The organism is Flammeovirga pacifica (assembly GCF_000807855.2).
GTDB classification, from domain to species: Bacteria; Bacteroidota; Bacteroidia; order Cytophagales; family Flammeovirgaceae; genus Flammeovirga; species Flammeovirga pacifica.
The window spans coordinates 895907-1126592 of the sequence record NZ_JRYR02000001.1; the positions used below are offsets into that span (position 1 = coordinate 895907).

The 230686-nt window shown below is 31.3% G+C and carries 194 protein-coding genes, 1 tRNA gene and 1 pseudogene (2 of these 196 cut by a window edge); 104 read left to right on the top strand and 92 right to left on the bottom strand.

Annotated elements, in window-relative coordinates; all coding sequences use genetic code 11:
- On the bottom strand, positions 1-444 hold the 5' end (the start) of the coding sequence (gene dnaB / locus NH26_RS03590; protein ID WP_242427345.1) for a replicative DNA helicase. It extends 1140 nt beyond the left edge of the window; 444 of the gene's 1584 nt are visible here — the first part of the coding sequence; it begins with the start codon at positions 442-444; the stop codon falls past the left edge of the window.
- A gap of 367 nt (positions 445-811) precedes the next feature.
- On the opposite strand from dnaB, the gene NH26_RS03595 reads away from it, so the two are divergent.
- From NH26_RS03595 to NH26_RS03615, 5 genes are all read left to right on the top strand, one after another.
- Positions 812-2170, top strand: a complete 1359-nt coding sequence (locus NH26_RS03595) for a UDP-N-acetylmuramate--L-alanine ligase (protein ID WP_044225307.1) — start codon at positions 812-814, stop codon at positions 2168-2170.
- A 65-nt stretch (positions 2171-2235) separates the two neighbouring features.
- A complete protein-coding gene (murB, locus tag NH26_RS03600) occupies positions 2236-3240 on the top strand; it encodes a UDP-N-acetylmuramate dehydrogenase (RefSeq protein WP_044225305.1) in 1005 nt (334 codons plus the stop codon).
- On the top strand, positions 3241-4254 hold the full coding sequence (locus tag NH26_RS03605) for a potassium channel family protein (protein WP_044225303.1): 1014 nt from the start codon (positions 3241-3243) through the stop codon (positions 4252-4254). It begins immediately after the preceding gene.
- A complete protein-coding gene (locus NH26_RS03610; protein WP_044225301.1) occupies positions 4254-4904 on the top strand; it encodes a hypothetical protein in 651 nt (216 codons plus the stop codon). Before NH26_RS03605 ends, NH26_RS03610 begins: the two co-directional genes overlap by 1 nt.
- 4 nt (positions 4905-4908) lie before the next feature.
- Positions 4909-5691, top strand: a complete 783-nt coding sequence (locus NH26_RS03615; protein WP_044225515.1) for a C40 family peptidase — start codon at positions 4909-4911, stop codon at positions 5689-5691.
- Here NH26_RS03615 and NH26_RS03620 read toward each other — a convergent pair.
- Positions 5688-7313, bottom strand: coding sequence for a GMC oxidoreductase (locus NH26_RS03620; protein WP_044225299.1), 1626 nt, complete (start codon positions 7311-7313; stop codon positions 5688-5690). The genes NH26_RS03615 and NH26_RS03620 overlap by 4 nt on opposite strands.
- Positions 7314-7611: 298 nt before the next feature.
- On the opposite strand from NH26_RS03620, the gene NH26_RS03625 reads away from it, so the two are divergent.
- The 10 genes from NH26_RS03625 (at position 7612) to NH26_RS03670 (ending at position 16955) form a co-directional block, all read left to right on the top strand.
- On the top strand, positions 7612-8217 hold the full coding sequence (locus tag NH26_RS03625; protein ID WP_044225297.1) for a porin family protein: 606 nt from the start codon (positions 7612-7614) through the stop codon (positions 8215-8217).
- Between the two features lie 84 nt (positions 8218-8301).
- A complete protein-coding gene (ade, locus tag NH26_RS03630) occupies positions 8302-9918 on the top strand; it encodes an adenine deaminase (RefSeq protein WP_044225295.1) in 1617 nt (538 codons plus the stop codon).
- A gap of 177 nt (positions 9919-10095) precedes the next feature.
- Positions 10096-10169: transfer RNA gene (locus NH26_RS03635), tRNA-Ile, on the top strand.
- Positions 10170-10350: 181 nt separating this feature from the next.
- The gene (locus NH26_RS03640) at positions 10351-11142 is read left to right on the top strand and encodes a zinc ribbon domain-containing protein (RefSeq protein WP_044225293.1); all 792 of its coding nucleotides are present in this window, start codon (positions 10351-10353) and stop codon (positions 11140-11142) included.
- 130 nt (positions 11143-11272) lie between these two features.
- Positions 11273-11884: a fumarylacetoacetate hydrolase family protein gene (locus tag NH26_RS03645; protein WP_044225290.1), complete on the top strand. Its 612-nt coding sequence runs from the start codon at positions 11273-11275 to the stop codon at positions 11882-11884.
- 17 nt (positions 11885-11901) lie between these two features.
- The gene (locus NH26_RS03650) at positions 11902-13050 is read left to right on the top strand and encodes a serine hydrolase domain-containing protein (protein WP_158021877.1); all 1149 of its coding nucleotides are present in this window, start codon (positions 11902-11904) and stop codon (positions 13048-13050) included.
- Positions 13050-13799, top strand: a complete 750-nt coding sequence (locus NH26_RS03655; RefSeq protein ID WP_242427294.1) for a TrmH family RNA methyltransferase — start codon at positions 13050-13052, stop codon at positions 13797-13799. The genes NH26_RS03650 and NH26_RS03655 overlap by 1 nt, the downstream gene beginning before the upstream one ends.
- Before the next feature lie 117 nt (positions 13800-13916).
- The gene (locus NH26_RS03660) at positions 13917-14729 is read left to right on the top strand and encodes a hypothetical protein (protein WP_139262838.1); all 813 of its coding nucleotides are present in this window, start codon (positions 13917-13919) and stop codon (positions 14727-14729) included.
- Between the two features lie 98 nt (positions 14730-14827).
- Positions 14828-15637, top strand: a complete 810-nt coding sequence (murQ, locus tag NH26_RS03665) for an N-acetylmuramic acid 6-phosphate etherase (RefSeq protein WP_044225282.1) — start codon at positions 14828-14830, stop codon at positions 15635-15637.
- Complete coding sequence (locus tag NH26_RS03670) at positions 15612-16955, top strand: DEAD/DEAH box helicase (RefSeq protein ID WP_084812050.1); 1344 nt, start codon at positions 15612-15614, stop codon at positions 16953-16955. The genes murQ and NH26_RS03670 overlap by 26 nt, the downstream gene beginning before the upstream one ends.
- Positions 16956-17025: 70 nt before the next feature.
- Here NH26_RS03670 and NH26_RS03675 read toward each other — a convergent pair whose 3' ends face one another.
- Positions 17026-17766, bottom strand: a complete 741-nt coding sequence (locus tag NH26_RS03675; protein ID WP_044225281.1) for a geranylgeranylglyceryl/heptaprenylglyceryl phosphate synthase — start codon at positions 17764-17766, stop codon at positions 17026-17028.
- 168 nt (positions 17767-17934) lie between these two features.
- Here NH26_RS03675 and pyk point away from each other — a divergent pair, with 168 nt between their 5' ends.
- The 9 genes from pyk (at position 17935) to NH26_RS03720 (ending at position 27876) form a co-directional block, all read left to right on the top strand.
- Positions 17935-19365, top strand: a complete 1431-nt coding sequence (gene pyk / locus NH26_RS03680) for a pyruvate kinase (RefSeq protein WP_044225279.1) — start codon at positions 17935-17937, stop codon at positions 19363-19365.
- A gap of 327 nt (positions 19366-19692) precedes the next feature.
- Positions 19693-20772, top strand: a complete 1080-nt coding sequence (locus tag NH26_RS03685) for an LptF/LptG family permease (RefSeq protein ID WP_044225276.1) — start codon at positions 19693-19695, stop codon at positions 20770-20772.
- A 92-nt stretch (positions 20773-20864) separates the two neighbouring features.
- On the top strand, positions 20865-21776 hold the full coding sequence (locus NH26_RS03690) for a DMT family transporter (RefSeq protein WP_044225274.1): 912 nt from the start codon (positions 20865-20867) through the stop codon (positions 21774-21776).
- Between the two features lie 101 nt (positions 21777-21877).
- On the top strand, positions 21878-23065 hold the full coding sequence (locus NH26_RS03695; RefSeq protein ID WP_044225272.1) for a lipase family protein: 1188 nt from the start codon (positions 21878-21880) through the stop codon (positions 23063-23065).
- A gap of 96 nt (positions 23066-23161) precedes the next feature.
- Entirely contained in the window at positions 23162-24034 is an 873-nt protein-coding gene (locus NH26_RS03700) for a universal stress protein (RefSeq protein ID WP_052432099.1), read from the top strand.
- 159 nt (positions 24035-24193) lie between these two features.
- Positions 24194-25291 (top strand): Nif3-like dinuclear metal center hexameric protein, encoded by a 1098-nt coding sequence (locus NH26_RS03705; protein WP_044225270.1) that lies wholly within the window; start codon positions 24194-24196, stop codon positions 25289-25291.
- A 57-nt stretch (positions 25292-25348) separates the two neighbouring features.
- Positions 25349-26026 (top strand): L-serine ammonia-lyase, iron-sulfur-dependent subunit beta, encoded by a 678-nt coding sequence (sdaAB, locus tag NH26_RS03710; protein ID WP_044225268.1) that lies wholly within the window; start codon positions 25349-25351, stop codon positions 26024-26026.
- Positions 26027-26096: 70 nt separating this feature from the next.
- Entirely contained in the window at positions 26097-27443 is a 1347-nt protein-coding gene (locus tag NH26_RS03715) for a TolC family protein (RefSeq protein WP_044225266.1), read from the top strand.
- Positions 27444-27453: 10 nt separating this feature from the next.
- Entirely contained in the window at positions 27454-27876 is a 423-nt protein-coding gene (locus NH26_RS03720) for a DUF2147 domain-containing protein (protein WP_044225265.1), read from the top strand.
- A gap of 231 nt (positions 27877-28107) precedes the next feature.
- Here NH26_RS03720 and accC read toward each other — a convergent pair whose 3' ends face one another.
- From accC to NH26_RS03750, 6 genes are all read right to left on the bottom strand, one after another.
- A complete protein-coding gene (accC, locus tag NH26_RS03725; RefSeq protein ID WP_044225263.1) occupies positions 28108-29451 on the bottom strand; it encodes an acetyl-CoA carboxylase biotin carboxylase subunit in 1344 nt (447 codons plus the stop codon).
- Positions 29452-29513: 62 nt separating this feature from the next.
- Positions 29514-30020 (bottom strand): acetyl-CoA carboxylase biotin carboxyl carrier protein, encoded by a 507-nt coding sequence (gene accB / locus NH26_RS03730; RefSeq protein ID WP_044225261.1) that lies wholly within the window; start codon positions 30018-30020, stop codon positions 29514-29516.
- Between the two features lie 82 nt (positions 30021-30102).
- Positions 30103-30672: an elongation factor P gene (gene efp / locus NH26_RS03735; RefSeq protein ID WP_044225258.1), complete on the bottom strand. Its 570-nt coding sequence runs from the start codon at positions 30670-30672 to the stop codon at positions 30103-30105.
- Between the two features lie 85 nt (positions 30673-30757).
- Positions 30758-31741, bottom strand: coding sequence for a beta-ketoacyl-ACP synthase III (locus NH26_RS03740; protein WP_044225256.1), 984 nt, complete (start codon positions 31739-31741; stop codon positions 30758-30760).
- Between the two features lie 154 nt (positions 31742-31895).
- Positions 31896-32102 carry a 50S ribosomal protein L32 gene (gene rpmF / locus NH26_RS03745; protein ID WP_044225254.1) on the bottom strand — a complete coding sequence of 69 codons (207 nt, stop codon included), beginning with the start codon at positions 32100-32102 and terminating at the stop codon, positions 31896-31898.
- Between the two features lie 17 nt (positions 32103-32119).
- Positions 32120-32650 carry a YceD family protein gene (locus tag NH26_RS03750; protein ID WP_044225252.1) on the bottom strand — a complete coding sequence of 177 codons (531 nt, stop codon included), beginning with the start codon at positions 32648-32650 and terminating at the stop codon, positions 32120-32122.
- Positions 32651-32796: 146 nt separating this feature from the next.
- Here NH26_RS03750 and NH26_RS03755 point away from each other — a divergent pair, with 146 nt between their 5' ends.
- The 7 genes from NH26_RS03755 to NH26_RS03785 all read left to right on the top strand — a co-directional run bounded on the left by NH26_RS03755 (position 32797) and on the right by NH26_RS03785 (position 38646).
- Positions 32797-33501 (top strand): 16S rRNA (uracil(1498)-N(3))-methyltransferase, encoded by a 705-nt coding sequence (locus NH26_RS03755; protein WP_044225250.1) that lies wholly within the window; start codon positions 32797-32799, stop codon positions 33499-33501.
- Positions 33502-33562: 61 nt separating this feature from the next.
- A complete protein-coding gene (locus NH26_RS03760; RefSeq protein ID WP_044225249.1) occupies positions 33563-34231 on the top strand; it encodes a DUF4159 domain-containing protein in 669 nt (222 codons plus the stop codon).
- Positions 34232-34299: 68 nt separating this feature from the next.
- Positions 34300-35325, top strand: coding sequence for an acyl-CoA reductase (locus NH26_RS03765; RefSeq protein WP_044225246.1), 1026 nt, complete (start codon positions 34300-34302; stop codon positions 35323-35325).
- A 1-nt stretch (position 35326) separates the two neighbouring features.
- On the top strand, positions 35327-36430 hold the full coding sequence (locus NH26_RS03770; RefSeq protein ID WP_044225244.1) for a glycosyltransferase family protein: 1104 nt from the start codon (positions 35327-35329) through the stop codon (positions 36428-36430).
- A gap of 33 nt (positions 36431-36463) precedes the next feature.
- A complete protein-coding gene (locus NH26_RS03775) occupies positions 36464-37120 on the top strand; it encodes a metal-dependent transcriptional regulator (protein ID WP_044225242.1) in 657 nt (218 codons plus the stop codon).
- Between the two features lie 12 nt (positions 37121-37132).
- Positions 37133-38197 (top strand): M42 family metallopeptidase, encoded by a 1065-nt coding sequence (locus NH26_RS03780; protein WP_044225240.1) that lies wholly within the window; start codon positions 37133-37135, stop codon positions 38195-38197.
- 101 nt (positions 38198-38298) lie between these two features.
- On the top strand, positions 38299-38646 hold the full coding sequence (locus NH26_RS03785) for a four helix bundle protein (RefSeq protein ID WP_044225236.1): 348 nt from the start codon (positions 38299-38301) through the stop codon (positions 38644-38646).
- Positions 38647-38659: 13 nt separating this feature from the next.
- Here NH26_RS03785 and hisS read toward each other — a convergent pair whose 3' ends face one another.
- A complete protein-coding gene (gene hisS, locus NH26_RS03790) occupies positions 38660-40030 on the bottom strand; it encodes a histidine--tRNA ligase (protein WP_044225233.1) in 1371 nt (456 codons plus the stop codon).
- Positions 40031-40374: 344 nt separating this feature from the next.
- Here hisS and NH26_RS03795 point away from each other — a divergent pair, with 344 nt between their 5' ends.
- Complete coding sequence (locus tag NH26_RS03795) at positions 40375-41862, top strand: acetyl-CoA hydrolase/transferase family protein (protein ID WP_044225231.1); 1488 nt, start codon at positions 40375-40377, stop codon at positions 41860-41862.
- A gap of 122 nt (positions 41863-41984) precedes the next feature.
- On the opposite strand, the gene NH26_RS03800 is transcribed toward NH26_RS03795, so the two are convergent.
- The 3 genes from NH26_RS03800 to NH26_RS03810 all read right to left on the bottom strand — a co-directional run bounded on the left by NH26_RS03800 (position 41985) and on the right by NH26_RS03810 (position 44533).
- Positions 41985-42893, bottom strand: coding sequence for a DUF58 domain-containing protein (locus NH26_RS03800; RefSeq protein WP_044225228.1), 909 nt, complete (start codon positions 42891-42893; stop codon positions 41985-41987).
- A gap of 106 nt (positions 42894-42999) precedes the next feature.
- Positions 43000-43785, bottom strand: a complete 786-nt coding sequence (locus NH26_RS03805; protein WP_052432098.1) for a septal ring lytic transglycosylase RlpA family protein — start codon at positions 43783-43785, stop codon at positions 43000-43002.
- A 4-nt stretch (positions 43786-43789) separates the two neighbouring features.
- On the bottom strand, positions 43790-44533 hold the full coding sequence (locus NH26_RS03810; RefSeq protein WP_052432097.1) for a septal ring lytic transglycosylase RlpA family protein: 744 nt from the start codon (positions 44531-44533) through the stop codon (positions 43790-43792).
- Positions 44534-44699: 166 nt separating this feature from the next.
- Between NH26_RS03810 and NH26_RS03815 the strand changes: the two genes are divergently transcribed.
- Positions 44700-45020, top strand: a complete 321-nt coding sequence (locus NH26_RS03815; RefSeq protein WP_044225225.1) for a DUF3276 family protein — start codon at positions 44700-44702, stop codon at positions 45018-45020.
- Between the two features lie 120 nt (positions 45021-45140).
- The gene (locus NH26_RS03820) at positions 45141-46319 is read left to right on the top strand and encodes an AI-2E family transporter (protein WP_052432096.1); all 1179 of its coding nucleotides are present in this window, start codon (positions 45141-45143) and stop codon (positions 46317-46319) included.
- Positions 46320-46409: 90 nt separating this feature from the next.
- Here NH26_RS03820 and NH26_RS03825 read toward each other — a convergent pair whose 3' ends face one another.
- The 8 genes from NH26_RS03825 to NH26_RS03860 all read right to left on the bottom strand — a co-directional run bounded on the left by NH26_RS03825 (position 46410) and on the right by NH26_RS03860 (position 56743).
- Positions 46410-47612 carry a leucine-rich repeat domain-containing protein gene (locus NH26_RS03825; RefSeq protein WP_071397075.1) on the bottom strand — a complete coding sequence of 401 codons (1203 nt, stop codon included), beginning with the start codon at positions 47610-47612 and terminating at the stop codon, positions 46410-46412.
- A 161-nt stretch (positions 47613-47773) separates the two neighbouring features.
- On the bottom strand, positions 47774-48982 hold the full coding sequence (locus NH26_RS03830; RefSeq protein WP_139262841.1) for a leucine-rich repeat domain-containing protein: 1209 nt from the start codon (positions 48980-48982) through the stop codon (positions 47774-47776).
- Between the two features lie 177 nt (positions 48983-49159).
- Positions 49160-50314: a leucine-rich repeat domain-containing protein gene (locus NH26_RS03835; protein WP_139262844.1), complete on the bottom strand. Its 1155-nt coding sequence runs from the start codon at positions 50312-50314 to the stop codon at positions 49160-49162.
- Between the two features lie 31 nt (positions 50315-50345).
- Complete coding sequence (locus NH26_RS03840; protein ID WP_044229809.1) at positions 50346-54416, bottom strand: LysM peptidoglycan-binding domain-containing protein; 4071 nt, start codon at positions 54414-54416, stop codon at positions 50346-50348.
- Between the two features lie 187 nt (positions 54417-54603).
- Positions 54604-55290, bottom strand: coding sequence for a CDP-diacylglycerol--serine O-phosphatidyltransferase (gene pssA, locus NH26_RS03845; protein WP_044229807.1), 687 nt, complete (start codon positions 55288-55290; stop codon positions 54604-54606).
- Between the two features lie 105 nt (positions 55291-55395).
- Positions 55396-56037, bottom strand: a complete 642-nt coding sequence (locus NH26_RS03850) for an MBL fold metallo-hydrolase (protein WP_044229805.1) — start codon at positions 56035-56037, stop codon at positions 55396-55398.
- 3 nt (positions 56038-56040) lie between these two features.
- Positions 56041-56352: a nucleotidyltransferase family protein gene (locus tag NH26_RS03855; protein ID WP_044229803.1), complete on the bottom strand. Its 312-nt coding sequence runs from the start codon at positions 56350-56352 to the stop codon at positions 56041-56043.
- On the bottom strand, positions 56342-56743 hold the full coding sequence (locus NH26_RS03860; protein WP_044229802.1) for an HI0074 family nucleotidyltransferase substrate-binding subunit: 402 nt from the start codon (positions 56741-56743) through the stop codon (positions 56342-56344). Before NH26_RS03860 ends, NH26_RS03855 begins: the two co-directional genes overlap by 11 nt.
- A 114-nt stretch (positions 56744-56857) precedes the next feature.
- On the opposite strand from NH26_RS03860, the gene NH26_RS03865 reads away from it, so the two are divergent.
- The 10 genes from NH26_RS03865 (at position 56858) to NH26_RS03910 (ending at position 68618) form a co-directional block, all read left to right on the top strand.
- Positions 56858-57940: an NAD(P)/FAD-dependent oxidoreductase gene (locus NH26_RS03865; RefSeq protein ID WP_044229800.1), complete on the top strand. Its 1083-nt coding sequence runs from the start codon at positions 56858-56860 to the stop codon at positions 57938-57940.
- Positions 57937-59136, top strand: a complete 1200-nt coding sequence (locus tag NH26_RS03870) for a PAS domain-containing protein (protein WP_071397078.1) — start codon at positions 57937-57939, stop codon at positions 59134-59136. The genes NH26_RS03865 and NH26_RS03870 overlap by 4 nt, the downstream gene beginning before the upstream one ends.
- 30 nt (positions 59137-59166) lie before the next feature.
- Positions 59167-60627 (top strand): MBOAT family O-acyltransferase, encoded by a 1461-nt coding sequence (locus NH26_RS03875; RefSeq protein ID WP_044229903.1) that lies wholly within the window; start codon positions 59167-59169, stop codon positions 60625-60627.
- Positions 60596-61525: a hypothetical protein gene (locus tag NH26_RS03880; RefSeq protein WP_044229906.1), complete on the top strand. Its 930-nt coding sequence runs from the start codon at positions 60596-60598 to the stop codon at positions 61523-61525. The genes NH26_RS03875 and NH26_RS03880 overlap by 32 nt, the downstream gene beginning before the upstream one ends.
- Before the next feature lie 355 nt (positions 61526-61880).
- Entirely contained in the window at positions 61881-62435 is a 555-nt protein-coding gene (locus NH26_RS03885; RefSeq protein WP_071397079.1) for a PAS domain-containing protein, read from the top strand.
- Positions 62436-62505: 70 nt separating this feature from the next.
- Complete coding sequence (locus NH26_RS03890; RefSeq protein ID WP_044229766.1) at positions 62506-63438, top strand: glycosyltransferase family 2 protein; 933 nt, start codon at positions 62506-62508, stop codon at positions 63436-63438.
- A 10-nt stretch (positions 63439-63448) separates the two neighbouring features.
- Positions 63449-64288 (top strand): formyltransferase family protein, encoded by an 840-nt coding sequence (locus NH26_RS03895; protein ID WP_158021878.1) that lies wholly within the window; start codon positions 63449-63451, stop codon positions 64286-64288.
- A gap of 1 nt (position 64289) precedes the next feature.
- Positions 64290-65414, top strand: coding sequence for a dTDP-4-amino-4,6-dideoxygalactose transaminase (gene rffA, locus NH26_RS03900; RefSeq protein ID WP_044229755.1), 1125 nt, complete (start codon positions 64290-64292; stop codon positions 65412-65414).
- A gap of 12 nt (positions 65415-65426) precedes the next feature.
- Positions 65427-67265 (top strand): hypothetical protein, encoded by a 1839-nt coding sequence (locus NH26_RS03905; protein WP_044229752.1) that lies wholly within the window; start codon positions 65427-65429, stop codon positions 67263-67265.
- Between the two features lie 3 nt (positions 67266-67268).
- Entirely contained in the window at positions 67269-68618 is a 1350-nt protein-coding gene (locus NH26_RS03910) for a hypothetical protein (RefSeq protein ID WP_044229749.1), read from the top strand.
- Here NH26_RS03910 and NH26_RS03915 read toward each other — a convergent pair.
- The 13 genes from NH26_RS03915 to NH26_RS03975 all read right to left on the bottom strand — a co-directional run bounded on the left by NH26_RS03915 (position 68589) and on the right by NH26_RS03975 (position 82122).
- Positions 68589-69725 carry a glycosyltransferase family 4 protein gene (locus tag NH26_RS03915; protein ID WP_044229746.1) on the bottom strand — a complete coding sequence of 379 codons (1137 nt, stop codon included), beginning with the start codon at positions 69723-69725 and terminating at the stop codon, positions 68589-68591. The genes NH26_RS03910 and NH26_RS03915 overlap by 30 nt on opposite strands.
- Positions 69725-70786 (bottom strand): glycosyltransferase family 4 protein, encoded by a 1062-nt coding sequence (locus tag NH26_RS03920; RefSeq protein ID WP_044229743.1) that lies wholly within the window; start codon positions 70784-70786, stop codon positions 69725-69727. Before NH26_RS03920 ends, NH26_RS03915 begins: the two co-directional genes overlap by 1 nt.
- The gene (locus tag NH26_RS03925) at positions 70783-71682 is read right to left on the bottom strand and encodes a glycosyltransferase family 2 protein (RefSeq protein ID WP_052432324.1); all 900 of its coding nucleotides are present in this window, start codon (positions 71680-71682) and stop codon (positions 70783-70785) included. The genes NH26_RS03920 and NH26_RS03925 overlap by 4 nt, the downstream gene beginning before the upstream one ends.
- A gap of 280 nt (positions 71683-71962) precedes the next feature.
- Positions 71963-72841 carry a sulfotransferase gene (locus NH26_RS03930; RefSeq protein ID WP_071397080.1) on the bottom strand — a complete coding sequence of 293 codons (879 nt, stop codon included), beginning with the start codon at positions 72839-72841 and terminating at the stop codon, positions 71963-71965.
- A complete protein-coding gene (locus NH26_RS03935) occupies positions 72801-73790 on the bottom strand; it encodes a glycosyltransferase family 2 protein (protein WP_052431936.1) in 990 nt (329 codons plus the stop codon). The genes NH26_RS03930 and NH26_RS03935 overlap by 41 nt, the downstream gene beginning before the upstream one ends.
- The gene (locus NH26_RS03940; RefSeq protein ID WP_052431937.1) at positions 73781-74659 is read right to left on the bottom strand and encodes a glycosyltransferase family 2 protein; all 879 of its coding nucleotides are present in this window, start codon (positions 74657-74659) and stop codon (positions 73781-73783) included. Before NH26_RS03940 ends, NH26_RS03935 begins: the two co-directional genes overlap by 10 nt.
- Positions 74656-76071: a lipopolysaccharide biosynthesis protein gene (locus tag NH26_RS03945; RefSeq protein ID WP_044221874.1), complete on the bottom strand. Its 1416-nt coding sequence runs from the start codon at positions 76069-76071 to the stop codon at positions 74656-74658. The genes NH26_RS03940 and NH26_RS03945 overlap by 4 nt, the downstream gene beginning before the upstream one ends.
- On the bottom strand, positions 76071-76886 hold the full coding sequence (locus tag NH26_RS03950; RefSeq protein ID WP_158021879.1) for a sulfotransferase domain-containing protein: 816 nt from the start codon (positions 76884-76886) through the stop codon (positions 76071-76073). Before NH26_RS03950 ends, NH26_RS03945 begins: the two co-directional genes overlap by 1 nt.
- Complete coding sequence (locus tag NH26_RS03955; RefSeq protein ID WP_044221881.1) at positions 76870-78099, bottom strand: glycosyltransferase; 1230 nt, start codon at positions 78097-78099, stop codon at positions 76870-76872. Before NH26_RS03955 ends, NH26_RS03950 begins: the two co-directional genes overlap by 17 nt.
- Positions 78096-79154 (bottom strand): nucleotidyltransferase family protein, encoded by a 1059-nt coding sequence (locus NH26_RS03960; protein ID WP_044221884.1) that lies wholly within the window; start codon positions 79152-79154, stop codon positions 78096-78098. Before NH26_RS03960 ends, NH26_RS03955 begins: the two co-directional genes overlap by 4 nt.
- Before the next feature lie 3 nt (positions 79155-79157).
- On the bottom strand, positions 79158-79793 hold the full coding sequence (locus tag NH26_RS03965; RefSeq protein ID WP_044221887.1) for an acetyltransferase: 636 nt from the start codon (positions 79791-79793) through the stop codon (positions 79158-79160).
- Positions 79790-80941 carry a LegC family aminotransferase gene (locus NH26_RS03970; protein ID WP_044221890.1) on the bottom strand — a complete coding sequence of 384 codons (1152 nt, stop codon included), beginning with the start codon at positions 80939-80941 and terminating at the stop codon, positions 79790-79792. The genes NH26_RS03965 and NH26_RS03970 overlap by 4 nt, the downstream gene beginning before the upstream one ends.
- Entirely contained in the window at positions 80941-82122 is a 1182-nt protein-coding gene (locus NH26_RS03975; protein ID WP_242427296.1) for a UDP-N-acetylglucosamine 4,6-dehydratase, read from the bottom strand. Before NH26_RS03975 ends, NH26_RS03970 begins: the two co-directional genes overlap by 1 nt.
- Before the next feature lie 40 nt (positions 82123-82162).
- On the opposite strand from NH26_RS03975, the gene NH26_RS03980 reads away from it, so the two are divergent.
- Positions 82163-85144: a T9SS type A sorting domain-containing protein gene (locus NH26_RS03980; protein ID WP_084812052.1), complete on the top strand. Its 2982-nt coding sequence runs from the start codon at positions 82163-82165 to the stop codon at positions 85142-85144.
- A gap of 19 nt (positions 85145-85163) precedes the next feature.
- Here NH26_RS03980 and NH26_RS03985 read toward each other — a convergent pair whose 3' ends face one another.
- Entirely contained in the window at positions 85164-86336 is a 1173-nt protein-coding gene (locus NH26_RS03985; protein ID WP_242427297.1) for an oligosaccharide flippase family protein, read from the bottom strand.
- A gap of 193 nt (positions 86337-86529) precedes the next feature.
- On the opposite strand from NH26_RS03985, the gene NH26_RS03990 reads away from it, so the two are divergent.
- The 3 genes from NH26_RS03990 to NH26_RS04000 all read left to right on the top strand — a co-directional run bounded on the left by NH26_RS03990 (position 86530) and on the right by NH26_RS04000 (position 89303).
- Positions 86530-86994, top strand: coding sequence for a GreA/GreB family elongation factor (locus NH26_RS03990; RefSeq protein WP_044221899.1), 465 nt, complete (start codon positions 86530-86532; stop codon positions 86992-86994).
- Between the two features lie 58 nt (positions 86995-87052).
- Positions 87053-87886: a hypothetical protein gene (locus NH26_RS03995; protein ID WP_044221902.1), complete on the top strand. Its 834-nt coding sequence runs from the start codon at positions 87053-87055 to the stop codon at positions 87884-87886.
- A gap of 130 nt (positions 87887-88016) precedes the next feature.
- Complete coding sequence (locus tag NH26_RS04000) at positions 88017-89303, top strand: hypothetical protein (RefSeq protein ID WP_071397081.1); 1287 nt, start codon at positions 88017-88019, stop codon at positions 89301-89303.
- Positions 89304-89641: 338 nt separating this feature from the next.
- Here the strand turns inward: NH26_RS04000 and NH26_RS04005 are convergent, their stop codons facing one another.
- The 4 genes from NH26_RS04005 to folD form a co-directional block, all read right to left on the bottom strand.
- Positions 89642-90031, bottom strand: a complete 390-nt coding sequence (locus NH26_RS04005; RefSeq protein ID WP_044221908.1) for a methylglyoxal synthase — start codon at positions 90029-90031, stop codon at positions 89642-89644.
- 180 nt (positions 90032-90211) lie between these two features.
- Entirely contained in the window at positions 90212-92044 is a 1833-nt protein-coding gene (locus NH26_RS04010) for a TrkH family potassium uptake protein (RefSeq protein WP_044221911.1), read from the bottom strand.
- A gap of 270 nt (positions 92045-92314) precedes the next feature.
- Positions 92315-92959, bottom strand: a complete 645-nt coding sequence (locus tag NH26_RS04015; RefSeq protein WP_044221915.1) for a 7-carboxy-7-deazaguanine synthase QueE — start codon at positions 92957-92959, stop codon at positions 92315-92317.
- A 111-nt stretch (positions 92960-93070) separates the two neighbouring features.
- Positions 93071-93961, bottom strand: coding sequence for a bifunctional methylenetetrahydrofolate dehydrogenase/methenyltetrahydrofolate cyclohydrolase FolD (gene folD / locus NH26_RS04020; protein WP_044221918.1), 891 nt, complete (start codon positions 93959-93961; stop codon positions 93071-93073).
- 283 nt (positions 93962-94244) lie between these two features.
- On the opposite strand from folD, the gene aat reads away from it, so the two are divergent.
- Both aat and NH26_RS04030 read left to right on the top strand, forming a co-directional pair.
- Positions 94245-94949: a leucyl/phenylalanyl-tRNA--protein transferase gene (aat, locus tag NH26_RS04025; RefSeq protein WP_044221920.1), complete on the top strand. Its 705-nt coding sequence runs from the start codon at positions 94245-94247 to the stop codon at positions 94947-94949.
- A gap of 48 nt (positions 94950-94997) precedes the next feature.
- The gene (locus NH26_RS04030) at positions 94998-96452 is read left to right on the top strand and encodes an aminoacyl-histidine dipeptidase (protein ID WP_044221923.1); all 1455 of its coding nucleotides are present in this window, start codon (positions 94998-95000) and stop codon (positions 96450-96452) included.
- Between the two features lie 95 nt (positions 96453-96547).
- Here NH26_RS04030 and NH26_RS04035 read toward each other — a convergent pair whose 3' ends face one another.
- Positions 96548-97060 carry a thioredoxin family protein gene (locus tag NH26_RS04035; protein ID WP_044221926.1) on the bottom strand — a complete coding sequence of 171 codons (513 nt, stop codon included), beginning with the start codon at positions 97058-97060 and terminating at the stop codon, positions 96548-96550.
- Between the two features lie 77 nt (positions 97061-97137).
- On the opposite strand from NH26_RS04035, the gene NH26_RS04040 reads away from it, so the two are divergent.
- From NH26_RS04040 to NH26_RS04060, 5 genes are all read left to right on the top strand, one after another.
- On the top strand, positions 97138-97437 hold the full coding sequence (locus NH26_RS04040) for a nucleotidyltransferase family protein (protein ID WP_044221928.1): 300 nt from the start codon (positions 97138-97140) through the stop codon (positions 97435-97437).
- A complete protein-coding gene (locus tag NH26_RS04045; protein WP_044221931.1) occupies positions 97430-97783 on the top strand; it encodes a HepT-like ribonuclease domain-containing protein in 354 nt (117 codons plus the stop codon). The genes NH26_RS04040 and NH26_RS04045 overlap by 8 nt, the downstream gene beginning before the upstream one ends.
- Positions 97784-97864: 81 nt before the next feature.
- Entirely contained in the window at positions 97865-100003 is a 2139-nt protein-coding gene (locus tag NH26_RS04050) for a S9 family peptidase (RefSeq protein WP_044221934.1), read from the top strand.
- 278 nt (positions 100004-100281) lie between these two features.
- On the top strand, positions 100282-101583 hold the full coding sequence (locus NH26_RS04055) for a dicarboxylate/amino acid:cation symporter (protein ID WP_044221939.1): 1302 nt from the start codon (positions 100282-100284) through the stop codon (positions 101581-101583).
- Between the two features lie 152 nt (positions 101584-101735).
- Positions 101736-103607: a peptidase U32 family protein gene (locus NH26_RS04060; protein WP_044221942.1), complete on the top strand. Its 1872-nt coding sequence runs from the start codon at positions 101736-101738 to the stop codon at positions 103605-103607.
- Positions 103608-103682: 75 nt separating this feature from the next.
- Here the strand turns inward: NH26_RS04060 and floA are convergent, their stop codons facing one another.
- The gene (floA, locus tag NH26_RS04065; protein WP_044221945.1) at positions 103683-104687 is read right to left on the bottom strand and encodes a flotillin-like protein FloA; all 1005 of its coding nucleotides are present in this window, start codon (positions 104685-104687) and stop codon (positions 103683-103685) included.
- A 253-nt stretch (positions 104688-104940) separates the two neighbouring features.
- Between floA and NH26_RS04070 the strand changes: the two genes are divergently transcribed.
- Entirely contained in the window at positions 104941-106464 is a 1524-nt protein-coding gene (locus NH26_RS04070; RefSeq protein WP_052431938.1) for a peptide MFS transporter, read from the top strand.
- A 58-nt stretch (positions 106465-106522) separates the two neighbouring features.
- Here NH26_RS04070 and NH26_RS04075 read toward each other — a convergent pair whose 3' ends face one another.
- The 4 genes from NH26_RS04075 to NH26_RS25630 form a co-directional block, all read right to left on the bottom strand.
- The gene (locus NH26_RS04075; RefSeq protein ID WP_044221951.1) at positions 106523-107260 is read right to left on the bottom strand and encodes a hypothetical protein; all 738 of its coding nucleotides are present in this window, start codon (positions 107258-107260) and stop codon (positions 106523-106525) included.
- Between the two features lie 73 nt (positions 107261-107333).
- On the bottom strand, positions 107334-108389 hold the full coding sequence (locus tag NH26_RS04080; RefSeq protein ID WP_044221954.1) for an o-succinylbenzoate synthase: 1056 nt from the start codon (positions 108387-108389) through the stop codon (positions 107334-107336).
- A gap of 1 nt (position 108390) precedes the next feature.
- The gene (locus NH26_RS04085) at positions 108391-109788 is read right to left on the bottom strand and encodes an SPOR domain-containing protein (protein WP_044221962.1); all 1398 of its coding nucleotides are present in this window, start codon (positions 109786-109788) and stop codon (positions 108391-108393) included.
- 40 nt (positions 109789-109828) lie between these two features.
- Positions 109829-111835, bottom strand: coding sequence for a peptidylprolyl isomerase (locus NH26_RS25630; RefSeq protein ID WP_199880226.1), 2007 nt, complete (start codon positions 111833-111835; stop codon positions 109829-109831).
- A 59-nt stretch (positions 111836-111894) separates the two neighbouring features.
- Here NH26_RS25630 and NH26_RS04095 point away from each other — a divergent pair, with 59 nt between their 5' ends.
- From NH26_RS04095 to NH26_RS04115, 5 genes are all read left to right on the top strand, one after another.
- Positions 111895-113199: a thymidine phosphorylase gene (locus tag NH26_RS04095; protein ID WP_044221963.1), complete on the top strand. Its 1305-nt coding sequence runs from the start codon at positions 111895-111897 to the stop codon at positions 113197-113199.
- Between the two features lie 128 nt (positions 113200-113327).
- Entirely contained in the window at positions 113328-113993 is a 666-nt protein-coding gene (gene deoC, locus NH26_RS04100) for a deoxyribose-phosphate aldolase (RefSeq protein WP_044221964.1), read from the top strand.
- A 5-nt stretch (positions 113994-113998) separates the two neighbouring features.
- Entirely contained in the window at positions 113999-115144 is a 1146-nt protein-coding gene (locus NH26_RS04105) for a phosphopentomutase (protein ID WP_044221967.1), read from the top strand.
- A 1-nt stretch (position 115145) separates the two neighbouring features.
- Entirely contained in the window at positions 115146-115853 is a 708-nt protein-coding gene (deoD, locus tag NH26_RS04110; RefSeq protein WP_044221974.1) for a purine-nucleoside phosphorylase, read from the top strand.
- A 184-nt stretch (positions 115854-116037) separates the two neighbouring features.
- The gene (locus tag NH26_RS04115) at positions 116038-116541 is read left to right on the top strand and encodes a hypothetical protein (protein WP_044221977.1); all 504 of its coding nucleotides are present in this window, start codon (positions 116038-116040) and stop codon (positions 116539-116541) included.
- 80 nt (positions 116542-116621) lie between these two features.
- Here the strand turns inward: NH26_RS04115 and NH26_RS04120 are convergent, their stop codons facing one another.
- Genes NH26_RS04120 through pdxA form a run of 3 tightly spaced genes read right to left on the bottom strand, consistent with a single transcriptional unit; the run spans position 116622 to position 118883 of the window.
- On the bottom strand, positions 116622-117074 hold the full coding sequence (locus NH26_RS04120; RefSeq protein WP_044221979.1) for a Fur family transcriptional regulator: 453 nt from the start codon (positions 117072-117074) through the stop codon (positions 116622-116624).
- 11 nt (positions 117075-117085) lie between these two features.
- The gene (locus NH26_RS04125; RefSeq protein ID WP_044221982.1) at positions 117086-117523 is read right to left on the bottom strand and encodes a hypothetical protein; all 438 of its coding nucleotides are present in this window, start codon (positions 117521-117523) and stop codon (positions 117086-117088) included.
- Positions 117524-117527: 4 nt separating this feature from the next.
- On the bottom strand, positions 117528-118883 hold the full coding sequence (pdxA, locus tag NH26_RS04130) for a 4-hydroxythreonine-4-phosphate dehydrogenase PdxA (protein ID WP_071397082.1): 1356 nt from the start codon (positions 118881-118883) through the stop codon (positions 117528-117530).
- Positions 118884-119283: 400 nt separating this feature from the next.
- On the opposite strand from pdxA, the gene NH26_RS04135 reads away from it, so the two are divergent.
- Positions 119284-122763, top strand: coding sequence for a T9SS type A sorting domain-containing protein (locus tag NH26_RS04135; RefSeq protein ID WP_139262850.1), 3480 nt, complete (start codon positions 119284-119286; stop codon positions 122761-122763).
- A gap of 91 nt (positions 122764-122854) precedes the next feature.
- Positions 122855-123640: a 16S rRNA (adenine(1518)-N(6)/adenine(1519)-N(6))-dimethyltransferase RsmA gene (gene rsmA, locus NH26_RS04140; protein WP_044221988.1), complete on the top strand. Its 786-nt coding sequence runs from the start codon at positions 122855-122857 to the stop codon at positions 123638-123640.
- Here the strand turns inward: rsmA and NH26_RS04145 are convergent.
- Complete coding sequence (locus NH26_RS04145) at positions 123635-127705, bottom strand: T9SS type A sorting domain-containing protein (protein ID WP_084812055.1); 4071 nt, start codon at positions 127703-127705, stop codon at positions 123635-123637. The genes rsmA and NH26_RS04145 overlap by 6 nt on opposite strands.
- 170 nt (positions 127706-127875) lie before the next feature.
- On the opposite strand from NH26_RS04145, the gene dprA reads away from it, so the two are divergent.
- From dprA to nadE, 11 genes are all read left to right on the top strand, one after another.
- Positions 127876-128994 (top strand): DNA-processing protein DprA, encoded by a 1119-nt coding sequence (gene dprA, locus NH26_RS04150; RefSeq protein WP_044221997.1) that lies wholly within the window; start codon positions 127876-127878, stop codon positions 128992-128994.
- Between the two features lie 5 nt (positions 128995-128999).
- On the top strand, positions 129000-130118 hold the full coding sequence (locus NH26_RS04155; protein WP_044221999.1) for a glycerate kinase: 1119 nt from the start codon (positions 129000-129002) through the stop codon (positions 130116-130118).
- Between the two features lie 150 nt (positions 130119-130268).
- Complete coding sequence (locus NH26_RS04160; RefSeq protein WP_317040955.1) at positions 130269-132611, top strand: M1 family metallopeptidase; 2343 nt, start codon at positions 130269-130271, stop codon at positions 132609-132611.
- A gap of 55 nt (positions 132612-132666) precedes the next feature.
- Positions 132667-134934 (top strand): M1 family metallopeptidase, encoded by a 2268-nt coding sequence (locus NH26_RS04165; protein ID WP_044222002.1) that lies wholly within the window; start codon positions 132667-132669, stop codon positions 134932-134934.
- Between the two features lie 40 nt (positions 134935-134974).
- Complete coding sequence (locus NH26_RS04170; protein ID WP_044222005.1) at positions 134975-135376, top strand: YkvA family protein; 402 nt, start codon at positions 134975-134977, stop codon at positions 135374-135376.
- Positions 135377-135618: 242 nt separating this feature from the next.
- The gene (locus NH26_RS04175) at positions 135619-136287 is read left to right on the top strand and encodes a DUF4136 domain-containing protein (RefSeq protein WP_044222007.1); all 669 of its coding nucleotides are present in this window, start codon (positions 135619-135621) and stop codon (positions 136285-136287) included.
- Between the two features lie 7 nt (positions 136288-136294).
- The gene (locus NH26_RS04180; protein WP_044222009.1) at positions 136295-136891 is read left to right on the top strand and encodes an OmpW family outer membrane protein; all 597 of its coding nucleotides are present in this window, start codon (positions 136295-136297) and stop codon (positions 136889-136891) included.
- Positions 136892-137023: 132 nt separating this feature from the next.
- Positions 137024-137986, top strand: a complete 963-nt coding sequence (locus NH26_RS04185) for a metal-dependent transcriptional regulator (protein WP_044222012.1) — start codon at positions 137024-137026, stop codon at positions 137984-137986.
- A complete protein-coding gene (locus NH26_RS25635) occupies positions 137976-138752 on the top strand; it encodes a FeoB small GTPase domain-containing protein (protein ID WP_044222014.1) in 777 nt (258 codons plus the stop codon). The genes NH26_RS04185 and NH26_RS25635 overlap by 11 nt, the downstream gene beginning before the upstream one ends.
- 8 nt (positions 138753-138760) lie before the next feature.
- Positions 138761-140179, top strand: coding sequence for a nucleoside recognition domain-containing protein (locus NH26_RS25640; RefSeq protein ID WP_044222017.1), 1419 nt, complete (start codon positions 138761-138763; stop codon positions 140177-140179).
- 118 nt (positions 140180-140297) lie between these two features.
- Complete coding sequence (gene nadE / locus NH26_RS04200; protein WP_044222020.1) at positions 140298-142289, top strand: NAD(+) synthase; 1992 nt, start codon at positions 140298-140300, stop codon at positions 142287-142289.
- An 88-nt stretch (positions 142290-142377) separates the two neighbouring features.
- Here nadE and NH26_RS04205 read toward each other — a convergent pair whose 3' ends face one another.
- The gene (locus tag NH26_RS04205) at positions 142378-142908 is read right to left on the bottom strand and encodes a hypothetical protein (RefSeq protein ID WP_044222024.1); all 531 of its coding nucleotides are present in this window, start codon (positions 142906-142908) and stop codon (positions 142378-142380) included.
- A 141-nt stretch (positions 142909-143049) separates the two neighbouring features.
- Here NH26_RS04205 and NH26_RS04210 point away from each other — a divergent pair, with 141 nt between their 5' ends.
- The 3 genes from NH26_RS04210 (at position 143050) to NH26_RS04220 (ending at position 144770) form a co-directional block, all read left to right on the top strand.
- Positions 143050-143559 (top strand): HIRAN domain-containing protein, encoded by a 510-nt coding sequence (locus NH26_RS04210; protein ID WP_044222027.1) that lies wholly within the window; start codon positions 143050-143052, stop codon positions 143557-143559.
- A gap of 40 nt (positions 143560-143599) precedes the next feature.
- On the top strand, positions 143600-144241 hold the full coding sequence (locus NH26_RS04215; protein WP_044222028.1) for a YceI family protein: 642 nt from the start codon (positions 143600-143602) through the stop codon (positions 144239-144241).
- Between the two features lie 253 nt (positions 144242-144494).
- Positions 144495-144770, top strand: coding sequence for a hypothetical protein (locus NH26_RS04220; protein ID WP_139262853.1), 276 nt, complete (start codon positions 144495-144497; stop codon positions 144768-144770).
- A gap of 28 nt (positions 144771-144798) precedes the next feature.
- Here NH26_RS04220 and NH26_RS04225 read toward each other — a convergent pair whose 3' ends face one another.
- From NH26_RS04225 to miaA, 4 genes are read right to left on the bottom strand one after another with little or no spacing between them, the layout of a single operon-like run.
- On the bottom strand, positions 144799-145572 hold the full coding sequence (locus NH26_RS04225) for a DUF4184 family protein (RefSeq protein WP_044222034.1): 774 nt from the start codon (positions 145570-145572) through the stop codon (positions 144799-144801).
- Between the two features lie 6 nt (positions 145573-145578).
- On the bottom strand, positions 145579-146145 hold the full coding sequence (locus NH26_RS04230; protein WP_242427298.1) for a DUF4184 family protein: 567 nt from the start codon (positions 146143-146145) through the stop codon (positions 145579-145581).
- 2 nt (positions 146146-146147) lie between these two features.
- Positions 146148-146348 carry a DUF4184 family protein gene (locus tag NH26_RS04235; protein ID WP_052431940.1) on the bottom strand — a complete coding sequence of 67 codons (201 nt, stop codon included), beginning with the start codon at positions 146346-146348 and terminating at the stop codon, positions 146148-146150.
- A gap of 15 nt (positions 146349-146363) precedes the next feature.
- Positions 146364-147320: a tRNA (adenosine(37)-N6)-dimethylallyltransferase MiaA gene (miaA, locus tag NH26_RS04240; RefSeq protein WP_044222037.1), complete on the bottom strand. Its 957-nt coding sequence runs from the start codon at positions 147318-147320 to the stop codon at positions 146364-146366.
- 145 nt (positions 147321-147465) lie between these two features.
- On the opposite strand from miaA, the gene NH26_RS04245 reads away from it, so the two are divergent.
- The 3 genes from NH26_RS04245 (at position 147466) to NH26_RS04255 (ending at position 153255) form a co-directional block, all read left to right on the top strand.
- Positions 147466-148995: a PP2C family protein-serine/threonine phosphatase gene (locus tag NH26_RS04245; RefSeq protein ID WP_158021881.1), complete on the top strand. Its 1530-nt coding sequence runs from the start codon at positions 147466-147468 to the stop codon at positions 148993-148995.
- 84 nt (positions 148996-149079) lie between these two features.
- The gene (locus tag NH26_RS04250; protein ID WP_052431941.1) at positions 149080-150561 is read left to right on the top strand and encodes an MltF family protein; all 1482 of its coding nucleotides are present in this window, start codon (positions 149080-149082) and stop codon (positions 150559-150561) included.
- A 285-nt stretch (positions 150562-150846) separates the two neighbouring features.
- Entirely contained in the window at positions 150847-153255 is a 2409-nt protein-coding gene (locus NH26_RS04255) for an alpha-ketoacid dehydrogenase subunit alpha/beta (protein ID WP_044222043.1), read from the top strand.
- 306 nt (positions 153256-153561) lie between these two features.
- Here NH26_RS04255 and NH26_RS04260 read toward each other — a convergent pair whose 3' ends face one another.
- From NH26_RS04260 to NH26_RS04280, 5 genes are read right to left on the bottom strand one after another with little or no spacing between them, the layout of a single operon-like run.
- Entirely contained in the window at positions 153562-154800 is a 1239-nt protein-coding gene (locus NH26_RS04260; RefSeq protein WP_044222046.1) for an ABC transporter permease, read from the bottom strand.
- 16 nt (positions 154801-154816) lie between these two features.
- Positions 154817-155020: an exodeoxyribonuclease VII small subunit gene (xseB, locus tag NH26_RS04265; protein WP_044222541.1), complete on the bottom strand. Its 204-nt coding sequence runs from the start codon at positions 155018-155020 to the stop codon at positions 154817-154819.
- Positions 155021-155052: 32 nt separating this feature from the next.
- Positions 155053-156540 carry an exodeoxyribonuclease VII large subunit gene (gene xseA / locus NH26_RS04270; protein ID WP_044222049.1) on the bottom strand — a complete coding sequence of 496 codons (1488 nt, stop codon included), beginning with the start codon at positions 156538-156540 and terminating at the stop codon, positions 155053-155055.
- Positions 156530-156865, bottom strand: coding sequence for a tetratricopeptide repeat protein (locus tag NH26_RS04275; protein WP_044222052.1), 336 nt, complete (start codon positions 156863-156865; stop codon positions 156530-156532). The genes xseA and NH26_RS04275 overlap by 11 nt, the downstream gene beginning before the upstream one ends.
- 1 nt (position 156866) lies before the next feature.
- Positions 156867-157784, bottom strand: coding sequence for a 1,4-dihydroxy-2-naphthoate polyprenyltransferase (locus tag NH26_RS04280; protein ID WP_044222054.1), 918 nt, complete (start codon positions 157782-157784; stop codon positions 156867-156869).
- Between the two features lie 90 nt (positions 157785-157874).
- On the opposite strand from NH26_RS04280, the gene NH26_RS04285 reads away from it, so the two are divergent.
- Positions 157875-158579: an SIR2 family NAD-dependent protein deacylase gene (locus tag NH26_RS04285; protein WP_044222057.1), complete on the top strand. Its 705-nt coding sequence runs from the start codon at positions 157875-157877 to the stop codon at positions 158577-158579.
- Between the two features lie 101 nt (positions 158580-158680).
- A complete protein-coding gene (locus tag NH26_RS04290) occupies positions 158681-159085 on the top strand; it encodes a SiaC family regulatory phosphoprotein (RefSeq protein ID WP_044222060.1) in 405 nt (134 codons plus the stop codon).
- Between the two features lie 88 nt (positions 159086-159173).
- On the opposite strand, the gene NH26_RS04295 is transcribed toward NH26_RS04290, so the two are convergent.
- Together NH26_RS04295 and NH26_RS25725 are read right to left on the bottom strand one after the other, a co-directional pair.
- The gene (locus tag NH26_RS04295; RefSeq protein ID WP_071397083.1) at positions 159174-159608 is read right to left on the bottom strand and encodes a hypothetical protein; all 435 of its coding nucleotides are present in this window, start codon (positions 159606-159608) and stop codon (positions 159174-159176) included.
- Between the two features lie 216 nt (positions 159609-159824).
- The gene (locus NH26_RS25725; RefSeq protein ID WP_242427299.1) at positions 159825-160502 is read right to left on the bottom strand and encodes an FKBP-type peptidyl-prolyl cis-trans isomerase; all 678 of its coding nucleotides are present in this window, start codon (positions 160500-160502) and stop codon (positions 159825-159827) included.
- A gap of 260 nt (positions 160503-160762) precedes the next feature.
- Here NH26_RS25725 and NH26_RS04305 point away from each other — a divergent pair, with 260 nt between their 5' ends.
- Positions 160763-163219 carry a PspC domain-containing protein gene (locus NH26_RS04305; RefSeq protein WP_206780197.1) on the top strand — a complete coding sequence of 819 codons (2457 nt, stop codon included), beginning with the start codon at positions 160763-160765 and terminating at the stop codon, positions 163217-163219.
- A 2-nt stretch (positions 163220-163221) separates the two neighbouring features.
- Here NH26_RS04305 and NH26_RS04310 read toward each other — a convergent pair whose 3' ends face one another.
- The gene (locus tag NH26_RS04310) at positions 163222-164886 is read right to left on the bottom strand and encodes a hypothetical protein (protein WP_044222068.1); all 1665 of its coding nucleotides are present in this window, start codon (positions 164884-164886) and stop codon (positions 163222-163224) included.
- A 372-nt stretch (positions 164887-165258) separates the two neighbouring features.
- On the opposite strand from NH26_RS04310, the gene NH26_RS04315 reads away from it, so the two are divergent.
- Entirely contained in the window at positions 165259-165729 is a 471-nt protein-coding gene (locus NH26_RS04315) for an NDR1/HIN1-like protein (RefSeq protein ID WP_084812058.1), read from the top strand.
- Positions 165730-165781: 52 nt separating this feature from the next.
- On the opposite strand, the gene NH26_RS04320 is transcribed toward NH26_RS04315, so the two are convergent.
- The 5 genes from NH26_RS04320 to NH26_RS04340 form a co-directional block, all read right to left on the bottom strand.
- Positions 165782-169030, bottom strand: coding sequence for a hypothetical protein (locus NH26_RS04320; RefSeq protein WP_044222073.1), 3249 nt, complete (start codon positions 169028-169030; stop codon positions 165782-165784).
- Between the two features lie 174 nt (positions 169031-169204).
- Positions 169205-172240: a GH92 family glycosyl hydrolase gene (locus NH26_RS04325; protein WP_071397220.1), complete on the bottom strand. Its 3036-nt coding sequence runs from the start codon at positions 172238-172240 to the stop codon at positions 169205-169207.
- A gap of 19 nt (positions 172241-172259) precedes the next feature.
- Positions 172260-174449: a beta-N-acetylhexosaminidase gene (locus tag NH26_RS04330; RefSeq protein ID WP_044222076.1), complete on the bottom strand. Its 2190-nt coding sequence runs from the start codon at positions 174447-174449 to the stop codon at positions 172260-172262.
- Between the two features lie 62 nt (positions 174450-174511).
- Complete coding sequence (locus NH26_RS04335; protein ID WP_044222550.1) at positions 174512-176722, bottom strand: GH92 family glycosyl hydrolase; 2211 nt, start codon at positions 176720-176722, stop codon at positions 174512-174514.
- A 29-nt stretch (positions 176723-176751) separates the two neighbouring features.
- Entirely contained in the window at positions 176752-177735 is a 984-nt protein-coding gene (locus tag NH26_RS04340) for an isoaspartyl peptidase/L-asparaginase family protein (protein ID WP_044222079.1), read from the bottom strand.
- A 258-nt stretch (positions 177736-177993) separates the two neighbouring features.
- Here NH26_RS04340 and NH26_RS04345 point away from each other — a divergent pair, with 258 nt between their 5' ends.
- A complete protein-coding gene (locus NH26_RS04345) occupies positions 177994-179610 on the top strand; it encodes an acyl-CoA carboxylase subunit beta (RefSeq protein WP_084812059.1) in 1617 nt (538 codons plus the stop codon).
- Between the two features lie 159 nt (positions 179611-179769).
- On the opposite strand, the gene rplI is transcribed toward NH26_RS04345, so the two are convergent.
- The 4 genes from rplI to NH26_RS04365 all read right to left on the bottom strand — a co-directional run bounded on the left by rplI (position 179770) and on the right by NH26_RS04365 (position 181971).
- Positions 179770-180213, bottom strand: coding sequence for a 50S ribosomal protein L9 (gene rplI / locus NH26_RS04350; RefSeq protein ID WP_044222082.1), 444 nt, complete (start codon positions 180211-180213; stop codon positions 179770-179772).
- A 33-nt stretch (positions 180214-180246) separates the two neighbouring features.
- Positions 180247-180501 (bottom strand): 30S ribosomal protein S18, encoded by a 255-nt coding sequence (rpsR, locus tag NH26_RS04355; RefSeq protein WP_044222085.1) that lies wholly within the window; start codon positions 180499-180501, stop codon positions 180247-180249.
- Entirely contained in the window at positions 180501-180869 is a 369-nt protein-coding gene (gene rpsF / locus NH26_RS04360; RefSeq protein ID WP_044222088.1) for a 30S ribosomal protein S6, read from the bottom strand. Before rpsF ends, rpsR begins: the two co-directional genes overlap by 1 nt.
- A 127-nt stretch (positions 180870-180996) precedes the next feature.
- Positions 180997-181971 (bottom strand): CobW family GTP-binding protein, encoded by a 975-nt coding sequence (locus NH26_RS04365; RefSeq protein WP_044222091.1) that lies wholly within the window; start codon positions 181969-181971, stop codon positions 180997-180999.
- Positions 181972-182064: 93 nt separating this feature from the next.
- On the opposite strand from NH26_RS04365, the gene NH26_RS04370 reads away from it, so the two are divergent.
- Positions 182065-183096 (top strand): guanosine monophosphate reductase, encoded by a 1032-nt coding sequence (locus NH26_RS04370; RefSeq protein WP_044222095.1) that lies wholly within the window; start codon positions 182065-182067, stop codon positions 183094-183096.
- A gap of 68 nt (positions 183097-183164) precedes the next feature.
- Here NH26_RS04370 and NH26_RS04375 read toward each other — a convergent pair whose 3' ends face one another.
- Positions 183165-184190 (bottom strand): rod shape-determining protein, encoded by a 1026-nt coding sequence (locus NH26_RS04375; RefSeq protein WP_044222098.1) that lies wholly within the window; start codon positions 184188-184190, stop codon positions 183165-183167.
- Between the two features lie 267 nt (positions 184191-184457).
- Between NH26_RS04375 and NH26_RS04380 the strand changes: the two genes are divergently transcribed.
- On the top strand, positions 184458-185801 hold the full coding sequence (locus NH26_RS04380) for a hypothetical protein (protein ID WP_044222101.1): 1344 nt from the start codon (positions 184458-184460) through the stop codon (positions 185799-185801).
- A gap of 93 nt (positions 185802-185894) precedes the next feature.
- On the opposite strand, the pseudogene NH26_RS04385 reads toward NH26_RS04380, so the two are convergent.
- The 4 genes and pseudogenes from NH26_RS04385 to NH26_RS04400 all read right to left on the bottom strand — a co-directional run.
- Positions 185895-186248, bottom strand: a pseudogene (locus NH26_RS04385) (DUF1987 domain-containing protein); the annotation flags it as partial.
- A 43-nt stretch (positions 186249-186291) separates the two neighbouring features.
- Positions 186292-186870, bottom strand: coding sequence for a SiaB family protein kinase (locus NH26_RS04390; RefSeq protein WP_052431945.1), 579 nt, complete (start codon positions 186868-186870; stop codon positions 186292-186294).
- 101 nt (positions 186871-186971) lie between these two features.
- On the bottom strand, positions 186972-187823 hold the full coding sequence (locus NH26_RS04395) for a CvfB family protein (RefSeq protein ID WP_044222106.1): 852 nt from the start codon (positions 187821-187823) through the stop codon (positions 186972-186974).
- Complete coding sequence (locus tag NH26_RS04400) at positions 187816-188508, bottom strand: pseudouridine synthase (protein WP_044222110.1); 693 nt, start codon at positions 188506-188508, stop codon at positions 187816-187818. Before NH26_RS04400 ends, NH26_RS04395 begins: the two co-directional genes overlap by 8 nt.
- 247 nt (positions 188509-188755) lie before the next feature.
- Here NH26_RS04400 and NH26_RS25360 point away from each other — a divergent pair, with 247 nt between their 5' ends.
- Positions 188756-188929, top strand: coding sequence for a hypothetical protein (locus NH26_RS25360; protein WP_199880227.1), 174 nt, complete (start codon positions 188756-188758; stop codon positions 188927-188929).
- Positions 188930-188977: 48 nt separating this feature from the next.
- Here the strand turns inward: NH26_RS25360 and NH26_RS04410 are convergent, their stop codons facing one another.
- From NH26_RS04410 to NH26_RS04425, 4 genes are all read right to left on the bottom strand, one after another.
- Positions 188978-189577 carry a DUF445 domain-containing protein gene (locus tag NH26_RS04410; protein WP_044222116.1) on the bottom strand — a complete coding sequence of 200 codons (600 nt, stop codon included), beginning with the start codon at positions 189575-189577 and terminating at the stop codon, positions 188978-188980.
- A 3-nt stretch (positions 189578-189580) separates the two neighbouring features.
- Positions 189581-190162 (bottom strand): Maf family protein, encoded by a 582-nt coding sequence (locus tag NH26_RS04415; RefSeq protein ID WP_044222119.1) that lies wholly within the window; start codon positions 190160-190162, stop codon positions 189581-189583.
- Positions 190163-193702: a caspase family protein gene (locus tag NH26_RS04420; protein ID WP_044222122.1), complete on the bottom strand. Its 3540-nt coding sequence runs from the start codon at positions 193700-193702 to the stop codon at positions 190163-190165.
- Positions 193703-193797: 95 nt separating this feature from the next.
- Complete coding sequence (locus NH26_RS04425; RefSeq protein WP_044222125.1) at positions 193798-194070, bottom strand: DUF2061 domain-containing protein; 273 nt, start codon at positions 194068-194070, stop codon at positions 193798-193800.
- Between the two features lie 223 nt (positions 194071-194293).
- Between NH26_RS04425 and NH26_RS04430 the strand changes: the two genes are divergently transcribed.
- On the top strand, positions 194294-194704 hold the full coding sequence (locus tag NH26_RS04430) for a hypothetical protein (protein ID WP_044222128.1): 411 nt from the start codon (positions 194294-194296) through the stop codon (positions 194702-194704).
- 42 nt (positions 194705-194746) lie between these two features.
- The gene (locus NH26_RS04435; protein ID WP_044222131.1) at positions 194747-195319 is read left to right on the top strand and encodes an AP2/ERF family transcription factor; all 573 of its coding nucleotides are present in this window, start codon (positions 194747-194749) and stop codon (positions 195317-195319) included.
- Positions 195320-195372: 53 nt separating this feature from the next.
- On the opposite strand, the gene NH26_RS04440 is transcribed toward NH26_RS04435, so the two are convergent.
- Positions 195373-197292 (bottom strand): tetratricopeptide repeat protein, encoded by a 1920-nt coding sequence (locus tag NH26_RS04440; RefSeq protein WP_158021883.1) that lies wholly within the window; start codon positions 197290-197292, stop codon positions 195373-195375.
- A gap of 199 nt (positions 197293-197491) precedes the next feature.
- Positions 197492-198445: a transketolase family protein gene (locus tag NH26_RS04445; RefSeq protein WP_044222559.1), complete on the bottom strand. Its 954-nt coding sequence runs from the start codon at positions 198443-198445 to the stop codon at positions 197492-197494.
- Between the two features lie 20 nt (positions 198446-198465).
- Between NH26_RS04445 and NH26_RS04450 the strand changes: the two genes are divergently transcribed.
- Positions 198466-199545, top strand: coding sequence for a GSCFA domain-containing protein (locus tag NH26_RS04450; RefSeq protein ID WP_052431947.1), 1080 nt, complete (start codon positions 198466-198468; stop codon positions 199543-199545).
- A gap of 100 nt (positions 199546-199645) precedes the next feature.
- Positions 199646-201325, top strand: a complete 1680-nt coding sequence (pafA, locus tag NH26_RS04455) for an alkaline phosphatase PafA (protein ID WP_044222138.1) — start codon at positions 199646-199648, stop codon at positions 201323-201325.
- A gap of 76 nt (positions 201326-201401) precedes the next feature.
- Here pafA and NH26_RS04460 read toward each other — a convergent pair whose 3' ends face one another.
- Positions 201402-202955, bottom strand: coding sequence for a glycerol-3-phosphate dehydrogenase/oxidase (locus tag NH26_RS04460; RefSeq protein ID WP_044222141.1), 1554 nt, complete (start codon positions 202953-202955; stop codon positions 201402-201404).
- A gap of 190 nt (positions 202956-203145) precedes the next feature.
- Here NH26_RS04460 and NH26_RS04465 point away from each other — a divergent pair, with 190 nt between their 5' ends.
- The 9 genes from NH26_RS04465 to NH26_RS04505 all read left to right on the top strand — a co-directional run bounded on the left by NH26_RS04465 (position 203146) and on the right by NH26_RS04505 (position 218320).
- Positions 203146-205527 (top strand): TonB-dependent receptor, encoded by a 2382-nt coding sequence (locus tag NH26_RS04465; RefSeq protein WP_044222144.1) that lies wholly within the window; start codon positions 203146-203148, stop codon positions 205525-205527.
- Positions 205527-206525, top strand: coding sequence for a DUF4249 family protein (locus NH26_RS04470; protein WP_158021884.1), 999 nt, complete (start codon positions 205527-205529; stop codon positions 206523-206525). Before NH26_RS04465 ends, NH26_RS04470 begins: the two co-directional genes overlap by 1 nt.
- A 37-nt stretch (positions 206526-206562) precedes the next feature.
- Entirely contained in the window at positions 206563-208449 is a 1887-nt protein-coding gene (locus tag NH26_RS04475) for a GAF domain-containing protein (RefSeq protein ID WP_044222151.1), read from the top strand.
- Entirely contained in the window at positions 208449-208949 is a 501-nt protein-coding gene (locus NH26_RS04480; protein ID WP_052431948.1) for a flavin reductase family protein, read from the top strand. The genes NH26_RS04475 and NH26_RS04480 overlap by 1 nt, the downstream gene beginning before the upstream one ends.
- A 513-nt stretch (positions 208950-209462) precedes the next feature.
- Entirely contained in the window at positions 209463-210383 is a 921-nt protein-coding gene (locus NH26_RS04485; RefSeq protein WP_044222568.1) for a helix-turn-helix domain-containing protein, read from the top strand.
- Positions 210384-210559: 176 nt separating this feature from the next.
- Positions 210560-212524, top strand: coding sequence for a (E)-4-hydroxy-3-methylbut-2-enyl-diphosphate synthase (gene ispG / locus NH26_RS04490; protein ID WP_044222153.1), 1965 nt, complete (start codon positions 210560-210562; stop codon positions 212522-212524).
- A 284-nt stretch (positions 212525-212808) separates the two neighbouring features.
- Positions 212809-214581 (top strand): 30S ribosomal protein S1, encoded by a 1773-nt coding sequence (gene rpsA / locus NH26_RS04495; RefSeq protein ID WP_044222155.1) that lies wholly within the window; start codon positions 212809-212811, stop codon positions 214579-214581.
- Positions 214582-215091: 510 nt separating this feature from the next.
- Entirely contained in the window at positions 215092-217659 is a 2568-nt protein-coding gene (locus NH26_RS04500) for a TonB-dependent receptor (RefSeq protein WP_044222158.1), read from the top strand.
- A 22-nt stretch (positions 217660-217681) separates the two neighbouring features.
- Positions 217682-218320: a hypothetical protein gene (locus NH26_RS04505; protein WP_044222161.1), complete on the top strand. Its 639-nt coding sequence runs from the start codon at positions 217682-217684 to the stop codon at positions 218318-218320.
- An 81-nt stretch (positions 218321-218401) separates the two neighbouring features.
- On the opposite strand, the gene NH26_RS04510 is transcribed toward NH26_RS04505, so the two are convergent.
- From NH26_RS04510 to mce, 8 genes are all read right to left on the bottom strand, one after another.
- Positions 218402-218929, bottom strand: coding sequence for a hypothetical protein (locus NH26_RS04510; RefSeq protein WP_139262856.1), 528 nt, complete (start codon positions 218927-218929; stop codon positions 218402-218404).
- A gap of 261 nt (positions 218930-219190) precedes the next feature.
- On the bottom strand, positions 219191-221338 hold the full coding sequence (gene scpA / locus NH26_RS04515) for a methylmalonyl-CoA mutase (RefSeq protein WP_044222167.1): 2148 nt from the start codon (positions 221336-221338) through the stop codon (positions 219191-219193).
- Positions 221339-221365: 27 nt separating this feature from the next.
- On the bottom strand, positions 221366-223204 hold the full coding sequence (locus tag NH26_RS04520) for a methylmalonyl-CoA mutase family protein (protein ID WP_044222169.1): 1839 nt from the start codon (positions 223202-223204) through the stop codon (positions 221366-221368).
- A 200-nt stretch (positions 223205-223404) separates the two neighbouring features.
- Positions 223405-224700, bottom strand: coding sequence for a sodium ion-translocating decarboxylase subunit beta (locus NH26_RS04525; RefSeq protein WP_044222172.1), 1296 nt, complete (start codon positions 224698-224700; stop codon positions 223405-223407).
- A 35-nt stretch (positions 224701-224735) separates the two neighbouring features.
- A complete protein-coding gene (locus NH26_RS04530) occupies positions 224736-225155 on the bottom strand; it encodes a biotin/lipoyl-containing protein (protein WP_044222174.1) in 420 nt (139 codons plus the stop codon).
- A gap of 12 nt (positions 225156-225167) precedes the next feature.
- Complete coding sequence (locus NH26_RS04535) at positions 225168-225530, bottom strand: OadG family protein (RefSeq protein ID WP_044222176.1); 363 nt, start codon at positions 225528-225530, stop codon at positions 225168-225170.
- Positions 225531-225537: 7 nt separating this feature from the next.
- On the bottom strand, positions 225538-227100 hold the full coding sequence (locus NH26_RS04540; protein WP_044222180.1) for an acyl-CoA carboxylase subunit beta: 1563 nt from the start codon (positions 227098-227100) through the stop codon (positions 225538-225540).
- Between the two features lie 344 nt (positions 227101-227444).
- Positions 227445-227849 (bottom strand): methylmalonyl-CoA epimerase, encoded by a 405-nt coding sequence (mce, locus tag NH26_RS04545; protein WP_044222183.1) that lies wholly within the window; start codon positions 227847-227849, stop codon positions 227445-227447.
- A 380-nt stretch (positions 227850-228229) separates the two neighbouring features.
- On the opposite strand from mce, the gene meaB reads away from it, so the two are divergent.
- The 3 genes from meaB (at position 228230) to arsC (ending at position 230261) form a co-directional block, all read left to right on the top strand.
- On the top strand, positions 228230-229225 hold the full coding sequence (meaB, locus tag NH26_RS04550) for a methylmalonyl Co-A mutase-associated GTPase MeaB (RefSeq protein WP_044222184.1): 996 nt from the start codon (positions 228230-228232) through the stop codon (positions 229223-229225).
- Positions 229226-229419: 194 nt separating this feature from the next.
- Positions 229420-229830 (top strand): acyl-CoA thioesterase, encoded by a 411-nt coding sequence (locus NH26_RS04555; RefSeq protein WP_044222571.1) that lies wholly within the window; start codon positions 229420-229422, stop codon positions 229828-229830.
- 89 nt (positions 229831-229919) lie between these two features.
- The gene (arsC, locus tag NH26_RS04560) at positions 229920-230261 is read left to right on the top strand and encodes an arsenate reductase (glutaredoxin) (protein WP_044222186.1); all 342 of its coding nucleotides are present in this window, start codon (positions 229920-229922) and stop codon (positions 230259-230261) included.
- 35 nt (positions 230262-230296) lie between these two features.
- Here arsC and NH26_RS04565 read toward each other — a convergent pair whose 3' ends face one another.
- On the bottom strand, positions 230297-230686 hold the end of the coding sequence (locus tag NH26_RS04565; protein WP_044222188.1) for a SpoIIE family protein phosphatase. The gene runs 1782 nt beyond the window's last position; the window shows 390 of its 2172 coding nt (coding positions 1783-2172); the start codon falls outside the window, past its right edge; it ends in the stop codon at positions 230297-230299.

A 230686-nucleotide genomic window follows, 5' to 3' on the forward strand; every position in this document is an offset into this window, starting at 1 on the left:
TTCAGAGACTTCAAATAGTGAGTTTTCCATCTTATCTAAAAGATCAAAAACATCAGTAGTATCATCATAGGCTCTTTGTTGAATTTCATTGGATACACTTATCAATTTTCTTTTGATTGAGTATTCCTGTAAAATTCTAGCATAATGAACAACATTGGCTGATGATGTGACATTATTAGAAAGTTGAGCCACATAAGAAACACCTCCTGCTTTCTCTAGCTCCCCTTTCTTTTTTAGTTCAGTCACTATTGTCATGGCATCAACAGGTTCAGATCTATTGAAGATACCTACAATCGCATTGTAAATCATTTGATGAGCTTCACGATCGAAAGTCTCTGCTTTGAGAACTTCAATCACCTCATTAAGAGCCTCTTTTTCTAAAATGAGAGCACCTAACGTTGCTTGTTCGAGCCTATGATCACATGGTCGTTTTTTTGCATTCATCAACTCATTACTAGCTGCTGTTTCTAGCGACTGATTGGGAAATGCGGATTGTATTAAATTACTTCTTGAACCTTTTGATTTATCCATAACACAAAATTAAGCAGATTTATCATAATTTGTTCTATTCTTGAGGCTTGCTATTGATAATTATTTGAAACAAAAATTATTTTCCACATTTTCAATTTGATAAAATACATGTTACTCCTCCAATAAAGACATGCATAAAGTAAGGAATACCATATTTTTATTAATTAAATCTTAATTGTAAGAACAAAACTTATAATAATTGAAAGTAAATTCACTTAAATACAACCTTTCTACTATTTTTGTAAAAATTGATTAAGAGTATACAACATAATTAACATACATGAGAGTTCATTTTATAGCAATTGGTGGTAGCATCATGCATAATCTTGCCATCACTTTGAAAGAAAAAGGCTATAATGTTAGTGGGTCTGACGACAATATTTACGAGCCAGCATTATCTAACTTGAAAGAAGCAGGTATTTTACCTCAAGAATATGGCTGGAATCCGGAAATAATCACAAAGGATATCAATGCTGTAATTCTTGGGATGCATGCTAAAAAAGATAATCCAGAGTTACTTAAAGCTAAAGAATTAGGACTTAAAATATATTCATTCCCTGAATATGTTTATTCTCAAACTGTCAATAAGCAAAGAATAGTTGTAGCAGGTAGTCATGGTAAAACAACCGTTTCATCTATGATTATTCATGTATTAAATTATTGGAATATTGATTGTGATTATTTAGTAGGTGCTTCTTTAAAAGGAATCAAAAGACCTGTTAAAATCACAAACACGGCTCCTGTTATTGTTTTGGAAGGTGATGAATATTTATCTTCTCCACTTGATGATTCTCCAAAATTCTTACATTATAAGCATCATATTGGTGTTATCACTGGTATTGCTTGGGATCATATCAATGTGTATCCTGATTATGACGAATATGAAGCTCAGTTTAGTAAATTTATTGAGTCATCGCCAAAAGCAGGTGTATTGGTTTATTCTTCAGATGATAAAGTCTTGAAAAAATTAATCAAGAAATCTACAATTTCTGGAGATGTGGATGTTATTCCTTATGATAAACTAAAATCTAAGGTAAGAGATGGTAAAACAATTATTACTGCTGGAAGTGATAATACCGAAGTAACCGTTTTTGGTGATCATAATCTTAGAAACATGTCTGCGGCGATGGAAGTTTGTAAAAGACTTAACGTTAGTAGAGATGAATTTATTGAAGCTATCGCATCTTTCGAAGGCGCAAGCATGAGAATGCAATTATTAGCTGATAATGGTTCAACAAAAGTATTTAGAGATTTTGCACATGCTCCTTCAAAGGTGGCAGCAACAGTTCACGCTGTAGCAAACCAATATAAAGAAAAGCTGGTAGCTTGTTTAGAATTACATACTTTTAGCAGTCTTACAGGATCTTTCTTAAACGAATATTCTAAAACGTTGAAAGATGCAGATCAAGCTTTGGTGTATTTTAATCCTAAAGTAGTTGAAGGTAAAGGTTTACAATCAATTTCAGTTGATGATGTGAAAAATGCCTTCAATCAAAAGAACTTAGAAGTATTTACTTCTGAGAAGGAATTGTACGAAAAGTTATCAGGAATAGATTATTCTAAAAAGAATCTTTTACTAATGTCTTCTGGTAGATTTAACGATATGCCTATTGACGAATTGGTGAAAAAGATTTCATAATATAATTGAAGCACCACACCAATTGTGGTGCTTCAATATTTTACTATTATCTAGCTTATTTACTAATGATCCAAACAAATATTTCCCTCCTACCTTTTCATACTTTTGGAGCAAAGGTGAACGCAGATTTTTTTACAAGCGTACAAACTGTTGAAGACTTAATTGATACTATTAATGATAATTCTAAGAACTTCTTAATTCTAGGAGGTGGTAGTAATGTATTATTTACTAAAAACTATGAAGGCTTAATTATCAAAAATGAAATTCCTGGATTTGAAATCATACAGGAAAATGATCAATTTATTGATATCAAGATTGGTGCTGGAGAGAATTGGCATGATATGGTAATGAAAACTGTAAGTCATGGATGGCAAGGTATTGAAAACTTAGCACTAATTCCAGGTACAGTTGGTGCAGCCCCTATTCAAAATATTGGAGCTTATGGAGTGGAAGCAAAAGATGTGATAATAGCTGTAGATTATCTCAATTACGAAGATCTTAAAGTAAAAACCTTTACTAATCAAGAATGTAATTTTGGGTATAGAAACTCAATCTTTAAAAATGAATTAAAGGGAAAAGCATGTGTTGTAAATGTTACTATCCGACTTAACAAACAGTGGGATTTTAATACATCTTACGGAGCTATTAACCAACAATTAGAAGAAAAAAATATTACAGAAGTTACACCGGAAATTCTAGCAAACACTGTAATTGATATAAGAAATTCCAAGTTGCCCAATCCTAAAGAAATAGGAAATTGTGGTAGCTTTTTTAAGAATCCAGTACTACCTAAAGATGTTGTTAACCCAATTCTTGAAAAATATGAGAATGCACCTCATTATAAAGTAGGTGATGATTTTATTAAACTACCTGCTGGATGGTTAATAGAAAAAAGTGGGTGGAAAGGTAAAACAAAAGGAAATGTAGGTACCTATGATAAACAGGCTTTAGTCCTTATAAATAAAGGTGGTGCAACAGGTGAAGAAGCTTGGGATCTAGCGATGACTATAAAAAGAGATGTTTTTACTAAATTTGGTATTGATATAGAACCAGAAGTTAACATCATCTAAATGCGAGCATTATTATCCAAGGTACTACCAGCATTTGGAATAATATTTTTTATTCTAATCATAGGAACTATTGGCTTTATGGCAACAGCCGATTTTTATGTCGCTCCTATGGACGCCTTTTTTATGACCGCAATTACTATCACTACAATTGGTTATGGCGAAGTCATACCTTTAGATAATAATCCTGTGGGTAGAGTATTTGCAATTTTTATTGCATTCTCAGGAATCGGTACATTTACTTATATAGCAACATCACTCTCTGCCTTTTTTCTTGAAGGGCATATTCAAGATGAATTTATAAAACGAAGGACTTTAAGAATGATAAACAATCTTACAGATCATTACATTATTTGTGGCTTAGGTCGCGTAGGTTTAAGAATAGCTGAAGAAATCGATAGAGTTGATCAACAATTTGTATTTATAGAAAAAGACGAGGAGATCTATAGACAATTTCGTAGAACCTATAAAAATGCATATGGTATTGTAGGAGACTGTACAAACGATGAAACTTTAATTTCTTCAGGAATAAAAAATGCTTCAGGTATTTTTATTTGTACAAATGATGATAATCTAAATTTAGTGACTACGCTTACAGCAAGACAGTTAAATCAAGAACTAAGAATTGTTTCGGCAAATAAAAGTCCATCATTTAAAAGTAAATTATTATCTGTTGGTGCTAATGAAGTAGTTTCACCACACTCTATTGGTGGGCGGAGAATGGCTATGGAAATGATTCGCCCTAACATTACGACCTTCTTAGATATCGTAAGAAGAGATAAAACTGATATGTTTAGTCTGGAGGAGATTAAAATTCCCCCCAATTATATTGGTAAAACACTTGAATCACTTAAAATTTCTGAACTTCCCTCTACTCTAGTATTAGCAGTAAGAGAAGGTCATGAATGGTATTTTAAACCCTCTCACAAACAAACTTTTACTTCTTTATCTGTATTATTAATTATGACAAATGAAGAAGAAAAAGCGTATATTCTAGAAAGATTATCTATTGTTTAATGAAAATATCCTACTCCTATATTATACTTATTGTTTCTATCTTTTTTCTTAATTCTGCATTTGGGCAAGATTTAGAAGAAGACTCATTACAATGGGTAAATGATGAGGTAGAAAACTATAATTTTCAAACTAAAAAGGGACAATGGGTTATTGGTATGGGATATGGACTAGGTGTCTCCTATCAAAATCAAAATCTAGCATTTACAAACAGTTCAGTCCTTTTAGATGTTTTCGGTAGTATTCATTCTGGATATTTTATTTATGATAAATTTTGGGTGGGTGGTTTTCTCCATGGAGGTTTAAGATCAGTCTCTTTTAATTATTCAAACAATAATTTAGAATCCTTTTTTGGGGGTGGTCCTAGAATAAGAAAATATGTATTTAATGGCTTTTTCTGTGAATTATCTTATGGAAAAAGTAAATCAAGACTTTCCTATTCAGTTGAAAATAATGTAGCAAAGTTTGATGGGTATGGTAATATCTATGGTCTAGGTATTGGTTTTGGGAATTTTTGGACTAAAAGGTTTTCATTAGATATTCTGCTAAACTATTATTATTTAACGACTAATTACGATATTTACGAAACACCTAATACATCAAGTAATTTTAGCATTACGGCAAATATCGTATTTGCTGGAAAAAAAGAATAAAAAAATGAAACCAATATTTGGTATATGTATCTATAGCACACTAGCAGTTAGAGGAAAAAATGCTCACTCTTCAGAAATGACTACTCAATTATTATATGGTGAAGTATATAAAGTATTATCATTTTCTGATGATAATGAATGGATAAAAATAAAAATGCTTTTTGATGGTTATGAAGGATATATCACTTCTGGACAACATAATGAAATAGCTCCAGAATATGCTGAACGATATAAAAAACATGAACACCCAGTAGTTACTAGACCTATTTTCCCAATATTCGATAATCAGAAGACCATTCATTTATCTATAGGATCTACTCTCCCATTTCATTACGAAAAATGTAATGATACTCAAATTAGATATGCTCAATTGCATAGTGTGTTACCTTCTGAAAACGAAACTCATCCTTTGGACACAGCTTCAAATTATCTTGGAGTTCCGTATTTATGGGGAGGACGCTCAATTTTTGGAATAGATTGTTCGGGTTTTGCTCAGACAGTTATGAATGCTCATGGTGTTCAATTACCTAGAGACGCTTATCAACAAGCTGAAATTGGTGAGAAAATAGAATTTTCAGATACTAAGCCAGGTGATTTAGCTTTCTTTCATAATAAAAACGGAAGAATCACTCATGTAGGAATTGTATCGTATGAGAATAAAATTATTCATGCCTCACATTATGTAAGAGAAGATTCTTTAACAGAAGAAGGTATTTACAGTCAGAAGGAAGGTAAATTAACTCATCAACTCAGCCATATCATGAGAGTTTCTAGTAAGTTTAATTAAATTTTTATCTTCAAATTTTCTAATTGCTGATCTAAGGGAGTATTTTTATTTCCTTCCTTTTCTGGAATTAGAGACATTGCATATTCACTTAAACTTGTAATAGTTAAAGAAGGATTGACGCCTAGATTACAAGGTATAATTGAACCATCTAGAACATACATATTGGGATAGTTATTCACTTCAAACCTTTCATTAACAACGCCTTCATCTGATGATTCTCCCATATTACAACCACCTAAAATATGGGCAGTCATTGGTGTATTAAATGCTATTTCTGATAAGGCATTCAAAGCTACACCATCCACTTTTTTTGCATATTGATGCATAACTTTTTGTCCAATATCAATATATGCCGGAACAGCAAAGCTATTTTTGGAATCAAAACTTAAATTATAACCAAAAATCCCTTTTTTCCATTGTAATTTCAAGCTTTCCTCTACGGATTGCATCACTAACAAAATCAATGAATTTTCACCCCATTTATGTATTTTGAAAGTACTTCTGATAAAATCTAAAGGATTAGTAAGAATATTTCCCAACAATTTTACAAAACGAACACCTGTTTTACCAGGGCCTGTAGCTAAGGATGCCATTCTACCCATGGCACCTGATGAGGTATTATATTTAACGACTTCTATGTGTGTATGATCGTCAGGATTAAAATAAGATGATATGGCAACGCTATTATTTAATTTGACATTTGCATTACTAATACCACATAACATCTCAGAATTAGTTCTAATATTACTGCCTAATTGATCAGATAATTGATCTAGATTTTTTGTTTGAAATTTTTCTTTAAGCAAAAGTTTCATTGTACCAATAACTCCAGCACTTACAATTACACCTTTAGCAGATATTGTTCTTTTATTTTTATTAAAGAACGAGGTACTTGATTCTACTTCAACATGATAAAGGCCATCATTATACTGTATATTCTGTACATAAGTTTCAGGAAGTATTTTAGCTCCGAATTTTTCTGCAAAATATAGATAGTTTTTTTCAAGTGTGTTTTTCGAATTGTGAGGACAACCTAACATGCACCCTGCACATTTTTTACATGGCGATCTTTTAGGACCTAATCCATTGAAATAAGGATCATTTTCTTCTTTTTCAGCATCATCATAATAAACTCCTACATTAACACCACCAAAAGAAGACTCTTTACCCATATCAGAGGCGATTTCTTTTAAAATATCATCTTCTAAGTGAAAGTCTGTAAAAGGCTTTGAACCTAACATAAACCTCGCTTTGTCGTAGAAAGGTTTTAATGTAGCCTTCCAATTTTTATTAAGGTGTGACCATGCTTTATTATCAAAAAAATGATCTCCAGGATACATATGAGTATTTCCATAAACATTACTACCTCCTCCTACACCAACACCTCCAAGAATAAAAACTTCTTTAAAAAAAGAAAGACTTTGTGGACCAAAACATTTTAGCAAAGGAGCCCAGAGAAATTTTTTAATGTTCCAATCACTTTTAGGTAAGTCCTTATTTGTAATCCTTTTTCCTTTTTCTATCACTAAAACTTTGTAGCCTTTTTCTGAAAGCCTCATACTTGAGACACTCCCTCCAAAGCCAGAGCCTATTACAATATAATCATAATCAAAGTGTTGCATAATAGATAATAGTAATAATTTAATTCATTTAAGTGATGAAGTATTCACTCATTTATAAATATATGATAATCTTTTTAATCAAGAAATAAACATACTCTATCTTTTACATTTTGTAGGAAGTAAATGTTTTAATAATGAAAACAGTGAATAAAGTGAATATTATACTATTAATCCCATCATTTTTTTTTAATTTTAATAATGTATTATTGATTTTTTAATACAGAAATTATCATTTAATACATTTAGTAGCACAATCAAATAGCTATTATTACACTATAATAAACCCTATTTCATTTATATGAAAAAGTATTTTTTAATTCTATTATTCCTTCAAATCATTTCCTTTTCAGTGTTTTCTCAAGGGGTAATGTTAGCTGGTAAAGTAGGTACTAATATCAGTAAAATTAGATCTAACCGAACATCTGATTTTTCTTACAAACCTAACTTAACTTTTGGTGTGGTATTAGAAGCAGCAACCAATGATTTATTCAGTCTACAAACTGAATGTAGTTATAGCATGATGAGTTCTAAATATGAAGGAACCACTGTATATTTAAATTATGTTGATGTACCCATATTAGCCAAGTTTTCTACAGGTAAAAACAATAGGTTTTTCTTTAATTTCGGCCCTATGGTGAGTGTGATGACTAGTGCGAAAGAAAAAGGTCCAATTAATATAATAGATGGTAGTTTTGAACCTTCTGAAAATACCAATGAAAGAAATGTCAGTCGCTATTTAAATGATAGTAATTTCTCAATGGTTTTTGGTGTAGGTGCAATTGTACAAAATATTATGATAGATTTTAGGTATACTACTGGTATTACTGATATCTCTAGAGTGAATGGTGAAGATTTATCTATATCACGGTTCGATATTACGTGCTCTTATGCATTGATATTCTAATAAAAAATGTATCTTGTATAGTAACTCTAAACTAGTCAAAACAACATAATATTTGTTTTGACTTTTTTTATACTAAAAAGACCAATGGAAAAAGAAATTAAAGGCAATATCGTTGATGTTCATAATAGAAGAATTTACCCAGGAAAAGTGGTGATTTCAGGTGAATATATCAAAGAGATAACATACGACGAAAGTAGCAAAGGATTAACAAATTATATTCTACCAGGTTTTGTTGATAGCCACATTCATATAGAAAGTACTTTACTATCCCCTGTTGAGTTTTCAAGAATTGCAGTGAAATTTGGCACTGTTGCAACAGTTTCTGATCCGCATGAGATTGCAAATGTACTTGGTGTACAAGGTGTGGAATATATGATAAAGGAAGGTGCAAAATCTCCTTTAAAATTTAATTTTGGAGCCCCTTCATGTGTTCCTGCAACAAAATTTGAGACTGCAGGTGCAGAATTGGATGCATCAGACGTAAAATCATTACTTGAAAGAGAGGAGATTAAATACCTAACAGAAGTAATGAATTGGCCAGGTGTACTTCAAAAAGATAAAGAAGTAATGGCTAAAATTGAAGCAGCAAAAAAACTAAATAAACCAATTGATGGCCATGCTCCCGGATTAAGAGGTGAAGATGCTAAAAACTATGCAAATACAGGTATTAGTACAGATCATGAATGTACTACCCTTGATGAAGCATTAGATAAAATAGAGGCTGGAATGAAAATTCAAATTAGAGAAGGTTCTGCTGCAAAAAACTTTGAAGCCCTCTCTCCTTTGTTAAATTCTCATGCTGGACGATTAATGTTTTGTACAGATGATACACACCCTCATGAATTAATTAATGGACATATTGATAAGTTTATAAGAGCCTCCTTTAAACTAGGAGCTGATATATTTGAAGTAATTAAAATAGCATCCATTTATCCTATTGAACATTATAACCTTGATGTTGGACAATTAAGAGTTGGTGATTTTGCTGACTTTGTTGTAGTAGATAACATGAGTGAATTTAATACTTTAGCCACTTATATTAATGGTGTGGCAGTCTATGAAAATGGAAAGGTTAACATTCCAACAACTACCCCAGATATAATCAATAATTTTCAGGCTGAGGAAAAAAAGATTAATGATTTTTCATTAGATACAAAAGGCAAAAGTGTTCAAGCAATTGTGGTAGAAGATGGACAATTGATCACAAAAAAAGAAATATTTGAGAGCACTACATTAAGAGATAATGATATTTTAAAATTAGTAGTGATTAATAGATATTCGAATGAGAGTGCTGCAATCGGATTTATCAAAGGAATTGGCCTTAAACAAGGCGCTATAGCCTCTACAGTTGCCCATGACTCTCATAACATAATAGCTGCCGGATATACTGATGAGGCTATCACCAAAGCCGTCAATAAGGTGATAGAATTAAAAGGTGGCTTGGTCATTACTGATGGAACAGAAACATCTGCCCTACCTTTACCAATTGCGGGATTAATGTCTGATAAGTCAGGTGAAGAGGTGGCTGATATCTACATTAATCTTTTAAAAAATGCTAAAAATTTAGGTTCCACCCTTCATGATCCATTTTTAACCCTATCATTTGTGTCACTTTTAGTTATTCCGGAATTAAAATTAAGTGATAAAGGATTATTTGATGCAATTAACTTCAAATTCACCAATCCTCTGATAGACAAGTAATAGAGTAAATATTGCTTGAAAAGTGGAAAAAATACAGGCTATGTTAACCAGTGTAAATAATGTAAAGTAAAATCTTGTAATACAATTGATTAAAAAAAATATCAAAAAAACTTTATTTTTATTTTTGGATTGTTCGAAAATAAACCTCTATATTTGCATCGCTTTCTAGGAAAAGCAGCTCCCATAGCTCAGTTGGTTAGAGCATCTGACTCATAATCAGAGGGTCACTGGTTCGAGCCCAGTTGGGAGCACTTAAGGCTAACAAGTGAAATTGTTAGCCTTTTTTGTTTGAATAGCAAAAATGAATCGTTATTAATTCTAATTAATGCTATTAATTACAATTTTATTTATTAAAATTGCAGTTCGTGTGATTTAGATATGTTCTAAGTCACCTTATAATTTTAATGTCAACCATTAGTTTTACCAATCCCTATGGAGAATACTGTCGCCCAAAAAATCGAAGCGCTTTCGAAAGTTCAACAAATCGATAGCGAACTAGATGCAATCCGCAAATTACGCGGCGACTTGCCAGAAGAAGTTCAAGACCTAGAGGATGAGATCGTAGGTTTCGAAACTCGCATAGAAAACTTAAAGAAAGATCTTGGTGAGGTCGAGGCAAATATTGATCAATACAGAGGTAAAATCCAAGACTTCAAAAAGCGTATCACTTACTTGGAAGAGCAACAAATGAATGTTAGAAATAACAGAGAATTTGATGCAATTACCAAAGAAATGGAAATGCTTGATCTAGACATCCAAGTTGCTCAAAAGAAAATTCGTGACAACGAGGCTGAAGAAACAATCAAGCGTGAGCGTGTTACCGACACAAATGAAAGACTTGAGGAGCGAAGAAAGGATCTTACTACTAAGAAAGCTGAGCTAGATGAAATTATGGCTGAGTCTGAAGTAGATGAACAAAAACTTCTTAAGCAACGTGAAAAAGCAACAAAACATCTTGATGAAAGGTTATTAAGATCTTACACTAAGATTAGAGATAATTCATCAAATGGTCTTGCAGTAGTATCTGTAAAAAGAGGTGCTTGTGGTGGCTGTTTCAATACTGTTCCTCCACAAAGACAAGCAGATATCCGCGAAAAGAAAAAATTAATCGTTTGTGAGCACTGTGGTAGAGTTTTAACTGATGTTGAAATCATCGAAGAAGCAGAACCAACTCCTAAGCGTAGATCAACAAGAGGTAGAAAAGCTACTACTAAGAAAAAATAGTACTTTCTCTTTTGATAAAAAATAGCCCGATATTTACTATCGGGCTTTTTTTCGTTTTGTTGCCTCTCCTTTTGAGGTCAATAAAAGAAAATCCTAATTTGATTATTGATTTTACAACTACATAAAAGTCATGAAAATTGTTTGTATCGGTAGAAATTATGCTGACCATATCAGTGAACTAAATAATGAACGACCTGACCAACCGGTTATTTTCTCTAAGCCAGATACGGCTGTGCTAAGAAATAACGCTCCTTTTTACCATCCTGAATTTTCTTCAGATATACATCATGAAGTAGAATTAGTGGTTAAAATTTGTAAGGAAGGTAAACATATACAAGAAAAGTTTGCTCATAGATATTATGATCAGCTGGCAATAGGTATTGATTTTACAGCTAGAGATGTTCAATCAAAATTAAAAGCAAAAGGGCTTCCTTGGGATTTGGCTAAAGGATTTAACGGTAGTGCCCCTATTTCAGAATTTCATGATTTATCAAAATTTGATAATGTTCAAGACGTGAATTTCTCTTTAGAGGTAAATGGAGAAGAAAAACAAAAAGGTAATTCTAAAATGATGATTTGGAATATCAATGAAATCATTGCCTTTGTTTCTCAATACATAACCCTTAGAAAAGGAGATTTAATATTTACTGGTACACCTGCAGGTGTTGGTAAAGTTGAAATTGGAGATAAATTAACTGCATATATCGAAAATGAAAAGCTTCTTGAATTTGAAGTGAAATAATTTGAATGATTAGAAATGTGACTATTGGATTAATTTCTACACTATCCATATTATTTTTTTCTTGTGCTGCACAACAGAAAGAAGAAAGTAATAAAGTAGTTATTGATCCTATTGAAGAGAAAAAGGATACACTTTCTCTTGCTGAAAAAGAAGATTTACACCATATTTTTGACTCAACATTTACCCGTCTAAATAAAATTAGAGGGTTTAATGGTACTGTCTTAGGTGCTAAAAAAGGAGAAATTGTATTCAACAAAGCATTTGGTTACCGTGATATGCGAAGAAGAACCAAGCTTTATAAAGATGACCTTTTTCAATTAGCATCTGTATCAAAACAATTTACAGCTGCTTCAATTTTACTACTTCAACAAGATTCATTGTTAAGTATAAATGATAGTATAAGTAAATTTTATCCTGATTTCCCCTACCCAGGAATTACCATTAAAATGTTATTAAGCCACAGATCTGGCTTACCTAATTACATCTATTTGATGGAAATCCATATTAAGGATAAACAATCTCCTATCAATAATCAATTGTGTATGGAGTATATGACCGAATATAAACCAGGGAAATATGGTAGCCCTGATGGTCGTTTTAGATATTCAAACAGTGGTTACATGGTATTAGCTTCTATCGTTGAAAAAGTCAGTGGTAAAACATTTGGCGATTTCTTGAAGGAAAGAATATTCGATCCTTTACATATGGAAAGTACTATTACATTTGATTCTGCTAAAGTGCATGAAGAGAACTTTACCATTGGTCATACCAACTCTCGAAGAAAATATGAGGATTTTTTCTTAAATGGTGTTTTAGGTGATAAAAGTGTTTATTCTAATACTTCTGATCTTTTTAAATGGCATATGGCTTTAATGAGTGATTCATTACTGACTGCAGAATCAAAAGAAGAAGCTTTTAAATTCCAATCACCAAATAAAAAAGGAAACTATAATTACGGCTATGGATGGCGTTTATTTAAAACATCTCAAGATGAAATAGTTGTTTACCATGGAGGTTGGTGGAGAGGATATTCTACATTATTTGTACATTATCCACCAACAAACTCATTTTTAATTGTGTTAAGTAATAGAGTTAACCATTCTTTTAGTAACTTAGATAAGGTCTACGACGCTTTAGAAATACCAGAATTCAAAAGACGTAAATAATGAACAAACGTTGGAGTAAAGAAGTAAGAGGATTATTACAAAAGAAAAAAAGAAAAGAAAGTAATCGTTTTATTGTTGAAGGAAGAAAAAACATTGAAGAACTACTAAGATCAGACTTAACTATTGAGTGTTTATTTTATACAGAAAAATTACACTCAATAATTGATAAATACGATAATAAATCAATTGCAGTACTTCAGGAAACAACAGCCGAATTGTTAAAACAAAATGGTCATTTACAAACAAATGATTCAGGTTTAGCTGTGGTTCATATTCCTACAACTTCTATCCCCCATTCTACAGATTTAGAAGATTTATCTTTGGCTTTAGATAATGTCAAAGACCCGGGTAATCTAGGTACAATTTTACGTATTGCAGATTGGTACGGAATCAAAAATATTTTTCTGTCAAAAGAATGTACTGATGCTTTTGCTCCAAAAGTTATTGCATCTACTATGGGGGCTTTTACAAGAATTAATGTACATCAAGTAGATTTAATAGAGCTTCTCACTCAATATAAACAAGACAACATTGCAATTTTAGGTGCTGATATGGTAGGCACTGATATTCATGCTTATAAGAGTAATCAAAAAAGTGTTGTTGTTATGGGAAGCGAATCTCATGGTATATCTGAAAATGTATCAGGAATATTAAATGAGAAAATTACGATACCAAGATACGGACAAGCAGAATCACTAAATGTAGCTATTGCAACAGCTATTATTTGTGATAATATTGTTAGAAAATAGAAATAAAAAACAAACAAACTCTCTCACTTGTAAACATTTATTCGGAGTTAAAATGAATTATTTTTGTTCATTTTAATGTTAAGAGGTTGTGTAACAAGTACATTGCTATTTATTTATATGAAAAATAAAAACTACATCACAATAACAAATTTTTTACCTCAGGTAAAAGGTAATACAGTTAATTTTGCTCCGACTGGAAACATTTCTCTAGCGAAATGGATAAAGATGGATACTAGCAATAATTGGATTGAAACAATACTAGGTTACAAAAATACGGATATATGTTTGTATACTAATGGTGAACGCTCTTTAGAAGAAGCTGCCCATTTAGTTCTATCTGAAGGTGAAATAATGGATAAATACACTTGGAAGGATACTGTAGCATATACTCAGAATGAAATGATTAATATGATTCATTTAAACGATAAATTGAGCTGGCATGATTTTGCTTTTGCAGATCGTTTAATCATAAATGACGAATTTCCTTCTAACTACTATTTTGCGAAGAAAGTAAATCCAAATGCGCTTTCAAATGATAAGAAGATAAGTAACCTTTTAAATAAGGTATGTGAAAATAATAGATATATAGAAAGTGTAAATGACGATCTAAATATTTTTGTAATTGCCATCAATAATAATACTGATGAACAAGAACTTTTAAATATGATGGATTCTCTTCTTGTTGGCGGAAATGAGAGAATTTTAAGACTTGAAAGTCTATTACACAAAGGTGAACATCAAGTTAAGATCAAAAAGACTGGTGATCATCTTGTTCAATCATTGCAGTTTTCAAATAAGAACCAATCGAAAAGTTTCATCTTTGGAGTAATAAATGATAATAAATCAAATACAATTCAGTTATTGAATAATTTGATGAAAAATATTACCCCTGCAATAGAACGTATTGAAGACATTATGTCTCAGATCTAAAATAGTTGATCTTTTTTCTATATCTTTATAAGTACATTGATAATACTATTTTTTATTCTTTATCAAATAGTATCAAAAGAATTAGATTTTAGAAAATAATGATCACAGAATCATCATCAAATTATAATGATCTAGAGAAAATGGAAGTAACAGATTTGTTACTTTCAATGAATAAAGAAGATCAATCCGTACCTCAAGCAATTAATAAATCGATCCCTCAGATTGAGCAATTGGTGAATGCCATTGTTGCTAAAATGAAACTGGGCGGTCGATTATTTTATATAGGTGCTGGAACAAGTGGACGTCTAGGTATTGTAGATGCATCAGAATGTCCTCCTACTTTTGGTGTTCCTTTTGATGTAGTCATTGGACTTATCGCTGGCGGTGATACTGCAATTAGAAAAGCTGTAGAGCATGCAGAAGATGATGCTCATCAGGCTTGGAAAGATTTACAAGAATATAATATAAATAGCAACGATTGCTTAATTGGTATCGCTGCTTCAGGAAGAACGCCTTATGTTATTGGGGGAATGGAAAAAGCAAACGAAAATGGTATTCTCACTGGATGTATCGTTTGTAATCCAAATTCTAAAATGGCAGACGTTGCTCAATTCCCTGTTGAAATAATAGTTGGCCCTGAATTCGTGACTGGAAGTACCAGAATGAAAGCAGGTACGGCTCAAAAGCTTTGTCTTAATATGATATCAACTTCAGTGATGATACAATTAGGGAAAGTAAAAGGAAATAAAATGGTTGATATGCAATTGACCAATTTTAAATTAGAAAAAAGAGCTCAAAAAATGGTAATGGAAGAAATTAATGTTGATGAAACTACCGCACAAACTCTTTTAAAAGAAAATGGCTCTGTAAGAAAGGCCGTTGATGCTTACAAACAAAAAAATAATTAAAATCAATAACGTGACTTTCGATAATTTTGATCTAAACGATGATCTTTTGGATGGGATTTATTCAATGAATTTCAATGAACCTACTCCTATTCAAGAACAAGCTATACCTGCTATACTTGACAACAAAGATTTAATTGCTTGTGCACAAACAGGTACAGGTAAAACAGCAGCTTTTCTATTACCTATAATGCATCAAATCCATACCTCAGATTATGATGGTACAGATACGCATACAGTAATTATTGTTCCCACAAGAGAACTAGCACTTCAAATTGATTATCAAATACAAGGGTTAAGTTACTTTACTCCTGTTACATCAATAGCAGTTTATGGTGGAGATTCTTCCTCATTTTCCAATCAGAGAAATGCATTAAAACAAGGAGTTGATATCATTGTAGCTACTCCAGGAAAGCTTCTTTCTCATTTAAATATTGGAGCAAATGTAAGTAAGGTTAAAAACCTCATCTTAGATGAAGCAGATAGAATGTTAGACATGGGCTTTCATGAAGATATTTTACAAATTGCTTCGCATTTACCTAAACAGAGACAGAATATCTTTTTCTCTGCGACAATGCCTCCAAAAATTAGAACTTTAGCCAAAGAATTATTAAAAAATCCTTTGGAAATAAATATTGCTATATCAAAGACTTCGAAAAATGTTACTCAAAAAGCCTTTTTACTTTATGATCAGCAAAAAGGCTCAATGGTAGATTATTTAATGACACTAAAAGAATATGAAAGTGTTATTATTTTTACTAGTACGAAACAGAAAGTAAATGAAGTAACTCAACTCCTTAAAAAGCGAAAATTAAACGCTGAAGGGATTAGTTCTGATTTAGATCAAAAGGAACGTGAAGATGTACTTTTAAGATTTAAGGGACAACAAACCAAAATATTAGTAGGTACAGATATTATTTCAAGGGGTATTGATATTGATACCGTAGAATTAGTAATCAATTTTGATGTTCCAAAAGATCCTGAAGATTACGTACACAGAATTGGTAGAACTGCTCGAGCATCTAGAGAAGGTGAAGCGATTACATTCATCAATGAGAATTATAAAGAGCAAAACTCATTTTCGCGTATTGAGCAATTGATTGGAATGGATATTGAAAAACCACAAAATCCTAACTTTATTGGGAATGGTCCAGAATATCGTCCAGTGACTAAGAAAAGTGGTCAAAAAAGAAGTTTTAATAAGAACAAGAATTATAAAGGAGGAGGCAATAAGAATTTCTCAAAAAATAAATCAAATAATTCTGGTTATAAAAAAAGGTACAATCCAGGTGGTGGGCCAAATAATAACAATCAGTCTTAGATAAAATAAAAAAGAGGTTATCTCATCCATATTGAGATAACCTCTTTTTTTATATACTAACTTGTTATTATTAATTAGTGCTTTTCAATTCATATAATTCGGCCAATAGGTCTTCATTTTTTTCAAATGCAGAACCTATCACAACAATATCGGCTCCTGCATCAAATTTCTCAAGAACTTCTTCTTTGGTTCGTATTCCACCTCCTACAAATAATAATGAATTTGTTTTGCTACTCACACCTTTTACCATACTATTAGAAACTGTTCTACTCGCACCACTCCCACCTTCTAAATAAAATGCTCTCATGCCTAGTAATTCTCCAGCCATTACAGTGCTAATTGCGATGTCATCTTTACTGTAAGGGATAGGTTGAGTGTTACTCATGTATTGTACTGAAGTGGGAACCCCAGTATCGATCAATACATAACCTAAAGGAATTGCCTCTAAATTAGATTCTTTAACATGATGTGCGGCGTGTACTTGTTGTCCAATTAAGAATTCTGGGTTCCTTCCTGATATCAATGACATAAATAAAATTGCATCGGCCTCTTTAGTGACTTGCATTGAGTTTCCAGGGAATAATACAACAGGCTTTCCAAGTGATTTAATATCTTTAACAGTTTGTTCTAGATGATTAGTTGATAATAAGCTGCCTCCGACTAAAAAAATATCAGGTAGATGATTTTTATTCCCATTTTTTAAGAAAAAAAATACTTCATTTGACCACTTATCGGGATCAATGAGTATTGCTATTGTCTTTTTTAGCATACTTTTTCGCTTCAAAAGCCAATTTTCTATCGATAATTGCATTTGTTAATATAAGATGATTTAATATTTCTTGTTCTATAATGTGGAATCTAATAAATTCGCATGTGTTTCAAAAATAGAGTGAGAAATTAAATCAGTTTTAAATAAAACAGAGTTATTAATTTTTAATCACTCGATCATTTCAAATTTATATATTCGTTAATTAAGATTATGAGTATCGCAATCAACAAGACTAAGATCGTCGCGACAATCGGACCAGCAACAAGAGATAAACAAAAAATTCTTGAGTTAATCCATGCTGGAGCAGACGTTTTCCGTTTAAACTTTTCTCACGACGTTCACGAAGCTCACCAGCAGGTAATTGACTGGGTAGGTGAATATAATTCAAAATTCGGTCATAACACAGCGATTCTTCAAGATTTACAAGGACCAAAAATCCGTATTGGTGAAGTAGAAGGCGGTGCAGTTGAGATTGTAGAAGGTGAGCAAATCATCATCACTAATACTCCTGTTGTTGGTACTAAAGATAAAGTATCTACAACTTACACTAACATTGTAAAAGACGTTAAAGCTGGTGACAACATCATGATTGATGATGGTAACTTGTGTGTACGTGTTATTGAAGTAAAAGGTAGTGAAATTATTGCTGAAGTTGTACATGGTGGTAAATTAAAATCACGTAAAGGTATGAACTTACCTGATACAAACATTTCAGAAGGTTCACTTACAGCTAAAGATAAAAGAGATTTAGATTTTGGTCTTGAAGCAGGTGTAAACTGGGTAGCTCTTTCTTTCGTAAGAACTCCTCAAGATATCATGACTGTAAAAGATATCATCAAATCTAAAGGTTCTGATGCTAAGATCGTTGCTAAAATCGAACGTCCTGAAGCAATCACTAACTTTGATGAAATCCTTAAAGTTACTGATGCTGTAATGGTAGCTCGTGGTGACCTTGGTGTTGAAATTAAATTCGAGGATGTACCAATGATCCAAAAAGAAATCATCCGTAAGTGTAACAAAGCTGGTAAGCCAGTTATCGTTGCTACTCAAATGATGGAGTCTATGATCACTAACCCTCGTCCTACTCGTGCAGAAGTAAATGACGTTGCTAACGCTGTAACTGATGGTGCTGACGCGGTAATGCTTTCAGCTGAATCAGCTGCTGGTGATTACCCTGTAGAAACTGTTCAAGCAATGGTACGTATTTTATCTGCTGTAGAGCGTCAAACTACTGACATCTACAACAAAACTTATGACTTCGATCCATCAAAAGATAGCTATGCGGGTAACCTATTAGCTCAATCTGCTGCTGCAATCTCAAAAGATTTAGATGCAAGTTGTATCATCGGACTTACTCAATCTGGATTTACTGCTTCACGTATCTCTAGACACCGTCCTGATACTAATATCTTCATCTTCTCTTCTGATAAGAAGTTAGCTGCTACATTAAACCTTGTTTGGGGTGTTAAAGCATTCCATTTATTACCAAAAGAATCTTCTACAGAGACTTTCAAAGCCGCTGAAGATATCTTGGTTCAAAAAGGTTTCTTAGCTAAAGGTGATCGCTACGTAAACATCGCAGCTTTACCATTATCTAAATCAGGTAAAACTAACAGCTTAAAAATCGACATCGTTGAATAATTAAGCGTTTAGATATACTAAAGCCCTTCAAGGTAATCTTGAAGGGCTTTTTTTCTCTTAAAATTATCATGATATTCTTATTTTATTAAAATAGGCTGTCTAAATTTTAGGAATAATGATTATCTTCATCCCGCTAAAAAAGGATTATTGTTTTTTACTTAACCCTAGAATAATACAAATATTAAGAAAGGGTGTGAAACAACGTTAAAAGTACTATTATATCCCTATCAAAACCCTTATAACGTTGGAAAATTAGAATAGTAATTCGTTTTTTGTATATCATAAGCATAAAGGCTTTTTTCATATAAAATAGATACAACAGGCAATATGAAACTTCTGGATAAGTATATTCTCAAAAAGTTTTTTAAGACATTTATTTTTGTAGTTCTGTTATTAAATATCATCGTATGTGTGGTAGATTATACCGAAAAACAAGATGATTTCTTAAAACATGGGTTACAGTTTGGTTACATTTTTAAAGAGTATTATATCAATCTCTTTATACATTGGGTGAATACACTTAGTCCCCTTTCTATATTTATCGCTGTTGTATTTATGACAGCAAGATTAGCTTCTCATACGGAGGTAATCTCTATATTATCTAATGGTGTCAGTTACCAAAGGTTCTTAGCTCCTTATGTTGCTGGTGCTGTAGTTGTTGGTTTAGTAATTTTTACCTTAATCGGTTATGCTGTACCAATTGCTTCAAAAACTAGGGTTGCTTTTGAAATTAAATATTTAAAAAGCCCTTATTATTTCAACGAAAGAGATATACACTATAAAGTAAGTGATTCATCTTATTTATATGTAGAAACTTATAATAATAGAATTAAGCGTGGTTACCGCCCTACTCTAGAAACTTTTGATGGAAACAAATTAGTTGATAAAGTAATGGCCAACCGAATTCAGTGGGATTCTACTAAGGAAGAATGGACTTTTGATAGATATGAGAAGTATCATTTCAATAATGATGGCACTCAGAGTTACAATAAAGGAAATAGTTTAACCATGAAATTAAACTTAGATCCTAAATACTTTGAGAGTAAATATGCTTTACACGAAACATTAACCAATACGGAATTATCTGAATTTATTGATGCAGAGAAAGACAGAGGTGTTGGTAATTTGGGAGTTTATGAAAATGCACTCCAAGAAAGATATGCTTACCCGTTTGCGATTCTTATCTTAACAATAATGGGTGTATGTGTATCATCTGTTAAATCAAGACATGGATCGGGCTTTAAGATTGCGATGGGATTTGTTTTAGCATTTGTATATTTATTAATGGTATTGATGAGTAGGGCAATTGCTGAAGCTGAAACATTAAGTCCTTTCCTAGCAGCTTGGCTTCCTAATATTCTATTCTTCTTTATTACTATTTACCTTTATTTTAAGGTACCTAAGTAATTAACAAGATAAAGAACAAAAGAAGAGTCTAGCTAGTTAATAGTTAGACTCTTTTTTTTATTTTTGCATCCACATACTTTTAAACTTCCAAGATGTTCAACGACCAATTCAAGTTACACATCATTGTGTTTATCTGGGGATTTACTGCAATCCTCGGTGTCCTCATTGAGCTTGACTCATTTCAGTTAGTGTTTTACAGAACATTAATTGCAGCACTTTCTATGGGTGTATTTATGAAGATAAAAAAATGGGATACCCATCTTCCTAAAAAAGATATATTAAAACTCTTAGGTACTGGTGGATTAGTAGCATTACACTGGATATTATTTTTCACATCCGCAAAAGTATCTAAAGTAAGTGTATGTCTTGCAGGTATTGCTACAACGGCTTTATTTACTTCATTTTTAGAGCCAATATTTAATAGAACGAGTATTAAACCTTATGAGGTAATCTTAGGGTTATTTGTAATTGTAGGATTATATATAATCTTTCAATTTGAGTTTGATCATGCATTAGGTTTATCATTATCTCTAGGAGCAGCCTTTGTAGCCTCTACATTTAGTGTTTTGAACGGGAAATTCGTAAAAAGAATTTCATCACTCAAAATTACTTATTACGAAATGATCGGTGGCGCCATAACCTCGTTTATCTTGCTACCTTTTCTATCCACAGGGGAAACATGGCTTACTATTCCTTCTAATCAAGATATAATTTACTTATTGATCTTATCTTTAGTTTGTACTACAGCTGCCTACGCTGTATGTGTAGAAATACAAAAAAACTTAAGTGCTTTCCAGGTAAATTTGACAGTGAATTTAGAACCCATCTATGGCATTATATTAGCACTCATCTTTTTTGGTGAGAAAGAGCAAATGTCATCAGGTTTTTATTTTGGAGCTGGGATAATTTTACTTTCCGTTTTATCCTACCCAGTTCTTAAAAAGAATTATAATAGAAGATCTTCAAATAGTAAAAAATTACACGAAGAAGCTTTAAAGAGTTAATTTTTTATAGAATCACACTTGATAATTGGGGTTGTTTTACTAATTTAAATAAAACTAAAAGTCTTTGTTAAATAGACTAAAGTTAAAACAACCCCTATTATATGAAATCTCATTACAATCATTACTTTCTAATTAAAACAATTGTACTTTGTTTAATCACTCTTCTTTATTCTTGCTCAGAAAATGATCCGTCTTCAAAACAATTAAATCAAAGTGGACAGTTAGTTAACAGTACAACAAAAAGTAACTATTCTACATCAGAACTTAAATTAATTTCTACTATCGGAGGTTTTGAAAACCTTTCAGATCTTATAGAATTTGACATTGAAAGCTATAGTATAGAATATACTACAAGGGATATTAATGGAAACATTATTAATGCATCTGGTGTAATATCAATTCCTAAAACAGATCAGTCTCTATCTTCCATCTTGCTAAGTAGAGGAACAATATTAGCCCACTCAAATGCTCCAAGTGTAAATATTCTACCCACTTATGAATTAGGTGCTGCATTAGGATATATCATAATGACACCCGACTTAATTGGTTTTAATACTACTTCACTTTCTCCTCAAAATTATTTTATTAAAGAAATTACTGCCACATCAAGTATTGATTTTATGTTGGCATGTATTCAGTTCTTAAATCAAAAACAAGTAGATTTTAATGATGATTTAATATTAGCTGGATATTCTCAAGGAGGACATTCTACTTTTAGTATTGCTGAATCATTTGAACAAAAAAATACTTCCGAGTTTACTATTTCAAAACTTTATGCTGGTGCTGGAGGGTATTTCTTAAATAATGTCATGAGTGAAATTATAGATCAAGATACTTATGATGCCCCCTCTTTCCTATCTCTAATTGTATATTCATATAATGAAAATTATAGTTTAGAACTCCCTTATTCTTATTATTTCAATTCACCTTATGATAATAGAATAACATCTATCTTAGATGGATCGAATACAATATCACAAGCCAACAGTCAATTAACGAATGAAGTAGATCAACTTTTTACGTCTACATTTTTAAACTCAATTAAAAAGAAAGAGAATACTATAAATAATTTCCTTGCTGACAATTCAATCCAACCTATCAAATTCGAGTATCCTATAGAATTATATCATTCAATTAATGATGAAATATTACCTATATCTACCTCAGATAGTTTATATACCGTTTTGAATGAATTGGGTAACACAGTCAATTATACTAAAGTTACTGGTAGTCACTCAGATGCAGCAATTGATATATTGATTCGCATTTTTGATGATTTAAAACAATAATAATTAACGTATAATTAACACTTTACTGACTTGCATCAACAAATATTATTGAATAATCAATTATATTAGTTTTGTAAAACAAAAACACATAGAATCATGGAAATCAAAAATATTTTAGTCCCTACTGATTTTTCGGTAGAAGCAAGTAATGCTTTAGAAATCGCTGTTCAAATAGCAGAAAAAAATAACGCTAGTTTATCATTGTTGCATGTAATTGATGTGCCAACAATTAATCATTATGATAGCCTTAGTGTCTTTGGTGCCGGTGATGTAGGTATGGAAGACCCTGAGATTTATAGTCATTACACAAATAAATTATCCAAAGTAGTAGATGATAAAATCAAAAAGATCATCGATACTTATCCTAACATCAAAATAGAAAAGCATATTGAATTTGATTCTCTACAAAGACACCTAGCTGACTTTGTTAGTAAAGAAGAAACTGATTTAATTGTGATAGGTTCTCAAGGAATTAATGGTTTAGATGAACTATTAGTTGGTTCTAATACAGAAAAAATAATACGTTTATCTAAGGTACCTGTATTAACTGTAAAGAAACAGGATAAAGATTTTGCTCCTAAAAGTATAGTATTTGCTTCTGATTTTCATAAAGTAAATGATGGAGCGATTGCCACATTAAAATTATTTCAACAATTATATGATTCAAAATTACATTTTGTAAAAGTGATCACGCCTAGTAATTTTGAAGCAACACCCTACTCTATTCAACAATTAGAAGAATTTGCAACGAAGTATGGTTTCTCAAATTATGAAGTACATAGTTTTAATGATTTTTCAGAAGAAGAAGGAATAAGAGGATTCGCTCAATTTATTGATGCTGATATGATTACTCTTACTACTCATGGTAGAACCGGTATACAACATTTACTCTTAGGTAGTATCGCAGAAGAAGTAGCTAATCATGCAATACGTCCTGTTTTAACTTTCAATAAAAAATTGAAAGCATAGCCATAAATTCGTATTATATTTGATACTATTAATGCTCATTGAGATTATTTTAATGAGCATTAATTTTGATTAAAATCTAAGTTTTTGATAGTGATATAGTTGATTACACAGATCAAATTAAAGGTATGAAGTTTTAGATCTCCTGTTTAAATTTGTAGAATGAAAGTTAAAGAAATAGTAAAAAGTTTAGAGGTTTTAGCTCCTCCTGTTTATCAAGAATCATATGATAACTCTGGTTTATTAACTGGAAGTGGTAATGAAGAGGTAAAAGGCATATTAGTAGCATTAGATTGTACTGAAGTGATCATACAAGAAGCCATTGAAAAAGAATGTAATCTTGTAGTTGTGCATCATCCGGTTATTTTTGGTGGCTTAAAGAAACTGAATGGTAAAAATTATGTTGAAAGGACAGTTATAAATGCGATCAAAAATGATATTGCTATTTATGCTATTCATACCAACTTAGACAATATGAATAATGGAGTTAGTGCTAAAATTTGTGAGTTATTAGAACTTGAAAACTTAAAAATACTATCACCTAAAAAAGAAACTTTATATAAATTAACCACCTTTGTTCCTTCATCAGATACTCAGAAAGTATTAGATAGTATTGGTACTGCTGGTGCGGGACAGATTGGTAACTATTCTAACTGCAGTTTTTCATCTGAGGGAAAAGGATCATTTTTACCTAATGACAAAGCTACTCCATCAATTGGAACAGTAAATAAAGTAGAAAGTGTCACTGAAACTAAAATTGAAGTACAATTTCCTGTTCATTTAAAATCAAATATCATCAATGCATTACATGCTGCTCATCCTTATGAAGAGGTTGCTTATCATGTGACTAAACTTGAAAATGTAAATAAAGAAGTTGGATCAGGAATGTATGGTACTTATAGTGAAGGAATTGATGCAAATGTATTTCTTCAAAAATTAAAAGACACCTTTAAAGTTGGTGCTATACGCCATACTAAAATTATTCAGCCTTTGATTAAAAAAGTAGCCGTTTGTGGAGGGGCAGGTAGTTTTTTACTTGGAAATGCTAAGGGCGTTGGCGCTGACATTTATATAACGGGAGATTTTAAATATCATGAATTTTTCGATGCTGAAGATAAAATTATGATTGCTGACATTGGTCATTATGAAAGCGAACAATTTACAATAGACCTACTAATTGATTATTTGAATAATAATTTTGATAGTTTGAGAATACAACCAACAGAAAATAATACAAATCCAGTTCACTATTTTTCTTAAAGCAGTACACTTCTATTATTAAGAATTACAACACATACTAATAACACATAAATACAAATGGCAGAAAAATCAAGCATCTTTGATATGATAGGTCCAATTATGATCGGACCATCTAGTTCACATACAGCTGGCGTAGTAAGAATTGGCCGTGTTGGTCATAAAATGATAGGTGGAACACCAGATCACGCAGAAATAGTTTTTTATAATTCTTTTGCGAGAACATATGAGGGTCACGGTTCTGATAAAGCTATTCTCTCAGGCTTAATGGGAATGTCTACTGAAGATGAAAATATAAAAAAAGCATTTGAAATTGCTGAAGAAAAAGCGTTAGAATATGAGTTCAAACCTGTTGGTAATGCCTCTGCACATCATCCAAATACGATTAAATTAATTTTACAAAAAGGTGATGTAAAGCTTGAAATTGTAGGAGTCTCAAAAGGTGGTGGAATAATTTCTATTCGTCAAGTAAATGGTTATTCTTCTAATTTTAGTGCAAACTCCCCTACGCTAATTGTTACCGCAGAAGATCGTAAAGGATCAATTTCATTTATATCGAATCTCTTGGCTCAAGAAGACGTTAATATTGCAGAAATGACGGTATCAAGAAAAGGAAAACATCAAACTGCGTGTCAGTTTATTGAAATGGATTCTGCACCTAGAAACATTACTTTACAGTATTTAGAAAGTTTAAAATGGGTGCAAGATGTTACATTTTTACCAAATGTAGATGACTAAATAGTTTAGGTTAAAAATCTTTATTAAATTAACCTTTATTACTTTTTAATGCTACCGCATTTATATAACCATGACAAGAAACAAACTCCTCTTTTTTTTAATAACATCGATAACTTCCACTTCATTATTTGCACAAGATAGTAAATGGGATTATCCAAAATGTGTCACATACGCCATTGAAAATAACCTCTCTGTAAAACTACAAACTTTTGATTTGTATGAGAGAAAAGAAGATCTAAAACAAGCTCGTGCTCAGCGTGCTCCCAACGTTTCAGGTTTTTATAATCATAGTTTTAATAGAGGTTTAAACCCCGATCCTAATACCAACGTATTAATAAATCAAATTTCAAATAATGGTCAATTTGGAGCACAAGTCGGTGTGCCACTATTTGATGGTTTCAGAATTAACAACACTATTAAACAATCTAAGGTTAATATCTCCAGTTCTCAATACAGTAAGAAAAAGATGGAGAATGATATTACGCTTCAAGTAACAGAAAATTATTTAGATGTAATATTTAAATATGAGAACGTTGGTATTTCTGAAAAAAGAGCCACCAATTTAAAAAATCAAGTAGATAGAACTAAAAGGTTAGTGGATGCAGGTTCTTCTCCATTATCTGAACTTTTAGATTTATTATCTCAGAATGCAGATGCAGAACGTCAACTTACTGAAGCTGAAAATGCTTATAATATAGCTATGTTGACTTTGAAGCAATCTATGCAATTGGATTTCAATACGCCTTTTGAAATAGATATTCCAGAATTTAGTGAGCCAGATACATTACTTCAGTTTATCCCATCAAATGAAGTTTTTGATGAGGCTAGAAACATTATGCCTGAAATAAAAGCAGCAGAACTAAACATCAATGCTTCAGAATATCAGAAGAAAATTGCTAAAGGAGACTACTACCCTACAATAAATTTAAATGGTAATATAAGTACGGGTTACTCTTCTAATTATATCAATCGAAATGATCCTACTGATAATTCATTGATGAGACAATTTGAAGATTATTTTAGTCAAGTTGCTTCTGTACAAATGAATATTCCAATCTATAGTAGAAGGACCACTAAGACCACGGTAAATAAGGCAAAGTTGGCAATTAAGAAAAATGAAGTTCAATTAGAACAGGAATTAAATACACTAAGGATTAATATTGAGCAAGCATACATTAATGCATTATCTGCTCAAAAAACTTATATTTCAAATAAAAAATCAGTTGAATCGTTAGAAGAACAGTTTAGATCTGTAAATAAAAGATTTGATTCTGGTGCTGCGAATACTACAGACTACGTTGTTGCAGAAAATAATTTAAATATTGCAAGAGCGGAATTAAATAGGTCAAAATATCAATTTATTTTCTCTGTGAAAATACTTGATTTTTATTCTGGGAAAGAAATTATAATTGAATAGAGTGAATATTATGAAAACTATCTTTTTATTTTTAATGGGGTTGATTCTATCAACATCTATTTATGCTCAAGAATCTTCTGTATTTGGTGTATGGAAAACGATTGATGATGAAACTGGCGAGGCCAAAGCTTATGTAGAAATATATAAAGACCAAAATGATACCATGTCAGGTAAAATCATTAAACTACTTCAAGATGATGAAGATACAATTTGTGAAAAGTGTCCTGGAGATAAAAAGAATCAAAAGGTTATTGGTATGCAAATTATATGGGATATGATTAAGAATGGTGATCAATGGATAGATGGTGAGGTTTTAAAACCGGAAAATGGTAAAACCTATTCATGTAAAGTTTGGGTAGAAGGAGATAAATTACAAGTTAGAGGCTATATCGGTTTTGTTTATAGAACGCAAACTTGGTTAAGAGTTGAGTAAATCCACCTCTAAAATATATAATATAGAAAGGTTGTCTGATTTAAGTATTGGACAACCTTTTTATTCAAATATGGTTATGTTTTGATCATAAACTACAGTCGCTAAACTATCCATATATTTTATTGATGAAATGATTTTGAAGATAGATCTACTCCTATTTCTCATCATAAATAAAAAAAAAGCCTGTTTCATACTAAAATGAAACAGGCTTTTATATATTTATTGAAAAACTTACAGTGTTTCGTAAGTGTGTTCTTCCATAAATTTAGTGGTGAAGTTTCCTGATTGGAAAACATCATTATCCATTAAACGCAAGTGGAAAGGAATAGTAGTTTTGATTCCTTCGATAACGAATTCATTCAAAGCTCTTTTCATTCTTTTGATTGCCTCTGCTCTAGTTTCAGCAGTAACAATCAATTTTGCGATCATAGAATCATAATTTGGAGGAATAGCGTAACCTGTATATACGTGAGTATCTACACGAACACCTGGACCGCCAGGAATATGTAAAGTAGTGATCTTACCAGGACTTGGTCTGAAATCAAATTCAGGATCCTCGGCATTGATACGACATTCGATTGAATGTGCTTGAGGTGCATAATTCTTTCCAGAAATCTTATCACCCGCAGCTACTTTAATTTGTTCTTTGATCAAGTCAAAACCAGTTACTTGTTCAGTTACTGGGTGCTCTACTTGAATACGAGTGTTCATTTCCATGAAATAGAAATCACCGTGCTTGTCCACTAGAAATTCTACTGTACCTGCACCTTCGTATTTAATTTTTTCAGCACCAGCAATGGCAGCTGTACCCATTCTCTCTCTTAACTCTTTAGATAAGGCAGGAGATGGAGCTTCCTCAGTTAACTTTTGGTGACGACGTTGGATTGAACAATCTCTTTCAGATAAGTGACAAGCATTTCCATAGCTATCACCTATAATCTGAATTTCAACGTGACGAGGTTCTTCAACGAATTTTTCAAGATACATACCGTCATTACCAAATGCTGCAGCAGACTCTTGGCGAGCTGAATCCCAAGCTTTTTGGAATTCGTCTGGTGAATTAACAATACGCATACCTCTACCTCCACCACCTGCAGTAGCTTTCAAGATAACAGGATACTTGATTTTTTCAGCGATTTTTAGACCTTGCTCAACAGAGTCTAACAAACCTTCAGAACCTGGGATTGTAGGAACGCCAGCTTCTTTCATAGTAGCTTTAGCAGTTGCCTTATCACCCATTGAATCAATCATATCTGAAGAAGCACCAATAAATTTGATGTTATTTTCTTCACAGATACGAGAAAAATTAGCATTCTCAGACAAGAAACCATAACCAGGATGTATAGCATCACAATTAGTAATTTCTGCTGCCGCAAGAATGTTAGGAATATTTAGATAAGAATCAGTACTTGCTGCTGGACCGATACAAACTGCCTCGTCAGCAAATTTCACGTGCAAGCTTTCCTTATCAGCTGTAGAGTACACTGCTACTGTCTTGATACCCATCTCTGAACAAGTACGGATAACACGCAAAGCAATTTCGCCTCTATTTGCGATTAGTATTTTTTTGAACACGATGCTCTTATTTTTAGTAAGAAGTGATTTAATTATATGCTTTTATCATTCTAGTAGAATGATTAAGCTGGATCTACTAAATATAAAGGCTGATCGTACTCAACTGGAGACATGTTGTCTACTAATACTTTAACGATTGTACCTGATACTTCAGATTCAATTTCGTTAAATAATTTCATCGCTTCGATGATACAAACTACATCACCTTTCTTTACTGTTTCTCCAACATTTACAAATGTATCAGAATCAGGGTTTGGTGCAGTATAGAATGTACCAATCATCGGTGATTTAATTTCGATGTAATTGGAAGTATCTGCTGCAGGAGCTTCAGGAGCTGAAGGTGCTTCAACTGCAGGCGCTGCTGGTTGAGATGCAGGTAGTTCAGCTGTTGCAGGAGCAGCAAGTGGTGCTACTGGTGCTGAAGCTAAAACTGGTGCAGCTACTGGAGCAGCAACTGCTTCAGGATTACGTTTAACGTGAAGTTTGATTTCTGCAGTTTCTACATTTACTTCTTGCAAACCTGAGTTTGCAATAAAGCTAATCAGATCTTTTACCTCTGGTGCTTTCATAATGTGATAGTGTGTGAACTCTAAACCTTATTCCGGAGAACTCAATTTAAAGTTATATTTTGTATAAGATTAAATACTAAAATTATTTTTTAACACGCTCTACGTAAGAACGTTCTTGTGTGTTCACTTTGATAACATCTCCAGTATCAACAAACAACGGAACCATAATTTGTGCATTAGTTTCAACTTTTGCAGGTTTTAGTGTATTCGTTGCAGTATCACCCTTGATGCCTGGCTCTGTGTAAATCACCTCCATTTCAACAAATTGAGTTAATTCACAGCCAATTACCTCATCATCCGCTTCAACGTGGAATAATATATCAGCATTCATTCCGTCTTTTAATAAGTCGTTATTCGGAACTTGATCACTAGGTAATGTTACTTCTTCCCAAGTACTAGTATCCATAAAATGGAAACCCATGTCATCTTGGTAAGAGTATTGGTGCTCTCTTCTTTCGATACGAGCTGTAGTCACTTTATGTCCTGATGAGAAAGTATTATCAATTACTTTCCCTGTACGAACAGATTTTAATTTTGTACGTACAAAAGCAGGTCCTTTACCAGGTTTTACATGTTGAAATTCAATAATTTGAAATACATCGTTATTGTATTCAATACATAAACCGTTTTTAAAATCAGCTGTAGTTGCCATTTATATTAACTCTATTGACTTTTAACAAAAATGCTATGGTCTAATTATCAATTTTTAGACCAAATGCAAAAATACAAATATTTAGTTAGTATGCCCACTTGATATAAGCCGCACCCCATGTAAATCCACCACCAAAGGCAGCAAATACAAGATTATCACCTTTATTTAACTTATTTTCATAATCCATTAAGCATAAAGGAATAGTAGCGGCAGTGGTATTACCATATCTATGAATATTCATCATTACTTTTTCATCACCCACTCCCATTCTTCTAGCAGTAGCATCAATGATACGTTTATTTGCTTGATGAGGAACTAAATAGGCAATATCATTAGAAGTAAGATTGTTTCTTTCCATGATTTCTGCAGAAACATCTGCCATAGAAACTACCGCATGTTTAAATACGTGCATTCCTTCTTGGAAGATATAGTGCATTTTATCATCAACTGTTTGATGTGAAGGAGGATATAATGATCCACCACCTTTCATATGTAAGTGTGGAGCACCTGAACCATCAGACTTTAATACAAAGTCCATTACACCTTCTTCTTCTTCTGTTGGTTCTAATAGAACAGCTCCAGCACCATCACCAAATAAAACACAAGTGGTTCTATCTGTATAATCTACGATACTAGACATTTTATCTGCTCCAACTATAATTACTTTTTTATATTTTCCGGTCTCAATAAATTGAGCACCTGTACCTAATGCATAAACAAACCCAGAACATGCAGCATTAACATCATAACCAAATGAATTCTTAGCTCCCACATCGTGAGCGATAAGATTGGCATTTGCTGGGAAGTGCATATCTGCTGTAACAGTGGCACAAATAATTAAATCAATATCTTCTGCTTTAGTATTCGTTTTTTCAAGAAGATTTTCTACTGCACGAGCACCAAGGTAAGAGCTACCCTTTTCTCCTTTTAATATACGCCTTTCAGAAATACCTGTTCTTTCTAATATCCATTCATTATTGGTATCAACCATCGTCTCCAATTCTGCATTGGTAAGTACATAATCTGGAACGTATCCTCCAACTCCTTTAATTGCTGCTTTTATTGCCATAATCTAATAGGTATTTCTATAATAATTTTTGAATAGAATGTTCTTTCTACCCGATTCCAACATGCAAAGATAAACATCTCTAGCAATTTCTATATAAAACATAAAAAAAAGCCAATCCCTTTTTAGGAATTGGCTTGATTCTGAACAGTTTAAACTATTCAGCTGCTTCTTCTACATCTGATGAATTATCGATCACCACTTGGCCACGATAATACATTTTACCTTCCGACCAGAAAGCACGGTGTCTTACATGTGCTTCACCAGTAGTTTGGCAAAAAGAGATTGTAGGTTTATCCATTTTAAGGTGCGTACGACGCTTACCTCTACTCGCTTTCGAGATTCTCGATTTAGGATGTGCCATTGTTAAATTTTATTATATCATTTGAGTTTTTTCAAAATATCCCAACGAGGGTCAGTCGATTTCTCTTCTGTAACCTCATTGTCATCTTCTTCCAACATTTCTCCTTCACTTTCTGTTGTATAAAACAGATCTTCTTCTTCAACTTCATCTGGATGAAGTCTCTTAGTTGGTAAAGATAATGCTATCTGATCATATATGATCTGTGAAAAGTCTAGAGATGCTTCATTAAATGGTATTTTAATTAAATCATCTTCTAACATTTCGTAGTGATCTGAATATTTAAAGAATATACTTTGAGAAGAACTCATTGTTTCCTCATATTCTCTAAGTGATCTATCACTGAATAACATTATTTTTGCTGCAAGCTCCACTTCTACTTCAATAGCTGTTTCACTTTTAGCAAGGTGCAATATCGCGCTTCCTGATATATTTTCCATCAATTCAGATTCAAATAAATCTAAAAGCTCGCGAGATAACTCCAATTCAAACTGGTGCTTACCATTCTTCAGCCCAGCAATTCCTATACTATATGGTTTTTTCTTCTTCACCTTAATCTGATTTGGCTTGCAAAAATACAAAATCGACATTACAAACAAAAGAAATATTCATCTTTTACCGAAATTAATGGAAAATAAATCATTATTAGGCTTATTTTTGCTCTAATAGTAGATTTAATCCATCAGATAAAATAAAAATGAGACTCTTTTACCATAGTGAAATACGTGAAAGTGATGTAGAGGTTGTGTTAAACAGCGAAGATTCTAAACATATTGTCCGTGTGCTTAGAATGAAAAATAGCGATCAGCTGTATTTAATGGATGGAAAAGGTTTTAGATACATGGCTTCTATTATTGATGCGAATCCAAAAAAATGCAAAGTTCGTATTGATAATCAGGAAGAAATGCCTAAAGCAGGGAAAGGATTACACATTGGTATTGCCCCTACTAAAAATATGGACCGAACAGAGTTTTTTATAGAAAAAGCTATTGAAATTGGTGTAGAAAGTATCAGTTTTTTCTTTTCAGAAAATTCTGAAAGGAAAAATATCAAATTGGAAAGAATAGAACGTATTGCAATTTCTGCAATGAAACAATCTAGAAAATTTCACTTACCGTCACTTCATCTTTTAAAGAATTTCAATGATGTTCTTAGTACAACTATGGACCAAAAGTTTATTGCTTACGTTCCCACACAAACTACAGAATACTTGTTCTCTAAAATTAAAAAGGAAGGTGATATTATGGTATTAGTGGGACCTGAAGGAGGGTTTTCTGAAAAAGAAGCAAATAGAGCTAAAGAGGCAGGTTTCGACTGGGTAAGTTTAGGGAAAGAAAGATTAAGAACAGAAACAGCTGGAATAGTTGCAGTTCAATTGATGAATATGAAAACATTTATTTAAAATCAATTGGTCTTCTTAATGATTTACCTTAATTTCAATTGTTATCATCAAATTAATATCAATGAGAAAATTACTGACTCTTTTATTCTTCATTTGTACATTGCCTAGTTGGGCACAATTAACCAAAAATACCTACTCGCTAAAAATTGCGAAAGTAAAATATAGCGGTGGTGGTGATTGGTACGCAAACAAAACAGCTCTACCAAATTTAGCTGACTTTTGTAATGATAATATTGGGAGTAATATAGATCCAGATGATGAAATTGTAGAAATCAGTAGTCCAGAATTATTTAATTATTCTTATGTGTACCTTACTGGACACGGGAATGTTGTATTTTCTGATAGTGATGCTGAAAACCTTCGTAACTATTTAATTAGTGGTGGTTTTTTACATATTGATGATAATTTTGGTTTGGATAAATTCATTCGCCTAGAAATGAAAAAGGTTTTTCCTGAATTAGATTTTGTAGAACTCCCCTTTTCACATCCTATCTATCATCAAGTTTTTGAATTCCAAAATGGACTTCCTAAAATACATGAACATGATGGTAAACCTGCACAAGGTTTTGGTATATTATATCAAGGTAGACTAGTTTGTTATTATAGTTACGAATCTGATCTTGGAAATGGTTGGGAGGATCAAAGTATCCATAAAGACCCTGAAGAATTAAGACTTCAGGCACTTCAAATGGGTGCAAACATAATTTCCTTTGCTTTAATGGATTTTTAAGACTGAATATTTGTTTACTTTTTCTAATTAACTTTGTTTTGCACTGTTTTTAGAATTAATAGGAAAAGATGAAGCTGCAAGAAAGAATTGATGCCTTCGTGGCACTTGGTGAAAAATTAAAAACACTAGACGAAGAAACTTCTAACATGCTTTCTAGAAGAGCAAATGATGATAACGGTTGGTTTGATGAATCTACTGTAAATAATGCTCTTAAAGGAATAGAAAAAATGCTAGACCGTGAAGTGTTAACATCATGGGTCGAAAGCTATGATAAGTCGAATGATTCTTCATCAAATAATATTTTAGTCGTAATGGCTGGAAATATTCCTGCTGTTGGATTTCATGATGCTCTTTGTGTATTAATTTCTGGTAATCATTTACAAGGGAAGTTAAGCTCTCAAGATACATTCTTAATGAAAATCTTATTAGATTGGCTTATTGAGATTGAACCTAGATTCAAAGAGAAGATATCGTTACTTGAAGCTCCTGCTCAAGGTATAGATAAAGTAATTGCAACAGGATCAGATAACAGTACTCGTTATTTTGAGAAATATTTCAATAAATTCCCTCATATTATTAGACACAATCGTTCTTCGGTAGCAGTCATTAGAGGAGATGAAACAAAAGAAGTATTAGCTAAATTAGCGGATGATGTATTCTTGTATTATGGTTTAGGATGTCGAAATATTTCAAAAATATACGCACCGAAAGACTATGATTTCACATTACTAATGGCGGCATTAGAAGAGAGAGCAAAGTCTACAATAATCAATCATAAATTTGCTAATAATTACGATTATAATAAATCTATTTATTTAGTAAATAAAGTACCTCACTTAGATAATGGAGGTTTAATTCTTACAGAAAGTAACGAATTGGTCTCTCCTATTTCTGTGTTGTATTATGAAACCTACGAGAATGGATCAGACCTCAAAGATAAATTAGGAGCACATCAAGATAAGATTCAAGTAGTTGTTGCAGATCAACAATGGTTAGCGGGGACAGAAGATTTTGGACAAGCACAATTCCCATCTGTAGATACGTATGCCGATAATGTTGATACTATGAAGTTTTTATCACCAATAATGAGTTAAAATGAAGATAGTTTTAGGATCTGTATTAAAACCTGTAAACGATTCTAGAGTTTACAAAAAAATTGGCAAATCCTTGGCGAAATTACCTTCATCTAAAATATATATTATAGGTACTGCTACTGATCATAATGTAGCTGAAGAAGGAAATATTACCTTCTGCCCTATATTTACTGAAAATCAAAAAGTGATAGATCGTTACAAAGCGAACTATCACTTTTTTTCTTTTTTGAAGGATATAAAAGCTGATATGATAATAGTTCATAGTATTGAATTACTTCCAAGTATCTTGCTGTATAAATTCAAAAATATCAATTGTAAAATCATTTATGATATTCTTGAAAACTATCCACTAAATTTCAGGAAACAAGGTTATCATAAAAAAATAAATTCAATATTTTTATCAATTTCAGCTTATCTGCTTGAAAAGATCTCTTACAGATATTTGGATCACATATTTAGTGCTGAACAAACATACATTAAAGAAAAATCACTCCCATCCTCAAAAACTACAATATTAGAAAATAAATATGCAGGTGAAATATCCTTTAGAAAAAACAATCCTGATATCACCCATTTTGTGATGTGCGGAAGTTTAACTAAAATATTTGGCATCAAGCAATTTATTACTTTTGTTCACCAAATAAATCATTTGCATATTGATCGTTTTCATTTTACTATTATTGGAAAAGCATATGAAGACGAGATCATAAATAATCTTGCTCAATTAAATCAAGAGTTAGAGAATGTCACGGTTATCGGAAATGAGAACTTTGTTCCCCATGATGTAGTTATCAATAAAATGCTTGAAGCTGATTTTGTTTGCCTTCCATACCCACAAAACCCAAGCACTGAAAATTGTATTCCAACTAAAATGTATGAATGTTTGGCCTTAAAAATCCCTATGATCATTCATCAAAATAAACTTTGGACAAAAATTACATCACCTGTAAACGCTGGGATTTATTGTGATTTTAATAAAGTTGATGTTGTAAACCTGATAAACCAAGTCAACTCCTATACGGGTTATAGAAATAGTTCGAAACAAATTGACCCATTATGGCAATCTGAAGAGGAAAAATTGTTAAAAGTGATACAAACCTTATAAATTGCACCTCACAAATAACCTCAGTTAAAGATCATGTTAAGTCATTCAGAAGAAAATTATTTAAAAACGATTTACCATCTTTCCACCAAAGAATCCCCTGTTAGTACAAATGCAATTGCAGATGCTTTAAACACAAAACCAGCATCAGTTACTGATATGATTAAAAAGTTAAATACAAAAGGCTTTATCAATTATCAGAAATATAAAGGAACAACACTTACTGCTGAAGGTAACAAAGAGGCTTTATTGATTATTAGAAAACATAGATTATGGGAAGTCTTTTTGTTGGAGAAATTAAATTTTAACTGGGATGAAGTACATGAAGTGGCTGAACAATTGGAGCACATCAAATCTAAATTAATGATTGAAAGATTGGATGAGTTTCTAGGTTTCCCACAACATGACCCACATGGCGACCCAATACCAAATAAAAATGGTGAGTTTGATGTTTTAGAGGCCAAGAAATTAGCCAATATCAATGAAAATAAAAATACCATTGTAGTAGCTGTAAAAGACTCTAATAGTTCTTTATTGCAATACCTTGACAAAATGGGTATCGGGATTGGTTCTAAATTAACGATCACCGAAAAAATTGAATTCGATCAGTCATTAGAAATAAAGATTGATGGTAGAGATAAAAAAATCATCTCTTCAATGGTATCAGAAAATATATTAGTAAAGGAAGATTAAAGAAACATTATCATGAGTATCGAAAAAATCGATTGGAACCTATTAAAATCAATTAGCGAGACTCCAGGTGCTCCAGGTTTCGAAAAGCAAGTTAGAGAATTAATCATTAATGAGTTAAAATCCTATGTAGATGAATATTACACTGATAATATGGGAAATTTGATCACAATCAAAAGATCAAAAAGCGAAAATGCCAAAAAATTCATGTTCGCAGCTCATATGGATGAAATCGGATTTATGGTAAAACATATTGATGATAATGGATACATCAGATTCCAAACTCTTGGAGGATTTGACCCTAAAACTCTAACTTCTATGCGTGTTCTAGTTCATGGTAAAAAAGATTTATTAGGTGTAATGGGTTGTAAACCTATTCATTCTATGACACCTGCTGAACGTCAGAAAGTCATTACAAATGAAGAGTACTTTATAGATTGTGGTCTTTCAAAAGAAGAGGTTTCTAAGTATGTAAAAGTTGGTGATTCAATTACAAGACATCAAAACTTAGAAATGGTCGGTAACCTTATCAATGGTAAATCTTTAGACGATAGAGTTTGTGTATATGCTCTTGTAGAAGTAATGAAATCACTTAATGCAGAAACAATAGACTGTGATGTTTATGGTGTTTTTACTGTACAAGAAGAGGTTGGTTTAAGAGGTGCTCAAGTAGCAGGACATGGCGTATCACCTGATTTTGGAATTGCTCTTGATGTTACTGTTGCTAACGATATTCCTGGTTTATCACCTGAAAATTATGTTACCCAAATGGGAAAAGGTGTAGGTATCAAACACTTCGACGGTGGTACAATTTGTGACCGTAGAATGGTTGAACTCCTAGAAAATGTAGCTAATGAGAATAATATCTCAAATCAAGCCGAAGTCCTTCCTTTTGGAGGCACTGATACAGCCAACATACAAAGGATGCCTGAAAACGGTGCAATCGCAGGTGCCCTTTCTATTCCGATGAGATATTTACATCAAACTGTTGAGATGGCTGAACCTGGAGATGTTTGGGCAATGGTAGAACTTTGCGGGAAGGTTGTGCAGGAAGCAAAAAAACTAATAACTAATAGGTAAAACCGTATTATTAAAAGTTAGCAGTTAGCAGTTAGTAGTTAGAAATTAGGAGTTTAATATGATTTTGTAGATATTGAAATTTTAACGATTCATTAATATATATGCTACAAAACAAATCTATTGACTTCGCTTCAAGAATAATCAAACTTTGTCAGTTTTTACAAAACGAAAAAAAAGAATTCGTTTTATCAAAACAAATATTACGGTCAGGAACATCTATAGGTGCAAATATTGCAGAATCAAAATATGCTGAAAGTCGTAGTGATTTTAAACATAAATTGATGATATCTTTAAAAGAAGCTAATGAAACTATTTATTGGCTAATTTTATTAAAAAAAGGCTTATATATTGATGAAAAACAATATATAAGCCTTTATAATGATGGAAATGAGATTAAGAAGATATTAATAAAAAGTACCAAGACATTAAAATCAACTCCTAACTCCTAATTCCTAACTCAAATTAGGACAGCTTCTCTACAATCTCTTCCCCACTCAACATCTCCTGTTCTCCAGTTTCCATATTCTTCAAAGAATATTTCCCTTGAGACATTTCATCTTCCCAAGCAAGAACAACATATTGGATATTTTTGCGGTTAGCAAAGTTCATTTGCTTTTTCATTTTCGCGTTATCAGGATATAGTTCGGCACTAATTCCTGCATTTCTAAGTTGCTGAAGAAGTGGTAATGAGTAATCTCTACCAGCATTGTCAAAGTTGGTTAACATTACTTTTGTAGTTTCAACAGCTGAATCTGGATATAGATTTAATTCTTCTAATACATCATAAATTCTATCTACACCAAATGAGAAACCTACTCCTGACATTCCTTGTAGACCAAATACTCCTGTAAGGTTATCATAACGACCTCCTCCTGAGATTGACCCCATATTTACATTATTTACCTTTACTTCGAAGATAGCTCCAGTATAATAAGAAAGACCTCTAGCAAGAGTAACATCAAATTCTACTTTATCTGTATTTACACCTAACTTTGAAGTGTAATTGAAAACTTCTTCTAATTCTTCAAGACCTTTAAGACCAATTTCTGAAGAGGCTAAAAACTCCTTCATTTTGGCAATTCTTTCTTGTGTAGAACCACTCATATCATAAATTGGAGCCAATTGATCAACAGCTTCTTGGGTAAACCCTCTTTGCTCTGTTAGCTCAAGGTTTACTTTTTCAACACCAATTTTATCTAATTTATCAATGGCAACACACAATTCAGATTCTTTACCATTCTCTCCAATAGCCTCTGCAATACCAGTTAAAACTTTTCTATTGTTTAATTTGATGGTATGATCAGTAACTTTCAAATTAGTTAAAGCCTCTCCCATCATGGCTAATATTTCAGCTTCACATAATAAAGATTCTGTTCCTATTACATCGGCATCACATTGATAAAACTCTCTATATCTTCCTCTTTGAGGTCGATCTGCTCTCCATACTGGCTGAACTTGATAACGTTTAAAAGGGAAAGAAAGATTACCATGGTTCATTACAACATATCTTGCAAAAGGAACCGTTAAATCATATCTCAAGCCTTTTTCAGAGATTTTAGGTAATACGTGCTTAGCACCTTTTTCAAGATCCTCTCCTTTTACCTTTTTTAAAAAATCTCCTGAATTGACCACCTTAAACAATAGTTGATCACCCTCATCACCATATTTACCAGTTAAAACTGATAGATTTTCCATGGTAGGAGTTTCTAAATTTTGAAAACCGTATTTTTTATATACTTCTTTAATAGTATCTAAAATATATGTTCTTTTGGCCATTTGTTCTGGACCAAAATCTCTAGTACCCTTTGGTACGGTCGGTTTCTGCTTTGCCATCTATATAAATATGAATTTCTTATTCTTTATAAAGTGCGCAATTTACATCATTTTTAAAGGAAAAAGAAAATAGAAATACGATGATAATCGTTATTTCGATCAATGTTTATGACAGACCTTAATAAAAATCATTAAATGTTTAATAATAGCTTACAATAATCACCATTTAGGATTATTTCAATGTCACCATTTTTAGTTTTTCATTCCAATATCTTTACATCAACAAAGGTAAGACAATACAATTTTTAGTATTCCTTTTCTTTTGTTATGAATAATAAAAATAGAATCTGAACTGATTTAGTTCAGAAATTGAATAAAAAATTATTACTAAAAAATCATAAGATATGCCATTTAAAGTTTTAACTCCAGAAGAAGCGGCGTCACATATTTTCCATGGTGCAACAGTAGCATTCAGTGGATTTACTCCTGCAGGTTCTCCAAAAGTTGTATCAAAAGCAATTGCTGATAAAGCAAAAAAAGAACAAGAAGCAGGTAGAGAATTTAAAATTGGTATGATTACGGGTGCCTCTACTGGTGATTCATTAGATGGTGAACTAGCAAGAGCTAACGCAGTTAAATTCCGTACTCCATATCAATCAAATAAAGATATGAGAGGTGCTATCAATAATGGTCATGTGGAATATTTCGATATGCACTTATCTGGATTAGCACAAGAAATGAGATATGGTTTCTTTGGTGCTATTGATGTAGCCATTATTGAAGCTGCAGATATTACTCCGAATGGTGAAGTTGTTCTTACTTCAGGAGTTGGTATTTCACCGACAGCTGCTAAATTGGCTAAAAAAGTGATTATTGAATTAAATAGTAATCACCCTAAATTTATCAAAGGGCTTCACGATATCTACCAACCATTAGACCCTCCTTACAGAAAATCTATTCCTGTTTACTCTCCTGATGCTAGAATTGGTGATCCGGTACTTAGAATTGATCCTTCAAAAATTATGGGTATTGTAGAAACTAATGCTCCTGATGAAGTTGGTGGTTTTGCTCCTGTTGATGAGGTAACTCAAAAAATTGGTGATAATGTAGCAGATTTCCTTGCTGGTGAATTGAAAAAAGGAACAATTCCTTCTGAATTTTTACCTATACAATCTGGAGTTGGTAATATTGCAAACGCAGTGTTAGGTTCATTGGGTAAAAACCCAGGTATCCCTCCTTTTAAAATGTATACCGAGGTAATTCAAGATGCGGTTGTTGAACTAATGAAAAATGGTGATATCACTTTTGCTTCTGGATGTTCGTTAACAGTATCTCCTGAAGTTCTTAAAAACGATATTTACGGAAACTTTGATTTCTTTAAAGATAAATTAGTTTTACGTCCTCAAGAGATTTCAAATAACCCTGAAATTGTTAGACAACTAGGTTTAATTACAATTAATACTGCTATTGAGGCTGATATCTTTGGTAATATCAACAGTACACACGTTTTAGGTACTAAAATGATGAACGGTATTGGTGGATCGGGTGACTTTACTCGTAACTCTTTCTTATCAATATTTACTTGTCCTTCAGTAGCAAAAGGTGGTAGTATTAGTGCAATTGTACCAATGGTTTCTCATGAGGATCACTCTGAACACTCTGTAAAAGTAATTATTACAGAACAAGGTGTTGCAGATTTAAGAGGTAAATCACCACGTCAACGTGCTGAAGCAATTATTGAGAATTGTGTTCACCCTGATTACAAAGAAACATTAAGAGATTACTTAATGGTCACTTCTGGACATCCACAAACACCTCAAGCTTTGGATAAAGTATTTAATATGCACTCAGAATTTTTAACTTCTGGCGACATGAGAAATACTAAATGGTAATTATTCCATTTAAAATGATAAAAAAGGAGATTAATTAAATTTAATCCTTATCATAAAATAAAGGAGGTTGAATCATTTAAAAATGAAGCAACCTCCTTTGTTATTTTATAAAAAATGATCAACTATTTCATTCTACTTCTCTTAATCAAAAATGGTAATATCACTTGATCTAATTCTTTTTTTGAATCAACCTCGATATAATCAATTTTGTATTGCCCACATTTCACATTGAGGTCATGATAAATTTCAGAAATCTTCTTGTTATAGTTTTCTCTAATTTGAGAAGGACGAAGTTTTTCTTTTTGACCTGTTTCCACATCAACAAAGACCATAGGTTTTTCAGGGAAATCCAATTGAAGTTCTGTTTCATGGTCTGCTACATGAAATAAGACTACCTCATGATTATTGTGTTTTAGATGTTGTAAGGCAGCAAAAATCTCTTCTTGATTCCCCATCTGCCCCATCATATCACTAAATATAATTACGAGAGAACGTTTATGTATGGTCTCTGCTACTTGATGTAAAACTTTAGCAATATGAGTCTCTTTTTGAGGAGGAGGTTTTTCCAACATCTGTTGCAATTTCAAAAAGATTTGATGTAAGTGCGTTTTAGTAGACTTTACCTGAGTTATCTCTTCAATATCATCAGAGAAAGTACACAATCCAACAGCATCTCTTTGTCTTTGTAACATATAACCTAGTGATGCAGCGGCCATTGTACTAAAAGCCATCTTATCATAGGTTTTATCAGGATAGTACATCGAAGGAGAGCGATCTAAAATGATCATTGCTCTTAAATTTGTTTCTTCTTCGTACCTTTTTGTAAATAATTTATCCGTACGTGCATAGACCTTCCAATCAATATGTCGTGTACTTTCACCAGGATTATATAAATTATGTTCCGCAAACTCTACAGAAAAACCATGATAAGGAGATTTATGGAGACCAGTGATAAAACCTTCAACCATCTGCTTGGCCAATAGTTCTATATTACCGTATTGTCTTATAGTATCAAATGAAATCTCCTGCATAGTTCCTAAGTGATTTTTAATTAAACTTTCATTTATATGAAGTGGATCTAACTAATATAATGAAATTAAGTTTCAAGTATCAACTTTCTTCTAACTTCTTATTAAGTTAAATATGTTTCTTAACGAAAGCTCCCTTATATCCTTTAGATCTTACTTTAGAAGTAACCTTTCTTGCATCATTTTCTGAAAGATCACCATATATAAGGCGGTAGACATGTTTACTATTACTCCACCCAGACTGAATAAAGATGGTAGATAAACCTTTTTTATTTGCCTTTTTTCCTGCACTAATAGCTTTTTTTACATCAGAATAAGAAGCCATTTGAACTCCATAACCATTTTTAAGTACTTTGGGTGTACCCCATATACTATAAGTACCTGGAGGAGCAAAATCACCTTTATTTGCTGTAGATGTTTGTCTATTTGGTTTTTCTTTTGGAGTTTTCTCTTTTATATGATCATGATGAGTAATTGTATCATCACCCCCACCACTTGTACCAATTTTCACCTTAGTGCCTTGGCCATTTATATAAAGTACTTCAATTTTGACATTACCAATACCATCTTTTACCATATCAATTTTTGCAGCAGAAGCTTTAGACAAATCGATAATTCGGTGTGCTTTAAAAGGACCTCTATCGTTAACACGTACAACCACCCACTTATTATTTTTTAGGTTGGTCACCTTTAAATATGTATCAAAAGGCAATTCTCTATGTGCACATGTATATCCATACATATTAAAACGCTCTCCATTGGCTGTTTTTTTACCATGAAATTTATTAGCGTAATAGGAAGCCTGACCTTGTTTCGTATCACCTACTTTCTTCTGTGCGTAAATTATTGACGATACAAAAACGAGTATAAGCAGTAATATTTTTTTTTTGTTCATTTGTCTAATTGAAAAGTTTTTTAATATCAGCGGTAATTGAAATATGATGGATCATTTGATATAATAATTGAGCCTCTTCTTTAGATGAAAATTCACCTACTAAGACTCTAAATTCTTTTTCTCCATTCTTCCAACCTGTTTGAATAAGAATATCTTCAAAATTGTAGGCTGATTTTAATAATTCTGATTGCTGAATAGCTTCATTTATTGTGGAGAATGATTTAAACATTACACCAAAGCCTTGCTGTGTATATTGATTACCATTTAAATAATACGTTCCTGTTTTCGTGAAAAGGTTAACATTAATATCTACAGTCGTGTCTTTTTGATTTAACTGTTTCTGTGATGCTTCTTTCTTTTTGCGTAAAGTCTCAGGTGTATCCATCAAAGTAACTTCCACATGAGCATCTGTCAAACCAATGATATCCAATTTTTGAGCCGCTTTTAATGTAACATCAAGAATTCTTTGATTTGTATAAGGGCGATCAATAATTTTTAGTAGAACAGTTTTGCCATTATCAATATTCCTCACCTTTACTATACTTCCAAAAGGAAAATATTTGTGGGCTCCTGCTAAGGCATTTTTATCATATTTATAACCTCCTGCTGTAATTTTACCATCTCTATCATCTGGATAATAAGAGGCTTTTCCTATTTGTGAATAACCAATTTTTGTAATATTCTGTGCATTAGAGAGCACACCAAAATGAAGGACAGTTAGTAAAAAAAATAAAAATTTGTTTGTCATACTGGGTATATGAATTTTAAACAGAAATACAATATACGACAAAATTCATGTAATCTTGAAATTTGAAAATAAAGTGTAAAAAAAATGCATTTTTTTCTAAAAAGCCTTGGATATTTTAAATGATATATAAAAATTACAAAGTAATTGTAACTAAAAGATTAGGATTGTGGAAGAGAGAAGAGAAGAAATCTTTTCAAGAAAAGTTCGTGCTGGCAAACGCACTTACTTTTTCGATGTTAAGGCAACGCGTTCAAACGATTATTACTTAACTATTACAGAAAGTAAAAAACGTTTTAAAGATGATCAACCTGTATTTGAAAAACATAAGATTTTCTTATACAAGGAAGACTTTGACAAATTCGTTGATGCCCTTGGAGAATGTGTAGATAAGGTCAAAAATGATCTTTTGTCTGATTATGACTTCGAGGAAAATAACTACGATAAAAAATACAAAAGCGAACCTTTAGACAACGATTTATCGTACTAGTCAAAAATCTTTAATTAGTAAGGCTCCTGTTTTTATTTAAGCGGGAGCCTTTCTATATTTATATAAATGATGTAAATTCATTCTTCAAACTTATCCCATTCTATCTAAATTTTTTAATTAGTGTCAGAAAACAATAAGTCATCCTTAAAAGAAGTTGCCGCTGTTGCGAAATATTTTAGATCGTTTACTAATTTAATATTAATCGGTCTTGGTATCTTCATTTTATCTTGGCTTTCGGTACAGCTTCAAGATGTATTAGCCTATTTAGTGATATCACTGATTATATCATCTATATTACAAACGCCTACAAATTATCTCTCTAATATTCATTTTGTAGGATACCGATTTCCCAGACCTGTTGCAGTAATTTGTTCATTCATTCTATTATTCTCCATTATCAGTTTGTTTGTCTTTTTATTCTATCCTTTGATTAAAAGTCAGATAAGCGTTTTATCAGAAAAAAATCCAACAGAACTTGTATCAGTTATAGAAGGACCTATTATTGGTTTTGAAAACCTGATAAGAGAGTATGTTACTCCAGAGGCAGAGGAAGGGTTTCTGCTTACTCAAGTGTTAGACAATGCAAATAGTTTAGTAAAAAGTGATAGTATTAAAAATGTTATCAATGGACTTATCTCATTAACAGGTAACTTCTTTGTAGGTATAATGGCGGTACTTTTTATTACCTTCTTTTTCTTAAACGACCCTACTCTATTCAGACGTCAAATTATTACTTTAATTCCGAATAAATATTTTGAAGTTTCTATTTCTGCATTAATTAAAACTGAGAAACTTTTATCTAGTTACTTATTGGGTTTATTCTTACAAATGTTAAGTATCTTTTCTATTGCCACTATTGGTTTAAAAATAGCAGATGTAGAATACGCTATCACAATTGCAGTATTTGCTGCTGTTGCTAACTTAATACCCTACTTGGGCCCATTCTTAGGATTTACATTTGGCATGATGGTAGGTGTGTTAACAGATTCCTCGTTAGTAGAGGTATCTGATTATATTTTCTTGGGTGCCAAAATTCTTACCGTCTTCGGGATTGTACAAGTAGTTGACAATATTGCTGTTCAGCCTATCATTTTCTCTCGAAGTGTCAAAGTCCACCCTCTTGCAATCTTCCTTGCAGTTTTTATCGGTTCAGCTTTAGGTGGTGTTGTCGGAATGGTATTCGCTATTCCAACACTTACAATATTGAAAGTAGGCATGGAAGAATTTATGTATGGATACAAAAGATATCAGATCTTTAGTAAGAATAAAGGAAACGCATTGATGAAAAGTGAAGAGTAATTTTTCGTCTCCTTACCCACGACTGAAGTCCTGGTTTTCTGATGGTTGTATCCTTACACGACTAAAGTCGTGATAGAATAAAATCCTTGTTTATTCTTCGATCGGATTCCCACCCAATGCTATATCAAATTGTTTTTGCCCCCGAACAAATTGAGGATATTTCCTAATCTTATTGTTCTCTAAATTAATATGATGTAATTCAGGTAATTCCATAATTCCTTTTGGTACTACTTCAATATTACCATTGATAATCACACAAAAGCCTAAGCTTTTCATATTTTTAATTCCATTGATACTATGAAATTCGTGACCGTCAATCCATAAATCATGACAATCTGTTTTAAAGAAGTTTTTAGGTAGATTTTTCCAATTGGCATCTATAACTTGTATAGAATTGATGTACATGCCTGGGGGGAAATAATTAAAATTTGGACATTCATCTAAGATGATTTTTCCAATTGAATTAGAATTGGTTAAAACTTTTGGAAGTGATTTTAAAGAGTCACAGCCATGCAAATTAAGATATAGCTGCTGTTCTGGAATGTTTCGAAATAACTGATCAGGAAAACTTCTTATATTACAATTAATAAAATTCAGATTGGTTAAACTATCGAAATCCCCAATATAGGTTGGAATATTGTTTGATAAACAATCATTAAATGATAAATATTTAAGACCACTTAAATATTTAAAATTATTGAAATTATTAAATGAACCTCCAAATGCTTTTAGATTATGTAATTCAGTAATCTCTTTTGGTATGTCATTATGTTGGTTTACATATAGTTGTGAAAGTGTCTTTAATCTAAAAACTTCGATTGGAATACGTATAACTTTAGTTTTACTGAAATTTAAAGTTTGTAAATATTTTAAATCAAAAATTTCAATCGGAAGTTTGCTTACATTTGTACCCTTAAAAACTAATTTCTTTAAATTTTTGAATCTATTGATACTTGATGGAATTAGCTTCAAAGGAGCGTTATAAATTATAATTGATTCTAAATTTTCATTAACTATATTATCAAAATTCAATTCTTTTAGTTTTGTTTTTTCAAACTCAATTTTTTTTAAATATTTGAAAGCTTTTATTTCATCAGGAATTTTATCTATAATAGAATTTGAGAAATAAATTTCAATAATATGTGAATTATCATTATTGTAAACAAAATCAACATTATTATAATTATTCTTTAATATAGTTTTTGCTTCTGATTCAGTTAATGTTTGACATGAAATCATTGTTATAAATATTAATAATGTCGCTCCTATTTTAATTAAATACAAAGTATTCATAAATTTTAAATTCAATAAAAAGTGGAAATAATATCTAGACAGCCTCGCATTCAACCCTTTAAAATCTCATATTTGTTTACCCCCTTACCCACGACTGAAGTCATGGGTTTTTGAGGTAGTATCCTAACACGACTGAAGTCGTGATAGAATAAATTCCTTGTTTATTCTTCGATTGGATTCCCTCCCAATGCTATATCAAATTGTTTCTGTCTTTGAACAAATTGAGGATATTTCCTAATCTTATTGTTCTCTAAATTAATATGATGTAATTCAGGTAATTCCATAATTCCTTTTGGTACTACTTCAATATTACCATTGATAATCACACAAAAGCCTAAGCTTTTCATATTTTTAATTCCATTGATACTATGAAATTTGTGACCGTCAATCCATAATCTATGGCAATCTGTTTTGAAGAAGTTTTTAGGTAGATTTTTCCAATTGGCATCGATAACTCGAATAGAATTGATGTACATACCCGGTGGGAAATAATTGAAATTTGGACATTCATCTAAGATAATTTTTCCAATTGAATTAGAATTGGTTAAAACTTTTGGAAGTGATTTCAAGGATTTACAACCAAATAAATCAAGATATAGCTGTTGTTCATCAAGGGTTTCAAATAATGTTGATGGAAGATTTCTTATGTTTTTACAATTCCTAAAACTTATATATGATATCTCTTTAAAATTGTGAAAATCATTAGGAATAGATTTGAAAGTACTTCCTTCAAAAACTATTGTATTAATATTTTTTAAAAGATGAATATTTGATAAAGAATCAAATGTACCTCCAAACATTCTTAGATGTTTTAAATTATTAAGCTTGATTGGAATATCCTGACAATAATTAAGGTGTAATTTCTTTAACGAATCTATTGAGAATATTTGTTCAGGTATTTCATTTATTTTAGTATTAAAAAACCGTAGATCCTCTAATCTTTTATTATTAAGTAATTCATCAGGTAATTCTTTTATATTGGTATTATTAATATTCAGACTTATCAAAGAAGTGTAATCTTCAAAAGAAATATCTAATTGTTCAATAGGATTATCCGAAATATCAATAACTTTAATATTTTTAGCTTCGAAAAAATCATCATTAAACTCTTTTAGGGAGCAATTATTAATGTATATTTCTTCAAGGTTTTCAAAGTATTTAATTTCATAAGGAATTTTTTTCAACTCATTAAGTTCCCAAAATCTTACTCTAACTACCTTTTTATTTTTATTAGTTTTATAAGTAAAGTTTCCGTAATATTTATCATGAAGTGTTTCAATTACTTGCTTTTCATCGGTTTGATTACAATTAATCATAATAAATAATATTACTGTTAAAAGAATTGTTCTAATTATATATAAAGTGTTCATAGATTTTAAATTCTAGATAATCTCTTTTATACTACCCTAGTAATTCTCACACAGCCTCTCAATCACCCCTTCAATATCCGCTTTTTGTTTGCCCCCTTACCCACGACTGAAGTCATGGTTTTTTGAAATAGTACGTATCTTAACACAACTGAAGTCGTGATAGAATAAAATCCTTGTTTATTCTTCGATCGGATTCCCTCCCAATGCTATATCAAATTGCTTCTGTCTTTGAACAAATTGAGGATATTTCCTAATCTTATTGTTCTCTAAATTAATATGATGTAATTCAGGTAATTCCATAATTCCTTTTGGTACTACTTCAATATTACCATTGATAATCACACAAAAGCCTAAGCTTTTCATATTTTTAATTCCATTGATACTATGAAATTCGTGACCGTCAATCCATAAATCATGACAATCTGTTTTAAAGAAGTTTTTGGGTAGATTTTTCCAATTGGCATCGATTACACGTATGGAATTGATGTACATTCCCGGTGGGAAATAATTAAAATTTGGACACCTATCTAATGTAATAGATCCTATTTGATTTGAATTAATTAAAGATTTTGGAAGAGATTTAAAATTATCACAACCTACTAGATCAAGATCAAGTTGTTGCTCTTCTAATGATTTAAAAATAGATGAAGGCAAAGTTTTTAAATTTTTACAATTCCTGAAACTTAAAAAAAGAATATCATTAAAATTATCTAATGTATCAGGAACTACAGAAAAGTCACTATCATCAAAAATTAATATTTGCATATTCTTTAATAGTTGAACATTAGATAAAGAATCAAACTTACCCCCAAACATTATTAGCTTTTTGAGCTTATCAAGCTTGATTGGAATATCTTTAGAATAATTAAGGTGTAATCTCTTTAATGAATCTATTGAGAATATTTCTTCTGGAATCTCATTTATTTTAGTATTAAAAAAACGAAGTTCCTCCAAACCTTTATTTTTAAGTAATTCATCTGGTAACTCTTTTAAATTGGTATTATTAATATTCAGACTTATCAAAGACGTGTAATCTTCAAAAGAAACATCTAATTGTTCAATAGGATTATCCGAAATATCAATTACTTTGATATTTTCAGCTTCAAAAAAATCATCATTAAACTCTTTTAGGGAGCAATTATTTATATGTATACCTTCTATAAATTTAAATGATGCTATTTCTTCTGGGATTTTGTTTAAGTTTTCTAAATCCCAGAATAAAACATGTGTTAGTTGTTTATTATGATTTAATTTAAAAGAAAAATGTCCTCTGTATTTTTCTCTTAATTTATCTAATATTTCTTTTTCGTTTGTTTGTTTACAGTTAACCATAAGAATTAAAAGAACTAAATGGAAAAAAGATCTAATTATATACGAAGTATTCATAAACTTTAAATTCAATAAATAATGGGAATAAAACATCTAATTCAAAAAAATCGATTGTTGATTTATTATTGATCATTAGATTCATAAAATTTGAAATTTTATCATTTTGAGAAGTACTATTTGTTTTCATAAATCTTATTATCATCCTAAGATCCCCAAAATAATATCTACACTGTCTAGCATTCAACCCTTCTATATTCCCCTCAATATCCACCCATCGGTAATTTTTTACCTTAGGATCATTAGCATAATTTACTAGAACCTCTCTTAAATGAGTGGAGAAATTTTGGATTGTTTGTTCATACTCATTATTGAAAAACTGGTTTTTAAAACTATTCCATTTTTTTGAAGTTCGTTCTTGAAAAAGGTGTTTGATTTTTAGGAAAGAGGGATCTGTTTGATACGATTTTAATAGATCTGTGATGGTAGGGATATCGCCATGTTTTATGTTTATTTTGGGATTTTCTCTTTTGATCTTTTTAATCAACTTTTTAAAGTAGGTTTTATACTCTCCTGATAATTCAATTCCTTCAGCGTCAATTTCCATCAGTTCATTAGAATTGATGCCTTTATATACTTCTAATATTCGATGGAAAGGATTATCACCAAGGAACTCGAATAATTTTAATTCAGTCCCTATTTTTGATTCGGTATTTATTCCTCTTAGTCGCTTAAATAATTTACGTGCATTACCACTTAAATTATTCCATGATTTGGTTGAGAAGTCATTTTTTGAATCTAATTGAAGTCCTCCAACAAAAGATCCTACCCAATTTTCTAGCAGAAATTTCCCCGGTTTTTTTATAAAAGTTACAGTCAGTGCTAATTCTGGAAGTCCTTTGAACTTAAGTTTTGAGTCACCATTACTTGTTAATGTTGATAGGTTATTATCTTTGAAAAGTTGATGAATCATTGCTTGAAGTAAGGCTGAACTAGAAAATGCTTTTACTAGATCAAATTTTTCTATGTCCCTTAATACTTTAAAGAAGAGATATAATTCAGCGGTTGAGAATCCAATAAGCTTTTCATACATTTCTCTTGTTAATGGTATTTCTAATCTCAGTTTTACTTTTTCAGAATTCCCATTTCCAGATATTTTCTTTTGTATGTTGATGTAATCCGCTAAAACTTTTATGCCTTTTACATTAAGCTTTCCTAAAATTCCATAGCTTTCTTCATCAATTTCTGATGCATTATGATGTAACTTTTTGAAATACTCATTCTTGGCATAGTACGAATCATAGTCTTCAATTGATCTATCTGTTATGCCATTTACTTGATAATATTTGACTCTTGTTGAGGTTAAACGACCATCAAAGCCAACTTCTTTAGGTTCGTTATTTACATTAACATCAAAAGTAGTATCTACTTTATGTTTGCTTATGTAACCTTTTCTCAATTGCTTTAAATGTTCTTTTTTCTCTTTGAGGTTATCGAAGAATGATTCATTATTAGTGAAAATGATATACGCACGTTGTAGAAAGGCAAAGAAATGTTCATAAGAAGTGTAGATACCATTGAGTTCTCTAAAGATATCCATAGGAATTGTAGCACTGCCCTTTGCTTTTGTACTAATTTGACCATTATCTAAACCTAGGCTAATTGATGGAGATACATTTAAATTAACCTCTAAAGATTCATTTACTGTCTTAGATATCAAAGCTGAGGTATTCAATCCAAAAGCAATATTGATATTCGCATAAATTCTTCCTTCTATTTCAATAGCCAGATTAAAATTTATGGATATTAAACTGAAGTTATCAAATGATAATATTTCGTTTACTTTTTCGAATATATTATCCCCTTTTTGGATTTTGATGGGTCGACTCAACCAAAAACTTTCTATTTTCTCAACTCTCTCCCATTGTAAATCACTTTCCACAGTTTGTTTATAGAATTGCTCTCCAATCTTAGGTGTAAAATGTTGTGGTAAATAAATATAGCTCCCCGATTGAAGTTGTATTTCCTTTCCGAATGCTGTTTGAAAATAACCTGTTTTAAGATCTAAATTAGACCAAGAGTTTGCTTCAAGTAAATCCTTTACTGAAAGCCGTAATCTACTGCATATTGTCTCTAAAGTATCTCCATCCGCTACTAAATACCGATAACGGATCTCATTAAAATGTTCACAATCTGTTTTGAACATAAATATATCACCTCTTGCAGTTCCAATTTCTCTATTCTTAACTTCCTCTTCTATTTCAATTAAATTCTTTGAAACTCCACCAAGACTTATATCATTCACCCATTGATGCATCAAATGTTCAGGTATTAACTCATGAACCTCTTTAAAAATACCACAGAAATGTAGATCTTTTTTGAAATCTGAACCATACTTTTGATAATGAAATAATATGTTTTCCCAATTAAAATAATTCAATTCGGTCTGAAGGATATATTGCTGTATGTCCCTTATACATTCGTTCTTAAGATGAATTAATTTTTGAGGGTAACTATGGTCTACTTGACCTTTTTTTCTTGATGATGATATTTTATTTAATTCCTCAACTCTACATTTGATATCAGAAAGTGCTACATATAAAAACTCTGCTATCTTTATTTCATCCAAATCTTTTCCATCCGTTTCTGATGAAGCTAATTTATGAGCAATTGCAAAGCTAGACTTCTCTAGATTTTGATTTAATGACTGCCAAAGCTCAATTTTATATCGATTGTAATAAACTTGTTTTAATTTTTCTATACTCGGCGGATGCCCTTCTATTTTATCAAAAGAAATATTACTAATCGATGTACGTCCAAACCCTAAGTAATTGATGAAATTAGTTTCCAAACCTTTCCAATCCAACGGAAGATATTCATGTAGTTTATCTAACAAACTTAGGCAGTTATAATAGGATTCTATCAGACTATCTTTATTTAGTTCCTTATATATTTGATCTGCCAATTGATTGTAATCAATCGTTCGGGGTTGACTGTAGATAAAGTCTTCTTTCTTCTTAAATGCTGTTTGATAAATTTGATCGTACTCTCCTTCCTCTAAAACATCATTTAATATTTCCTTCACCTCCGGAAAAGTATACTGAATTGAAATAGAGGTACGTGATAAAAAAGGTGGATAAGTGTAATTGAACGTGGGGTTATTCATCACCACCTCTCCAAATTCATTTCTAAATAATTCTTGTTTTTTTACATGATCTTTGATTTGAGTATCAATAAGAGCACAGATTTCTAAATCTAAGAACCATTTGGGGGTCTTAGACTCGTGTTGAAATTCTACCAGTTTAAAAGTACTTGATGCAAAATCTTCCGTATTAATATCTGCTGATAATACATATTGGTGGATATCAACTATTTTAGGAGTAACTCTACGTAGTTCTGAGATATGTTTTTGAGGTAATGTCCATAAAATATTTTCCTCATATATCATACTTAGTGGAGTTATCGCTTCATACAAGCTGATATCATATTTTTCCTGATAGACTTTATTTATATACTCTACTTTTTGAGGATTCAATTGTAATTCCTCCAATAAAAAATTCTGTAATTTTTGAAATTGTAAGGAATTAGCATGATTACTATTTCTTGTAGGGTTGCTTGTAACTTTTTCTATTAAATCATGAATTATAGAACACATAAATTCAACATCATCATTACTTTGAAAAGTTTGAGTTGTATTATCAGCAAATAGATAACTTAAGATTTTTCGATTACGATGTGATAGTCTTTGGAATGATAATAAAGGAAGAAATTCAATATGTTGCTCAATACCAATTTTTAATATCAAATTAGCATATTGATGAATGATTTTCAAAGCTTTTTCATCTGAGAATATTGTCGTTTTATATGAGATACAACTCAATATCAATTCCTCTAATTCTATTATACTTTGATATAAATCTGGATTTATTGTAGCACGAGAATTCTCATCTACCTTTTGAGTAGTGATAAGTTTTTGGATATACTCTCCTAATATTTTATACTCTTGAGTGGTATAATTAGGAGTTTCTGAGAATGTAATAGTTGTAGAACTTTTGGTTTTATCACCCCACTTTCGAGATGGTGTTTGCTTCCGTTGTACTAGTTGCATTTGTAGGTAGTAGTTCTGAGAGATGTTAAGCTTTGTGCAATGTTAGTTATAATTGTAAATAAATGCAAATAAGATTATATGCTTTTTTTCTTCTTACTCACTACTGAAGTCATGGGTTTTTGCTTTAGTATTCTAACACGACTTCAGTCGTGTTAGAATTTATGTGGTTTCACAAGTTTTAGTGGCTTTATTTCTGTGATTTGGAACGAAATACGATAGACACTAATATTTGCATTAACACCACCAATGGCAATGCTGCTACTCTAAATATCGCCAATAAAACAATACTTGAGAGGATCAAAATATATCTAGCTTCGTTTCCTGTCCAACCAAAATTTTTGAACTTTAGTGAGACCAAAGGAATTTCAGCATTCATTAGATAAGATAAAACTAGAGTCAGTCCGACTAAAACATAAACATTCGATACATAAGCATCATATTGAGGATACCATTGCATAATTAAAGGTAACGACCCAATAATGATAGCCGTTGCTGGTGTAGGTACACCAATAAAACCATCAGACTGTCTTTCATCTACATTGAAATTAGCTAACCTGATGGCAGAAAAAGCGGCTAAAAGGAATGCTAAATAAGGTAAATAAAAATGTACATCGGTATACATCAATAAATGATACATGATGACAGAAGGCAACACTCCAAATGTTACCATATCAGCTAAAGAATCTAATTCTTTACCCACTGGAGAGGATACTTTGAGCATTCTTGCTGCAAATCCATCAAAAAAATCGAACCCTGCTCCTATAAGGATCATCAAGGCTCCATTCACTAAATTCCCTTCAAAACAAAAGGAAATACCAATACACCCTGAAATTAAATTCCCACAAGTGATGGCATTAGGTATATGCTTTTTCAAATTATTATAATTATACGACTTGATAAATCACGGACAAACACTTTACAGTAAATTCCTTCTCTATCTATATCTTCTATAACCCATGAATTAATTCATAGGTTAAAACTAACCTCTTACAAAAGGATTACTCCTTTTCTCATCACCAATTGTTGTAAATGGACCATGACCAGGATAAACTCTTGTTTGATTAGGTAATTGATACATCACATTAGCTATATTATCTAAAAGTGTTTGATGATCTCCTCCAGGTAAATCTGTTCTACCAATAGAACCTTTAAAGAGCACATCTCCTCCTAATGCAAAATCGTCTTCTTTAGAGTAAAAAACTAAATGTCCTGGTGAGTGTCCTGGTACATATAAAATCTCCAAAGTTGAATCTCCAAAGGTAATTGTACCTTCGTTTTCTAATAACTCATCAGCGCACGATTCTATAAAACCAGGTATACCATATCTAGCACATGAATCTTTACCAGAAGCAAGTGTTTCTACTTCTCCTTTTGGTATATATAATTTCACACCAAATGTATCCTGACAAAATTTATTACCAAATACATGATCCAAATGACAATGGGTATTGATAATTTTAACCACATTCAATTCATTTGACTCAATAAAAGATTTTAATTGTTCCTGCTCTGAAGCATCATAGCATCCAGGGTCTACAATAACGGCATCTTTAGTTTCATCCCAAATTAAGTACGAATTTTCTTGAAATGGGTTAAATGTGAAAGTTTGTATTTGTATCATATTCTATTTTTTATAAATCTCTATTCCTTTTGTATAAATATGTGACCTTAAGTCTTCATTCTTTAATGTATTCATCGCTACAATATCGAAAAAATAAGGCATTGGTGATTCATCTTCTAGGGCTGCATGTAGAGTGGCTACGTCTGTAAAATTCACCTTTTCTCCTACAATTGCTATATCAATATCAGAACCCTGTTTATAATTCCCCATTGCTCTAGAACCAAAAATATATGCTTTGGTTATGTGATCATATTTTTCTAATGTTTTAATGATATAATTAATATCTTCTATTCTTAGCCCAAATTTATTGTTCATTTTCAAAGAATTTAATTAAGTCTCTAAGAAGAAGAATATATTCTTTTTCTATTAGGTGAATTGCTTCTAGAGATAGGTCTTCATCATAAGTATGTGCCATTAAATTACGTTTATTCAAAGCATCAATCCATTGATGTCCCTCCTTAATAACACTAATTTGATAAGCTTGCTGTATTGTAGCCCTTGGAGACTTTACTTCATACCCTTCCGATTCTAAATAATCTTTCAGTGTTTTCCATGACAATTCAAAAGTCATTTCAAAAAATTGAATAATTCCAGCTCTAATGATTTCATCTGAATGGTCTCTTTTTAATGCTACCTCTAGTTTATTGAATGATTTTGATAAATCTTGAAATCTTTCTCTCCATCTTAATTCTTTAAAATTATCCATTCTTATTAATTTAAACTTTTGTATACAAGACCAATGACAACTGAGTTCACAATACAGCACAAATGAAATTTTGATTGCTTATATTTACCACAAATTTACAATTTGATTTTTAGTATGACAGAGAAGGTCGATTTTTTAATCGTTGGACAGGGTATTGCAGGGACAATTTTAGCAGAAACCATAGAAAATAATGGTTATTCCTATAAAATTATTGATGATGGGACGTTGAAAAACTCTTCGAGGGTCGCTGGTGGACTTTATAACCCTATTACTGGACGAAAAATGGTGAAGACATGGTTATGCGATATCCTTTGGGATAAATTGGATGACTTCTACCCTAATTTCGATTTAAAATATTCTACAAATTCCTTCAAGCCTATCAATATTTATTTCCCTTTTGATAGTCAGGAAAAGCAAACGGATTGGATAAGTGCGAGTGCAGATTCGAAATACGAATCATATATTTCTTCTTTTCATCCAGAGGGGATATATGAGCAATATATTCCTAATGATTTTGGAGGAATGGAAATACAAAGATCAGGATATTTAGATATCCCTGTCTTTCTAGATGCTTTTAAAGAACAAATCAAACTAGATAATAAATTGATGATTGAAACTTTTGATTTCAATCAATTACAATATGAGGATGAACTTACTTATAAAAATTTAAAAGCAAAACATATCATTTTTGCCGAAGGAAATAAAGTGGAAAACAACCCTTACTTCCCTACATTAGATTTCAGACCTGTAAAAGGAGAGTTATTATTGATTAAATTTAAGAATGCTCGATTCAATCATATTATCAATAAAAATGGTTTTATACTTCCTATTGATGATGAAGGTAATTGCAAGTTAGGAGCTACTTATGAAAGAGTAGAAGAAATGAACTCTCCCACTCAAAAAGGAAAGAATCAGTTATTAGAAAAAGTAGAATACATTGATGATGAATTTGAAATATTAGAGCATTGGTCCGGTATTCGTCCTGCTACATTTGATCGAAGACCATTTATTGGCACTTCAAAAGATTATAAAAATATTCATATCTTTAATGGTTTGGGTGCAAAAGGTGTATCTTTGGGTCCCTACTTTGCAGAATTACTTATTCAGAATATCATTAATGGAAAAGAATTACCAAGAGAAGTTCGATTGGATAGGTTATCAAAACAGCAAAGAATTAACTTGAATACAAAGGGATGAATTCACAACTCAATACCATTTTTTCAAAGCTTCAAGTACGTGGAGCACTTTTATATATCGTTTTTATTATTGCTATCCTCACAGGTTCAATAATAAAAATGTATACTGATGTACAAAAGGAAAAACAATTCCTTTACAATGCCATCGGAAGTTCATCAGCAGCTTTCCAGTTTAAAATAGCATCAAAAGAAATCAAAAAGACCGTTGCTGAAGTAAAGACATCAGGACTTGAGTTGTTTAAATTTACTCATGCATCCGTTTATTTCTTAAACGATAAAGGCACCCCTATTTTCTGGATCAACAATTCTTCTATAGACAATCATATTTTAGATAAAACAGCTCATAGAGAACTTCCAGAATCCATAACAAATAGATTTAAAAGACAACGGTATAAATCGTCTGAAAACTACAAAGAATACTTCATTACGAGGGTAGAAATAGATAATGCGTTACAAAGATCAATTGCATTGGTTATACCAAGAGTAGACTTGTGGTTAAACCAAAGCATCAATACATTACCCATCACCCTTTTAAGTATTCTATTAATTACGATATTATATTTCTTTATGGGTAGCTCCAACAAACGTTGGATATATCAACCCATAGATATTTTAATAAAACATTTAGAATACGAATCTCAAGGAATAGATTCAGAATTATCTAGAGATGTTCCTGCAGAGTGGCAAAATATTTTCCTTGAAATTGAGATAGGAAAAGAAGGCAAAAATAGTCAGCTTAACAAAAAAGAAACAGAAACGGAAGTCAACCAACGTTTCCATGCTCAATTGGAAGAACTCCGGTGGGCAAAGTCTCAATTGGAAAAATATCAAAGTCAAGGTAAACCAATTGAAGAAAAATCCACAATTAGCAAGATTTTTGATAATGCAAACATCGGTATCCTACTCACCAACGAAGACGGAGTACCTACTTATGTCAACTCCAAAGCCAAAGAACTTCTAGGCAAAGGAATAAAACCTCAATCCGAAGAAGATCTTTTAGATATCCGTAAAATCTTTATTGAAGGTACAGATGTCGAAATACCATCAGATCAACATCCTATGGTATTGGCTAAAGAAACAGGATTACCTCAAATTGCTAAGGCATTGGAGGTGTATAATCCTGATAATGGAGATAGACAGAAGGTAGTGATTTGTGCTGTTGGTTTTGGTTGTGGGGTTGGGTGTTTTGTGGTGTAATTTTTTTGAACTACTCAAACTGGTTTTTTAATGCTGTTTAATAGTATTGAGTTTGCAATTTTTCTTCCAATAGTTTTTATACTTTATTGGTTTTGTACAAAGGAGAATATTAAAGCTCAAAATATTCTTTTATTAATCGCTAGCTATGTATTTTATGGTTGGTGGGATTGGCGTTTCTTAAGTTTAATTGCTTTTAGTTCTTTTATAGACTTCTCAATAGGCAAAAAAATAGGAAAAACAGTAGATCCAAAAGCAAGAAAATGGCTTTTAAAAGCTAGTTTATTTGTAAACCTTGGATTATTAGGGCTTTTCAAATACTATAATTTCTTTGTTGAAAGCTTTGCAGAAGCATTTACAATTTTTGGTACCACAATACATGTCGACAGGTTAAATATTGTACTGCCTGTTGGTATTAGCTTCTATACTTTTCAAACCTTAAGCTACACCATAGATGTTTACAAAAGAAAATTAGAACCAACAGAAAATATTGTTGACTTTTTTGCTTTTGTAAGTTTCTTCCCTCAATTAGTAGCAGGACCAATTGAGCGAGCTACTCACCTCCTTCCTCAATTCCAAAGGAGTAGATATTTTGAGTACGATAAAGCAGTGGATGGAATGCGTCAAATCTTATGGGGACTTTTCAAAAAAGTAGTTATTGCTGACAACTGTGCATTTTATGCCAACATAGTTTTCAATAATTATGAAGATTACAATGGAAGTTCACTTTTGCTCGGAGCAATTTTCTTTAGTTTCCAGATATATGGAGACTTTTCAGGATATTCAGATATAGCAATTGGTACAGCAAGGTTATTTGGCTTTGATTTAATGCAAAACTTTGCTTTCCCTTATTTTTCTAGAGACATTGCAGAATTTTGGAGACGTTGGCATATATCACTTTCAACTTGGTTCCGGGATTATCTTTACATTCCTTTAGGAGGTAGTAAAGGTGGTACTTGGATGAAAGTCCGTAATACTTTTATTATATTCTTAGTCAGTGGTTTTTGGCATGGTTCCAATTGGACTTTCATCGCTTGGGGTGCATTGAACGCTATCTACTTCATACCTCTTTTATTAATGAAAAGAAACCGTAGTAATATGGATGTTGTTGCTCAAGACAGATTACTTCCGAGCTTGAAAGAGTTGTTTCAAATGGGGATTACTTATTTTATGGTTGTGATTGCTTGGTTGTTTTTTAGGGCAGAAACTATTAAAGTTGCTTTTGAGATGATAGAAGCAATTTTCACATTTTCTAATTTTGGAACACCTTATATCATTGAAGAAGGGACTGGAATTCATATTTTACCAAAGAAGTTCTTATTATCTATTCTAATCTTTTTAACTGTAGAATGGTACGATAGAACAAATACAACTTCTTTAGAGCCTTTCACATTGCTATCTAAATATGTAAGATGGTGTATTTATTTAGGAATTGGATTATCTATCTTCCTTTTTAAAGGAAATGAACAAACATTTATTTACTTTCAATTTTAATACCTTGAAAACTTTTATTTTTAAAACATCTTTATTTTGTTTAGCCTCAATCATTATTACATGTTGTTTAATATTTACAATAGATGGTCGTTCTGATCCATTTTATTTAAGATTTACGACAAAAAAGCAAAGTTCACTAATTTTGGGTACATCAAGAGCAGCTCAAGGGATTGTCCCGAGTATTTTTAGAGACAGTTTAAATATTGATATTTATAATTATGCCTTTACTGTTGGACATAGTCCTTATGGTCCTGTCTATTTAGAAAGTATTAAAAAAAAATTAGATACAAAAAACAAAAATAACATCTATATATTAGCCGTAGATCCTTGGGCAATATCTAGTTGGTGCGAAGAACCTGATAATATAAATCAATTCCGAGAAAATAAGTTGTGTTTATCCTATATAAATAATGTCAATTCATTACCAAATTTTGAATTTATTTATAATTATGATCAATCACCTTACAATTTATTTTTAAAAAAAACAAAAATGCTACTTCATACCGATGGCTGGCTGGAAGTGGAAATTAATAAAAGTGAAATATCTAACTCATCAAGATTAAAAAAAGAAGAAACTTACAGACAAGAACACTTACCTAGAACCAAATTCTCAACTGTTCGATTTCAATATTTACAAAAAACAATTAATTATTTAAATCAATTTGGTGAAGTTTATTTAGTTAGAATTCCTATTCATGATAAGATACTACAAATTGAAAATGATTTGAATTTTGACTTCAACGAAAAAATCACCTTATTAAAAGGGTATAAAAACTATTATGATTTCACACTTATTCGTAACCAATTTTTATTTACGGATGGAAATCATTTGCATCGCAGTTCTTCTAAAGATTTTTCTAAGATTTTGGTTTCAACTTTAATTAAAGATAATCTTTAAACATTTCCATCAGGACTTGAGTTGTTTATATACACTCAAGCATCCGTTTATTTCTTAAACGATAAAAGCATCCCTATTTTCTAAATCAACAACTCATTCATTGATAATCATATTTTAGATAAAACAGCTCATAGAGAACTTCAAGAATCAATAACAAATAGAATTTAGAAGACAACGGTATAAATCGTCTAAAAACTACAAAGAACACTTCATTACGAGGGTAGAAATAGATAACGCGTTACAAAGATCAATTGCATTGGTCATACTAAGAGCAGACCTCTGGTTAAACCAAAGCATCAATACATAACCCTTCACCCTTTTAAGTATTCTATTAATTACGATATTATATTTCTTTATGGGTAGCTCCAACAAACGTTGGATTTATCAACCTATAGATATTTTAATAAAACATTTAGAATACGAATCTCAAGGAATAGATTCAGAATTATCTAGAGATGTTCCCGCAGAATGGCAAAATATTTTCCTTGAAATTGAGATAGGAAAAGAAGGCAAAAATAGTAAGCTGAACAAAAAAGAAATAGAAACGGAAGTCGACCAACATTTCCATGCTCAATTGGAAGAACTCCGGTGGGCAAAGTCTCAATTGGGAAAATATCAAAGTCAAGGTAAACTAATTGAAGAAAAATCCACAATTAGCAAGATTTTTGATAATGCTAACATCGGTATCCTACTCACCAACGAAAACGGAATACCTACTTATGTCAACTCCAAAGCCAAAGAACTTCTAGGCAAAGAAATAAAACCTCAATCTGAAGAAGACTTTTTGACATCCGTAAAATCTTTATTGAAGGTACAGATGTTGAAATACCATCGGATCTACACCCTATGGTATTGGCCAAAGAAACAGGATTACCTCAAATTGCTAAGGCATTGGAGGTATAAACCCTGATAATGGAGTTAGACAGAAGGTAGTGATTTGTGGTTTTGGGGTTGGGTGTTTTGTAATATAAATGATTAAAATGAATCCAGAAATTTCTGTTGTAATTCCCTGTTATTGTTGTGAAAAAAGTTTAATGGAATTATATAAAAGATTAATAAAAACTTTTAATAAACTAAATATTACTTATGAAATTATTTTTATAAATGATTCAAGCCCAATGAATGATTGGAAAATTATTAAAATTCTATGTAAAAAGAATAGTAATGTTCGTGGTTTAAACTTTTCCAAAAATTTTGGTCAACATTATGCCATAACAGCTGGAATAGATTTTTGTAAAGGTAACTTTTTGGTTGTGATGGATGGAGATTTACAAGACCAACCTGAAGAAATTGAAAAATTATATAAAAAAATAAATGAAGGGTTTGATATAGTTTATGCAAGACGTGTAAATAGACAGGATAAATTCTTAAAAAAATTATCTTCTAAATTGTTTTATCGTACTTTTGATTATTTTACTGATAGAAAATCTGATGAAACTATTGCAAATTTCTCAATTGTAAATAGAATTGTAATTAAAACCTTTAAAAGATTTAAAGAACAAAATAGAATGTATCCGCTTTTTTTAAATTGGATGGGATTTAATTTTACATATGTTGATGTTCAACATTCCTCAAGAGAAATGGGAAATTCATCATATAGTATTCGTAAATTATTCAAATTAGCAAGTGATAATATTCTTTCTAATTCTAATAAGCCATTGAGAATTGGAATAACAATAGGTTTTTTTATTACAATCGCGTCTTTGTTATTTGGTATATATTTAATAATCGGGCATTCGTTTAACTTTTTTAAAGTTGAAGGTTGGACAAGTACAATGGTTTCTATATGGTTTATTGGTGGAATGTTGTCATTCAATATGGGTTTATTAGGTATTTATATTGGTAAAATTTTTGAAGAAGGTAAACAAAGACCAATTTATATAATAAAAGATGACACAAACGAACAAAATTGACTTATACCTTATGACTCAAAAAGGGTATAATACTCTTGTTTATATTTCAGAAAAATACTTAGATATAATCGGAATAATAATAATTGGTACTGATAAAAAAATTAAAAATGATTTTTCCAGTGAAATAATTGAACATTGTAAAATATACAATATAAAATACACATTAGACAAAAATTATTCCTCTGAAAATTTAAGCATAGCTATTTCATGGCGTTGGTTGATTAACACAAATGATTTAATAGTTTTACACGACTCTCTTTTACCTAAATATAGAGGTTTCTCACCATTAGTAAATATGTTGATCAATGGAGAAGAAAGAATTGGAGTTACTGCTATATTTGCAAATGATGAATTTGATAAAGGAGATATTATTTATCAAGCATCAACTGATATTAATTACCCAATTAAAATTCAAGAAGCAATTAATGAAATTTCGAAATGTTACAATAATACAATAGAGTATATTTTTTTAGAAAAATTAAATAATAGAATAATTTTCGGTAAACCACAGATTGAAAAAGACGCCACATACAGTTTATGGAGAAATGAAGATGACTATTTTATTGATTGGAATAATTCTGCAAAAAAAATTAAACGAACTATAGATGCTTTAGGTAGTCCTTTTGATGGAGCAAAAACATTTTTGTCAAATAACATTGTTACAATAAAAGAAGCAGAGGTTATCGAAGATGTTAAAATTGAGAATAGGGATAATGGAAAAGTTTTATTTAAAAAAGGTACATTTCCTGTTGTTGTTTGTAATGAAGGGTTATTGATGATTAAATCAATAATCGATAGTGATAAAAACGAATTATTACCACTTAAGCAATTTAGAATTAGATTTAAATAGAATGATACCTTTTAATAAACCCTATCTAACAGGAAAAGAAGCTCATTATCTTTACCAAGCAGTATACTCAGGTCATATTAGTGGTAATGGAAATTACACAAAAAAATGTCATTTGTTTTTTGAAGAAAGATGGGGGTTCAAAAAAACTCTTTTAACTACTTCATGTACTGATGCATTAGAAATGTGTGCTCTATTACTAAATGTTAAGAATACTGATGAAGTAATTGTTCCTAGCTTTACTTTTGTAAGTTCAGCTCTTGCTTTCGAAAGGCAAGGAGCTAAAATTATTTTTGCTGATTCTAGAAAAGACCATCCTGGTATTGATGAAACAAAGATAGAAGCGTTGATAACTCCTAAAACAAAAGCAATTGTTGTTGTTCACTACGCTGGAGTTGCAGTAGACATGGATATTATAATGGAGATTGCAAAGAAACATAATATTTATGTTATAGAAGATGCTGCTCAAGCTATTGATAGTTATTATAAAGGAAGACCTTTAGGAAGTATTGGACATTTTGGTACATTTTCATTTCATGAAACAAAAAATATACAATGCGGTGAGGGTGGTCTTTTAGCCATAAACGATGACACATTTATCAATAGAGCTGAAATTATTTGGGAAAAAGGCACTAACAGAGCTGAATTTTTTAGAGGTGAAGCGAATAAATATGGATGGAAAGATACAGGTAGTAGTTTCCTACCTAGTGAATTGAATGCTTCTTTTTTATATGCACAACTAGAAAACATTAATGACATTCAAAATAAACGAAAAGAGATTTGGCTAGCTTATTACAACAATTTAAAACTTCTTGAAGATAAAGGCTTGATCAAACTACCTTTTATTCCTGATTATGCTTCTAATAACGGACATATGTTTTATATCATTTTAAATGACATTAATCAACGTTCATTATTTATTAATTATATGGGTGGGCATAATATTAAATGTGTTTTTCATTATTTGAGTTTACATCAAAGTGATTATTACTTAAAGAAAAATGAATTAAGACACCTTGAAAAGAGTGATTATTATTCGGATTGCTTGGTGAGATTACCTTTATATTATGAATTAAATAATTTAAAAATTTTTGAAATTATAGAATCATTTTTTAAAAACTTTTTATAAAAAATCAAACTAATGGATCTAATCTTTGAATTTTCTTTTTATTTTTTTGTTACTTTAATAGGATTTTTGTCAACTTTTTTCCTTGGAGTTATTATAAATAAATATATTTTTAAACTTAAAATTAATAATACATTTATTCATCTTAGTATAGGTTTAATTACAAGTTCACTAATTATAGCTTTATGTATTACACAATTTAAAACCTTTTTAATCGGATTAATTCCTATTTATTTTTTTATTTTTTTTAAACAAAAAAATAAAAAAATTGAAATTAATCTCCAATACAGACATATATATATTTATATTCCCATATTATTATTTTATTTTTTATTGTTAAGTTTTTCTTTTGTTGATTTTTTTGAAAATAAAAAATTTGTTTTTTCAGATAGTGATTATATTTTTTATGCGAAAATTGCTAAATATTTAATAGAAACTGGTATAGAAAATTTCTCTTTAGATTATTTTCTATATGATAAAAGAGGATTAGCTCCATATCATTATACTGAAATTTGGTATTCAAGTATATATACTTTTTTATTTAATATAAACAGTATATATAGTTTAAATTTAATTTCAATGACTATATTTCTAACTACTATTATAATTGGAATTAAAGAAGTTTTTCAAATAAATACTATTCTATTTTATCCATTTTTAATTATTTTTCCGTTTTTTTCAACTTTTGGATGGATTCTGAATCTTGAAGTATTCAATTTAAAAGCTAGTGCTCCTATTTGGGATATTTCATTATTTGAACATAAAAAACATTTTTTTATTTATTTATCTCTAATATTAGGTATATTTTATATTAGAAGAAATGAATTTATAAAATTCACTTTTATCATATGTTTTGGTGCTTTTGGTTACATAATAATTGCACCATCAATATTTATTTCGGCAACAATAATTTTGTTATATAATCTATTCTTATCAAAAAGAATAAATTATAACCAATTTCTTTCAAATATGGTACTTTTAATAGGTGTGACTATAATAATAGGCTTATTCTATTATTGTAATTCTAATAATTCTGATTTAGGTACCGGGTTTTCATTAGATATATTAATTCAATATTACACTTCATTTGATACTATTAAAACCATAATTAATATCATAGGTAAAACAACTGTACAATCATTTATTGTTTTATTACCTATTTGCTGCTTAATAGGAGTACAAATTTTAAAAGAAAATTTTATTTACTTATTATACTATTCAGTTTTTTTCTTCAGCTCTTTATTATGTTATGCACTTACTCATCAGATGAGAGATGGAGATCAATTCTGGACAGCTATTTTTATTCCGTTAACAAACATTCTTGTTTTTGTAAGTATTTATCAAATTTCTAAGAATAAAAAAAAAATATTACCTAGCCTGATTTTACTCTTAATACCATTTTGTATTAATAAACCTTATACAAACTATAGTTTAAAATCAATTTATAAAGCCCCTCCTATTATAAATAAATCAACATTTGTTTATCTAAGGACAAAAAACAATTATTCTCAATCTATATTCAGTTGTTTAGAACAAGTTTACCAAGGTCATCTAAATAGCTTATCTTTTTTTACTGACCCTTTAAAAATTACTTGCTTAACAACTCAATATCTACCAGAAAATACTAATGAACAAAAAAGTATAAAAAAAAATACAACATTTTCACTATACACTAACAATCAAAAAAAAGAAAATAATTTTATAAGTTATCAACAATCACAAATAGATTTTATTAATGAATTTAAAATTGATTATCTACTCGCAGATACAACAGAAATTCCTGAAAACCTTTCAGTTTATTTTAAGAAAACTTCAATCGTAATTGATAATTATTATCTTTTTGAACGAATTTAATTTATGAACCCTATTTATAATCTTTGCATAACGCCAATATATTTAATATTAATCTATTGGTTAATAGCTCCTTTCTTTGCTAAAAGATGGACCAATAAGTATACAAAAAAGTATTTTTGGAGGGGTTTACATGCTAAGATGTTTGGTGCTATTTTTATTTGCCTTATATATCAGTTTTACTATGGTTATGGTGATTCTACTTTATATTTTTATAATGCCGTCAAAATATTTAAGGCTTTCAATATTGACTTTAACAAAGGAATAGAAATACTTTTATATAATGGTGATTTAGGATCTAATAATATTTATATTGAAAACAACTTTTATATAAAGAATTCTTCCACAAGATTGATGACTAAATTAACTTTTATTATCAACTTAATGACATTTAACTCTTATTATAGTACGTCGATATTATTTAGTTTTTGGTCCTTTTTAGGCTCGTGGAAACTTTATCAATTAATATCTACTCAATACAAAAAATACTATAAACAATTAGCTTATGCAATTTTATTTATTCCAGCTTGTATCTTTTGGAGCTCAGGTATTTTAAAGGAATCTATTACAACTGGTGCTATTGGTTTTTCTACTTTTTATTTTTTAAGAGGTATCCATAAAAAAAAAGTAGACTTTAAAGCTTTTATAATAATTTATTTATGTTTTTATATAACAATTAATGTTAAAGGTATAACGATATATCTTCTATACTTAAGTTTATTTATTTATTTGATAATTTTATTTTTAAGAAAATTTAACAATACTTTACGTTATTTTTTTATAATAATAATATTTTTATCATCTCCACTAATACTATATTTAAGTTATACTGAAATAATTAAAAATATAAGCCAAAATGACGAATTTAAACAAGCGCAAACTACTATATCTGGGTTTCAAGGTGATCATGGACGAATACAAAAAGGCCATGGAGGAGGTAGTGCCTCAACGTATACTTTAAGTAACTCAGGCGATATTACTCCTTTAGGAATGATTAAATCTATACCTGAAGCAATTAATGTTACATTATTTAGACCATATCTTTGGGAGACAAGTAAAATAATACAATTATTAGGAGCTTTAGAGAGTTTAGTCTTTCTAATGATGAGCTTGATAGTTTTAATAAAAATAGGACCCATAAAAATTTTTAATACTTTTATTTCTAATCCAATATTAATTTCTTTCCTATTATATTCCTTAATGTTTGGATTTGTTGCTGGATTTATTTCTTACAATTTTGGTGTTCTTCAGCGATTTAAAACACCAATTTTACCTTTTTACACTTCAATTTTAGTTATTTTATATTACAGTAATAAACCTCGGAAACTAAGAAAAAAAGTTAGAATAAAAACATAATGTTTCTTCTAACATTCTATCGAGGTTATAATAACTTTTTAGTTTTTGATGAGCATTATTTGACATTTCATCCCTTTTTTTAGGTTTTTCTAATAATTCTTGTATTGCTTCTGCATATGATTGAACATTATAAGGTTCTAATAATCTTCCTGATTTATTATCAATAATATGCTCATCCAAAGAAGGTACATTAAAAGCTACAACTGGTTTTTTTGCAGCAAATGCTTCCAAAACAACTACACCAAAACCTTCTGCTCTTGATGGTATAAGAACTACATCAGATGCGTCCATAAATCTTCTTCCTTCAGGGTGATAACCTATGAACTCAATAAAAGGTTCTAATTTTAATTTTTTTACATAATTTTTCAATTCAGTCTCTAGATGTCCACTTCCAACAATTAATAATTTAACATCACTGATTTTATTTTTCAAAATATCAACTGCTTCTATTGCATATTTATGACCTTTAAAACCTGTTAAACGACCTACCATAACTAATTGCTTATCACTTCTTCTAAAGAAACTATCGAAAGGTAAAGAATCCGGTAAATCAAAACCATAATGAATCAGATCTAATTTATTTTTGTTACTTATACCTAAACCAATATATAAATCTTGTAATCCTTTTGAAATAGCAAATGACCTATCAATCACTTTTTCTGCATAAGTTGCTAATAATAGGTAGATGTTTTTTTTCTTAAAACTAGGATCAAACCCATATTTATTATTATAATTTTCTTCATAACCATGTTTTGTAGAAAAGTAAACGATCTTTTTGTTTAGGATCCTCTTTGTCAGAGAAATAATAAGATCTGCATGCAATAAGTGAGAATGTATACCTTGAAAGTTTCCTAATATGTAAATAGAATTTATTTTCCTAATTACATTAAATAGTCTACTTTTTGAAAAATAGATTGTATGACATTTTACTCCTTTTCTTTCTAGAACCTCTCTGAATTTACCTTCTTGTCCTTTACAATTTAATGGTGTTAAAACTAAAAATTCAATTTCTATTTCTTTACTTTTATTTAAAACAGGTAATATATTTAATAAATAATTCTCAGATCCTGCTATACCAGTAATATTGGAAGTATGTAATATTTTCATTAATCAACTAAAGTTTGATATTGTTTAAACATTCGTTCTTGAGAAAATTCTAATAACATTTTATTTCTAGCATTTTTTGAAATAGAATTATAAATTTTCTGATTTTCCAAAAACAAAATTTTAGATATTAATTCATCAGTATTATTTACTTCAAATAATAGTCCGTTTAATTCATCTTCAATTATATTATTTATTCCAGGTATATTTGTTCCAATGACTGGTAAACTACAAGACATTGCTTGTAATACTGAAGTACACATTGTTTCTGAAAATGATGATTGTATATATATATCTGACTTTTGTAAAAATCTCAATAATTCTTTTTCTCCTAATAATCCTAAAAAATGTATGTTAGGTATCTTATTTTTGACAGTGTATTCTTTTAATTCATTTAAAGTAGCTCCTTCACCTGCCAAAAATAAATCATAATTAAACATAGAAATTTTATTTAATTTATTTAATGCATTTATAATCGTTTTTTGATCTTTTTGAAATGTAAAACGTGCAGCCATAATTAAATTATATGAGCGTTTGGGAAAATATGGTAATTTGTAAAAATTAGTATCAATACCATTATTTATAACTTTAAAATAAGTTTTTAAACTATATTTATTTAATATTTGATTTTTGTAAAAATCAGTTAAGAAAACAACGGTATTTGATACTTTTAACGAAAACAGTGTATATATTTTCTCAATAAGAGTTTTCGTCTCATTTGGAGTATGCTCAATTGATATTATTTTAGCTCCATATAAAATACTAAATATTTTCACAGCAAAAATCAAATTCGTACTATGAAGAAAAATAACTTCAGGTTTTTGTTTCCTCAAACATTTTACAACATTATAATAAGATATTAAATCAAAACCCTTTTTCTTATATATCACATTATAGTTCCTTTTTGAAACTTTATTTCTATAGTCCTCTGGTAATTTTTCTATTCCATAAAATATAAGGCTTTGATCTAGTTCATTATTTTTGTCACCTTGTAAAATTGAAAATACAACACTTCCGTGTCCTCCTAATCCAGAATATAGTATATGGGTTACTTTTTTTTTCATGAAAAAATTAAATATTTAATTATTGCTACTGTTCTTCTTTTGAATAACTCTTTAAAATTTAATTTGATAGCTTTTATTAACATTTTAACACTTTCGAGTTTCTTACTCTCCATAGATAAATACAATGACTGTAATGATATATGATTAGCTTCTATTATTGGAATAAGAAAACTATAATTATCAAAAAAAAATATATCCTTTTTCAATAGACAAATCATTTTATTAACTGAATAATCAATAACACTAGGATCTACAATTGACATAGTTCTCGAATTATGTTGAATAAGGTGAGCTGTAACACTGTGATTGAAATTTATTCCAAACCTTGCAATAATTCTTAAAAAAACATATAAATCTTCACCAATCGTAAAATTCCTATCTTCAGAAAATAAGTATTTTTCAGCAATATCAGATCTAAAAAATACACCAATAGGACATAAAAAATTATTGTATGATATCCTCATTAAGCAATCTTTTTCATTACCCAAAAAATTTTTAAGAACTATATTATTATCATTATCAACAACAGAATAATTTGAAAAATAAAAAGCACACTTATTTTCACTTAAATTATTGAAACCTATTGCTAGATGATCATTTAAATATATATCATCAGAATCTAAAAAACAGACATAATTTCCTTTAGATTTTCTAATTCCAAAATTTCGTGCAGCTCCTCTTTCTTGATTTTTTGTCCAAAAATACCTAATACGATTATCGGAAAATGTTTTAACAATATCTTTTGTATTATCAGTACTTCCATCATCAACAATAATAATCTCAAAATTTGAGTATGTTTGATTTAATACTGATTGTATAGCTTTCCCTATAAAATATTGTCGGTTATATGTTGGAATAATTACTGAAAAAAATATTTTATTATCTATATCAATCATTGAGTATTTATATTTATTTCTCCAAAACTGTTGTTGTAATTACAAATTTGGTATATAAAATGTTCTTCTTATTTCGTTATCTACATAATAATAATTCACATTTATTATATTTTAAATTTAAGCTTGATTTTTATACACATCATTTTAAAATTAATTAAACTATTCAAGTTAATTAATATATACCTCATTACTTATTTTTAAAGATATTATTTAGTATATAATAAAATATTAATATTCAAGGTTCCAAAGACTTTTTGGGAGTACATACATTAAAAATATATTATTTTGAATAATTATATAAAGAATCTAATCCAAATAATTTAATTGCTTTTTTTAAATAAATTAAATCTTCTGCACTTAAATGGTTATTATATTTTTTTAGTTTATAACTTAGTGAAGAAGTTCTAGATGGTTTTATTGTATATTTCAAACTTACATCATCTAAATATAATCTTAATGCATCTAAATTATCTCTCAAAATATCTTCATATTTTACTAACAAATATTCGGATTTAGTCATTTCGGAAATAGGTATAAAATACGTTAAACACCAAAGAATGATTAACTTTTTGAATGATGAATCTGCTTCATTAAAGATTTTCTGTTGTTCAACAGAAAGCATTGAATAGTACTTTTTTCTTAGAAATTGATATTCAATGTCTCCATTATCAAAACCTGCATTTTGCCATGATTTAATTGTTTTAAGAGGATCTCTAATCAATAATATTACTTTTATTGAACTAAAATTTGTTTTCAACCAACCAAGAAAAAAATTAACCCTTATATCTTTTATTAGTAATTTATTAATATTTTTTCTTCTTTTTAATTGATTAACCCATCTATTATCAATGTGTCCACTTATTACCCTCTTTGCTTGAAGGAAATGAATTTGAGATTTACTTGTTTTTTTTAATGATGTTGGGTATGTGAAATTAGAGACTTCGTTAACTTTAGTAGATATAAATGGTTCGAATAGTTCCTTATATTCATTATTAAAATTAATTATTTCACTTAATAATGTACTCCCACTTCTACCCATTGAGGCAATTAATATGACCGTCTCATAATTTTCATACTGTTTATTTATTCTAAATAGGTAATAATCCAGTATATCTATACTATTTTTTAATAAAAATTTTAATTTTCTTAGATAAATCATTCGCTCTTTTTAAGAATAACATTATTGATAATAAAAAAGACACAGGTATTTTTCTAAAATAAAAAAAACATTTATGGTAATGCCAAATAATAGAAGGTGCCCCCCATTTTGCAGTTTCTTTTTTAAGATTTTTTTTAGTTTCTCTAAATTTATATTCATCTCCCAACTTAATAAATAATGCGTAATATAGATTTGCGATTGTTTCATTCTTATTTTTAATCTTACTAGACAAAATAACTTCTTTTACTCTGTCAATAACTTTTAAAATAGAATCTACTTTTTCAATTGAATTAGAAGCTGTAATAGCATTAATATCTTCCTTCCTATATACTGCATAACTTTTAGTATTTATAAATCTTACTTTTGGAACTACTCTCAAAATATTTAAGATAAATTCTCCATCTTGATTCTTTTTAAGTAAAGTATCCCATTGTATTTTATTATCAACAATAATAGCTTTAGGGATAAGCCAAGAATGTAATGGGATAAATTGATCAGTATTTATTAAAATAGAAAGTAGTTCAATGGATTCATAAACTTCTTTCTTTAAGTTAAATATATTATTGTAGTATTTTTTTTTCACAAAAAATCTTTTGCCATTTATAAAACTTACTTCATTTGTTCTACTATTTAAAGTTTGATCTTCTAAAGCAGTTTCAGTTAGCCAATCATCACTATCTAAAAATTTAATATACTCACCTTTTGCATTTTCCAATCCAATATTCCTACATGTTGGGGCTCCTTTGGGCTCAATATCCCTTTCGTAGAATAAAAATCTATCATCATTTTTAATAAAATTATTAACTACTTCAATTGTATTATCAGTTGAGCCATCATCAACGATAATACATTCCCAATTTGAATACGTTTGACGTATTAAACTCGTTAAGGTTTCATTAATATATTTTGCTCTGTTATATGTCGGAATAATAATCGAAATCAGTTCCATTTAAAAACCATTTTTTTAAGTAAGAAAAACAATCTAAATATTAAATGATCCCCTTCACTAATCCTATTTAATAAAAAAAATTTTGATTTTAAATCGCCATTATTCAATGAGACTAAAGAGTACCAATATTGCCAATCAATTTTATCAACTTTCCCATCTAAAATTCTATTTTCATCATGAACATTTCGTATAGCTATAGGTCGGTTATTCGATATCCCTAACATACATTTTTCAAATGATAATCTCCATATAAAATCAGTATCTTGACCTAATCTTAAATCTCTAAATAATTCCATTTTTTGAATAGAAGATTTTCGCAATGTAAGTCCATTTAAATGAATCCAACCATATTTCCCTGTAATTAAAGCATAAAATAAATTTTGAGGTTTAATTTTCTCTTCAATACCAGTAAAATCAATTGGCAAGTTTTTATTATTAATTATAGATTTACATACTATCATTCTTTTTAAATGCTTTTCCTTAGCAATTTTAGAATGATACTCTACACCAATAACGCCATAAGTAGCATCAATATCATTATTATTATTTAATATCTCTATATCTTCATTAAACCTATTAGGTAAATAATAATCATCAGCATCTAAAAATGATATATATTTACCATTAGCTTTCTCTATACCCAAATTCCTTGAAGGCCCAGCTCCGTGATTTTTTTTATCAGGATGTTGATATAATTTAATTAGTTTTGGATATTTTTTTACATAGTCTCTACATATATTGATAGAATCATCAGGAGAGCTATCTTCAATTAAGATAATTTCTTTTTCTAAATCTATTGCTAATACTGATTTGATTGCTCTTATAAGGTATTTTTCAGCATTAAATACAGGTATTATAATTGAAATCATTGGATTGATGAGCATATTTGTTTTCTTACTTTAAATGAAAATATTAATATTAAACTTAGATAAACTAAAATACCTATGGTAATATAAATTACAATATTAAATACTTCTCCATTATTTATAAATGGTTTTATTAATACTATAACAACTAACATGAAAAATGAAGCTAAAAATTGGAGATAAATATTTCTTATCATATCTAAAAAATTTAATTCAATAAGTCTTATCATGATAAAAATATTTGGTATTGAATTTATACTACATGCAATCAAATAACACAAAGCTACTCTCTCAATTGAACCTAAATAAATACCAATAGATATGAATACAAATATATTCATTTTAAAAAAAACACCATATTTTAACGCCAAATCTGCTCTGCCTTTTCCATTATAAATACTTCCGTTCAAAGTTAATATAGATTGAATTGCACCTATCAAACATAAATATTTTAAAACAGTTGCACTTGCAATCCATTTAGTACCATAAAGAATTAAAATAATCTCCTCACTAATAGCAAATAAACCAAACATTGCAGGAAATGAAAAAAGTGAAATATAAAATATTGTATTTAAATATACTTTTTTAATTTCTTCATTATTTCCTTGTATATTAGATATTGCCGGAAATAAAGCTTGTTTCACTGCTGATGAAATATTATTTACAGGCATCAACATTAAAGTATATGCTCTATTATAATAGGCTAAAGGCTGAATTCCTAAAAATTTTCCTATTAGGATATTATCAATATTTCTTGCAAAATAATTAAATAAAGTATCTAAAGTTATATATGAACTAAATGAAAATACAGTTTTAAGATCTGACAAATCAAAGATTAATTTTGGATACCACCTTACTTTAATAAAAATTATTAAAGTATTCATAAGTATCAAAATGACATTTTGAAAGATTATTGACCAACCTTCAAAACCTAAAAATGCTAATATTAAACTTGTAATAGATGAGATTGTTATTGCTAAAATATTAACCTTTGAAATTAAATCAAATTTAAGTTTTCTACTTAATATTACTATGGATATACTTGATAATGGTGATATTAAAAATGATAAAGACGAAAAAAGTAAATAATTAACCAATTTGGGCTCTTTATAAAATTCTGACAACCAATTTGCACTAAATATTATTATTAATATTATAAAGAACGATAAAATATAATTAAACCAAAATATTGTTGAATAAAGTCTATCTGTAACTTTTTTTTTCTGAATTAAACTAGTTGTAAACCCAAATTCTTTAAATGTTGAGAAAAATGCTGTTATAATATTTATGATTGCAATAACCCCAAACTCTTTAACATCAATTAATCTTGCTAAATAAATTCCTGATAAAAATGTAATAATAAGTGTTGAGAATCTATTAAATAACAAATACTTCACACTATTCAAATAACTCATTAAATTTTAGAATTAATTATTGTTTCAAAATTTATTTTATCTTGATTAGACCAACTAGAGGCTACATTTATTATGTATTTGGAAGAATGATTTTTCTTATTATTTAATTTATTTAGTGATTCTAAAAAAATATTATCAGGTAAATTCATAAACTTAAATAACCTTTTAAGGTCTTGATGTTCTTCAAAAAAAATTTTTTCAAAAGATAATTTTATATATTTTGAATCATCCCAATTTGTATTTTCAATAAGTGAGTTATATTTTTTCCAATGCCATGTAACTTTTTCAAATTGAGTAAATTTATCCCATTTCAAATTAAAAGGATCTTTATCAAAATCTTTTGCTGTTAGTCTTGCTCTTGGATCTTTTTCACCATGAAATGTATAACCAAAACCATGTTCTTTACTTATTGCAGATCTTACATAATCTTCAGCTTTCCTTTCAATATGAATAATTTTCATATTTGGAAAGACTTTTTTTAAAATAGGTATTAATAACACTAAATTATTATTCGATTCTATATAAATATTTTTCTTTTCTTTTTTGAGAGTTTGTAAAATAGAATATCTATCTGATTTGAAAATATTTAATGCTTTTTTATCATCAACCAAATTTCTTTTTAATGCAACGCCTAAATCAAATGCATCTGGATTAGGTTCATGTAAAGCAATAGCGTTATTTAATATATCATTAAAAAAATGAGCAAAAAACTCTGTTCCTGTTCTCCCAGTACTTAATATCAAATATACCTCTATACCGGACCAATTTGATAATTTACTTTTAATTTGTTGTTGTATATTATTCAGAATATTCATAATTTTTGATCCAAAATGGAATAACTGCATCTTTAAAAAAGTTGTTTTTAATTATCTCACCAACAGGTCCTATGTCTGTTGACTTTAATGCTAAATCTAATTTATCTTTTAATAATTCAAAGTGGTCAATTTCAATATAATTAAGACCTAACCTTCGGAATTTACCATAAGGTAACCAACAGCCAGCTATTATTTTTGTTGAAGTATAAAAACTCTCCAATACAGCAGCTGACATTGCATCTGAAATGGGCATCTGAATAAAAACAGAAGTTAATACTCTTAAACATCCTAATTCTTCTGTGGATAGAAAATTTTCAATAAAGTGTATTTGGTTTGCAATTTTAGGATTTGCTATAAGAATCTTATTTTTATATTCAGTTTTATTGGGATTACCATAAGTGAAAGGTAGTACTAACTTAATATTTTGTCTAAGGATATATTGAATATCAAACTGTTCTAATATTTTCAGGTGATTATTATTCTCATTTGCGTTATGTCCTATCACTACAATTTTCTCACCATTTGTTATACCTAAAGTTTTCTTAAAATTATCTAGCTTTCCTTTAATATGAGTTATTTTATCAATAGTTTTAAAAATTACAGGATCAATAATGAATAAACCTTCTTTAATTTTAGCTTCATATCCTCTACCATATTTCACTAAAATATGCTCTTTCATTTCTCTATTTTGAACAGTTATAACATCTGCTCTATCTAATGCTTTTCTTATTAAAAGAATATCATTCTGTAATCCGCTCCTTAACAAATCAGAACCCCAAAAAGTAAGTATTAGTTTTGTTTCTAAAGGTAAATCTATTAATGGTCCTACTTTACCGCCAATAACAAAATGTGTATGAACAATATTATATTTTCTTTTTTTTATTCTCTGACTAATAATTAAACGAGCTATTTCAGATATAAAAACTTGTATGATATCGCCACCAATATGAGAATAACGATTTAAAATTATGCGAATAGAAAATATATTCGAGAAACAATATAATATAGCTCTAACTTTTTCTTTTAAACTGAAACTTATATCAAGATTTACTTTAGACCAATGGTTTGAAGGTTCTATATCTTTTTTACCATGATCAGTAAAATTATTAATATCAAAATGTAATGCTTTATTATGTTCATACAGGGCATTATAAATTGGTAGAATAAAATTTGCTTGATTTAATCCGTATGATAATACTTTGATTTTCTTCATATTTCAAAAGTCTTCACGCCCAATTTATTTGCTGTCTGATTGTATTCTTTCCATTCTCCGATATCAGACCAAGCATTTTCAGAAACAGGGTAAACCCCCACTCTTCCTCCTTTTTTTGTTATTTTTTCCATTAAATGTGTAATATGAAAAAACTCATCTTCTGGAATTTCATCTAATAATTCAGGTTCTAATAGGTATAGACCTGCATTCACTTGAAAAGTTAAATCAGGCTTTTCATCAACACTTTTTAAAATTCCATTTTCCTTAATATTTAAAATACCGTACGGAATAGAGTAGTTTTTAACAGCGGATACCAATGTTAAATCATTCTTATTGTGTTTATGATATTTATAAATTTCTGAATAATCTTCATCAATTAAAATATCACAGTTACTGACAAAAAAAGTAGTTTTTATTTTTTCTTTTAATAAGCGTAGGCTTCCTGCTGTACCTAAAGGTTTATCTTCTTTAAATGTGGCTATTTTATATTGTTTAAAATCCTTTATATAATTATCAATTAATTCTGCTTTATAGTTCACTGAAATATAAAATTCATGGCAATTTACTTTAGCAAAGTTGGAGAAAATAAGTTCTAAAATCGTTTTATCTCCTAGTGGAATTAGAGGTTTAGGAATAATATGAGTAATAGGTCTTAAACGTGTTCCTTTACCTCCTGCCATAACCACAACAGGACAAGCTACTTTTCCATAATTTCTAGAATGATCTTCCTGAAACAAGTCATTCCAAAAAACAATACGGTTTATATTATTTTCTTCATCAAGTATAGGAAGGAATTCCATTCTAAAACTTAACATTAAGTCTTTGATTTCTTCTTCAGATGACGAGGTATACCCTACCTTTACTTTACGCCCTAATGCCTTTTTTACTTCTACTTCTAAAGTTTGATGTTTTATAAGATAGCGTTGAATATCTCCTATGCTTAACAAACTAACATATTTACTATTCTCAGTAACAATTAGAAGCTTATTATCATTAGCATCCATTTTTTTAATTGCATCAAGTAAAGACACATTACTTTCAATAAATATTTCCATAGTTTATTTTTTTATTACTGGAACTCCCAAGTAAATCCCTTTTTGATTTAAACTTCTATTCACCAATGAGTGACTCCCAATAACAATATTACTATCTATTGATAAGTTATTATTTACAGTAGAATGACTGCCGCAAAATATATTATTAGCTAAATTCACATTACCATTTAATATAACTCCTGTTGAAATATGGCAAAAGTTCCCCACAACACAATCATGTTCAATTATTGCATTAGTATTAATAATATTAAAGTTTCCAATTTTTGTTTTTGAATTAATTACAGCATTGTGCATAATTACATTACCTTTTCCTAATTCAGCATGTTCAGATACATATGCTAGTGGCGAAACAATAGTAGGCCAATTAACATTAAGTTCTTCATTTAATAAATTAGAAAGTTTTACTCTTAGAGAAGGTGATTTAATTTGACCTGTTGTTAAAATGAAATTTTTACATGTTTTTGATAGTTGAGGTAAATCATCATCATTACCTATTACTTTATAATCCATTATAGGGGTACTCAAAAGCTCTGGTAAATCAACAATACCCAAAATATTATAATTTCCATTTAGTTCTATAATATCTATCACTGCATGACAATGACCTCCACCACCAATTAGAATAATATCTTCTTTCATTCAATTACACTACTAGGGATATTTACAATTCTTTCTTCTAATTTAACAGCAACCTTTTGGTTATCTTTCAAACAATCCGCAAACATAGGCATTCGCCACATTAAATTCCAAATTGGTCGTGTCATTACTTTTTGTTCATTTGAAAATGATAAAAACTCATCTTTTTCTTGTTTATCGTTAAAAGTAATTGTATTCAACCAATAATTTGACTGACTAAATTCCGGTTCTTGAAAAACTGTTACCTCTGTAGATAATTTTTCAATATATTCATTTGCTAATTTTCGCTTAGATTTTAAAAACTTTGGAAGTTGTTCTAATTGAGCGTAAACCAATGCAGCATTAAGGTTCGGCATTCTGTAATTATAGCCTATTTCATCATGATTGTATTCAAAGGCATGTGGTACTTTTGCAGTTGTTGTGATATGTTTTGCCCATTTTGCAAGCTTTGCATCATTTGTGATAATACAACCTCCTCCTCCAGCTGTTGTTATTTTATTTCCATTAAAACTAAAAGCTGCAATTTCACTGAAAGTTCCAGTATGTTTCCCTTTATAGTAACTCCCTAAAGACTCAGCTGCATCTTCAACTACAGAAATATTATATTCTTGAGCAATTTCTACAATTTCATCGATTTTACATGGGTGACCAAAAGTATGCATTGGCAATATTGCCGCTACTTTTTTACCACTTATTTTATTGTAAGGTACATTATTTCTCAACTCAATATTTTGCTGAAGATATTTTTTTAATGCAAATGGGGAAAGGCCTAAAGTTCTTTCATCTACATCAATAAAAACGGGGTCTGCATTACAATATTTTATTGCATTAGCTGTAGCAACAAAAGTTAAACCTTGTGTTAACACTTCATCTCCCTCTTTTACACCAGCTGCGAGTAATGAAATATGAATAGCAGAAGTTCCATTCACAGTTGCAATAGCATATTTTGCTCCTGTAATTTCACACATTTTTGACTCAAATTTGTCTACATATTCACCTACCGAAGAAACAAAAGTAGAATCTATTACATTATTGATATACTTTTTTTCATTCCCCCAAAAACGAGGCTCATGCAAAGGAATAAAATCTTCTTCTGATTTAAAAAGGTTTCTTATGACTGTAATTATTTTATCAAATAAGTTATTTTTCATTACATTTTACTGTCTAAATATTTACCTTTTTCTAAATGATTGAAATTTGGAATCATTTCATTAAATAAATCTACAATAGCAGATTTTTCCCATTTTTTATCCAACAACATTTTATTAATTGTAGATTCAAAGTTTGTTAATTTATCTTCAGAGTATTTAAGATTATTTTTAATAATTCCAAGGTTTACAAATTTTTCTAATTCGAGAATTTCATTATCAGTATAAAATTCCTCAAAATCTTTTTCTCCTGTAGTATCAGATTTTGCAAATAAACAAGGCCATTTGTTATTTTGTGGAAGAATTGTCATTAAATCTCTTGCCTCCTGTTCTGTCTCACATAAATAAGCTGTAAATCCTCTACTTTTCAAGTATTTAACTGCTATTTCAGAAAACGTAATCAAGTGTAAATCTTCTGATAATTTAGGAAAGAAGACATCTCTATTTTCTCCAAAAACACAAGACATTAAACATAATTCACCTGACTCTTGTGGTACAACAAAATATCTTTTTATGTCATTTGGAGCCACAAGCGGTTGTATTTTTTTAATTCTTTGATCAAAACTATGAAGAAGAGAACCATCAGAGAAAGCAACATTAGCAAACCTTGCCATAGAAACTTCAATATCTTTTGAACGTCTATGAATAAACATTTCCATAATTCTTTTTGATGCCCCCATCATATTTACAGGGTTAGCCGCTTTATCAGTAGAAACACAAAAATATTTTTTCACTCCTTTCTCAATTGCTTGCTGAAGTGTTTTATCTGTATTAAAGATATTCACCTTAATCATTCTCATTAAAGTATAAGGATCTTTTTCACTTCTAACATGCTTTAGTGCTGATAAATTTAGAATATAATCATATTCTCCATCCATTTCCCAAAAAACATCATACTCAATAGATCCAATATCTAAAGCAAATGTTTTAAATTCGCCATTGATATACCCAAAAGAGCTTCTTAAATCTCTTACTAACTCCACTAAATTATTTTCTGAAATATCAACTACATGAAGTTTTTGTGGATTTCTTTTGAAAATCTCTTTAGTAACTGATTGTCCAATGGTCCCAGCTCCTCCTAAAACTAAAAACCGTGAATTGTTTACAACTTTGGTCAGTTTATTTTCATTATTATTTATATCTAAATTAAAAAGTCCTTCACTTCTACCAATAATTTTATGCATAATGTGTATCTTAGTTTCGTAGTAAAATTGATAAAAAAAAATGAAATATTTTATAATTACACTGACATTAATTTTAATATTGAATATATCAACCAAAAGTCAGGTATTAATAAGTGATTCTTTAGCATTAGTTTCTTTAAAAATTGAGAACCCTAGTTCATTAATTAATTGGGAATTGAATGACCCAATTTCGACATGGGAAAGAGTGAAAATTGTAAATAACCGAGTTTCTGAATTATTGATTTATAATTGGAGAATTGAAAACATTCCAGATAATTTCTCAAATCTAACAGAATTAACATTACTTTCTCTTTATGGGAATACAAATCTAAATTATCCTGATAATATCAGCTCTTTAACAAAGTTAGAAGAATTAAACTTAGGTAAAATATATATTTCAAGAATACCAAATTTTGTTTTTACTATTCCTAACCTAACCAAATTAAAAGTACAAACAAATGAAGAATTAACTACTTATGACACAAGAATTAATAATTTTAACCTAAATTTAATTTGGTATCAAGAAAACAAACTCCCATTTTCCGAATTAGAAAAAATTGAATCTAAAAACATCTCGAACACTTGGATTTTACCCCAAAGAAATAGTGTCATAGGAAATGATACTATTGTTTATTACCAAAGTTCGTACCATTTAATTGCACCAGATACAACAAATAATAATGTATACAAATGGTATAAAGATGGTAATTTAATATCGGATGAAATAAACAATAATTTAATAGTAAATGAGGATGGTCAATATAATTGTGTAATTACAAATACTAGGTATACAGGTTTTAATGTAAGTTCTGCAAATATAAATATCACCAACAATACAGAATTTCTTAATGACTCGTTAATTTTAGTGAAATTATTTAATGAAAACATCTACAATAAATTAGAATGGCCATTACCTAATAATAATAATAATGTTTTATTAAAAAACTGGAAGGGAATAACCCATTCAGGTTTTCAAGGAGATAAAATTTCTACTGTACAAATAAGTAACTCAAATATATATTTTATTCCCAAACAATTTAATTCTATAAATCGTATTGATTCTCTTGACGTCTCAAGTAATCATCTAAATTTTGATCAATTATATGGGATAAAAAATATAACTGTAAATAGTTATCTATCTTATTCTCCTCAAAAAAATGTCGGAAAAGAATCATCTATAGGTTTTGAAGATACAGCATTGACAATTGATGTCGACAAATCAGTTACTGACACCTCTGGTAGAAATCAATACCAATGGTATAAGGATAACATAATTATTACAGGAGCAAACCAAAGAACTTATACCACGTCTGAAATAGGAACTTATCATTGTGAAATCACCAATCCCGATTTCCCTGACTTGACTTTATATCAAAATAATATTTTCATTTTCGATCAAAATCTTTTTAATCAAGACTCCACCATAGTACGTCAAATAAGTGAGTCAAATATTGGCAATACTTTAGGTTGGAACTTAAATGATCCTATTTCAACTTGGAATGGTGTGAATTTAAGAGGTGGACGAGTAAATGGATTACATTTAACCAATAAAAATTTATCAAACTTACCTACAAATATAAATAACTTAGATAAATTGGATAGTTTAAATGTATCCAATAATAATATAAATACCCTACCAATAACTTGGAATTCACTTACTGAATTAACTTATCTTGATTTTTCTGAAAACCAAGTTTCAACTATACCCCTTGAATTGTATAGTTTAAGTAATATTACACACCTTAATATAAGTAATAACATCATTGCAGTTTTTGATGATTCAATAAGTAATTTGATTTTACTTGATTTTTTTGATGTTTCCAATAACCTATTCACCTTTGATGATTTACTACTTGTAAATAAAGACAATATCACTTCTTTCAACTATACTCCTCAAGGACTTGCAGGGCAAGAACAATTTATTGGAACTGCTGGTATAATTGAAATTAGTGTTGATGCAACTGTAGATCCATACGTAACAACAAATTCATATCAATGGTTTTATGAACGAAATATAATTATTGGTGAAACAGAAAGAACTTATACCGTTAATAATCAATATGGTATTTATCATGTTACAATTTCAAATTTAGAATTACCTGGTTTAACATTAAGAACTTCTGATATAAATGTAACACCAGAAGCTACATTTGTGACTGATTCTTTAGCCTTAATTACATTACTGGATGGTAACCCAAATCATCAATTGGATTGGATAACTACTACCCCAGTTGGATCATGGGAAGGAATTAAAGTTGATGGTTTATCTACAAGAGTAATATTTATTGATGTTTGGAGTAAAAATTTAGATACTTTCCCTTCAAGTTTAGCTACTTTAGATTCACTTCACGAGATAAATTTTGGTTCAAATAATCTCACTTCATTACCCCAAGAATTAGATCAATTGAGCGCTTTAGAATATGCTAATTTTTCAAATAATCATCTAACATTTGTTGAATTGAATAAAGTCCAAATTGACACTAGTTATAATTTTGTCTATCAGAACCAGAAAAATATTGGCGAAGAAAGCACAACGGTAACTTTAGAAAATGGGTTCAACTACTTAATTGTACCTGATGATAGTAAAACTTCAGATGATAATTTCCAATGGTACCGCAATGGAGATGTAATTAATGGGGCAACTTCAGATTCATTAAGGGTGAATAATATTGGAGAGTATAATTACACTATCGTTAACCCTCATTATCCAGATGCACTTTTGTCCTCATTTAGTATTACTGTTGATGGAGAAGTCACAAGTATCAATGATGGAAAAGAAAGTATTATTAAAGTATTTCCTAACCCAAGTAACGCTCTTATTCATGTACAGACGATTTCGAGTATATATATATCAGATATATCTATTTATTCAACAAATGGCTCAGAAATGTACAGTGTTGTTAAAACATCAATGTCATTGAATAATTGGGAATTGAATATTAGCAGTCTTAGTAAAGGGGTTTACATCATGAAAATTGTCACCAATAATGATATTATAAATATTAAAATTCAGAAAAATTAATAAACCATGAAATTGTTTATTATTTTAAACTTTTCAATAGCATCACCCCACCCAAAATTAAAGAAACCCCTACTACCCCTAAGATAAAAATCATCAACCCATAAAAATAAAAAAGACCAAAACAGCATAAAAGAAGGACCTTTCCAATAATATTCACTTTCAATGTAAAAGTGATTTGTCCTTTTGCATTTAAATATATTTCTGAGAATATATAAATGCTCTGCGTGAAGATTAAAAAAGAAAGAATAGAGAATAATTGACCGCTTTCACGCCAAATCTCTCCGAAAAAGGTTATGAAGAGTAGCTCTGCAGTAAAATAGAAAATGATAGAAATCGATAAGGTCATCACTCCTATCATCAAAATTGATTTTTTGAATAAATCATGTTCTGATTTTTTGGAGAAGTAGGAGAAAAATAAATTCTTAGTGATTTGTTGTATCATCATGACTAATTGTTGTTGTATGGATTTCGCTTTGATATATCCTCCAACTACTATTGCACTACTTAAAGAAGAAATCACTAAAATGTCTAATTGGTCAAAAATCTTATTGATTCCCCTACTAAATGTTCTCTGAATAGCAAAGTTCTTAAGTACACCGATATCTTCTAGTTCAATACTAGGCTTCCATTGTTGTAAAAAGAATATGATACTACTTTGTATTGTATATCTACTTATAAAGTTAATTACTAAAGCATATACCCCCCATCCACAATAGGCTAAGGTTAACCCAATAATTGAAGATATGATTACCGAATATATCTGAGCTTGGGCAATTAACTTAAAATTCAAATCTATTTGTGCCTTTCCTATCATCATATTACTGATGCCATCAAATAAATAGAATATACTTAATAGTATTGATGGGTAATATGGAAAAGGGATAATTTCAAATAAATGAAAGATTGGATAAATTAAATTGAAAAGTATAAAACAGATTACACCTAAAACAAGTACTATCCAAAAGGCTTTACTCAGTTGTTTATCATTTAATCTGTTGTTCTGAACGATAGCCTCATCAATTGAAAAATCTTGAAATACTTGTAAAATATTTACAGCCACCATCATCATTCCAAACTCAGCATAATCAGAGGGTGTAAGAAATCTCGTCATAAATATGGAAGATATGACAATGATGATCTGACTTGTAATCTTTGATGAAACTTCGAATGTGAGATTTTTTATAAAACTCAATGTGCTAATGAATACTTTACTTTCACTAAAAAAATTTCTTTAAAAATAGAGAATAGTAAGGAGTTCGGAATTAGGAGTTAGGAGTTTTTTATATCAAACGGTAAAAATTATCGAAAACTAATGCTTTAAGGATACAAACTAGATCTATTTTTAGAAAAGATTCTTATTTTTGTTGCTTAATTAAACTAAGAAGATGAATAACTCTGCGTATATCACAATTGAAGGAATGGAGGGCTTGCAACAAGAAGTGCAGGTACTTTGGGAAGAAAGGAAAATAGTAACTGAGGCAGTTTCTGAGGCGGCAGCAATGGGAGATCGTTCAGAGAATGCTGAATATATATATGGTAAAAAGAAGCTTAGAGAAATTGATGGACGTTTGACTTATTTAAGACGTCGTATTGGTGCTGTAAAAGTTTTTGATCAGGATATTGATGAAAACAAGGCTATGTTCTCTGCTTATGTTACCTTTAAGGATCAAATAAATAATGTAATGACACTTCGTTTAGTCGGACCTGATGAAGCGGATATCAAAAAGCAATCAATTTCTATTGCCTCTCCAATAGGTAAAGCTCTTTTGAATAAGGAGATTGGAGATACTGTTGATGTCATTACTCCTGCTGGTAAAAAAACTTTCACTATTCAGAAAGTAAAATATTAGCAAGGCACAGCATTTGATTGTCTTATAAACATGAATATTACTTAAAGAATCTATAAATATGATCTATAAAAACATTTTTCTAACTTTTACTTTTTTACTCCTTACTCAACTAACAGCTGTTGCTCAAGATTGGTATGTATTACATGTTTCTGGTAATATTATGAATACTACTACCAATGCATTAGTAAAATCTGGAGATATGTTAGGTGAAGATCTAGCTCTTCAATTTGATACTGAAAATGCAAAAGCGGTGGTAATTGCTCGATCTAAAGGAAAAATGTTATTAGACGGAAGCAAGAGTACTCGAAATGAGAATGGGGAATTTATGAGTTTAGTTTCTCAAGTCCTTTTTCCTGTTCAATCAAACAAAATGATGAGTACTCGTCGTGTTACTTTTGGAGGTGAAATGGATATTTCATATTATTTCAATGGTGGATCTTATGTTTTCATGAGTGATTCTGTTGTTATGAAGGTTGATAAATTCAGATATCCCCTATCGGAAAACAAAAAAATGGCTGTGCGTTTTAATTCTGATGGAGAAACTTACAACCGTTGGATTGAAAACTATGGATCTGAAAATAACATATTAATCGATACAAAAGCTGTATTTGAGGGTGTTAACCCAAGTCATATCGATATGGTTGATGTCTATTATCTAGACATGAGTAACGATAAACCTAATCCTAAACATATTGGTAGTTTTGATCCTATCTTCATTAATGAGGACAAACTAAAAACTGAACTTATTTCTTTAAAAACATTCTTGTCAGAACATCAAAACGAATCTGATCAAACTGTTAAACAAGAACTTTATCAATATGTTCTAGATATTTACGGTAAAGTGGATGAGGAAATGTTTAAAGATTGGAGTAATGCTGTTGGAGTAATGTAATATCGAAGTTAGGAGTTGTTTAACCAGCATGTAAAGTATTTTACAATAGTCATAATAAAAATGGACTCTTAATAGAACTTGAACAACCTATTGTTATAATTGTGAGAGTACAATAATATTTTTTTAAATAATGAGCAAACCAAAGAAAAAAACTGACAGACTCATCTTCCGTATGCAGAACAATAGTGTTCTTATGTGGTGTGTTTCTATGTTTCATGCATTATTAATGATGTTTGGATTGATGTATTATATGTCGCTTGTATATGTAATGCCTGATGAAATATTATTAATTGAAACGCTTTCTATGGTAAAAAATGCTTTATTAGGTGTTGAAGATAAACCATCAAAAGATCGATTTTTATTTGTGAATTGTTCTTGGGAAAAAGGCTTGACAGCAAAAAGAGATACCAACGATTTTGTGATTGGTAATGTGGATATCACCAATAGAAAATCAATCACAAAATTTGTGAATCAACTTAATCAGAATCCTGATAATCATGAATACCTCTTGGTCGATGTTAGGTTTTATGATAAATCAGAAGATGATAGTTTGATGCAAGCTGCATTTGCTCAATCAAAAAATACTATTGTATCTTATCATAAAGGTGCAGATGGTAAACCTCATTATCCAGTGGTAGATGTTCCTATTGGTTTATCTGACTTACAGGTACAAGAACTTAATCATGAAGAAACATTTGTACTAAAATATCACATTATTCAATCGGACTCTCTAAAGTCCACACCTCTCCTAATGGCAGAAAATATGTATGGGGAGAAGATTGAAAAAGGATTCCTATTCAACAAGTTTAGAGGAAACTATATGTTGGATAGTTATATATTAGATTACCTAATTCGTCCATATGATATATTTGTTTCCAACGAATACATGTACATGCAGATGCATGAACTAATAAATATGCCTCCATTCTTAATTGAAGATTATACCAAGGATAGAATTATTGTTTTAGGAGATTTTGAGGATCATGATATTCATAAAACTATTTATGGTTTCCTTCCAGGGCCTCTAATCCTTACGAATGCTTTTATAACCCTTGAAAAAGGTTACAATAAAATCACACTCGGATTTTTTATTTTCATCTTCATTTGCTTCACTTATATTTCTCACAAAGCACTTACATTTCAGGATCTTGTCACGAAATTCATGCAAAAGTTTTTCAACTCAGATCATTTCTTAATGGAACTCTTACAAGATTCATTATTCTATCTTGTGTTTTTCGGGATAATGTCTGTTATCTCCTACTTCTTTTTTAATATTCATTTAACTGTTTTAATTCTTTCATTCTATATGTATGGAGTAGAACAAGGCTTACTATTCTACAAGGGTTATATTGAAGAGAAGTCGAAAGGGAAGTCTAAAATAACAGAAAAGGTGACTGAGGAACATCCCCACGATTAAAATCGTGGGTTACTTAAGATCTTATTTATAAGACTAAAGTCTTTATAAAAATATCTACAACCTAATTTTCAGAACACTTCAGTGTTGTGAAAAATCAACACTAAGAAACCCATGATTTCAATCATAGGCCTAACTATCTATGTTCATCTTCTCAATCTAACATCCCCACGATTAAAATCGTGGGTTACTTAAGTATGTTTTTTATAAGACTAAAGTCTTTATAAAAAATATCTACAACCTAATTTTCAAAACACTTCAGTGTTGTAAAAAATTTACACTAAAAAAACCCATGATTTCAATCATGGGTTCCTCTTTTTCTCTCCTTCTTGTCCTACCAACTACTTCTTAAAAACATCTCTAATACCTGCCATCAATAATTTACCTGACGCAGGGTTTGTAGCCAATGGCACATCGTACATATCACAAACACGCATTAGCATTTGAACATCTGGTTCATGTGGGTGTTTTCCTAGTGGATCTCTGAAGAAAAATACAGCATCAACATCACCTTCAGCAACCATTGCAGCAATCTGAGCATCACCACCTTTTGGTCCAGATAATTTACAATCAACCTCTAAACCTGCTTTCACTAAATGACTACCAGTGGTACCTGTAGCTACAATTTTAATACCTGAAAGAATGTCCATATAATCTTTAAAAAAGCCTACCATTTCAGCCTTTTTACCATCATGGGCAATCATAGCCACTCTTTTTAATTCGTTGTTCATAGTTTATGATAATTAAAAAATATTTCTAATTTGATATATTAAATTTAGTCCTATTCAATTCGAAATATAACAGTTATTTAGTTTTTGTAGAATGATAGATATTACCTTTTAGTTTCAATTCTATATTAAAGTTGAAAACTCCTACCTCCTACACACTAATTTAATACAAGGTTGATCTTATTATCCTACCATTACATGAGCTTCAGGATATTGGTAACTATTTGTATTTACCGTTGAACTCAAAGCGAGTGCTAAAGTTAATGTACCAACACGACCAATATACATTGATAGAATGATTACTACTTTTCCAATCGAAGATAATTCGCTAGTAATACCCATACTTAAACCAGCTGTTCCAAAAGCTGAAATTTGTTCAAAAATGAGAGGGAGTAATTCAATTTTCGGGTTCTCAAGTTCCGTTATACTAAGAATAAAAAGTGCAAGTAAATTATAGATAAGGGCAAACATAAAGATTGAATAAGATCGTTTGATGTTTTCATCAGAAATCGTCCTTTTCCTTACGACTATTCTTTCTTGCCCACGTATTATTCCTATAGATGATAAAAGTAATAAATAAAATGTGCTACTTTTTATACCTCCACCTGTTGATCCAGGAGCTGCTCCAATAAACATTAAAAATATCATCACTAAAATGGTTGGAGGTTTCATGCTACCAAAATCCATTGAATTAAAACCAGCAGTTCTAGTAGTTACTGATTGGAAGAATGAAGCAATGATTGATTCTACAAAAGATCGATCTTGTCTTAATGAATCAATTTCTAAGAAAAAAACCGTGATCATACCTACTAATATTAATATGATTGTTGAGTATAATGATATTGATGTCCCGATAGAATACTTTTTCCAAGGATTTTTTAATCGATCTTTAATTTTCGCTGGTGAGAAAATCTCTTCAATAGTAGTAAAACCAAAACTCCCGAAAATAATAATAATTCCAATCACCATATGCAAACCGTACATATGCCTTAAATCGATGATTCCAGTATCAAAGCGTGTGGTATCTAGTGCTGTAATACTTGTATTTAAACTATCAGGAAATAAACTGAATCCTGCGTTACAAAACGCTGAAACAGAATGAAAAATGGAGTACAATACTTTTTGTGTGAAGCTGTTGAATTGTAATGAATCCTCCCAAGCAAAGAAAATGGCTATAGCACCTATTGTTTCTATCCCTAAGGTTAATAATATTACTTTTCTTAATAATCCCGTTGCAGATGAAAGGTCTTCACTACTTAAAACATCTTGTATAATCGTTTTATGTTTTAATGATACACCTTGAGACATAAACGTAGCAAAAAACGTAGCGAAAGAAACAATACCAATTCCTCCTAGTTGTGCCAAAAGTAAAATCACTAATTGACCTTGCTCAGAAAAATATTGCCCTGTATCTACTACAGCCAACCCCGTAACACATGACGCACTTACAGATGTAAATAAAGCATCTAAAAAATTCAAACTCGACTCTCCTATAGTTGCTTTTGGTAACATCAAACAGAAAGCTCCAAATAGAATTAAAATGATGAAACTAAAAATGAAAGTGGTAGAAGGCTTTACTTTATATTCAGAAATCAATACCGACACTTTAGTAATTTCTATCATTACTAAAAAAGTCAATGCAGCATAAACCACATGTTGATATACTTGATTTACTTCTCGATCGATATTAAAACCAACAAAAAAATGAAATAACCCCAATAGAGTTATAAAACTTAGAAAGGCTCCTTCGAACCAAGTTGATTTAATAAATTCTAATCTATAATTGGTAAAAACCGTTCTTAGAGCATAATTACTTATATATATGATAAAAAGTACTGGTACTATATTTCTAATGAAATGTTCATCTGTTTGCTCCAAATAGAATCCATACTCAAAAATGACAAAAACTATTGATAAAGTTGAAGCCACTATTGCAGAAATTCTTTCGTATCGAAATACTGATGTCTGATACTTTAAAAGCCATTGATTGATAAAGTCTTTAGTACCGGTATTCATTTTGAGGAGTTGAGTGAAAAAGTTTGGAGTAATATATGAATTTTGTTACTCATCCAAACTATAAATATAAGTTGTGGGAATGTATTTCAAAAAAGAAAAAAGAAAATGTGATACTGCTTACAATGAATTCACTAAGAATGAGTTAGATATGAGTTTAATAATTAAATCTTATGTGTTGTTATAATCCTTTAATTCAATAAAAAAACACCCGCAATTTCTATTTGAGGGTGTTCCTTTTGTTCTTAAGAATCTATATAATTAATATAAAAACTAAGGTATATCAATATACTTGTGTGTTTGCAAACTCAATTGCCATTCTGGATTGTTTTTCACAAATTCCACAAGCATAGGTGTTACTTCTTGTCTCTTAGACCATTCGGGTTGTATGTATAACTTACAATCCTTATTCAATTTCTCAGAAAGATTGATAGCCCATTGTATATCAGATTTATGATAAACGACTACTTTAAATTCTGATGCTAATTGATAAGCTTCCTCAACTGGCTTCTTAAATTTCTTTGGAGATAAAGTGATATAATCTAAATGCCCTGTGAATTGATGAGTACCAGATGTTTCAATATTGATATGAAACCCTTCGTCTTTTAATCTTTTTGTAAGAGGTGCTAAGTTATGCATAAGAGGTTCACCTCCAGTAATAATCGCTAAACGACCTGGATGCTCTTTTGCATTACTAATAATTTCTTCGATATCTAAAACGGGGTGGGCATCTTGTTCCCAAGATTCTTTCACATCACACCATACACATCCTACATCACAGCCAGCCAATCGTATAAAATAAGCAGCTTGACCTGTGTAGGCTCCTTCTCCTTGAATCGTATAAAAGGCTTCCATTACTGGAAGGGCGTTTCCTAATTTCACTCTTTCTTTTAGAGAGTAATCTATTTTCTTTACCATTGAGTCCTTTTTTTTAATACGTTGGTTGAAAAAAAGCTCTTCAAGGGGTGAGGGAACCCTTGAAGAACTCGTATATAACAAATTTGGTGATAATATTATTAAAACACCAAATTATACTGATTCCTTAACACTTTTTCTTCTAGCAGATTCTAAAGTATTCATTAAAAGTGAAACTACAGTCATAGGTCCTACTCCGCCAGGTACAGGTGTAATCCATGAAGCTTTTTCTGCTACTTCATCAAATTTCACATCACCTTTAAGTGAGAAACCTGATTTTTTTGAAGGATCTTCAATTCTTGTAATTCCAACATCAACAACTACAGCACCTTCTTTTACCATATCGGCAGTAACAAATTCTGCTCTACCTAAGGCAACAATCAAAATGTCAGCTTGTTGACATTCCTCTTTTAAATTTTGAGTTCTACTGTGTGTTAGCGTAACTGTACAGTTACCCACTTTTGCATTTCTAGACATCAATAAACTCATTGGAGTACCCACAATATGAGAACGACCAATAATCACACATTTCTTTCCAGAAGTTTCAATATTGTAACGATCTAAAAGTTGAACGATACCATAAGGAGTAGCAGGTAAAAACGTAGGAAGTCCTAACATCATTTTACCTAAGTTAGTTGGATGAAAACCATCAACATCTTTCTCAGGATCAATAGCTTCAGTTACTTTTGTTTCGTTGATATGCTTTGGAAGTGGCAACTGAACGATAAAACCATCAACATCTGCGTTGTTGTTTAGTTCATCGATAGTCTTTAGCAATTCTTCTTCCGAAGTATCTGCATCAAACTTATATAAAGACGATGTAAACCCTACTTGTTCGCAAGATTTCACTTTATGATTTACGTAAGTTCTACTTGCACCGTCTTCACCAACTAAGATAGCGGCTAAATGTGGTTTCTTGCCTCCTTGGGCAGTCAGTTTTCTTACTTCTTCTGCAATTTCTATTTTTATAGCATTGGAAGTTGCTTTTCCGTCAATTAGTTGCATTGTATTTGATTTCGCACTTAAAAAATATTGAGAGGCAAAAATAATGACTTTGATTACTTTTTCATCACAATTGATTAATATTTTTTATTCTATTGGTGATATTTCTTTCTTTAACAGATACAAAGATCATGAATCGCATAAATATTGATTTTTGATATTCAACTTTTATTTTATTGATCGATCATCTTTTTAAAGCTCTTTACAATTAATAAAACTATAAGCCTCTATTTTTAGTTTGTTTATTGTATTTTTAAATTTGATAAAAATTTCAATAAATAAGCTTATGCCAATATTTCAGTTAGAAGAAGATAGTTTAATGTTCCCTCCTGCTCGCATGACAGATGAAAGTGGTATCCTTGCTGTGGGTGGTGATCTATCAGCTAAACGAATTATTGAAGCTTATGCTAGTGGTGTCTTTCCGTGGTTCAATCCCGAAGACCCCTTACTTTGGTGGTCGCCCGATCCAAGATGTGTCCTCTTTCCCGAAAACATTAAGGTTTCAAAATCAATGAAACAGCTGTTTAGGAGAAATACTTATAAAGTCACTTTTGACCAAGATTTCCCTGCAGTAATTGATGCTTGTCAAAAAATCTATCGTCCTGATCAAGGAGGTACTTGGATAACTGATGAAATGAAAGAAGCCTATATTGAATTACATCGAATTGGTTTTATGCATTCAGTAGAGGTTTGGGATAATGATGAATTAGTTGGAGGTTTATACGGTGGAGCTATGAAAAAAGCATTTTTTGGAGAATCAATGTTTTCATTTAAAAGTAATGCATCAAAATATGGTTTCATTACTTTATGTAAAAACTTAGAAGAACAAGGATATGAGATCATCGATTGTCAAATGCATACAGACCATTTGGCTAGTTTAGGGGCCGAAGAAATCCCTAGAGAAGCATTTTTATTATATACAGAAAGAAATCAACAAAGAGAATTTGATAAAATGGATTGGAATGAGAAATTTCGTTCTAATTTTTATTAATTTTCGGCGATATAATTAACATAGAATATTAAACCTACATATATAAACATGAACAAGGAAGTTGCAAGTTTACACCCAGTTCAAATTTGGGAAAACTTCGAAAGAATGAACGAGGTTCCTCGTGGATCTAAAAAAGAAGAAAGAATTATTGCTTTCACTAAAAAATTTGGTGAAGACTTAGGTTTAGAGACTATTGTTGATGATTGTGGTAACATTATTATCAAAAAGCCTGCTACTCCAGGAATGGAAGGTAGAAAAGGTATCATCCTTCAATCTCACATTGACATGGTGCATCAAAAAAATGCTGACACTGATTTCAATTTTGATACGGATGGTATTCAATCTTATATAGACGGAGATTGGGTGAAAGCAAAAGGTACCACTCTTGGTGCTGATAACGGAATTGGAGCTGCGACAATAATGGGTGTTTTAGCTTCAAAGGATTTAAAACACGGTCCTATCGAAGGTCTTTTCACTATAGATGAAGAAACAGGTATGACAGGTGCCTTCGGTTTGGTTGAAGGTGTTTTAGAAGGTGATATTTTATTGAACCTAGACACAGAAGACGAACATGAATTATGTATCGGTTGTGCAGGTGGTATTGATACAAATGTTAATTACACTTATACAGAAACTGCTGCTGAAGGAAAAGCGTATCATATTCAGTTAAAAGGTTTGAAGGGCGGTCACTCAGGATGTGAAATTCATCTAGGACGTGGCAATGCTAATAAATTAATGAACCGTCTTCTTTGGGAGACTAGAGAGAAATTCGGTTTAGAGATTGCTGAAATTGATGGCGGATCATTAAGAAATGCTATTCCTCGTGAATCATTTGCTAATGTTGTTATTGATCCAGCTAAAGCGACAGAATTTGAAGCATATATCAAACAAGTTGAAGCTGATTATCAGGTAGAGTTAAAAGTAACTGAACCTAACTTAGTGATCAACTTAGATGCGATTACTACTCCTTCAAAAGTGATGGATGTAAAAGCACAAGATGCTCTTTTATCTGCTATTTATGCCGCACCTTGTGGTGTGGTTAGAATGTCTGATGAATTAGAAGGATTGGTAGAAACTTCAACTTCAATGGCAAGAGTTCAAGTAAAAGACGGTAATGTAACTGTACAGTCTTTAACTCGTTCATCTGTTGATACGGCTAAATTTGATATTGCAAATCAACTTGATGCAGCATTTGCTATTACTGGAGGTACTATTGAACATGGTGGTGCTTACCCAGGATGGACTCCAAATGCAGATTCACAAATTCTTGAAGAAATGAAAGAAATTCATCAAGAATATTTCAAAAAACCTGCAATTGTAAATGCCGTTCATGCTGGTTTGGAATGTGGTATTATTGGTAGCCACTACCCTAACTTAGATATGATTTCATTTGGTCCTACAATCAAAAACCCTCACTCTCCTGATGAGATGTGTGAAATTAGTACTGTAGCGAGATTCTGGGATTTCTTGGTATTAACTTTAGAAAAAGTAGCTAAGAAATAAGTAATTATTAGGTAATAACTAATAAAGAATAAGTAATAGGGAAACCTATTAAATTTAGTAAGAGAGTCTGCATATATTTATTGTAGGCTCTTTTTTTATTTGTAAGGTGATTCATACACCTTTTTAAACTCCTTAAACTCCACTCCTTCGTAAGCCCCCTCATTCATAAAAGATAACATCAAGTGTAACTTTTGCTTTTTCATGTAACCTTGTACAGGATATGGATTAGCTTGAAGTTGTTCGTCCTTTCTTACCCACAAAAAGACGTAGGTTGGAAAACCCATATTTCCTCCAAGCAATGTATGTGATAATGATTCATAGGTAAATTCTTCTCCTTGAAATATTAACTTGGAATGATTTTCTGCATTAATTTTAACGGGATAAAAATGCTCATTGATATAACTGATTATTTGTTCATTCTTGAATGTTGTTTTATCCATCTTTTTACACCAAGAACACCAATCAGTATAAACATCAATAAAAAATTGTTTTTGCTCAGTTTTATTTTGTTGGATTGCTTCTTCGAAAGTGAGCCAATTAATGGTTTCTTGACATATGGCGGTATTTGTAATTAGTACAAAAAATAAAAGCAGGTATTTCTTAAGCATAAAATTAAATGGTTGTTTTGTGTAATTAGATTCACTTCTTTACTCTAAAAATCGTATTTTTGTAGAAAACATTGATTATGAATTCAATAAAAAACAAAATATCGAAAATCAAAGAGTTATGTGAATTGCATAATGTAGATAAATTATATGTATTTGGTTCCGTAGCAAAAAATCAAGATAAGCCAGAAAGTGATATTGACTTTTTAGTCAAATTCAGGCCTTTCGATATTACTCAATATTTTGATAATTATATGAATTTTAAAGAAAAGCTTGTAAAACTATTTCAAAAAAATGTTGATTTAGTTGAAGAACAAACTTTAAAAAATCCTATCCTTATTGACTCTATTAATAATCATAAAGAGCTAATTTATGGATAATAGAATTCAAAAATGGCTCTTTGATATCAAAATATCCATTGATGAAATTGAATCTTATTTTGCTACTGAACGAAAAGATTTTTTCAATTACAAATCAAATACAATGTTGAAAAGAGCAATTGAAAGAGATTTGGAAATCATCGGTGAAGCCGTCAATAGAATAATAAAAACAGATCCAAAATATATCAATAAAATCTCTTCAGCAAAAAGAATTGTCGGATTAAGAAACCAAGTGATTCATGCCTACGATAATATTTCTGATGAAAATATCTGGTCAATAATTATTAAACATCTTCCAATTTTGAATGAAGAAGTTGATAATTTGATTAAAAGTCAACAAAAATAACCACCAACCAATACCTCCTATTTAAATTATTAAATCCAATTCTCTACATTTACATTCGAAACAAATTAAACCATAAATTTTATGATTCTAAACACATACAAAAGCTTACTTGTAGTATTAGCAGTTTGCTTTAGTTTTTCTGTATCAGCTCAAAAAAAAGAACTAACAATCGAAGATGGGATAATGGGCTATTGGTCGTTATACCCTGAGTACAAATCTGTTTTATGGATTCCTGAAGGTAAGGGCTTTTATTCTCAAACAGATGAAAATCAAATATTAAAAGTTAATGCTAAAAAAGGTACTTCTGAAGTTTTAATCACTTTAGATGATATTAAAAACAGTAATGCTGATTTATCGCAATTAAATCGTCTTCCTCGCTATCGTTGGTTAACTTCGAATGAATTGATGTTCCAATATCAAAAAGCTTTTTATAAAATTGATATTGAAACTAAACAATCACAAAAAATTATTGATGTAAAGGGTGATAATGCAGATTACACATCAGATTTTTCTAAAATCGCCTACACAATTGATAACAATTTATACATCAGTATAAACGGTAAAGAAACTCAAATTACTGATGAAAAGAATAAGGAAATTGAATTTGGTAAAGTAGTTCATAGAAATGAATTTGGGGTGCATAAAGGTACTTATTGGTCACCTAATGGAAATGCAATCGCTTTTTACAGAAACGATCAATCAATGGTAACTGATTATCCACTTGTTGATATTTCTACAGTACCAGCTCAAAATAATCCGGTTAAATACCCAATGGCAGGGCAGAAATCTGAAGAGGTTACTTTACATGTATATAATGTAAATACTCAGCTGACTACTCCAATTAAAACCATAGGTGATAAAGAACAATATTTGACCAATGTTGTTTGGAGTCCTGATGAAAAATTCATTTATATTGGTATCTTAAATCGTGATCAAAACCATTTGGCATTAAACCAATATGAAGCAGAAACTGGTAATTTTGTAAAAACATTATTTGAAGAAAAAGACGATAAATACTTATCATTAACTCATCCGATGGAGTTCCTACCTAACTCTAATGATAAATTTATTTGGAGATCTGAAAAAGACGGGTTTGAGCATGTTTACTTATATAATACCAATGGTGAAGAATTAGCTCAATTAACTAAAGGAGATTGGGTAGTAATGGACGTAATTGGTTTTGATAAAAAGAAACAGAATCTGTTTATACTTGGAACAGACAATAATGGTTTGGACAGGGAAATCTATAAAGCCAACCTTAAATCAAAATCAGTTAAGAAAATCTCATCACTTTCAGGAGTGTATTCTAGTGTAAAGTTTGATAAAAGTAGCAATCTATTATTAGCATCATTCTCAAATATTGACACACCGAATAAACAATTCGTTTTAGATGCAAATGGTAAAGTAATCCAAACTATTATAGAGGCTAAAAATCCTTTAGCTGATTATAATGTTTCTACAATTGAACTTGGAACAATTAAGGCTGCTGATGGCACTACAGACTTAAACACGAGAATGATTAAGCCTGCTAATTTTGATCCATCTCAAAAATACCCTGTCATTGTTTATGTTTACGGTGGACCAGGTGTTCAACTAATTACGAACAAATGGCAAGCAGGTGCATCTTATTGGATGCAAACAGCTGCACAAAAAGGATATATTGTATATACTGTAGAAAGTCGTGGTTCTGAAAACAGAGGAAAAGATTTTGAACAAGCTACTCACCTACACCTCGGTGATGAAGAAGTAGATGATCAATTAAAAGGAGTTGAATATTTAAAATCTCTACCTTACGTTGATGCTGATAAAATGGCTATACATGGTTGGTCTTTTGGTGGTTTCATGACTACTTCATTAATGACAAAAGCTGCTGGTACATTTAAAGTTGGTGTTGCTGGTGGCCCTGTAATGGATTGGGATTTTTATGAAGTGATGTATACAGAACGTTATATGTCTACCCCACAGAAAAACCCCGAAGGTTTTGCCAATGCTAGTTTATTAGATAAAACAGCTTTATTAAAAGACAAATTATTAATCATTCATGGTCTAATTGATGATGTGGTTGTTCCTCAGCACTCGTTCAGATTCTTACAAGAATGTGTCAATAATAATGTACAAGTAGACTTCTTTACTTATCCTGGTCATCCACATAATGTAAGAGGAAAAGATAGAATTCACTTAATGAATAAAGTTTTAGAATATATCGATCAGAATATTTAATCTGAACCTATAGAAATTAAGAAGTAACAGTCATAAGGCTGTTACTTTTTTTATGAATTTATTTACATGAAGTATCAATTAATACTTAATAAATCTCAAAAACAGAAACTATTTAAAATTCTTACATTAACTTGTAAATTCATTTTAGCTATGTAAATATTGAAAGTAATTCGATATACTTTTACATGTCAAAGCTAAAAACATAGTGTACTCACTTACAGGGGTATATTGAATATCAATTTTAATTATACTTTTTCTTCTCAAAGGAAATCAAAGAAATGAAGAAACTTGCTTTACATTGGAAAATCATCATTGGTATGGGCTTAGGTCTAATATTTGGCCTAATGCTTAGTTATACAGAAAATGCTGGTTTTTCTACTGACTGGATAAAACCTTTTGGAACTATTTTCATTAGATTATTAAAACTCATTGCTGTTCCTCTTGTCCTTATCTCATTAGTCAATGGAGTTTCTTCTATGACTGATTTATCTAAACTTTCTAAAATGGGAAGTAGAGCTGTCGGAATATATCTAATGACCACTGTTGTTGCTGTTACAATTGGACTAATTCTAGTGAATATCGCAGAACCTGGAGCTGGTTTTTCTACAGAACTTAGAGAAACATTCATGACCAAATTTGCTGACACTGCCAATAGTAAAACACAATTAGCACAAGAAGTACAAGGAAGAAGTCCACTTCAGCCATTATTAGATATGGTTCCTGGAAATATTTTTGGAGCAATGAGTAGCAATAAAAATATGCTTCAAGTTATTTTCTTTGCTATTTTATTTGGTACAGCTTTAGTCGCTATTCCACAAGAACAATCCAAGGCAGTCAAAGAACTCTTTGCAAGTCTTGATAAAGTTATTTTAAAAATTGTTGATTTAATTATGAAGTTTGCACCTTATGGTGTTTTTGCCTTAATCGCTTCATTAATTACTGATTTTGCAGGAAATGATCCCTCCAAGGCAACACAGCTTTTAGCTGCTTTAGGGAAGTATTCATTTGTAGTACTTATCGGTCTTTTTACAATGATATTATTAGTCTACCCTACTTTATTAAAAGTATTTGCTAAAGTAAACTATAAAGAATTTTTCCAAGGTATCTTCCCCGCTCAAATGATGGCATTTTCAACATCATCTTCTGCTGCTGCATTACCCGTTACAATGAAACAAGTAGAAGAAGAATTGGGAGTATCAGAAGAAACTACAAGTTTTGTTTTACCTCTTGGAGCAACTGTCAATATGGATGGCACTTGCCTTTATCAAGGTGTTGCTGCTGTATTCATCGCGCAAGTATTTGGTTATGATTTATCATTATCTGAACAATTATCTATTGTAGTTACTGCAACTTTAGCCTCTATCGGTTCTGCTGCTGTACCCGGTGCAGGTATCATTATGTTGATTATTGTTTTAGAACAGTTAGGATTACCATCGGCTGGTATTGCGTTAATTTTAGCTCCTGATAGAATTTTAGATATGTTCCGTACGGTAGTTAATGTAACAGGTGATGCATCAGTTGCTATCTTGGTCGACAAAACAATGAATAATAAAACACCAATTGAATCTGATAACGCTTAAGTTATACTCTATATTCAATAAAATGTTTGATCCATTCTTGATGTAAAACTATACATCTCACTTTTAAAACAACTTGTATGCTCTATCATAAAAGCATACAAGTTGTTTTTTTATATTATCTTTGCACTCCATTTACACATAACTTTCATTTCATGAGATCTTTGGAATTATTAGCTCCGGCTAAAAATATAGAAATTGGTATGTCTGCAATCAATCATGGTGCAGATGCGGTATATATTGGTCCATCACAATTTGGAGCAAGAGATGCTGTTGGTAACTCCATTTCAGATATTGAGAAACTAACAAAACATGCCCACCGTTTTCATTCAAAGATTTTCGCCACAATGAATACTTTGATGTTCGATAAGGAGTTAGATTCTGCACATAAACAAGCATGGCAACTTTATGAAGCTGGTGTAGATGCATTAATCATACAAGATATGGGGTTATTGGAAATGGACTTACCTCCTATTCCTTTACATGCCAGTACACAAACTCACAACTACCACTTAGAGAAAGTAAAATTCTTAGAAAAAGTGGGATTTGATCGTGTGGTATTAGCTAGAGAATTATCCATCAAAGACATAGAAGAAATTCATAAAGCAACTAATGTAGAATTAGAAGCCTTTGTTGCTGGAGCTCTTTGTGTGAGTTTATCAGGTCAGTGTTACATGTCAAATAATGTGGGCGACCGATCTGCTAACCGTGGTGCTTGTGGTCAACCTTGTCGTTTACCTTTTGATCTTATTGATAATACAGGTAGAAAACTTGCTAATCAAAAACATCTTCTATCGCTTAAAGATTTAAATATGAGTGATTATGTTCTTCCTTTAGCAAGAGCGGGTGTCAAATCGTTTAAAATAGAAGGTCGATTAAAGGATGAATCTTATGTTAAAAACCAAGTTGGTAATTTTAGAAAAAGAATTGACTTTGTTTTAGATAAATATGGGGATGAGTTTGTAGCTGATTCACAAGGGAAAACAATGCTAGATTTTGAACCTGCTATTGAAAAAACATATAATAGAGGTTTTACGACTTATTTCTACGAAGAAAGAAATCCAGAAATTGTTCATTTTGATACTCCAAAAGCCATTGGTGATAAAGTTGGTGTGGTTAAACAAATCAAAGCCAATGAGTATTTGATTGAAATGGAAGAAGGTAAAAAATTAATTCCTGGAGATGGTTTATGTTTTTATGATAAACATGAGCAACTTCAAGGAATGAAAGTAGAACATGTAAATCAAGAAAATTGGATTAAAACCTCTCTTGTAATGGGTGTTCGTGTTGGTGCTGAAATCTATAGAAATCATGACCATCAATTTGTCAAAGAATTAAAATCTCAAAAGACTCAACGTAAGATTGAAAGTGATATTTCTTTAACATGGAAGAATCATACAATCACTTTATCTATAAAAGATATCTACGGGAATACCTATTCAGATAGTTATAAAGAACCTTTTGAGGCAGCTTCTAATAGAGAAAAATCAGAACAAAACTTAATTAAAGGTTTGAAAAAGTCTGGTAATACTATCTTTTTGATTAACAATGTGACATTACCTAACGGAGAATTACCTTTTATTCCTGGTGGACGATTAAATCAAATGAGAAGAGACTTAATTGAAGCTTTTGAGAATAAGAGAAATTCTGAATATAAACAATCTCCAAGATTAAATACAGATATTGATCATTCTTACCCCTTCCCTCAAAAAATTCAAAAATGGGATCACCATGGTAATGTATTAAATAAATTAGCTAGACAGTTCTATGCTAAACATGGAATCACAGAAATTGAAGAAGGGTTTGAAGGTAGAGAAGACAAATCAAATCTTCGTTTGATGACCACTAAACACTGTTTACGTTATCAAATCGGTCTTTGTGATGAATACGAAACTTTTGTAAAAGCTCCTGAGGATGTAAAATTCCCACTTTACTTAAAATCGAAAAACGCGAGATATAAACTTAAATTCAACTGTAAAGATTGTGTCATGATGATTGATGATGCTCCTGAAGAAGTGGAACAATAAGTAGTTTATGATATAAATATAAAAGGCGATCTCAAAATAATTGAGATCGCCTTTTTCTATATAAAAAGAATACTATTAATCTTCTTCTTCTTCATCACTTCTTAAGCTCGAAGAATCTTCCTTAGAAGAATCTGCAATAGAATCTCTCATTGTAGTATCAGCCTGTAAGTTTTTCAACTTATAATAATCCATAATACCTAAGTTTCCTTTACGGAAAGCTTCTGCAATAGCTAATGGTACTTCAGCCTCTGCTTCAATTACTTTAGCTCTAGATGATTGTGCTTTAGCTTTCATTTCTTGCTCTACCGCAACAGCCATAGCTCTTCTTTCTTCAGCTTTAGCTTCTGCTACTTTAAGGTCAGCATCTGCTTGGTCGATTGATAGTTTTGCACCAATGTTATCTCCAACATCAATATCAGCAATATCAATAGAAAGAATTTCAAATGCAGTACCAGAATCAAGTCCTTTACCTAATACTAGTTTTGAAATTTTATCAGGATTCTCTAAAACTTCTTTATGAGATAATGAAGAACCAATTGAAGTTACAATACCTTCACCAACACGAGCTAAGATTGTTTCTTCACCAGCACCACCAACTAATTGAGCAATGTTTGCTCTCACCGTAACACGTGCTTTAGCAACTAATTGAATACCATCTTGTGCTACTGCTGATACATTTGGCGTATTAATTACTTGAGGGTTTACTGAAATTTGAACTGCTTCAAATACATCCCTACCTGCTAAATCTACTGCTGCAGCCAATTTAAATGATAAAGGAATATTAGCCTTATCTGCAGAAATTAATGCTTTAATAACAGAAGGAACATGACCACCTGCTAAATAGTGTGTTTCTAAATCTGATGATGTTAAATCCAAACCAGCTTTAGTTGCTGTAATCAAAGAGTTAACTATGATTTTTGGGGGCACTTTACGAATACGCATTCCAACTAGACTGAATAGACTAATTCTTACATTAGAGAAGAATGCAGTAATCCATAAGTTTACTGGAACGAAATACAATAGTGCAAAGAATCCGATAATACCTAATAAGAGGATACCGGTAACAAATGGCAAAGTCATTTCTTAATTTTAGTTTATAAATTTAAAAAATTAGTTATTTGGTGGTAATATAGCATTTATATTTTATTGAAATGATGTTTAATATCAACTTTTTCTTTTGGAGAATTTTTAGATATTTGCATTTCATACAATTCAATTAGCTCATGTTCGATAATTACTATAATCTTCGTGACATGAACATTTGTTCGTTCGCTAACACATCGAACTAAGAATAGAATTAAATTATTATTTACTAACCAAAATTAATTTACACGTGAGTAAGACAACAACGGGGCATCCCAAAGGTTTGTATACCTTGTTTGCCACAGAGTTCTGGGAAAGATTTAGTTACTACGGAATGCGTGGTTTTTTTGTACTTTATCTAACCGCTGAATTGATCAATGGTGGATTTGGTCTTGATAAAAAAGCAGCCTATAGTATTTATGGTATTTTTACTGCATTAGTATATATCACCCCTATTATTGGTGGTATTTTAGCAGATAAATTGATAGGGCAACGTAAATCAATATACATCGGTGCTTTACTGATGGCATTAGGACAATTTACAATGGCATTATCAGTGGCTACTCACCACGATATGTTCTTAACACGTGAAATGTCACTTTACTTAGGTTTAGGGCTATTGATTCTAGGTAATGGATTCTTTAAACCAAACATCTCTACGATGGTTGGTGGTTTATATAGTTCTAATGACCCGAATAAAGATAGTGGGTTTACTATTTTCTATATGGGTATTAACCTTGGAGCCTTTGTGACTAACTTTATTGGTGGATCACTAGCTGAAAACGTTGGTTGGCAATATGGATTTATTGCAGCAGGTGTAGGTATGGTTATTTCTACTATTTGGTTCTTCTTAAGAGAAACTTCTATTGTAAGTGGAGAAACAAATCTTCCTGTAGGTATGCCTCCAAAAGATGACCCCGAAGCAAAAAATAAATTAGTTTCTAAAGATTGGTCAAATATCCTTGTTTATGTAGCTGGTATTACTGTATTCTCATATATTCTTGTTCATATAATAATTACTGTGGACACGGATCTTATCATGAATGTGGTATATGCTTTAGCTGTAGCAGGTATTTCATATTTAGGTTGGACTATCTTCCAAAATACTTCAGGTAAAACTGAGTGGAGCCGTGTAATTGTAATTCTTGCATTAGCTGTATTTAATGTAGTATTCTGGTCAGGTTTTGAACAAGCTGGTACATCATTCAATACTTTTGCAAACGAATATACGAACCGTAATTACCTAACAGGTATTTTAGGTGAAGAAGGAATTCCTGCTTCTTGGTTCCAATCGATCAATGCCGTTTTCATTATTATCCTAGCTCCTTTATTCACAATTATCTGGGATAAATTATCACAAAATAAATTAAACCCAAGAACTCCATTCAAATTTGCATGGTCTCTAGTATTCTTAGGTATTGGTTTTGGAGTAATGGCTATTGCAAATGATACTTACAATGAGTCTCAGATGTTGATTTCACCAATGTGGTTAGTAATGGTTTACTTCTTCCATACGGTGGGTGAATTATGCATGTCTCCTATTGGTTTATCAATGATCACTAAATTATCTCCTCCAAAAATTGTTTCTGTAATGATGGGTCTTTGGATGGGTTCAATTGCCTTAGGTAATGGCTTAGCATCTCAAATGACTGCTATTTCAGAAAAATATGGTTTTGATACATTCTATTTCATTACTATATATGCATTAGTTGCAGCAGTAATTGCCTTCTTGGTATCACCTATTTTAAATAAATTAATGAAAGGTATTCACTAGAATATCTAATTTAAGATAAATGAAAACGGTCATCAGATTAATTCTGATGACCGTTTTTTTATTTGATAACCAATTCTATAGGTTGACATTCGTTTTCTTGAACATTTAGATCTAATTTCTTTAAAGGCATCCTTCTATCAAACTGTATTTTATTCTGAACCATAAATATTTCATAGTTCCCATGCTTTAAAGGTACATGAAGGTTTTGTGTATTTTCACAGCTCACATCTGGATTACTTTCTTTTAGGTAACCTAAAAAATCAAATTCTTCCGTATCAAGATCCTTAATAAAAACAAAGAAACCGTGCTTATCTAATTTCTTTTCGTGAGAATAAAATATAGCATTCCCAACATAAGCACCTTTTTTTAATGGTGTTTTTACTTCAGCCCTATGGTCTTTAAATATGACCTCGTGAATATGAGCTGAAAACACCTCTGTTAAATCGTAGTTGACATCAAGATATACTTTTTCAAAAGTGGCATGTCCATTTTTGACTTTTGATATACCAAATACATTTTCTACATATTTTTCATTGTCATAATAGACCTTGGTAATTTTATCATCCTCAACAAATACTCTCGCATTCATGAGTTCTTTCTGATATTTATTGAAAAAGTCTTTGTCTTTGGGCATGATAATCCAGACTTCATGCCACCCCACATCAGGAGAAGGTAAAAGCTTTTTAGATTTGTGGTAATAATCCTTTAATTCAGAAACAGAATTTACTTGCTGTGCATCAACTTTGATAGTAAAAAACAAGACGAATAAGATTGATAGGGTTGTTATTGATTTCATAGTACATTAGGTTTTAACCTAAAATACATATAAATTAATTACTGATAATCAACAACTTAACGAAGTTATATATTTAATGACTTAACTCCCATTTATTTTTATCATTATAAAAAATTTCACCATTTTTCACTGTCAATGGTGACGCAAAATTATTGTGATATAACTGTCCTGTACCTAAACCATGAGGCTTATCAATTTCATAGTTAGCTGTAAATTGTGCTATAGCATTTAAACCAATATTAGACTCTAATGCTGATGTCATCCACCAAGGAATATTTCTTGATTCAGCATGGTTAATCCATTGTTTACAAGCTTCTAAGCCTCCTACTAAGGCAGGTTTTAAAATGATATATTGAGGATGAATAATATCTAACAACTCTTCTTGCAAATGATCCTCTATTCCTATTAATTCTTCATCTAAAGCTATTGGTATGGGTGTTTTGACACATAAATCTGCCATAGCTTCTAATTGTTTAGGCCAGATAGGTTGTTCTATAGAATGAATTTCAAAAACTGACAACCTATTTAATTTTTCTAATGCCTCATCAACAGCAAAAGCTCCGTTTGCATCTACCCTTAATGAAATCTCTTTAGAAGAATATTGAGACCTTATGTATTTTAAAAGTTCTAGTTCTTGTTCAAAATCAAGAGCTCCAATTTTCATTTTTATACAATCAAAGCCTTTTTCTAATTTTTGATCAATTTGTTCTTTCATAAAGGATTTATCTCCCATCCACACTAAGCCGTTAATTGGAATGGGTTGACCCTTAAAAAATGAATTATCAAAAATCATCTTTTTTCCTCCATTTTTTAAATCTAGGAGAGCAGTTTCAAAAGCAAAATAGAAACTAGGGTAAATATCTTTATCTATAAAATCAGGTAATTCTTCTAGAGTAACATTTTCTTCATTTAAGGTTTTGATTAGTATTTGTAACCTAAATTCATAATCATCAAAATGGTCAATACTTAGTCCTTTAAGTGTATTACATTCACCATAACCAATAATTTCTTGATCGTTTTGATCAAAAGCTTGTACGATGAAGCAATTTTTTTTTGTAATCGCACCTCTTGATGTTTTAGCAGGAAAATTAAAAATCAATTCCTTTTTAAAGTAGTTAAACTTAATCATCTTATAATTTATTCACCTGATATTCGTCCCCCAATTTGAAAGAGGCTAATTTTTCTAACATCTCTTCTTGTTCAAAAGTACCTTTTTTGAAATTAGAAATTTTGCCTATTGTATCATCATTTTGAAAAATCACTGATTCTAGCATCCAATCAAGCTTTCTTGTCGCTGGATTTCTTCTTCTAGTTTTATAAAAAAAGGCATCTCTATTCCCTAATAATACTTTATCTACTTTTGGATCGTCTAGATAACGAACATAACGTTGTCTAAATACTTTATCTATGGTAGTCTGATCATTAAAATTTTCTAATTGATATACCAAGGTTCCTTTTTGAGAATTTTCGATGTAACAGCTAAGTTCTGTTTCATTTACTTCTAAAAGTGCTGTTTTTCCTCGTCTACTGTCTTTGGTACAAAAATCAAATGCCACCATTCTTTCGGTTGGTTCTAATGCATCTGGCAATGCCCCTAAAAGTCTTCTTACGCTATTATATTCATCTACAGAATGACTACCTCCAATATTTCTAGCAAATGCTTTTAATAAATTGATGTCATTCTTATCAGATTGTATTAATGTGAGTAATAAACCTGAGGCAGACTCTAAGACTAAATAAGACCTCAATTCTTTAGGGTTGATGGTAACTGCATAACCATTCATTTGCCAATCATTATTTACCGTGATTGCTTCCTGTTTTTGCACATTATATCTTTTGGATTTAAGAATTCTATCTGCAAATTCTTTAGATATATGTTCTTGGAAATCATTTTTCTCTTTCAGTTTAATGAGATGAATTGTAATGTTTGTTTTAGAAAAGGGATCTTGATAATTCCCTTCTACAATTTCTTCTACATTTTTATTGAAATTTCTCTGAGTAATGCCTCTAGGATAATCAAATTCAACATTTCTACTGATACTGTTCGATCTTAAATTTAAATCATCAAAATAAGATAAAGACTTCAAAGAATTAACTTTAAAATTTTCACTATAAGGCAGTTGCAATAATAGATCTAACGAAGACCAACTTACTGGATAATTATCTACATCATTTTCATTTACAGGTAATAATTCTTGTTGAAGTGAATTATAATTTTGAACTTCTAATGAGTTTAAGCCATAGCTATCCTCTATCTTCATTTTTAGTGCTAACACATCTTCAAGGCTTTTCTCGGCACCTATCATTAAATGATACCACTTTCCATTAATATCATTTATCTGTGATATAGCATAGGGTTCTAAACCTTTTTGTTCTAGATATGAAATTCCATTCTCTAATTCATCATATTCTCGAAAAGAAGCAATTTTCACAGAAAAAGGCTTTTCGTCACTAAACTGTTCAGGAGAACATGCTCCGAATAAAAAAGCGATGGAAATTAAAAATAAAAATTTACTAGTATATTTCATTACGATGTAATCCAGTTGTTAGTATGTAAAGTTAATACACCTATTTAGTTTCATTTACTTCGGATATTGTTTCCATATCATTTTTAACTAAAAATATAGATATGATTTCATCTCCGTATTCTAATTTCTTTAAAATATCAAAGCCTTCTACTACTTCTGCGAAGATGGTATATTTCCCATCTAAATGATGAGTTGGTTTTAATGAAAAGAAAAATTGACATGATTCTGTGTCTTTACCTGCTGAAGCGATACCTAAAGAACCAGTCTTATAATTCAATTTAGAAAATTCAGACGGAATATTATAATCTAAACCACCAAACCCATCTCCTCTTGGATCTCCACCTTGTGTTACAAAATTCGGAACCATTCTATGAAAATGAAGGTGATCATAAAAACCGCTATCAATTAAACTAATGAACATACTAACAGTAGCAGGAGCCTCTTCCACCTTTAATTGTATGTCGATTTCTCCTTTTTCCGTTTTGATTCTTGCAATCTGATTTTGCTCAATATTTTGTATGTATTCCCATTGAACTCCTTTGTTTTTATGAGGTGTTTCAAAGTGATATTCATCCCCTTTTAATAAGGCAATTGTTTTTTCTATTTCAACAAATGCTTCAATTTGAAGTGGTAATTCTAATCCTGTCTTTTTCTGATCTAACTCATCAATTGTTAGAAGGTATTTACTGAATTTTTCTTTATTTTTTTGAATAAACTGACAGGCCAAATAGATTTGAGCAACATCATTCGTCTTTAAACATTCAGATAAAATTCTTTTTAATTCCTCTCCTTCTTTTGATGATACCCTCTTTTTTACAGAATACCTATCTAATACAATCTCAATTGCCGTCGTTTTTAACGGCATTGATGTAGTTGTCTTCCAAGTTTCGAAGGCAACATTTTGACCGAAATTAGATGCATTCAACGCTTTTAACCAAAGATTTTTTTCGTAAACAGAAGTTGAATTTTTAAAATGATCCATAGAAAAGTTAAACATCTTCTTATCCTTAGGTCTTTTTTGTAAAACAGCCTTCATGGCAACAGCTTTCACATTATTAAAATTCACTACCTCTAGAATATCAAATACTTCTTTAGCTTCAGACCAACCCAATTTCCCATAAATTGATTCTGCTGCAGTTAAAGCTACAATCGGATCATTATAACTTAAGTATTCGATAGATTTATTTATAACACCAGAATACCTCACTTTTTCGGTTGCTCTTAAAGCATTTTGAAGTACTCTACTTGATCTTTCATCATTCAAAATATGTTTAAGTGCAGTTGCACTTCCTGCACCTTTAGAGAAATTCTCAATCGCTTTAGTAAAGTTACCTCTTATTAAATCGTTTTTATTGTGCCTAGCATTTTCAAAAATATTAGAATTAAAAGTTTCCAACATTTGCTCACTGTCTATTCTAGCAAAATAAGCACTACACCATTCTTTAGTAACTTCACGTTTTGTCTTAGTGAAAATTCTCATAATTTGTTCTGCAGCATCATAAGATTGGTATCCCTGCCAATCATTTGCTCTGTGAAGACCTTTTACGATACCAAACATCACATCCTCGTCACTTAATACAAAGTGGGTAAGCAAGTAAATAGCCCCATCATTGGCACATTTACCTAAACTTTCGAACATATACTCTAGTAATTCTGTTTCTTTTTGATGTTTTACTATAAAATCAATAATAAATGGAGATAATGATGTTTCACCTATTTGCCCTAAAGCAAAAGCAGATGCTATCTTTATATCTGTATTATTAGATGTCAATAGAATATTCTTGAGATCTTCAATTGCTAAAGTATCTTGTACAGAACCAAGAGCAATTAATACTTCTTCTTGATAAACGGTATCCTTTAGAATCTTTAATAATTCTTTTGTATTACGTTCATCCCTAAGAGTATAAATTTCCCTAATTTTAGGGTCACTAAATTTATTAGTAAAAGTTTCTGATATTTCAGATTTTTGTTCTTCATCAGAACAAGAAAAAAGAAAGATACCAGTTAATAATAAATAAAAAATCGATAATAACTTATAGTTGCTCATTTGCGATAATATATGTTGATCGATAAATTAACCAATTAAAAACCTCATACACAAATTTTATGCGTGCAGTCGATATTATCATCAAAAAAAGAGAGCATTTAGAATTATCTTCTAATGAATTAAAGGAATTTTTACACGGATACTTAAAAGGTGATGTTACCGATTATCAAATGTCTGCCTTTCTAATGGCCGTATTTCTAAACGGTCTTTCAGATAATGAATTAAAAGTGCTTACTGAAACAATGAGAGATTCTGGAGATCTTATTCATTTAGAAGGAGTAGAAAGATTTTTAATTGATAAACATAGTACTGGAGGTGTTGGTGATAAAACGAGTATTGCTTTGGCTCCTCTTTTGTCGACTTTTGGCATCGGAACAGCTAAAATGTCTGGTAAAGGTTTGGGGCACACAGGTGGTACATTAGATAAATTTGATGCTATCCCTGGTTTTAAGTTTCCTGCCTCTGAGGAGGAAATGGTAAAAAGTATAGACCATAGTGGCATTGGCATTATGGGTCAAACTGAAGATATCGTTCCATTAGATAAAAAACTATACGCACTTAGGGATGTTACAGGGACTGTCGACAGCTATCCTTTGATTGCCTCAAGTATTATGAGTAAAAAACTAGCTGTTCGCTCTGATGGTATCATATTAGATGTGAAAGTTGGCGATGGTGCATTTATGAAGACCCTAGAGAATGCCCAGACTCTAGCTAATATTATGAGAGATATTGGTAGCATGTTTAATAGAAAAGTTCATATCGTTTTAAGTGGTATGGAACAACCGTTAGGTAATGCCATTGGAAATGGATTGGAGGTTTATGAAGCCGTAGAATCTTTAAAAGGAAATGGGCCTAAGGATTTCGAAGAGTTAATTACAACTATCACTGGTATCGCTTTAGTCCAAAAAGGTGATGTGAAAACTATTGAAGAAGGTATAAATATGGCTATTGAAAAGTTACATTCCGGAGAAGCAGTAACTGCTTTAAGAGATTTTGTTGCTGATTGCCATGGTGATGCATCTTATATAGAACAACCAGAAAAATTCTTAACAGCGAAATATAAATTCGAATTAAAAGCTGAAGAAAGTGGTTGCATTTCACAATTAAAAGCCGAATCTGTAGGTACTGCAGGCATGCTTTTAGGGGCTGGTCGTGAAACGAAAGACGATATCATTGATCATGCTGTTGGAATTGTATTAGAGAAAAAGGTAGGTGATAAAGTAAACATCGGTGACACTCTTGCTGTTTTACATTACAATAATGAAAATGATAAATTTAAACAGTCATTAGCATTACTTCAATCTGCATATGTGATATCAAATTCTAACATTGAAACTCCTAAAGTAATTCTTGATATTCAGTAAAAATTAGAGTTAATGAAGAACTTTTGTGGTTATAATTATTAATAATTGTAAAAGAAACAATCATAAACCACTCAAATAGTAAATTTGCCCGTTAACAAAAAAAACATAATTCAATAATATAAATAGATATGAGTATAGCTAAATACGTTGATCATACAATTTTGGCAGCTAATGCAACTGCCTCACAAATCATTACTCTTTGTGAAGAAGCTAAAGAACATCAGTTTTTTTCTGTTTGTGTTAATTCTTCTTTCGTTCCATTAGCAAAAGAACACACATCTGGAAGCGATGTAGCTGTTTGTGCTGTAGTTGGTTTCCCATTAGGAATGATGAACACTGAATCAAAAGTATTTGAAGCAAAATCAGCTGTTGAAAATGGTGCCGATGAAATTGATATGGTAATCAATGTAGGTAAACTTAAAGACGGAGAAAACGATTATGTTGAAAACGAAATTCGTCTTATTAAAGAAGCTATTGGTGAAAGAGTACTTAAAGTTATTATAGAAACTTGTTACTTAACAGATGAGGAAAAAGAAAGAGCTTCAAAACTTTCTGTAAATGCTAATGCTGATTTTGTAAAGACTTCTACCGGTTTTGGTACTGGAGGAGCAACTTATGAAGATATTCAAATTATGAAAGATGCCGTAGCTGGTAAAGCTCAGTTAAAAGCATCTGGCGGTGTTCGTGATTACGAAACTGCACAAAAATATATTGATATGGGAGTCACTAGATTAGGTACTTCTAGTGGTATTAAAATTATTCAAGGCGGTACAGCTGATGAAGGAAGTTACTAATTATTATGAGTAAAAGAGTTGTTTTAATCGTACTCGATAGTGTTGGAATTGGTTTTAGTGCTGATGCCGACGAATATGGAGATCGTGGGTCAAATACTTTAGGTCACATTGCAGACAGTGCAGGGTTAGATATACCTAATATGCACCGTATGGGACTTGGTAATATAGCGCCTCTACACGGTCTACCTTCTTTAGGAACTACTTCTGCTGCTTATGGTATGGCAAAGGAAATTTCTAAAGGAAAAGATACAACTACTGGTCATTGGGAAATTGCAGGTCAAATATTATCTGAACCTTTCCCTACCTACCCTAATGGTTTTTCTGATGAAATTATTTCAGCTTTTGAAAAAGCAACAGGTAGAAAGACTATTGGTAATAAAGTAGCATCTGGTACTGCAATAATTAATGAATTAGGTGATCAACACGTTGCGTCTGGAGATTTAATTATTTATACCTCTGCAGACTCTGTTTTTCAAATTGCAGCACATGAAGATATTGTTTCTGTAGAAGAACTTTATAAGTATTGTGAGATTGCTAGAGAACAGCTAAATGTAGGGCGTGTAATTGCCAGACCTTTTGTTGGAGAAAATGGTAATTATACTAGAACATCTAACCGTCATGATTATTCTTTAGAACCATCTGAGAATATGTTGACGAGAATAAAAGCGGCTGGTAAAGATTCTATCGGTGTAGGTAAAATTTATGATATCTATGCAGGTAAAGGATTTACTGATCATATCTACACTAAAAGTAATGAGGAGGGAATCAATAAAACTATTGACTACGTAAAGGAAGATAATAATGGTCTTATCTTCACCAACCTTGTTGATTTCGATATGTTATTTGGACATAGAAGAGATCTTATCGGTTACAGAGACGCTTTAGAATATTTTGATCAAAGACTTCCTGAAATTACCGATGCAATGAGTGATGATGATGTTCTTATCATTACTGCTGACCATGGCAATGATCCTATCTTTAAAGGGACAGATCACACAAGAGAACATATTCCTATTTTAGTATATGGTAAAAAAGTAAAACCGGTTAATATTGGTTTTAGAAATACATTTGCTGATATCGGAACAACTATAGAAGAATTATTATTAAATGAAGCGCCTACTACTGGTAGCTTCGCATCCATGATTTTATAAGATGAGTATTCATATTGGTGCTAAACCGGGAGACGTGGCTGAGATTGTATTAATGCCAGGTGACCCTTTAAGAGCAAAATTTATTGCAGACAATTACCTTGAAGATGTTGTACAATACAACAATGTAAGAGGCATGTTAGGTTTTACAGGAACTTACAAAGGACATAGAATCTCTGTACAAGGTTCTGGTATGGGTATCCCTTCTATTGGTATCTATGCTCATGAATTAATTACAGAATTTAATGTACGTAAATTGATTCGTGTAGGGAGTTGTGGTTCTATGCAACCACATATAAAGCCAAGAGATTTGATTATTGCTATGTCAGCATCTACAGATTCTTCTTTTAACCAAAATCGTTTTGGTGGAAAGGACTACTCTCCTGCTGGTGATTTTGAAATGATCAGAAAAGCTAACGAAGTAGCAAAATCTAAAGGTATTAAACCATTTAATGGTAATATTTTATCTTCTGATGCTTTTTATGGAGATGATGCTGATGAGTGGAAAAAATGGGCGAAATATGGTGTTTTAGCCGTTGAAATGGAAACAACAGCATTATATACAATTGCAGCTCAATTTAACGCAAGTGCTATGACTATCCTTACTGTATCGGATAGTTTAGTAACTGGTGAGGAATTAAGTTCTGAAGATCGTCAGAATACATTTACTGATATGATGGAAATTGCTTTAGAAACAGCAATTACTGACTAATCAGAATTGATTAATCTTATTTATAATCAAACCTTATCAATTGATTATATTTTAAGTATTAGATAATAATGGAGTTATAAATGAAGCTAAATTGTTTTTAGTTAATTTATAACTCCATATTTTTTTTATCTGAACCGGTCTCCTATTTTTGCATCGTTTTTAACTTCATTCAAACTTCTAATCCATGAAATATATCAAATACATTTGGGGCTTAACACTTTTAATCTATCTAGGATTAAATCTATTGACTTATATCTATCTTCCCGAAGAAGGTGTAACTGTACTTCAGAAAACCGGTAGTAGTACAGCAATTTTCATGACTAGAAGTGATTTCTTTTATGCTTCTATGGGGAGCTTATTATTAGTCAATATCTTCTTTATGACTATTGGTAATGGTATTCTATACTTTCCAAAAATCATGGTATTTGCTCCAAATAAAGAGTATTGGTATTCTAATGAAGAAACAAGAAATAAATTTGTAGAGATTGTCAAAGGATGGTCTAAAGGTATGGCTACAATTTTAACTCTTTTACTATTGACAGCTGTAGGAGCAATCTACCAAGCCCAAGGTCACGATCCTTTTGCTTTTAGAGTAGAATACTCACCAATGATCTTATGGGTCTTTGCAATAATATGGCTAGGCTGTTATTTCTTTGTCTTGAAAAAGCCAAATAACGTGACCGAGTAAAGTAATTTACAATATATCATATATAAAAATAGGCTATCCCAATACTATTGAGATAGCCTATTTTTTTATAAGAACGATAATTATGCTTTATCCTCTGTATTTTTTTTCTCTAAACAGTTTTTACAAACACCATAGAAGTTTAATGAGTGACTCTCAATTTCACAACTATAGATCTCTTCTACCATTTGTTGAATTTTTTGGATTCTAGGGTCACAGAACTCAAAGATCTCATGACACTCCTTACAAATAAGGTGATCATGTTGTTTAAAACCATGTGCTTTTTCATATAAAGCCAAGTTCTTTCCAAACTGATGCTTAGTGATAAGGTCACAATCAAGTAATTTATCTAGAGTATTATAAACCGTAGCACGGCTTACTCGGTAGTTTTTGTTCTTCATGTTGATATAAAGTGATTCAACATCAAAGTGCCCACCTCTACTATAAATCTCTTCTAAAATAGCAAAGCGTTCTGGAGTTTTTCTTAACTTCTTCTCCTCCAAATACTTGACAAATATTTCTTTAATATCTTCCATTCGAGCAAAATTTAATAATTGGAATTTAATTCTACGGCATCTTTTAACTCATAGATTAATCCCGTTTCTTGATCATTTAAATGAAGGGTACCTTTAAAAGACACTTCTTCCTCATCAATTTCTCTATGATTTTTTAGAAAAATTGCCACAACAGATTCAGGCCCTGCTCCTCCACAAAAAAAACAACTTGAAAAAGGATAAACGGATAACATGATGGAATTGTCTTCTGTCTCAACAGGTAGAACAAAACCTTTGATTACCACTTCCTTTTCACTTAAAGCTTTTACTTCATCAGTAAATAATGGAAAAGGAATATCCATCTCAAATTCCTCAGAATATTTATATTCCCAGTCTACATTTAATAGCTTTTCCCAAATTTCATCCTCTTGTAGTGAAAAAGACGAAAGAAGGGTTCCTAAAAGAATGAAAATAATTACGCGAAATTTCATCTGACTATGAATTATTTTCTGGTTGATTAGGAGGATTATTTCCTTCATTTCTGTTGAAATCCCCTTTTCTACTTTTCCAATGCTCCTTCTTATTATTACCTCTTGGTCCTCCTCCTCTAAATTTAGGATTTTGTTGATTTTTAGCTTTATTTTCAAGCATTTTTTGCTGTTTAGTCACTTGTGCTTCTTTGCGTTCACCAGCTTCTAATTCACTTAAATCAAACTCTTCACCTTGAGAAGAAGACTCAATAACTAATCTTTGATTTTTAATATTATCCTTTCTATCCTGCAATAATTGTTTTGCATTAGGGCGGATCATATTTTTAACCTCGTTATTTCTTACTTTGACAATGTCTACAGCTTGCATAAGTGCTTCTCTAAACGATGTCTCATCAGCAATACCTTTTCCTGCTATATTATATGCTGTCCCATGATCAGGAGATGTTCTCACTATATCAAGTCCTGCAGTATAATTCACTCCATTTTCGAATGCATGCAATTTAAATGGTATCAGCCCTTGATCATGATACATACATAGTATACCATCATAATTTTTAAAAGAGAAGGTACCAAAGAATCCATCAGCCGGGAAAGGACCGAAAACTAGATTTCCTCTTTTCTTAAACTCTTTTACAACAGGTCCAATTATATTAATTTCTTCGTCACCTAATAAGCCTTCCTCTCCTGCATGTGGATTTAACCCCATTACAGCAACCTTAGGTTTAGTAATACCAAAATCCTTTTTCAAAGACTCAATCATTACTTCTAGTTTTGCAGTCACTTTTTCTTTAGTGATTGCTGCAGAAACATCTTTAATTGGGATATGACCAGTAACAACTCCTACACGTAAATCACCAGAACAAAGAGTCATTAAAGTTTCTCTACCTTTAGCGAAATTTTCATTATAGTATTCAGTATGACCCGCATACTGGAATTTTTCACTTTGAATATTAGCTTTATTGATTGGAGCAGTAACTACTGCGTCAATTACTTCAGATTTTAAATCTTCAGACGCTTTCTCAATAGACAAATAAGCACAATTCCCTGCCTCAGGAGTTACCTTACCTGGATCAAGTTCTTGAATTTCATTCCAACAGTTAACCACGTTAATTTTTTGGTCGTGGATATAGCTGTTGTTATTATATTGATGATAAGTAAATTCCTCAATATTTAATATCCTTTTGTATTTGGTTAGGATTTTACCAGAACCGTATACAACTGGAGTACATATATTAGCAATCCTCTTGTCTTGTAACACTTTAACAATTACTTCTGGTCCAATACCATTGTAATCACCAATAGTGATACCTATGCGAGGTTTGTTTGATTTTCTATTCTTTAGAGTTTTGTTTTCCTTCATAATCTTATTAAAAGTAGAATTCAGTATTTCTACATTTTTTTCAATTAATCAAAAGTAATCATTTATGCTATTATTTCTAAGTTAAATTGTATTAACCTTAGATTGTTTTTAAAGATAAATTTTGACTTGTTATTTAACAGTTATAGAAACTTATATCTTTTAGTTATCAAGAAGACCTTAAAACATTATAAAATTAATAAAATTGGATTAAACCATAATAAAGTTTAAGGCAGCCCCTCTATCTAATATTTATCTTAGTCTTTAACCTTTAAAATGAGTATTTTTGTGAAATTGAACAGAAATGCTTTGTGTATGAAATACTTCATCAAACTTCCGTTTAATATTGTTGGCTTCTTTGTGTAAAGGATGACCGACATGTGTATGTGATTAAATTCCACGAATGAAAAGACTTTACTACTTAATATATATTCTCATTTTAACCGGTATTGTGAGCTATTGGGTGTACAACACTTTCTACTCAAAGGTAGAAGACACGCCCTTTATTTTCTCTCATGAAATACCTCAACATGATTTAGAAGTCAATGAAAGACGTCATCAAGAAAGAATTATCAAAGCGAATCAACCTGGTAAATTCCTTCAAATGATGAAATCCCTTCGTACACAAAAGGGAGATAAAAAATCAAATTATCAAATCGGTTACAAACAAAATGAACTAATTTTAAACTCATCAAGTAGTAAAAACCCCTATTTTGATTCATTATTTTGGAAAGAAAATGGACCATTAAATTTATCAGGAACTACATTTAGTGTTATTTCTGACTTAAATGATTCTACACAATCTTCTTGGTTTGCTACTACCTCTTCTGGTGACATATGGAAAACGACCAATAAAGGACGTAAATGGTTTAGTATTACCGATTCAATTCCTAATGTTCCGATTACGAAAATCGTTCAATCAAAATCAAAGCATAACATTCTCTACGCAATTACTGGCGAAACTTATGGTGAAAATTTCATAGTGAAAGGAGAAGGTTTAATCAAAAGCGTTGATGGAGGGAAAAATTGGCATATCTTAAACAATACTTTAAAAGAAAAATTTCAGGTCATTAATTCAATAATTATTGATCCAAAGAATGATAAAAAAGTTGTTATTTCAACCACTAGGCAAACTGAAAACAAAAAACTAATTTGCTATATTTTAAAATCAAATGACGGTGGCTTCACTTGGAATCAAGTATATGAAAGTGAAAATATAATTCAAACATTGACTTATCAACCTAGTAATTTTAATATTATTCTCGCTGGTATTAAAAATAAAGGGGTCATTAAAAGTATCAATGGTGGGAATACTTGGGGGAAAGTAGGTAATAATTTCATTATGGGTGGAAGAATCAACCTTGCTTTTGCTAAAATTAACACTTCCATTGTGTTGTGCTCTACTACGGGTAAAGGAAAGAAAAAAGGGAAGCTATTCGTTTCAATGGATGCCGGCACTAACTGGAAAAGATTATATATAGACACTCCTTTTGAACAAATCTATGGTGGCCAAGGTTGGTACAATAATTTTATTGAAGCCCACCCCTACGAAACCTATTCATTTTACATTGGCGGTGTAAATATCAATAAACTTTCGATCAAGAATTTTGAAACAGGTTTTTCAATAATAAAACCTCTATCTGATGCCTATTCAGAATATCACGGCCCTAATAATTATATACAAAAAACTGGCTTAACTGTACAAAAAGGGTTACATCCAGATCATCATCAGATACAAATTATAAATCAGAAAGACAGTGTTTTTCAAATGATCTCAGCCAATGATGGTGGTATATATGTTAGTGATATTAGTAAAAAACCAGGAGAAGAAAATAACACCTGGCAATTTAGTTCTTACGGTTTACATGCTACTCATTTTTATGATATTGATAAACATCCTTATCAAAATCAGTATATCGGAGGTTCTCAAGAAAATGGCTCATGGATATCTCCTATCAACCCCAATTATTACAGTAAATACAGAAGAGCACTTCCAGGGGATGGGTTTGATCTAATTTGGAATAAAAGCAATGCTAATAAAATTATTGGGAGTATTTATTACAATCACTTTTATCTTTCAAAAGATGGTGGTTATTCGTTTAAAGAATTGAATAATGGGCTTCTTGATGTTGATAAAGACGCTCCTTTCTACTCAAAACTAGCGAATACATCCGATAGACCTAATACTTTATTTACACTAGGAAAATCTGGTGTATGGTTCTCTGAAGATTTTGGTGAATCTTGGTTTTTAAGTCCCATTAAAAACAAATGGAGACTATTAAAATTTATGGATATTGAAATTTCTACTGCCAATCCTGATATCATATGGGCTGGTGCTGAAATGAGTAATAATTTTAGAATCCACGTTTCTACTAATGGTGGTAAATCATTCCGCCCTACTTCGAATTTTTTGTATAGAGGTAAAGAAATGGGCCAAGTTTCTAAGATTGTTTCAGATCCTATTGATTCTTTATCTGCCTACATCTGTTTTTCTTTTAAAGGTGCTTCGAAAATTATCAAAACCACCGATTTAGGCAGAACATGGAAAGACATATCAGGTTACAGCGATAATAAAGCGAAAAAATTACCTGATGTAGAAGTTTATGATCTATTAGTCTTTCCTTTTAATAATGATATTATATGGGCAGGTACAGAGATTGGTATTTATGAAACAATCGATGGAGGATTATCGTGGCATAAATTAAAAAGTAACTTCCCTCCAACTGCTGTTTGGAAAATCAAATTATACCAAAATAAAGTAATTGTATCTTCACAAGGTAGAGGTATTTGGAGCTTAATTCTACCTAGTATCAATACACCATCAATAACTACAACTTATATATCTAAAAACAACCTTCATTTAGAATTTGATCAGCCATTAAACACTTATGATTCTCTACAAATAAATATTGATGGCAAGAAACACTCTATCTTACCTGAACAATATATTGGTAACTCTTTATCGATTAAAAATATTACTAAAGCCTCGACTATCACTCCTATTGCTTATAAAGAATCTTTAAGTTATTCAGGCAAGAGTAAAAAGCACACTGTATACCTAAATAATAACGTAGTAAAGCATTTACATTTTGATCAAAATACAAATGCAGTTCACGAATTGCTATCAGGTGATTTATTTATTAATAATGAAGCTGATGGATTTATGAACTCTTTGCAAAGCCGTCATCCATATGAAATCAACAAAACAACATTTAGTTACATCAATAAAAAAATTGTAATTAGTGATAGTGTGAGTACTATTAACTATAAAGATGTTGCTTTAATAAATAAAGATGATTTTGTCAATATACAGGCTAGCAAAGATTTAACGCATTGGAAGGATATTGTCACCCCTTATAATTCATCAATTAATAGTGATTGGCTTTTCACTATCAATAAAAATGATGTAAAAGGAGCACAAAATCTAGAAGTATTACATTCTATAAATTTACACGACTATTTTGAAGCAGGTGACACAATAAACATAAGGTTTAAACTAAATTCGACCTTAAGTAAAAATAATTGGGGTTGGGCAATCACTTATTTTGATGTTCAAGGTAATCATGCTTCCGAAATACCGGCAATTAATTTTGATGATATAATTCCTATTCAAGCTAGTGTCTATCCTAGTGTAGTTAAAGACCAAAAAATCAATGTTGAAGTATTGAGTAACTCAGATAAATTGATGAACATTAAAATCATGAATTTAATTGGTAATAAGGTACTTGAAAGACAACATATTAAACTAAACAAAGGATGGAATAATTATCCAATAACACTTCCTACCTTAACTTCAGGTATGTATGTTATAAACCTTGAATATGAAAATAAAATAACATCATTAAAATTTATGATTAGTACTGAAAGTGAACTTCCTATTTAAGTAAGTTTTCTTTTTGATTGTTACAGTATTTGTTTTAATGAAATAAAACGACCTTTTTTGCAAAAAAATAAATTGATAATAAATAATTTTTATGGCCAACGTTAAACCAAAAAAGCATTTAGGACAGCATTTCCTAGAAGATATGCAAATTGCAGATGATATTGTGAATGCAATGACTCAACATGGCGGATACAAAGAAATCTATGAAATTGGTCCAGGTACTGGTGTTTTAACTACACGTTTGCTTAAAGATGAAAGATATAAAACAACTGTTGTTGAGATTGATACTGAATCTGTAGATTATCTTAAAGATGTTGTTGGTCTACCGGAAGATCAAATTATTGGTGGAGACTTTTTGAAATTAGACTTTGATAAAATCGCTCCACACCCAGTGGGTTTAATTGGTAACTTTCCCTACAATATTTCAACACAAATCTATTTTAAAGTGTTAGAACACAAAAATCAGATTACTGAATGTGTGGGAATGATTCAAAAAGAAGTTGCAGAAAGAATTTGTTGTAAAACAGGTGGAAGAACAGCAGGTATTTTAACTATTCTAGTTCAAGCATTTTTTGATGTAGAATATTTATTTACTGTCCCTCCAACTGTATTTAACCCGCCTCCAAAAGTAGAATCTGCTGTCATATCTTTAAAAAGAAATAATCGTAAAGAATTAAACTGTGACGAAAAACTATTTTTCAAAGTAGTAAAACAAGCATTCTCTACAAGAAGAAAAACACTTAGAAATGCTATGAAACCATTTGGTTTACCTGCCGATTTCGTCAAAAAAGATATTTTCTCTTTAAGAGCTGAAGCGTTAAGTGTAGACGACTTTATTCAATTAACTGAAGAAATAGAAGCGATAAGAAACTCATAGTTTTATTAGCTTTTCGATATGAGTGTATTTATTTTGTTTATCATATAAATGAAGTAAATACACTCCTTTTTTTATCCTAGATACATTAATATTTTCATCTTTATTTAACTCACCACTTTGAACAGCCTGCCCTGTGATATTATAAATTTGATATTTAATTTGTAATGAATTTTGAGTTTTAATATTCAACACATCATCCATAGGGTTCGGGTACACCTTAAAAGTAAAGTTATTTTTATGGGTAGATGTAATAGGTTGATAATCCAAAGTAATATCATAAGTCTTACTACTTTCAATATTTTTACTTTGTGAATTTTGAATTATATAAGTAACATTAAGTTCTTTACCTGATAAACTAATCTCGTTTAAATCAAATGCCCAACTATTCTCTATCAAATTTATTTCTCCAAAATAATTAATAAACTGATGCTCTAATGAATCACATGACTCATTAGTTGTAATTAGACAATATATTTTTTCCTCTGATAGAATGGGTTGGCGTAAATAAAATTGAGACTGTATTTGATTCTCGTCTTGTGTTAACTCCACATTGAATCTTTCACTTTTTAATAATGTTCTATCTAGGTTGTTATTGATAGTTTTGAGAAAATTATCTGAAGTTACTTCATCTATTAATTCTCCATCAATAAACACTAAAAATTCATTATCAATATGGTTTTGAGATGTGTTGTAATAATAATTTCTAGATAAAAAATGATCATTAGAAAAATGACAAGAGTTAGAGGAGTATATATTGACATCTACGAATCTTTTTTCTTTAAGATTCTTCTTTAGATCATCAAGTAGATCACCTTGATTTGTAAGTGTTGCATTTGGGAATATCTCTACTAAAGTCGAATGACTTTGTTCAAGAATAGAAAAACTTTTTAACCCTATTGAATTTGAAGATAATTGAGTAGCATTTCCGGTACATATTAACCTAAAAGCTATATTTCCTTGTTCTTTGATATTCGATAGATTGAATTTAATTAATTGATTTTCTAAATCATGGTAAGACCAACCGATCCCATTGGGATTAGAACGTATTGAATTATTATATACAGATGATACGTTATAAGGAAACCAAAATGTAGAATCTTGATCACCAAGCATTTCCCAAGAATCACCATAATCTGTACTATATTGAAGAAAGACTGCGTTTTTATTATCTAAATCAATATCTAAGGACATTTCTAATACAGGGATATAGAACTGTGATAAATCAAAAACAGGTGAATAAACAGCAGCAATACCCGTATGATTCAATGTATCAATTTTCAATATTTCTTGATCAATAACCCATGAATTTTGCTGTATAGAATCTGGCCAAAGTGTGAACTTCTCTTCGTTGTTGATTTTACCATAGACCCATTTCTGTTCTATATCTTTTACTGTAAAATTGAAAAGATCAGAGTGGGTTAGTATTGGTAAGATATATGAAGCTGTTGCACCACATTCATCTCCTTCTGAGGATGCCAAAACTCTTATATTTTTGACGTTTCCATCCGTGATACTAAATGGTATTACATCTTCTTTTAATGAATAAACCTGATTAGAAAAATCAATATGATCATTTTGCTCAAAGCTATAAAAGCGAGATTCAAAGGAAATTGGATCAAAAAAAAGTTCGTGATTATTTTTATTCATATAAATAATATCAGACTTCAAGTACTGAGTTACCTCCTTTTCTTTTCTTAATTGAATATTATCATCCGCAATCATTTGTTCTTTAAGAAAGTATTTCAATTTAAATTCTTGCTTTATGCTACTTTCTTTATTGAAAAGTTTATCAGCTTCAATAGTTATTAAGGTCTTATTATCAAAATCTCTCAAAATTGAATCTTTTGAATTAACTATCTGTATATGAGTATCTTCATTTTGGGAATAAAAAGAATCAATTGAAAGAATTATTTCATTTATTGTATTCATACAAATAGCTTCTTCATTACCTTCAATAAGTTTTTTTGTTGAAACCAGTACGTTTAAAGTGTCTTCAGAAATGCCTCCAAACTGATCTATAAATCTAGCAACTACAATCGTTTCACGTGTTTCATCATCAATTATTGTCGCATTTTCCCATAGATAGTTAGCATCTATTTTTTTTGATGGTTTAACCGTTAATCCAAGATTGTTTTGATAATTTGTAATGAATTCGAAATCTTTTATCTCTCTCTGAAGAACAAGGTCATCTTTATAGTCAAAATATACATTTGGTGTTTTAGAAAAAATGATTTTTGGGGCTATTTCTGATGTGACTCCCGCTTCGTTATGAAGTTCTACTTTTAATTGCAAATAGCCTTCGTCATTATCATCTAAAAAATCTACTTTTTTCAGATCGTCTGTTGTAAGAGTAAACTTTATTACTGAATCTGCTTTTACTTCATTAATTAATTCGATAGTCTTAATTAAAGTGGCAGTTGTATTCTCTATAATATCAATTTTTTTAGCCGAAATATCATTTCCAATTACTTTATTTTTCAATTCAATCTCTTGACTAAATTTATATTGATTTTCTAAAGGACTCCACTCCCACATATTAAAAGGAATTTCAATAAAATTCACAGAAAATGAAGGAGGAAAAGGTTTTTCAATTTTGGGCCCTTTAATGTTAGTTATTAGGTATTTATTATGACTCATGTCTTCAAAAGAAACTTCCATTAAAATGGATGTATTATCTGGAAAATTAACATCGGTATAAAAGTCAATATTAATATTCTCATCGATAATAGATGTTTCACAATACACCGCGTCATTATCTAATCCTAAAAACCTGACTTGTATTGTTTCTTCTAAAATATAAGAGGTAATAGTAGTGGGTATTATCAAATTAACTTGTTCAAAAATAACATAATCATCGGCACTTACTTCTTGACCTTGATAATTAAAAAATTGAAGTTCTTGGTGATTGTAAAAGTTTTCTTTGGGGACTATATAATTAAAATTATATCCCACCACCTTTTTGTTCATATTTTTATCCAAAGATGTAAAAACGATCTCTGCTTTATTAACAAAACCGTTTTGAGAGAGTAAAAATTCTTTGTCAAAATATGTTGTCAATTGACCATTAATCCATGACGGATATAATTCTTGATTATTATTATTTACACTAATATGACCTATAGTTTTATCATATGAAAAATCTTTAACTGTTGTAATTAAACTTAAAGTACTTGATAAGTCTAAAAAAAATCCTTCTGAATATAAATTGACTTTATTTATATCAAAGGGATCAAAATCAAAAATTGGTACTTTATCATCAATATAAAATCTCTTTTGAATACTCTTAACAGTATTATTATAAGTAACTACCAAGACACTAAGATCAATACTTTCACCTTCTAGGTGAAATAATTCAAATTCGCTAAATATTAGATCCGTATAGAAACCAAACTTGTTTTGATCGATGTATATATCTGGATCAGAAAATGGTATAGACAATAGCTCATCTTTATATTTTATTTCAATTTTTGATACCAATTGATCTATATTAACTCCATTATTTGTATTGTAATTTATTGTAATAAACTCATCATTATTGAGGTATAAATTCTCATCTTCAGTTGAAATATTTGAGATAAATAAATCTGAAAAAATGAAATCTTCATATTCATTTAATAATTCTGTTTCCGAATTAATTGCATTTTTATATTTAAATTCTAGTTTAATTTTATTATTAATTGAGAAATCTTCCCAGAATGATTGTTCATTATTACTCTCTAAATATTTAAGTCTTATTTTATTATCATGCACTTTTTCATATGAAACGGGGAAAATAGTCTTTTCATCATTTCCAGCAATAAATGAACAAGGATAATGATTTAGATCAGAAATAAAAACCAAATTATCTCCTTCTATTTCAATTATAAAATAAATAGGTTCTTCCAGAAAAATACTTTTTTGTGAGTTCTTTAAACCTGAATATCCAATTAAAATGATTGAAGTTTCATCATTACTTTGACCTTTTAATAGATTGTCACCTTTGGCCATCGGCATTGCAAAAAATAGCACGAAGAGAAATAAGCATGTAGTGACACGCTTTAGTATAAATAGATTAGTTTTTGTCATGAATCGTTAATTTGTAAATCGTTAATACTGCAAACATAAGAGCCTTTGTTAACAAGAGCAAATAATTAAGCGAATAATGTTGTTTATTTTTATATCATGAAATGTTTGTTATAAGAACAATTGTCAGTATATTGATCAAAAATCAACTTAACGAATCAATTATCCCGAAAATGACAATAAATCAAACTAAGTTTTACGAACTATGGTTAAATAATATTCCTGGAATCGGAGGAGCAACAAGTAAATTATTAATCAGTCATATTGGTTCAGCTGAAGAAGTCTATAAATCAAAACCATCTTCTTTAAAAAAAGTATTGGGTATAGGAGAAAATACGGTTCATTCTATCCAACAATCAAAAAAGTATTTGAGTAAGATTGAAAATGAAGTTAGGAAAATTGAAAAAGGAGATGTTCGTGTATTAACTTATACTGATGAGGATTTTCCTAAAAGGATGAAATTACAAAAAGATGCCCCCTATCTTATTTATGTAAAAGGAAAAGCGAAAGGTTTACATGCTGCTAAAACAGTCGGTATCGTTGGATCAAGATCAGCCAACCAATATGGTAAAGGTGTAACTGCTGAACTTGTTAGAGAATTGTCTCAATTTAAAGATATCAATATTATAAGTGGATTAGCTTATGGAATAGATATTCAAGCACATAAATCTTCATTAGATAATAAAGTGGGGACTATTGGAGTCTTAGCCAATGGTCTCAATAAGGTATATCCATCAATTCATTCAAAAGTTGCTCATGAAATGGTGAATGAACACAATAGTGGTTTAATTTCTGAAAACTTGATGGATTCTGAACCTGATGGGCCTAAATTTCCGGCAAGAAACCGAATTATAGCTGCTCTTTCTGATGTGTTAGTTGTAGTTCAAGGAATGAAAAAAGGTGGTGCTTTAATCACGGCTGATATTGCCAACAGCTATCATAAAGAGGTTTTTGCAGTACCAGGCAAAATTGACGACCCTCTTTCAGAAGGTTGTAATAATTTAATTAAATATCAAAAGGCTAGAATTTTAACTAATACCAATGATATCATTAAAATGATGAACTGGGATATTCAACCTGTGAAAAGTAAACAAACCATCTTATTTAGTGAGAATGATTTATCAAAAGACGAAATAGTAATTGTAAATTTGATAAAAGAACATGATTATCATATTGAAGAATTAGCAATACAATTACAAACACCTATTCCTAAACTTTCTGGTAGGTTACTTCAGTTGGAGTTAAAAGGAATTATAAAATTAAAACCAGGAAACATTTATGGTTTAAAATAATAATTATGAAGATAGTAATTGCCACTAATGCATTTAAAGGGAGTATAAACTCTATTGATGCTAGTAATATTATAAAAGAAGCTTGGTTAAACGTCCGTCCAAATGACACTGTTATAAATCTACCTCTTGCAGATGGTGGTGACGATTTTGACCATGTTGTTGGATTAAGAAAAAATGGTAAATGGATTGAAGTATCAACGAAAAATGCTTTAAATCATTCTCATACTTACGGTTATTATAAAGTAAATACTGCTACAGCTGTTATTGGATTGGCTGGAAACTGTGGTTTAAGTACTTTAAATGATAATGAATATGATGCTTTAAGAAGTACAACTAACGGACTTGGTATAACTATAAAAAAAGCTATTGATGATGGCTGTACAGAAATAATTATTGGATTAGGCGGTAGTGCTTCTACTGATTTTGGATTAGGAGCTTTATATGAATTAGGATTAAAATGTCTTGATCATAACAATGAATCAATTTTACCAAACGGAAGTAATTTAAGCGAAATTGTACAATTCGAACTTTCTGACCTTATAGAAAGCACCAAAAACATAGACTTTTATATAGCAAATGATGTCAATAATAAACTCTATGGCCCGCAAGGTGCTGCATATATATTTTCTCCACAAAAGGGTGCTTCAAAAAAAGAGGTAGAAATATTGGATAGAAATTTAAGACATATTGCTGATATTGCTCAAATTTCTACTGGTATTGAAGTTTTTGATGTAGAAGGTAGTGGTGCCGCTGGAGGTACTGCAGCTGGTTTTATGTCATTTTTAAATGCCACACAACTAAGTGGCAGCTCATTTATCATGGATTGTTTTGATATTGATGAACACCTTTTGGGTACTGATCTTATCATTACTACAGAGGGAAGCCTTGATAATCAATCACTGAATGGTAAACTTCCATATCAAATTGCATTAAAAGGTGATGATTTAAACATTCCGGTTATTGCACTTGTTGGAAATAATCTATTGAATAATTCTCATCAACATCCCTTCTCATCAATAATTAATATCAATCAAAAACTTGATAATGACTTCAAAAAATTTGCAGAAGAAAATTTATCATTAACTACAAATGAGTTGGCGAAGCTTATCTGTTTGTATAAATAAACTTCATAATTAACAGATTTAACAAAAAATTACATCATAAAAATAAGTTTTTTTATCATCTTGCATAGATAATTGGAATTGTATTTTTACTACAATAAATACTCTTTCAATTGAAATTACTCAATTAATTAATAGCAACCTTCCATCTCTATGACAAATACAATCAAAATGTATGCAACCATTTTCTTTACAATGGTTTGTATCCCTTTTGTTTATGGACAAAAAGAGTTTTATAACAACAACAAATTCAAGCAATTAGACGAAGAACTTCCAACTCCAAACGTGTACAGAACTGGTTCTGGTGCACCAGGTGCTGAGTATTGGCAACAAAAAGCTGATTATGTGATAGAAGCTTCTATTGATGAAAAACTCCATAGATTAAACGGAAAAGAAACAGTAACTTATTTCAACAATTCTCCGGAAACGCTTACTTATTTATGGATCCAATTGGATCAAAATATGAGAGCTACTGATTCTGATACTTACAAAATCAGACAGAACAAACTTAAAAAAGGAACAAATATCAATCAGTTGGCTGCAATTGATGGATTTCCTGAGTATGATGGAGGACACAAAATTCAGAAAGTAACTACTTCTGATGATCAAGATTTGAAATATACCATCAACAAAACAATGATGAGAATTGATTTACCTACTCCATTAAAGTCAGGTGAAAACTTTTCTTTCAAAATTGATTGGTATTATAATATCAATGATAGACTTCTTATGGGAGGTCGTGGAGGTTATGAAACTTTCGCTGAAGATGGAAACACTATCTATACTATTACTCAATGGTTCCCAAGAATGGCTGTGTATGATGACTTTAATGGTTGGCAACACAAACAATTCTTAGGTAATGGTGAATTTGCTCTTACTTTTGGTGATTATGATGTAAAGATTACTGTTCCTTCTGATCATATCGTAGCATCAACTGGTGAGTTACAAAACCCTGATGACATCTTATCTGAAACTGAAAAGAAGCGTTTCGACGAGGCTAAAAAGTCAGATAAACCTGTAGTTATTGTTACTCAAAAAGAAGCGGAGAAAAAAGAAAAAACTCAAGCATCTGATACAAAAACATGGCATTATAAAGCTGAAAATGTTCGTGATTTTGCTTTTGGCTCATCTCGTAAATTTATTTGGGATGCAATGGGTGTTGATATCAATGGTAAAACAGTAATGGCAATGTCTTATTATCCTAAAGAAGCTAATCCTCTTTATGGCCAATACTCTACAGAAGCCGTTGCTCATACACTAGAAGTATATTCAAAATATACAATTGATTATCCTTATCCAGTAGCCATCTCAGTAGAAGCATCTAATGGTATGGAATACCCAATGATTTGTTTCAACTACGGACGTCCCGAAAAAGATGGTACTTATTCACCAAGAATCAAGTATGGAATGATATCAGTAATTATCCATGAGGTAGGACACAACTTCTTCCCTATGATCATTAATTCTGATGAAAGACAATGGACTTGGATGGATGAAGGTTTAAATACTTTCTGTCAATACCTTGCTGAACAAGAGTGGGAAGATGGTTATCCTTCAAGAAGAGGACCAGCTGAAAACATTGTTCCTTACATGAAAGGTGAAAAAGATAATATCACTCCTATTATGACAAACTCTGAATCTTTAAAGCAATTTGGTAATAATGCTTATGGCAAGCCTGCAACAGCTTTAAATATCTTAAGAGAAACAATCATGGGGCGTGAATTATTTGATTATGCGTTCAAAGAATATGCAGAAAGATGGGCATTTAAACACCCTAAACCTGCCGATTTCTACAGAACAATGGAAGACGCCTCTGCTGTTGACTTAGATTGGTTCTGGAGAGGATGGTTCTATACAACTGAAGCTGTAGACATTTCTATTGCTAATGTAACAGTACAAGATTTAGATTCTCAAGATCCTAAAGTGGAAGTTGCTAAGAAAAAAGCTGAAAGAGATAATCAGCCTAAGCAAATTACAACTATCCATAATGAGGAAATTAAATTAGAAACTAGAGTAGATAAAAGACCTGAATTAAAAGATTTCTACAATAGTTATGATCCTCTTGATGCTGACATTGAAGATTACGATAACTATAAAAAATATCAATCAAAACTTAATAAAAAAGACAAAGAGTGGTTGGCTTCAAAACACTTTGTATATCAATTAGATTTTGAAAATGTTGGTGGTTTAGTAATGCCTATCATAGTTGAACTTCAATATGCTGATGGTACTTCTGATAAGAAATACATCCCTGCCGAAATTTGGAAAATGGATGATAAAGTAGTTTCTAAAGTTTTTGTTTGCGAAAAAGAAGTTACTCAATTTGTTCTAGATCCAAACAGAGAAACTGCAGATGTGGATACAGAAAATAACTACTATCCAAGAAAGCCTGAGGTGAATCGTTTCAAATTGTATAAGTCTGGTGCTAATCAACCAAGAACTTATGACAGTGGAAACCTCAACCCTATGCAAAAAGCAAAAAAGAATAAAAAGTAATTAAAACTTATAGCGACCTGCATATTTATTTATGCAGGTCGCTTTTTTATATCACATGCAAAAGATCAATCTACTCATTACTCTTACCGTATTTTCTCTTATTACTCTTCCTACTTACGGTCAGAAAGACGCTTACAACAACAATAAGTTTAAACAATTAGACCAAGAGTTACCAACTCCCAATTCGTATCGCACTGGAAGTGGAGCACCAGGTCATAAATATTGGCAACAAAAAGCAGATTATACCATTGAAGCTCTTTTAGATGAAGAGAAAAATCAATTACATGGTAAAGAAACTATTACGTACACTAATAACTCTCCTGATAATATAAAGTATTTATGGGTTCAATTGGACCAAAATATGAGAGCAACTAACTCTAATACCTATAAAATCAGACAAAATAGAATTGATGAAAAAGCAAATTCTAGATACTTTGAAAGTATTAGTGGTTATCCGAATTATGATGGTGGACATAAAATTTTGGAAGTAAAGTCTAAAGAAGGTGAAGATATTCCATATGTCATAAATCAAACAATGATGAGAGTAGATATGCCCCAAGAATTAAAACCTGGAGAGCATTTTTCCTTTAATATTAAGTGGTACTATAACATCAATAATAGAAAATTGATGGGTGGCAGAGGTGGATATGAAACATTTAAAGATGGCAACACTCTTTACACATTAACTCAATGGTTTCCTAGAATGGCCGTTTATGATGATGTAAATGGATGGCAAAACAAACAATTCTTAGGAAGAGGTGAATTTGCTTTAGCTTTTGGAGATTATGATGTTAAACTAACTGTTCCTGATGATCATATTGTGGCATCAACGGGGTCTCTTCAAGACTCAACAGTTTTAACAGAAACACAAAGAGAACGACTAGAAGAAGCAAAATATAGTAATAAACCTATTGAAATTGTCACTAAAAAAGAGGCTATCAAGAACGAAAAGAAAAAAGGTAAAGGAACAAAAACCTGGCATTATAAGGCAGACAATGTAAGAGATTTTGCACTTGGTTCTTCAAGAAAATTTATTTGGGATGCAATGGGTGTAGAACAAAATGACAAAATTGTCATGGCTATGTCTTATTATCCAAAAGATGCCTATAACCTTTATAATAGGTACTCTACAGAAGCTATAGCACATACATTAGAAGTCTATTCAAGAATGACATTCGATTATCCCTACCCTGTGGCTATATCAGTTGAAGCAGAAAATGGAATGGAATACCCTATGATTTGTTTTAATTATGGTAGACAGGATGAAGAAGGTAATTATTCATCAAGAATTAAATATGGTATGCTTTCAGTAGTTTTTCATGAAGTAGGTCATAATTATTTCCCTATGATTGTCAATTCTGATGAAAGACAATGGACTTGGATGGATGAAGGATTAAACTCATTTCTACAATTCGTAGCTGAACAAGAATGGGAATGGAATTATCCTTCACAAGAAGGTTTTCCTGATAATATCATTGAGTATATGGAAGGTGTTCCAGAAGGTATGTCCCCTATTATGACTAATTCTGAGTCTATCAAACAATTTGGTTGGAATGCTTATTCTAAACCCTCTGTAGCATTGAACGTTCTTAGAGAAACAATCATGGGTAGAGAATTATTTGATTATGCTTTTAAAGAGTATGCACAAAGATGGAAATTCAAACACCCTACTCCAGCAGATTTCTTCAGAACTATGGAGGATGCTTCTGGCGTAGATCTAGATTGGTTTTGGAGAGGATGGTTTTACACCACAGAGGCTTGTGACATATCCATTGCTGAGGTGATCACAATGCAATTAGATACGCAAGACCCTAATAAGGAAATGACTCATCTAAAAGCTCTTGAAAATGATAAAAGACCTACTATTACGGAAATAAATAATCAAAAAGAAGGTCTTGAAACAAGAGTTTCAAAAAATGAAAACTTAAAAGACTTCTATAATACAGACTACAAATATTCTGTTTATCAAGATGATTTAGACAAATACAAAAAGTATCAAAACAGTTTAAACGAAAAAGATAAAGAATGGATGGAGTCAAATAAGTATGTTTATCAAGTGAATTTCGAAAATGTTGGAGGCTTAGTCATGCCAATCATTATTGAGTTAAACTTTGAAGATGGATCTAAAGATAAAAAATACATTCCTGCTGAGATTTGGAAAAAAGACGATAAGATTGTTTCAAAAGTCTTTGTAACCGATAAAAAAGTCACTTCATTCTTTCTAGATCCGAATAGAGAAACTGCTGACATAGATACTTCAAACAATCATTTTCCTAGAAGAAATTCTGTCAATAGATTTCAGCTTTATAAAAGTAAAAAGTAGTATATTCATTCTATAATAATTACTATCTATCCTTTTTGAGATGAATAAAACGGAGATTTTAAAAATAACAGGAGAGCAATTGATAAAATTTAGCCAAGTATTTAAAGAGGCTAAATTTTGGAGAAAGTTAATGAAATACGGTAAAAAGGCAGGTTTCAAACTATCTTTTTATGCTGTGACCTTATTCTACACCATGTTGGATGAAGATACTCCAAACTCTTCTAAACTAGTCATCATGGGTGCTTTAGGTTATTTTATTATGCCAATTGATCTTATACCTGATATTGCTCCTGGCATAGGTTTTACTGATGATTTAGCCGCATTAAGTAGTGCTTTTTTTACAGTAGCACTTCATATTAAACCAAAACATAAGGAAGATGCTTTCCTAATTATGAAAAAAATATTTGGCAATGATCTCCAAATAAGTCAATTAGAATTTTAAAATACTACATCAAAGGCCTTGAAAACATCAAGGCCTTTTTTGTTACTAAAACATAACTGAAAGCTGATTAAAAACAGATTTTTCAAAAAAAGATTAACCTAACTTAAATAACGATAAAATAACTGACCTAATTGAACTCTACTTTGTCGTAAAAGGTATAAAACTTAATGTATCGAATACGAAAAATAATTTGTATGATACTTTTAAACCTAATTTATTAAACCATCATAACTATCAAGCAAATGATCAAACTACGATTCAAAGCACTTGGTATGCTTGCGTTAATTACAACTCTATTAGCGAGTTGTTCAAAACAAGGACCAGAATATGTTTCGGATTATGATGTCGTGATTACTAATTATGACCCTGAAAAAAAAGAACTATTTTCCGAAAAGAAATCTTTTGGTATGCCTTGGAAGGTTGTACACGTAGGTGATACAACTATCACAGAACCCACAGAATTTGATATTAAAATTCTAGAGACAACAAAAAGCGAAATGGAAGCTAAAGGATATACATATATCCCTGAAACAAGTAGTGACCATCCTGATATTGTTGTTTTATGTTATTCAGTAACAACCACAAGTGTTTATATGTGGTGGGATTGGTGGGGCGGTTACCCTGGTTGGGGCTACCCTGGATTTGGACCTGGTTGGGGATATCCTGGATATATGTATCCTGTAAGAGGTATATACGCCTATCAAAAAGGAACTGTAATGATTGAAATTGCAGAAAACATTCCTGTTCATCTACCTGCCGGTGAAGACAATGAAGTTAAATACCCAATTATGTGGGAAGGTGTAACTAATGGGTATACAACAAATACTCAAAATGAAATTATGAGAGTGGAGAAAAACATAAAACAAATGTTTGTCCAATCTCCTTATATCCAAACTGGTGCCTCAAACTAATAGTAATATGAAAAAAATAATAACTTTAGTGGTTGCATTAATGGCATTTTCTGCAACAACTTTTGCACAAGAAAAAATATTGTCATTACAGTATAGTATGGCTACTCCTAGTGGTAATACTGCCTCATTCACAGATGCTTCTAGTTTTAGAGGTGGTACATTAGAATATAGACATTTTATTAACCCAAGCATGAGTGTAGGCTTTTCTTTAGGTTATCAAAAGTTCTATAAATACCAAGGTTACAATACCGTAGAATTACCGGGTGGTGATGGTCATATTTCTGGTCAAGAGTACAACTATATTGATCAGTTTCCTATCATGGCTACTTATCATTACTACTTTGGAGAACAAGGTGGGATCAGACCATATATAGGTGGTGGTATTGGTGCAGCACACTATGAATACACTAATCAAATGGGATCTATGGCATACGTAGGAAAGCAATGGCATATGCAAATTGCTCCTGAAGTAGGTGTTTTATTCCCTATCGGTCATTCAGTATACTTACATACTAATGTAAAATATAATTATGCATTTGAAGCAGGAAATTATTCTGCTCAACAATATTGGGGATTCAACGTTGGTTTAGCATTTGATTTATAAACTTTACAATACCCCTTAACATTATATAGAAGACAACCTTTTTGGTTGTCTTTTTTTTATTTTCATTTTATTTTTAGACAAGCCTAAAAATATTTTCATATATTTGTACATCTACAATATTAGAAATTTCTGATGATCAAATTACTAAATTGGTTTAAAAATAAACTTGAGAAATATCCTCTACAATTTATTGAAGAAGATATATTAAAATCTCTTTTCAAATCAAATGAAGATGGTGAAGAATTATCCTCATTAAAGATTAAAAAAGAATTCAACAATTTGGACGAACTTCAAATTAAACAAGCATTAGAAAGCCTAATTCAACAAGACGACATCTTGATGAATGAAGATAAAATTATCATCAATCAATCAGGAAATAAAAAAGCAATACAATTAATTCGAAAGCATAGAATTTACGAGACTTATTTAGCAGAAAAAACTGGTTTCTCTAAAGAGAATTGGCATAATAAAGCTGAGGAAAAAGAACATCTCCTTTCGAATGAAGAAGTGGATCAAATGGACAAAGAATTAGGTTATCCTAAATTTGATCCTCATGGTGATCCTATTCCAACTAAAGACGGTGTTTTACCCAAATTAAAAGGTAGACCCCTCTCTAAAATTCAACAAAATTCTTTAGTAAAGATCATCCATATTGAAGATGAACCTAAAGAAGTCTACTTAGAATTATTGAAAAAAGATATTCATATCGGTTCATTAATCAGCATCAATACGATTAATAATAAAAAAATCTATACTTCTGAAAGTAGAAATTTTGAATTCTCAGGTGATGAACTAAAAAACATTCAAGTAGTTATTATTGAAACTGCGGAGGTATTACCTAAAAATATCTATCGTCTAACAGATTTAAAAAATGACGAAAAAGCAATCATACATGGTTTATCACAGGAATGTCGAGGTATTAACCGTAGAAGGTTGTTAGATTTAGGTTTTGTAAAAGGATCAAACATTGAAATTAGTATGGTGAGTCCTATGCAAGATCCAAAAGCATACTTGATCAGAAATACTTTGATAGCTTTGAGAAAGGAACAAACAAATATGATTTTAGTCAAAAAAGTGAATCTAGATGAGCAATAATCAAAAAAAGACACCTTGCGATACATGTGGTCAGAATCCTCAAGGTAGACTAAAGAGATTAGGTGTTGAGATAGAAAAAAGTGATTATGTCATCGCCTTGGCAGGGAATCCTAATACAGGAAAAAGTACCGTATTTAATAGCTTAACTGGTCTTAAACAACATACTGGTAACTGGCCAGGTAAAACTGTGGGACGTGCAGAAGGCGGTTATATTTTTGATGGATCAAAATACAAAATGATTGATCTACCAGGAACATATTCATTAATGTCTACCTCTGAAGATGAAGAAATTGCTAGAAACTTTATCCTATTTGGTAAGCCTGATGTAACTATTATTGTTGTTGATGCAGGTCGATTAGAGAGAAATCTTAACCTTGCACTACAAATACTAGAAATTACAGATAAGGCTGTATTATGTGTCAATTTAATTGATGAAGCCAAAAGACATAATATAGAAATAGATACAAGAACCTTATCTAAAGAATTAGGAATACCAGTGGTTGCTACTTCTGCATTAAGAGGTATTGGCATTGCTGATTTACTAAAAACAGTAGATGAGGTAGCAAAGGGTGAAATCAAATGTACACCTCATCGAATCAAAAATGTACCTAAAAAAATAGAAACGGAAGTCAAAAAGATTCAAGATAAAATTGAAAACTTGTATCCTAACCTTCCAAATAGTCGTTGGATTGCCTTTCGTTTGCTTGATGGTGATAGAGATATCATTAAAGCAATTGAAAATGGTGAGTTTATCAATGATAAATAAGTTGACTAATGAATAAAGAAGATCAAATAAATCAATTAATCTCAGAAGCAGCTGAAACTCGTTGGGAAATTGGACAAGAATTTCATGATAAGCTTTCTGAAAGTATCTATTCTAATGCTGCAGAAATTGCAGAAAAAACAGTACTTAAGGATCACGAAAAAGAAAACTTCAATTTAGATAGAGCGATTGATCGTATTGTAACCAGTCCTATTTGGGGGTTCCCTATTATGTTTTTGGTACTTGCGATCGTTTTATGGTTAACAATAGTTGGATCAAATGTTCCTTCAGAATTCTTAGCTTCTATCCTATTAGACAATGTCTACGTTTTCTTAAAAGCACAAGCTGATTTAGTAATGCCTTGGTGGTTATCAGGATTTCTAATTGATGGTGTATTTCTATGTCTAGCGTGGGTTATATCAGTAATGCTGCCTCCTATGGCAATATTCTTTCCTATGTTTACAATCTTAGAAGATTTAGGCTACCTACCAAGAATAGCTTTTAATTTAGATAAACTATTTAGAAAATCGGGTGCACACGGTAAACAAGCACTAACAATGTCTATGGGTTTTGGATGTAATGCTGCTGGAGTTGTAGCTACAAGGATTATTGATTCTCCAAGAGAAAGACTCATTGCCATTATCACTAATAATTTTTCATTATGTAATGGTCGTTGGCCCACACAAATTCTTTTATCGAGTATTTTTATTGGAGCCATTGTTCCTGATGAATATAAAACATTGATTGCTACAGCTGCCGTTATTGGTGTTGCTTTATTAGGAATTGGATTAACTTTTCTAGTTTCCCTTTTCTTATCAAAAACCTTTTTAAAGGGTGAAGTTTCTACTTTTACATTAGAATTACCTCCCTATAGAAAACCACGTATTTTACAGACTATTTATACCTCATTAATTGATAGAACCTTAATAGTTCTTTGGAGAGCATGCGTTTTTGCTGCACCTGCTGGAGCAGTAATTTGGTTAGTTTGTAATATAGATATTGGTGATCAAAGTATCGCCATTTGGATGATTGAAGGAATGGATCAGTTCGGATGGCTAGTAGGTTTAAATGGTGTAATATTACTTGCCTACATCCTTGCTATCCCTGCCAATGAAATTGTGATGCCCACTATTCTTATGTTAACCGTTATGACAACAAGTATTGCAGGTTATGGTGAAGGAAATGGAGTTATGTTTGAACTAGATTCTATGAGCAATACTCATGATGTTTTAGTGGCTGGAGGATGGACTTTTCTGACAGCTATCAACGTAATGATATTTAGTTTGATTCATAATCCTTGTAGTACTACTATCTATACTATTTACAAAGAAACGGCTAGTACTAAATGGACAGCAATTGCTTCTATCCTTCCTGTAATTATGGGATTCTTAGCTTGCTTTTTGATTACGCAAATCGCTAATATTCTATAAGGGTGAAAAAAATATACAGTTAAGCTCTCATTTATGAGGGCTTTTTTTCATTCTCAATAATTAATCTTCTCTTTTTGATTACTTTTATAATCTAAGGTGAAAACAAATTTCTAAGTAAATGACGAACCTGATAAAAGTTGCTGGAGCTGAATTAAATCAGACTCCTTTAGATTGGAATAACAATTTTAAAAATATAAAAAACGCAATAGAAACAGCTAAAGAGCAAAATGTTTCCATATTGTGTTTACCGGAATTATCGATTACTGGCTATGGGTGTGAAGATGCTTTTTATGCTCCTAATACTGAACATCAAGCCTTAAAAATATTAGGCAAGATACTTCCACTTACAAAAGACTTAGTCATCTCAGTGGGTCTTCCACTTAGATTTAAGAATAAACTATACAATACGGTTGCCTTAATAGTTAATCAGAAAATAAAGGGCTTCGTTGCTAAAAAGCATCTTGCAGGAAATGGTATTCATTATGAACCTCGTTGGTTTACTCCTTGGGTTGACGGGGAGTACTCTTCTATTGAATTTGATGATGATTATAAAGCCATATTAGGAAACACCTCATTTCCTTTTGGTGATCTCATTTTCAATGTCAACGGCATTAAAATAGGGTTTGAGATTTGTGAAGACGCTTGGGTAGCTAATCGCCCTGGTAGAACATTATATCACCAAGGAGTTGATATAATATTAAACCCTTCAGCTAGTCACTTTGCTTTTGATAAATTAGATGTTAGAAAAAGATTCGTATTAGAAGGTTCAAGAGCCTTTGGCGTCGGGTATATCTATGCTAATTTATTAGGTAATGAATCTGGACGAGCTATTTATGATGGCGGAGTGATGATTGCGTTATCGGGTAAACTATTATCAATTAGTAAACGATTTGCATTTTATAATTACAAAGTCACTACTGCTACATTTGATTTAGATATCGCTCGACTCGCCCAAATACAAAGTCATACCTCAAACACAGGCTCTGGAGATCATTTAGTTATAACAGATGATTATAGAATACCTAGAACCAATCCCGAAAAACATCAACCTGTAGAGGAAACTTGGGAACATTCTGAACATATTAAAGAGGAAGAATTTGGAAGAGCAGTAGCTTTGGGCCTATTTGACTACATGCGTAAAAGTTTTTCTAAAGGTTTTGTAGTATCATTATCAGGAGGTGCTGATTCTTCATCTATAGTCACGCTCATTCATTTAATGATAAAGATGGGTATCGAAGATTTAAGCCTAGAGGGATTCAAATCTAAACTCTCCTATTTCACTGCGTTATCTGATTGTAAAAATGAAGTTGAATTATGTCAACAGATTTTGACTACAGCTTATCAACCTACAGAAAACAGTGGTGATGTCACATTAAACGCAGCGACCGAATTAGCAAAAGCTGTTGGTGCAACATTTTATAATATTGATGTCAACCCAATGTATAAAGGATATCTAAATGCCATTGAAACTTCTATTGGAAGAAAATTAGGCTGGGATACTGATGATATTACCCTTCAAAATATTCAAGCCAGAGTGCGTGCACCTTCTGTATGGATGCTAGCAAATATTAATGGTGCCTTACTATTATCTACCTCAAATCGATCTGAAGCAGCAGTAGGTTATGCTACAATGGATGGAGACACAAGTGGTGGATTAAGTCCTATTGCTGGTATTGATAAGAACTATCTTAGAAGCTGGTTAAAATGGATGGAAACAAATGGTTTAGATAATAAATGGAGTATTCCTGTTTTGAAATTGGTAAACGATCAGCAACCAACTGCTGAATTACGTCCAAAAGATTCCAAACAAACAGATGAAGCTGATTTAATGCCTTATGACATTTTAGAAGAAATAGAAAAAATGGCTATTCGAGATAAGAAATCTCCTAAAGAATGTCAACTATTCTTATCAGCCAATCATCCTGATACATCAAGAGAAACGATAACTGCTTGGGTGAGAAAATTTTTCCAACTTTGGAGTAGAAATCAATGGAAAAGAGAAAGGTATGCCCCTTCTTTCCATTTAGATGATAAAAATTTAGATCCTAAAACCTGGTGTAGATTCCCTATTCTTTCTGGAGGATTTACCAAAGAGTTAGGTGAGTTATAAAAAAAAGAGGATGTTTCAATAATTGGAACATCCTCTTTTTTTATTTGTAATAAATCTCTAATTACTTGAAGCATCAATAATCAAAAAATTATTCATATTTTCTTTGTAAGACCTCATTCATAATAAATGCATCTTTAATTCTAGAAGGACTTTTGAAAAGAGATGCTGTTTTATTTGCTTTCTTATTAGAGTTTCTCTTTTTAGTAGTTCTATTTAAAATTGAAACCTTCTTCTCTTTTTTGGCAAAGTCATCATTCCAATTATAAGTATCATTTTCATAAGTTCTTCCTGAAATCATAGAAGGACTATATTCTTGTAAATCTGACTCTAATTGCCTTTCAGTTCGTTCTTTATCGAAAGGGTTATTAGCTTTCTTATGTTCTGTAAAAGCTTCATTATCAGACAACATCCCTAACAATTCACCAAAAGAAGATGGCTCTGCATTATTTACTGATTGATTTGAACTATAATGATCTTCCTCGTAATTAAAATTTTGATGAGGCACAATATTTTCATTATTAATAGTCTGATTTGGAGGTGTTTTCTTTTTATCTTTCTTATTTAAAGAAGATAAGTACCAATAAACCACTAGACCGATAACTGATATTAATATTTCCATAAACTAAGTTCCAAAGAAGTTTGCTGTTGTGTTCTTTAATATTTATTCTGTTATAAATATAGCACTTTTTGATAAAAATTATTGGTGATTTTTTTTTGAACTAAGTTTTACTCGTAATTTCGAGTAAATTTATAAACAATTATGACTGACATTATCTTAGCATTAATCGTTATCGTTCTTATTTTTTTACCAATCTTGATTTTTGGCAGAAAGAACAAACAAAATAAAGCGAAAAAGATTGCTGCAAAAAAAATAGAGAAAGACAATTACAACCGTTATATGCGAAGGTTTGATGATCCTTCTTGTTTAAATAAAATGGATATAATATCTACTCAAGTAGCCGGAACTAGATATTCTAATGACGATACAGGAGAAAGTCGACAAGATATATTAAAAAAAACAAAGGTTGGTGAGTTACTAAAACTACTTCCTGATGAATTAAATAGATATGACAACTCAGCAATTAGAGTTATAAAATTAAACGATAAACAGATCGGTTTTTTAGATATGGATTTGTCTATTGAAATAAAATCAAGATTAATAAATCGATCACCTGTAGAGGCAACTATTACCAATATATTTAACAAGAGTGGTAATTTAGAATGTGAAATTGCGCTACAGAGATACAGTCGTAAAATAAAAAAACAATAAAATCAAACAGACAATTAATAATAAAACAAATAATATTTACATGAAAAAGCTATCGTTATCTCTTATCACTTTTTGTGCATTAAGCATATGGGGATGTTCATCAAATAACTCTACTTCTGAACAAAATTCAAATGAGAAAAAAACAGAAGTAGTTAGCGAAAAATCGTATGCCTATGATGCATCTCAAACAATGGTCTCTTTTTCAGCTTTTAAAACAACTGATAAAGTAGCTGTCAGTGGACGTTTTCAAGAATTTGAGGTAAAAACTACTAAAGAAACTGTTTCTAATCCAATTGAAATTTTAGAAGGATTGACATTTGAAATTCCAGTGAATAGTATAGAAACAAACGATAAATCTAGAAATGGTAAAATTGTTGAGCATTTCTTTGGTTCTATGTTGAATACTGCAAATATCACAGGTACAGTTAAAAGTACTGCTAATGGTAAAGCTTTAGTTGATATTGCATTAAATGGTGTTACAAAAGAAGTAGCTTTAAACTTAAAAGTAAGTGAAAACATCATCCTTATCAAAGGTAATATTGATATGAGTGATTGGGATGCTTTAGGAGCAATCAATGCTCTAAATAAAGTATGTGATGATCTTCATAAAGGACCTGATGGCAAAAGTAAATTATGGTCAGATGTAGATTTAGTAATCAAATCTAAATTAGTTACACAATAATTTAGTGTAACATTAAAACACAATAAAAAGTCATACATATAAAATGTATGACTTTTTATTTTTATAAAACAAATCACATTATATACTATTCATCATCAGACACTTGATTCACAATACTTTCTTTATAAAATTTGTTTAAAAACTCTTTGCTTTGTTAAAATAAATCAGATTTTAGATAGTAGTTTATGACATTATGATAGAAAGTGATATTATTATTAACAACACACTATATTTAATAACTAAAACTAAAATCATGGGTAGGTTATCTACTAAAATTCACTTATTAAGAACAAAATCTATTGATCTTTTAGGGAAAGAAACATTTTTCCATTTCACAGTTGCCTTTTGGGTAACGTCACTATTTTCTGCCAATAAATATTTTATTATTGGCATTATCACTACCAGTTTATTTATTGAAATGATCGATTTAGGTAGAGATAAATCAAGTAATAGAATTAAATGTCAAAATTTTCTCAGATATATGACAGCTGATATATTAGGTATATTAGCAGCAATATTAGTTCAATAACAATAAAAGGAAGATTTTCTTCCTTTTTTTAATACTTAAAATTCGCATCGTACTTTTTAAGGAAGTTAGGTTTACCAATTTTCCCTTTAATTGCTGCTGTCCACCTTATACTTATTATCGTAAATGAAAAAAACACAGCCCCTCCTATCACGATTCCCCAATCCCATAAGATATAAGGGTTCCCCATCAAATAATATCTTAAAATACAGATCACAATAGTAAGTAAAAATACCTCTACAAAATACTGTTGAGACCAATAATCTAATCTAAATCTTGCAACAGTTTTTTTATAATCAAATGCTATAAATAGCATCCAAAAACAGTTTAATGCACCAAAAACTGATACAAAAATCCATATTATCAAATGTACATTCATTGTTATTGAGCTTGTAAGATTCACCTCTGTAAATAAATAAGGGAGATCTTTCACAAAGTACCCTTCTTCACCTGTAACGGCATCCAACAAAAAGTGAGTAGAAATCCCAATTAACATAGATATAAATATTTGATACCATTTATAACTTTTCGGGGGGTGATAAAACTGATAAAAGCGTATTGGACTAACAATCTTTAATATTGGTTTTAAATAGAATTTATTGATATAATATAATAAGATGCCTACAGGTAAGTCGTATATAAAAACACCGAGAATAGAATGTCCTACTTTATTACTTACTCTTAGTTCTAAAAAATGCTCAAAATCAGGAACCATACTACCAATTATTAATGCTGATATAGATAACCAATGTGAATATCTAAACATGGGTAATACAGCCATTGGATGTGCTATAGGAATGGGCATATTAGGTTAACTTTTAAATCTTTCTTTATTAAGAAGTTTTTCTCTTTTCTGAAGGGAAATTAAATTTTGGATATAGTAAGACGTACTTATCATTAATACAGAATAAAACAGGGTTCCTCCTAATAAAATTCCCCATCTTAAATATCCTTTGGGCTCCAAAACATCAATACCAATGTATAATAGAAGTATCCATAATAATGTTATTGTAGCTATTCTTAACCAGCTAATCTTCAATTCATAGCCTAATTCTTTTAAAGTAAAGAAAGATTTTATCATCTGAAATAATAGAACCATTAATCCTAGAATGGTCAAAGAATACCAAAGAAAAATGTAAAAAGGCATGCTAAAACCTAAAATTCCATCTACGTTAAAATTTAAAAGAGAAATATGCTGAACAAAATATCCAGATCTTGAAGTCAAACCATCAAAGATGATATGTGTAAAAACACCAATCAAAATAGAAACTAAAACTGATACAAAAGACCGAGTCCTTTTTATTTGCAACTGCTCAGAATAAAAAGCATTAAAAATAAATGGACGTATAATATTTATAAATATATAAAAGGCTATCAACCCTAGAGGTAAATCAAAATAGAATATCCCCCAATTGTGTGACCATATTTCTTACTAATATCTAAAATCAAAAAATGTTCAAAATCAGGAATCACGCTACCTATAATTAAGGCAGTAATCGATAGGTATTTATTCTTTTTCAAGAATAATACAAAAGCAGGGTGAGCAAAAGTTAGAGGCATTGAGAAATATTTTCCTTTCATTTAAACTCTAAAATACTAATTCATTTCGATAGTATTTAAGACAAAATCAATTTTCTTATTCATCTCCCATTCAACAGGAATCCAATGTATCTTAGTTTTCTTCTCCATTCTCCTAAACCATGTCATTTGACGTTTTGAGAATTGTTGAATTGCTTTTAATAAATCATTACGCATATCATCGTAACTTATTTCATTCAAGAGATATGAAGTAACATATCTATATTCTAAGCCGTAAGATTTTAATTTTTCTTGGTCTATTTTTGTCAGAAGCTGTTGTACTTCTTCAATCATTCCTTCTTTTAGCCTTTCATCTAATCGTCTTTCAATTTTTGCCCATCTTGTGTCTCTATCAATATTTATGGCAAAATTAAAAGTATCTAATTTAGGAATATCTACTGCTGTTAGATGAGTTTCTACCTTATTTTTAGTGAAATATTCAATCTCAATTGCTCTTAATAGAGACCTTTCTCTGTGAGCAATACCATCTATATTAATTGTTGATGTCGCATCAACGAGTGTTTTATAGTATTCAATGAGGCTTTCAAGAGATTTACCATCTAATTCTTTTCTCAATTTTTCATTTTTGGGTATCCAAACATCTTCATATCCCTCCAAAGTAACTGCTTCAATATATAAACCTGTACCTCCACTTAATATGGGTTGATTTTTTCTTTGAAGAATCTCTTTTACAGCATCAGAGTATAATTTTTGAAATAGATAAAGATTAAAATCTTGACCTGGATCACAAATATCTATTAAGTGATAAGGAATTTCAGTATCGTTTATCAAATAGTCTTCTAAATCTTTACCCGTTCCTATATCCATTTCTCTAAAAACTTGTCGAGAATCTGCACTTATTACCTCTCCAGACATTTGGTAGGCTAATTTTGTAGCTAAGGAAGTTTTACCGCTAGCTGTAGGGCCAGTTATAACAATTAATGGAGTATTATTTGAAGAATTTTCTTGTGACATACTAATATTCAATATCTATATTCAAAAAAGAATACGAACTTATAATATGGAATTAACCATTTGAATCTTTTTATGAACTAAGTTTTAGTTATAAGCAAAGGTAACACATCCTTGAAGAACACTTACTGAATTAATGTCATTAAAATTGAATATATACTTTTCTAAGTACTCAGTCTTCAATTCATTTATCAATAAGATTAAAAAATTAGTCTTAAATCAAACCAAAAAAGAAGCTGATAGAAATTTTTTCCTTTTTGCTTGTCTTATGACTGCAGGAGGTTTTACTTGGGGTATACTCAGTGTTTATTTTAATTTAACTAAGCCTGGTCTTATACCAATTGGATATGTAATCTTCAGCATTTTTAATATTTATGGTTGGTTAACATCAAAAAGAAAGAATATACACAAAGCACTACAGACTTTCTTATCCATATTATTACCTTTTATATTCCAATTAATGCTAGGCGGTGCTAGATCTACTGGTGTAGTAATGATTTGGTCTTTATTTGCATTAACAGCTACATTAGCCTTTTACAAAGGGAAAGCATTACTTTATTGGTTATTCATCTTTGTCGCATTTTTAGGTATAGTGATCATGGTCGATCATGAAATTGAGTATGTTACTCCAAATCAATTAAAGGATCATCACATATTCAATTTATTATTGATGATTAATTTCTCCATGATATCCTCAATGTTATTTTTCTTATCAAAGTTTTTTGTAGATCAACAACTAAAAACTATGGATGAATTAGTGGAGTCAAATGCTCAATTAGTTGCTGCAGAAGAAGAAGTAAGACAAAATTCGGAGGAAATTTTTGTTATGAATGATACTTTAAAAGACACCAATAAAAAACTTGAAGATGCCTATTTTGAATTAGAAAGAAATAAGAATGATCAAATTGAGTTAATCAATCAATCATTGATTGAAAGTATTGATTATGCAAAACAAATACAAAGTTGTTTTTTACCTCAGTTACAACGATTTAATGAAATAGTTCATGATGGTTTTATCTTTTTTAAACCTCTTGATGCTGTTTCTGGGGACTTCTATTGGTTTTATCAGAAAGAAAATATAATTGTTATAGCTGCAGTTGATTGTACCGGTCACGGCGTTCCCGGTGCATTTATGTCATTATTAGGAGCAGAATCTTTAAACAACATAATTATTGCTAGAGAAATCTACTCCCCCGATTTAATATTAAATGAGTTAGATGTTTTAATCAGAAAAAAATTAAAACAAGAAACCACTAACAATAAAGATGGAATGGATCTAGCTTTAACTGTTTTTGATACAAATGCTAAAACTGTTTCGTTTGCTGGTGCTAAAAATCCATTAGTATACATAGAAGAAAAAGAATTACATGTAATTAAAGGAGATCGACAACCTATCGGGATGTTTCATCCAGATCAAGAACCTAAAAAATTTAATAAACATATCTTTGAATACACTTCTAAAACCTGTTTTTATTTATATTCAGATGGATTTCAAGATCAATTTGGAGGAGAAAAAGGAAAAAAGTTCATGCCCAGAAGACTGAAAGAAACGTTACTTAAACATCACACACTCAGTATGAAGGTTCAAAATAATATGATAGGAAATACTTTTAGTACATGGAAAAAAGATGAGCCTCAAACAGATGATGTATTAGTTATTGGCTTCAAGATTAAATAAATTATTCTTATTTTAGCAGAGTAAAGTACTTTTTGATGATCATTTAATAGTGATCTCTTATTTTTTTATTTAAGCTTACTTTTAATGGCATTCAGAACTTTTAATGTTCTTACATTATTACTTTTAACTACTTTAATCGCTTGTAACAATAGCATATCAAAAGAAAGTTATAATGAAGAGAAGCAAACAATACCTACTCCTGAAGATGAAATAATCTTAGAGTCGAATAAAGATTTAGAAGATATAAAACAAAGAGGCAAACTAATAGCTCTAACTGCTTATAGTTCTACTTCTTATTTTTTATACAAGGGAGAAACAATGGGTTATGAATACGAACTCCTACAGCGTTTAGCTAATGACCTAGATGTTGATTTAAAAGTAGTAATCAAAACTAATACTGATAGTTTAAGATCTGCTCTTTTACGAGGAGAAGGTGATATTATTGCTTATAGCCTTGCAATTACAAAAGACCGTCAAAAAGAAGTAGACTTTACTACTCCTTTAATGCAAGTAAAACAGGTTCTTGTGCAAAGAAAACCTGAAAATTGGAAATCTCTTCCGGTTCATAAAATTGATCAAAAGGTGATAAGGAATGTGATAGATCTTAAAGAAAAAGAAATTCATGTTCGAACCAATACGCCATATCAATTAAGATTAGAAAATCTTGAAAATGAAATTGGTGAGGATATCAATATTGTATTAGAACCTCAAAATATTTCTACTGAGGAATTAATACATAGAGTTGCCGAAGGAAAAATAGATTATACAGTTGCTGATGAGAATATCGCTAAAGTAAACAACACATATTATCCTCATATAGATACCAAAACTGAAATAAGTTTTCCACAAAGAATTGCATGGGCTACAAGAAAACATTCTCCTATGTTGAGAGAAACTGTAAGTCATTGGTTAGATTCCATGAAAAAGACTACAGATTATTATGTGATTTATAATAAGTACTTTAAAAATACTAGAGCTCAACATAAACGATTTGATAGTAAATTCTTTAATACTCTGGAACATAGAGGACTTTTATCTACCTATGATGATATAATTAAAGAACAAGCTGATATAATTGGTTGGGATTGGAGACTGTTAGCATCTTTAGTCTATCAAGAATCAAGATTTGATCCTCACGCTAAATCATGGGTTGGAGCGGTTGGACTAATGCAATTAATGCCTGCAACTGCAAAACAATTTGGTGCACATAATCCAAGAGATCCTCGTCAAAATATAAAAGCAGGAAGAAAATATCTTCAATTTTTAGAGAAGTACTGGGATGAAATTGAAGATGTAGAGGAAAGAAGAAAATTTATTCTCGCCTCTTACAATGCAGGACAAGGACACGTTAAAGATGCACAGAGGTTAGCCAAGAAATTTAAACATAATGAGATGGTATGGAATGGTAATGTAGAAAAGTATATGCTTTTAAAGAGCCATAAACAATATTACCGAGATGAAGTAGTTAAATTTGGTTACGCTAGAGGAAAGGAACCTGTTAATTATGTACAAAGTATTCTAGAACGATATAAGAGATACAAAGAATTAATCAAAATTGAAGAATAAATAAAGAAAGTCATCAAATTCATCTGATGACTTTTTTTTATGATTAGTATCATTTAATGGCTTAAATACTTAACTATAAGTTGTTTAAATCGCAATATATCATGATAAAAATCATACAATTTAACGTAATATTTACACTTTTGTGTTTTTAGGTTTAAAACCTCCTATTTTATTATTATTTTTGTGGAAAATTTGAATATCTGTACTTAAAATATTTATTATGAGAAGTACTTATATCAAATACTAAATATAGACTTCAAGGTCCGAATTTGTCCATATAATATAATGACGTCAAAGCAAAATATAAATTATCAATTCACTAAGGAAGAAATACTTAATGATTTAAGAATGGCCTTAGAGAGTAGACATGCCAGTTTAATAGGTAGAAAAGAAGTTTTCATGGGAAAAGCTAAGTTTGGTATCTTTGGTGACGGTAAAGAAGTCCCTCAGTTAGCAATGGCTAAATTTTTCCAGAATGGTGACTTTAGATCTGGTTATTACCGTGACCAAACATTTATGTTTGCCATAGGTCAATTATCAATTCAAGAATTTTATGCACAATTATATGCTCATACAGATGTAGAAGCTGATCCTTCTAGTGCTGGTAGATGTATGAATGCACACTTTTCAACTAGAAGTTTAAATGATGATGGCTCTTGGAAAAACCTTACTGAACAAAAGAATTCTAGTTCTGATATTTCTTGTACTGCAGGACAGATGCCTCGTTTAGTTGGTTTAGCATATGCTTCAAAATTATATAGAGACAATAAAGAACTCAATACTTCGGATTTAGCGAAGAACTTTTCCATTAATGGTAATGAAGTAGCCTTTGGTACTATTGGTAATGCTTCTTCTGCAGAAGGTATGTTCTTTGAAGCAATTAATGCAGCGGGAGTTTTAAATATTCCAATGATTACATCAATTTGGGATGATGGTTTTGGTATTTCTGTGCCAAATGAATATCAAATGACCAAAAATGACGTATCTGCAGTATTAGCAGGATTCCAAAAAGAGAAGAACACAAACGGCCTAGAGATATTTACAGTCAATGCTTGGGACTACCCTGCCCTTATCAATACTTATAAAAAAGCAGTTGATTTAGCAAGGACGAATCATACACCTTCATTAATTCATGTTAAAGAAGTAACTCAACCACAAGGTCACTCTACTTCAGGTTCTCATGAAAGATATAAATCAGAAGATCGCCTAAAATGGGAAACAGACTATGATTGTATCAAAAAGATGAAAGAGTGGGTACTCGAAGAAGGATACGTTACTCAGGAAGAAATTGATGAAATCGATAAAAATGCTTTAGAAAAAGTAAAATCACAAAGAAAAGCTGCTTGGGATGCCTTTAAACAATCTATGAAAGGTGATCATCAAACTGCTTTAGATTTAATGAAAAGAGCTTGTAACGCAGCTCCTCAAAATAACGAGATTTTAAGATTATCTAAAGAACTTCAAAAAACAATCAACCCAATCCGTAAAGATGCTATTTCTGTTGTCAAAAAGGCATTAAGAGAGCTTCGTTTTGAAAATCTTGAGATTCAAGGTGATATGCGTGATTGGCTAAAGAAAGTAAAAGAAGAGAATCACGAAAGATATAGCAGTTATTTATATAGTGAATCTGAAGAAGCTGCCTTAAAAGTGGAAGGTGTTACACCTGTTTATAATGCCAACTCTCCTATGGTAGATGGTAGAGAAGTAATGCAAGCCACTTTTGATAAAATCTTTGAAAATGATCCAAGAGTTTTTGCTATAGGTGAAGATGTTGGTAAAATTGGTGATGTGAATCAAGGTTTTGCTGGACTTCAAGAAAAATACTCTGAGATCAGAATTACTGATACTGGAATTCGTGAAACTACTATATTAGGTCAAGGCCTTGGAGCAGCATTAAGAGGTTTAAGACCAATTATTGAAATTCAATACCTAGATTATATATACTATGCTATCTCGACTCTAAGTGATGATTTAGCATGTCTTCAATATAGAACTAAAGGTGGTCAGAAAGCACCTGTTATTATTAGAACTAGAGGTCACAGATTAGAAGGTGTATGGCATTCAGGTTCTCCTATTGCCGCTCTACTAAATAGCCTTAGAGGTATTAACTTCTTAGTGCCTAGAAACATGACTCGTGCTGCAGGTTTCTACAATACAATGTTAAAGTCTGATGAACCTGCTTTAATTATTGAGTGTTTAAATGGCTATCGTATTAAAGAAAAGATGCCAGAAAACCTTAAAGATATTTGCACGCCTCTTGGAGTTCCTGAAGTGATCAGACAAGGTACAGACCTTACTATTGTTACTTATGGTTCTATGTGTAGAATTGTTATGGAAGCAGCAGATCATTTGGCCAAAGTAGGTATACAAATAGAAGTGATTGATGTACAGTCTCTACTCCCATTTGATGTGAACCACATGATTGTGGAATCTATTAAGAAAACCAATCGTGTTATATTTGCAGATGAAGATATGCCTGGTGGAACAACTGGATACATGATGCAAAAAGTAATTGATGAGCAAAATGCTTATGACTTTTTGGATTCTAAACCAGTTTGTATTGCAGCACAACCACATCGTCCTGCTTATTCTTCTGATGGAGATTATTTCTCTAAACCTAACACAGAAGACCTTTTCGAAGCAGTATATCAGATAATGAGTGAAGTAGATCCGGTTAAATTCCCTGAGATCTAAACTACATTAATAGTATAATAAAAAAGGTGATGTATAATTTATTCTTCCTAAATAAGAGGATTAAATTATACATCACCTTTTTGCTTTTGATTAAATATGAACTTTACATTTTGAAGAAATGTCGGTAACATATTTGACAAAAGATATAAAAAAGAAATCAAAAAAAAACCACTCTAAGAGTGGCCTGAAAATTATTTGCTGCATTTCGAGGGAGGTCCTCACAAATAATTTTCTTTACAAAGGTATAAAGTTTTTTCATTCTTTTGAGTAAATACCCAAAACCTTCTCTTAAATTTCTATAATGGTTTAATTAAACTTAATCGATTTTATAGGTGATATACCCAAAACAATTGAACTTGGGATCAATAAACCTAAGGATGTAAGTATAACTATCGTCAAATTAATCAAGAAAATAGAATCCCAATGAAAACTAAACGGAACATGATCAAGGTAATAAGTAGAGGCTTCTAATGGTATCAATTTAAATTGTAATTGAATTACTCCAAAGATGAGTGCAACAGCATTCCCTATTACCATTCCTTTTATGGCCATTCTTATTCCATCAAAAATAAATATCTTCTGTAATAAACTATTATTTGCACCTAATGCTTTGAAAGTTCCTATCATAGCAGTTCTCTCCATTATAAGTATTAGCATGATAGAAATAACATTAAAAATAGCGACACTAACTATCACTATAAGAAATATCCAAACATTGTTATAAAGCATATGGAACCAATCAAAGAAATGAGCATATTTATCTTTTACACTTCTCATATGTAGGTGAACATCAACAAAATTTTCATCTATTTCATCTCCAATATTGTCTACTTTATCAAAATCATCGACTATAATTTCCATTCCACCAACCAAAGAATCTCCCCAATTGTTTAGACGTCTAACAAGGTTAATATCACCATAAGCAACCATATCATCAAAATCTTCTAAACCAGTACTGTAAATACCACTTATCTTCATTTTCCTTGCTTTTGGCGGCTTTTGTATGAAGTAAATAATTATATCATCATTCACCTCTAAATGCATCTTCGAGGCTAACGATTTACTGATCATTATTTCTTTTGTACCATTCTTTTCCACCTCAAGTTTTGGAAAACTCCCAGCCACAATCTCTTTATCCCACCTTTCGGTTTTGTACTCTTTTGAAAGACCTTTAATTAGTAAACCAGCAACTTCTTCTTTGGATTTTAATAAACCCCATTTGTGAGCGTAATTATATACGTTCTCAACATGTGGTAGCTCTTCCTTAAATTTATAAAGGTCGGAGTTATTTACGTTCACCGGAGGTTCTTCTTTACTTCTATTCATTGTGAATTTCTCCACATTCAGATGACCTACATGAAGGAAAAGTTTATCTTCAATTCCTTCCTTAAAACCGTAAAAAATAGAAAATGCTAAAATAAGTGCACCAACACCTAAAGCCACACTACCAATGGCAATTTTTGATATTAATTTTGTAAATGAATTATTACGATATGCACTTAATCTCTTGGAGATAAAATAAGGCAAACTATTTCTTCCCTTCATTCCTTATTACCGATGATTAATTATTATCAGAAAAAATACTCGACAATTCTTTATCGATACCTGTCAATTTGTTTTTACACCATTGAATTAAAAACTTAGCTCTTTTGGCTAATTTTGCTAATTCATCTATCGCTACATCTTCATTATCTATCTTATATTGAATTTCTTGAAGTTCTTTGAGCGCTAATTCGTATGTTAAATTATCGTCTTTTTCTGACATCATTTTTTTATACACTTATATTTCCTTCGAATTTAGTCAATTTTATTAACTATACTTTCAATTTTAAAACCTTTACCAACCGTTTCAATCATTTCTCCCTCTTTGACTTCTCCCTCCGTTAAAAGTTTCCCATTATGTAGAGTCATTGTATATCCTTTATTAAGGATCATTTCAGGGTTATTTGTCTCAATATGAATGTCTAATAATTCTAATGAATGTAATGCTTTTTGAATCTTTGATTGAAAACTATTTTTCAACTTTTCTGCAACATTTTTTAATTCATTTTCCTTATTCTGAAATGGATATTTAAATTCTTGTTTTCTTATTTCTAAATGAACCAATTCTTGTTTATTCTTCTCCACTATAGCATCAAAACCTCTTTTCAATAAGTTTAATTGATGATCAGTATTAATATGATTACGCCTTAATATACTTATCGATGTTTCTTGTATAGATTGATATGACTTATCTAATGAATTGATTCTATTTTTAATTAATGTGAGAAAATTTGTTTCTAACCTAAAATCAAATTTCTCAATGGTACGAATAGTATTTGAAATGAATGTATTAAACTTCAATTGAGTTTTTGAAGTCGTCAATTCTAAATTTTTGATTTCAAATTTGACCTTATTATTGATAAGTTTATTTATTGAATCATAATTAAAATTAACTGCTTGTTCGTATTCAAAATTTCTTGAAATGATAAATTGTCCTGCAGATGTAGGTGTTTTTTCCACTCTATAAGCTACAAGGTCAGAGATTGTCTCATCTCTTTCATGACCTATACCTGTTATAACTGGAATTGGACAATGTGCTATCGCCTCTCCTATTTCAAAAGTATCAAAAGCTAAAAGGTCGGTCTTTGCTCCTCCACCTCTAATAATACATATCACATCAAAAAGACTATGATCAATATTTTTAAGTTGATGAATAATAGTTTTAGTAGCATGAATACCTTGCACTTCACTATCAAATAATTGAATATTTATAGAGTAACCAAATTGATTTTGGCTTATTTGCTCGATAAAGTCTTCATAACCTGCAGCTTTAGAAGAAGAAATAACAGCAATATTCTGTAATACAATTGGTAAATTTAAATCCTTTTGCTTTTGAATTAAATTGTTATCAATCAGCTTTTGTATTGCAATTCGTCTTAGTTTTTCTAATTCACCAATAGTGTGGCTTTCATCGAGATCTAAGACATTCAATGACATCCCATATACAGAATGAAAGTGTAAATCTACTTCTATTGTAATTAAAGAACCTTGTCTAATTACTGAATTGAATGTATCTCCTAAACGCCTTTGCAGTACTTTTAGTGTTTGACTCCAAACAGTAACTTGTTGTTTTGCTATAATTTGCTTTTTATCTTTTTCAATGACCTCTAAATACAAATGGCCATGACGAAAAGACAAAGAAGAAATTTCAACTTTCACCCAAAATTGACCACTAACTTCCTTTAATTTATTAGCGATACTTTGGTGTAATTTTGATAGTCGAAATATTCTCTTACCACTCATCGTCCTCCTCTAATTGAAAATTAGTGTAAGCATTTCTAAGTTCTTTTAATGCATGTGCATCACCTACTTTCTGACAAATTTCCAGACCTTTTTCATAGATCTTTTCTGCAGTCTCTTTATCCTCTATTTGGACATAAGCATGTGCTGCATGGTAGTAAGTACCTGTATATTCTTCGTGTCCCTTCAATAAAATATCATAGTATTGAATGGCTTTTTTCCAATTATTATCAGATGCATATTCAGTGGCTAAACCATAAATAACAAAAGCATCATTTGGGTCTTCCTTATAAAACTCGAGAAGTTGATTCAAACGTTGAATATTCATTTTAAAAATTTAAAGGGAAATAAACTGGAAGTAATTGTGTTGCTCCAAAAAGTAATGAAAACAATAATGAAGTTAAAGCCATTTGTTTTAAATATGGATCCAATTCACTTGGTTCTGTTAAACGAGTTACCGCCCAACCATTTTTTCTTAAAAGAGGAAATATAATTACAAATAACCACTGAAGAGGTGATTCATAGTTATAATATACATAGGCTAAACCACAAATCATTGCAGCAAATAATAGGAACCAATGATAAAATACAGCCGCTTTTCTACCTATCCTCACAGGAACAGATTTTTTACCCGCTGCGATATCAGATTCTATATCTCTTATGTTATTTACATTTAAAACTGCTACTGCTAACAAACCACAAGATGTTGCAGGAAGTATTAAAGTCCAGTCCAATTCTCCTACTTGTAGATAATAACTACCAAGTACACCAACCCAACCGAAAAAAATCATAACACTAATATCTCCTAGACCAGCATAACCATAAGGTTTTTTACCTGCTGTATAAGTTATAGCTGCAATAATTGCTAAAATGCCTAAGCCAAGAAAATATAAAAACTCTTCAAAAGATGATATACTTTTATACAAAAGAAATATACCCGATAGTAAAGATAAACCACTAAATATATAGATAGCCGTTTTCATTGCTTGTTTAGAGATTTCTCCTGATTGTACTGCTCTAGAAGGTCCTTTTCTGCCTTCATGGTCTGCACCATTAACAGCATCACCATAATCATTGGCTAGGTTAGACAATATTTGAAGCAATACTGTAGTGAGAATAGTTAAGCCAAAAATGTCAAAACTAAAAAAATCCCCAAGCGTTTTGTATGCCAAAATACTAGCTAATACTATACTTGAAATTGCTAACGGAAGTGTTCGTAATCTAAATGCCTGAATCCAAGCTTTCATAAAAATGTTCTTAATGTCAAAAATCAGACAATAATACTTTCTTTCGATGACTTTTACACATATATTAAGTGTGTTTTAAAATAAACTAACATGAAAAAGAAAAAAATTGTTGTTTTAACAGGAGCTGGTATAAGTGCTGAAAGTGGAATTGCTACTTTTAGAGGTAGTGATGGACTCTGGGAAGGTCACGATATTATGGAAGTAGCATCTCCTGAGGGCTGGCATAAAAACAAAGAATTAGTGCTTGATTTTTATAATAAGAGACGTCGTCAAGGGATAAATGCAGTTCCAAATAATGGACATACTACACTGGTGGAACTTGAAAAAATGTATGATGTTAGCATCATCACTCAAAATGTAGATCACTTACATGAATTGGCTGGTTCGTCTCACGTAACACATTTACACGGAAAACTATTTGAAAGTAGAAGTACACTAGATCCACAACTTATATACCCTATTGATGGAACAGAATTAAATATTGGTGATTTATGCGAAAAAGGAAGTCAATTAAGACCCAATATTGTTTGGTTTGGTGAAGATGTACCTATGATGGACAAAGCAGTAGAAATTACAGAGGAAGCTGATTATTTTGTAATTATTGGTACTTCCCTACAAGTCTATCCTGCTGCAGGCCTAATTCATTATACAAAATCGAATTGTAAATTATTTTTGATAGATCCACACATCCCATCAGGTATAAATAAAAATGAAATTACAGTAATTGAAACATCTGCCACTGAAGGAGTCCCACAATTAATGGATTATTTCATGAAAATAGACTCAAAAGAGTAATTTTTTATACTTTTCTTTGTTTAAGTGTCATCTCTACATTATTATTACAATAGCAAATTAAACTGTGTTTCCCGATTGTATTATTTTCGACTAACTACATTATGAATGATTTATTAATTAACAAAAACAACAAAAACGTTCAGATACCACAAATTACTTTATTGTTTGATGAGAAAAGAGGTAACATTTATGGAGAATCATATCACATTACTGCTTGTCAATTATATAAAGAAGTTACGACATGGATAGATGAGTTCTTTGAGTTTAATCAAGATTTATCACTCACATTTGGTATCACTTATTTTGACACTGCCTCTTCTAAAGGTATTTATGAAGTATTAAATACTTTAAAGAAATGGCAAATGAAAGGTAAAAAAACATCAATTGTTTGGTATATCGCCGATAGTGATGATGATCTACTAGAAGAAATAGATGAATTAGCAGAAAATGCAGGAGTTCATATTTCAACAATTCTATCAGATAAATCGCAATTGATAGCAAGTTAACTTGATTAAAAAGTTTTTAAAATTAAAAAAGAGGCTGTTTCACAAATATGTGAGACAGCCTCTGCTATTTATACTGAAAAGAAATTATTTATTTCTTTAAGTTAATTACTAATATTCTTGCTCCTGGCAAAACATTGTATGCCCCATAAACCTTGTTTGAATTCGCATAATATACATTAGTACCATCAGATTGAACTACTGATGCCGCTTCATTAACAGGTTTATATATTGTTTTACCTCTAGAATTTATACTAACTACTGGAGTAAGAAAAGATTTATCTTTTGAATTTAAAGCCACTTTTTCTTCTCTTGTAATCGGAATATTTGGATCAAAGAATTCTTGAAAAACTAGATCATTATCTTCTTTGATATCTATTTTTTGAACATATATTTCAGATGTATTTTCAATATCATCTATAATATCTTGTGTCTCATTGGTTAAATAATTGAAACTATCAATGCTTTGTGAAAATACATTGCCAATGGTAATTGTTGATAATAGTAATAATAGTAAAGTCCTCATAATCATAACAGTTGTAAAAGTGAATGTTTACATATAGTAACGATTAAGTGAAGTAAAAAGATTCTTAAATCGTTGAAAAAGTTTACTAAATAATGATTATTAACAATACTCTATTACTAAAAACCATTAAAATGTGTCTAATAGTCTTTTCCTGTTCAAAATCACGCATAAAAAAAAGCCCCTATTTTCATAAGGGCTTTATTTTTATATATTTAATTATTTAATCTGATCTAAAACTTCAATATCAAATATTAGAGTAGAATTTGCTGGAATTGGGCCTACACTCCTAGAACCGTATCCTAATTCTGCAGGAATCATTAACATGGCTCTACTACCAATTGTTAAGTTTTGAACTCCTTCATCCCAACCTTTAATCACTCTACCTCTTCCTAATAAAAATTCGAAAGGTTTCTCTCTATCACGAGAACTATCAAATTTCTTTCCGTCCATTAAATATCCGGTATAGTGTACAACTACCATCTTACCCACTTCAGGTTTTACACCATTCCCTTCTTTAATGATCTTAATACCTAGACCAGAGTCTAAAAACTCGTAACCTATTCTATTTTTCTCAACGTTCCATTTTTCAACAGATAATTGAATAAATAATATATCATTAGCAGATAATTTCAACTTCTTATTATTAGCCATTTTTTTAAAAGCCAATACATCATTTACTCTATCAAAATCTAAATCAATTCTTTTTGATTTCTTTTTATTATTGAAATAAAAGTAATTTTTATCTACAACAAATTGAGTACATAGGTTTTCAAATCTCGTATCCTTAAAACAAAAGTCGATATCCTCGTCTTGTGGTAAACATTTATCGCACTGTGCTTTAATATCTAAACTTACAATTGCGAACAAAATGAAAAGTAAATTGATTGTTTTCATCATCTTAAAAAAATTGAACTTATTAATAAGTCAAAGATAAGAAAGGATTTTAAAATACATGATTTACTGTATCAAATGTTCATAAATGAACATCTACAAATAGTTTCACACTAAGATAACAAAACAAGAAACATGTCTTAAGTTACTGATTATCATATTGTTAAATAAACTTAAGATAGAATAAGGATCTATTGGAAAGATTTTAGTTCTTAAACTGTTAATATTACAATGGAAAAACTCATTTTTTTAATTTTTACTAAGTGATTTTAAAGAACGTACATATAGGTAATAGTAACTTCAAGATGTCTGAAGAAAGTAAAGCATTATACGATGACTATTGTAATGCCTTATATGAACATTTAAAAACTTTTCAAGATTTTAGAAAAATTATCACTGAATTAGAATATAAATTATCCGAATTACTGATTCCTTTTATTGAAGATGAATTCGATTATGTTTATGAAGAAGAACTAATTCACTGTTTAAAGATTGTAGGGTTACCTGAAGGATTTCAATTACCTAATGACAACACTTTTGATGAGAACCCTGAAATAGATAAAGAAGCACCTTCTATTTCAAGTACCAAATTTGAATTTGATGAGAAATTCTTATTAAATGCAAAAGCTAAATCAAAAGATTTTTTACTTAAACTATTTAGAGATGTAGATCGACAAACAATTGGAGGTGTAGCAGCTGGGGTTGCCCATAATTTAAATATTGATCCTGTTATTATTCGATTGTTATTTATCTCTCCCTTTTTACTTTACTCTACCACAAAAATCCCTTTAATTTTTGCGATCACAGTGTATATTATCATGTGGTTGTTTTTACCAGAAAAGAGAAATATTAAGAGGGATCAAAATATTAAATTATTTTTTAGAGATAAAGAAAATAAAGTCCTAAGTGGTATTTGTGCTGGGTTATCTAATTACTTTGGTATTAATGTTATTTATATAAGGCTTCCATTAATTGGTCTATGTTTTTATTTCCATACATTAATTTTATTATATATTATATTTTGGATAGTAACACCCTATTCTAGAACCCTTAAAGATAAATTTCAAAGTAAAGGGAAAGCTTTTACTTTAGAAGAAGTTGAAGTCTATCTTTCGAAAACTATCAATCATGCTTCAAAGTCTCAGAAAGTATTAAGTTCAAAATTAGAAAGATTAAATAGTCGATTAGGTACTATTAATATAGATCCTATATTTATTGATATATTAAAAGTATGCAGCTTTTTGGTTGGTGCATTTTTATTTATTTCAACCATATTATCAACAATTATTGGAGTACCAGTATTAGCAATTGCCTTAAAAACATTTCAGTTAACTGAAATATTTAATTACATCCCAGAGAATCAAGAAGCACAATTATTTACAGGAATAGATAGGAATTTATTAACTACTCTACAATATAGTATCCCAAATACAACAGCTATAATTGCTTCAATACAATTCTTCACTCTTCAAATCTTATTATTTCTTACCTCATTATCTTTAATGATTTTTAGAAAAGTAGTAAGAACTACGGCTTTTATTGTTCTAACCATCTTATTAACTATTTCATCAATACTATTATTGACAGCTTTAAATATGTCTGTCCACAACTTTGATAACCAAGCGACACATAAAGAAGAAATCCTCATCCCATTGAGCTCAAATGACATTGAACTGTCTTTAGATAATGTTGGGGTGATACCACTAAATAAAGCCAATATTAATATCTCTCCATATAATGGTAATGACCTAAAGTTTGTCTTTCTTCAAGAAGCTTGGGGCAAAACTAGAGAGCGAGCTATCAAAAATGCTAAAGCAATTGATTATTTAACTACAATTGATGACAATAAAGTTATCCTGTCCTCTCATTATAGTTTTCCTAGAGGTGTAAAATATAGAAATCAAAAATTATCACTTAACATCTTTGTCCCTAAAGGGATACCTTTTATGGTTAATGAAGAGTTAAAAAAGTACTTGAATGATCAAAATATATTTGACTTTGATGAAGGTTTTAATCATGATATAGTTTATAATGAAAAAGGTAGTATAGAGACCTACAATAATGCCCAAAAACCAATCATCGTAAGTCAAAATAATGATGAGAATCTAAAGAAAATTCTAATAAGCCAAAAACGATTTGAAACTGGAGCAGATTCCATTTTATTATATGGAAATATTAATTTAAATGTAATTATTGATCCAAACTTTAAGGGCTGTATGCTCAAATATCCCAAGCAACAACAAGGGAATGATCTAAAAGTGATCAAAAATGAAAGGAATTTAAGATTATACCCAAGTGATTTTAATTCTAATAAAGTATTGGAATTAGCATTAGTAACTCCGAGATTAAATTACTTTAAATTTGAAGGTCAGGGCAAAATAATCTTGAACAAGCTTGAAGCTGATTCATTAGAAATTAATTTATCGGGCAATATAGAGGGTAATTTTAAAGACATCAGAGCGTCACATGTTGTGATTAATCTAAAAGGAGCTTCAATACTCTCTATGGAAGGCAAAGCAAATGATGTATACCTTACAACTAATGGTGGTAGTCATTTTAATGGTAGTGATTTTATTATTGAAAATATTAAGGCAAAAACAAAAGGCATGTCAGAAATGTCTGTTCATGCCTTAAATAATGCTACTATATTTCAATCTCCTCTATCTAAAGTAAATGTAGAGGGAAATCCATTACACTTTGAGAAACATACACAAAGATAAATCTATCTTCTTGTAATCATTGCTTTTCTATTGACTCTCCAAGCATTCAATCCTCTTACCTTTTTTGCTTCTCCATAAAGAGATAATGTCATTTTATTTCCTAATGATCCATTATCAATCATATACTCATCAAACATCACCGCTAGGTTCATATTTAAAGTCCTGATTGAATCTTCATCATTTACAAACTCAAAATCTGCCGTCACTTCATCAATAACATTGATTTTATAGACATGTTTATAAGAAGTCTTTTTGGTTGATAGATTCGTTAGAAAACCATTTCCATCTGGTTCTGCATAAAAAATATCAGAGTATTTATTTTTTGTTGTAAAAGAGGTATTATTTGTACTTGTAACAGTACTAGTAATTGGCGCATCCACAACAGAAGTTTCTATTTTCTTGGATTTACTGATTACTTCATTGATTTTTATCCAAATCTCATGTTGTTTCTGTTTCAGTTCATCCACAAGTGAAGCGATATTCTCAATACTTTTATCAGTATGTTCTCTATTACCTACAATTTGATCTTGTAATAAAGATTGTAATTCTTGTTGGTTATGGGTTATTCCTTCAGCAACTTTGTGGATAGCTTCGATTTCAGAATTCATTATTTCTTCAAACGATTCAAATTTCTCAGCAGAACGTTCTTCAATAGTATCCATACGATCTCTGAGCTCTACCCTTTCACCTTTTATTTTGGTAAACCTAAGCTCAACCTTTTTCAACTCATTGCCGTACTCGTCAGCAATATGATTGATCTCCTTATTAAGTTTTTCAAGTTGCTTTGTAAAAGTTTGTAATGCATCTTCTTTTACATATTCTGATTTCATATCAGAAACCTGAGTATTCAAGTTTTCAACTTGAAGTAAAAATTCACGAATAGATTCTTTATTAAAAGAATGTTCTTCTATTAAATTTAATTTTTCTACTAAACCAGAGAACTTTTGTTCAGTATTAATTGCTATTTCTTCTAAAGACTTTTTTCTAGAAAGTTGTATCTTTTCTGTAGTCTCTTCTAATTTATCTACTCTTTTTAATTCAGTTTCTAATTGTTCAATTTTTAGAATATAGCTTTTCTCAATAGAGTCTAATCTCTTATTTTCAGTTTCAAGAAGTTTAATCCTCTCATCCATTTGCTGAAAACGATTGAGTATTTCTATTTGGAAATTTACTTCATCCCCTTTTTCAATATTTTCGATAACTTGATGTATCGGTTCAGCATCAACGTCAAGATTGTTGTTAACGTTTAACTTTTCATTAAAAAAGTGGATTAGAAATGAATAGATAAAATTCGCTGTTTTTGAATCAGAAATATAGAGTTCTAAATTATTAAGTGATTTAGCATCTAAGATGTTATTCACATTTTCAGAAATTTCATTTTTGTAAGCAAATAGCCTATCAATATCCCAATTTGGTGTTTTTTGGGAAATTGTCCATAATTCAAAACAAAGATCATCGAAGAAAGTCTCTTCCATATCATGCTGTTCTATAAACTCACGTTTAGAGTAAAGATTAACACCTCTACCCTTAAGTTTAAAGCATTGCTTACCTTCTCCAATATTTCCTTTACCTTCTTTTAATAATGCATAAAAGCGGTAAACAGAATATTCTATGATTTGAAAAAAATGTATTTTTTTCTCGGGTTGAATCATTGATGAAATTGTCATAATTCTACCTATTATTAGGGTTTCTCGTAAAGTTAATTAAGCACCACAATTTGTATATGCATAACAACATCATTGATGTGCATATTAAGCTCAGGTTATTTTCAAACAGCAAATTGTATAATCATACAAAAGTAACACGAAAAACATGTTTTGATAATAAAAGACCATCTTGTTAACATTTATTATCTAAAAAGATAGTAAAATTTACTAACAATATAATATCTAATTAAATCTATAAAAAATCAAGTACACAATGCTATGATCACAAAAATGCTTTAAATGTTGCAATAGATTTTTTTTTAAATGATAATATTAAAAAAATTTATACATTTACATCGTTAATTTTATATACAAAACATCCATTTTTTAATAATGATTACTAAAAATAATATTCTCAAGGTATTCTATCTTTCATCTCTCCTATTATTGATGACATCTTGTGGCCCTAAGGCTCCAGAATTTACTGATCTAAGAGACCTTGACATGTTCTCATTAGATGATGGAAATTTTGTAATTAAAGCCGAAGCAGTATTATATAACCCTAATGGTGTTTCTTTAACAATACATGAAATACACGTAGATGTTTTAGTTAATGGAGATAAAATAGGTAATGTATATCAATCTGTGTCTTCTGAAGCAAAAGGAAAATCTGAATTCTCATTACCTTTAGAAGTTACTTTCCCTCCCAAACTACTTTTTTCAAATGTATTAGGTGGGATATTAAATATGGCTACTGGCGAAGATTTTGAAGTAAGATATACAGGATTTATTCGAACCAAAGTTTTAGGTGTAACTTTTAAAGTTCCTTTTGATCAAGTAGAAAAAATCGGACTAAGTATGTAATACTTAGTTGAATAAATTAAGGGTGGATTTATTATAATAAATCCACCCTTTTTTATATTGTTGATTTTTTAAGATTAATTGATGTTCTAAAGGATCTTCTCACATTATTCATAATAATTTCTACCATATGTGAATCTGTGGCTAATAAAAGGAAAAAACTTTCTTCATCTATATCAATAATATAAGTATCCTCCATAGCTCGACATGTTCCTATCCATGCGTCAGATTGACTAGAAATATAAGCTCCTAAAATTCTTCTTTTAGAATAGATAAAAGGATGTTCATCATCTACCTCACCAATTTTCACAGACCCACTTTTGACAATAAATAACCCTTTCTCCTTTAATTCTTCTGCAGTAATAATTTCTTTACCTTTTTCAAAGAATCTGATTTGTGAGATATTAGATAAATCTGATAATTCATCGCCCGTTAATCCATGAAATTCTGATAGATTTGAGAAATACAATGCTTTACTAAAAGTTAAGTGAGGTGCGTTAGCCCACTTCATATCATTAATATTTTTCAATAAATCGCGTAAGTCAGCTTCTTTATCTTGGGGAAGTCTATGATAAGCTTCTTCCAAAACATCTGGTTTATAAACTTGTAAAATCCAAGCAGACAACTCATACATCATCCTTTCTTGATCAAAAAGGTAGCCTACTAGCATTTCTGTATCGCATAATTCGGGATTATATGATAACGTATATAATGCACACGACCTTACCCATAAAGAAAGCCAATTCGGATCTCTATTACTTAACTTTAAAACTACTTGGTTTGATGAATAGTGCTCTCTATAGAATAACTCAGAAAGCTTTTTAACTTTATCTTCAAATTCAATATCTTCAAATAAAGGCAAGACATAATGTTTAATATCTTCTTCAATGAGTACATCAAGTAATTCGACAGCATAACCTATACTGTCAGAAGTTCCAAGGTCATGGTTTTTTCTAATTAATGAAAGTGACCCCCTATCATAAAGCATATTTAAAATGAGAAATATCTGATCATAATTGGTCATGATTTCATCTTGTAATGCTCTTGATAACAAAGCGGTGTGATGCGTGTTTTCGAGTTCTAAAGTTGCTGAAACATTCCAATAACAGTTATTGGCTTCCCTTTTTAAGGCCTCCTTCAAAAACAATTTATGGTACTCATCTTCTGCATTCCATCCTAAAGTACTTAATAATGCTAAGGCCTCGTAAGAAATTTTTCTTTCCGGGTAGGTAATTTTATCTGCCAATAGTTGCACAGACTCTTCACTACCAATTTTAGCATACGCCTGTAATATTAATCTTTGAGTGAGTTGTAATTGTCCATTTTTATGAAAGGCAGTCTCTAACATTTTAGCTCCAGACTCACCAACTGCTACAATAGCTGAAAGTGCAACCCTTTCATCACCTTTTATGGCCAATCGCTCTACTAATGCAGGTATAAAGCTTGAAAGGTTATGATAACCAACAAGGGTCATTGCTTCACAACGAACCGTATAATTATAATCTCGAATAAGTCGACCTAAAAAGTTGTCATAATTCTCATCATATTGATGGAACATATAACGCGCGGCCAAAACTCTCTCTTTTGGATTAGATGATTTTGTGAGTTGCTCTATATTATCATAACTTATTTCAGTATATACTTCTGCTTGTAATTCATTTGCTACTTGATTGGCTAAAGAGGTAAACTGCATCTCATCTCCTAAAGTACCTTTAGCATAATTTTTTAAAGAAGATATACTTTCATAGATACTATATTCTTTAATTTTTTGAAGTGCCTGTCTTTTATTGATCATTCTATGCAAACTACCATCATCTGATAAGATAGTCCTAAACAGAAAGACATCTAACCTTTCAATAAGCTTAAATAATAATGGAGCAACACGATGAGGCACACTATTCCATCTGGTCTGTAAAAGATTTTGAACTTTATTATTTTTGAATCTATTACCTATGTCTTCGTTATAATTTACTTCTGTTGAGTTTGCTGAAAGTAGGTTTTGAAGTGATATTCTGTAGAAGTTATACATCTTAAAAGTGATAAACACCCAAATACCTACGATTCCGAATATGACAAAATTATTGTAAAGTATATTGTAACTATTAATTTTTGATATTCCGATCATTAAAATACCTGCACAGAGAGTTGAAAATTGTGCTACGGTTCCTTCTACTAAGGTTTGGGCCTCATATCTAATTTCCGCAGGCAATGGGAAAAAGAATATTTTAACTGTCGGGTTTTCTAATGAATCTCTTAAGGCATCTGTCACTAATTTAGACATACTTATAATTAAAAAGAACATCAGGAAAGCACTTGATGATTGATCATGTCCAAATAAACTCCCTATCACTAAATCAATCACACAGAAAAATACTAGAATACCAGGTAACAGCATTAATGAATATTGCAGGCCATAAACTTCCAATATCCTATCATTTAAAAACGTCTGAACCAAGAAAGATACAATGATTACAAAGGCTTCAAAAAATGCTAAAAAGTTAGCCAATTCTTGTTCTTCTAAAAAGTATTGAGGAGTAACTGTCACAAAAGAATAATCTACAAAAGCTGCTGAAAAACTAGAGCACATTACAAATACAGAAATCACCAAAAAATAATTTTTATAATCTCTTAGACGTATTCTTTTGTTTGAAACCTTTTCAACATTTTCATCTACTGTTATTGCTTCAGCAGAGTGCATTCTAAATTTCTTTAGAATATATATTATTGATATTATACAGAAAAAGTAAGAAGTGAAACCTACCAATGATAAATAGGAAAGACTTGGCAATATTTGTTGAATAAAAGGGACACTAAAGAATGCAAAAATAGTGGCAAAAGCTTGACCTGTATCTATACCACCTGATAGCCTTTTACTCTGTGTAAAATTAAATAAACGACCAAATGCACCCCAAAATATCAACAAGGATATAGATGATATTGGTCCTAAAGTAGCAAAACCCAAAAACACCACCAATTCGTCATTATTGCCATACAATAAAGAAAAAGAGATCGTTCCCACTAAAATCAAATTAATAAAACTAGTATAATAGACTAACTTTCTAAATCCGATTACATTTTGAAGTTTTGAGAATAAAATCGTGAATATAATTCCTAAAACTCCTTGTGTAACTAAGGCTAATGGAAAATCATTTTCATTTCCGAATTTTGATATAAAAAGTGTATTGATGGATACACTATAACTCGCCATAAAGATACCAGTAAAAAATCCCAGCGTTAATAACGCAGCAATTCTTGACCATTCAGAGGATAAACCTCCTACCATGTTAAGTAATAGTCTTTTCATTAAGTTTTGAGTGTAGCGAGTAGTAAATAGCTTTTTATCTATTCTAAGATCGAATCCTATTTAAATTTAAAAAACTTATTTAAGTTTCTAAAATATCGTGCCATGGAAACAAAAAACGACCTGAATATAATATTCAGGCCGTAATAATCTTGGTTATTATAAGGAATAGTACTTTTATTCAATTACAATTTCATCTGTAAACATCCATGGATTATTTCCAGCTCCAAGATGCCATACAGGTAAAGCATCAAATGGAGTGGCTACCACTTTAACAAATTTATATCTCCCTTTTATTTCTTTTGAGAACCTTTTAATACCTATAATTGGATGATCATTTAGCATTTCTGTTTTATAGCTTCCAACTGATGTGAAATTTTCACCATCATTAGAAACAAAGAATTCTACTTCTTTTGGTAAAAAGACCCATGAAGAAGTATTCTCTAAGAAACCTATTGATACTTGATGTAAATCTTCTTTTTGACCTAAATCAATTACTGCTTCGAAGTTTTGACCACTAATTCCATCCCATTTACCATCTCTCAAGTTATCTGAAGCATAATCTCCATTCAAAATACCATTTACACCCGCATCATAAGTAGCATTTTTCTCATAATTGATTCTTAGCTTAGGATATTCTTCACCAGAATTATAGAATGCCTTTTTAAAAGCAAACTCTGATACTTTACTTGATTCTCCTTTTTTATCAAAAGCAATTGCCTTCACTAAGGTTGATTGGTTGATTGAAAACTCAGTTTCAAATCTAATTGATGACTTTGTTGGTGTTGTCCCGTCCAAAGTATAATATATCTCCACATCTGGTGTAACATCTTTAAATGTAACTTCAGTAGACCCTTTAAATAGGACAGATTTATTAGTGATATAAGGTCTATACACTACATCTTTCTTTTCAACGATAGAATTCACTTCTTCTAACGGTATTGCATGAGATGTTGGTCTAGATGATATATTAGTACCCCAATTAGATTTATTCTCACCCATATTGAATGCTAATACACCTCCATTTTCTAATTGTTGATGTGTAATAAAAGTCTTTTCGTAGTTTACACCATCTAATGTAGCAGATTGAATATATTCGTTTTTGGTAGATGAATGATCAGCAATAATTGTAAAATCATTACCATTATCCATATGTATAGTCACTTTACCAAAAATAGGGCTACCAATTGCATATTGACCATCAGCAGGGTTTACAGGATAAAATCCCATGGCAGAAAATACATACCATGCAGACATTTGCCCACAATCTTCATTACCACAAAGACCATCTCTTTCTGAAGTATACATTTCATCCATTACTTGACGAATCCTAGATTGAGTCTTCCATGGTTGACCGGCATAATTGTATAAATAAATCACATGGTGTGAAGGTTCATTTCCTTGAGCATACTGACCAATTAATCCGGTCACATCATGTGCCATATGATTATCATTCACAGCTTCCTGTTCAAACATCTGGTCAATCTTATCAATAAATTTATCATCACCTCCATGTAGGTCTATTAAACCGTTAATATCTTGAGGAGCGAAAAAATTGTAATGCCATGCATTTCCTTCTGTATAATTTCCTGCACCAAGTAATGAAATTGCCATTGGATCAAATGGTTCATCCCACGCTCCATACATGTTCTTACCTCTTAAAAAGCCAGTTTCTTTATCAAATAGTTGCTTATAGTTTAATGCTCGATTACTGTATTTTTTATAATCATCCATTTTCCCTAAATCTTTGGCTACTTGAGCTACAACCCACATATCAAAGGCATATTCAACTCCTTTAGATACTGAGTTAGATTCTTTTTCTACAGGAATAAATCCATCTTCATTGAACCAATTTAAGCCTCTCCTAGGATCTTCTGCTGCTGCAACCATTGCTTTATAAGCAAGTTCTTTATCAAAATCACCCTGCCCTTTATTAATAGCATCTGCAATGACTGGAGCCGAATGAAAACCTATCATTGTACCAGTTTCATTGGCAGATAATTCCCATACTGGTAGTTGTCCTGATTGTTCATATTTCACAATCATCGATTTAATAAAATCGTTATTTTCCTCAGGAGCAATCAAAGTAAATAAAGGATGTGTTGCTCTAAAAGTATCCCATAATGAGAACAAGGTGTAGTGAGTAAAACCTTCAGCTTTATGAATCTTATGATCCATTCCTCTATATTGATGATCTACATCCATAAATACATTAGGAGCAATCATAGAGTGATATAAAGCAGTATAGAAAATTGTTTTCTTTACTTGATCACCGCCTTCAACTTCAATTTTTGATAATTTTTCGTTCCAAGTTTGTTTGGCTTGATCTTTTACCGCATTGAAATTAAATCCCTTAGCTTCAGCCTCTAAGTTCTTTCTTGCACCTTCTACACTAACCGCTGAAATGGCTACCTTTACAGTAATAGCTTCTCCTTCTACTGTAGTATAATTTACTACTGCTTTCACATCATCACCATCAAGTTTATTAGTCTCTTTTAAATCTACACCTGACTTTGTTCCTTGAACAGAATCAAAAGGCTTAGAAAATTGAGCAACAAAGTAAACAAATTGATCTCTTGCCCAACCCGATGACCTTCTTAAACCTACAATTTCATTATCTGAAGTTACTTCAAACCATGTTTCTCTAGCAGAATCTCCAATACCGTGTTTTAAATCTAAAATAATATGTGCCTGATCAGAGGCAGGGAAATGGTATTGATGTACTCCTACTCTAGTTGTTGCAGTTAATTCTGCAGTAATACCATAATCTTCCAAGAATACAGAATAAAAGCCTGGAGATGCTTCTTCTTTCACTTTTTCAAAACGTGAACGATACCCTTCATCTGGGTTTTCTTTCGATCCGGCTTCAGTTTTGATTTCTCCTACAGTTGGCATTAATAGAATATCTCCATAATCACCTCCACCAGTACCTGAAAGGTGTGTATGAGAAAATCCCATAATTGAATTATCTGATGAATGGTAACCAGAAGACCAATCCCATCCTTCAATACCCGTATCAGGACTTAATTGTACCATACCAAAAGGAACTGTTGCTCCTGGAAAAGTATGACCATGAGCTGATGTCCCAATAAATGGATCTACATAATCAGTATATGATTTTGGCAATACTTCTGTTGCTGCCTTTTTATTCATTTGAGATACACAACTGAAAAGTAATGGTACCCAAATGAAAGTAATTAATAATTTTCGCATCCTTAGATTATTAGATTTTTTATTTAATGATAATTTCATCGATCATCATCCAAGAAGGTTTACCTGCTCCACCATGATTTTTTGGTAATTCCCCTGGATGTTTGATAATAATTTTTATGTCCTTTATATCTTTTAAAGGCTTTTTTAGTTGAAGAGTAAAATGGTTGATGTTACCATCAACTACTTTATTTATTTTCTTTGATACTTCTTTATATTTTTTTCCATCTTTTGATGCTAGAATTTTAAATTCATATGGAGACATGATCCATGATCCCATTTCATCAAAAGAAGAAAATTCAATTGTATTAATTACTTGTGCTTTCTCCCAAGTAAGAATAGCTTGTAAATCCTGACCATTAAACCCTAACCAAGTTTCATCTTTAAAATTATGACCTCCTACAATTGAATTAATTAAGGTTTTTGCTCCTTCATTTTGATAAGGTTTAGATGCCTCATCAACCAATTTTATTTTGGCAGAATTGCCTTTATGTAACTCAAATGATTTAATGATAGGGTCTCCGTAGAGTTTCCCATTTTTAAACCCTTGAAAATAAATATCTGCTGATTGATCTACTTTTAATGATTCATTTAATGCTACATATTCACCTGACTCATTCAATTTATACTTAATAGTAACATCTTTAATTAATGGTATTGCCTCTAAAGATATTTGACCATTATTTTGAGAAGTACTTACTGACATTACGTCACTAGATGGTCCATATGCTACTCCTAATTGATCTAATAAAGGATATTGTTTTTCAAGACGGGCCTCAAACTCTTTCAAACCATTTTCTTTACCACCAGACCACAATGCTTCTGAAAATGCAATAGCTCGTGGAAAAATCATAAAGTCTGCTCTTTTTTGATTAGGTATTCTTTCTGTCCAAACGGTACATTCTCCTCCTAAAATATGTTTAGCCTCTTCTTCATTTAAATCATCTGGAGTCGGATTAAATGCATAAACTTGAGCTACTTCAGTTGTTTTAGTATCATAGTCAAAATAACAACATGACGTTGGTGAAGCAATCACATCATTTCCCATTTTTGCAATTTTACTTATAGCTTGAGGGTCATGCCAATCTCTCCATAATTGAACAGTAGCTGTTTTCGACAAGCCACCTTCCATAATTTCATCCCAGCCCGTAATTTTTTTATTCATATTATCGACCATTTTTTCGACTCTGTGAATAAAATAACTCTGTAGCTCATGTTCATCAGCTAAGCCTTCTTGTTTAATTTTCAACTGACATTTATCACACTCTTTCCATCTACTCTTTGGACACTCATCTCCTCCTAAATGGAAATATTGTGATGGAAACAAAGGAATAATTTCTTTTAAAACATCCTCCACAAATTCATACACTTTTTCATTACCGGCACATAATACATCTTCGCTTACACCCCATCTATTCCAAACTTCAAATGGACCTTCTGTACAAGCTAGTTCTGGATATGATGCTAAGGCTCCTAACATATGACCTGGCATATCAATTTCTGGAATGACTTCAATCCCTCTTTCAGTTGCATATGCTACAACTTCTTTAATTTCTTCTTGAGTATAAAAACCTCCATAACGACTACCGTCTTTTTCAGTTCTCCAAGCTCCAATTTCTGTTAGTTTAGGGTATTTTTTTATCTCAATTCTCCAACCTTGATCTTCTGTAAGATGCCAATGAAACTTATTCAATTTATACCTAGTCATTAAATCAAGATATCTTTTTACTTCATCGATAGTAAAGAAATGTCTACTAACATCTAGCATTAAACCTCTCCATTTATACTTTGGTGAGTCTTGAATATCAACGCATTCTACTTTGTTATTTGTACCAATCAATTGCATTAAAGTAGAAAGGCCATTTCTTAATCCTATTTCTGTAGAAGATGTGATATCAATAGAAGTTTTATGCACTGTTAATCGATAAGCCTCTTCACCTAAATCAAATTCTTTCACAATGTGAAGATTGACATCTGCATACTCTTTTTCTGATTTTGATAGTTGAATTCCACTTTGTTTAGCTATCTGATCAATATAATAGTCAATATCTAACCCTGAATTTCCTTTTGATATTGTGGTTGTATTAGATAATAAAAATTCACCTTTATTCCATTTTACTTCTTTAGGTTGAGGAATAATAGATGAATGTTCTTGCGCTAGACTTAAAAAAGAAACGCATAGAGTAAAAATTGATAGTAGTAATAATCTCATTTGTTAGAAAGGTTAAGTTGGAACAGTCCATTGATGAACTGTTCCTATATTGTTAGCTATAATTATCTTACAAATTCTAATGTACCTCCTTGCATTAATTCAGCATTAGATATTTTATATCCTTTAATTTCCTTACCGTTAAACATCACTTTAGAAACTGTAGGATGCTCTTTTGTTTGGTTACCAATTACCGTTAATGTTTTTCCGCTAGATAAATGTACCACTGCCTTAGGGAATAAAGGAGTTCCCAAATCATACATAGCATTACCTGGGTTAACTGGGTATATTCCTAAAGAACTTAAGATGAACCAAGATGACATCTGACCACAATCCTCATTACCACAAACACCATCAGGTGTTGATTTATATTGAGTATTCATTATTATGTTCACCATCTTTTGTGCTTTGTGTGGCTTATTGATGTAATTATATAAATAAGCTACATGATGTGATGGTTCATTACCGTGAGCATATTGTCCAATCATACCTGTTGAGAAAATAGGTAATTTGTCTTCTGCCGTTGGGTAATAAGAGAACATAGAATCTAACTTTTGTTCGAATCTATCAGCACCACCCATTGCATCAATCAAACCTTCAATGTTTTGAGGTACGTAGAAGAAGTATTGCCATGCATTACTTTCACAGAAATGGTCTGTATATTCTTTTGCTACAAAATGCTTGATAAACTTACCATCCTTATCTTTTGGACGCATAAACGTTGATTCATTGTCATAATGGTTTCTCCAGTTTTCAGCTCTTTGAGAGAAGTACTTATAATCTTCCTCTTTCCCTAAATCTTTAGCGAATTGAGCAATACACCAATCGTCGTAAGCATATTCTAATGTTTTAGAGACCGACCAGTTTTCATGATCATAGTTTAAAGGAACATACCCTAATTTGATATAATCCTCCATAGAATCTCCAGTCTTATTCATAGCTGACGCTTTACAAGCTTCATAAGCTTTTTCAACATCAAAGTTTCTGATACCTTTAAAATAAGCATCTGTAATTACAGGAACTGCATGATATCCAATCATCATGTTCGTTTCATTTCCTTTCATCGACCAAACGGGAAGTAAGCCAGTTTCATCATAATGAGATAAGAATGATTGAATCATATCAGGAACTCTTTCTGCATGAATCATGGTATATAATGGATGAGCTGCTCTATAAGTATCCCATAATGAGAAAGTATCATACTTTTTATAACCTCTAGCTACATGATTTTTCTGATCAGCACCTTTATAGCCTCCATCAACATCAGATAATAATGTAGGAGCTAATAGTGATTGATACATTGCTGTATAGAAAACTTTTTTGTGTTCTAAATTAGGTGTAGTCACCTCAATTTTAGCCAACTCAGTATTCCATTTTGATGAAGCTTCCTCTTTTATTTGATCAAAATCCCAAGTGGTATTTTCTTTCGCTAGATTTTTCTCTGCTCCTTCAATCGATGCATTTGATAACCCTACTTTCACCAATACAATATTTTTAGCATCTGATGTATTGAAATGGAAATAAGCTCTTGTTTTCTTCGCTTTTATTTCATTTCCTTCAACAAATTTCAAATCCTTTGGATCTTCTGAATTCATTAATTCAAAAGATGTAAAAGGTTGAGAAAATTCTGCTACGAAATATTCTTTTTGAACATTGGCCCACCCTGAAGAAAATCTGTAACCGATAATTTTTTTATTATTGATTACTTTGAAGTATGTATCAGTTGGTCCATCCCAATTAAGAGAATATCCTAAGTTGAAGATAATTTGTGATTTATCATCTTTTGGGAATGTATACTTATGGAAACCTGTTCTATCTGTAGCTGTTAATTCAGCTTTGATATCATAGTCTAATAAATCAACCGAATAATAACCAGGTTCTGCATGTTCTTGATCATGAGAAAATAAAGATACTGGTCTTTTATAACCTGCTTCTTCAACTACTCTATTACTTTTCCCATTTAGTGGAGTTACTAATATATCATATAAATCACCCGCTCCAGTTCCTGATAAGTGAGTATGTGAGAATCCACCAATAGTAGAATCAGGCCAAAAGTAACCTGCAATTCTATCCCAACCAGAAATACCATTATCAGGAGATAATTGAACCATACCATGTGGCACCGTAGCTCCTGGATAAGTATTACCCGGACCATCTGTACCTACAAATGGGTTAACAAAATCAGTATATTTAATCGATTCTTGTTTATTCTGCTCGTTAGTTTTACACCCAAAAACAACAAATGCTATTATTGGAATTAAGTATTTAAATTTCATATCGTTAGGTATATAGTTTATAGATTTTTTTACCATTCCATTTTAAATGGAGCGTCTTCCATTCTGTTGCCTTTATCGGTATTATCTACAACAGCAAAGTTGAATCCGCTACGGATACTATAGCCACCGTATTCACCATCTTTATTTAAGGCTAAAAATCCAACTTGTAGATCTTCAAGTTTATTTTTATGAGTTTTAATAATTCTTTTCACAACAATCTCACATGCTTCTGCCGGAGATTTCCCATTTCTCATTTGTTCTACAACCATGGCAGATCCTGCAGTTCTAATGACCGCTTCTCCTAAACCAGTTGCACAAGCTCCTCCTATTTCACCATCTACAAATAAACCTGCACCAATTAATGGAGAATCACCTACACGACCATGCATTTTATAAGCTGCACCAGAAGTAGTACAAGCACCCGCTAAATTACCTTCTGCATCTAATGCTAATGCACCAATCGTATCATGGTTTTCAATATTAATAACAGGCTTATATTCTGATTTTTTCAACCATTCTTTCCAATCTGCTTCAGATTTTTCAGTTAATAGATTTTCTTCTTTAAACCCATTAGCTAATGCAAATTGTTTCGCTCCTTTACCTACAATCATTGCATGTGGAGTTTTTTCCATTACTAATCTTGCAACAGAAATAGGGTGTTTAATATCCTGTAAAAAGGCCACAGCACCACATTCATAGGCATGGTTCATAATACATGCATCCAATGTCACTTTACCTTCACGGTCAGGTAAACCACCATACCCCACACTTCTTTCATTAGGATCAGCTTCAGGAACTCTAACACCAGCTTCAACCGCATCTAGTGCAGTACCTCCTTCACCTAGGATTTCCCAGCCTGCTGCATTTGCACCAAACCCATGGTTCCAAGTTGAAATCATTACTGGTTTATTTCCTTTTCTTTTTCCTGCAAAAGTTAATGTAGATAATTGAGGGGTTAACAACGCTGCTGATGTTAACGCTGAAAACTTGAGAAATTCTCTTCTGCTACGCATAATATTGGTTTCGATTGAATTTATTTTATCTCATAAATGTTGACGTGTCAAAAATACACATTCAAGCATATAAACGCATAAAAACGCACAAACAAGCTTAAACTAATCATAATTATTAACAATATCGTGCAAAATGATTCAACCACGAAAAATAGAATATTTAACAACGCACATAAACTTATCCATAACATTTGCTGATTAAAGTTTATCCTGTTAACTTATGTAAGACCAAAAACACATTTAACCAATAAACACTTTATGAATTCAACTTCATCCAATCTAAAATCATTAATTCATCACCTAAATCAGCAAAGAGAAACAACCTACTTGGGTGGTGGTACAAAGAAAATTACCAAACATAAAGCGAAAGGTAAATTAACTGCAAGAGAAAGAATAGACCTTTTATTAGACCAACCTTCACAAGGAATAGAAATTGGCACATTCACAGCACACAATATGTACGAAGAACATGGTGGATGTCCTTCGGCTGGCGTTGTTGTTAAAATGGGAAAAGTTAGTGAAAGGTTATGCGTTATAGTTGCAAATGATGCTACAGTTAAAGCTGGCGCTTGGTTTCCACTAACAGGTAAAAAAAATTTAAGAGCACAAGAAATCGCTATTGAAAATAACATACCTATTATCTATTTAGTGGATAGTGCTGGTGTTTATCTTCCTCTACAGGATGAAATCTTTCCTGATAAAGAACACTTTGGTAGGATTTTCAGAAATAATGCTGTGATGTCAGCTCAAGGAATTCCTCAAATAGCTGCAATAATGGGAAGTTGCGTTGCAGGTGGTGCCTATTTACCAATAATGTCTGATGAAGCGTTAATTGTAGATGGCACTGGCTCAGTATTCTTAGCAGGGTCCTATTTAGTTAAATCTGCAATAGGTGAATCCATTGATAATGAAACATTAGGCGGAGCAACAACACATTGTGAAATTTCTGGTGTAACAGATTATAAATGTGAAGATGATGCAGCTTGTATACAACAGATTAAGCAATTGGTAGATAAAATGGGACATTCTCCCCTCTCCAATTTCAATAGAAAAGAAGCTTTACTCCCCAAAAAATCGATCAATGATTTGACAGAGGTTTTTCCAGAAGACAGGACTAAACCTTATGATATGATGAACATAATTGATCGGTTAGTCGATAATTCTGAATTTGATCAATATAAGGAAGGTTATGGACAATCAATGCTTTGTGGATATGGTCGAATAGATGGCTGGGCAATTGGCATCGTAGCAAATCAGAGAACCATTGTAAAAACTAAAAAGGGAGAAATGCAAATGGGTGGCGTCATATATTCTGATGCTGCAGATAAAGCCGCTCGTTTTATCATGAATTGTAATCAAAAGAAAATTCCACTACTGTTTATTCATGATGTCACAGGATTTATGGTGGGTTCTAGATCGGAACATGGAGGAATAATTAAGGATGGAGCAAAAATGGTCAATGCCATGAGTAATTCTGTAGTTCCAAAATTTTCTTTAGTAATTGGCAACTCTTATGGAGCCGGAAACTATGCAATGTGTGGAAAAGCCTATGACCCTAGATTAATGCTTGCTTGGCCAACTGCTAAAATTGCAGTGATGTCTGGAAAATCAGCGGCTACCACTTTACTTCAAATTAAGTTAGCCTCTTTAAAAAGTCAGGGTAAAACGTTGAGTAAAGAAGAAGAACAATCGTTATTTGATGATATAAAAAATAAATATGACGAACAACTTTCTCCTTACTACGCTGCTGCACGTTTATGGGTAGATGAGATTATAGCTCCTGAAGAAACAAGAAAATACATTTCTCTGGGAATTGAGGCTGCGAATCAGAAAATGAATGAAAAACCATATACACTTGGACTCATTCAAACTTAAAATTCATTTTTACATTGATAGAACACAGTAACGTCAATGATAAGAAGAATTGTCTAAAACCGAAAGAGGCTTTCATCAACGAATTGATGAAAGCCTCTTAAGGAAAAAACTCAAAGTGATAAGATTGCTGCCTATCGGCAGTAAATTCTTAAACTTTAATTATGCAGGAACTACTTCTAAAGCAATTTCGTGCTGAACTTCTTTGTGAAGATCAAGGATAGCAGTGTATTCACCGATCATACGGATTTCAGTGTTGAAACCAATACGCTTACGGTCAATATCGTAACCTTGAGCTTTCAAAGTGTCAGAAACTTGCAATGGAGTAACCGCACCAAATATTTTACCACTCTCACCTGCTTTAGCAGTAAGAGTTAATTTCAAGTCGCCAATTTTAGCTGCCAACTCTTCAGCATCTTGCTTCACTTTTTCAAGTTTGTGAGCTGCTTGCTTGATTTCCTCATCTCTCATGCTGATGTTAGCAGAAGTTGCTAAAGTAGCGTAGTTTTGAGGGATCAAGTAGTTTCTACCATATCCTGGTTTAACGTTAACAATGTCGTTTTTGTAACCTAAACCTTTGATATCTGTTTTTAAAATTACTTCCATGATTGGGATAAATTTTTAATATCTAATTTAAGATTACTTTAAACCGTCTGCTACGTAAGGTAGTAGAGCAAGTTGACGAGCACGTTTTACAGAAGTAGCAATTTTCTTTTGGAATTTTTGCGAGTTACCTGTAAGACGACGAGGTAAAATTTTACCTTGCTCATTTAAGAATTTCAATAAGAATTCAGGATCCTTATAATCGATGTATTTAACACCGTACTTTGTGAAGCGGCAATACTTTTTAGTACGCTCTTGTCTTCTGTTGATTGGTTCGTTTTGGAGACTCATTATGCTGATTTTTCTTCAGTTTCAGATTTTTTTGACCATTCGCCGTTTCTTCTTCTTTCGTTGAAGTTAACACCGTGCTTGTCTAAAGACACAGTTAAGAAACGTAAAATGTTTTCATCACGCTTCAATTCAACTTCGAATTTAGCGATGATTGATGGATCTGCTTTGAATTCAAACAGGTGATAGTGACCCGTAGATTTTTTCTGAATCGGGTACGCTAACTTTTTAAGTCCCATATCTTCTGAATGATACACGTCTGCACCCGCATCTTTCAGTTGATTTTCAAATTTAGCAATAGTCTCCGTGGTTTCGGAATCGGACAACACAGGTGTCACGATGAAGACTACTTCATAATGCTTAATTGCCATTTTTAAATAAAATTTTTGAATTAACTCAAAATTTCAAGCCCCGAACACAATTCGGGTCTGCAAAAGTAAAAATATTTATTTTGAATCCCAACAAAAATGTAAAATCATCACCTGGCTTAACAAGAATTTACAATATTGTAGCATTAGGAGCTAATATACTTTTAAGTTTTTTCTCTAAAGGTTCTCTTTTAAGCCCCTTTCCAATAATAACCACCCTATTCCACTTCTTCTCTCCTTCTTCCCAAACAGAACCAATTTCAATTTTTGATTCATTCCTAACTCCTTGAATGATTACTTTATTTTCTTCATTTTGAATATTAAAAATCCCTTTGAACCTGAAAATCACTTCGAATTGTAGTTGAAATAATACACTTAACCACATTTCCAATTTTACGGCATCAACTTCTCCTTCAAAAGAGAATGAATGAGATACTACATCTCCATGTTGATGTTGATGATTAAGAGGTACAAAACTTGTTCTTTCTTCTACCTTATCTGACTGGTATGAATTGAGATTAATTATATCTTTCGTGACAAATTGATCTAATGTCACTTGATCTACCAAAGCTAAAGGGTTGATCAATTTAGCTTGGAATTTTATATTCTTTATTTCTTCTTCTGTTGCTAAATCACACTTTGTGAAAACTAAATAATCAGCAAACGTTATTTGTTTCATAGCCACAGGATGATTTTTCACCGCAAAATCGAAGTTCTTTACATCAATTAAACCAATTGCAGCATTGATTTCAAATAACTGAGCAATGGATGGATCACCTATAAAAGCGGCAGCTACTCCATCAGGCTCTGCTATTCCTGTAGTTTCTATAATTAAATGATCAATCTTCTTTCCTGAGTTTAATAATTTCCTAAGGACTTCTCTTAATTCTCCATTTAGGTTACAACAGATACAACCGTTCGATAGCTCAAATACATCTTCTTGATTATCAATTACTAAATCTGCATCAATATTTACCTCACCAAATTCATTTTCGATGACAGCAAACTTTGTATTAGGGTATTTTTGAATTAAATTGTTTAAGAATGTTGTCTTTCCCGCACCTAAAAAACCTGTCAATATTGTTACCCCTATTTTATTTCCCATGATATTTATTCACAATTAGTATAGTAATTACTTAATTCCTATATCTTATATTTGTTTGTTTTGTGTATGTAAAATTTAGTAAAAAATTACGATATGAAAATCAGAAAAGCTTATAGTTTTGACGACGTACTTGTAGTACCAAAGTACAATACTATTAAATCTCGTAGAGATGTGAAATTCACTACAAAAGTAACAAAAAATCATTCAATTGAAATACCTATTCTTATTGCCAATATGGATACTGTTTGTGAAGCAGAAATGTGTATTGCAGTTGGTCAATTAGGAGGATTAGGAGTATTACATAGATTTTTAACTATTCAAGAACAAGCTGACGAAGTTCGTAGAGTAAAAGCTGAAGGACTATTATGTGCCGCTGCTCTTGGTATTAAAGATTATGAAGAGAGATTAGCAGCCTTGGCTGAAGCTAAGATTGATATTATAGTTTTGGATATTGCCCACGGTCACTCTGAAATGACTAAAGATACATTAGTTTTTATCAAGAAAAATTATCCTCAAATTGATGTAATGGTAGGAAACATTGCTACTAGAGATGCAGCTGTTGATTTCTTGGAATGGGGAGCGGATGCTTTAAAAGTAGGTATTGGTCCAGGTTCAATGTGTACAACAAGAATCATGACTGGATGTGGAGTACCTCAATTAACAGCTATAGATGATGTTTATCAAGCAGTTGGTGATAGAATTCCTATTTGTGCAGATGGAGGAATTAAACAACCTGGCGATATTGTAAAAGCTATTGGTGTTGGTGCTGATAATGTTATGGTTGGTTCTATTGTTTCTGGTACTGACGAAGCACCTGGCGAAACAATTACTACCGTTGATGGTAAATTTAAAACATATAGAGGTATGGCTTCTTTTGATGCTGCCATCTCAAAATTAAAAAAGGACAATAAAAAATCTAGAGAAGTAATTTCTGTTGAAGGAGAGAAAACACTAGTTCCTTATAAAGGGCCTGTTGAACCTATCATCAAAAAATATTTAGGTGGTTTAGCTTCTGGTATGACTTACAATGGCACTACAACGATCGCTGCTATGAAAGGTGAAGTTGAGTTTGTAGAAATGACAACGTCCGGGTTATACGAAAGTAAAGCACATGGTGTGAGATAATCACACACTTTAATAAAAAATAAAGCCTCACATTTTACAATGTGAGGCTTTATTTTTATATCTAAATATTAAGTCATTAAGACTGCTTTAAATTCGTCTAATTCTTTAAGGGCCTTACCCGTTCCTCTAACTACAGCTCTTAATGGATCATCTGCTACGTGCACTGGTAATTTAGTCTTCATTGAAAGACGTTTATCTAAACCACGTAGAAGAGCTCCTCCTCCAGTTAAGTGGATACCTCTATCATAAATATCTGCAGAAAGTTCTGGTGGAGCTGTTTCTAAAGCTCTAAGCACCGCTTCTTCAATTTTTGAGATAGATTTATCAATTGCATAAGCAACTTCAGAGTAAGTAACTGTGATCACTTTTGGAATACCTGTCATTAAATCACGTCCTCTTACTTCGAATGGCTCAATTTCTTCATCTAATTCAGTTAAAGCTGAACCAACTTCAACTTTAATTTTTTCAGCAGAACGCTCACCAATTAGTAAATTATGTTGACGACGCATGTAATCAAGAATATCTCTTGTAAATACATCACCTGCAGTACGAATAGATTGATCACCTACGATACCAGAAAGTGCTATTACAGCAATTTCAGTTGTCCCCCCTCCGATATCAACAATCATACTACCAACAGGTTGTTCTATATTAATACCAATACCGATAGCAGCAGCAATTGGTTCTGGGATCATGTAAACCTCCTTAGCTCCCGCATGTTCAGCTGAGTCACGAACTGCACGCTTTTCTACTTCTGTTATACCAGAAGGTATACAGATTACCATACGATGAGATGGAGTAAAAAATCTTTTACCCTCATTAATCATTCGTATTAAACCACGTATCATTTGTTCAGCGGCATGGAAATCGGCAATAACACCGTCTCTTAATGGGCGAATCGTACGGATATTTTCGTGGGTTTTTTCATGCATTTGCATTGCCTTTTTACCAACGGCAATTACTTTTCCATTCTGACGATCCAAAGCAATAATTGAGGGCTCATCGACAACCACCTTATCTTTTTGAATTATCAGGGTATTGGCTGTGCCTAAATCAATGGCCAAATCGCTAGAGAAGAAATCAAACAATCCCATATATATATTTATTATTTGCTATCAGTTTTTGTAAGAACTAAAAGAAGTTTATTACTAAAGAAATAAAGTCAAAATTATACCAATTTTACAAAAAGTGGCATTACTTCAAACTTCGATCTTGCAAAACAACAAAAACAAATACTAATAAGAAAGGACTTCACCAAATTAGGTGACATTTTTTACATCTGTTTTGGAAATTTACTATGTAATATCGTTCAAACTAAGTATACTTGAAATTGTAAGTGGTATTAACAAAAAATTTATAGAATGCATCTTCAAGAACTTTATGATTTAGAAAAAAGTGATCGATTAGATTTAGAAGCTCACAGTATCCAACCTGTTGCTGATGATTTTATCTTTAATGTAAATGAATTTGAGTTTTTAAAGTCTATTTATGATGTCAATGATAACATAAATGCATCATTATTTCCTTCTTTTGATCTAAAAGTAATCTCTGATCTAAAAACTCAGTTAGACAGCATTGATTTTACCGAAAAAAATAGATCATCTTTGGTACCACTTCTGAAAAAGGTCAAACTTTCTGATGATCAATTAGAGTTTCTTACTCCTATTTTGGAAAAACTTAATGAAGTAGAAACTGATTGGGAATTTAAAGATGAAAACAGATGGGAATTGATCGATTCCTTAAAAAATATCTCCGTTCTCTTTATGCTCAATGAAATTGAAAGAGAATTTGGTGAAAGCGATCTTTCTTCTTCAACAATGCTTACTGATGATGAATTTAAATTATTAAGCATTATCCACGAAGATGAAACAAAAAATAAAGACATTGTTCATATTGGTAATTTAACATTCAATTTAGCCCAGCTAGATTATATCCGTGAAATCATCACTACTTTAGAATACCCTGAAAACACTCCTTTAAATTTAGATCAAGAGAATTTCATTCTAAATATCTTAGAAAAATGCTCTCATTTAAATGAAGAGGAACCTTCAGAACTTCACACTTTCAGTATTAAAGAGTTATTTGAAATTGAGAGTAGTGCGAACACCAATCACGATGATTCCTCTATATTTTCCGACAACAACTTCTCTCCAGCAGAGATGAAATTGCTGAATGCGGTATTCAATAATAAAGATTTTGTCAAGATTGGAGATTCGAGATACAATACCAAGCAATTACAATCTCTTCAACGAGCGTTTGAAGAAGAAGTGAATTGGAATGAAATCAAGAGGTACTTCTCTGAATCACAGCAAGAATTAATTACTCATATCTTTAGAGTTTATGAAAATCAATTCTTAATTGAAGATGATAATAGTGACGAAACTAAACTTGATGTTGAGGTCTTTTTCTTAATGGATCAAATTGAAAGAAATGAGGTGGAAACAATGGGTTATGGCATTGGTGAATTAATATTTACTGATGAACAATTTGAACTATTGACCGCTGTATTTAGAAATAAAAAGTCCTACGAGAACAAATTACACAAGTTTAAATTAAATAGAATGGAGTTAGATAAGATTGAAAAACTATTCGATCAACTTCCAGCCTATCAATCAGGTAAACTTGTAGTTTCGCTCCCTAAGAAAGCTAAATTGTTTATTGATAACTTAATACAAACGGCTTCGGATAACGATCCTAAAATATAAATACAAAAAAGGCTGTTACAATTTAAAATTGTAACAGCCTTTTTTATTCAAGCAAAAAAACTTACTTTTTATTTTATATATAAAAAACCAATATTAATCATCTTCTTCTAGAATATGCATGTGAATTGGTAATTTAATTACTTCTTTAAAGTCTTCACCCGACTCTTGCATATCTTCATCATCCTCCTCATAATACCAATTAACTTCTACATCATGCCCGCTGGCTTTTAGAAGCTCTAACTTTCTAAATACTTCTACTAAGCATTTTGAAGAGCTTGTGTTGAAGTACTCTAATCTTACATCAAATATTGTTTTATCCTGTGGCTTTGTATTATACTCATCCAGCCAATCAAATAAAGGCTTGTAAAATTCTATTGAATTTTCAGGAATAGATCTACCTGATATCAAGAAATGACCACTTTCATATTCCATTTGTATGAGAGGAGTCTTGGGTGTATCTTTTTTTTAAAAATCTTTCATCACTGTGCTGTTAAATTGGTACGCTTACTTTAATGGTAAAAAAGGAATGAGTTTCATTAGTACTAGAAAACTCATAGTCTAATTTTTGACCAGATTTTCTAGCAATATCAATGATACCAAGACCTGCTCCCCCTTGTTCGGAAAAATCGCCATTACTCAAAACTTTTCTGTAACGCTTTTTTAATTCGTCAACAGAGAGTTCATTGATGGAATCAATCCTTTCTTTAAGAAAGTTCGCTGTCTCAATAGGCACATAATTGCCTGCAACAATGTAGTAAGCATTCTTATCTTTTGATAAGAGAAACAATACAATATTAGACGGTGGTTCTAAGACGGTTTTAGAATCTATTCCTTCAAAATGATGAAATATATTTTGAAGTATCTCTACAGCAATAACATTAATTCTTCTTTGCAGTTTCATTAATGATTCATGCTCAGATAATGTATCTTCAACGCGGCTCAGTATTTCTCCTAATATATCATCGTTCATGATGCCTTTGAAGGCGAATAGTTTATTACCATTACGACCTTTCAACTTTTCATATAGAGAATTTACTTCTGAATGCACTTCAATAATAGTGTTATCCAATTTTATCTAGCTCTCATTTTTAAACTTATGAGAATAATCATTACAATTTATTCAAGATAAGTTATAATCAAAAATGATACACAAAAAATATTTTTAAAAAATTATAAGTCGACGATCTCAGTTCCTTTATCAGTAAATTTGATTACCCCTAGTTTATAAAGAAAACCTAATAACTGTTTGAACTGTTTTTTGCTCATCCTGAATTCTTTTTTGATGTCATTGGGATGTGATTTATCATTGAAAGGAATAAAACCTCCTTTCTTCTTAATGAGCATCAATAAAGTTTTAGCCTTTTTATCAATATCGGTTTCGTCATAGCCAGGTTTAGACATAGTCAAGTCTAATTTACCATCAGGTCTGATTTTAGAAACAAATCCTTTTTGAACTTTCCCTAATTTAATATCACCATATATTTGGTTTTTATATAGCAATCCTAACCATTTCCTATTTACAATACATTCATATCCAAGTTCGACTTCCTGTGCAATATACATAAACACTTCTTGTCTTTCCTCAAAGTTTGAAATATCTGTTGATAAAAATTTATTCAGCTTTGAACTAGCAAAAACCCTTCCTGTTTTCCTATCTAAATCAATATATACTGTATATTTTCTTTTTTTTCTCATCTGCATAGTAGCAGACTGTTCAGAAAATGGTACAAATAGATCTTTAGATATACCCCAATCTAAAAAGGCTCCATTTTTATTAGTGTCTTTACATTCTAAAGTAACAAATTCACCTACTATACCATTGGGCTTTTCATGTGTACCAACCCAACGTCTTTCACTATCAGTATAAATAAAGACAGTGGTGTACTCTCCTACTTTTAATTCTTCATTAGCTAAGCGAATTGGCACAAAAACATCTCCTTCCTCATGGGTTAAGAAATATCCAAAATCTGTGATTCTCGCTACTTCTAATTCATTGTATCTTCCAACGAGTAATTTACTCATAATTAATTCCTATTTTTTGTAATATTTTTTTAAAATCTTCAGGAAGTTCAGCTTTTATTGATATCTGTTTTCCTGAAAATGGGTGTATAAAAGTATATGAAAGAGCATGTAACCATAAGCGATCTAACTCAAATTTCTCTAAGAACATATTATTATGACGATGATCTCCATATCTTCTGTCACCAATAATAGGATGATTTTCTCCTCTTAAATGTAATCTAATTTGATGCGTCTTTCCTGTAAAAGGTCTAGACTTTACCAACGTATAACGTGCAGTTTGATAGTTTCCAACTGGGATATCCAGTTCTACCCTCGCTAATGGTTGAATAAAAGTTTTCGCTGATTTATATACCTTATCATATCGGTTTTTTATGTCTTTCTCACAAAGTTTTTCTTCGCAAAGGTGACCTCTTACCAAAGATAGGTATAGTTTTTCAACTTCCCCCTTCTCATTGTTTAATTGTTGAAACTTAGCACTTGCTTCTGATGAAAGTGCAAATATTAAAACCCCTGAGGTTGCCCTATCTAATCGGTGACAGGGATATACATGTTGCCCTATCTGATCTCTTAATTGAAAAATAGCAAATTCACTATCTCTCCCTGTAATTTCTGACGGATGTACCATCAAGCCTGAAGGCTTATTGATGGCTATATAATGGTCATCTTGAAATAAAATATCCAACATTTATTAAAAAGACATAAAGATGATGATATTTTAAAACTAAATAGTACAATTGAACGTAACTAAATAGTAACTATATTTGCATATCGAACAAATATAATAGGTATTCATAGAGCTTTAAAAGAAAAGATCTTATTATACCTAAATAAACGGGATTAGTAACAAAGCAAAGATGTTAAAAATAATATTAATATTACTTGTTATCGGTTTTCTTTTCAAACAATACTCTAGAGTTATCATTAAATTTTTAATGGGAATTCTAGCTAAAAGATTAATGAAGTTACAGAAAAACCAAGCAAGAAACTTTCAACAACAAGAGAATTTTCAACAAGCTCAACAACAGGGTAATACTGTTGGACAATTCGAAAAAGCAATTAAAGTAGATGAAGATATGACAATTTTCATCCCTAAAAAGAAAAAATAAACGACGACATAAAAATGGCTCATGTGGAAACACTGAGCCATTTTTCATTTAATTTAAGTATAAGATACCTACTTGAACTAAACCAATTAAAAAGCCTAAAACTGCCCCCATAATCTCAATAAAGGTCAACTCAGATTTAATAACTGCCATAAGTAAATCTTCAAATTTTTCATCAGAAAAATCCATCACCTTTTCATAAACTACTTGTTCAATACTAATTGAACTAATATTATTTCCAATATCCCCCATCAGTTTAGGAATCATCTCGTCAACCGATTTTTCCATACCTGTTCTAATCTGATCAATGATCGCATCACCACCAAACATTTGAAGCATAGGAGCAAATTGAACTGCTTTTTCATCTACAAATTCATTCACCCTCTTCATTATACTCTCCCTTAGTTTCGATTTATTTTCTTCTGTATCTAGTTTTTCAACAATCATCTCAGGAGTAAATAAATCTTTTTCAACAATCACTCCTAGCCTTCTCGCCAAGGTTTCTTTTCGCCTTGGAAATACACCATGTAAAGTAAATAAGCCTAGATTGATTGGCTTTCTAGGGTGAAACAACATTTTAATTGCTACATAATTGGTTATCCATCCAATACCTGCTGATATAACAGGCAATACCCACATCAAATAATTCATGATCTACTTTTCTATTATATTTTTTAATGTTTTGTATAATTTAGCGGTCGGCAAACCCATTACTGTAAAATAGGAACCATTAATTTTTTCAATAAAAGCCATTCCAATCCACTCTTGAATACCGTAAGCCCCTGCCTTATCAAAAGGCTTTTTATTATCAATATAGTATTCCATTTCATTATGGGAAATTTCATTAAAATGAACTTCCGCTTTATCAGTAAATGAAATCGTTTGATCTCCCTTTTTGATTACTACAGCAGTGTACACATAAGAAATACCATTAGAAAGTGCACTTAACATTTCTAATGCCTCCTTTTTATCTTTTGGCTTTTCTAAAACTAGATCATTAACAACAACTACAGTATCAGAAAATATTACGATGGTTTGATTATCAATATCATCAAACGCACTTGCTTTTAAATGAGCAATATGTTCGGCCACTTTTTCTGGAGATAAATTAGAAGGGTATTTTTCATCTACCTCACGTACTTCAATAGAAAATTCAATATCCAAACCATTCAAAAGCTCTGCTCTTCTCGGAGATTTTGATGCTAAAATTATGTTATAATCTTTTGTCTCAATCATTTATAAATTATTAAAATATGATATAACCCCAAAGATAACTTTATCCACTAAAAGTTTTGGATCGTTTTCTAATATTTCAAATGAATGCTTTATTTGATCGCCCTCTAAAATCTTTATTTGCATATTTATACCATCATCTGTTTTATGGTATTTACCTTTTATTTGAAATACATTTTCACCTTTAATATAAGGACTAAATATAAATGGGTTGTATCTATTGTTTTTACTCTCTGACCTTATCAATAACTGTTTATCAATTTTATCAGCGAACTCTAATTCATCAATCCATGTAGACTCCTCTTCGAACTGAGTTGCTCTAATTCTTGGTATATTATTATTTAAATCAATATTATTTTTAAGTTGATCCGTTACTCTACCTATATCAAAACTATCTCCCCCATTAGGAATTCTCATTTCAGGCTGCTGAAAGGCTCCAAATCGTTCTGCTAGTCTTGGAACTTCATCGACAGCATTACCAAATAACAATTGGACGTCCACAAATTCTCCTTTTCTAAGATTACCTGTTTTAAAATAATCTAAAATTGAGTAGGTCAATAACCCTTGACCATATAACGTAGACTCATAACTTACTTTATCCGCCGATGCTCCAGCAAGTAAATACATTCCAGAACGACTTCTAACTCTTTCTAAAGCTCTTAGCCTTACCGACTCCTCGTCTACATTTCTAACAGCCAAAATCGTTTCGGCAAACTGACCTGCATTACATGCATCCATTATGAACACTTGTCGGGTTACAGGCATTTTCTTCATCCAATCCAACCACTCTTTTCCTGAAATACAATAATTGTTTCTAATCTCTTCTTCCTCTATATCTGCCGTAATCATATCCTTTGTTAGAAAATAGAAATCTTCTTCTCCTGTATTGAATTTTTTGGACATTCCATGCCCTGCCATGAAAATGAACAAGACATCGGAAGGCGTCATCATTTTACTTAAAGAATCGAAAGCTGCTTGTATATTTTCTTTTGAAGGTTGATTTTGAGGTTCGGTTTCATCTGTTGTTAAGGTTGTTATTTTCACTCTATTTGTTCCAAATAACTCTTCTGCAGATGTCTTAACAGCTTCAGAAATAGACGTAGCATCTTTTGCTGCATACTTTAAATCCAATGATGATCCACGATAATCAGATACCCCAATGACAATTCCATAGAAATTAGGTTCGGCTGTATTTTTATTATCACGGTGTTTAATTGTAAGTCCTCTACCGTTTAAAGACCCTTCAGTATTTTCAACAATTACAGTAATATCATTTAGATGCTCTGAGGTAAATAAATAATTGATACTATCTAAAGGGACGATATATCTTTCTTTTCGCCTTCCATTAACAAAAGCAGATTGAATGAAATTGGTTTTATAATTAGATATATCATCCAATACTTCTTTACCATTAACAAGCACACCTACTTTTCCAATTCCTCCACCTCTATCGGTGACATCAATTATTAATTTATTATTTCGTTTTTGAGTTTCTGCTTCTGGAAAAAGAGCTATTTCATTAATAATCGGAACTTGTCTTAGAGGTTCTCCAGTAAATAGTTTTGTAGCTAAACCTGGTTCCCAATACATATTTTGTAATTGATTCAGCTCAATAATTTCTTGATTTGCTACATAATATAGATCATTGATATTAGATTCTGACGCATCGAATAAGCCAGAGAAATGTTCTACCATCCAACCCGTTTCTCCATTAATATAGACACCTCCATATTTATTATTAGACTCAAGATCCCATATATTTATGCTAAAATCATTGGATAAAGTAAGGAAAACCTGCTTCCCTTTAAAATCGGCTAATTGTAAAATATCATTCGCATTCTGAGAGTAATCAAAAACTACAGAAGAAAGGTCATTAGTGTAAGATCTCAATACTCCATTTTGTCCTCCAACTAAGATGTATTGATCATCATAAGTAAAAACTGTACTCTGAACAGGTTCTTCAATATCAACAGAATGTATTACTTCGTAAGTCTCTGCATCAATTAAAGTAAGTTTATGTTTACCACCTATGATAATCTTATCTTCTTTCTGATTAAATTTTATAGACTTTATATACCAATCATCTGCATTAATAAGTTGGGTATCATTTGTTGTCAAATCAATTATACCAATTTTTCTATTGGATAACGCAAAAACAATCTTTGAACCACTATTATTTGTAGTAACACTTGTAATTGGATAATAAGAACTATATACTTTTGATGGTAATTGAGTATCAAAATCAAAAGTAAAAACATCGCCATTCTCATCAGAGAAAACTATTAAATGATGACTTAAAGAAAAAGCATGTGTAATAGATGAAGTATGTTTATAAGAATCATGCTTTTGATAATAATTACTTGGGTTCCAGAAATTGATAGTTGAATCTAAACCACAACTCATTAAAAACCCATTTGTCAGGTACCTTAAATAGGTGATTTGATCATCATGTGCTTCCCATTTCTTTAGATCTTTCCGAGAACCAAATTCCCATAATTTAATATCACCTTCATGGGAAGACACAGCGATATCTCCACTGTTTTTTGAGATGGTAAAATCAGTTGCTTTAGAAGTAACAGGTTTCCATGAACTTAATACTTTGAGATTTTTCACATCCCACATTTCAATGTCACCATTTAAATAGGATACAACTCCAATTTCACCTGTGGTGCTAAAAGCTGTATCTCCTACACCCTCTTTTTCTAAATGTGTGTTTCTAGAAAGATGCTTATTCTCTATTGTATAGAAATATGCATGATTACCAGTAGTAGTTACAATTAGCATATTATTCTGTTGAGAGTAGCTAATATCTTTCACTCCTGAACCATCAGGAATAATATCAAGCTGATAGATGGAATCGTTTTTTGTATCCCACCCAACTAAAGATCCATCCCAACTTCCGCTTACTAATAAATTTTGATTTTTAATGTATACTAAACCTGATACCCAATCATTGTGTAGTTTTCTCTTTGCTTTTAATCTTTTTGAATGTGGATTCCAAACCTGAACTTCTCCCTTAAAATTCCCAATAAAAACATTACTTGATCTTTCGATGGTTAAAAATCTTGATATTCCATCAGAAAAATTCTCATTCCAGTGATAAGTCTTATTATCATCATCTGTTTGCCAATCCCAATGATAAATATTTCCAATAGAATTTATATAAATAACCTTTTTATTCTCAAACCTCACCTCTTGTACAGATTCTTGTAGGTTTTCGATTTGATCTAAAAGTTCTCCTGTTTTAGTAGACCATACCCGAACTTTATGATCTAAACCTGAGGAAACTATATATTGATTATCAGAAGATAACGATATATCTGTGATACCTATTTCATGCGCATTTATAGTTTTGATAAGTCTTTTCTGACCTACATCCCAAAGTTTGATCTTTCGATCATCACCTGAAGAAATTACAATATTACCATCAGTAGAAATATCCAAAGCTGTCACAGCTCCTAAATGACCTTGAGAAAAAGTCAATGCAATATTATTTTGACAGAAAGCAGCTGGTAAACAAAAAAAGAGACTTATGTAAACCATAAGTCTCAATTTTAGTATATTATTTTTTATGATTGATCTCATATATGATTTACTTATTAATAGTAAATATACAAGTATCAAAAGATTTAGTCGAATTACTTAGTGAATTTTTCCCACAATCTTTCGTGGAAATAATATAGAATCATTTTCGAAAAAACTTCAATACTACCAATCGAGATCGCTAAAGTAAGTTCACCCGTGATAAAATATGAAATTACCATAGTATCTATAGTACCAACTGCTCTCCAAGATACTGACTTAGCAATACTTACCCATTTAGGCTGCTTACGTTTTCCTGTTTTTTCAGCCTCTAAATCAGCCTTTCTCTGAACTTTCAGTTTACGTTCTATTAATTTATCTGCTAACATGTAAGATTAATTTATACAATTATCCTTTTAGTCTACCAATTAAGTAGGCAATATTAAACATTACATTCGTATAAACAAAATGTAAAGCAATAAGTTGAATAATTTTCACATCTAGTATTTAAATTTATCTTGAAAAAATTGTATAATTCAATGTATTTGACTTAATTAACAATCATAAACAAAACGACCTCTTCTTTTAAATTGCTACAATCTCTTCAAACTAATGAGAAAAAGAAAAAACTACCCTGGTGAAGTACGTGTGTTAGGTACTAAAGATTATGGATTAATACTTGGTAGCTTAATGAGTTACAGAAATCAACTTCTCAGAGAGAACGATCCTTTTAAGCTTGCTTTTATAATCAAAAAAATGGCAGAAAAGCTGCAAGAACTTGATTATAAACACGCTTCTGAGTTAACTCTTTCTAAGTTAGGTATGAAAGAATTAAATGGAACATACTCTATCACAGATAAAAGAAAAGAGGATGTGGTAAATATTGCCAATCGTTATTGGAGAATGGGTAAAAAGAAACACGAAGCAGCAAAACTTAAGATAAAAAATTCAGAATTAAAGCAACAAAGCAAATTATCATCTAAAAAATCAACAAAGAAGAAAACAGAAGTATTAGAAGCATAAACATTACCTCGCTCTTCTCTTTGATTTAATTATTCATCTATCATGCTCATAAAAATACAACTAAAAAATTCTCCTAATCAGGTTATCGTAGACGATTATGTTTACGAGCATCTTAGCACCAATCCTTATTTACAAAGTATTGATTTCATCTATAATTTAAGAGAACATTCTTCGGGCAGGGCTGTATTTCAAAAATCATGGAGACAAACAAATGGTAAATACAAAACAGATACTATCTATTTACATAAATACATAGCAGAAAATTTCTTAGAAAAAAAAGATGATAAAAATGCCAGTCTAATCAGAATCATTAATGGCAATAGATTGGATTGCAGAATAAAGAATTTGACTTATGCGAATCGTTCTGAAATCAAGAGAAATACAAGATCTACTGTTAATAGAACGGGTTACATTGGAGTTTTAAAAGAGAAAAACAGATATAAAGCTGTTATTTACAAAGATAGAAAGCCCATTTTTATTGGTTCTTTCAAAAGTGCTGAAGAAGCTGCGTTAGCATACAATAAAAAATCAATGGAGCTGTTCGGTAAAACCAGAAATTTGAATAAAATAAGGCCTGTCTCTACGGAAGAAACTAGTGAAGAGCTATCAAAATAAATATACCTTACTAACTACTACTCTATAGAGAAGTCAATTTGACTTCTCTTTTTTTATGCTGTAAATCCTATTACCATTACATCATCTACTTGTTCTTCATCACCTTTCCAAGCTTGGAATTGGGTAGATAGAAACTGTTTTTGATCTTTAACAGGTAATTGATAACATGCTTCCAATATTTTCCTAAAGTTAGGGCTCTTCAATTTTTTACCTTTAGGGCCTCCAAATTGATCTGCATAACCATCAGAATAAAGATAAAACATCTTAGATTTATCAAAATCATGTATGTGTGTTGTCACTTGAGAAAAAGAATAAACACCTCCCACACCTCTTTGTGCACTCTTGACAATTTGATGCCCTTCTGCATCCACAATAGTCATACTCATACCTGCTCCGGAGAATTTAATGATATTCTTTTTTGTATCAATAAGACAAATGGCAATTTCCATCCCATCTGTATTCCCAGACTTTTTCTGTCTAAGCATACTTGACAACCTTGCATGAAGTTCTTCTAATATCTCAGATGGCTCAAATATTTTCTGAGAATCTACGATATATTCTAATGCAGTCTCTCCAACCATACTCATAAATCCGCCAGGTACTCCATGTCCGGTACAATCGGCTGCAATTAATATCCCTTGGTTTAAAGAAACTTGTTTGAACCAGTAAAAATCTCCTGATACGATATCCCTGGGGTTAAATAACACAAAAGAGTTAGGTATTAATTGTTTTACATAAGACCAATTAGGCAGAATTGCACTTTGAATCCCTTTAGCGTAATTGATTGAATCCATCATATCTTGAGATTTCTCTTTTAATAGAGTATTTATTCTATTTATCTCAATGGATTGCATTTCTAACTCACTCTTTTGATGTTTTAATTTACTATTTACTACTTTTTTATTTTTGTTTTCTACAAATAAGAAATAGACAAATAGTGCTAAAGTAAAGATGAGGATAATAGCGAATATCAAGATAATAGTTTGACGTTCTAAAATGATTTCATTTATCTCTTTATCTTTCTTAAGTATTTCGTTCTCTTTTGTTCTTTGTTCAACGAGGTATCGTACATTCATTTCAGCTAATTTCATTCTCACCTCTTCGTTGAAAACAGAGTCTTTATATAATTCGATTTGATCGTCGTATTCTAATGCTTTTCTGAAACGTCCTCTAAGCCTTTCAATATTTTTCAACTCTATAAAAGCATTTAAAGCCATATGTTTTAAACCTGAGTTCACACAAATAGCAGCCGCTTTTTTTCCATAAAAATTGGCTTTCTCAAAATTTCCTTTTTCTCTATGAATTACAGCAATATCTGTAAGTGTAGATACCATATTATCGGCATCATGAAGGTTTTGTTCATTTAATAGTAAAGACGACTGAAGATATTGTAAGGCTTTTTCTATGTGCCCCATTTCTAGATAAACTTTCCCAATGTCAGCATACGAGACGATCTGACCATATTTATCATCTGATTCTTCTCTAATTAACAATGCTTTTTTAAAGTAACTAACAGCGTTATTAAATAATTTAGAACCTTGATATACTCTACCGTAATTTGTATCTATATAAGCAAGAATTCTATCATCATTTAATTGATTTGCAATTACTTCTGCCAATTCAAGATGTATAGTTGCTTCGTCATAATGTTCTTGATATATATTGACACTTGCAATATTTATATGAGCATAAGCTTGATCTTCTAATGAATTTATGCCTTCAGATTTCTCTAGAGCCAACATAAATAATTGCATTGCTCTTTGATACTCTCCTTTGTTTCTTAATGCTATACCTTGGTAAGAGATCCCTCTGATTTCAAAAAAGTCCAAATCCGCTCTTTTACTTAGATCCTCTGAAATTTTAGCATATAAATAGGCATTATCTGGAGATACATTTCTGTTTAGCCATGATAATTCTAAGGCAGCACTTATTCTTAAAGAATCAGAAATCTCCTGCTTTTCAAATATTCTCATTAAGCTATCAAATTTAGGTACTTGATAAGTTTTCTGAGGATAGCAAAATGTAAAAGCTGTAGGCAGAAAAATCAGTAAAAAAAATAGTCGTATGTTAGACATGTAAAAAATGATAGATCTTTTGGAGTTAAAAAAAGCTTTATAAAAAAAGCTAGTCCAATATATGAACTAGCTTCAATTATTTCAATAAAAAGGGTATTTATCCTTTTCTTTCAATTGCTTTCTTTGCTGCTTTTACAATATCCTTAGCAGTCAAACCGTATTTCTCCATCAATTGAGCTGGAGTTCCACTTTCACCAAATGTGTCATTTACTGCAACAAATTCTTGAGGCACTAAATGATTTCTTGTTAATGATGAAGCTACAGACTCTCCTAAGCCACCAGCAATTTGATGCTCTTCTGCAGAGACAACACAACCTGTTTTCTTCACTGATTTAAGAATTGCTTCTTCATCCAATGGTTTAATGGTGTGAATGTTGATGATTTCTGCTGAAATACCTTCTGCTTCTAAAGCTTCTCCAGCTTGAATTGCTTCCCATACTAAATGACCTGTAGCAACAATTGTTACATCTGTACCTTCATTTAACATGATTGCTTTTCCGATTTCGAATTCACCTTCTGGCATAAATACTGGAATCGAAGGACGACCAAATCTTAAATAAACTGGACCGTCATGCTTTGCAGCTGCGATTGTTGCTGCTTTTGTTTGATTGTAATCACATGTATTGATTACAGTCATATGAGGCAACATTTTCATCATCCCGATATCTTCCAATACCTGGTGAGTAGCACCATCTTCTCCTAGTGTCAAACCAGAGTGAGAAGCAGCGATTTTTACATTCTTCTTAGAATAAGCAATAGACTGACGAATTTGATCATATACTCTAGAAGTAGAGAAGTTCGCAAATGTCCCTGTAAATGGAATTTTACCTCCAATAGTCATACCTGCAGCTACATTTATCATGTTAGCTTCAGCGATACCCATTTGAAAGAATCTCTCTGGGAAATCGTTTTTAAATGCGTCCATTTTTAGAGAACCTGTTAAGTCAGCACAAAGTGCTACTACGTCCTCGTTCATTTTTCCAAGTTCATGTAAACCCGCACCAAATCCTGAGCGAGTATCCTTTTTCTCTGTGTATGTGTACTTCTTCATTTGTGTATTTGAAGTAAAAAATGATTCTTTCAAATAAATTCGGTTACAAATCTAAGGTTTGTCTTGATGTTGACAAAATTATTTCACCAACAAAACCGTATATTGTCAAAATGATGTATAATGAAACATTCAGAACCCCTATAAAGGCACCTATTTATGAGAAAAAGATCAATTATAAATCAAAAATTTTAAGTATTGGATCTTGTTTTTCTTCCAACATTGGTGAAAAATTAAAAGAATACAGGTTTAATATCCTATCAAATCCTTTTGGAACTCTATTTAATCCTATCAGTATTCATCAAAACTTACGCTCCGCTTTACATACTTCTTCTTTAAATAATGACCACATAATTTCAGAAAATAATTTTGTAAAAAGCTTAGATTATCATTCGGACATCACCTCTGAAAGCACGGAAAATTTTCATCAATCTATCTTAGAAAAAAACTTGTTAGTCAAAAATCAAATGGACGATTTAGACTTCTTACTCATTACTTGGGGGTCATCATTTGTTTTTGAATACAATAAGACCAAAAAGATAGTCGCGAACTGTCATAAATTACCATCAAAAGAATTTACTCAAAGATTATTATCTCCAGAGGAAATTGTTCTTTCCTTTGATGAATTATTATCCTTTTTACCTAAAAAGACTACTATACTTTTAACTGTTTCCCCTATTCGACATTTTAGAAATGGCTTAACAGAAAATAATCTAAGTAAATCTATTTTGAGATATACAAGTCATATCCTAGAACAAAAATATAGTAATGTAAGTTACTTTCCCTCTTTTGAAATCATGACTGATGAATTAAGGGATTATAGATTTTACAAGGAAGATATGGTACATCCTACTGACCAAGCTATTCTGTACATATGGGATTATGTAAAAAATAGTTTATTTAATGATTCAACAAAATCTGTTATGGAAAAATGGGATAAAGTACTAAGAGGTGTCAGACATAAGCCTATCAACCCCGATTCGGAGGCTCATCAAAACTTTTTGAAGAAAATGATCACTCTATGTGAATCTATTAATGAAATTGAAAAAGACGATTTAATTTTAAGTTTAAAAGAACAAATTGTAACGCCTAAATCACATTAAGAATCATTTAGTGAATAAAAAGAAGATAACTATTATATAATTATGTTTTTGTGAATACATAAATCAAATTGTGAATCGTAAGTAAAATACAACATTAAAAATGAAAAAAATATTATTCACCTTTTCTTTATTTTTTAGTATAGTTTGTGCTTCACATGCACAATTTACTGAGGATAAACCCAAATTAGTAGTAGGCATTATTGTCGACCAAATGAAGTACGATTACATCTCTAGATATTGGGATAATTTCGGAGATGATGGCTTCAAAAAATTAGTCAATGAAGGATATTTTGTAAGAAACGGGCAATATAATTATGCTCCAACGGTAACGGGTCCCGGGCATGCTTCTGTTTATTCTGGTACTTCTCCTGCTTATCATTCAATTGTTCAAAATCATTTTTATGATCGTGAAAAAGGAAAATCTGTATACTGTGTAGATGATGAAAGATATGAAACAGTGGGTGCAGAAGGGAATTATGGTAAAAAATCTCCATATCGTTTAGCTGTTACTAATTTATCTGATGAATTAAAATGGGCTAGTAACTTTAGATCTAAAGTAGTTACTGTGTCAATAAAAGACCGCTCTGCTGTTTTACCTGCTGGTCACAAAGCTGATGGTGCTTATTGGTTAGATGACAAATCAGGTAACTGGATTACTTCATCTTTCTATATGAAAGAACTTCCTGAGTGGTTAAGTGAAATGAACTCAGCAAAAAAACGTCCTATTGATGAGTACATGAAAGGTAAATGGGAATTATCTTTACCTATCGAAAAATATACTGCATCCATGCCGGATGACAATGCATATGAATCATTAATGCCAGGTAAAAAGACGCCTACATTTCCTTATGATTTGAAGAAAATGTTAGCTGCTGATAGAGTTCGACAAAAATCAGGAAAGAAATATGATTTACTAAAATCAACTCCTTATGGCAATACTGTTGTTACTGAAATGGCAATGAAGATTGTAGATAACGAAAACATGGGTCAAGACAATTTCACTGACTTATTAGGCGTCTCATATTCATCAACAGATTACGCAGGACATGCTTTTGGACCTCAAGCCATTGAAGTTGAAGATATGTACATCAAATTAGACCAAGAAATTGCCACTTTAATTAATCACTTAGATCAAAAAGTTGGTAAAGGTAAATATGTAATTTTCTTAACTGCTGATCATGCTGGTGCTCAAAATACTAATTTCATGAAGAATGAAATGAATTTTGAAGTTGAAAACATCAAAAGTAAAGACGACAGTAAAGTGATTACCGATTACTTAGTTAAAAAATATGGCGAAGGAAAATGGATAGTTAGTTTCTATTCTGGAAGTACTTATCTAAATAGAGATCTAATTAAGGAAAAAGGGTTAGACCTAGAAGAGGTACAACTTGCTGCAGCTGAAGCACTAATGACAATGCCACAGTATGCAAATGCTATTATTGGTAAAGACTTAGAAAGAAATGAGTATACATTAGGATACAAAGGATTGATTTATAACGGATTCAACCCTCACTATTCACCAGATGTTACAGGCGTTTTAAAATCTCATTTCATGGATTACAAAAAAACGGGTACTTCTCACTTTTCACCATTTAAATATGATACTCATGTACCGATCATGTTTTATGGTTGGAAAATTGAACATGGATATACTCATGCACCTCATACAGTGACTGAGATTGCTCCAACAATTTGTTCATTCTTAAATATGACTTACCCTTCTGGATGTTATAGCGATCCTATCCTATTACCATTAGAAGATGATGACGATAATGACTAAATAATTAGTCAATAAAAAAGTGGTGATTTCAGTTATACTAGAAATCACCACTTTTTTTATGCTATACCATTTAGGGTTAACACAAATAATTATCGACCAAAGCTTTAAATTCATCAATTTGATTATCTACCCAACCCTCTTCTTTCTCTAATAAATCAGAAATATAAACTGCTACCTCTGGTGCAGCTTCTAAACTGGATTTAGCATCAAAAAGTAAACTTCTAGTTCTTCTTGATAAGATATCTTCAACAGTTCTTGCTTGTTCATTGATAACGCCCCAATGTACTTCTGCCCATCTATATGGAAGCTTTTCATGTATTGGTTTTCCTAACTCAGGTTTTTCAGCGATCAACTCCTCAATTTTATGAAGATCATTACCATATACACTTCTAACATCTAGACGATCAACTCCTTTTTTATAACCATGTAATAAAACATCTCTAGTGATGCACTTCACTCCTATATCTTCGTTCTTTTTCTCCATAAAATCAACAACATCTTCCGCCATTTGACGATATGTAGTCCACTTTCCTCCAACAACAGTAATTAAACCAGATAAGCTTTTCACAATTTTATGAGATCTTGATATCTTTTTTGTATCCTGATCTGTCGATTTCATAAGGGGTCTAAGACCAGCAAACACCGCCTTAACATCTTCCCTTTTAGGTTCCTTATGTAAATATTTTTTAGCTGTTTTTAGAATAAACTCGATTTCTTCTTCTAAAGCAATTGGCTCTGAAGACACTTCATCCATAGGAGTATCTGTAGTACCCACTACAATTTTATCGTACCAAGGCACTGCGAAAAGTACACGACCATCATCCGTTCTTGGAACCATAATCGAAGAGCTACCTTTTAAAAATTCTTTATCTAAAATAATGTGTACTCCTTGTGAAGGAGAAACTGTTGGTACAGCATCTACATTATCCATCTTTAAAATCTGATCAACAAAAACACCAGTAGCATTTATTACATTGTCTGCTTTTATATCAATTATTTCATTTGATTCTTGATCTTGAACCGTTACTCCGATTATATTTCCTTCATCCTTGAGTAGTTCAGTCACTTTCATGTAATTAATAATATCACCCTCGTAATCATTAATTGTTTGCATCAAAGTGATTGCTAATCGAGCATCGTCAAATTGACCATCATAATATCTCACTCCCCCCATTAACCCTTCTTCATTTAAATTAGGAATTAACTTTAAAGTTTCTTCTTTTGATATCATTTCTGATGGACCTAATCCTAATTTCCCTGCCATGACATCGTACACTTTCAAACCAGTTGTGTAAACAGGAGCATCCCACCAATCATAAACAGGTACTATAAATTTTTGATCATGAACAAGATGAGGTGCATTTTCTTTCATCAAACCTCTCTCTCTCAAAGCCTCTCTCACCATGCTAACATCACCTTGCTTTAAATATCGAACACCTCCATGAGCTAATTTTGTACTTCTACTAGATGTTCCTTTTGCAAAATCTAATCCTTCAACAAGTAATGTTTTATATCCTCTAAGAGTCGCATCTAATGCTGTTCCTAGACCTGTAGCCCCACCACCAATTACAATCACATCATATTTTTCAGTATTCTTTATCTGTTCTATTATCTTTATTCTTTTTTCCATATGTCTTTATTTATTAAGATTCTCACTATAATTTAATAAGAAACGTTAAGTATGACATATTTTTTTCTAATTTTAAAACAAATTCAACTGATTTTTAGTAGTGATCGTAAGATATCGACTATTTTGAGGTTATTTTTCAAAATTAACTCTTATCATTTTTTTCATTACACTCTTCACTTTCTACAAAATTATGCGTTATTTAAAGCTATTTATTGCTTTGATATTTGTTCTCTCAAATCAAATATTTGCACAATCTGAACAGCACACTATTAGTGGCTATATTAAGGATGATGCTACCGGAGAGACATTAATTGGAGCAACTATTTACTCACAAGATGCCAAAGTCGGTGTAATTAGTAATCCTTATGGTTTTTACTCTTTGACTTTACCCGAGGGGAAACATAACCTATTAATCACTTTTGTAGGTTTTCAAACTTTTAAAAAAGAAATTGACCTAACTTCAAATCAAAAAATTGACATTAACCTTAAGGGTAAAGATGTTGAATTAGATGAAGTTATTGTGACAGGTGAACGTGAGGACGCTAATGTTTCTGAAGTTCAAATGAGTGCTCAAAAGTTAGAAATTGAAACCATTCTAAAACTACCAGCATTATTAGGAGAAGTTGATGTTATTAAATCAATTCAATTACTACCCGGTGTTAGTACGGTAGGTGAAGGTGCAACCGGCTTTAATGTTCGAGGAGGTGGTGTTGGCCAAAACTTGGTCCTTTTAGATGAAGCTCCCGTTTTCAACTCTTCTCATTTATTTGGATTCTTCTCTGTATTTAATCCAGATGCTGTAAAAGATGTAAAGTTATTAAAAGGTGGAATACCAGCTCAATATGGTGGTCGTCTTTCTTCAATTCTTGATGTAAGGATGAAAGAAGGGAATTCTAAACAACTTAAAGTACAAGGTGGTGTTGGTGTAATATTTAGTAGACTTACTGTAGAAGCTCCAATTATAAAAGATAAAATGTCTTTCCTTATTGGTGGACGTAGATCTTATGTCGACATTCTTGCAGGTCCATTTCTCGAAGACGATTTACAAGGTTCAAAGTTTAATTTCTGGGATTTAACTGCAAAATTAAATTACGATATAAATGAGAATAATAAAGTATTCCTTTCTGGATATTGGGGACGTGATACATTCGGAACTGCTTCACTATTTTCTTCTAGTTGGGGAAATGTAACAGGAACTTTCCGTTGGAATCATTTATTTAATGAAAAGCTATTCTCGAATGTAACGGCATACATTTCTGATTATGATTATGCTCTAGGTGTAAATGATGTAAGTGATAGTTTTAATTGGGAATCAAGAATTAAAACATATTCCGTAAAACCAGAATTCACTTGGTATCTCGGCACAAAGAATACCATCACATTTGGTGGACAATCAATTATATATGATTTCGCTCCAGGTACTACTACTGCAGTAAGTGGAGGTCAAGAGCTTCCTCCTTTTTCTCTTCAAAACCAATACGGTTGGGAGAACTCTATCTATATTGGTAATGATCAAAAGATATCTGATAAAATCTCATTACAATATGGGTTAAGGTTAAGTGCATTTACTTATATGGGACCAGGAACAACTTATGAATATTATCCTGCTGATGAACCTAATCAAAGACGTGAACCTATTCCTGGATCAGAAAAAGAATATGGAGATTGGGAACCAATAGAAACGCATACCAATTTGGAACCAAGATTGGCTGTTAAATATCAATTTAATGAGAAAAGTTCAGTCAAGGCAAGTTATAATAGAATGGCACAATACATTCATTTAATCTCTAATACAAGTGCTGCTTCTCCCCTTGATATTTGGTCGCCAAGTACAAATAATATACCTCCACAAATCGGAGATCAATATGCCCTTGGATATTTCAGAAACTTTAAAGATAACATGATTGAATTTTCAGGTGAAGTATATTATAAGCCAATTCAATTTTTGTTAGATTATGTGGATGGAGCGGATTTATTGTTAAATCAAAATCTAGAAGGAGATCTTCTACCTTCAAAAGGACGTGCTTATGGTTTAGAACTTTATGTAAAAAAGAACACTGGTAAATTAACAGGTTGGGTAAGTTATACCTTGGCAAGATCAGAACAAGCCACTGCAGGTGTAAATCAAGGAATTTATTATCCTACAAGATTCGATCAAACTCATAATGTTACAGTAAGTGGTTTTTATGAAATCAACAAAAGATGGTCTTTATCGGCTAACTTTAATTTTGTAACAGGCACTCCTACTACTTTCCCGACAAATCAAATACAAGTTCAGGGATATAGTGTACCACATAACGTAGATGGTGTAAGAAATAATCAAAGAATAGGATACTATCACCGCTTAGATTTATCAGCAACACTTAATGGAAAAAAGAAACCAGACCGAAGATGGGAACATTATTGGGTATTTGGATTTTATAATACCTATGCTAGAAAAAACCCTTATTCAGTATATTTCCAACCCCAAACAGAAAGATCGCCTCAAGGGGTACCTCCACCAAACCAAGCGATTCGTTTATCTGTAATTGGCAATATTATTCCTTCTGTATCTTATAATTTCAAATGGTAATGAAAAATTTCATATATATATCAACCCTTATTATTTCTTTCTTCTGCATTAGCTGTGAAGATGTTATTAATGTAGACTTAGAAACGGGAAGACCTCAAATTGTTGTTGATGGTTGGATCAATAATAAATTTGAATCTCAAAAAATTAGACTTCTTTCAACTTCTGGTTACTTTGATAACACTACTCCTCCATATATCGAAAATGCCACTGTCAGAGTTTTAGATTTAGTTAATAATAAAACCTTAAACTTTACGTATGATAGTGATGGATATTATACATGGACTCCTACTACTCTAGCAGATACATTGATTGTTAGACAACGACCTGGTGACTTTGATAGAGATGGTGATGGGTTATATGATAATTATTATAAGTTAGAAGTAAGTGTTGTATTCGATAATAAAGACCTTCAATTTGAGTCTTATACTTCACTAGAAAGAGTACCTTCTATTGACTCTCTTTTCTTTCAAACATCAAAAGGTGATACAGAAAAAGATGACCAAATATATGGAGAACTCTTTGCTAAAGATTTTGCAGGTCCTGCAGATTGTTACTGGATCAAAACTTGGAAAAACGATAACTTTTTAAATAAGTCTTCTGAGATGCTTTTAGCTTTTGATATTACTCCAGGTAGAAGTGATTATGGAAATATTCTAACACAAGCTACTCCATTTATTCCTCCCGTACGGTTAGGTATAAACCTAAGTATCTCTGAAGAAGAAGATGAAAGAGGCGAGAAAAATTATGAAGTAGGCGATTCGGTTTATTGTGAAATCCACTCAATGACAGAAAAAGCTTTTGATTTTATGAGTGCGTCTAGATCTGCAATGGCAAATGGAGGGCTTTTTGCTACTCCTTTAGCTAATGTGCCTTCAAACATCGTTGCTTCTAACAAAGATGCTGAAGGAATGGTCGTTGGAGTTTTCTGTGGTTCTGCAATATCTTCCCTCGGCTATCGTATTAATACTAAACCCCCTTATGATAATCGTAAATTATAAAGGAGGGCATTAAAGAATAGTCAGTAGATTTTTTATTATGTCAATTCAACAGGAAGTTGAAAAATTCAACCCATCAAGGGATCGTGTAGAAGGATATTATTCTGAAAGTTACAAAAGGATTGACCGAAGTATGCAAATTACCTTACTAGGTATGTTTGTATTAGCATTAGGCCTATCTTTTGAAACTGGTAAGTGGATTATTGCTTTGGGATTAGCCACAGCAAGCACAATATCTTATTTTATATTATTGTACAATAGTACTCAATCTACCTCACCTAGGTATATATTAGCTTTCACGTTTTATTTGTTTCAAGTACAGTATTTAATTGTATCTCCACAAATACCTTATGCTCAATTTGCGTTTTTTGGGGTACTTACTTTACTAACCATGTACCAAAGTTGGTCGGTCTTGACATTGTATTTTATACTTACGGTCATGACCTACATTTCTTTAGTATTACTAGGTACGGATATGTGGTTGACAACATTACTTTATGAAAGCCTAGAAAATAGATCCTACCATGGTTTTGTATCCATACCTTTAATCACTTTCTTTTATTTTGGCACTTGTCTTTACATTTCTGAGAATTTAAAAAAACAATCTTATCGTAATGCCAGATATGCTATTTTCTTAGAAGATCAAATGCATATTGAGGAAAACACCAAACTTGCACAAGATATCGCCAATGGTAAGTTATATGAGAACTACGAAATATTCGAAAATGACATATTAGGCAACTTACTAATCAGCATGCGTGATCAAGTAAGGCTTCAGAAAGAAAGCGTCGAGAAACAAGGGTGGATCGCTTCTGGCCTATCTTCAATAAGTGAGCTTTTACTCTCGGTCAAGGATATTAAAAAACTAAGCACTAAGACATTAAGGGAAATAACAGAATACATGCAGGCTACTTTAGGTGCTTTTTATCTCTATGATAAAGAAAATGAAAACTTAGTCATTACTGCTTGTTATAGTCAACATAGAAGAAAAAAAGTAGGTGATACTTATAATGTAGGAGAAGGCCAAGTTGGAGAAGTATTCTTAAAGAATTCTCCTTCCTTAATACAAGTTATTCCTGACGACTACACTCCTATTAATTCTGGATTAGGAGAAGCTAAACCAAAAAATATACTCATAGTTCCTTTATCAATTAAAAATGATGTTGTAGGCGTTATAGAAGTTGCTTCTTTAAGAGAGTTTTCGTTTGAAGAGAAGTCATTACTAACTGAAATAGCTCCTTCTATCGCATTAACTATAAGAACTATTCAATCTACTTCTAAGACAAATGAGTTATTTGAAGAAGCTCAACAAACTAATGCAACACTAGTTTCAAAAGAAGAATCATTAAAAGAAAACATGTTCCTTCTTCAAGAAGCTAAGAACCAAATGGAAATTAAGCAGACACAACTTGAGGAACAAGAGGAAGAAAGCTTATTGTTCTTTGAACGTGCATTAGATGCAATGATTGCCTTTGATGACGAAGGAAACATTCTTCGACTAAACCCAGCTGCATCACATATATTTCAGATTGGTATTGTTGCTGAGGATCAAAATATCAAAAATATTCTTGGGAAGAGTTACGAAAGAGCTCTTAATAATAGAAAAACAATGAAACTAAAGCGTGCCTCTGGAGAGGTATTTACTGCTCTAGTTTTTATAACAGAAATATCAAGAGATGATACCGTAAGACGAATTGCTTACATTCAAGATATTTCTGATCAAGATAAAAAAGAAAAAGAACTAAGAATTTTATTAGATAGAGCTCAAATAAAAAATGAGCAATTATCTTTACAAGAAAAAACGATGAAAGAGAGTTTAATGCTCAATATCGATATCCAAGAGAAATTAAACACTGCTAATAAAAAGGTAAGTGATCTTGAATTGGAAATCGGCAAACTTCATCAACAATTACGAGATAAGAATTAATGAACACTCCAACTTTGAATACAATATCAGTAGATGATTTTAAAGCTGCAATGAGAAAATTGACAGCTTCTGTTACTCTTGTAACAACTAATGGAAATGATGGCAAGGATGGCCTTACAGCTACAGCTATCACTTCCCTATCTGACACACCTCCAAGTATTATTGTCTGTGTTAATAAAGGTAGTTCTGCTCACGAAAGAATCCTTAATAATAAAACTTTCAATGTACATATCTTAAACGATACTCAAGATGATCTATCAAATTGTTTTGCTGGATTTACTGGTAAACATGGAGAAGATAAATTTAATGAGGGTAATTGGGAGGTCAATAATTCAAATATCACTCTAAAAGGTGCATTAGTAAATATGGAGTGCTCATTACAAGAATGTCACGATGGGTTTACACACCATATATTTGTTGGAGTAATAAAAAAAGTACAACTAAGCTCTGAAGATAAGCCTCTTCTTTATGGAGAAGGTAAATACACTACAACGAAATAGTTTACATAGACTCAAAATATTACATATTTGATCTTATATTAATATATCCTATTCATCTTCAATAGGATATATTTTTTTGCCTATTTTTATAACAACGCATAAACTTATTAAACCCCTGAATCAATTATACAATCAAATATTTTGAAATCAGCAAATAATGCTATTAAACATTCTCAAGCATATAAATAAAGTCATAAAACAAGATTTTTAATCAAAATTAGATTCATCAAATATTATCCGATTTATTGATTTTGCACTTAAACAAGATGATATTTATGTATCAAAGTGAAAATTTAAGTGCGAAATGCTTGATTTTAAGATTCATTATTATTTTATTTAAGTATTGGAACTATTTTTAACCATAAATAGAATGTTTTAATTGTATTTTTATACATGTCCAAAGTTTAAAAATAACAATAGAAAATTGTACAATTAGTATATTTTCAAATAAAACTTATACCCAATTACTTTGATAGGATATAATATTTCTCCCATTAATTTAGAATGACTATGATTGAAGAGTACAACAAAATTATTGAGTCTTTAAATATCAAATTCATTAGATCCAACAGTCTTAATGTAATTCGATCTGTAAAAGTCTCCAACTTTTACGACGTGCAAAACACGGTAATCCAAGTAAAGTCTGGTGTTGTCCAGATTAGTGAAACTGAAATTGCTAAAAAAGGCGAGCTTGTTTTTATACCTGGTGGTAAATCAGTAGAAATTGCTTTTGGTGATACAGATACAACAGAAGTATCAAATGAAAGCTTTATCAATGACAGAGATTCTTATTTAAGAAAAATCACTGATGATGTTTCTATACATGATATTCAAACAAGTTTTACTTCAGTTACATTTGATGCCAAAGCTTTTGATTCAGTAAACTTCTTCAATTCATTAGACATCCCTCCTTTTATTTTACCAGAACAGCCTATTGTTAATGATGCGATTGATAAAATCTACAAGGAATCATTAGGTGAAAAGCCTGGTAAAGATAGAATTGCTACCAACCTAACAGAATATGCTGTTATCGAGGTATTTAGACATGTACTAGAGAAAAAACTGTTTGTTGAGCAAATTGCGACTAACTCTAATTACTTCAAAGATCCTCGTCTTATTGATATTTTCAATTTCATCAAGGATAATCTTTCAAGTGATTTATCTAACAAGATATTAGCTAATGTTGCTAACGTATCAGAAGATTATGTTGGTCAGTATTTTAAAATGCTTACTGGTATTAATCCACAAGATTATATTGAATACCAAAGAATGGAAAAAGCTGTTGAGCTTTTAAGAACTTCAAGAAAAAGTATTCGAGCAATTGGATCTGAAGTAGGTTATAAAGATACTGCTTACTTCTGCCGTCGTTTTAAAATGATGTTCGGAATTCCTGCAGGCAAAATGAGAAGACGTGATTCATTGATGAACGTCTAATAAAAATATACGCAAAAGGTGGAGGCTCAAGTTTGAGCCTCTTTTTTTTGTCTAAACATTTTTAATGTCTATTCGTTTTTGTTCATGAATTTAAGGTAAACATTTTCTATTTTTGATACCTTAATTCAATTTTATCTTTATTTTTGCCACAATAAACTTTCTAATCAAAATTCAATATGCATAAGCACTGGTACTGTAATAATATAAACGCTTACAATCGCAGACAAACCGTAGAAGTAAACATTGGTGGAATTCCTATGGGTGGTAACAACCCTATTAGGGTACAATCTATGACCACTGTAGATACTATGGATACAGAAGGGTCTATTGAAGAAGTGATTCGAATGGTAGATTCTGGATGTGAATATGTAAGAATTACAGCTCCTAGTATCAAAGAAGCTCAAAACCTTAAAGCAATCAAAGATGGGTTAAAAGAAAGAGGTTATGATGTTCCATTAGTAGCAGATATACACTTTACTCCCAATGCTGCAGAGGTTGCTGCAAAACTTATCGAAAAAGTAAGAATTAATCCTGGTAATTATGCAGATAAAAAGAAGTTTGATTTCATTGAATATGATGATGAAGCTTATAATGCAGAATTAGAAAGAATAAGAGAGAAGTTTGTTCCATTGATCGAAATTTGTAAAGAATATGGAACTGCGATGAGAATTGGTACCAATCATGGTTCATTATCAGATAGAATTCTAAGTAGATATGGTGATACTCCATTAGGAATGGTAGAATCTGCACTGGAATTCTTAAGAATTTGTGATGATTTAGATTATCATAACATTGTTCTTTCAATGAAAGCAAGTAACACACAAGTGATGGTACAAGCCTATCGTTTGTTAGTCCAAAAAATGGAGGAAGAAGGTCTGAAGCCTTACCCTTTACATTTAGGTGTTACTGAGGCTGGTGATGGAGAAGATGGTAGAGTTAAATCAGCTGTTGGTATTGGTACTTTATTAGAAGATGGTTTAGGCGATACAGTTCGTGTATCATTAACTGAAGCACCTGAAGCAGAAGCACCTGTTGCTGCTGCACTAATCAATAGATATAATCAAAGAGCTGAAAAAGCTACAACAATCGCTACTTCTATTGATAGCAGTCCCAAAAATCCGTTTAAATATGAGAGACGTAAAACAATAGAAGTTGATACTTTTGGAGACCATAATGTCCCAAGAGTTATTGCTGATTTTTCTCAAGTAGAAGATATTCAAATGGCAGACTTGAAATCAATTGGTCACCATTATTTACCTGCTTCAGATAAATGGGGAATGTCTGATCATGGTGCTGATTTTATTTACACTGGTCAAAGCCCTCTTCCTTTCATGTCTCCCAATGGTATGAAAAACATTGTAGATGCTGATATTTGGGAAAATGACTCAAATACAATTCCTCTTTTTCATGTAGAAAGTTTTTCAAATTCTAATAAAAAGCATCCTACACTTAATTTTATACAAGGTGATATTCATTCTTTCTCAGATGAGTTCATATCTTCTATAAAAGATCACTCATCGATCGTTTTATGGATTCGTTCATCTAATGAACATGCCATGCCTGAACTAAGAAGTCTTTTCTTTAAATTATATCAAGCCGGAATTCAAACTCCTGTTATTATTGAAAGAGACTATCAAGATGTCAGTGCTGATGAATTACAATTGTATAGTTCGACAGACATTGGTGGTTTACTAATTGATGGCCTTGGTGATGGTGTTTTCTTAAAACCATTAAGAGCATCAAATAAAAAAGATTTAATTGATCATCTTACAACTAGTAACCGTTTAGCATTTGGTATACTTCAGGCGGCAAGAACTAGGATGACAAAAACGGAGTATATCTCCTGCCCTTCTTGTGGACGTACCTTGTTCGATTTACAAGAAACAACAGCAATGATTAGAAAAAGAACTGATCATTTAAAAGGGTTAAAAATTGGGATTATGGGTTGTATTGTCAATGGCCCAGGAGAAATGGCTGATGCAGACTATGGCTATGTTGGATCAGGAAAAGGTAAAATAACCCTTTATCGTGGTCAGGAAGTAGTAAAAAGATCTGTTCCTTCAGAAAAAGCAGTAGATGAATTAATACAAATTATTGATGGAGATGGAAATTGGTTTGAACCTGAATCATCTCAATTATAAATATTAAAAAGAAGCCTACATTTTAAGTGTAGGCTTCTTTTTTCACTTTACTCTTATATTCAAAGCCAAATTCACCCTCTTTAACAAAGCATTGCCACCCTATTCTTTTCTTGTAAAAATAAATTTCCTATCTTTGCACGCTGATTTGCACGTACTAGCTCTGCACATCATCATGAAATGTATTACACGTACTAGCTCTGTTATCATTTCATCAAATAAAATTATTCATAAATCTCTTATGTGACAGCACTAGCGTAAGAGTGTAAAAAGTGCTCATATTTATTATGTCAGAACAATCACAAGACTTCAACTGGGAAGAGTTTGAGAACTCTCAATCAGCATTCGGCGACGGTTACACAGCTGCTGAAAAAGAAGAAATGTTAAAAATGTACGAAGGTACATTGAACCAACTGAACGAACAAGAGGTTGTAAAAGCTATCGTAGTTTCAATCACTGATCGTGACGTAGTTTTGAACATTGGTTTCAAATCTGATGGATTGGTTCCTTCAAACGAATTCCGTGACACTCCAGACCTAAAAGTAGGTGATGAAGTTGAGGTATTTGTTGAGCAACAAGAAGACAATCATGGTCAACTTGTTCTTTCTAGAAGAAAAGCTAAAATCGTTCGTGCTTGGGAGAATATCCAAAGTGCTTTGGATAACGACGAAGTTATCGAAGGTGTTATCAAGCGTAGAACTAAAGGTGGTCTTATCACTGATATCTTTGGAATCGAGGCATTCTTGCCAGGTTCTCAAATTGATGTGAAGCCTATCCGTGACTTCGACGTATTTGTAGGTAAGAAGATGGAATTGAAAGTGGTTAAAATCAACCACGCAAATGATAACGTTGTTGTTTCTCATAAGATCCTTATCGAGAAGGATTTGGAAGAGCAAAAACAACGCATCTTGAACAACCTAGAAAGAGGTCAAATCTTGGAAGGTGTGATCAAAAACATGACAAACTTCGGTGTATTCATCGATTTAGGTGGTGTAGATGGTCTTCTTCACATTACAGACATCTCTTGGGGTCGTATTTCTCATCCAGAGGAAGTATTGCAGCTTGACCAAAAAGTTAACGTTGTTGTACTTGACTTTGATGATGACAAGAAACGTATCTCATTAGGTATGAAACAACTTACTTCTCATCCTTGGGATTCTCTTGGTGAAGATGTTGAAGTTGGAGCTAAAGTTAAAGGTAAAATCGTTAACGTTGCTGACTACGGTGCGTTCTTAGAAATCATGCCTGGTGTTGAAGGTTTGATTCACGTATCTGAAATGTCATGGTCACAGCACTTACGTAACCCTCAAGACTTCATCAAAGTTGGTGACGAAATCGAGGCTGTAGTGTTAACTATCGACAGAGAAGAGCGTAAGATGTCACTTGGTATCAAGCAATTGACTGAAGACCCTTGGACTAAGCAAGATTTATTAGACAAGTATGCAGTAAGCACTAAACACACTGGTGTTGTTCGTAACTTGACTAACTTTGGTTTATTCTTAGAATTAGAAGAAGGTATTGACGGTCTTGTACACGTTTCTGATCTTTCTTGGACTAAGAAAATCAAGCACCCATCTGAGTTCATCAAACAAGGCGAAAAACTTGAAGTTATCGTTCTTGAAATCAACCCAGAAGAGCGTCGTCTTGCTTTAGGTCATAAGCAACTTGAAGAGAACCCTTGGGAACACTTCGAAACTGTATTTACTCCTGATTCAGAGCATAAAGGTACTATCATCTCTAAATCTGATAAAGGTGCAGTAATCGAACTTCCTTACGGTATCGAAGGTTTCGCTATGGCGAAAAACTTGAAGAAAGAAGACGGTTCTACTCCTGAAACTGGAGAGTCATTAGACTTCAAAGTTTTAGAATTCTCGAAAGATGATAAGAGAATCTTACTTTCTCACTTACACACTTATGCTGAGGTTGCTGCTCCTGTAAAGAAAGCTGCTCCTAAGAAAGGTGGTAAAGCTCAAGCTGGATCAAACGAAGAAGCTACAACTTCTTTAGGTGATTTAGATGCTTTAGCTAACTTGAAACAACAACTTAAAGACAAAAAATAATCGAAAGATTAAGTCTTAAAGTTTAAGAATACAGGTACGCCCTCCTATTAATTTAGGAGGGCGTTTTTATTATATAGACTTTTTACTAATATGGTATGTTAATTCAATATTAAGGTTGCGTATATTTAATCTTGTTAACCTATACTATTACACTGAATACCAATACCTTACATTGTTTTATCAAAAACATTTCAAAAAGAAATTTTTTGTTTTGTTATAAGATAATAGTTTTGCGCTAAGATTATTTAAGTTATTTAAAGTTTTGGACTCTTATTATTAAGTCAGTTTAAGACTATATCGAACACAGAAACATATAAACATTTAATAAATAGGACTTTACGTATTTGTATTTGATTTATACAAAGAAGTATTTAAGAAGATTTTACATTAAGTATCAATTTTAAAGTAGTAATCAACCCTATTTTTTATATTAGTTTTAATTAAGAATTCATTAACACTTTTGTAAATAAATAATCTATTCATTATAACTCTTTTATCTTATTTCAATTTATGAAAAAGACAATTTTGTTGCTTCTTAGTGTACTCCTTTCAATCACTACTTTTGCACAAGAAGCTACCACAATCATTAAAGGTATCGTCATTGAAAAAGAAGTTAACCAACCTGTAATTGGTGCTTCAATTGTAATCAAAGGCACTACTGTAGGAACGACCACTGATTTTGATGGTAACTTTAGTTTAAAAACATCAAAAACAGGAACGGTGACCTTAGACATTTCATTTGTTGGTTTACAAACAATAGAAATGGAAGTAGATTTAAATGGTTCTACAATTGATCTTGGTGATCAACTCATGGAATCAGATGCTATTGGTTTAGCTGAAGTAGAAATTATTGCATCAGTTGCTGTTGACAGAAAAACACCAGTTGCTGTATCTACTTTGAAACCAGAAGTTTTAGAAGAAAAATTAGGATCTCAAGAATTTCCTGAAATTCTAAAATCAACTCCAGGTGTTTATGCCACTAAATCAGGTGGTGGATATGGTGACTCAAGAATTAACCTTAGAGGTTTTTCTTCTGAAAACATTGCAGTAATGATTAATGGTGTACCCGTTAACGACATGGAGAATGGTTCGGTATATTGGTCTAACTGGGCTGGTTTATCTGATGTAACTCGTAGTATGCAAGTACAACGTGGTTTAGGTGCTTCTAAAGTAGCTGTTCCTTCTGTTGGTGGTACTATCAATATCCTTACAAAAACAACAGATGTTAAAAAAGGAGGAAACGTGATGTATGCTATTGGTAACAATGGTTATAATAAATTAAGTTTCACTGCATCAACAGGTCAAACTGAAAATGGTTGGGCTGTCACTCTTTCTGGTTCAAAAACAGAAGGTAATGGCTTTGTTGATGGAACATCATTCATTGGTTATTCATACTTTGCCAATATCTCTAAGCAAATCAATGCTTCTCATCAATTATCATTTACTGCTTTTGGTGCTCCGCAATGGCACGGACAAAGAAGAAATAAAATGAATCTAGCAGAATACAAAGCTTCTGGTAGAGGATTAAAGTACAATGGAGACTGGGGTTACAAGAATGGTCAAGAATACCACGTTTCTAGAAATTACTACCATAAACCTCAAATCTCATTGAATTGGTTCTGGAATATCAATGATAAGATGGATTTAGCTACTGTTATTTATTCTTCATTCGGACAAGGTGGTGGATCTGGTAGTGCAGGTGTAGATAAGTTCTCTCCTTCATTCAGTAATCCATACAGAAAAGACGGTCTTATCGATTTTGATAGAATCGTTGATGAAAACGATGCAAGAGGTAGACAAGGTTCTGAAACTATCTTAAGAAATTCAGTAAACAATCACTCTTGGTACGGTGGTTTATCTACCTTAACAAATCAATTATCTGATAAATTAACTTTAACAACGGGTCTTGACATCAGATATTATGAAGGAAATCATTACAGAGAAGTTAAAGACTTATTAGGTGGTCAATTCTATTTTGATCCATCTGTAGGAGGTGCTGAACCTGGTGCTGTAGGCGCTGAGAGAAGAGCTGTTAAAGTTGGTGATAAAATCCAATACAATAATGATGGTAATGTTTGGTGGCAAGGTGTTAATGCTCAATTAGAGTATTCTGATGATAAATTATCAGGGTTCGTATCTTTAGCAGCCTCTAATCAATCTTTTAGAAGAATTGATTATTTCCAATATAGACCAGAAAATCAAGCAACTGATTGGCAAAATTATTTTGGATATAATGTAAAAGGTGGTGCTAACTATAATATTGATTCTCGTCACAATGTATTTGCTAATGCAGGGTATTTCTCAAGACAACCATTCTTTAATTCAGTTTGGCCAACTTTCAACAACAATACTAACGAAGGTGTTGTAAATGAAAAAGCCTTGAGTTTTGAAGTAGGATATGGTTATAGAAGTAAAATAATCTCTGGTAACGTTAACTTATACCATACGACATGGAAAGATAAATTCTACAGAGCTTCAGTAAGGCCTGACGGTTCATCTGTATCTTACTCAGCTAACATTCCTGGTATTGATGCGGTTCACTCAGGAATTGAGTTAGATTTCGTTATCAGACCAAATGATAAATTAAACATCACTGGTATGTTATCTATTGGTGATTGGAAATGGGATAAAAACGTTTTAGATGTTCCTGTCCTAGATGATACACAACAAGTGATTGGTACTGTTGATGTTTATGCAGAAGGTATTCGTGTTGGAGATGCAGCACAAACAACCGCAGCTTTAGGTATTAACTATATGATTATTGGTGGTTTAAAAATTGGTGCTGACTGGAATTTATATGATAGATTATACGCTGACTTCAATGTAACTCAATTAAATAGTCCTGAAAGTAGTGTTGATGCTTGGCAAGTACCTACTTATAATTTATTTGATTTAAACTGTAGCTATAGATTCCCTATGGGACCTTTTAATGCTACATTTATTACTAAAGTAAATAACGTATTTAATGTAGAATATGTATCTGATGCATTTGATGGAGCAACTCATGATTTCCAAAGTGCACAAGTATTCTATGGTGCAGGTACTACTTGGTCTACATCATTAAAAGTTCAATTCTAATTAGAGATAACATTTTTCAAAAATGAAAAACTATTTTAAAAGTATATTTTTAGGTCTTTTCGTCTTAATTGGAGCATTTTCTTGTGACCCCTTAAAAGATATTAGAGATCAAATAGGAAATGGCGTTGCCCCTACTATAATTGATTATGAATTATTAGAGGGTGATTATGAATTATCATGTAATCCTAATGTTGTTAGGTTTGGTTCTTTTTCTGATCAAAATCTACCTCAAGATGACACATGTGGATTAGCTCAAATCATTAACCAAAAGTTTTTTGGAACGGATGGTGATATCATGAATGCTACATATAAGTTTTATACTGGTCCTATAAGAGGGACTGTAGATACTGTAAGTGCATTAAAATGGAAATCAGAATATAATGCTTGGGAGATTTCTCCTGTTTACACATTTACTGTTACAGAGGATGCTCACGTACATGAATACACATTGACTGACGCTGATTACGCCTCTCAAGGTGAAAGTTACCCTAACTTTGACTCTAGAGGTAATACGCAAGAAGATGTAGATCAGAAAATTGCTAATATTTTGAATTCTCAAACTGAGTTTGAAATTAAAGAAGGTGATGTTGTAAAGGTCAATTATGCTACTTATCCAGCTAATACCTATCCTTCACCAAGGAATTACAAAGCTTCATTGTAGATATACAAAATACATAAAAAGGGTTGATCATGAATGATCAACCCTTTTTTGTTTTAATGGAATGATGAAATTCCTAAATAGTTATTTTTTTCTAACTGTCTTCATGTTTTGTAATTGTATCATTCTTATCCCTGCTAAGCTTCCAAAAACTGATACACAAATAAAGAATGGAGGCATTAAATTTCTTAATACTTGTTTTCCATATGCTACAGTCATATAAATAATAACAACAAAAAAGCATAAAGTAAATACCCCAAATCCCATCACAGCATACTTAGAAAGGACTTTTTCTTTATTTAATAGTGTTTTATTTTTTATTATTTCTTTAAACGAATTCAAGAAATCATCATAGTTTTCTTGTACTAACTTTGATTTTTTGGGGGGATGAAATAAAAATTTTGAGTTACTGAACTTTATAAATAATGGAGACCTATCCCCTGACATGATTGATTGTTTTCTAAATTCAAATAAATCAAGGTCACTAAACTTATGTACTTCACCATTTACTGAAATAGTATTTTCATCCATTTCAATGACATATTCTACCCAATGAATTTTCTGATAATTTAAATAATAATATATACACAATAGTATGATAATAAATAACATAATTAAAGTATAAAAATTTAAACCATACATGAGTGGAAAATACAAACTTATACAGTTCATAAATATTAAAAAATAAGCCACAGCCATGGGGTGTTTTATCGAATGAAATTTGAAAGTCATTTTGAGAGAAATATTTAGTTAGGGATTAAAGAGATAAATAGTTTATAATATTGACATCAAATTTATAAAAAAAAGGGATGCCACAAAATTTGCGACATCCCTAATAGGTACAAAAATTAGAGTAATCTTTGTACTAATTATCTATTTTGTAATTGGTTCTTCTTCTAATAATAGTTGAAGAACAGTTTTAGCTGAATAAGGAACTCTTGTGCCAGGTCCAAAAATAGCGGCTACACCGTTATCATATAAGAACTGATAATCCTGTTCTGGAATTACACCACCAGCAAACACTAAAATATCCTCTCTTCCAAGACGTTTTAATTCTTCAATTAAACTTGGGATAAGTGTTTTATGACCTGCAGCTAATGATGACGCACCTACACAGTCCACATCATTCTCAGCAGCTTGTCTTGCTACTTCTTCAGGTGTTTGGAATAATGGTCCCATATCAACATCAAAACCAATGTCAGCAAATGAAGTTGCAATAACTTTTGCTCCACGGTCATGACCATCTTGTCCCATTTTTGCTATCATTACTCTTGGACGTTTACCCTCCAATTTCTCGAATTTATTCGCTAAATCTTTCGCTTCAGCAAAAGCTTTATCACCAGCTACCTCATGAGAGTAAACTCCAGAAATGTTTCTGATTGTTGCTTTGTATCTACCGAAATCTTTTTCCATAGCATCTGAAATTTCACCAAGAGATGCTCTACATTTAGCGGCTTCAACAGCCAACTCAAGAAGGTTACCCTCTCCTGTTGCTGCTGCTTTTTCAATGGCTAATAAAGCTGCTTCACATTTAGCTTGATCTCTATTTTCTCTTAATGCTTTTAAGCCTGCAATTTGACCGTCTCTTACCGCTGTGTTATCGATTTCAAGAACGTCAATTTCAGTTTTCTCATCAGCAAGGTATTTATTTACACCAACAATAGTATCTTGACCTGAGTCAATTCTAGCTTGTTTTCTTGCTGATGCTTCCTCAATACGCATTTTAGGAATACCTTTTTCAATCGCTTTAGCGATACCGCCATGCTCTTCTACTTCTTCGATAAGTTTCCAAGCTTTTTGAGCGATTTCATTTGTCAAGTATTCTACATAGTGAGAACCTGCCCATGGGTCAATTACCTTACAAACATTAGTCTCATCTTGGATATAAAGCTGAGTATTTCTAGCAATACGAGCTGAGAAGTCTGTTGGTAATGCAATTGCTTCATCCAATGCATTGGTGTGAAGTGATTGAGTATGACCTAGTGCAGCACCCATTGCTTCGATTGCAGTTCTTGCAACGTTATTGAATGGATCTTGTTCTGATAATGACCAACCTGATGTTTGAGAGTGAGTTCTCAAGGCCATTGATTTAGGATTCTTTGGTCCGAATTGTTTAACAATCTTAGCCCAAAGCATACGTCCAGCACGCATTTTAGCGATCTCCATGAAATGGTTCATACCAATTGCCCAGAAGAACGATAAACGTGGTGCGAAATCGTCAATATCTAAACCTGCAGCTATACCTGCACGAATATATTCTAAACCATCTGCTAATGTATAAGCTAACTCAATATCTGCAGTTGCCCCTGCTTCTTGCATGTGGTAACCAGAAATAGAGATAGAGTTATATTTCGGCATGTTCTTAGAAGTATAAGAGAAAATATCCGAAATGATTCTCATTGATGGTTTTGGTGGGTAAATGTAAGTGTTACGTACCATGAATTCTTTAAGAATATCATTTTGGATTGTACCACTTAATTTATCTTTTGAAACACCTGATTCTTCAGCCGCTACAATGTAGAAAGCCAATACAGGAATTACAGCACCATTCATTGTCATTGATACTGACATTTTATCCAATGGAATGTCATTGAATAAAACTTTCATATCTTCAACAGAATCAATAGCAACACCTGCTTTACCAACATCACCTACTACTCTTGGGTGATCTGAATCATACCCACGGTGCGTTGCTAAATCAAATGCTACAGATAAACCTTTTTGACCTGCTGCTAAGTTTCTCTTATAGAAGGCATTTGACTCTTCAGCTGTAGAGAAACCTGCATATTGACGAATTGTCCAAGGTCTTAAAGCGTACATTGCAGAATAAGGACCTCTTAAGAAAGGAGGTAAACCCGCTGCAAAATTTAGGTGTTCAGCAGTAGAATAATCTTCTTCCTGAAAACCTTTTTTAACTGGAATACCTTCAGCAGTAATCCATTTATTTTGTTCTTCCACTAACTTTTCTGGTGAAGTTAGTTGGATATTATTTAGATCTATTTTTGAAAAATCTGGTTTCATTTTCTTCAATTTTTGTCACCCATGTAATTAAACAATCTCTAAATCAGATTGGAACTGTTGTAGAGTTTGGATAGCGTTTGTTTTTACATGAACAAAACCATCTACCCCTGCAGCAAGATAATCTGCTTCTTTTTCGCCTGGATGTCCTGCAAGAATTAGTTTTTTGCTTTTAGCATCTGAAGATTTAAACTTCTTAGCAAATGCTTCAACATGTTCAGCATATTCAGGATCTGAAGAACAAATAACTATAATATCACCATCTGTAGCGATTGCTGCTTCAACTGCTTCATCTGCTGAATTAAAGAATTGCTCAACTGAAACGAATCCAGCTGTACCAAAGAAATCCATTGCAAAAGTAGAACGAGCTTTTCTCATTGCTAAATTACCGAACAAAGCATTGAATACTTTAGGACGATGACCACCGTCTTTTACAAATTTTTCAGTTCTTAATCTCAATTGCTCAAATTGAAGAGTAGCTCTTTGTGGGTGTAAAAGTTCTACATCTGCCAACTGATCATGAGGAATAATAACATTATCAGGGTTAACCTCTTCGTTCTGGTTTGGATAACGGTTTGTACCCACATAAACACTACGACGTTGAGAGATTAATTTCTCTTTTTGGTCACGAGTTTTACCAATTAAAGACTGGATATTTCCTGCTTTGAAATTAGCAATAAAGCCATCTTCAGCTTCAATTGTTTGGAATAATTTCAAACCTGAATCCATTAACATTTCTGTTAGAGAGTCAAGATAGAATGAACCAGATGATGGGTCTGCTACTTTACCAAGGTAAGCTTCTTCTCTCATGATATGAGAAATATTAAGAGCTACACGTTGAGATTGAGTAGTTGGTTTTTCATATGAAGCATTGTGTGCTTCAATATTAATTGCATTTACACCACCCAATACAGCAGACATCGCTTCTGTTGTATTACGAAGCATGTTTACATTTGGATCATAAAGTGATTTAGACCATAATGATGAATTACCAACGATGACGATAGATTTCTCATCAAAGTTTGCATCATATAATTTAGCCACTTCAATTGCTAATAATCTTAATGCTCTAAATTTGGCAATTTCATGGAAGTAATCTCCCGCTACTGCTGCTTGGAATAAAACATTAGATAAAACATTTTCAGGTGTTACATCAAATTTTGCTAACTGACTAATGTATTCCACTAGAACGTTTAGAGCAAAAGCCATTTCTTGAGTATGGTTAGCACCAGAGTTCACAAAAGGAAGTGAATTGATACATAATACTTTAAAATCAGGCATTTCTGATGTATAAGAAATTAATCTTGCTAAACGTTGAAACCCTTCAGCATCTAAAGAACCTGTAGTTGACCAATTAGAAATTGGATCAAAATTCACAAAACCTTTAGCTTTATCTAATGATACTCCATGAATATGAAGATATCCTACATAATCCTTAACTAATGTTCTAGGGTGAGTAACGTTTTCGAAACCAATAGAAACCATTTCAATGCTGATACCTTTTAAAGTAACTTCTAAATCAAAGTCTTTAATGTTACCTACATTGAAAATTAGTCCTTCAACGCCTCTTTCTAATAAGAAAAGTGCATTTTTATTTGCTTCTTCACTTGTCTCGCCTACAACATTTTGTAAACTCAACCAGTTAAGTCCTTCTTTATCAGAAGAAGGTAAAATATTTTTTAAGCTCTCTAAGGATGTATTAACTTCAGGTCTATCTTCTGGGTTGAAATACGGCTGAATTTGCATTCCGTTTTCCGTTTTCCAAACGAGCTTACGGTCGAAGTCAGCACCCTTAAGATCAGTAATAACTTTTTCTTTCCAAGTTTCCTTACTGATCGGCTCGAAGTCTGAAAATAACTTGTTGGCCATTTTTATATTATTTTTGATTATTTACTATTAGATAATGAAGGGTTAAAACTTTATTTAACGAATCATTATTATTTCATTTATTAAATAACACTACAATTAACTAATAGAATTTTTTAATTGTCGATAAATAAATGCAGGGTAATATGTGCCATAAATAGATTTCAAATACGGCACATATTTTATATTTTCATTTCACTCTACTAAAGTGATGAGAAGTAGGTTAAAAAACTCATTAAGATACCAGCTGCAACTGCAGAACCAATAACACCTGAAACGTTTGGTGCCATGGCATGCATCAGTAAGTGATTTGATGCATCTGATTTTAACCCTTCTTGCTGTACTACTCTAGCAGAATCCGGAACTGCAGAAACCCCTGCTGCTCCAATAAGTGGATTTAATTTTTCGTCTCCCTTTAAGAATAAGTTCATAAACTTAGCGAAAGCTAATCCAGAGAATGTTGCTATAGCAAATGACACTGCACCTAAAGCAAAGATTTTCATACTATTTAAAGTAATAAATTCACTTGCTTGAGTAGAAGCACCCACTGTAACCCCTAATAATATTGTAACAATATCAATCATAGAAGTACGTGCTGTATTTGCTAATCTCTCTGTATGACCTGATTCTTTAAGTAAGTTACCAAAGAATAACATCCCTAATAATGGCAAAGCACTTGGCGAGATAAATGTAGTAATGATCAATCCAATAATTGGGAATAAGATTTTCTCTGTCTTAGTCACCGTTCTTGGAGGTTTCATTTTAATTTTTCTCTCTTCAACCGTAGTCATTAATCGCATGATAGGCGGTTGAATTACTGGAACTAAAGCCATATAAGAATAAGCAGCAATTGCAATTGCACCTAATAAATGTGGAGCTTCTTTAGATGATAAGAATATGGCGGTAGGGCCATCTGCTCCACCAATAATACCAATTGATGCTGCTTCTTTTAAATCAAATCCTAATGCAATTGCTCCAATGAATGTTAGAAAAACACCTACTTGAGCCGCTGCACCTAATAACATTAGCTTCGGATTGGCAATTAATGACGAAAAGTCAGTCATTGCACCGATACCTAAGAATATTAAAGGTGGATATATACCTTTTTGAACACCAAAATAAAGATAACTTAAGACAGAACCTTCTTCATAGATTCCTATTTGATTTCCTGCCACGAAGGGTATATTACCAATAATCACCCCTGCCCCAATTGGAATTAACAATAGTGGCTCATAATCATATTTAATTGCTAAAAATATAAAGAATAAGCCGACGCCAATCATAATAAGATTAGGTACAGTAGCATTCGCAAATCCTGTCATAGAGATGAAATTGCTCAATCCTTCTATTGCCATAGTACTAAGACCTGGAGAAGAAGTAGCTGCTGCTTGGTTGGTGATTGAACCAATAGTGTGGCTAGAAACTACGCTTGCAGTTGCTGTAGCCCATGCTACTAATATAGTAGCAATTGATCCAAATATGATAAATATACGCTTCATTAGTTTCTCTTTATTTTATTTCATTATAGAGAAGTCTATTCCATCTCTACAAGAACCTCTCCTTGTAGTACAGACTGACCTTCTGATACTTTTACAGTACCAACTACACCGTCAGCTTCTGCTAATACATTGTTTTCCATTTTCATGGCTTCCATGGTCATTAACAAGTCACCTTGAGTTACTTTATCACCTGCCGCAACTTTTAATGAAACAATAGTTCCTGGTAATGGAGCTACTACATTGGTTTTCTTAGCTGATCTAGTAATTGCTTTAGGTGCAGAAGTTCTAGGAGCCGACGATCTTACCAATTTAGGAGTTTTAGAGGATTTTATCTCTCTTTCCATTTCCACTGTATAAGGAGTGCCATTAACTTCTAATTCAATAGCTTGTCCTTCTACATTTTTGATATGAACAGCATAATTATTACCATTCACATTGAATTTATATTTTTTCATTTTTTTGACTGATTAACGGTGAAGCATTCCACCATGAACGGTATAAATTTTTGATGACCATGGAGAGTAAGCCTTTTTCACTTTTTGAATAGTCAAGATGGTGTTTTCATCATCATGAGCTTCTTCCAAATAGTGGTGGATAGCTGCTGCAATTACAGCATTTACTTCTCCAGTTGTATCACTTTCTTTTTGTTTAACTGGTGCTACCTCTACTGCTTTTTGATGCTTTTTAGCATCAATATTCTTACGAATAACAGGCATCGCATAGTTAAAGAACAAGAATAGTATAGCCAAAGTAAGGAATACCAAAAGTAAACCTACTATGGTTACTACTAGACCCTCAGATAATTGTACTTGAAGTGTTTGATTTTCCATAACTTTCTTACAATGGTATATTTGAGTGTTTCTTAGGAGGATTTATTTCTTTCTTAGTAGCCAATACCTCTAAACCTCTACAAAGTCTAAAACGAGTATTTCTTGGCTCAATTACATCATCAATAAATCCGTATTTCGCTGCTTGGTAAGGGTTAGCAAACTTCTCAGTGTATTCATCCTCTTTGTCGTGGATAAATTTCTCTCTTTCGTTGGAATCTTCGATTTTACGAATTGCTCTACCTTCTAATACTTCTACCGCTCCTTTAGCACCCATTACTGCGATCTCTGCAGTTGGCCATGCATAGTTAAGGTCACCTCTTAATTGTTTTGAACTCATTACATCATGAGCACCACCATAAGACTTTCTTAAAGTAATTGTCACCTTTGGAACTGTTGCTTCACCATAAGCAAATAACAACTTAGCACCATGAAGGATAATACCGCCATATTCTTGACCTGAACCAGGAAGGAAACCAGGAACATCTACAAGAGTAACAATTGGAATATTAAATGCATCACAGAATCTTACAAAACGTGCTGCTTTTTTAGAAGCTTCAATATCAAGTACACCTGCTAGGTAACTTGGGTTGTTAGCTACGATACCTGCTGGTCTACCGTTAAATCTTGCAAAACCAGTAATAATATTTTTCGCATAAGATCTATGCGTTTCTAAGAATTCATTATTATCTGCAACTGAATGAATGACGTCGTGCATATCATATGGCTTATTCGGATCGTCAGGAATAATTTCATTCATTAAATCATCTAATCTATCATGAGGATCACTACAAGGAATAATCGGAGGATCTTCAAGATTGTTTGATGGCATATAACTGATCAATTTACGAATTAACAATAATGTTTCTTCGTCATTTTCTGTCATCATATGTGCCACACCAGATTTAGAAGCATGCATATTTGCACCACCTAAATCTTCAGTAGTAATCACCTCTCCTGTTACAGATTTAACTACTTTAGGACCAGTTACAAACATATAAGATGTTTGGTCAGTCATTAAAATAAAGTCAGTTAATGCAGGAGAATAAACAGCACCACCAGCACAAGGTCCAAGAATTGCAGAGATTTGAGGAACAACTCCAGATGCCATAATATTTCTTTGGAAGATCTCAGCGTAACCAGCTAATGATCTTACACCTTCTTGAATACGTGCACCACCTGAATCATTAAGACCAATAACAGGAGCTCCTACCTTCATTGCTTGATCCATTACTTTACAGATCTTTTGTGCAAATGTTTCAGATAGTGAACCACCGAATACTGTAAAGTCTTGAGCAAATACATAAACAACTCTACCATCTATAGTACCATGTCCGGTAACTACACCATCTGATAAGTATTGTTGTTTATCTAAACCAAATGACTTTGTACGGTGAGTTACGAACATATCATATTCTTCGAAACTACCATCGTCTAATAACAAGTTAATTCTTTCTCTAGCTGTTAACTTACCTTGGTCGTGTTGTTTTTCAATTCTTTTTTCACCACCACCGAGGCGTGCTTGAGAACGTTTCTCTACAAGTTCTCTAATCTTGTCTCTGTTTGTACCCATAAATTTGTGCCCAAAGGGCTTTTGTCAAACATGATCGAATCAGGCCGATCATATTTATAAGTGTTACTATTTTGTTTTCTTTATTTCTAAACTTTAAAACAACAGTATTTAATACTTGATAATACCTTTTGTTAATTTAGTTACCATCACATTATTTCTTGTTGCCTCACAGTTAGTAATTTCTTTTAATGTGTTTGTTTTAAGGTTGTTATGGTAAAAGGCTTATTGAGTTAATTTGATAGTAAATGAGATTGTTACAAGATTATTCTTGTAACAATCTCAGTAGATAATTATAAAAGCTTTCGCGCTGTTAATTTTATCTTGGCAAGGTTAATAAGGTATTACTACTTTTTCTCACAAAGTTCAGTAAGAACACCATGAGTAGATTTAGGATGTAAAAATGCGATATCTAGACCTTCAGCCCCTTTTCTTGGCGTTTTATCTAATAAGCGTACTCCTTTTTCCTCTGCATCCTTAAGATTCTCTTCGATACCTTTAACTGCAAATGCCATGTGGTGCATTCCTGGACCTTTCTTAGCTATGAATTTCCCAATTGGACCATCTTCTGAAGTAGACTCTAAAAGTTCGATTTTAGTGTCACCTACTTTAAAGAAAGCAGTTTTCACTTTTTGTTCTTCTACTTCTTCAATAGCATAGCATTTTAAGCCTAAAACTTCTTCATAATATTTGATAGATTCTTCTAGATTTTCTACAGCTACACCGATATGTTCAATATGTGAAATATTCATTTTCTTATTTTTTTTAGTGGTTTAATATTGTTGTTCGCAATACCTGTTGTATTATTTTCTGTATCGTAAAATTGACAATTGAAGGAGTTAAAATCAGTAACATTCATCATCAAAAGCATAAAGTATTATCATATAATAGCGACTCATTTGATAACTAAAATTATCACAGCACTTCTAATTAACTGAATTACTGAACTTTAAAACGAACACATTTATCATCTTTTATAATTTTTTCTAAAATTTGTTATTGTTGTATAACTCAAATTTGTTTGTTACGATATCCTAATGAATAAAATTATTAATCTAATTGTATTGAATCGAAAAAAGAATTATTAGTTTTACATTGATAGTTCGCGATACCCGTTTCAAAAAAAATAGACATGAAATATAAAAGAAGAAAGAGATTATCTGCTGAAGAATATGCTAATGGTATTATCAATGGTGATAGAATAATCTTAAGTAGAGCGATCACAATAATTGAAAGTAAACTTGAAAATGATATTCTTCTTGCAGAAGAAGTTTTAGAAAAAATTCTTCCTTATACTGGTAAAAGTTTAAGAGTAGGAATAACTGGTGTGCCAGGTGTTGGAAAAAGTACTTTCATTGAATCATTTGGTAAGTATATCACTTCACAAGAAAAAAAATTAGCTGTTTTAACAATTGACCCTAGTTCTCAAATTTCGGGAGGTAGTATATTAGGTGATAAAACCCGAATGGAAGAATTATCTAATGACCCCTACGCTTATGTTAGACCTTCTGCAGCAGGTAGTGCTTTAGGAGGTGTGAATTATAAAACAAGAGAAACTATGTTGCTCTGTGAAGCTGCAGGTTTTGAAGTGATATTAATTGAAACAGTTGGTGTTGGTCAATCTGAAACAACGGTTAAAGGCATGGTAGACTTCTTCTTACTTTTAATGTTAGCAGGTGCAGGTGATGAACTTCAGGGCATTAAAAGAGGAATTATGGAGATGGCTGATGCAATCGCAATTACAAAAGTGGATGGCGATAATGTAAAAAGAGGACAATTGGCTCGTGTGGAATACCAAAATGCGCTTCATTTATTTCCTCCATCAGAAACAGGTTGGTCGCCAAAAGTAATGACGTGTTCTTCTGTAAATAAAGATGGTTTAGATAAGATTCTTGATAATATCATACAGTATCAAAAAGAAATGAATGAGAAAGGATATTTCTTTTCTAGACGTCAGGAACAAAACCTTCACTGGATGCATGAAACTATTGAGAGCTATTTAAAAAGAGCTTTCTATAATAATACTGATGTAGCATCTCAACTTGATACATTAGAAAATCAAGTTATACAAAATAAAGTCCCTGCCCTCACCGGTGCAAGACGCTTAATTGATATATATAATCAATAAGATTTTTTAAAGGCCGGTAAACTAAAATTTATCGGCCTTTATTATTTACTGACTCACTAAAACTAATTATCTAACGCTCCTAGATCTCCATTAATGATTTTTTGAAATCGTAATTATGTGAATGATTATTCACTTCAGAAATCATGTTCAAAAATTATGATCGTATATTTCGATTTATATTGAATGTAGATGCTATGGAAGATAGAATAAGAAAAACAATTACAAGACAATGTAGGGCAATATTCCCGAATACATTAAATGCAAACAATACTTTATTTGGTGGAGAAGCAATGAAATGGATGGATGAAGTTGCATATATCACAGCTACAAGATTCACCAGACAAAAAATGTTTACTGTAAAAACAGAAGACATTAAGTTTCTAAAATCGATTCACCCTAATAGTATCGTTGAAGTAATTGGTAAAATAGAGAAGGCAGATCCATTAAAATTAAGAGTGATTCTTGAAATGTATTCAGAGGACATGTATTCTGATAGCAGAGAAAAAGTGATGGAAAGCGTATTTATATTTGTTGCGTTAAATGAACATAATAAACCAATGCGTATTGATTATAGCAGATTTGAGAAGGAATTTGAATTAGTTTAATCTATGACGGCTAACCTTCTTTTTACAATCAAATTATTAATAAACTAGTAGAATTCTTAACTTCGTTTTTTAATAATCTACAGTTACTCATGATAAAAATTTGGCATAATCCAAGGTGTTCAAAAAGTAGAGAGTCATTAAAATTACTTCAAGATAATACTAGTGATTCTATCGAAATTAGAGAATACTTAAAAGACACTCCTTCTTTTGATGAAATAAGAAATGTAATTCAACAGCTAGGTGTTGCTCCATTTCAATTGATTCGAAAAACAGAAACTATCTATAAAGAGAATTTCAAAGGTAAAGAGCTTACAGATGATGAATGGATTCAAGCTATGACTGAAAATCCTAAGTTGATTGAAAGACCTATCGTCATTAAAGGTAATAAAGCGGTTATTGGCAGACCTCCTACTTTAGTTTTAGACATTTAAAAAAAAGAGCGTTGAATTAATTCAACGCTCTTTTTTTAGAACCTTATTCCTAAGATTAACATATCATCAACTTGTTCCCATTTCCCCTCATGCATCCAGTCATTAATTGTTCCTGAAAGTATCTTCTTTTGTTTATCTGTAGGGTAAGAAGCTATCTCTTCAAAGAGTTGCCTTAATTGCCCGACCATAAATTTCTTCGCTTTAGCACCACCGAACTGATCTTGATAGCCGTCAGTAGTTAAATAAACCATATCATTTGGCTGTAATCTCCAATGATATTGTTCATATACATTATTAAGCTGTCCACCTATCGTTTTACGTGTCCCTTTTAACTTTGTTAATTTTTGATCTCTAACAACGTAAATTGGATTTTTAGCACCTGCAAAAAACAAATCATTTTCTTTGATGGCGATTACACTCATATC

What these genes read in the sequence shown, in the direction of transcription:
- rpsF (WP_044222088.1), bottom strand. Translation starts at nt 180,869, where the DNA reads ATGGCAATTAAGCATTATGAAGTAGTCTTCATCGTGACACCTGTGTTG.
- NH26_RS04005 (WP_044221908.1), bottom strand. Translation starts at nt 90,031, where the DNA reads ATGAACAACGAATTAAAAAGAGTGGCTATGATTGCCCATGATGGTAAA.
- NH26_RS03870 (WP_071397078.1), top strand. Translation starts at nt 57,937, where the DNA reads ATGAATTCACAACTCAATACCATTTTTTCAAAGCTTCAAGTACGTGGA.
- NH26_RS04430 (WP_044222128.1), top strand. Translation starts at nt 194,294, where the DNA reads ATGAGAAAAAGAAAAAACTACCCTGGTGAAGTACGTGTGTTAGGTACT.
- nadE (WP_044222020.1), top strand. Translation starts at nt 140,298, where the DNA reads ATGACGAACCTGATAAAAGTTGCTGGAGCTGAATTAAATCAGACTCCT.
- NH26_RS03785 (WP_044225236.1), top strand. Translation starts at nt 38,299, where the DNA reads ATGCTACAAAACAAATCTATTGACTTCGCTTCAAGAATAATCAAACTT.
- arsC (WP_044222186.1), top strand. Translation starts at nt 229,920, where the DNA reads ATGATAAAAATTTGGCATAATCCAAGGTGTTCAAAAAGTAGAGAGTCA.
- NH26_RS03605 (WP_044225303.1), top strand. Translation starts at nt 3,241, where the DNA reads ATGCGAGCATTATTATCCAAGGTACTACCAGCATTTGGAATAATATTT.
- NH26_RS03940 (WP_052431937.1), bottom strand. Translation starts at nt 74,659, where the DNA reads ATGATTTCAATTATAATACCTGTATTTAATGCTGAAAAATACCTTATA.
- NH26_RS04365 (WP_044222091.1), bottom strand. Translation starts at nt 181,971, where the DNA reads ATGGGAAATAAAATAGGGGTAACAATATTGACAGGTTTTTTAGGTGCG.
- NH26_RS03755 (WP_044225250.1), top strand. Translation starts at nt 32,797, where the DNA reads ATGAGACTCTTTTACCATAGTGAAATACGTGAAAGTGATGTAGAGGTT.
- NH26_RS04510 (WP_139262856.1), bottom strand. Translation starts at nt 218,929, where the DNA reads ATGTTATTTATTATCATACTATTGTGTATATATTATTATTTAAATTAT.
- NH26_RS25630 (WP_199880226.1), bottom strand. Translation starts at nt 111,835, where the DNA reads ATGAGCAACTATAAGTTATTATCGATTTTTTATTTATTATTAACTGGT.
- NH26_RS04080 (WP_044221954.1), bottom strand. Translation starts at nt 108,389, where the DNA reads ATGATTAAGTTTAACTACTTTAAAAAGGAATTGATTTTTAATTTTCCT.
- NH26_RS04535 (WP_044222176.1), bottom strand. Translation starts at nt 225,530, where the DNA reads ATGGAAAATCAAACACTTCAAGTACAATTATCTGAGGGTCTAGTAGTA.
- NH26_RS04320 (WP_044222073.1), bottom strand. Translation starts at nt 169,030, where the DNA reads ATGAAAAGACTATTACTTAACATGGTAGGAGGTTTATCCTCTGAATGG.
- deoC (WP_044221964.1), top strand. Translation starts at nt 113,328, where the DNA reads ATGAGTATAGCTAAATACGTTGATCATACAATTTTGGCAGCTAATGCA.
- NH26_RS04250 (WP_052431941.1), top strand. Translation starts at nt 149,080, where the DNA reads ATGGCATTCAGAACTTTTAATGTTCTTACATTATTACTTTTAACTACT.
- rplI (WP_044222082.1), bottom strand. Translation starts at nt 180,213, where the DNA reads ATGGAAGTAATTTTAAAAACAGATATCAAAGGTTTAGGTTACAAAAAC.
- NH26_RS04165 (WP_044222002.1), top strand. Translation starts at nt 132,667, where the DNA reads ATGCAAAAGATCAATCTACTCATTACTCTTACCGTATTTTCTCTTATT.
- NH26_RS04135 (WP_139262850.1), top strand. Translation starts at nt 119,284, where the DNA reads ATGAAAAGACTTTACTACTTAATATATATTCTCATTTTAACCGGTATT.
- NH26_RS03850 (WP_044229805.1), bottom strand. Translation starts at nt 56,037, where the DNA reads ATGATACAAATACAAACTTTCACATTTAACCCATTTCAAGAAAATTCG.
- NH26_RS03840 (WP_044229809.1), bottom strand. Translation starts at nt 54,416, where the DNA reads ATGCAACTAGTACAACGGAAGCAAACACCATCTCGAAAGTGGGGTGAT.
- rpsR (WP_044222085.1), bottom strand. Translation starts at nt 180,501, where the DNA reads ATGAGTCTCCAAAACGAACCAATCAACAGAAGACAAGAGCGTACTAAA.
- NH26_RS04425 (WP_044222125.1), bottom strand. Translation starts at nt 194,070, where the DNA reads ATGTTAGCAGATAAATTAATAGAACGTAAACTGAAAGTTCAGAGAAAG.
- NH26_RS04185 (WP_044222012.1), top strand. Translation starts at nt 137,024, where the DNA reads ATGATCAAATTACTAAATTGGTTTAAAAATAAACTTGAGAAATATCCT.
- NH26_RS04475 (WP_044222151.1), top strand. Translation starts at nt 206,563, where the DNA reads ATGTCAATTCAACAGGAAGTTGAAAAATTCAACCCATCAAGGGATCGT.
- rffA (WP_044229755.1), top strand. Translation starts at nt 64,290, where the DNA reads ATGATACCTTTTAATAAACCCTATCTAACAGGAAAAGAAGCTCATTAT.
- NH26_RS03740 (WP_044225256.1), bottom strand. Translation starts at nt 31,741, where the DNA reads ATGGCAATAAAAGCAGCAATTAAAGGAGTTGGAGGATACGTTCCAGAT.
- NH26_RS04275 (WP_044222052.1), bottom strand. Translation starts at nt 156,865, where the DNA reads ATGAATATTCAACGTTTGAATCAACTTCTCGAGTTTTATAAGGAAGAC.
- NH26_RS03955 (WP_044221881.1), bottom strand. Translation starts at nt 78,099, where the DNA reads ATGAAGAAAATCAAAGTATTATCATACGGATTAAATCAAGCAAATTTT.
- NH26_RS03705 (WP_044225270.1), top strand. Translation starts at nt 24,194, where the DNA reads ATGAAAGTTAAAGAAATAGTAAAAAGTTTAGAGGTTTTAGCTCCTCCT.
- NH26_RS03995 (WP_044221902.1), top strand. Translation starts at nt 87,053, where the DNA reads ATGATCTATAAAAACATTTTTCTAACTTTTACTTTTTTACTCCTTACT.
- NH26_RS03925 (WP_052432324.1), bottom strand. Translation starts at nt 71,682, where the DNA reads ATGATTGATATAGATAATAAAATATTTTTTTCAGTAATTATTCCAACA.
- mce (WP_044222183.1), bottom strand. Translation starts at nt 227,849, where the DNA reads ATGAATATTTCACATATTGAACATATCGGTGTAGCTGTAGAAAATCTA.
- NH26_RS03595 (WP_044225307.1), top strand. Translation starts at nt 812, where the DNA reads ATGAGAGTTCATTTTATAGCAATTGGTGGTAGCATCATGCATAATCTT.
- sdaAB (WP_044225268.1), top strand. Translation starts at nt 25,349, where the DNA reads ATGGCAGAAAAATCAAGCATCTTTGATATGATAGGTCCAATTATGATC.
- NH26_RS03860 (WP_044229802.1), bottom strand. Translation starts at nt 56,743, where the DNA reads ATGGATAATTTTAAAGAATTAAGATGGAGAGAAAGATTTCAAGATTTA.
- NH26_RS25360 (WP_199880227.1), top strand. Translation starts at nt 188,756, where the DNA reads ATGGGAATTCTAGCTAAAAGATTAATGAAGTTACAGAAAAACCAAGCA.
- NH26_RS04310 (WP_044222068.1), bottom strand. Translation starts at nt 164,886, where the DNA reads ATGACAATTTCATCAATGATTCAACCCGAGAAAAAAATACATTTTTTT.
- NH26_RS03695 (WP_044225272.1), top strand. Translation starts at nt 21,878, where the DNA reads ATGAAATCTCATTACAATCATTACTTTCTAATTAAAACAATTGTACTT.
- NH26_RS03715 (WP_044225266.1), top strand. Translation starts at nt 26,097, where the DNA reads ATGACAAGAAACAAACTCCTCTTTTTTTTAATAACATCGATAACTTCC.
- dprA (WP_044221997.1), top strand. Translation starts at nt 127,876, where the DNA reads ATGACAATAAATCAAACTAAGTTTTACGAACTATGGTTAAATAATATT.
- meaB (WP_044222184.1), top strand. Translation starts at nt 228,230, where the DNA reads ATGAAATATAAAAGAAGAAAGAGATTATCTGCTGAAGAATATGCTAAT.
- NH26_RS04060 (WP_044221942.1), top strand. Translation starts at nt 101,736, where the DNA reads ATGAGATCTTTGGAATTATTAGCTCCGGCTAAAAATATAGAAATTGGT.
- NH26_RS03950 (WP_158021879.1), bottom strand. Translation starts at nt 76,886, where the DNA reads ATGAATATTCTGAATAATATACAACAACAAATTAAAAGTAAATTATCA.
- NH26_RS04445 (WP_044222559.1), bottom strand. Translation starts at nt 198,445, where the DNA reads ATGAAGAAGTACACATACACAGAGAAAAAGGATACTCGCTCAGGATTT.
- NH26_RS25635 (WP_044222014.1), top strand. Translation starts at nt 137,976, where the DNA reads ATGAGCAATAATCAAAAAAAGACACCTTGCGATACATGTGGTCAGAAT.
- NH26_RS03855 (WP_044229803.1), bottom strand. Translation starts at nt 56,352, where the DNA reads ATGAACAATAAATTTGGGCTAAGAATAGAAGATATTAATTATATCATT.
- NH26_RS03690 (WP_044225274.1), top strand. Translation starts at nt 20,865, where the DNA reads ATGTTCAACGACCAATTCAAGTTACACATCATTGTGTTTATCTGGGGA.
- NH26_RS04555 (WP_044222571.1), top strand. Translation starts at nt 229,420, where the DNA reads ATGGAAGATAGAATAAGAAAAACAATTACAAGACAATGTAGGGCAATA.
- deoD (WP_044221974.1), top strand. Translation starts at nt 115,146, where the DNA reads ATGAGTATTCATATTGGTGCTAAACCGGGAGACGTGGCTGAGATTGTA.
- NH26_RS04380 (WP_044222101.1), top strand. Translation starts at nt 184,458, where the DNA reads ATGCATCTTCAAGAACTTTATGATTTAGAAAAAAGTGATCGATTAGAT.
- NH26_RS04015 (WP_044221915.1), bottom strand. Translation starts at nt 92,959, where the DNA reads ATGGTAAAGAAAATAGATTACTCTCTAAAAGAAAGAGTGAAATTAGGA.
- NH26_RS03865 (WP_044229800.1), top strand. Translation starts at nt 56,858, where the DNA reads ATGACAGAGAAGGTCGATTTTTTAATCGTTGGACAGGGTATTGCAGGG.
- NH26_RS03825 (WP_071397075.1), bottom strand. Translation starts at nt 47,612, where the DNA reads ATGAATACTTTGTATTTAATTAAAATAGGAGCGACATTATTAATATTT.
- NH26_RS04470 (WP_158021884.1), top strand. Translation starts at nt 205,527, where the DNA reads ATGAAAAATTTCATATATATATCAACCCTTATTATTTCTTTCTTCTGC.
- NH26_RS03920 (WP_044229743.1), bottom strand. Translation starts at nt 70,786, where the DNA reads ATGAAAAAAAAAGTAACCCATATACTATATTCTGGATTAGGAGGACAC.
- folD (WP_044221918.1), bottom strand. Translation starts at nt 93,961, where the DNA reads ATGCAACTAATTGACGGAAAAGCAACTTCCAATGCTATAAAAATAGAA.
- NH26_RS03975 (WP_242427296.1), bottom strand. Translation starts at nt 82,122, where the DNA reads ATGCATAAAATTATTGGTAGAAGTGAAGGACTTTTTAATTTAGATATA.
- NH26_RS04125 (WP_044221982.1), bottom strand. Translation starts at nt 117,523, where the DNA reads ATGAAATTTCGCGTAATTATTTTCATTCTTTTAGGAACCCTTCTTTCG.
- NH26_RS04500 (WP_044222158.1), top strand. Translation starts at nt 215,092, where the DNA reads ATGAAAAAGACAATTTTGTTGCTTCTTAGTGTACTCCTTTCAATCACT.
- NH26_RS04395 (WP_044222106.1), bottom strand. Translation starts at nt 187,823, where the DNA reads ATGAGTAAATTACTCGTTGGAAGATACAATGAATTAGAAGTAGCGAGA.
- NH26_RS04280 (WP_044222054.1), bottom strand. Translation starts at nt 157,784, where the DNA reads ATGAAAGCTTGGATTCAGGCATTTAGATTACGAACACTTCCGTTAGCA.
- NH26_RS04525 (WP_044222172.1), bottom strand. Translation starts at nt 224,700, where the DNA reads ATGAAGCGTATATTTATCATATTTGGATCAATTGCTACTATATTAGTA.
- NH26_RS04315 (WP_084812058.1), top strand. Translation starts at nt 165,259, where the DNA reads ATGATTACTAAAAATAATATTCTCAAGGTATTCTATCTTTCATCTCTC.
- aat (WP_044221920.1), top strand. Translation starts at nt 94,245, where the DNA reads ATGCCAATATTTCAGTTAGAAGAAGATAGTTTAATGTTCCCTCCTGCT.
- NH26_RS04180 (WP_044222009.1), top strand. Translation starts at nt 136,295, where the DNA reads ATGAAAAAAATAATAACTTTAGTGGTTGCATTAATGGCATTTTCTGCA.
- NH26_RS04255 (WP_044222043.1), top strand. Translation starts at nt 150,847, where the DNA reads ATGACGTCAAAGCAAAATATAAATTATCAATTCACTAAGGAAGAAATA.
- NH26_RS04295 (WP_071397083.1), bottom strand. Translation starts at nt 159,608, where the DNA reads ATGAGGACTTTACTATTATTACTATTATCAACAATTACCATTGGCAAT.
- NH26_RS04120 (WP_044221979.1), bottom strand. Translation starts at nt 117,074, where the DNA reads ATGGAAGATATTAAAGAAATATTTGTCAAGTATTTGGAGGAGAAGAAG.
- NH26_RS04330 (WP_044222076.1), bottom strand. Translation starts at nt 174,449, where the DNA reads ATGAGATTATTACTACTATCAATTTTTACTCTATGCGTTTCTTTTTTA.
- NH26_RS04050 (WP_044221934.1), top strand. Translation starts at nt 97,865, where the DNA reads ATGATTCTAAACACATACAAAAGCTTACTTGTAGTATTAGCAGTTTGC.
- NH26_RS04520 (WP_044222169.1), bottom strand. Translation starts at nt 223,204, where the DNA reads ATGGCCAACAAGTTATTTTCAGACTTCGAGCCGATCAGTAAGGAAACT.
- NH26_RS25640 (WP_044222017.1), top strand. Translation starts at nt 138,761, where the DNA reads ATGAATAAAGAAGATCAAATAAATCAATTAATCTCAGAAGCAGCTGAA.
- NH26_RS03890 (WP_044229766.1), top strand. Translation starts at nt 62,506, where the DNA reads ATGAATCCAGAAATTTCTGTTGTAATTCCCTGTTATTGTTGTGAAAAA.
- NH26_RS03915 (WP_044229746.1), bottom strand. Translation starts at nt 69,725, where the DNA reads ATGAAAATATTACATACTTCCAATATTACTGGTATAGCAGGATCTGAG.
- NH26_RS04290 (WP_044222060.1), top strand. Translation starts at nt 158,681, where the DNA reads ATGAATGATTTATTAATTAACAAAAACAACAAAAACGTTCAGATACCA.
- NH26_RS03810 (WP_052432097.1), bottom strand. Translation starts at nt 44,533, where the DNA reads ATGACAAACAAATTTTTATTTTTTTTACTAACTGTCCTTCATTTTGGT.
- NH26_RS03990 (WP_044221899.1), top strand. Translation starts at nt 86,530, where the DNA reads ATGAATAACTCTGCGTATATCACAATTGAAGGAATGGAGGGCTTGCAA.
- NH26_RS03930 (WP_071397080.1), bottom strand. Translation starts at nt 72,841, where the DNA reads ATGATTTATCTAAGAAAATTAAAATTTTTATTAAAAAATAGTATAGAT.
- NH26_RS03875 (WP_044229903.1), top strand. Translation starts at nt 59,167, where the DNA reads ATGCTGTTTAATAGTATTGAGTTTGCAATTTTTCTTCCAATAGTTTTT.
- NH26_RS03760 (WP_044225249.1), top strand. Translation starts at nt 33,563, where the DNA reads ATGAGAAAATTACTGACTCTTTTATTCTTCATTTGTACATTGCCTAGT.
- NH26_RS04035 (WP_044221926.1), bottom strand. Translation starts at nt 97,060, where the DNA reads ATGCTTAAGAAATACCTGCTTTTATTTTTTGTACTAATTACAAATACC.
- NH26_RS04085 (WP_044221962.1), bottom strand. Translation starts at nt 109,788, where the DNA reads ATGAAATATACTAGTAAATTTTTATTTTTAATTTCCATCGCTTTTTTA.
- NH26_RS03910 (WP_044229749.1), top strand. Translation starts at nt 67,269, where the DNA reads ATGAACCCTATTTATAATCTTTGCATAACGCCAATATATTTAATATTA.
- NH26_RS03700 (WP_052432099.1), top strand. Translation starts at nt 23,162, where the DNA reads ATGGAAATCAAAAATATTTTAGTCCCTACTGATTTTTCGGTAGAAGCA.
- NH26_RS03770 (WP_044225244.1), top strand. Translation starts at nt 35,327, where the DNA reads ATGAAGATAGTTTTAGGATCTGTATTAAAACCTGTAAACGATTCTAGA.
- NH26_RS03800 (WP_044225228.1), bottom strand. Translation starts at nt 42,893, where the DNA reads ATGCAGGAGATTTCATTTGATACTATAAGACAATACGGTAATATAGAA.
- NH26_RS03675 (WP_044225281.1), bottom strand. Translation starts at nt 17,766, where the DNA reads ATGCAATTATCGATAGAAAATTGGCTTTTGAAGCGAAAAAGTATGCTA.
- ade (WP_044225295.1), top strand. Translation starts at nt 8,302, where the DNA reads ATGGAAAAAGAAATTAAAGGCAATATCGTTGATGTTCATAATAGAAGA.
- pafA (WP_044222138.1), top strand. Translation starts at nt 199,646, where the DNA reads ATGAAAAAAATATTATTCACCTTTTCTTTATTTTTTAGTATAGTTTGT.
- NH26_RS03935 (WP_052431936.1), bottom strand. Translation starts at nt 73,790, where the DNA reads ATGGAACTGATTTCGATTATTATTCCGACATATAACAGAGCAAAATAT.
- NH26_RS04415 (WP_044222119.1), bottom strand. Translation starts at nt 190,162, where the DNA reads ATGATTGAGACAAAAGATTATAACATAATTTTAGCATCAAAATCTCCG.
- NH26_RS03720 (WP_044225265.1), top strand. Translation starts at nt 27,454, where the DNA reads ATGAAAACTATCTTTTTATTTTTAATGGGGTTGATTCTATCAACATCT.
- NH26_RS04420 (WP_044222122.1), bottom strand. Translation starts at nt 193,702, where the DNA reads ATGGTTTACATAAGTCTCTTTTTTTGTTTACCAGCTGCTTTCTGTCAA.
- NH26_RS03775 (WP_044225242.1), top strand. Translation starts at nt 36,464, where the DNA reads ATGTTAAGTCATTCAGAAGAAAATTATTTAAAAACGATTTACCATCTT.
- NH26_RS03610 (WP_044225301.1), top strand. Translation starts at nt 4,254, where the DNA reads ATGAAAATATCCTACTCCTATATTATACTTATTGTTTCTATCTTTTTT.
- NH26_RS04155 (WP_044221999.1), top strand. Translation starts at nt 129,000, where the DNA reads ATGAAGATAGTAATTGCCACTAATGCATTTAAAGGGAGTATAAACTCT.
- NH26_RS03620 (WP_044225299.1), bottom strand. Translation starts at nt 7,313, where the DNA reads ATGCAACACTTTGATTATGATTATATTGTAATAGGCTCTGGCTTTGGA.
- NH26_RS04285 (WP_044222057.1), top strand. Translation starts at nt 157,875, where the DNA reads ATGAAAAAGAAAAAAATTGTTGTTTTAACAGGAGCTGGTATAAGTGCT.
- NH26_RS03645 (WP_044225290.1), top strand. Translation starts at nt 11,273, where the DNA reads ATGAAAATTGTTTGTATCGGTAGAAATTATGCTGACCATATCAGTGAA.
- NH26_RS04400 (WP_044222110.1), bottom strand. Translation starts at nt 188,508, where the DNA reads ATGTTGGATATTTTATTTCAAGATGACCATTATATAGCCATCAATAAG.
- hisS (WP_044225233.1), bottom strand. Translation starts at nt 40,030, where the DNA reads ATGGCAAAGCAGAAACCGACCGTACCAAAGGGTACTAGAGATTTTGGT.
- NH26_RS04225 (WP_044222034.1), bottom strand. Translation starts at nt 145,572, where the DNA reads ATGCCCATTCCTATAGCACATCCAATGGCTGTATTACCCATGTTTAGA.
- NH26_RS04375 (WP_044222098.1), bottom strand. Translation starts at nt 184,190, where the DNA reads ATGGGATTGTTTGATTTCTTCTCTAGCGATTTGGCCATTGATTTAGGC.
- NH26_RS04115 (WP_044221977.1), top strand. Translation starts at nt 116,038, where the DNA reads ATGAAATATATCAAATACATTTGGGGCTTAACACTTTTAATCTATCTA.
- NH26_RS04410 (WP_044222116.1), bottom strand. Translation starts at nt 189,577, where the DNA reads ATGAATTATTTGATGTGGGTATTGCCTGTTATATCAGCAGGTATTGGA.
- xseB (WP_044222541.1), bottom strand. Translation starts at nt 155,020, where the DNA reads ATGTCAGAAAAAGACGATAATTTAACATACGAATTAGCGCTCAAAGAA.
- NH26_RS03655 (WP_242427294.1), top strand. Translation starts at nt 13,050, where the DNA reads ATGAACAAACGTTGGAGTAAAGAAGTAAGAGGATTATTACAAAAGAAA.
- NH26_RS04235 (WP_052431940.1), bottom strand. Translation starts at nt 146,348, where the DNA reads ATGAAAGGAAAATATTTCTCAATGCCTCTAACTTTTGCTCACCCTGCT.
- NH26_RS04170 (WP_044222005.1), top strand. Translation starts at nt 134,975, where the DNA reads ATGAATAAAACGGAGATTTTAAAAATAACAGGAGAGCAATTGATAAAA.
- NH26_RS03905 (WP_044229752.1), top strand. Translation starts at nt 65,427, where the DNA reads ATGGATCTAATCTTTGAATTTTCTTTTTATTTTTTTGTTACTTTAATA.
- NH26_RS04540 (WP_044222180.1), bottom strand. Translation starts at nt 227,100, where the DNA reads ATGGGTACAAACAGAGACAAGATTAGAGAACTTGTAGAGAAACGTTCT.
- NH26_RS04095 (WP_044221963.1), top strand. Translation starts at nt 111,895, where the DNA reads ATGCGTGCAGTCGATATTATCATCAAAAAAAGAGAGCATTTAGAATTA.
- rsmA (WP_044221988.1), top strand. Translation starts at nt 122,855, where the DNA reads ATGGCCAACGTTAAACCAAAAAAGCATTTAGGACAGCATTTCCTAGAA.
- NH26_RS03885 (WP_071397079.1), top strand. Translation starts at nt 61,881, where the DNA reads ATGGGTAGCTCCAACAAACGTTGGATTTATCAACCTATAGATATTTTA.
- NH26_RS04145 (WP_084812055.1), bottom strand. Translation starts at nt 127,705, where the DNA reads ATGACAAAAACTAATCTATTTATACTAAAGCGTGTCACTACATGCTTA.
- NH26_RS03835 (WP_139262844.1), bottom strand. Translation starts at nt 50,314, where the DNA reads ATGGTTAACTGTAAACAAACAAACGAAAAAGAAATATTAGATAAATTA.
- NH26_RS04325 (WP_071397220.1), bottom strand. Translation starts at nt 172,240, where the DNA reads ATGCGAAAATTATTAATTACTTTCATTTGGGTACCATTACTTTTCAGT.
- accB (WP_044225261.1), bottom strand. Translation starts at nt 30,020, where the DNA reads ATGAAAGCACCAGAGGTAAAAGATCTGATTAGCTTTATTGCAAACTCA.
- NH26_RS04075 (WP_044221951.1), bottom strand. Translation starts at nt 107,260, where the DNA reads ATGAAATCAATAACAACCCTATCAATCTTATTCGTCTTGTTTTTTACT.
- NH26_RS04450 (WP_052431947.1), top strand. Translation starts at nt 198,466, where the DNA reads ATGATTCTTTCAAATAAATTCGGTTACAAATCTAAGGTTTGTCTTGAT.
- NH26_RS03830 (WP_139262841.1), bottom strand. Translation starts at nt 48,982, where the DNA reads ATGAACACTTTATATATAATTAGAACAATTCTTTTAACAGTAATATTA.
- NH26_RS03640 (WP_044225293.1), top strand. Translation starts at nt 10,351, where the DNA reads ATGGAGAATACTGTCGCCCAAAAAATCGAAGCGCTTTCGAAAGTTCAA.
- NH26_RS04480 (WP_052431948.1), top strand. Translation starts at nt 208,449, where the DNA reads ATGAACACTCCAACTTTGAATACAATATCAGTAGATGATTTTAAAGCT.
- NH26_RS04345 (WP_084812059.1), top strand. Translation starts at nt 177,994, where the DNA reads ATGAATTCAACTTCATCCAATCTAAAATCATTAATTCATCACCTAAAT.
- NH26_RS04440 (WP_158021883.1), bottom strand. Translation starts at nt 197,292, where the DNA reads ATGAGAATATTTGAAAAGCAGGAGATTTCTGATTCTTTAAGAATAAGT.
- NH26_RS03805 (WP_052432098.1), bottom strand. Translation starts at nt 43,785, where the DNA reads ATGAACAAAAAAAAAATATTACTGCTTATACTCGTTTTTGTATCGTCA.
- NH26_RS03765 (WP_044225246.1), top strand. Translation starts at nt 34,300, where the DNA reads ATGAAGCTGCAAGAAAGAATTGATGCCTTCGTGGCACTTGGTGAAAAA.
- NH26_RS03880 (WP_044229906.1), top strand. Translation starts at nt 60,596, where the DNA reads ATGAACAAACATTTATTTACTTTCAATTTTAATACCTTGAAAACTTTT.
- NH26_RS04465 (WP_044222144.1), top strand. Translation starts at nt 203,146, where the DNA reads ATGCGTTATTTAAAGCTATTTATTGCTTTGATATTTGTTCTCTCAAAT.
- NH26_RS04040 (WP_044221928.1), top strand. Translation starts at nt 97,138, where the DNA reads ATGAATTCAATAAAAAACAAAATATCGAAAATCAAAGAGTTATGTGAA.
- NH26_RS04055 (WP_044221939.1), top strand. Translation starts at nt 100,282, where the DNA reads ATGAAGAAACTTGCTTTACATTGGAAAATCATCATTGGTATGGGCTTA.
- NH26_RS04335 (WP_044222550.1), bottom strand. Translation starts at nt 176,722, where the DNA reads ATGAAATTTAAATACTTAATTCCAATAATAGCATTTGTTGTTTTTGGG.
- NH26_RS03685 (WP_044225276.1), top strand. Translation starts at nt 19,693, where the DNA reads ATGAAACTTCTGGATAAGTATATTCTCAAAAAGTTTTTTAAGACATTT.
- NH26_RS25725 (WP_242427299.1), bottom strand. Translation starts at nt 160,502, where the DNA reads ATGAAAACAATCAATTTACTTTTCATTTTGTTCGCAATTGTAAGTTTA.
- NH26_RS04435 (WP_044222131.1), top strand. Translation starts at nt 194,747, where the DNA reads ATGCTCATAAAAATACAACTAAAAAATTCTCCTAATCAGGTTATCGTA.
- rpsA (WP_044222155.1), top strand. Translation starts at nt 212,809, where the DNA reads ATGTCAGAACAATCACAAGACTTCAACTGGGAAGAGTTTGAGAACTCT.
- NH26_RS04010 (WP_044221911.1), bottom strand. Translation starts at nt 92,044, where the DNA reads ATGAATACCGGTACTAAAGACTTTATCAATCAATGGCTTTTAAAGTAT.
- NH26_RS03625 (WP_044225297.1), top strand. Translation starts at nt 7,612, where the DNA reads ATGAAAAAGTATTTTTTAATTCTATTATTCCTTCAAATCATTTCCTTT.
- NH26_RS04175 (WP_044222007.1), top strand. Translation starts at nt 135,619, where the DNA reads ATGATCAAACTACGATTCAAAGCACTTGGTATGCTTGCGTTAATTACA.
- NH26_RS03970 (WP_044221890.1), bottom strand. Translation starts at nt 80,941, where the DNA reads ATGAAAAATAACTTATTTGATAAAATAATTACAGTCATAAGAAACCTT.
- efp (WP_044225258.1), bottom strand. Translation starts at nt 30,672, where the DNA reads ATGGCAACTACAGCTGATTTTAAAAACGGTTTATGTATTGAATACAAT.
- NH26_RS03615 (WP_044225515.1), top strand. Translation starts at nt 4,909, where the DNA reads ATGAAACCAATATTTGGTATATGTATCTATAGCACACTAGCAGTTAGA.
- NH26_RS04000 (WP_071397081.1), top strand. Translation starts at nt 88,017, where the DNA reads ATGAGCAAACCAAAGAAAAAAACTGACAGACTCATCTTCCGTATGCAG.
- NH26_RS04505 (WP_044222161.1), top strand. Translation starts at nt 217,682, where the DNA reads ATGAAAAACTATTTTAAAAGTATATTTTTAGGTCTTTTCGTCTTAATT.
- xseA (WP_044222049.1), bottom strand. Translation starts at nt 156,540, where the DNA reads ATGAGTGGTAAGAGAATATTTCGACTATCAAAATTACACCAAAGTATC.
- NH26_RS04460 (WP_044222141.1), bottom strand. Translation starts at nt 202,955, where the DNA reads ATGGAAAAAAGAATAAAGATAATAGAACAGATAAAGAATACTGAAAAA.
- NH26_RS04105 (WP_044221967.1), top strand. Translation starts at nt 113,999, where the DNA reads ATGAGTAAAAGAGTTGTTTTAATCGTACTCGATAGTGTTGGAATTGGT.
- NH26_RS04260 (WP_044222046.1), bottom strand. Translation starts at nt 154,800, where the DNA reads ATGAAGGGAAGAAATAGTTTGCCTTATTTTATCTCCAAGAGATTAAGT.
- NH26_RS04340 (WP_044222079.1), bottom strand. Translation starts at nt 177,735, where the DNA reads ATGCGTAGCAGAAGAGAATTTCTCAAGTTTTCAGCGTTAACATCAGCA.
- NH26_RS03980 (WP_084812052.1), top strand. Translation starts at nt 82,163, where the DNA reads ATGAAATATTTTATAATTACACTGACATTAATTTTAATATTGAATATA.
- NH26_RS04370 (WP_044222095.1), top strand. Translation starts at nt 182,065, where the DNA reads ATGAAAATCAGAAAAGCTTATAGTTTTGACGACGTACTTGTAGTACCA.
- NH26_RS04530 (WP_044222174.1), bottom strand. Translation starts at nt 225,155, where the DNA reads ATGAAAAAATATAAATTCAATGTGAATGGTAATAATTATGCTGTTCAT.
- NH26_RS04030 (WP_044221923.1), top strand. Translation starts at nt 94,998, where the DNA reads ATGAACAAGGAAGTTGCAAGTTTACACCCAGTTCAAATTTGGGAAAAC.
- murB (WP_044225305.1), top strand. Translation starts at nt 2,236, where the DNA reads ATGATCCAAACAAATATTTCCCTCCTACCTTTTCATACTTTTGGAGCA.
- NH26_RS04205 (WP_044222024.1), bottom strand. Translation starts at nt 142,908, where the DNA reads ATGGAAATATTAATATCAGTTATCGGTCTAGTGGTTTATTGGTACTTA.
- rpmF (WP_044225254.1), bottom strand. Translation starts at nt 32,102, where the DNA reads ATGGCACATCCTAAATCGAGAATCTCGAAAGCGAGTAGAGGTAAGCGT.
- NH26_RS03670 (WP_084812050.1), top strand. Translation starts at nt 15,612, where the DNA reads ATGCTTACAAACAAAAAAATAATTAAAATCAATAACGTGACTTTCGAT.
- NH26_RS04045 (WP_044221931.1), top strand. Translation starts at nt 97,430, where the DNA reads ATGGATAATAGAATTCAAAAATGGCTCTTTGATATCAAAATATCCATT.
- NH26_RS03965 (WP_044221887.1), bottom strand. Translation starts at nt 79,793, where the DNA reads ATGAAAGAAGATATTATTCTAATTGGTGGTGGAGGTCATTGTCATGCA.
- ispG (WP_044222153.1), top strand. Translation starts at nt 210,560, where the DNA reads ATGCATAAGCACTGGTACTGTAATAATATAAACGCTTACAATCGCAGA.
- NH26_RS04215 (WP_044222028.1), top strand. Translation starts at nt 143,600, where the DNA reads ATGAAAAAGCTATCGTTATCTCTTATCACTTTTTGTGCATTAAGCATA.
- scpA (WP_044222167.1), bottom strand. Translation starts at nt 221,338, where the DNA reads ATGAAACCAGATTTTTCAAAAATAGATCTAAATAATATCCAACTAACT.
- NH26_RS03660 (WP_139262838.1), top strand. Translation starts at nt 13,917, where the DNA reads ATGAAAAATAAAAACTACATCACAATAACAAATTTTTTACCTCAGGTA.
- NH26_RS03960 (WP_044221884.1), bottom strand. Translation starts at nt 79,154, where the DNA reads ATGGAAATATTTATTGAAAGTAATGTGTCTTTACTTGATGCAATTAAA.
- pdxA (WP_071397082.1), bottom strand. Translation starts at nt 118,883, where the DNA reads ATGAAGGAAAACAAAACTCTAAAGAATAGAAAATCAAACAAACCTCGC.
- floA (WP_044221945.1), bottom strand. Translation starts at nt 104,687, where the DNA reads ATGACTTTGCCATTTGTTACCGGTATCCTCTTATTAGGTATTATCGGA.
- murQ (WP_044225282.1), top strand. Translation starts at nt 14,828, where the DNA reads ATGATCACAGAATCATCATCAAATTATAATGATCTAGAGAAAATGGAA.
- NH26_RS04210 (WP_044222027.1), top strand. Translation starts at nt 143,050, where the DNA reads ATGACTGACATTATCTTAGCATTAATCGTTATCGTTCTTATTTTTTTA.
- miaA (WP_044222037.1), bottom strand. Translation starts at nt 147,320, where the DNA reads ATGTCACAAGAAAATTCTTCAAATAATACTCCATTAATTGTTATAACT.
- pyk (WP_044225279.1), top strand. Translation starts at nt 17,935, where the DNA reads ATGAGTATCGCAATCAACAAGACTAAGATCGTCGCGACAATCGGACCA.
- NH26_RS03795 (WP_044225231.1), top strand. Translation starts at nt 40,375, where the DNA reads ATGCCATTTAAAGTTTTAACTCCAGAAGAAGCGGCGTCACATATTTTC.
- NH26_RS03895 (WP_158021878.1), top strand. Translation starts at nt 63,449, where the DNA reads ATGACTCAAAAAGGGTATAATACTCTTGTTTATATTTCAGAAAAATAC.
- NH26_RS03780 (WP_044225240.1), top strand. Translation starts at nt 37,133, where the DNA reads ATGAGTATCGAAAAAATCGATTGGAACCTATTAAAATCAATTAGCGAG.
- NH26_RS03945 (WP_044221874.1), bottom strand. Translation starts at nt 76,071, where the DNA reads ATGAGTTATTTGAATAGTGTGAAGTATTTGTTATTTAATAGATTCTCA.
- NH26_RS04160 (WP_317040955.1), top strand. Translation starts at nt 130,269, where the DNA reads ATGACAAATACAATCAAAATGTATGCAACCATTTTCTTTACAATGGTT.
- NH26_RS04220 (WP_139262853.1), top strand. Translation starts at nt 144,495, where the DNA reads ATGGGTAGGTTATCTACTAAAATTCACTTATTAAGAACAAAATCTATT.